The organism is Burkholderia sola (genome assembly GCF_905400185.1).
Lineage (GTDB): Bacteria > Pseudomonadota > Gammaproteobacteria > Burkholderiales > Burkholderiaceae > Burkholderia > Burkholderia sola.
In genome coordinates this window covers 2,058,454-2,287,312 of sequence record NZ_FR989675.1, presented here as the reverse complement: position 1 = coordinate 2,287,312, position 228,859 = coordinate 2,058,454, and the positions used below count along the sequence as shown (strand labels likewise).

The following is a 228,859-nucleotide window of genomic DNA, read 5'->3' as shown; positions in this document are numbered from 1 at the left end:
ATCTTGCGCTCGACCGGGCCCGTGATTTCGACGCGGCGGCATTGCAGGTCGGCCGGCAGCGGCGCGACCTTCCAGTCGCCTTCGCGGATCGCCTGCGTCTCGGCGAGGAAATCGGGGCGCTCGCCCGCGTCGAGGCGTTTCGTGCGCTCGACGCGCGCCTGCAGCAGCGTCTGGCGGCGCGATTCGAACGTGCGATGCAGCGACGCGACGAGTGCCAGCGCGTCGGGCGTCAGGATCGCTTCGTAACCCGGCTTGATTTCGCCGGTGATCGTCATGCCTTGCGGCAGCGTGATCGGGGTGCTCATGAGTTTCATCTCCTTGGTCGGTCAGTTGCGGTTTCGGTGAAAGGGGAAGGCGGCAGCGCTGCGAAACGTCATGCACCCGGGCCGGGGCGCGTGCGGTTTGCGGGTCTGCCGGACGGAGCCGGGGCGGGGGTGGAGAGGAACGCGAGCAGGTCGGCCATGCCGGCGCCCGTGCCGTCGGGCGGCGCGCCGAGTTCCTCGGCGGGCGCGCCCGTGCGGTTGAGCCAGAACGTCGTGTAGCCGAACCAGGTGGCGCCCGCGACGTCCCACGCGTTCGACGACACGAACACGATGCCGCGCGGGTTCGCGCCGAACGCGGCGGTGCCGAGCGCATACGCGGCCGGGCTCGGCTTGTACGCGCGCACGGTGTCGGCCGACAGCACGCGATCGAACAGGCCGGTCATGCCCGCGCTCTTGATCGCGATGTCGAGCATCTGCGGGGTGCCGTTCGACAGGATCGCGAGCGGCGGGCGCGGGTCGAGCGCGTGCAGCTGGCGCAGCGCGGGCACCGTGTCGGGATAGGTGGACAGGCACGCGTATTCGTCCATCAGGCGTTTCTCGGCCGCACTGTTCAGCGCGAGCCCGAGCCTGCGCGCGGCGAACCGCAGCGCGTCGAGCGTGATGTCCCGAAACGGGCGATAGTGCGCGCCGGCCGGATCGGCAAGCGTGCGCAGCTGCGAGTATTCGATCTGCTTGCGCCGCCACAGCTGCGACAACCGTTCCCCGTGTCCGGGAAACATCTGCTCAGCCGCGGCCAGCACGGCACGCACGTCGAACAACGTGCCGAATGCGTCGAAGAGGATGGCGTCGGGGGAGGAGAGTGTCGTTGTGGCCGACATAGCCTTGCGCTCCAGTTTCAGAGGTCGGGTCGATTCTATTCGTGATATAAGCTGCTAAAAAAGACGCTAAACATCACTTGATCTTTTACTTTCATATACCTAATCTTGTGCGGCTCAAGCTATTTGAAGGACGGCGAGGCCGTCCTCTCGACGGAGTCATGGACCGGTTCAAACAGATCGAAACGTTCGCCGCGGTCGCGGCCAAAGGCAGCCTGTCGGCGGCCGCGCACGCGGAAGGCGTCGCGCCGGCGATCATCGGCCGCCGCCTCGACGCACTCGAGGAGCGGCTCGGCGTGAAGCTGCTGGTGCGCACGACGCGCAAGCTCACGCTGACGTTCGAGGGGTCGGCGTTCCTCGAGGATTGCCAGCGCATCATCAACGAGATGCAGAACGCGGAAGCGAGCGTGTCCGCCGGCGGTGTCAAGGCGAGCGGCCATCTGCGGCTCTCCGCGCCGGCCGGCTTCGGCCGGCGGCACGTCGCGCCGCTCGTGCCCGAATTCAGCGGCGCGCATCCGGACGTGTCGGTCACGCTCGACCTGTCCGACCGGATGGTGGACCTCGTCAACGAGGGGTTCGATTGCGCGGTGCGGCTCGGCGAGCTGCCCGATTCGTCGCTCGTGTCGCTGAAGCTCGGCGAGAACCGCCGCGTGTGCGTCGCGTCGCCCGCGTATCTCGCACGGCGCGGCACGCCGGCCACGCTCGCGGAACTGGCGCGGCACAACTGCCTCGCGCTCGCGGCGAATGCGAACCAGCAGCGCGGCTGGGCGTTCCAGGAAGGCGACAAGGTCGTGTCGATCCGCGTGAACGGCACGATGGAATGCTCGGACGGCGCGGTGCTGCACGAATGGTGCCTCGCCGGCCACGGCCTCGCGTGGCGCTCGTGGTGGGAAGTCGGCGAGGACGTCGCGGCCGGCCGGCTCGTCAGCGTGCTCGATGCGTTCGCCGCGCCGCCGATCGGCATTCACGCGGTGTTTCCGCAGCGCCGACATCTGCCGCTGCGCGTGCGCCTGTTTCTCGATTACCTGAAGCACACGTACGAGCGGCCCGGCTATTGGGGCGAGTAGGCGCCGCGCGCCCGCGTGTTTCCGATATGAGGGCGAACCCGCTGGCGGTGCGGCTTGCGCGGTTTCACCCACTACAATCGTAAGAGGCATGCACGCGGTGTCGCGGCCGGCTCGGCCGGAGCCGGGGCGCGCGGCGTGCGATTGACGAAGGAGGGCGCGATGTTCCGGCACATCCTCGTTCCAACCGACGGTTCCGAACTGTCGCAAAAGGCGATCGACGGCGCGATCGACCTGGCGCGCGCGGTCGGCGCGCAGGTCACGGCCTATGCGTGCCTGCCGCAATACCCGTACTCGCCGTTTTCCGAAGTGATCATCGAGCCGCCCGCCGATTTCCGCGCGCGCAGCGAGCGCGAGGCGCGCGCGCATCTCGACGAGGTGGAAGCGGCCGCGAAGGCGGCCGGGGTCGCGTGCGACACGTGGACGAGCGTGCATCCGTCGCCGTATCTCGGCATCATCGAGGCGGCCGAACGCGGCGGGTGTGACGTGATCTTCATGGCGTCCCACGGACGCCGCGGGCTCGGCAGCCTGCTGATCGGCAGCGAGACGCAGCGCGTGCTGACCCATACGAAAATTCCGGTGATCGTCTATCGGTAGGGCAGCGCCGGCCGTGGCGGGGCGGGCTGCGCATCGGAAAAAGGGCGCGCCGGACGAAGCCGGCGCGCAGCGTTGCTGGCGGCCCGCAGGCCGCGCGGCCGGTTGCGCGATGGGACTCGCGCGCCTGCCGTCTCCTCCCTGATTGTTGTTCCGGTGGCCGATGCCGCGACGTCGCGAGACGCGGCGGGCATCGGCGTAACGCCTGGCGTGTTACGCGACCTTCTTGCCGTCGAAGAACTGTTCGTCCTCGGTCGAGCCGTGCAGCGCGGTCGTCGACGCTTCGCGTTCGACCGTCTGCGTCACCGCGTCGAAGTAGCCGGTGCCGACCTCGCGCTGGTGCTTGACGGCCGTGAAGCCCTTGTCGGCCGCCGCGAACTCGGCCTGCTGCAGTTCGACGAACGCGCTCATCTGCGTGCGGGCATAGCCGTGCGCGAGGTTGAACATCGAGTAGTTCAGCGCATGGAAGCCGGCCAGCGTGATGAACTGGAACTTGTAGCCCATCGCGCCGAGTTCCTTCTGGAACTTGGCGATCGTCGCGTCGTCGAGGTTCTTCTTCCAGTTGAACGACGGCGAGCAGTTGTACGACAGCAGCTTGCCCGGAAACTGCTTGTGGATCGCTTCCGCGAACTTCTTCGCGTACTCGAGATCCGGCTTGCCCGTTTCGCACCAGATCAGGTCCGCGTACGGTGCGTACGCGAGGCCGCGCGAGATCGCCTGCTCGAGGCCCGGCTTCGTGCGGAAGAAGCCTTCCACCGTGCGCTCGCCGGTCAGGAACGGCTTGTCGTTGTCGTCGACGTCGGACGTGATCAGGTCGGCCGCTTCCGCGTCGGTGCGGGCCACCAGCACGGTCGGCGTGCCCATCACGTCGGCCGCGAGACGCGCGGCCGACAGCTTCGCGACGGCTTCGCGCGTCGGCACGAGCACCTTGCCGCCCATGTGGCCACACTTCTTCACCGACGCGAGCTGGTCCTCGAAGTGGACGCCCGCCGCGCCGGCCTCGATCATCGCCTTCATCAGCTCGAACGCGTTGAGCACGCCGCCGAAGCCGGCTTCCGCATCGGCGACGATCGGCGCGAAGAAATCGACGTAGCCTTCGTCGCCCGGGTTCTTGCCTTCCGACCACTGGATCTGGTCGGCGCGCGTGAGCGTGTTGTTGATGCGCTTGACGACGAGCGGCACCGAGTTCGCCGGATACAGCGACTGGTCCGGGTACATTTCGCCCGCGACGTTCGCGTCGCCGGCCACTTGCCAGCCGGACAGGTAGATGGCCTTCAGGCCGGCCTTCACCTGCTGCATCGCCTGGTTGCCGGTCAGCGCGCCGAGGGCGTTGACGAACGGCTCGTTGTTGATGAGGCTCCACAGCTTTTCCGCGCCGCGCTTGGCCAGCGTGTGCTCGATCGGGATCGAGCCGCGCAGGCGGACCACGTCCTCGGCCAAGTAGCTGCGCTTGATGCCCTTCCAGCGCGGATCGGTTTCCCATTGCTGCTGCAGTTCCTGTGCCTGTTGCTGACGCGACATGATGAGCTCCTTGATGCGATGTATGCGTGACGGGCCGAATCTGGCGGTGACGATGCGGTTCGCGAGGCGGGGAAGCGATGCGTTCCCGTTCGCGAAGTCTTGTATAAGAGTCTAGGCAAATCGGCGGGGGCGAAACAGGGGCTGGCTCGGGAAGTGCGGAATTTTTTAATTGTTTTTAATCAACGATTTGCATTCGTCATTTCGAGATAAGAAATGCGTTTTCCTATCCCGCAATCGCACGGGTTGTGCCGTGCAGCATGATTTTTTACGACGCAAAAAAATTTCCTGCATCGTGAAATTGGCGGGGGGCGAAAAAAAACCGGCGCGGATGCGCCGGTTGGTTGAATGGGCGAGGTGCCCATCCGCGGGGGCGGCTGCAGGGCCGCCCAGATGCTTACGATGCCGAATTGCTACGGCGCGGGGCGCCGCTGCGCTGGCCGTCGCGACGCGGGCCGCCGTCACGGCTGCCGCCCGGCTTGCCGCTCCAGCCACCGCCATTGCCGCCGCCGTAGCTGCGACCGTTGCCGCTGCTATTGCCGTTGCCGCCATAACCGCCGCCCGGCTTGCCGCCGAAACGACGACCGCCGTTACCACCGCCCGGACGGCCGCGGCCGCCGGTGCCGCCGTTACGCGGGGGCGACTTGCGCGGCTCGAAACCTTCGACCACGTTGACCGGCAGCGGCGAGCGCACGAAGCGTTCGATGCGCTTGAGCGCGCCTTGCTCGGCGTGGTGCACGAGGCTGACCGCCGTGCCCGAACGGCCCGCGCGGCCGGTACGGCCGATACGGTGCACGTAGTCTTCCGCGAACTTCGGCAGGTCGTAGTTGAACACGTGCGTGATGCCCGGGATGTCGATGCCGCGTGCCGCGACGTCGGTCGCCACCAGCACGCGCACGCGGCGCTCGCGCAGCGCACGGATCGTGCGGTTGCGCGCGCCCTGCGGCAGGTCGCCGTGCAGCGCGGCCGATTCGAAGCCTGCGTCGGCGAGACGGCCGGCGAGCTGGTCGGCGTCGATCTTGGTCGCCGTGAAGATGATCGCCTGGTCGAGCGCGTCGTCGCGCAACAGGTGATCGAGCAGGCGATCCTTGTGATCGCGGTCGTCGACGTAGTGGACCGTCTGCGCGATGTTCGTGCGCGACTCGAGGCGCTGCTGGATCTCGATGCGCTCCGGGTCCTTCAGCAGGCGGCCCGTCAGCGAACCGATCTTGCCGTCGAGCGTGGCCGAGAACAGCATCGTCTGGCGCGATTCCGGCGTGGCGGCGACGATCGTTTCGATGTCTTCGATGAAGCCCATGTCGAGCATGCGGTCGGCTTCGTCGAGCACCAGCATCTTCAGTTCGGACAGGTCGATACGGCCGCGCTCGAGGTGATCGAGCAGGCGGCCCGGCGTCGCAACCAGGATTTCCGGGTTCTTCGCGAGCAGCATCAGCTGCTGGCCGTAGGCGACGCCGCCGAGGATGCTGACCGTGCGCAGGCGCTTCAGGTGCTTGCCGTACGTCGAGGCGGCCGTCGTGACCTGCATCGCCAGTTCGCGGGTCGGCGTCAGCACGAGCAGGCCCGGGCGCGCGACGGGTTGCGGGCGGCGCGCGCGGCGATCGCCCTGGTTCGGGTCGCGCGGCGCGCGCGGCTGCTGCGCCTGCGTCTTCTGGAGCTGTGCGAAACGTTCGATCGCGGGCAGCATGAATGCGGCGGTCTTGCCCGAACCGGTCGGGCTCGACACCAGCAGGTCGCGGCCGGCGATGCCGGCCGGAATCGCGCGCTGCTGGACCGGCGTCGGCTTCACGTAGCCGGCGGCCTGCAGCGCGGAGACGATCTCCGGCGACAACCCGAGCGACGCGAAGCTCGGCTCGTCCGACGCCGGTTCGACCGCGGCCGGTGCGGCGGCGGCGTCGAGACCGAGCGCCTGGTCGGCGATCGCGTTGAGCGGGCTGGAGTTGATGCTCGAAGTCATAACAATCCTTGAAACACAGTGGGTGAAACGTCGGCGCCAATCGCGCATACCCAAGTCGTCGGATTCAGCGAGCAAATCGGGAAACGGGTGCAATCCGCCGAACCGTCGGCGGATGAGGCATTAGAAGCTGTTTTGGGTGCGGCGCGCTTCTGGAGCGGGGCCGCCAGCCTAGTTGACGACCGCAAGGGTCGAAGCAGGAGGGGACAGGTTCTAAACCGGATTGGAGCTTAACGCTACGAGGCGTCGGGCCGGAACGGCTTCGAGCCGAGCGCGGGAGGTGACGCAGGCCGCATTATAAAGAAATTTGCTGCGCTGCGCCACTGATTTGATTGCCTATTGCGGCGGGGGCGGTTTGGTCAGGACGCCGTGCCGTTTTTCAGCGATTCGACGAGTTCGACGTACTGCTGCTTCGCCGCGTCCGGCGACGTGCCCTTCAGCGCTTCCCAGGCATCGTACTTGTACTTGCCGACGATATCGGTGAAGCCGGGCTTGTCGCCGTGCGCGTCGCCGTCGGTCGCCTGCTTGAAGAGCGCGTACAGGCGCAGCAGGGTCAGATTGCCCGGCCGTTCCGTCAGTTGCTTGACGTCGATCTGGGCCTGGTCGAATTGGGCGGTGAGTTCGCTCATCGGGTGTCTCCGTAAGGGTTTCAGATCGGCCGATCTTAACAAGCGGACCGTCGCGCCGGGTCGAGCGATCCTTCCAAACCGCCGCCGGCGCCGCACGTGCGCACAGATCGGGCCCGATGGCCCGTGGGAGCGGGGCGGCGCATTACAATGTCGGCCATGACGCAAACAGTGCTCCTCGCCATCGATACGTCGACCGAATACTGCTCGGTCGCGCTGCTGCGCTCGGCCCCGGCCGATGACGCCGTTTCCACTCCGCAAACCTGGGTCCGTCACGAACCGACGGGCGCCGTGTCGAGCACGCGCGTGCTGCCGGCGATCCAGGAACTCTTCGCCGAATCCGGGCTGACGCTCGCCGACTGCGACGCGATCGCGTTCGGCGCGGGCCCCGGCTCGTTCACGGGCCTGCGTACCGCGACGGGCATTACCCAGGGCCTCGCGTTCGGCGCCGGGCTGCCGGTCGTGCCGATCGGCACGCTGCTCGCATGCGCCGAGCACGCGCGGCTGCGCGCGCCCGGCACGACCCGCGTGCTCGCCGCGCTCGACGCGCGGATGGACGAAGCCTACTGGGCGGATTTCGAATGGGACGACGGCGCGGGCGACTGGCGCACGCTGCATCCGGCGTCGCTCGACGCACCGGGGACCGTCGGCGTGCCCGACGCGCCGTTTACGCTCGCCGGCAATGCGGCCGCGGCGTTCGGCGCGCAATTGCCGGCCGCCGCGCGGGCGGCCGTGATCGACGGCGATGCGCTGCCGCATGCGCTGGCGGTCGCGCATGCCGCGCTGCGCGCGTTCCGCGCCGGGCGAGCGGTGCCGGCCGAACAGGCCGCGCCCGAATACGTGCGCGACAAGGTCGCGCAGACGACGGCCGAGCGCCTCGCTGTACGGGCCGCGCAGACGGGCGGAGCGAAGGGATGACGGGTGTCCTGCTGAGCGACCGCTATCTGGCGCCGATGACGGACGCCGATCTCGACGAGGTCGTCGCAATCGAGCACGTCGCGTACGAATTCCCGTGGAGCCGCGGCAACTTCGAGGATTCGCTGCGCAACGGCTATCTGGGCGTGTGCCTGAGGCACGTGACGGGCTCGCTCGTCGGCTATTGCGTGCTGATGCCCGTGGTCGACGAGATGCATCTGCTGAACCTGTGCGTCGCGCCGGTCGCGCAGCACGCGGGCGCGGGCCTCGCGCTGCTGCGCGAGGCGGTGCGCATTTCGCGCGCGGAAGGGCTCGACGGCATGCTGCTCGAAGTGCGGCCGTCGAATCCGCGCGCGATCCATCTGTACGAGCGCTTCGGCTTCGTGACGATCGGCCGGCGCAAGAATTACTATCCGGCGAAGCATCGGAGCCGGGAGGACGCGATCGTGATGCGTCTGACGCTGAACAAGGACGAGGGGGACGCACATGGCGTGGGGTGAAGCGGCGCTCGAGGAACTGGGCCTCGCGCAGATCTGGGTGCGGCGCGGGCAGCGCGCGGACGAAGGCGCGGCAGCCGACGCGCCTGCCGTCGCGCAGACCGCGGCGACCGACGACGGTTCCGCCGTCGCGGCCGATCGGCCGGTGCGGGCAGCGCGTGCACCGGTGCAGGACGATGCGCCGACGGCCGTCGCGCGTGGCGCGGCCGGCGCCTCTGCGGCTCGCGAATCGCGGGTGTCGGCGCACGGTGTCGACGACGGCGATCGCCCGCCTGCGCAAGCTGCATCGGCGGCATCGCCCGATACGATGGCGCCGAAGGATGATGCGCCGCCGGCAGCGGACGACGATTTCGCCTGGTTCGACGCGGCGCCGCCGGGCGAATCCACGCCCGCGCCGCTCGCCGAATCGCGTCCTGCCGGCACGCCGGTCGCCACGCTCGACTGGGATGCGCTGGCCGCGCGCGTGGCCGACTGCACGCTGTGCCGCTTGTGTGAGAAGCGGACCAACACCGTGTTCGGCGTCGGCGACCGCGAAGCGGACTGGATGCTGATCGGCGAAGCGCCGGGCGAGAACGAGGACAAGCAGGGCGAGCCGTTCGTCGGCCAGGCCGGCAAGCTGCTCGACAACATGCTGCAGTCGCTGTCGCTCAAGCGCGGCGACAACGTGTACATCGCGAACGTGATCAAGTGCCGGCCGCCCGGCAACCGCAACCCGGAGCCGGACGAGGTCGCGAGTTGCGAGCCGTATCTGCAGCGCCAGGTCGCGCTCGTGAAGCCGAAGCTGATCGTCGCGCTCGGCCGGTTTGCCGCGCAGACGCTGCTGAAGACGGACGCCAGCATCGCATCGCTGCGCGGCCGCGTGCATGCGTACGAGGGCGTGCCGGTGATCGTTACCTACCACCCGGCCTACCTGTTGCGCAGCCTGCAGGACAAGTCGAAGGCGTGGGCCGACCTGTGCCTCGCACGCGATACATTCCAGCGTGCGCAAGGCGGCGGCGCGAACGGCCCGGCCGGGTCATGACGACCGGCGCGGCGTGCGCGTTCGTCGATACGCTGCTCGACGCCGCGGTACGCGATCTGGGTTGGCTGCTGGCCAGCCCGAGCCTGCTCACCGCGGTGCCGGGCGCGCCGCTCGCGCGCCCCTGGCCGGATGCGGCGGGCCAAGCGGCCGTCGAAGCGTGGCTCGCCGCGCTCGATGCGCAGCCCGGGCCGCTGCATCGCGCGCTCGACGGGTTTCGGCCCACCCGGCTCGGCCGCTATGCCGAATGCCTGCTCGAATACTTCCTGACGCACGGGCCGTCGCTGCGGCTCGTCGCGGCTAATCTGCCGCTGCGCAGCAACGGCCGCACGCTCGGCGAAGTCGACTTTCTCGTCGATGCGCCGGACGGTCGACGCCTGCACTGGGAACTCGCGGTGAAGTGCTATCTGTGCGCGCCGGTCCGCGACGGCGCGTCGCTCGCCGACTTCGTCGGCCCCAATCTCGTCGACCGGTTCGACCGCAAGCGCAGCCGGCTGCTCGACCACCAGTTGCGGCTCGGCGAACACGACGGCTTCGCCCGGCTCGGCTACGGTGCACCGTCCGACGCGCAGATGTTCATCAAGGGCTGGCTGTTCCATCCGCACGGCGCGCCGGTGCCGCCGGTATCCGCCGAAATCGCGCCGGATCACCCGCGCGGTTTCTGGCTGACGCATGCGCAGTGGCCGGCGTGGGCGGCTGCGCAGCGTGACGGCGCCGCATGGAGCGTATTGCCGCGGCTGGCGTGGTTGGCGCCGCGACGTGTCGCCGCCGGCGCGGGTGTCGAGCCCGAGCCGCTGGCGAGCGCACCGGAACTGCCGCCCGTGCTGGCGACGCGCGAGGCGCCCGACCTGATCGGCATCCACGAAAAGGGGAGTGACGGCACGTGGCGCGAGACGGCGCGCGGGTTCGTCGTGCCCGACGACTGGCCGGCGCGCGCGCAGGCGTTCGCCGCACAGGATCGCTGACGCCGCGTCAGCGGCCGCTCACCACCAGCGGTGAAAGTGATGGACCGGGCCGACGCCGTGACCGACGTCGAGGTGGCCGCTCGCGGCGATCGCGCCGGTCAGGTAGGTCTTGGCTTCCCGCACCGCGCTTTCCAGATCGGGCTGCTGCGGCAGCAGCGCGGCGATCGCCGACGCCAGCGTGCAGCCGGTGCCGTGCGTGTTGCTGACCGGCACGCGCGCGCCGTCGAGCCGCACCGTGCGGGTCGCTTCGACGAGCCAGTCGGGGCTCGCGGATGCGTCGGGCAGGTGGCCGCCCTTCATCAGCACGGCGCGCGCGCCCCTCTGCAGCAGCGCCTGACCTTGCCGGACCATGTCGTCTTCGGTGGTGGCGGGCGCAACGTTCAGCAGCGCGGCCGCTTCGGGGAGATTCGGCGTGACGACCGTCGCGAGTGGCAGCAGCGTGTCGCGCAGCGCGGCGACGGCATCGGGCGCGAGCAGCGCGTGCGAACTCTTCGAGATCATCACCGTGTCGAGCACGACGAAGCGCGGCGCGTAACGGCGCAGCGCGTCGGCCACCGCCTGCACGATCGCCGCGTTCGCGAGCATCCCGATCTTGACCGCATCGATGCGGACGTCGTCGAACACCGCGTCGAGCTGCGCGGTCACGAACGCGGCGTCCGGCGCATGCACGCCCGTCACGCCGCGCGTGTTCTGCGCGGTCAGCGCGGTGATCACGCTCGCGCCGTACGCGCCGAGCGCGGAAAACGTCTTCAGGTCGGCCTGGATACCTGCGCCGCCGCCCGAATCGGAGCCGGCGATCGTCAGGAGGTTGGGTATCGGGTGCGTCATGAGGGCAACGCGCCGGTTCGAGGACCGGCGCCGGCGGACGAAAACCGGAAGTGTAGCGTCAGTGCCGCGATTCGCCGATCAGCGCGACCGAGTCGAACTGACGCTGGTTCGCCTGATGGCGGCGCATCACGAGCCACATCGTCAGGCAGACGAACGTACCGAACAGCACGATCACGACGCCGACCGGCACGTCGAGCCACACGAGCACCGCATACAGGCACAGCATCACGAGCACCGACAGGTTCTCGTTGAAGTTCTGCACCGCGATCGAATGACCGGCCGACAGCAGCACGTGGCCGCGATGCTGCAGCAGCGCGTTCATCGGCACGACGAAGTAGCCGGACAGCGCGCCGACGCCGATCAGGAAGATGTACGCGACGATCAGGTAGAACGGCAGGCGCAGATGGCCGAAATGCACGGCCCAGTGCGACGGGAACAGGTCGCGCGTGTAGAACGCCATCAGCATCACCGCGATGCCCATGATGATGCCGACGGGCAGCACGGTCAGCGACTTCTTCAGCGGAATCCGCGCGGCGGCGGCAATCGCGCCGGCCGCGACGCCGACCGCGACGACGGCCTGCAGGATCGCGCCTTCGGACAGCGACATGTTGAGCGACACCTCGGCCCACTTCAGCACGATGAACTGCAGCGTCGCGCCCGCTCCCCAGAACAGCGTCGTGACCGCGAGCGAGATCTGGCCGAGCTTGTCGCGCCAGAGCACCATGAAGCAGTCGGCGAAATCGGTGAGCAGCTTGACCGGGCCGCGTTCCTGCTTCGGATAGCGGGCGCCCGTGTCGGGAATGCGCAGGTTGAACAGCGCGGCGACCACGTAGATCGCCATGATGATCGCCATCGCGGCTTCGGCGGGCGTGCCGATCCAGGCCGGCGTGTGCGCGATCACGTGCGCCGCGATGTGCGGGCTGATCAGCGCGCCGCCGAGCACGGTGCCGAGAATGATCGAGCTGACGGTCGTGCCTTCGATCCAGCCGTTCGCGGCGACCAGCCGGTCGGCCGGCAGCAGCTCGGTGAGAATCCCGTATTTGGCGGGCGAGTAGGCCGCCGCGCCGAACCCGACGATCCCGTACGCGATCAGCGGGTGCGCGCCGAACAGCATGATCAGGCAGCCGACCACCTTGATCGAGTTGGTGATGAACATCACGCGGCCCTTCGGACGCGAATCCGCGAACGCACCGACATACGCCGCCAACACCACATACGACAACACGAAGAACAGCTTCAGCAGCGGTGTCATCCAGTTGGGGGCGTGGAGGTCTTTCAGCAGGGCGATGGCGGCGATGAGAAGCGCATTGTCGGCCAGCGACGAGAAAAACTGCGCGGCCATGATGGTGTAAAAACCTTTTTTCATCTGATGCGATGCTTTCGTCGCTGCGGCAGGGCCGCGTAGGCCGCCTGGTATGCGATCGGCTTATTCCGTTCGAAATGGGTTGTGCGCACGGCTTTATAACATGAAAATACGCGAATTCGGACTAGCAAGATTCCCCGATCGTTCCGCAAATTGTCGGCTTCGGTGCTCAAAAGGCGCGGTAAGCTGATGATTCGCAAGCGTCTTTACGTAAATTTCCCATGCCGCGCCCGATCTCCGCCACCATCCACACCGCCGCTCTCGCGAACAATCTCTCCGTCGTCCGCCGCTTTGCCGGCCCGTCCAAGGTCTGGGCGGTCGTCAAGGCCAACGCGTACGGCCACGGTCTCGCCCGTGCGTTTCCGGGCCTGCGCGGCACCGACGGCTTCGGCCTGCTCGACCTCGACGAGGCCGTGAAGCTGCGCGAGCTCGGCTGGGCCGGCCCGATCCTGCTGCTCGAAGGCTTCTTCCGCTCGACCGACATCGACGTGATCGACCGCTACAGCCTGACCACGACCGTCCACAACGACGAGCAGATGCGGATGCTGGAAACGGCGCGGCTGTCGAAGCCCGTCAACGTGCAGCTCAAGATGAACAGCGGGATGAACCGGCTCGGTTACACGCCGGAAAAATACCGTGCCGCGTGGGAGCGCGCCCGCGCGTGCCCCGGCATCGGCCAGATCACGTTGATGACCCATTTTTCGGACGCGGACAACGCGCGCGGCGTCGCCGAGCAGCTCGCGACGTTCGAGCGCGGCGCGGAAAACATCGCCGGCGCGCGCAGTCTCGCGAATTCGGCGGCCGTGCTGTGGCATCCGGACACGCACTTCGACTGGGTGCGGCCGGGGATCGTGCTGTATGGGGCGTCGCCGTCCGGGCTGTCGTCCGATATCGCCGACACGGGGTTGAAGCCCGCGATGACGCTCTCGTCCGAGCTGATCGCGGTGCAGACGATCGCGAAGGGCCAGGCGATCGGCTATGGCTCGACGTTCTCCGCGCAGGCGCAGATGCGGATCGGCGTCGTCGCGTGCGGCTACGCGGACGGCTATCCGCGCGTGGCGCCGGAAGGCACGCCGGTGATCGTCGACGGCATCCGCACGCGGATCGTCGGTCGCGTGTCGATGGACATGATCACCGTCGACCTGACGCCGTGCCCGCAGGCCGGCGTCGGCGCGCGCGTGGAGCTGTGGGGCAACGCGCTGCCGATCGACGACGTCGCGCGCCATTGCGGGACGATCGGCTACGAGCTGATGTGCGCGGTCGCGGCCCGCGTGCCGGTGCGAGCGGAATAAGGGCGTCGCGCGTGGCCAAACAGAAAACCGTATACGTCTGCAGCGAGTGCGGCGGACAGACCCCGAAGTGGCAGGGCCAGTGCCCGTCGTGCCAGGCGTGGAACACGCTCGTCGAATCGGTCGCCGAGTCGCCGGCCGCCCATCGGTTCCAGTCGCTCGCGAAGCGGGCGCCGGTCCAGCGTCTCGCCGACATCGAGGCTGCCGACGTCCCGCGCTTCTCGACCGGCATCGGCGAATTCGACCGCGTGCTGGGCGGCGGGCTGGTGCCCGGCGGCGTCGTGCTGATCGGTGGCGATCCGGGCATCGGCAAGTCGACGCTGCTGCTGCAGTCGCTCGCGGATATCGCGAACGAGCGGCGCGCGCTCTATATCAGTGGCGAGGAATCGGCCGCGCAGATCGCGTTGCGCGCGCAACGGCTCGCGCTGCTCGACGGCGGCGCGCCGGCGGCCGAACTGAAGCTGCTCGCCGAGATCCAGCTCGAGAAGATCCAGGCCGCGATCGACGCGGAGCGGCCGGACGTGGCCGTCATCGACTCGATCCAGACCGTCTATTCCGAGGCGCTGACGTCGGCGCCGGGCTCGGTCGCGCAGGTGCGCGAGTGCGCGGCGCAGCTCACGCGCATCGCGAAACAGTCGGGCACCGCGATCATCATGGTCGGGCACGTGACGAAGGAGGGTAACCTCGCCGGCCCGCGCGTGCTCGAGCACATCGTCGACACGGTGCTGTACTTCGAGGGCGACACGCATTCGTCGTTCCGGCTCGTGCGCGCGTTCAAGAACCGCTTCGGCGCGGTCAACGAACTCGGCGTGTTCGCGATGACCGAGCGCGGGCTGCGCGGCGTGGCCAACCCGTCCGCGCTGTTCCTGTCGCAGCACGAGCAGGTCGTGCCCGGTTCGTGCGTGCTCGTCACGCAGGAGGGCACGCGCCCGCTGCTCGTCGAAATCCAGGCGCTCGTCGATACGGCGCACGTGCCGAACCCGCGCCGGCTCGCGGTCGGCCTCGAGCAGAACCGGCTCGCGATGCTGCTTGCGGTGCTGCACCGCCACGCGGGCATCGCGGCCTTCGATCAGGACGTGTTCCTGAACGCGGTGGGCGGCGTGAAGATCACCGAGCCGGCTGCCGACCTCGCGGTGCTGCTCGCCATTCACTCGTCGATGCGCAACAAGGCGCTGCCGAAAGGGCTGATCGTGTTCGGCGAGGTGGGGCTGGCCGGCGAGATCCGGCCGTCCCCGCGCGGGCAGGAACGGCTGCGCGAGGCGGCGAAGCTCGGCTTCACGTCCGCGCTGATCCCGAAGGCGAATGCGCCGAAACAGCCGATCGAAGGGCTCAACGTGATGGCCGTCGAGCGGCTCGAGCAGGCGATCGACCGCGTGCGCGATCTTGAATGAGCGGCCCGGCGCGCGCACGGCTCGTGCGTCGCCGGGCGATCTGTCGCGTAATTCGCTGTAAAGAATATGTAGGCTGCTGTAACCCGCCGGACATCGCTTTTCCCTATCCTTTGCCGGATTGTCGAACCGCGCAATGCGAAGGGAACCTATGTTGAAATCCTATGGGGAAGCGCCTGGCGGACGCCTTTACAACCTGCGCGGCTGCCGCGTGTCGGAGCCGATTCGCCAGCCGTGGGGCGGCGGATGCCGGATCGTCGAGTGGATCGACGAAGAAGGGCGTCTGGCGCGCAAGGTCGTGTCCGAGGATGTGACGGAAGCGGAAGTCGCCGCGGCGATCCGCCGGCCAACCGAAGGGCGCCGGTACCTGATGGACGACGACGAGCAGATGCCGCGCGATACGCTGCCGCGCCGCTGAGCGGATGGTGCGGCGGGCATACGGGCGCCAGCCGACGCAACCGCGTCGAACGCAGCAATGACAACGAGGCCGGGCCAGGGCGCCCGGCCTTGTCGTTTCCGGGCCGGCCCGGGGCGCGGCCCGGCGGATTCATGGGGTGTCGACGCCCCGGCGCCCCGCCGCGCTATGCCGCCGCCGACACGCTCGTCGCCTGCCGGCGCCGATGGCCGCGTTCAGCCGATCTGCTCGAGTTCTTCCTGCACGGCGAGCCAGTCGGCCTCGACCGTCTCGAGCCGGGTCGTGACTTCACCGAGCGTGCGGATCGCGTCGGTCAGTTCCGTCTTGCGCGCGGCTTCGTAGCTCGCCGGATCGGCGACGAACGCGTCGAGGCGCGCCTTCTCCGCGTGCAGTGCTTCCATTTCCTTTTCGAGCTTCGTGATGCGGTTCTGCAGCGGTTTCTTCAGCTGCGACAGCCGCTGGCGTTCCTCGGCCGCCTGGCGCTTCTGGTCCTTGCGGTTGACGCCCGGATCGGCGCCTGCGGCGGCCGCGCTGTCGGCCTTCGCGACCGCGCGTTGCTCGGCCGCATGCTGCAGCAGCCAGTCGCGGTAGTCGTCGAGGTCGCCGTCGAACGGCTGCAGCCGGTGCTTCGCGACCAGCATGAACTGGTCAGTCGTCGCGCGCAGCAGGTGACGATCGTGCGACACGAGGATCAGCGTGCCTTCGAACTGCGCGAGCGCCATCGTCAGCGCGTGGCGCGTTTCGAGGTCGAGGTGGTTCGTCGGTTCGTCGAGCAGCAGCAGGTTCGGCTTCTGCCAGATGATCAGCGCCAGCGCGAGGCGCGCTTTTTCGCCGCCCGAGAACGGCCCGACCGGGCTGGTCGCCATGTCGCCCGAGAAATTGAAGCCGCCGAGGAAGTCGCGCAATTCCTGCTCGCGCGTGTCGGGCGCGAGCCGCGCCAGATGCGCGAGCGGCGAATCGTCTTCGCGCAGCGTTTCGAGCTGGTGCTGCGCGAAATAACCGATCGTCAGCCCCTTGCCGTCGCGGACATGCCCGGACAGCGGCGCGAGCGTGCCGGCCAGCGTCTTGATCAGCGTCGACTTGCCCTGGCCGTTCGCGCCGAGCAGGCCGATGCGCTGGCCGTTCTGGATCGACAGCGCGACGCGCTCGACGATCGGGATATCCGTTCCGTCGTCGGCATGGTAGCCGCAGCGGACGTCTTCCATCACCATCATCGGGTTCGGCGCGGCATCGGGCGTGCGGAATTCGAACGTGAACGGCGACGCGATGTGCGCGGGCGCGATCAGCTCCATCTTCTCGAGCGCCTTCATCCGGCTTTGCGCCTGCTTGGCCTTGGTCGCCTTGGCCTTGAAGCGGTCGACGAAGCTCTGCAGGTGCTCGATCGTCTTCTGCTGCTTTTCGTACGCGCTTTGCTGCAGCGCCAGTTGCTGTGCGCGCAGCACTTCGAACTGCGAGTAGTTGCCGCCGTAGCGCTTCACCTGGCGGTTTTCCAGATGCAGCGTGACGTTGCAGATCGAATCGAGGAATTCGCGGTCGTGCGAAATCACGACGAGCGTGCCGGGGTAGCGGTGCAGCCAGTCTTCGAGCCACACGATCGCGTCGAGGTCGAGGTGGTTCGTCGGTTCGTCGAGCAGCAGCAGGTCGGAGCGGCACATCAGCGCCTGCGCGAGGTTCAGGCGCATGCGCCAGCCGCCGGAGAAGCTCGCGACGGATTCGCGCGTTTGCGCGAGCGTGAAGCCGAGGCCGAGCAGCAGCGCTTCGGCGCGGGCCGGCGCGGTGTAGCCGTCGGCGTCGGCGAACGCCGCGTGCGCGTCGCCTTCGGCGGCGCCGTCATGCGCGGCCGACGCGGCGGCGATGCGGGCCTCGATCTCGCGCAGCGCGGTATCGCCGTCGAGCGTGTAGTCGAGCGCGGAACGATCGACCGCGGGCGTTTCCTGCGACACGTGGGCGATCCGCCACGACGGCGGCATCGAGAAATCGCCTCCGTCGGAATGCAGCTCGCCGCGCAGGACGGAAAACAGCGTCGACTTGCCGGCGCCGTTCGCGCCGATCAGGCCGGCTTTCTCGCCGGGATTGAGCACGAACGAGGTCGACTCGAACAGCGGCTTGGTGCCGCGCGCAAGGCTGAACTGATTGAAACGGATCACGGCGGAAATGACTGGCCAAAACCGCTATTCTAGACCGCGCGCCGGTCGCGCCGGGCATCGGCCGTTCGGCGGATGCCGCAACGGCGCGATTTCGCCTAGACTCCACGTCGATCCGGTTTCGTAAAAGGAGTGCCCGATGTCCACCCTGTATTCGTTCAACGCGGAGACGCTGGCCGGTGCGCCGGTGTCGCTCGACGCGTATCGCGGCAAGGTGCTGCTGATCGTCAATACCGCGAGCGAGTGCGGCTTCACGCCGCAATACGCGGGGCTGCAGAAGCTGTACGACCAGTACGCGGCGCGCGGCTTCTTCGTACTCGGCTTCCCGTGCAACCAGTTCGGCAAGCAGGAGCCGGGCGACGCCGAGCAGATCGGTGCGTTCTGCGAACGCAACTACGGCGTCACGTTCCCGATGTTCGCGAAGATCGACGTGAAGGGCGACCACGCGCATCCGCTGTATCGCTACCTGACCGACGAGGCGCCCGGCATTCTCGGCCTCAAGGCGATCAAGTGGAATTTCACGAAATTCCTGATCGATCGCGAAGGGCGCATCGTCAAGCGCTACGCGCCGTCCACCAAGCCCGACGAAATCGCCGCGGACATCGACAAGCTGCTGTGACGGCGCAGCGCCGCGTGCGCGGCGCCGGTGCGGATCGTGCGGGGGCGGCGGTCGTCGCGGCGCCGTTACAGGATCGGTGCGAACAGCCGCGCGACGTGCATCGCGATGCGCCGCCAGGCGGGCGACTGCCGGTATTCGTCCGCGTCCACCTCGTACGCCTGAGCGAAGTCGGCGTCGAGCATCGTTTCGACCTCCTCGGCGAAGGCCGGGTCGACGGTCAGCACCATGACCTCGAAATTGAGGCGGAACGAACGGTTGTCGAGATTCGCGCTGCCGATTGCTGCCGCGATGCGGTCGATCAGCACGACCTTCTGGTGCAGGAAACCGGGCCGGTAGCGGAACACTTTCACGCCCGCATCGACGAGGTCGCGCGCGTAAAGCTTCGACGCCTCGAACACGACGTAGTGATCGCGCCGGCTCGGGATCAGGATGCGCACGTCGACGCCGCGCATCACGGCGAGCTTCAGCGCGGACACCACGGCTTCGTCGGGAACGAGGTACGGCGTGGTGATCCACACCCGCTCGCGGGCGGCATTGATCGATTCGGCGAAGAACAGCGAGCCGGTTTCCTGCTTGTCGGCGGGCCCCATCGGCACCGCGAGGCAATGCATGCCGTCGCCGGGCTGCGCGGGCGGCGGCAGCGCGATCGGCGGCAGCTTCTGCGTCGCCCAGTGCCAGTCTTCGGCGAACACGTACTGGATGCTCGCCACCACGGGGCCGCGTATCTCGATGTGGGTGTCGCGCCACGGCGACAGGCGCGGATTCGCGCCGAGATATTCGACGCCGACGTTGTGGCCGCCGACGAACGCGCAATTGCCGTCGACGACGACGATCTTGCGATGGTTGCGGAAGTTCAGCTGGAAGCGGTTGACGAATTTCCGGTTGGTCGCGAACGGATGGACCTCGACGCCGCCGCGGCGCAATGCGTCGACGTAGCTGTGCGGCAGGTCGAAGCAGCCGATGCTGTCGTACAGCACGCAGCAGCGTACGCCGGCGGCCACGCGCGCGAGCAGCGAGTCGCGCAGCATCCGGCCGAGCGCATCGTCGCGCACGATGAAGAACTGGACGAGCACGTAGTCGCGCGCGGCGTCGATCGCCGACAGGATGGCCGAGAACGTCGCGTCGCCGTTGACGAGCGTGCGCACCGAATTGCCGCCGAGGAACGGCATGCCGCCGAGCCGCGTGAGCGCGAGCACGGCAGCCTGCCCCAGCGCGTCGGCGGCCGGCCCGTCGGTTGCGTCGGTCGCGCGCCACGGCGAACGCGGTGTGTGCGTGCGCAACATTTCGAGTTCGTGGCGCCGGGCGTCGACGTAGCCGGAGAATTTGCTGCGGCCGAGGAACAGGTAGGGAACGAGCGTCAGGTACGGCATGGCCGTGAGCGAGACGGCCCACGCGATCGCGCCTTGCGACGTGCGCGTGTTCATGATTGCATGGCATGCCGCGACGATCCCGAGCACGTGGATGGTCAGGATCAGGGTGCCGAGATGTAGCCAGTCGAGGGTCATGGGCGCTTGAAGGACTCCCGCGGGACGCCCGAGGGGACTCCCGAAGTCGTGCGGCCGGGCGGCCGCCTACGCGCATCTTACCCAACCGTGCGGCGCAATGGTGCGCCGCACGGCGGTCCCGGCGGAACGCTCAGCCCTTGCGGGGCAGGTCCGACGCCTGGATCAGGAACACGGCGTCGTCGCCCGCGCTGGTGGGCAGCCACGTGAGCTCGAGGCCGCCGAACGCCGCTTCGACGTGCTCGCGCTCGTTGCCGATCTCGACGACGAGCACGCCGTCGTCATGCAGCCAGCGGTGCGCGTCGGCGACGATGCGTCGCACGATGTCCATCCCGTCGTCGCCGCCGGCGAGCGCCATCTCCGGCTCGTGCCGGTATTCGGGCGGCAGCGCGGCCATCGACGCGGCGTTCACGTACGGCGGGTTCGTCAGGATCACGTCGTAGCGCGAGTCGGGATCGGTGCGGAACGCGGGCAGCGGGGCGTAAAGGTCGCCGCGGTGCAGCCCGATGCGGTCTTCGAGGCCGTAGTCGCGCACGTTGATTTCCGCGACTTCGAGCGCCTTGTCCGACAGGTCGACCGCGTCGATCTCGGCGTTCGGGAACGCGCTCGCCGCGAGGATCGCGAGGCAGCCGGAGCCGGTGCACAGTTCGAGCACCGCGCCGACCTGCTCGGGATCGGCGACATACGGCTGCAGCCCGTCGTCGAGCAATTCGCCGATGAATGAGCGCGGCACGATCACGCGTTCGTCGACGTAGAAACGGTGGCCATGCATCCACGCTTCATGCGTGAGGTACGCGGCCGGCACGCGGTCGGCCGCACGTCGTTCGATCACCGCGAGCACGGCCGCGATTTCGTCGGGCAAGAGGCGCGCGTCGAGGAACGGCTCGAGCGTGTCGAGCGGCAGGTCGAGCGTATGCAGCACGAGGTAGGCCGCTTCGTCGTACGCGTTGTCGGAACCGTGGCCGAACGCGAGCTTTGCTTTCGAGAAGCGCGTGACCGCGTAGCGCAGCAGGTCGCGAACTGTGGCAAAAGGTGTCGTCATGCGAGGCTCCGTCAGGCGATCAGTTGTTCGAGCACGCGTCGGTACACGTTCTTCAGCGGGTCGACGAAGCGCACTTCGATGTGCTCGTCGATCTTGTGGATGCTGCCGTTCGGCGGGCCGAATTCGATCACCTGCGGGCAGATGCGCGCGATGAAGCGGCCGTCCGACGTGCCGCCCGTCGTCGATAGCTCGGTCGTGATGCCGGTCTCGGTGCGAATTGCGTTTTCCAGCGCGCCCGACAGTTCGCCGCGCGGCGTGAGGAACGGCAGGCCGCTCACCGACCACTTCAGCGTGTATTCGAGGCCATGCTTGTCGAGGATCGCATGCACGCGGGCCTGCAGGCCTTCGACGGTGCTCGCGGTCGAGAAGCGGAAGTTGAACATCAGGTCGGCGTGGCCGGGGATCACGTTGGTCGCACCGGTGCCGGCGTGCAGGTTCGACACCTGCCAGGTGGTCGGCGGGAAGTATTCGTTGCCTTCGTCCCATTGCTCGGCGGCGAGCTCGGCGAGCGCCGGCGCGAGCAGGTGGATCGGGTTCTTCGCGAGGTGCGGATACGCGATGTGGCCCTGCACGCCCTTGACGACCAGTTCGCCGGACATCGACCCGCGGCGGCCGTTCTTGACGACGTCGCCGAGCTCGGCGCTCGACGTCGGCTCGCCGACGATGCAGTAGTCGAGCCGCTCGCCGCGTGCCTGCAGCAGTTCGACGACCTTCACGGTGCCGTCGGTGGCCGGGCCTTCCTCGTCGCTCGTGATCAGGAACGCGATCGCGCCGCGGTGGTCGGGATGGGCCGCGACGAATTCCTCGGACGCGACGACGAACGCCGCGAGCGACGTCTTCATGTCGGCCGCGCCGCGGCCGTACAGCTTGCCGTCGCGATGGGCGGGAATGAACGGCGGCGACGTCCACTGTTCGAGCGGGCCGGTCGGCACGACGTCGGTGTGGCCCGCGAACGCGAGCAGCTTGCCGTCGCGGCCGCCGGTGCCGCGCTTGACGGCCCACAGGTTGGTCACGCCGTGCGACGCGATGGTCTCGCATTCGAAGCCGAGCGCGGCGAGGCGCTCGGTCATGATCTGCTGGCAGTGCTGGTCGTCGGGCGTCACGGACGCGCGGGCGATCAGCTGTTCGGTAAGGGCTAGGGTGGCGGACATGGTTCGGACCACTTTCGATAAAAAATGCCGGCGCGGTGGCCGGCAGCGACAGGGCGTCGGGCCAGCGCAAGCCCGTTATTAGCGTGAACAGGCCCTACGCCCGCAGGCGCGGCGCGGGCGGCCTTATGCGGCAAACAGCGCCGCGTATTGATCGGCCACGAACCCGAGCGATTTCACGCGGCCGTTGACGACGAGCACGGGACGCTTGATGACCGATGGCTTGTGGATCATCAGCGCGACCGCGCCGGTCTTCGTTTCGGCGGCCGCCTTCATCCCGTCGTCCAGGCCGCGCCACGTGGTGCCGCGCTTGTTCACGAGCGCGTCGAGCGACACGTCCTTCAGCCAGTCTTCGATCAGCGGCGCGCTGACGCCGAGCTTCTTGAAATCGTGGAACTCGAACTCGACGCCGTGATCGTCGAGCCACACGCGGGCCTTCTTCACGGTGTCGCAGTTCGGAATGCCGTAGACGACCACGGTGTGCGGCTTCGCCATCAGTCGCCTCGCAGCAGCTCGTTCAGGCCGACCTTCGCACGCGTCTTCGCGTCGACCTTCTTGACGATCACCGCGCAGTACAGGCTGTGCGAGCCGTCCTTCGACGGCAGGTTGCCGGCGACGACGACCGAGCCGGCCGGGATGCGGCCGTAGCTGACTTCGCCCGTCTCGCGGTCGTAGATCTTGGTGCTCTGGCCGAGGTACACGCCCATCGAGATCACCGAGTTCTCCTCGACGATCACGCCTTCGACGACTTCCGAGCGCGCGCCAATGAAGCAGTTGTCTTCGATGATGACCGGGTTCGCCTGCAGCGGCTCGAGCACGCCGCCGATGCCGACGCCGCCCGACAGGTGCACGTTCTTGCCGATCTGCGCGCACGAACCGACCGTCGCCCACGTGTCGACCATCGTGCCTTCGTCGACGTACGCGCCGATGTTGGTGTACGACGGCATCAGCACGACGTTCTTCGCGATGAACGAGCCGCGGCGCGCGATGGCCGGCGGCACGACGCGGAAGCCGCCCGCGGCGAAGTCTTCGGCCGTGTAGTTCGCGAACTTCGACGGCACCTTGTCGTAGAACTGCGAGTAGCCGCCGGCCGGCATCGGCGCGTTGTCCTCCAGGCGGAACGACAGCAGCACGGCCTTCTTCAGCCACTGGTGGACCGTCCAGTGGCCGTCGATTTTCTCGGCGACGCGCAGCGCACCCTTGTCGAGTTGCTCGATCGCGTGAGCGACGGCCTCGCGGACGTCGGCGGGCGCGGCCTTCGGCGACAGCTCGGCGCGGTTTTCCCAGGCGGTGTCGATGATTTGCTGAAGTTGTTGCGACATGTTCGTTTTCGCAGGAGATGGATGGAATTGATCGGGATGGACGTCTTACCGCGCGAGAGCGCGGCAGAAATCGACGATGCGTTGCGCGCCCTCGACGCATTCGGGGGTGCCCGCGACGAGCGCGATCCGGATGAAATCGCGGCCCGGGTTCGTGCCGTGCGCATCGCGCGCCAGGTACGAGCCGGGCAGAACCGTCACATTATAGTCGGCGTACAGGCGACGGGCGAACTCGGTGTCCGACAGGCCGGTGCGCGCGACGTTGGCCCACAGGTAGAACGCGGCGTCGGGCAGCTTCACGTCGATCACATCGGCGAGCATCGGCGTGACCGTATTGAACTTCTGCACGTACAGCGCGCGGTTCTCGCGCACGTGCGTCTCGTCGTTCCACGCGGCGATGCTCGCGTGCTGCCAGACCGGCGACAGCGCGGCGCCGTGGTACGTGCGGTACAGCAGGAATTTCTTGAGCAGCGCGGCGTCGCCGGCGACGAAGCCCGAGCGCATGCCCGGCACGTTCGAGCGCTTCGACAGGCTCGACAGCATCACGAGTCGTTCGAAGCCACGGCCGAGGCGGTGCGCGGCTTCAAGACCGCCGAGCGGCGGCGCCGCTTCGTCGAAATAGATTTCCGAATAGCACTCGTCGGACGCGATCACGAAGCCGTGGCGGTCGGACAGCACGAACAGCTCGCGCCAGTCGTCGAGCGTCAGCACGGCGCCGGTCGGGTTGCCCGGCGAGCACACGTACAGCAGCTGCGTGCGCGCCCACACTTCCTCGGGCACGGCCGCGTAGTCGCACGCGAAGTTGCGGGCCGGGTCGCTGTTCGCGAAATAGGGTTCGGCACCGGCCAGCAGCGCCGCGCCTTCGTAAATTTGATAGAAGGGATTCGGACAGAGTACGATCGCCTTCTTGCCGTCCGCGCGCGGCCGCGCGTCGATCACGGTCTGCGCGAGCGAGAACAGCGCCTCGCGCGAACCCGACACCGGCAGCACCTGCGTGGCCGCATCGATCGCCGGCAGTCCGTAGCGGCGTTCGAGCCAGCGCGCGATCGACGTGCGCAGCGCATCCGAGCCGGCGGTGGCCGGGTACGACGCGAGGCCGTCGAGCGCGGCCACCACGGCGTCGCGGATCAGCGCCGGCGTCGCGTGCTTGGGCTCGCCGATGCCGAAGCTGATCGGTTTCAGGTTGCCGGAAGGCGTACCGGCACCGGGCGTCACGTCCTTGAACAGGGCGCGCAGCTTTTCGAAGGGATAGGGCTGGAGCGAGTCGAGTCGAGGGTTCACGGGCGAAGCGGCCATCGCGGCCGGTTGGAGCGAAAGAAGCGGCGGGCGCGCCGCGCGGCTGCGAACGGGCGCCGGGGCGCGCGGTTCGCAATGGACGATTATAGCGTGACGGAATGCGGTCACGGCCTGCCGGAACGGCGGCCGGGGCGGTCGAATAAAGGGTATCGAACCAAATGAACAACGCGGTACGCGGCAGCCTGCCGACGCTGGCCATCCTGATTGGCGCGTCGGTATGGGGCCTGATCTGGTATCCGCTGCGGATCCTCGCGTCGCTCGGCGTGACGGGCACGCTGGCCAGCGCGCTGACGAGCCTCGTTGCGTTCCTGTTCGTGATCGTCGCGCGGCACCGCACGATCGCGACGCTGCGCTGGCACTGGGTGCTGCCGGGCATCGCGGTGACGGCCGGCGTGACGAATCTCGGGTTCGTCTGGGGCACGATCCACGGCGAGGTGCTGCGCGTGATGCTGCTGTTCTACCTGACGCCGGCCTGGACCGCGATCTACGCGCATTTCCTGCTGCGCGAACGGCTGACCTGGGCCGGCGCCGGGCTCGCGGCGCTGTCGATCGGCGGCGCGATGCTGATGCTGTGGTCGCCGGCGCTCGGCTTGCCGCTGCCGGCCAACCCGGCCGAATGGGCCGGCCTCGCGGCCGGGCTCAGCTTCGCGATGAGCAACGTGCTGGTGATCAAGGCGAGCCGCGAGCTGCCCGACATGCGCGCGGAGATGCGCACCGCGACGCTGTTCGGCGGCGCGGCCGTGTTCGGCGCGATCGCGTCGCTGTTCGAAGGGCTGCCGGCCGCGCCGGCGAGCGACCAGTTGGGCGTGGCCGCGCTGATCATCGCCGCGATCGGCGTGACGATGGCGTCGAACAACCTGCTCGTCCAGTACGGCCTCGCGCGCGTGCCGGCGAACCGCGCGTCGATCATCATGCTGTTCGAGATCGTGATCACCGCGCTGTCCGCGTGGGTGTTCGCGAACGAGCTGCCGAGCGCGCGCGAGTGGGCGGGCGGCGCGTGCATCGTGCTGGCGACGCTGCTGTCGAGCCGGGTCCATCGCGCCGCGCCGGCACCGGACAAACCCGGCGACGGGCGGGACGGCTCACGCGCGATGGTATGATGGAAGCCGTTTGCGGGGCCCAACGCTGGATGCGCGCGGCCCCGTTTTTGAATTCCGGGGCGTGTGGCGCGCAGGGGCTCTCCGGCCCCGCGCCGTGCGGCCCCGTCCGTTTCACACCTTCTTCACATCCGATACCGCCGTGCGTCTGAGCTCGATCAAACTCGCTGGCTTCAAATCCTTCGTCGATCCCACGCATTTCCAGGTTCCGGGCCAGCTTGTCGGCGTGGTCGGCCCGAACGGATGCGGCAAGTCCAACATCATCGATGCCGTGCGCTGGGTGCTCGGCGAGTCGCGCGCGTCCGAGCTGCGCGGCGAATCGATGCAGGACGTGATCTTCAACGGTTCGACCGCCCGCAAGCCCGGCAGCCGGGCCAGCGTCGAACTGATCTTCGACAACTCCGACGGCCGCGCGGCCGGGCAGTGGGGCCAGTACGGCGAAATCGCCGTGAAGCGCGTGCTGACGCGCGACGGCACGTCGAGCTACTACATCAACAACCTGCCGGCGCGCCGCCGCGACATCCAGGACATCTTCCTCGGCACCGGCCTCGGGCCGCGTGCGTACGCGATCATCGGGCAGGGCATGATCGCGCGGATCATCGAGGCGAAGCCGGAAGAGCTGCGCGTGTTCCTCGAGGAAGCCGCCGGCGTGTCGAAGTACAAGGAACGCCGTCGCGAAACCGAGAACCGCCTGCACGACACGCGCGAGAACCTGACGCGCGTCGAGGACATCGTCCGCGAACTCGGCGCGAACCTCGAAAAGCTCGAGGCGCAGGCGGTGGTCGCGACCAAGTACAAGGAACTCGTCGCCGACGGCGAGGAGAAGCAGCGCCTGCTGTGGCTGCTGCGCAAGAACGAGGCCGCGGGCGAGCAGCAGAAGCAGCAGCGTGCGATCGAACAGGCGCAGATCGACCTCGAGGCGCAGACGGCGAAGCTGCGCGAAGTCGAGGCGCAGCTCGAGACGCTGCGCGTCGCGCACTACTCGGCGAGCGACGCGATGCAGGGCGCGCAGGGCGCGCTCTACGAGGCGAACGCCGAGGTGAGCCGCCTCGAAGCCGAGATCAAGTTCATCGTCGAATCGCGCAATCGCGTGCAGGCGCAGATCGCCGCGCTGAACGCGCAGCGCGAGCAGTGGCGCGCGCAGGCCGAGAAGTCGCAGGACGAGCTCGAGGAAGCCGAAGAGGCGCGCGCGATGGCCGACGAGAAGGCCGCGCTCGCCGAAGACAACGCGGCCGCGAAGCACGATGCGCTGCCGGCGCTCGAAGCGAAGTGGCGCGACGCGCAGGCGCAGCTCAACGATGAGCGCGCGCGGATCGCGCAGACCGAGCAGTCGCTGAAGCTCGAAGCCGCGCACCAGCGCAACGCCGACCAGCAGCTCCAGCAGCTTCAGCAGCGCAACGAGCGCCTGAAGAGCGAAGCGGGCGGGCTCGACGCGCCGGACGAGACGCAGCTCGAAGAACTGCGCATGCAGTTGGCCGAGCAGGAAGAGATTCTCGCGGAAGCGCAGGCGCGTCTTGCCGACGCGCAGGAAACGGTGCCGCGTCTCGACGGCGAACGCCGCGCCGCGCAGGAGCGCGTGCAGGCCGAAGCCGCGCAGATCCACCAGCTCGAAGCGCGCCTCGCCGCGCTGAAACAGCTGCAGGACAACGTGCAGACCGAAGGCAAGATCCAGCCGTGGCTCGACAAGCACGAGCTCGGCGCGTTGCCGCGTCTGTGGAAGAAGCTGCACGTCGAGGCCGGCTGGGAAGCGGCGCTCGAGGCCGTGCTGCGTGAGCGCCTTGCCGCGCTCGAAGTGTCGAATCTCGACTGGGTGAAGGCATTCGCGACGGATGCGCCGCCCGCGAAGCTCGCGTTCTACGCGCCGCCCGCGGCCGGCGAACCGCCCGCTGCCGTGGCCGGGCTGAGTCCGGTGCTGTCGCTGGTGCGCATCGACGACGCGGGCATCCGCGCGGTGCTGAACGACTGGCTCGGCAACGTGTACGTCGCCGACGACGTCGCGCAGGCGCTCGCGACGCGCGCGCAACTGCCGGCGGGTGGCGCGTTCGTCGTCAAGGCCGGCCATATCGTCACGCGGGTCGGCGTGCAGCTGTACGCGGCCGATTCGGAGCAGGCCGGGATGCTGGCCCGTCAGCAGGAAATCGAAAACCTGACGCGTCAGGTGCGCGCGCAGGCGCTGCTCGCCGACGAGGCGCGCACGGCCGCCGTGCGGGCGGAAGCCGCGCACACGCAGGCCACGCAGGCGCTCGGCGACGTGCGCGCGCAGGCCGAACGCGCGACGCAGCGCGTGCATGCGCTGCAGATGGATGTGCTGAAGCTCGCGCAGGCGCACGAACGCTATACGCAGCGCAGCACGCAGATCCGCGAGGAGCTCGAGGAAATCGGCGCGCAGATCGAGGAGCAGCGTGCCTTGCGCGCGGAGTCGGAAGCGAATTTCGAGCGCTTCGACGGCGAGCTCGCGGAACTGCAGGCGCGCTTCGAGGACAACCAGCTCGCGTTCGAGTCGCTCGACGAATCGCTGACGCAGGCGCGTCAGGAAGCGCGCGACCTGGAGCGCGGCGCGAACGATGCGCGCTTCGCCGCACGCAACGCGGTGACGCGGATCGACGAGCTCAAGCGCACGATCCAGGTCGCGCACGAGCAGAGCGAGCGCGTCGCCGCGTCGCTCGAAGACGCGCGCGCCGAACTCGAGACGATCAACGAGCAGACCGCGCACACGGGCCTGCAGGACGCGCTCGAGATTCGCGCGGTGAAGGAAGAAGCGCTGCAGGCCGCGCGGATCGAGCTCGACGATCTCACCGCAAAGCTGCGTGCGTCGGACGAGCAGCGGCTCGTCGCCGAACGTTCGCTGCAGCCGCTGCGCGACCGCATCACCGAGCTGCAGCTGAAGGAGCAGGCCGCGCGCCTGTCCGTCGAGCAGTTCGCCGAGCAGCTCGCGACCGCCGAGGTCGACGAGGTCGCGCTGGCCGCGAAGCTGACGCCGGATCTCAAGCCGTCGTACCTGCAGGGCGAAGTCACGCGCCTGAACAACGCAATCAACGCGCTCGGCCCCGTGAACATGGCCGCGCTCGACGAGCTGAAGGCCGCGAGCGAGCGCAAGGTGTTCCTCGACGCGCAATCGGCCGACCTGATCGACGCGATCACGACGCTCGAGGACGCGATCCACAAGATCGACCAGGAAACCCGCACGCTGCTGCAGGGCACCTTCGACGAGGTCAATCGTCATTTCAGCGATCTGTTCCCGCGCCTGTTCGGCGGCGGCCAGGCGAAGCTGATCATGACGGGCGACGAGATTCTCGACGCCGGCGTGCAGGTGATGGCGCAGCCGCCCGGCAAGAAGAACGCGACGATTCACCTGCTGTCGGGCGGCGAGAAAGCGCTGACCGCGACCGCGCTGGTGTTCGCGATGTTCCAGCTGAACCCGGCGCCGTTCTGTCTGCTCGACGAGGTCGACGCGCCGCTGGACGACGCGAACACCGAGCGTTTCGCGAATCTGGTCCGCGCGATGTCCGACAAGACGCAGTTCCTGTTCATCTCGCACAACAAGATCGCGATGGAAATGGCGCAGCAGCTGATCGGCGTGACGATGCAGGAGCAGGGCGTGTCGCGGATCGTCGCGGTGGACATGGAAACCGCCGCGGGTTTTGCCCAGAATTGACGTTTGACGAAACCGGACCGCGTTCGCGCGGCGCATGGGCGCCCGTTCGCGGTCCCGACGAAAAAGAATTGCTGATGGAGCGTGCATGGACGAGTTGACACTCGGTTTGATCGGCGCGGGCGCCGTCGTGGTAGGCGGCGTCGTGGTCTACAACGCATGGCAGGGCGCGAAAGTGCGGCGCAGGATGCCGCGCCCGATGCCGGAGGAAGCAGCCGAGGCGATGAACCGCCCCGAGCGTGACGAAGAGTTGCCGTTCATCGAACCGGTGCGTCAGCCGGTGCGCCGCGAGCCTGCGGCACCTGTCGCGGCCGCTGCTGCTGCGACCGAAGCGGCGCGTGTCGAGCCGACGTTCGGCGGGGCCGCCGGCGGCGCGGCGCCGGCCGATACGCCGGCCGACCTGCAGGCCGAGGCGACGGGGGCCGATACGTCGTCCGAATCGAGCGAACCGGCTGTCGGCGAAGCAGCCGTGCCCGCCGCCGCGCACGAAGCGGCGGCCGAACCGGCCGGCCCAACCGAACCGGTGATGCCGGCCGCGACGACGGTCTCGTCGGCGCCGCCGGCGATCGTCGATCGCCGGATCGACTGCATCGTGCCGATCCGCCTCACCGGGCCGCTGCCGGGCGACAAGATCCTGCCGGTCGCGCAGCGGCTGCGCCGCGCGGGCAGCAAGCCAGTGCACATCGAAGGCAAGCCGGAAGGCGGCCAGTGGGAGCTGTTGCAGAACGGCGTGCGCTACGATGAGCTGCGCGCGGCCGCGCAGCTCGCGAACCGCAGCGGCGCGCTGAACGAGCTCGAATTCTCCGAGTTCGTGACGGGCGTCCAGCAGTTCGCCGACGCGATCGACGGCGCGCCGGAATTCCCCGACATGATGGAAACGGTCGCGATGGCGCGCGAGCTCGACGCGTTTGCCGCGCAGTGCGACGCGCAACTGTCGATCAACGTGATGTCGGACGGCGCGCCGTGGTCCGCGAACTACGTGCAGGCGGTCGCGTCGCAGGACGGGCTGCTGCTGTCGCGCGACGGCACGCGCTTCGTGAAGCTCGACGCGAAGCAGAATCCGGTGTTCATGCTGCAGTTCGGCGATACGAACTTCCTGCGCGACGACCTGACGTACAAGGGCGGCAACATGATCACGCTGGTGCTCGACGTGCCGGTGGCCGAAGAGGACATCCTGCCGTTCCGGCTGATGTGCGATTACGCGAAGTCGCTGTCCGAGCGGATCGGCGCACGCGTCGTCGACGATTCGCGCCGGCCGCTGCCGGAGTCGACGCTGCTCGCGATCGAGCAGCAGCTGATGAAGCTGTACGCGAAGCTCGAGGAAGCCGGCATCCCGGCCGGTTCGCCAGTCACGCGCCGCCTGTTCAGCCAGTAACGCGATCGCGCGGACGGCGCGCGTGGGTGCCGTCGTCCGTCGCCGCGGCGCACACCGCCCGGTGTGCGCTGCAGCACGTCATCGGGCCCGCATTGCGTGCCCCGCCGCGGCGTCAAACTGAGATAATCGGGCATCCGATTTTTTTCAGAACGACTCTGCCGCCAGCATGGCCCGAACCCAAGCCGAACCGCCAGCCAGCCAGCCCGACGCGCGCGCCGCATGGCTGCGCGACCAACTCGAGCGGGCGAACCACGCCTATTACGTGCTCGACCAGCCGGATCTGCCCGACGCCGAATACGACCGGCTGTTCCGTGAGCTGCAGCAGCTCGAAACCGACCATCCCGAACTCGTGACGCCCGATTCGCCGACGCAGCGCGTCGGCGGCGAAGCGGCCGACGGCTTCACGCCCGTCGTCCACGATGCGCCGATGCTGTCGCTGAACAACGGCTTCGCCGACGAGGACATCGTCGCGTTCGACAAGCGCGTCGCCGACGCGCTCGCGAAGACGACCGATCTCGCCGGCTCGGTGACGGACCCCGTCGAATACGCGTGCGAACTGAAGTTCGACGGCCTCGCGATTTCGCTGCGCTACGAGCAAGGCGTGTTCGTGCAGGCCGCGACGCGCGGCGACGGGACGACGGGCGAGGACGTGACCGAGAACGTGCGCACGATCCGCTCGATTCCGCTGAAGCTGAAGGGCAAGCACGTGCCGGCCGTGCTCGACGTGCGCGGCGAGGTGCTGATGTTCAAGCGCGATTTCGCACGCCTGAACGAACGCCAGCGCGCGGCCGAGCAGCGCGAATTCGCGAACCCGCGCAACGCGGCGGCCGGCAGCCTGCGCCAGCTCGACTCGAAGATCACCGCGCAGCGGCCGCTGTCGTTCTTCGCGTACGGGATCGGCGTGCTCGACGGGATGCCGATGCCCGACACGCACAGCGCGCTGCTCGACTGGTACGAGGCGTTCGGCCTGCCGGTGAACCGCGAGCGTGCGGTCGTGCACGGCGCCGAAGGCTTGCTCGACTTCTTCCGCAAGGTCGGCGAGAAGCGCGAGTCGCTGCCGTACGACATCGATGGCGTCGTCTACAAGGTCAACCGGCGCGACGAGCAGGAGCGGCTCGGCTTCGTGTCGCGTGCGCCGCGCTTCGCGCTCGCGCACAAGTTCCCCGCGCAGGAAGCGCTGACGAAGCTCGTCGCGATCGACGTGCAGGTCGGCCGCACCGGCGCGATCACGCCGGTCGCGCGTCTCGAGCCGGTGTTCGTCGGCGGCGCGACCGTGACCAATGCGACGCTGCACAACGAGGACGAAGTGCGCCGCAAGGACATCCGGATCGGCGACACCGTGATCGTGCGCCGCGCGGGCGACGTGATTCCGGAAGTCGTCGGCGCGCTGCTCGACCGGCGCCCGGCGGACGCGGCCGAATTCGTGATGCCGACCGAATGCCCGGTGTGCGGCTCGAAGATCGAGCGCCTGCCGGACGAGGCGATCGCGCGCTGCACGGGCGGGCTGTTCTGCCCGGCGCAGCGCAAGCAGGCGCTGTGGCATTTCGCGCAGCGCCGCGCGCTCGACATCGACGGCCTCGGCGAGAAGATCATCGACCAGCTCGTCGAGCTGAATCTCGTGCGTACGCCGGCCGACCTGTTCAATCTCGGTTTCGCGACGCTGGCCGAGCTCGACCGGTTCGCGGAGAAGTCCGCGCAGAATCTGCTCGATTCGCTCGAGAAGGCGAAGCATACGACGCTCGCGCGCTTCATCTACGGGCTCGGCATCCGTCATGTCGGCGAATCGACCGCGAAGGATCTCGCGAAGCATTTCGGCTCGCTGACGCCGATCATGGACGCGTCGATCGAGGAACTGCTCGAAGTGAACGACGTCGGGCCGATCGTCGCCGAGTCGATTCACCAGTTCTTCGCGGAAGAGCACAACCGCACGGTGATCGAGCAGTTGCGCGCGCCCGGCAAGGTCACGTGGCCGGAAGGGCCGCCCGCGCCGAAGGCGCCGCAGGGCGTGCTGGCCGGCAAGACGGTCGTGCTGACGGGCACGCTGCCGAATCTCACGCGCGATGCGGCGAAGGAGATGCTCGAAGCGGCGGGCGCCAAGGTGGCCGGTTCGGTATCGAAGAAGACGGATTACGTGGTCGCGGGCGCCGAAGCCGGCAGCAAGCTCGCGAAGGCCGAGGAACTCGGCATCCCCGTGCTGGACGAAGATGGTCTGCACCAACTCCTGGAGGGCAATACGCCATGATTCGCGAGATCCTGAAGATGGGCGATCCGCGCCTGCTCGAAATCGCCCAGCCGGTCGAGCGGTTCGATACACCCGAGCTGCACGAGATCGTCGCGGACATGTTCGAGACGATGCATCACGCGAACGGCGCGGGGCTCGCCGCGCCGCAGATCGGCATCGGGCTGCAGATCATCATCTTCGGCTTCGGCAACAACAACCGCTACCCGGATGCGCCGCCGGTGCCGGAGACCGTGCTGATCAACCCGAAGGTCGAGTACTTGCCGCCGGACATGGAAGAGGGCTGGGAAGGCTGCCTGTCGGTGCCGGGCATGCGCGGCGTCGTCAGCCGCTACGCGAAGGTGCGCTACAGCGGCTTCGACCAGTTCGGCCAGAAGATCGATCGTATCGCCGAAGGGTTCCATGCGCGCGTGGTCCAGCATGAGTACGATCACCTGATCGGCAAGCTGTATCCGATGCGGATCACCGACTTCACGCGCTTCGGTTTCACCGAGGTGCTGTTCCCGGGGCTCGACCCGGCCGACGACGATTGATCGGTCGCGCTCGCACAGAAAAGAAAAAGCCCGCTTGAAGCGGGCTTTTCCATTGCATCGCGCACTGGATGCGCTTGCGGTCAGAACGTCTCGTCGGCGGACAGGTAGCGCCATTGGCCCTGCGGCAGCGCGCCGAGCATCACGCGGCCCATCCGCACGCGCTTCAGGCCGATCACGTCGAGGCCGACCAGTTCGCACATGCGGCGGATCTGCCGCTTCTTGCCTTCGCGCAGCACGAAGCGCAACTGTTCGCCGTTCTGCCAGCTCACCAGCGCGGGCTTGAGCGGCACGCCGTCGAGCTCGAGGCCGTGGCGCAGCTTCGCGAGCGATTCCGCCGGGAAGTGCTGGTCGATGTCGATCAGTCGTTCGCCGAAGCGCACGCGCACCAGGTATTCCTTGTCGATGTCCGATTGTTCGCCGATCAGCTGCTTCGCGATCACGCCGTTCTGCGTGAGCACAAGCAGGCCGGTGGAGTCGATGTCGAGACGGCCGGCCGGTGCGAGCGCATGCAGGTGCTGCGGCGAGAACCGTACCGGCGAATGATCGCCGCTCCAGCGGTTCGCGCGCGTGATCAGCACGGCCGCCGGCTCGTAGCCGTCTTCCGCCTGACCCGACACATAGCCGACCGGCTTGTGCAGCAGGATCGTCACTTGCGCGGCCTGCGCGGCGCTCGCGCGCTCGTCGATCTCGATCTTCTGGTCGGCGCGCACCTTGGTGCCGAGCGTGTCGATGCGTTCGCCGTCGACGAGCACCCAGCCCTTTTCGATCCATTCGTCGGCTTCGCGGCGCGAGCACATCCCGAGCTCGGACATCCGCTTCGACAGGCGCATCAGGCCGGTTTCGTCGCCGTAGTCGACGTCGGCTGCCGCGCGCTTGACGGGTTGCGCGGTCTTCACCGCGCCGAACGAACGGCGCTCGCCGTCGCGCGCGGGGCGGGCCGGGCGGTCGCCGAAGCTGCGCTTCGCGCCTTCGCCGGCGGGCTTGTCGCGGTAGGACGGGCGTTTGCCTTCGTCGCCACCTGCTGCGCGACGCGGACGTGCATCGTCGTCGTTGCGGCGGGCAGGGCGATCGGATGACGTGCGGCGGTCGCTGAAGCTGCGTTTTGTGCCTTCGCCGGATGCGTTGTCACGATAGGACGGGCGCTTGTCGTCGGCGCCTGTGCGGCGCGGACGTGCATCGTCATCACGGCGCGGCGGACGATCGGACGACGGACGGCGGTCGCCGAAGCTGCGTTTTGCGCCTTCGCCGGATGCGTTGTCACGATAGGACGGGCGCTTGTCGTCGGTGCCTGCGCGACGCGGCCGCGCATCGTCATCGCTACGGCGCGGCGGCCGATCCGACGACGTGCGTCGATCGCCGAAACTGCGCTTCGCACCCTCGCCAGCTGCGTTGTCGCGATAGGACGGACGCTTGTCGTCGGCGCCTGCGCGACGCGGCCGCGCATCGTCATCGCTACGGCGCGGCGGCCGATCCGACGACGGACGGCGGTCGCCGAAACTGCGTTTCGCACCTTCGCCGGCTGCATTGTCGCGATACGGCGCGCGCGTGCCGCGTTCGGCGCCGCCGTCACGCGGCGCACGCTTGGCCGGCGCGCGATCCGCGCCCGCGCGTTCTGCGCCGGCGGCGCCGCGCGGCTTGAACGAGCGCTCGCCGCTAGCGGCGGCCGCAGGCGCCTTTTTCGGGCGGGCCGGTTTATCCCCCGCGGGCGGCGCGGCGGGGCGCACCGCCTTGCGGGCGACGAGGCTGCCGGAGCGGACAGGGGCGCGGGTCGGCGACGCCGGCTTCGGATTCTTGACGGTTAATTTGGTGCGCATAAACGCTGGGATTCATTCAGACTGCGATCGCACGCAGCAATTCGGTTTCGAGCTGGATCTGCAGGCGGTTGTCGGACAGGCCGGCACCCGCGAGCAGGAAGATGTCTTCGACGCGCTCGCCGAGCGTATTGATCCGCGCCGCGTGGACGCCGATCCGATGCTCGGCGAGTACGCGCGCGATCGAATAGAGAAGGCCCGGCCGGTCGTTGGCCGACACGGACAGGATGTAGTACTGACCGCGCTCGTCGGCCCGCAGGTCGACGCGCGGCGTGATCGGAAACGTCCGGGACAGCCTGGACAGGCGGCCCTTCGACGGCTCCGGCAGCGTGGCGGTTTCGGCGAGCCGCGTCGCGAGCTGCTGCTCGACGAGATTCGCGATGTCGCGGTAGCGCACGTCGCGTTCGGTCTGCGTGACGATGAAGTTGTCGAGCGCATAGCCGTGCCGCGTCGTGCTGACGCGCGCATCGAGCACCGACAGCCCGTTGCGGTCGAAATACGCGCAGATGCCCGCGAACAGGTCGGGGCGGTCCTTCACGTACACGAGCACCTGCAGCGCGTCGCCGATCGGCGACGGCCGCGCGCGGACGATCGCGGTTTCGGCGTTCACGTGCCGGTACAGCACGCGCGTCTGCCACGCGATGTCGGCCGCGTCGTGACGCAGGAAGAAGCCGACGTCGAGCTGATCCCACAACGCGCGGTGCGCATCCTCGGGCACGGTTTCGAGGCGCAGCAGCGCGAGCGCCTGCTCCTGCCGCGATTTCAGTTCCGAATGCGCGTCGGGGTTCGCGCCGCCGAGCACCGCGAGCGTGATGCGGTACAGATCCTCGAGCAGCTTGCCCTTCCACGTGTTCCACACCTTCGGGCTCGTGCCGCGGATATCGGCGACGGTCAGCAGGTAGAGCGCGGTCAGGTACCGTTCGTTGCCGACGACTTCGGCGAAGCGCTTGATGACTTCGGGGTCGCTCGTGTCCTGCTTCTGCGCGACCTGGCTCATCGTCAGGTGATGCTGGACGAGCCACACGATCAGCGCGGCGTCTTCGGCGTCGATCCCGTGCTCGCGGCAGAAGCGCCGCGCGTCGGCCATCCCGAGCGTCGAGTGATCGCCGCCGCGGCCCTTCGCGATGTCGTGGAACAACGCCGCGACATACAGCACCCACGGGCGCTCGAAGTTGCCGATCAGCTGGCTGCAGAACGGATACTCGTGCGCATGCTCGGCCACCGCGAAGCGGCGGAGGTTGCGCAGCACCATCAGGATGTGCTGGTCGACCGTGTACACGTGGTACAGGTCGTGCTGCATCTGGCCGACGATGCGACGGAAGTTCAGCAGGTAGCGGCCGAGCACGCTCGTCTGGTTCATCAGCCGGAACGCGTGCGTGATGCCTTCGGGCTGCTGCAGGATCCGCATGAACGTGGCGCGGTTCTGCGGATCGCGGCGCCACGCGTTGTTCATGATTTCGCGCGAGTTGTACAGCGCACGCAGCGTGCGGGCGGACAGGCCCTTCACGCCGCGCGTCGTTTCGTACAGCAGGAACGCTTCGAGGATCGCGTCGGGATGGCGTTCGAACACGCCGTCGTCGACGATCTCGAGCATCCCCTGTTTCTCGACGAAGCGATCGGCCGACAGCACCCGCGTAATGCCGCTCGTCGCGGGGAACAGCTGCGCCTCGATGTTCTGGATCAGGATCGTCGCGAGCTGCGTGACGGCCTTCGCGGCCCAGTAGTAGCGGCGCATCAGTTGCTCGCTCGCGCGCTTGGCCTGCGTCGGCTGGTAGCCGAAGCTCTCGGCGGCCTGCGTCTGCAGGTCGAACACGAGCATGTCCTGGCGGCGCCCGGCGATCACGTGCAGCCGCGCGCGCAGCGTCTTCAGGAAGCCTTCGTTGCGGCGCAGCTCGCGCGCTTCGCGGTCGGTGATGAGGCCGCGCGTGTCGAGTTCGCGCCAGCTGCTGCCGAAGCCGGCCGCGCGCGCGATCCACAGGATCGTCTGCAGGTCGCGCAGCCCGCCCGGGCTTTCCTTCACGTTCGGTTCGAGGCTGTACGGCGTGTCCTGGCACTTCGCGTGGCGCTGGCGCATCTCGAGCACCTTCGCGGTGAAGAATGCGCGGGCGTCGAGCGCTTCGTGATAGCGCACGGTGAAGCGCTCGAACAGCGCGGTGCTGCCGACGATGCGGCGCGCTTCCAGCAGCGAGGTCTGCACCGTCACGTCCTGCGACGCCTCCTCGATGCACTGCGCGACCGTGCGCACGCTGCTGCCGATCTCGAGGCCGAGATCCCAGGCCATGCCGATGAAGCGCTCGATGCGCGCATCGAGCGCCGCGTCGTGCGCATCGGGCAGCAGCACGAGGATGTCGACGTCGGAATAGGGCGCGAGCTCGCCGCGCCCGTAGCCGCCGACGGCGACGAGCGCGAGCGTCGCGGGCAGCCCGCAATCGTCCCACACGCGCTTCAACGCGTCGTCGGTGAGTTTCGACAGCGCGTGCATCAGCGACGCGACGTTCGCCGCGCGGCGAAAGCGCTCGAGCATCGCCGTCTTGGCGGCCTTGAATTCGGCGCGCCGCGACAGCGCTTCGGGCGAGGGGGCAGCGTGAGCGCTCATGGGCGACCGATCAGGTGCGGGGTGGGGCGGGCTGGCGCGACGGCGCTCAGACGGCGGCGGCCGGTTGCGCGAACACCGGGCGCGCGGGCGTGCCGGCCGATACGGTCAGCACTTCGTAGCCGGTTTCGGTGACGAGCACCGTGTGCTCCCACTGCGCGGACAGGCTGCGGTCGCGCGTCTTGACCGTCCACTGGTCGGGCATCGTGCGGATGTCGCGCTTGCCGGCGTTGATCATCGGCTCGATCGTGAAGATCATCCCGGCCTTTAGCTCGATGCCGGTGCCCGGGCGGCCGTAGTGGACGACCTGCGGATCCTCGTGGAACACCGTGCCGATGCCGTGGCCGCAGTATTCGCGCACGACGCTGTAGCCCTGCGCTTCCGCGTGCTTCTGGATCGCGTAGCCGATGTCGCCGAGGTGCGCGCCGGGCTTGACCTGGTCGATGCCGAGCCACATGCATTCGTAGGTGGTCTGCACGAGGCGCTTCGCGAGGATCGAGCCCTCGCCGACGATGAACATTCGGCTGGTGTCGCCGAAATAGCCGTTCTTGATCACGGTGATGTCGATGTTCAGCGCGTCGCCGTTCTTGATCACCTTCTCGCCGGGAATGCCGTGACAGATCACGTCGTTGACCGAAATGCAGGTGGCCTTCGGGTACGGCGGATAGCCGGGCGGCTGATAGTTCAGCGGCGCGGGGATCGTGCCTTGCTCGTTGAGCATGAACTCGTGGCAGAGGCGGTCGAGTTCGGCGGTCGTGACGCCCGCGACGACGTGCGGCGTGATGAAGTCGAGCACTTCGCTGGCGAGACGGCAGGCGACGCGCATCTGAGCGATATCGTGTTCGTTTTTGAGCGTAATAGCCATCGAGGTATGCCTGGAATGCGGTGAATTGACGGATTATCGCACCTTATGGCGGGCCTCGCAGCCCCTGCGGGCCGCGCGGATGCGGGTTTTCGAGGATTGTCCGGCCCGCTGCCGCGCGGCAAGCGAAAGTGCCGCGCGACTTGAGAGCCGACAAATCCGCGTGCTATACTCTTTGGCTAAGTCGACATCCAAATTTGCCGTCGTGCCCCGTTTTGGGGTGGCGTCGCGGAGAAAGGCTTACGGCACGGGCGTTTTGCACGTGCCGAATCGCAAGCCGGCGCAACCAGGGTGCCGTCCGTGCGGAATCCCCGTCCTTCGAGGCGGGTTCGCGCGGCGGTACGGCAGCCGGCTTAAGACCCAACCCTCGTGGAGAATTTACATGGCAGTTACGATGCGCCAAATGCTGGAAGCGGGTGTCCACTTCGGTCACCAGACGCGCTTCTGGAACCCGAAGATGGCTCCGTTCATTTTCGGTCACCGCAACAAGATTCACATCATCAACCTCGAAAAGACGCTGCCGATGTTCACGGACGCACAGAAGTACGTGCGCCAGCTGGCAGCGAACCGCGGCACGATCCTGTTCGTCGGCACGAAGCGCCAGTCGCGTGACACGATCGCCCAGGAAGCGCAACGTGCGGGCATGCCGTACGTCAACGCGCGCTGGCTCGGCGGCATGATGACCAACTTCAAGACGCTGAAGGTATCGATCAAGCGCCTGAAGGACATGGAAGCGGCTGTCGAATCGGGCGAAACCGAGAAGATGAGCAAGAAGGAAGCGCTGCTGTTCGAACGCGAAATCGCCAAGCTGCAGAAGTCGATCGGCGGCGTGAAGGACATGGGCGGCATTCCGGACGCGATCTTCGTCATCGACGTCGGCTACCACAAGATTGCCGTCACGGAAGCGAACAAGCTGGGCGTGCCGGTCATCGCCGTGGTCGATACGAACCACTCGCCGGAAGGTGTGGATTACGTGATCCCGGGTAACGACGACTCGAGCAAGGCAGTCGCGCTGTACGCCGAAGGCGTGGCCGACGCGATCCTCGAAGGCCGTGCGAACGCGGTCAACGAAGTGGTCCAGGCCGCACGCGGCGACGACGAATACGTCGAGGAAAACGCGTAACTGGCCCCGAGCCGGCGCAAAAAGGGGGCTCTCAACAGGCCCCCTTTTTTTAAGCTTGTGCGCCGGACCTGATCGCGCCGAATCGGCGCGGGTCCGGAAACGAATCTCGGCCGTTCGCGTCCAAGCGGGCGGCGTTGTGAATACAGACTCAAGGAGCGAATGATGGCGGCAATTACCGCAAGCATGGTGGCAGAACTGCGCGCGAAGACCGACGCACCGATGATGGAATGCAAGAAGGCGCTGACGGAAGCCGACGGCGATCTGGCCAAGGCTGAAGAACTGCTGCGCGTCAAACTCGGCAACAAGGCGAGCAAGGCCGCATCGCGCGTGACGGCGGAAGGCGTCGTCGCATCGTTCGTCGGCGGCAACGCAGGCGCGCTGGTCGAACTGAACTGCGAAACCGACTTCGTCGCGAAGAACGACGACTTCCTCGCGTTCTCGAAGACGGTCGCGGAACTCGTCGCGACGCAGAACCCGGCCGACGTGGCCGCGCTGTCGGCGCTGCCGCTCGAAGGCTCGACGGTCGACGCAGTGCGTCTCGCGCTGATCGGCAAGATCGGCGAGAACGTGTCGATCCGCCGTTTCGTCCGTTTCGAAACCGCGAACAAGATTGCAACCTACCTGCACGGCGCGCGTATCGGCGTGATCGTCGAGTACACGGGCGCGGAAGAGCAGGTCGGCAAGGACGTCGCGATGCACATCGCCGCGATGAAGCCGGTCGCGCTGTCGTCGGCCGACGTGCCGGCGGAACTGATCGACACGGAACGCCGCGTCGCCGAGCAGAAGGCTGCCGAATCGGGCAAGCCGGCTGAAATCGTCGCGAAGATGGTCGACGGCAGCGTCCAGAAGTACCTGAAGGAAGTGTCGCTGCTGAACCAGACGTTCGTGAAGAACGACAAGCAGACGATCGAGCAGATGCTGAAGGCGGCGAATGCGGCAGTGCAGAAGTTCGCGCTGTTCGTCGTCGGTGAAGGCATCGAGAAGCGCCAGGACGACTTCGCCGCCGAAGTGGCCGCGCAAGTCGCAGCAGCCAAGCAGCAGTAAGCAGTCAGCAGTACCCGCGGCGGGCGTCCGCTCCGCCGCGGCCGGCGGCGCCGCCGGCCGGCCGGGAACCCCGGTCCGGTCGTCGGCGCTTGCCCGAATCAGTATTTCGCCCCTACAGTTCGTGGTTGTCATCCTCTCGTCGCTCGGAAGCCCCTATGTCCAATGCCTATAAACGCGTCCTCCTCAAACTCTCCGGCGAAGCGCTGATGGGCGACGATGCCTTCGGCATCAATCGCGCGACGATCGAACGGATGGTGGCCGATATCGCCGAAGTCGTGCGTCTCGGGACGCAGCTCGCGGTCGTGATCGGTGGCGGTAACATTTTCCGCGGCGTCGCGGGCGGCGCGGCCGGCATGGACCGCGCGACGGCCGACTACATGGGGATGCTGGCGACGATGATGAACGCGCTGGCGCTGCAGGACGCGATGCGCCACGCCGGCATCGAGGCGCGCGTGCAGTCCGCGCTGCGCATGGACCAGGTCGTCGAGCCGTACATCCGGCCCCGCGCGATCCGCCAGCTCGAGGAAGGCCGCGTCGTGATCTTCGCGGCCGGCACCGGCAACCCGTTCTTCACGACGGATACGGCCGCCGCGCTGCGCGGCTCGGAAGTGGGCGCGGAAGTCGTGCTGAAGGCGACCAAGGTCGATGGCGTATATTCTGCCGATCCGAAGAAGGATCCGTCGGCCACGCGCTACACGACGATCAGCTTCGACGAGGCGATCAGCCGCAACCTGCAGGTGATGGACGCGACGGCGTTTGCGCTGTGCCGCGACCAGAAGCTGCCGATTCGCGTGTTTTCGATCAACAAGCCGGGCGCGCTCAAGCGCATCGTGCTGGGCGAGGACGAAGGTACGCTCGTCCACGTGTAAACTCCCGCGGATGCGGGCGAACGGCGCGGGTTGCCGGCCGCGGCGCGCGACATGCGCCGGGTGGGGCTCGCGTTCTTTGAAGGTTTGAAGGTTCGGAGGTTGAAATGAGTGTCGCTGATGTGAAGAAGGGCGTCGAGCAAAAGATGCAGCGCTCGATCGAAGCGTTCAAGAACGATCTGGCCAAGATCCGTACGGGCCGTGCACACACCGGTCTGCTCGATCACGTGCAGGTCGACTACTACGGCTCGATGGTGCCGATCTCGCAGGTCGCGAACCTGACGCTCGTCGACGCGCGCACGATCGGCGTGCAGCCGTGGGAAAAGAACATGGTCGCGAAGGTCGAGAAGGCCATCCGCGAAGCCGATCTGGGCCTGAACCCGGCGACGGCCGGCGACCTGATCCGCGTGCCGATGCCCGCGCTGACGGAAGAGCGCCGCCGCGAGCTGACCAAGGTCGTGAAGAGCGAAGGCGAAACGGCCAAGGTCGCGATCCGCAACCTGCGCCGCGACGCGAACGAAGCGCTGAAGAAGCTCGTGAAGGACAAGGAAATCTCGGAAGACGACGAGCGCCGTGCGAGCGACGACGTGCAGAAGCTGACCGACAAGCACGTCGCCGAAGTCGACAAGCTCGTGCAGAGCAAGGAAGCCGAGATCATGACGGTCTGACGACCGTCCTCGCGCGCCGCCTTCTTCCCGCATTACTGTCTCAACGGCCATGACCTATACCAGCTCTACCGTTCGCGTGCCTGACGTCGGCGTCGTGCCGCGTCACATCGCGATCATCATGGACGGCAACGGCCGTTGGGCGACCGAACGCCGCTTGCCGCGCGTCGCGGGGCATACCCGCGGCGTCGATGCCGTGCGGGCGGTGGTCGAAGGCTGCGCGCGCGCCGGCGTCGAATACCTGACGCTGTTTGCGTTCAGTTCGGAAAACTGGCGCCGGCCGAACGACGAAGTGTCGTTCCTGATGCGGCTGTTCATCACCGCGCTCGAGCGCGAAGTGGGCAAGCTGCATGCGAACGGGATCCGCCTGCGCGTCGTCGGCGATCTCGACCGTTTCGAGCCGCGCATCCGCGAGCTGATTCGCCGCGCCGAAACCAAGACTGCGCGCAATACCCGTCTGACGCTCACCATCGCGGCCAACTACGGCGGCCGGTGGGACATCCTGCAGGCGACGAAGAAACTCGTCGAGCAGGCCGTGCGCGAAGGTCGCGAGGTCGAAGTGACCGAGGACGCATTCGCGCCGCACCTGGCAATGGCGTACGCGCCGGAGCCCGATCTCTTCATCCGCACCGGCGGCGAGCAGCGCGTCAGCAACTTCCTGCTGTGGCAGCTCGCGTACGCCGAATTCTATTTCACCGACAAGTACTGGCCGGATTTCGACGGCGCGGCACTGGCCGACGCGCTGGCGTCGTATACCGAGCGCGAGCGCCGTTTCGGGCGCACGAGTGCGCAGCTCGAACCGCAATCGCAGAACGCCGACTCCCTTTCATGCTGAAAACCCGTGTGATCACGGCGATCGTGATGCTGGCGGTGCTGCTGCCGGTGACGCTGTTCGCGCCGCTCGCCGGGTTCGGTGCACTGATCGGCGTCGTGCTCGTGTTCGCCGCGTGGGAGTGGGCGCGCCTGCTGAAGCTCGGGGGCGCCGCGCCGATCGTCTATGCGGGCGTCGCGGCGCTCGCGCTCGCGGCCACCGCGCCGCTCGGCGTCGATGCGGCTTCGTCCCGTCCCCTTTTCATGGCGGCTGGCGTGTTCTGGCTGCTGGTCGGCCCGTTCGCGCTGCGGCGCAAGCCCACGCTCGCGGGCGGCATCTGGCGGCCGTTCCTGCTGGCCGCCGGCCTCGTCGTGTTCGCCGCCTGCTGGCACGCGCTCGTCGCCGCCCGCGCGCAGGGTGTGCCGTTCGTGCTGTCGCTGCTTCTGGTCGTCTGGCTGGCCGATATCGGCGCATACTTCGCGGGCAAGGCCTTCGGAAAGCGTAAACTGGCCATCACGATCAGCCCCGGCAAGAGCTGGGAAGGCGCGATCGGCGGCTGGTTCGCGGTGATGGTCGTCGGCGGCGTCGCGATGGCCGTGCACGCATTCGAACCGACCCTGTTTTCTGCATTCGCCGCGCGCTACGGGATGCCCGGCGCGTGGGCCGCGCTGACGCTGCTCGTCGCGTACAGCGTGATCGGCGACCTGTTCGAGTCGCTGCTGAAGCGGCAGGCGGGCGTGAAGGATTCGAGCGGACTGCTGCCGGGCCACGGCGGCGTGCTCGATCGTGTCGACGCGCTGCTGCCGGTGCTGCCGCTCGCGATGCTGCTGCTTGGTTAAACCATTATTTCTGTTATGCAAAAACGTCTGACATTGCTCGGTTCCACGGGCTCGATCGGAGACAGCACGCTCGACGTGGTCGCGCGCCATCCCGAGCGCTTCTCGGTCTACGCGCTGACCGCGCACCGCAACGGCGACAAGCTCGTCGAGCAGTGTCTGCGCTTCGCGCCCGAAGTGGCGGTGGTCGGCGATGCCGCGACGGCCGCTCACGTCGACGCGAAACTGCGCGCGGCGGGCAGCAAGACGGTCGTGCTGCACGGGCCGCAGGCGCTCGTCGACGTGTCGAAGAGCGACGGCTGCGACACGGTGGTCGCGGCGATCGTCGGCGCGGCCGGCCTTGCGCCGAGCCTGGCGGCTGCACGCGCCGGCAAGCGGATCCTGCTCGCGAACAAGGAAGCGCTCGTGATGTCGGGCGCGATCTTCATGGACGCCGTGCGCGACCATGGCGCGATCCTGCTGCCGGTCGACAGCGAACACAACGCGATCTTCCAGTGCATGCCGCGCGACGCGGCCGAGCACGGCGGGATCTCGAAGATCATCCTGACCGCATCAGGCGGCCCGTTCCGCACGCGCGAGCCGGCGACGCTCGTCGACGTGACGCCGGACGAGGCGTGCAAGCACCCGAACTGGGTGATGGGCCGCAAGATCTCGGTCGATTCCGCGACGATGATGAACAAGGGCCTCGAGGTGATCGAGGCGCACTGGATCTTCGGGCTGCCGGGCGACCGGATCGACGTGCTGATCCATCCGCAGAGCGTGATCCATTCGCTCGTGTCGTACCGTGACGGCTCGGTGCTCGCGCAGCTCGGCAACCCCGACATGCGCACGCCGATCGCCCACGCGCTCGCGTTCCCCGAGCGCGTCGACGCGGGTGTCGACCAGCTCGACCTCGCGCAGATCGCCCAGCTATCGTTCGAGAAGCCCGATTACGCGCGCTTCCCGTGCCTCGCGCTCGCGCTGAAGGCGCTCGAGGAAGGCGGTATCGCGAGCGCCGCATTGAACGCGGCGAACGAAGTGGCGGTCGAAGCCTTTCTCGAGCGCCGGATCGGCTTCATGGCGATCGCGGCGACGGTCGACGCGGTGCTCAACGCGCTGCCGAACCGCGCGCCCGACGGGCTCGACGACGTCCTCGCGGCGGATGCCGAGGCGCGCCGCCTCGCCGCCGCGATCATTGCAAAAGCGCCTGCGCCACGCGTGGAGCGTACGGTCTGAATGAGGTGCTCATGAACGTGCTGGTCGAACTGGTCGCGTTTGCGGTGGCGATCGGCGTACTGGTCGTCGTGCATGAGTACGGACACTATCGCGTCGCGCGCTGGTGCGGCGTGAAGGTGCTGCGTTTCTCGATCGGCTTCGGCCAGCCCGTCGCGCGCTGGGTCAGCCGCAGGACGGGCACCGAGTGGACGCTGTCCGCGCTGCCGCTCGGCGGCTACGTGAAGATGCTCGACGAGCGCGATCCGGGCCCGGGCGGCATTCCGACCGACGAGCTCGGCCAGGCATTCAACCGCCAGTCGGTCTACAAGCGCATCGCGATCGTCGCGGCCGGGCCGATTGCGAACTTTCTGCTGGCAATCGCACTGTTTTCCGTCGTATTCGCGACCGGCGTGACCGAGCCGGCCGCGATCGTCGCGTCGCCGGCCGCCGGCACGGCGGCCGCCCGTGCAGGCTTCGACGGCAGCGAGACGGTCGTGTCGATCCGCAACGTGCGCGTAGGCGATGCGCAGGGCGGCGAGTCCGAGCCGGTGCGATCGTGGTCGGACCTGCGCTGGAAGCTGCTGTCGGCCGCGTTCGACCATCGCGAGGTCGTGCTCGGCGCGCGCGACGGCAATGCGACGTTCGATTTCCGCGTCGATCTCCGCAACGTCCCCGACAGCCAGCTCGACGACGACTTCATGGCCCATCTGGGCTTCGAGGCCGGCGGCGGCACGTTGTCGGTCGCGTCGGTGCAGCCGGGCAGCGCGGCGGAGCAGGCCGGCCTGAAGGTCGGCGACAAGCTGGTCGCGCTCGACGGCAAGCCGATCGGCGGCGCGTCGCGCTTCATCGACGCGGTGAAGCACCATGCGGGCCAGCCGCTCGCGCTGCGGATCGAGCGCAGCGGCGCCGCGCAGACGGTGTCGATCGTGCCGCAGATGCAGCGCGACGACGAATCGGGGCAGCAGGTCGGCCGGATCGGCGCGGCGCTGTCGATGCACGCGCCGTCGGTGGACGTGCGTTACGGGCCGATCGAGAGCCTGCGGCTCGGCGCGCACCGCACGTGGGATATTTCCGTGTATTCGCTGAAGATGTTCGGGCGGATGATCACGGGCAACGCGTCGCTGAAGAACCTGTCCGGCCCGGTGACGATCGCCGACTACGCAGGCAAGAGCGCGCGGCTCGGTCCGTCGGCGTTCCTGTCGTTCCTCGCCCTTGTCAGCATTAGCCTTGGCGTCCTGAACTTGTTGCCGATTCCCGTTTTGGACGGGGGGCATCTGTTATATTATGCGGTTGAAGCCGCGACCGGGAAAGCCGTCTCGGAGCGCTGGCAGCTGATTCTGCAAAGAGCCGGGTTGATCTGCATCGTCGCGTTGTCGGCGATCGCGCTGTTCAACGATCTGGCTCGGTTAATCCATTTCTGAAGCGTCAGGCGGCGGCCGCGGGTCAGCCGCCTGATTTGATGCAGCTAAATATTGGGGATGCATGTTGTTCAAACCTCATCGCTTTGTACCTAAGACAGTTGCAGCGGCCGCGCTCGCCGCGCACGGCCTCGCGGCGCATGCAGCGGCACCGTTCGTGGTGCAAGACATCAAGATCGAGGGGCTGCAGCGCGTCGAAGCGGGTTCGGTGTTCGCCTATCTGCCGATCAAGCAGGGCGATACCTTCACGGACGACAAGGCATCCGAAGCAATCCGCGCGTTGTACGCGACGGGCTTTTTCAACGACGTGCGCATCGCCACGCAGGGCAACGTCGTGATCGTGCAGGTGCAGGAGCGTCCGGCCATCGCGTCGATCGACTTCACCGGCACGAAGGAATTCGACAAGGACAACCTGACGAAGGCGCTGCGCGCGGTCGGCCTGGCCGACGGCCGCTACTACGACAAGGCGCTCGTCGACAAGGCGGAGCAGGAGCTCAAGCGCCAGTACCTGACGCGCGGCTTCTATGCGGCCGAGGTCAAGACGACGGTCACGCCGGTCGACGCGAACCGCGTGTCGATCCTGTTCGCGGTGGCCGAAGGCCCGAGCGCGAAGATCCGCCAGATCAACTTCATCGGCAACAAGGCGTTCAGCACCAGCACGCTGCGCGACGAGATGCAGCTGTCGACGCCGAACTGGTTCTCCTGGTACACGAAGAACGACCTGTACTCGAAGGAAAAGCTCACCGGCGACCTCGAGGCCGTGCGCTCGTACTACCTGAACCGCGGCTACCTCGAGTTCAACATCGAGTCGACCCAGGTGTCGATCTCGCCGGACAAGAAGGACATGTACCTGACGGTCACGCTGCACGAAGGCGAGCCGTACACGGTGTCGGGCATCAAGCTGTCGGGCAACCTGCTCGATCGCGAGGCCGAACTCAACAAGCTGATCAAGATCAAGCCGGGCGACCGCTTCTCGGCCGAAAAGCTGCAGCAGACCACCAAGTCGATCGTCGACAAGCTCGGCGAATACGGCTACGCATTCGCGACCGTCAACGCGCAGCCGGACATCGACCAGGCGAACCACAAGGTGAACCTGAACCTCGTCGTCGATCCGAGCCGCCGCGTGTACGTGCGCCGCATCAACGTGGTCGGCAACACGCGCACGCGCGACGAAGTGGTGCGCCGCGAAATGCGCCAGCTCGAAAGCTCGTGGTTCGACTCGAACCGCCTCGCGCTGTCGAAGGACCGCGTGAACCGCCTCGGCTACTTCACCAACGTCGACGTGACGACGGTGCCGGTCGAAGGCACGAACGACCAGGTCGACGTGAACGTGAAGGTCGACGAAAAGCCGACCGGCGCGATCACGCTGGGTGCCGGCTTCTCGTCGACGGACAAGGTCGTGCTGTCGGCCGGCGTGTCGCAGGACAACGTGTTCGGCTCCGGCACGAGCCTGTCGGTGAACGTCAACACCGCGAAGAGCTACCGCACGCTGACCGTCACGCAGGTCGACCCGTACTTCACGGTCGACGGCATCAAGCGGATCACGGACGTCTTCTACCGCACGTACCAGCCGCTCTACTATTCGACGAGTTCGAGCTTCCGGATCATCAGCGCGGGCGGCAACCTGAAGTTCGGCATTCCGTTCTCGGAAGTCGACACCGTCTACTTCGGCGCGGGCTTCGAGCAGAACCGCCTCGACGTCGATTCGAACACGCCGCAGAGCTACCAGGATTACGTGAACGAGTTCGGCCGCGTATCGAACACGGTGCCGCTGACGGTCGCATGGTCGCGCGACGCGCGTGACAGCGCGCTGATTCCGAGCCGCGGCTACTTCACGCAGGCGAACATGGAGTACGGCGTGCCGGTAGGCAAGATCCAGTACTACAAGGCCGACCTGCAGGCGCAGTACTACTATTCGTTCTCGCGCGGCTTCATCCTGGGCCTGAACCTGCAAGGCGGTTACGGTAACGGTATCGGCAACCCGTACCCGATCTTCAAGAACTACTACGCGGGCGGTATCGGCTCCGTGCGGGGCTACGAGCCGAGCTCGCTGGGCCCGCGCGACACGAAGACGAACGACCCGATCGGCGGCTCGAAGATGCTGGTCGGCAACATCGAGCTGACGTTCCCGCTGCCGGGCACCGGCTACGACCGCACGCTGCGCGTGTTCACGTTCCTCGACGGCGGTAACGTATGGGGCAACGCGCCGGGCGGCACGAGTACGGGCGCCAACGGCCTGCGCTACGGCTACGGCGTGGGTCTCGCGTGGATCTCGCCGATCGGCCCGCTGAAGCTGAGCCTCGGCTTCCCGCTGCAGAAGCATGAAGGCGACCAGTACCAGAAATTCCAGTTCCAGATCGGGACGGCGTTCTGACCGAACGCATGACAACAGCAACGAGAGGGTAATTTTGCTAACCGGTAAGTTTTCGAAACGAGTGATGTGCGCGCTGACCGTTGCGCTGGCCTTGGGCGCGGCAACGGTGCACGCACAGGACGTCGCCCGCATCGCGGCGGTCAATTCGGATCGGATCCTGCGCGAGTCGGCGCCCGCGAAGGCGGCGCAGACGAAGCTCGAAGCCGAGTTCGCGAAGCGTGACAAGGATCTGCAGGACCTCGCGGCGCGCCTGAAGTCGATGTCCGATTCGCTCGACAAGAACGGCACGTCGCTGTCGGCGGCCGATCGTGCGCAGAAGCAGCGCGATCTCGCGCAGCTCGACACCGACTTCCAGCGCAAGCAGCGCGAGTTCCGCGAAGACCTGAACCAGCGTCGCAACGAAGAGCTGGCGGCTGTGCTGGAACGGGCGAACAAGGTCATCAAGCAGATCGCCGAGCAGCAGAATTACGACCTGATCGTGCAGGAAGCCGTGTACGTCAGCCCGCGCATCGACATCACCGACAAGGTGCTCAAGGCGCTCGCGTCCGGCTCGACGAACTGAACGGAGCAGACGACGAATGGCATTGACGCTTGAGGCACTCGTAAAGCGGTTCGGCGGCGAGATCGCCGGCGACGCCCAGTGCACGGTCAGCGGCCTCGCGCCGCTCGACCAGGCCGGCCCTCAGCAGCTCGCGTTCCTCGCGAACCCGAAGTACCTGTCGCAGGTCGAGACGACCGGCGCCGGCGCGGTGCTGATCGCGCCGAAGGATCTGGAAAAGCTGGGCGCGGCCGCCGGTGGTCGCAACTTCATCGTGACGCCGAATCCGTACGCGTACTTCGCGCGCGTTGCGCAGATGTTCATCGATCTCGCCACGCCGCCGCGCGCGGCCGGCGTGCATCCGAGCGCGACGATCGATCCGGCCGCGCAGGTCGCCGCGACCGCGGTGATCGGCCCGCACGTGACGGTCGAGGCCGGCGCGGTGATCGAGGACGGCGTGCAGCTCGACGCGAACGTCTTCGTCGGCCGCGGCACGACGATCGGCGCCGGCTCGCATTTCTATCCGAACGCATCGGTGTACCACGGCTGCAAGATCGGCCCGCGCGCGATCGTCCATGCGGGCGCCGTGATCGGCTCCGACGGCTTCGGCTTCGCACCGGATTTCGTCGGCGACGGCGACGCACGCACCGGCAGCTGGGTCAAGATCCCGCAGGTTGGCGGCGTGACGATCGGCCCGGACGTCGAAATCGGCGCGAACACGACGATCGATCGCGGCGCGATGGCGGATACCGTCATCGAGGAATGCGTGAAGATCGACAACCAGGTGCAGATCGGCCACAACTGCCGGATCGGCGCGTACACGGTGATCGCCGGCAGCGCCGGCATCGCCGGCAGCACGACGATCGGCCGCCACTGCATGATCGGCGGCGCGGCCGGGATCGCCGGCCACGTGACGCTCGGCGACTATGTGATCATCACCGCGAAGTCGGGCGTATCGAAGTCGCTGCCGAAGGCCGGCATCTATACCAGCGCGTTCCCGGCCGTCGACCACGGCGAATGGAACAAGAGCGCCGCGCTCGTGCGCAACCTCGACAAGCTGCGCGAGCGCATCAAGGCGCTCGAAGCCGCGCTCGCCGCCCAGGGCGGCGCGGGCGCCTGAGCGCGTCATGCGAGACCACGAACCGGGCACGGCCAGCGCAACCGGCCCGGTTTGCCAGACTGGGCCGCGCGGCGGCCCGCTTCAGCCTTTGCATCACCACCGCGCAGCCTCTGCGTGAGACGAACCATCATGAGCACTGAAAAAATCAATCTCGACATCCACAAGATCCTCACGCTGCTGCCGCATCGCTACCCGATTCTGCTCGTCGACCGCGTGCTCGAACTCGAGCCGCACAAAGGGATCAAAGCGCTGAAGAACGTGTCGATCAACGAGCCGTTCTTCCAGGGGCATTTCCCGAAGCGGCCGGTGATGCCGGGCGTGCTGATTCTCGAGGCGCTCGCCCAGGCCGCGGCGCTGCTGACGTTCGCGGAAGAGCAGCCGAAGGATCCGGAGAACACGCTGTATTACTTCGTCGGGATCGACGGCGCGCGCTTCAAGCGGGTGGTCGAGCCGGGCGACCAGCTGATCCTGAACGTGACGTTCGAGCGCTACATCCGCGGCATCTGGAAGTTCAAGGCGGTGGCGGAAGTGGACGGCAAGGTGGCGGCGGAAGCCGAACTGATGTGCACGGTCAAGACGGCCGACGCGGCGCCCTGAGCGACGCGGCACGCATGGATAACATAACGCGAGCAACGCGACACATCATATCGAGAGGCAACGGCGCATGACCAGGATTCATCCTACCGCGATCGTCGAGCCGGGCGCGCAGATCGACGAATCGGTCGAGATCGGCCCGTACGCGATCGTCGGCCCGCACGTCACGATTGGCGCGCGCACGACGATCGGCTCGCACAGCGTGATCGAGGGCCATACGACGCTCGGCGAGGACAACCGCATCGGCCATTACGCGTCGGTCGGCGGCCGTCCGCAGGACATGAAGTACAAGGACGAGCCGACGAAGCTCGTGATCGGTAACCGCAACACGATCCGCGAATTCACGACGATCCACACGGGCACCGTGCAGGACGTCGGCGTGACGACGCTCGGCGACGACAACTGGATCATGGCCTACGTGCACATCGGTCATGACTGCCGCGTCGGCAACAACGTGATCCTGTCGAGCAACGCGCAGATGGCCGGCCACGTCGAGATCGGCGATTTCGCGATCGTCGGCGGCATGTCGGGCGTGCACCAGTTCGTGCGCATCGGCGCGCATTCGATGCTGGGCGGCGCGTCGGCGCTCGTGCAGGACATCCCGCCGTTCGTGATCGCGGCGGGCAACAAGGCCGAGCCGCACGGGATCAACGTCGAAGGGCTGCGCCGGCGCGGCTTCTCGGCCGACGCGATCTCGGCGCTGCGCAGCGCGTACCGCTTGCTGTACAAGAACGGCCTGTCGCTCGAGGAAGCGAAGGTGCAACTGCGCGAGCTCGCGGAAGCGGGCGGTGACGGCGATGCACCGGTGAAGGCGCTCGTCGAGTTCATCGACGCGTCGCAACGCGGCATCATCCGCTAAGCGATGCCGCTCACCACCCATCAGCTCCGGCTCGCGATGGTGGCCGGCGAGCCGTCGGGCGACCTGCTCGCGGCGTCGCTGCTCGGCGGGCTGCGCGAGCGGCTGCCCGACGCGGCCCAGTATTACGGGATCGGCGGCCCGCGCATGATCGCGCAGGGCTTCGACTCGCACTGGCAGATGGACAAGCTGACCGTGCGCGGCTATGTCGAGGCGCTGGGCCAGATTCCCGAGATCCTGCGGATTCGCGGCGAACTGAAGCGCCAGCTGCTCGTCGAGCGGCCGGACGCGTTCATCGGCGTCGATGCACCCGATTTCAACTTCAGCGTCGAACAGGCGGCGCGCGACGCGGGCATTCCGTCGATCCACTTCGTATGCCCGTCGATCTGGGCGTGGCGCGGCGGCCGGATCAAGAAGATCGCGAAGTCCGTCGATCACATGCTGTGCCTGTTCCCGTTCGAACCGGCGATCCTCGACAAGGCCGGCGTCGCATCGACCTACGTCGGTCATCCGCTGGCCGACGACATTCCGCTCGAACCCGACACGCACGGCGCGCGCATCGCGCTGGGTCTGCCGGCCGACGGCCCCGTGATCGCGGTGCTGCCGGGCAGCCGGCGCTCGGAGATCGCGCTGATCGGCCCGACGTTCTTCGCGGCGATGGCGCTGATGCAGCAGCGCGAGCCCGGCGTGCGATTCGTGATGCCGGCCGCGACGCCCGCGCTGCGCGAACTGCTGCAGCCGCTCGTCGACGCCCATCCGCAGCTCGCGCTGACGATCACCGACGGCCGTTCGCAGGTCGCGATGACGGCCGCCGACGCGATCCTCGTGAAGAGCGGCACCGTCACGCTGGAAGCCGCGCTGCTGAAGAAGCCGATGGTGATCTCGTACAAGGTGCCCTGGCTGACCGGGCAGATCATGCGCCGGCAGGGCTACCTCCCGTATGTCGGCCTGCCGAACATCCTGGCGGGGCGCTTCGTCGTGCCGGAGCTGCTGCAGCATTTCGCGACGCCCGAGGCGCTCGCCGATGCGACGCTCACGCAACTGCGCGACGACGCGAACCGCCGTACGCTGACCGAAGTGTTTACCGAAATGCATCTGTCGCTGCGGCAGAACACGGCCGCGAAGGCGGCCGAGGCCGTCGTGCGCGTGCTCGAACAACGCAAGGGGCGCGCATGACGGCAGTCCGTGCACCGCGTCGCCGCGCGACCAGCGACGTGCAGGGCGGTTTCGATTTCAGCCGCCCGGACGAGATCGTCTGCGGCGTCGACGAAGCCGGCCGCGGCCCGCTCGCGGGGCCGGTGGTGGCCGCCGCGGTGATTCTCGATCCGGCGCAGCCGATCGACGGGCTCGACGATTCGAAAGCGCTGTCCGCGAAAAAGCGCGACATGCTGTACGACCTGATCGTCGCGCGTTCGCGCGCGTACTGCGTCGCGTCGGCGAGCGTCGACGAGATCGATACGCTGAACATCCTGCATGCGACGATGCTCGCGATGAAACGGGCGGTCGAAGGGCTGTCGGTGCTGCCGACGCTTGCGCAGATCGACGGCAACCGTTGCCCGACGTTGATGGTGCGTGCCGAGGCGATCGTCAGCGGCGACGCGCTCGTGCCGAGCATCTCGGCCGCGTCGATCCTCGCGAAGGTCACGCGCGACCGGATGCTGGTCGACCTGCATGAGCGCTTTCCCGTGTATGGCTTCAACGTGCATGCCGGGTACGGCACGCCGAAACATCTTGCCGCGCTGCGCGAGCACGGCCCGTGCGAAGTGCATCGGCGTTCGTTTGCCCCCGTGCGCGAGGCGCTCGACCTGAGGGCCTGTTCCCGCTAATAACGGGCTTGCGCTGGCCGCCAGAAGGGCCGAGCGCAAGGAATGGGCCGCGGCGAATACCTGGCGTATTCGCAAGGAGCATGACGCCGCGATCGGCCCTTCTGGCGACCAGCCCCTGGAAAGGGATTTTTTAGTTTCGGGAACGTGTCTTGCCGGCCGCATTGCGGCGTCGCGCGTCACTTGTTTGGCTCGGCCAAACGGCGCTCCTTGCTTCTTGCACTGCGACCGGCAAGACACGTTCGCAAGCCCGTTATTAGCGGGAACAGGCCCTTTGATGAAAAGCATTACTTCCCGCGACAACCCGCTGTACAAGCGCCTGAAGGCGCTCGCGGGTTCGACGCCCCAGCAGCGCCGCAGCGGCCAGGCGCTGCTCGAAGGTTTCCACCTCGCGAGCGCGTACCTCGATACGGGCGCGACGCCCGAACTGTGCGTGACGACCGAAGGCGCGCTCGGCCATGCCGAGGCGCAGGCGATCGTCGCGCGCATCGACGCGCAGCGGATCGTCACGCTGCCGGACGCGTTGTTCGGGCAGTTGTCGAATGTCGTCAACGGCGTCGGCTTCCTGCTGCTGGTCGATCGGCCGGCGCAACCGCTGCCCGAACGCGTGACGCACACGTCGGTCGTGCTCGACGGCGTGCAGGATGCCGGCAACGTCGGCTCGATCCTGCGCAGCGCGGCGGCGGCCGGCGTGCGTCACGTGTTCTGCGCGCCGGGGACGGCCTACGCGTGGTCGTCGAAGGTGCTGCGCTCGGGCATGGGCGCGCATTTCTTGTTGTCGATCCATGAGGACGTCGAAGCGGCGGCGCTGGCCGAACGCCTCGGCGTACCGGTCGCGCTGACCGACTCGCACGGCGCGCAGGCGGTCTACGACTGCGACCTGTCAGGGCCCGTCGCCTGGGTGTTCGGTAACGAAGGCGCCGGCGTGTCGGCGTTCTGGCGCGACGCGGCCACGCATCGGGTGACGATTCCGCAGCCGGGCGGGATGGAGTCGCTGAACGTTGCTGCTGCGACAGCGGTGTGCCTGTTCGAGCAGGTACGGCAGCAGCGGCGGCCTGCGTGACGCCGCACGTGTTGCATGTGCGGTAAAACGAAACAAGGCCGCGTTCGACGCGGCCTTGTTGTTTTCGGCGACGGCCCGACGGCGGCCTGCGCTCTCGCGCTCAGTACGATTGCCGGTCGAGGCGGATTTCCTGCAGGATCGTCGTCGCGATTTCCTCGATCGACTTGTGCGTCGACGACAGCCACTTGATCCCTTCGCGGCGCATCATCGCCTCGGCCTCGTTGATCTCGTAGCGGCAGTTCTCGGGCGCCGCGTACTTGCTGCCCGGCCGGCGCTCGTTGCGGATCTCCGACAGGCGCTGCGGGTCGATCGACAGCCCGAACAGCTTCTCACTGTACGGCGACAGCGCCGACGGCAGCTTGCCGCGTTCGAAATCCTCCGGAATCAGCGGATAGTTGGCCGCCTTCACGCCGTACTGCATCGCGAGGTACAGGCTCGTCGGCGTCTTGCCGCTGCGCGACACGCCGACGAGGATCACGTCGGCTTCCGACAGGTTGCGATTCGACTGGCCGTCGTCGTGCGCGAGCGAGAAGTTGATCGCCTCGATCCGCGTCTTGTATTCCTCGGTGTCAGCGTTCTGGTGGCCGCGGCCCATCGCGTGGCTCGACTTGAGCTCCAGTTCCTGCTCGAGCGGTTCGACGAAGCGCTGGAACATGTCGAGCACGAGCGCGTTCGAGCGCTTGACGATGTCGTTCGACTCGCTGTCGACGAGCGTCGTGAACACGATCGCGCGGCGGCCGTCGTGCACGGCGGCTTCGTTGATCTTCTCGACGGTCGCATAGGCCTTGTCGAGCGAGTCGACGAACGGCACGCGCACGAGGCGGAATTTCTGGTCGAACTGGGAGAGGATCGAGTGCGCGAAGGTTTCGGCAGTGATCCCGGTGCCGTCGGAGACGATGAATACGGTAGGCAGCATGAATCTGGACGTCGAGCGTGAAGGGCAGTTGCGCGGGCGGCTGGAGGCGTGCCTCCAGACCCAGTGACAAGGTCGCGCCACATCCGGCAGCCGGCACGGTAGAATAGCGGCAACCTGTTGGATAAGCAATTGCGGGGGCGGGGCGCGAACGGCGTCCGCGACTTGGCCGCGAGATTCAAGAATTCCCGGCAAGTCTGGCGATTTGTCTGCAAATATCGCCCTTCTGCCGGGATTTTTGCAAATCGGGTCGGAAGATTTTCGCCGCTGCGAGTGTTTATCTAACAGGTTGCGCAAGACGCGCCGCGCCTTTTTGCAAGCGCCCGCGTCCGAGCCCACTTGCGCGATCGAGCATTTTTTTCACACTTAGGGGCTTGTATGACTAACGCAGCAAACGTCGCAAAGGACCAGGCGTATGTAATTCCGTTCGAGCAGTTGCGGATGACCGATGTGGAGATCGTGGGCGGCAAGAATGCGTCGCTCGGCGAGATGATCAGCCAGCTTTCCGAAGCAGGCGTTCGCGTACCCACCGGTTTCGCCACGACCGCGCTCGCATTCCGCGATTTCCTCAAGCACAACGACCTCACCGATCGCATCGCCAAGCGTCTCGAGTCGCTCGACATCGACGACGTGAAGGCGCTCGCCGAAGCCGGTGCCGAAATCCGCAAGTGGATCGTCGACGCGCCGCTGCAGGAACGCCTCGAGCAGGAAATCCGCGCGCAGTTCGAAGTGCTGAAGAACGGCTCGCCGGCCGAACTGTCGTTCGCCGTGCGCTCGTCCGCGACCGCGGAAGACCTGCCCGACGCATCGTTCGCCGGCCAGCAGGAGTCGTATCTGAACGTCGTCGGCATCGACGACGTGCTCGACCGCATGAAGCACGTGTTCGCGTCGCTGTACAACGACCGCGCGATCTCGTACCGCGTGCACAAGGGCTTCACGCACGCCGAAGTCGCGCTGTCGGCCGGTGTGCAGCGCATGGTCCGCTCGGACGTCGGCGCGGCCGGCGTGATGTTCACGATCGATACCGAATCGGGCTTCAAGGACGCCGTGTTCATCACGTCGAGCTACGGCCTGGGCGAAACCGTCGTGCAGGGCGCGGTGAACCCGGACGAGTTCTACGTGTTCAAGACGACGCTCGCGCAGGACAAGTACCCGATCATCCGCCGCTCGATCGGCTCGAAGCTGATCAAGATGGAATTCACGCAGCCGGGCGAGCCGGGCCGCGTGAAGACGGTCGACGTGCCGCACGAGCAGCGCAACCGCTACTCGATCACCGATGAAGACGTGATCGAGCTGGCGAAGTACGCGGTCATCATCGAGAAGCACTACCAGCGTCCGATGGACATCGAGTGGGGCAAGGACGGCCGCGACGGCAAGATCTTCATCCTGCAGGCGCGTCCGGAAACGGTGAAGAGCCAGGCGAGCGGCAAGGCCGAGCAGCGCTTCAAGCTGAAGGGCCAGTCGCAGGTGCTCGCGACGGGTCGTGCGATCGGCCAGAAGATCGGCGCGGGCCCCGTGCGCGTGATCCAGGATCCGTCGGAAATGGAACGCGTGCAGCCGGGCGACGTGCTGGTGGCCGACATGACCGACCCGAACTGGGAGCCGGTGATGAAGCGGGCGGCGGCGATCGTCACGAACCGTGGCGGCCGTACCTGCCATGCGGCGATCATCGCGCGTGAGCTCGGCGTGCCGGCAGTCGTCGGCTGCGGCGATGCAACGGACGTGCTGAAGGACGGCGCGCTCGTCACCGTGTCGTGCGCGGAAGGCGACGAAGGCAAGATCTACGACGGGCTGCTCGAGACGGAAGTCACGGAAGTGCAGCGCGGCGAACTGCCGGAAATCCCGGTCAAGATCATGATGAACGTCGGCAACCCGCAGCTCGCGTTCGACTTCTCGCAACTGCCGAACGGCGGTGTGGGTCTCGCGCGTCTCGAGTTCATCATCAACAACAACATCGGCGTTCACCCGAAGGCGATTCTCGAGTACCCGAACATCGACCAGGACCTGAAGAAGGCGGTCGAGAGCGTCGCGCGCGGTCACGCGTCGCCGCGTCAGTTCTACGTCGACAAGCTGACGGAAGGCGTCGCGACGATCGCGGCGGCGTTCTATCCGAAGCCCGTGATCGTGCGTCTGTCCGACTTCAAGTCGAACGAGTACAAGAAGTTGATCGGCGGTTCGCGTTACGAGCCGGACGAGGAAAACCCGATGCTGGGCTTCCGCGGCGCATCGCGCTACATCGCCGAGGACTTCGCGCAGGCGTTCGAGATGGAATGCCGTGCACTGAAGCGCGTGCGTGACGAGATGGGCCTGACCAACGTCGAGATCATGGTGCCGTTCGTGCGAACCGTGAAGCAGGCGGAGCGCGTCGTCGGCCTGCTCGAGAAGTTTGGCCTGAAGCGCGGCGAAAACGGCCTGCGCCTCGTGATGATGTGCGAAGTCCCGACCAACGCGATCCTCGCCGAAGAGTTCCTGGAGCACTTCGACGGTTTCTCGATCGGCTCGAACGACCTCACGCAGCTCACGCTCGGCCTCGACCGCGATTCGGGCATGGAACTGCTGGCCGTCGACTTCGACGAACGCGACCCGGCCGTCAAGTTCCTGTTGAAGCGTGCGATCGATACCTGCCGCAAGATGGGCAAGTACGTCGGGATCTGCGGCCAGGGCCCGTCCGATCACCCGGACTTCGCGCAATGGCTGACCGACGAAGGCATCGTGTCGATCTCGCTGAACCCCGACACGATCATCGATACGTGGCAGGCGCTCGCCAACCGCAAGTAACGATCGGGCATGCAACTTCGGCGAAAGGGCGGTCCGCCGCGCTTTCGTTGAAGGCAAAATGCAAGGTTCGTGCTATAAACACCCCGGTAAGCACCGGGGTGTTTTTTTTCGTCGGTACGCGCGGCGATCTCGCGTGTGCCGAGCGCTGCGTGCAGTTGCGCACGCAGCGAATAGAGTGAGCATCGGGGCGTTTTTCTGGAGACCACAATGATGTCGGGGCATCTGTTCTGGTGGGTCGGGGTCGGCGTGCTGGTCGTCGCGGAGTTGCTGACGGGCACGTTCTATCTGCTGATGATCGCGCTCGGCTTTCTCGCGGGCGGTGTGTTGCAACTGGCCGGTTTCGCGCCGCACGTGCAGTTCGGCGCGGCGGCCGCGGTCGCGATCGTCGCGATGATCGCGCTGCGCCGCTCGGGGCTCGGCCGCAAGCAGAAGCGCGATACGTCGACGAATCCCGACGTCAATCTCGATATCGGCTCGACCGTCACGGTCGACGCGTGGCGTGACGGTCGCGCGCGCGTGCAGTATCGCGGCGCCGACTGGGACGTCGAGCTCGCGCACGGCGAGCGCGACGATGCGCACGTGTACCAGGTCAGCGCCGTGCGCGGCAATTGCCTCGTGGTCGTGGCGAAACCCGCGGGCTGATCGTCCGCTGATACAACAAGGAGAGAATATTTCATGGATTCGCTGATCATCTGGGTTGTCCTGCTCGTCATCGCGATCGTGATCGTGTCGAAGACGGTGAAGATCGTGCCGCAGCAGCATGCATGGGTGCTCGAGCGCTTCGGGCGCTACCACGCGACGCTGTCGCCCGGTCTCAATATCGTGCTGCCGTTCGTCGATCGCATCGCATACCGGCACGTGCTGAAGGAAATTCCGCTCGACGTGCCGAGCCAGGTCTGTATCACGCGCGACAACACGCAGTTGCAGGTCGACGGCGTGTTGTACTTCCAGGTAACCGATCCGATGAAGGCGTCCTACGGATCGAGCAACTTCGTGCTGGCGATCACGCAGCTCGCGCAAACGACGCTGCGCTCGGTGGTCGGCAAGCTCGAACTCGACAAGACGTTCGAGGAACGCGATTTCATCAACCACAACATCGTGTCGGCGCTCGATCAGGCAGCGGCGAACTGGGGCGTGAAAGTGCTGCGCTACGAGATCAAGGACCTGACGCCGCCGAAGGAAATCCTGCACGCGATGCAGGCGCAGATCACCGCGGAGCGTGAAAAACGCGCGCTGATCGCCGCATCCGAAGGCCGCAAGCAGGAACAGATCAACCTCGCGTCGGGTGCGCGTGAAGCCGCGATCCAGAAGTCCGAAGGCGAACGGCAGGCCGCGATCAACCAGGCGCAGGGCGAAGCCGCCGCGATTCTGGCGGTGGCCGAGGCGAACGCGCAGGCGATCCAGAAGATCGCGAGCGCGATCCAGTCGCAAGGCGGGATGGACGCGGTGAACCTGAAGGTCGCCGAGCAGTATGTCGGCGCGTTCGCGAATCTCGCGAAGCAGGGCAACACGCTGATCGTGCCGTCGAACCTGTCGGATCTCGGCACCGCGATCTCGTCGGCGCTGACGATCGTCAAGAACGCGGGGGCGGCGTCCGGCGCGAAGGGCTGAGCCCGATGCGATGCGCGCGCGGCTGCCGCGTGCGCATCGTCATGCGGCGAATCGTCGCGCAGTCGGGCAAACCGGACGCGCGATTCAGGTAGTCAAAAGCGACACGGCCCGCTTCGAGCGGGCCGTGTCGTTTGCGATGAACGCCGTGTGCGTCAGGTGCCGGCGCGCATGATGCGCGCCTTCTCGCGTTCCCAGTCGCGTTTCTTCTCGGTTTCGCGCTTGTCGTGCAGCTTCTTGCCCTTCGCGAGCGCGATGTCGCATTTCACGCGGCCGCCCTTGTAGTGGAAGTTCAGCGGCACGAGCGTATAGCCGCGCTGCTCGACCTTGCCGATCAGCTTCTTGATTTCGTCGCGGTGCAGCAGCAGCTTGCGCGTGCGGACCGGGTCGGGCTTGATGTGCGTCGAGGCCTCGGGCAGCGGGCTGATATGGGTCCCGATCAGGAAGATCTCGGCGTTCTTCACCACGACGTAGCCTTCCTTGATCTGGCCGCGTCCGGCGCGCAGCGCCTTGACTTCCCAGCCCTCCAGCACGAGCCCCGCCTCGTAGCGTTCCTCGATGTGATAATCGAAGTGCGCTTTCCTGTTGTCGATGATGCTCATGAAAGGATCGGGCCAACTCGTTTAAAATCACGATTTTAGCAAAGCGGGGCGGGAATCGCCCGGCTTGGCGTTCCCACTTTAAGCGATGCCGCGCGATTTATGGCAGATGTCCAGAAAACCGTATTGATCCGTCACTCGGCGGAACAGATGTTCGACCTCGTCACCGACGTGGCCGACTACCCCAATTTCCTGCCCTGGTGCGGCGGTGTCGAGGTTCGCCGTCAGGACGAGAGCGGAATGGAAGCGCGCATCGACATCAACTTCAAGGGTATCAAGCAGCATTTCGCGACGCGCAACACGCAGCAGCGTCCGACACGGATCGACATGGAGTTCGCGGACGGGCCGTTCAAGAAGTTCACGGGTTCGTGGCGCTTCATCCCGCTGCGCGCCGACGCGTGCAAGATCGAATTCGCGCTGCACTACGAGTTTTCGAGCATCCTGCTCGAGAAGATCATCGGGCCGGTGTTCAGCCACATCGCGAACACGTTCGTCGATTCGTTCGTGAAGCGCGCGGACCAGCGCTACGGAAAGGGGTGACGCGATGCTGTCGATCGAAGTCTGCTATGCACTGCCGGACCGCCAGACGCTGATTCCGCTGTCGCTGCCCGAAGGCGCGACCGTGCGCTCGGCGATCGACGCGAGCGGCGTGCTCGCGCTGCACCCGGAGATCGATCTCGCGCACGCGAAGACGGGCGTCTACGGCAAGCTCGCGCCGCTCGATGCGCCGCTCGTCGACCACGATCGCGTCGAGATCTACCGTCCGCTGATCGTCGATCCGAAGCTCGCGCGCCAGCGGCGCGTCGACAAGTCCCGCCGCGACGGCTCGATCGAGGGCCGCAAGTGGATGCACAAGGACGCGCGCTGACGCGTCGTTCGCGCTGATGGGTCCGATCAAACGCCGCGGCGCTCAGTGGGCCGCGGCGTTTGCGTTTGTCGGCGCGCCGCCCGGCGTGTCGCCATGCTTTCGTACCGAGCCGTATACACCGGCGAGCAGCAGCACGAGCGCGGCGATCTCCAGCACATGCGGCATTCGCCGGTCGTACACGAACGCGTACAGCATCGCGAACACGGTTTCGAACACGATCAGCTGACCCGACAGCGTCAGCGGCAGCCGCTTCGACGCGGCGTTCCACAGCCCGTTGCCGAGCCACGACGCGCCGATCGCGAGCACGAGGTTCAGCAGCCAGAACAACTGCCAGCGCGATGCGGGCACGGCCGCCTGCACGGCGCCGGCCGGCAGCGCGAGGATCGCCACCCAGCAGAGCGCGCCGATCAGACCCGTCACGACACCCCACAGCACCGACCATTCGTTGCCGCCGAAATGGTGATGGCGCTGCAGGTATCGCGTATTTGCCACCGCATACCAGGTCCAGCTCGCGAGCGCGCCCGCCGCGCAGGCGATGCCCGCGAGCTTCTGGGCGAGCGTCGTCGCGTGCGCGGCTTCGGACGTAAACAGATCGACGTTGATGCAGACGATGCCCGCGATCACCAGCGCGAGCGGGGCGGCAAGCCGCCGCAGCGGCATCGCGCCTTGGTCGCCGAGGCCCGCGAGCGTGACGGTCACGGGCAGCACGCCGACGATCAGCGAACTCGGCGCGATGCCGATCAGGTGCACGGCGCCGGACAGCAGCATGTAGTACGCGACGTTGCCGATGACGGCGAGCCTCACGAGGGCGACGAGATCCTCGCGGGTCAGCCGGGCCAGCAGCGCGCGCGCGGCCGACAGCGCGGCCACGAGCGACACGAGGCCGTACATCGTGTAGCGGCCGGCGCTCAGCAGCAGCGGCGAGAAATCGGTCAGCAGCCGCGGAACCAGAAACACCATGCCCCACATGGCGCCCGCCAGGACACCGTACACCACGCCGCGCTGCATCGACCGCTCCGAACAAAATGACCGAGGTGCGCGCATCTTAGCGATGCCGTCGCGGCGGCGTCTTGTTCATTCCTGCACTCGGGGCATGGAGTGGTTTCGACAGGGCGGCGAATCAATCCTCTGTCGAATCGGGCGTCGCCGCCGCGCCGTCGCCGGCGACACGCGCGCGCGCCGGGCGCCGCACGGCACGCAGCTTGCCGCTGTTGCCGCCGCCGCAGTAGAAGCGGTCGTGACCGTCGGATTCGAGCCCCGACACGCCGACGCCGGCCGGCATGTCGATCTGCTCGAGCACTTCGCCCGTGCGCGGATCGATGCGCCGCAGGTCGCTCCGGTCGGCCTCCCACGTGCCGTGCCACAGCTCGCCGTCGACCCACGTCACGCCGGTGACGAAGCGGTTCGATTCGATCGTGCGCAGCACGGCGCCCGACTGCGGATCCACCTGATGAATCTTGCGTTCGCTGTACTGGCCGACCCACAGCGTGCCTTCCGCCCACGCGAGCCCCGAATCGGCGCCGCCGCCGGGCGCCGGGATCGTCGCGAGCACGCGGCCCGATTCGGGGTCGATCTTCTCGATGCGGTCCTCGACGATCTGGAACAGGTGGCGGCCGTCGAATGCGGTGCCCGCGTGCGCGGCGACGTCGAGCGAACGGACGATCGTGCCGCGCTCGGGGTCGAGCGCATTCAGCTTGTCGCCGGACGCGTACCACACGTGCTGCCCGTCGAACGTGACGCCGTGCACGCCGTCGACGCCCGGAAACGGGCCGTATTCGTGAAGGATGTCTGCAGTGGAGCGTTTCATGTTCGTCACCTCGTGGTTCGATGAGGCCATCCTAATCGCCCGGCAGCGCAACCGGGAGTAACAAGGTCGTCGCGAATCCGGGCAGCGGTGGCGTCATCCAGCGGCGCGCGCGTGCGCGGCCGAGCGCCTGCACCTTGCCGGTTTCCGCGAGCGCATCGAGCGCGCGCTGCACGGTGCGCTGGCTGGCGCCGAGCGCGAGCGCCAGCGCGGAGCTCGACCACGCTTCGCCGTCGGCGAGGAGCGCGAGCAGGGCCGCGTGCCGATCGTCGACCGGGCGCGCGAGGACGACGGTGTCGCGCACGCCGAGCGGTTCGAGCGCGAAGCCGCGCGGTGTCGCGACGACGTTCGCGAGCGGGCGCAGCACCGCGCGCAGCCGGCCGATTTCGACACGCAGCCGCGCACGATGCGATTCGTCGGCCTGTTTCGCGCGGAACGCAGCGGCGACGAGCGCGTTTCTCGACACGTCGGCCGGCCACGCTTCGCCAAGCGTGCGGGCGAGCACGAACAGCACCGGACGCCGCGCGAGCGACACGGTCTTGCGCGCATCGCGCACCGTGTGGCGGCATGCGTCGACGACCAGCGAATTCGACTCGAACAGCGTCTCGACTTCGTCGAGCGACACGAGCCGCGACGTGCCGCGCGCGATGAGCCGCGCGGCCGGTGCGTCGAGTGCGAGCGCCGCGGTGTCGACCTCGGCCGTCAGCGCCGCGATGCCGGCGGCGCGCGCGGCTGTCCGCGCACGGTCGAGCGCCGCACGGGCCGCATGCGTGCGGATGCGGCGCATCGCGATGCCGGCTGCGATCAATTCATGGGCGGCGCGCGATGCGGGCGGCAGCGGAGCGGGATCGAGATGCGCAAGCAGCTGCTCGGCCTCGTCGAGATGGCCGATCAGCAGCAAGCGGCGCACGCCGAGATAGCGGGCATGCGCGACGTTCGCGTGGTCGCCGTGCGCGTCGAGCGTCGCGCAGGCCGCATCGAGCGCGCGCGTCGGCCAGTGCAGGTCGCGCGACGCGAGCGCGATCTCGGCTTCCGCGACGACGCAGCGCGCCCGCGCGACCGCTTCTTTCGCGCCGAATGCGCGTGCGGCGCCGCGCACGAGCGCGCGTGCACGGTCGAAATCGCCGAGCTGCGCGAGCGCGATCCCGCGCAGCGCGAGCGCCGGCGCATCGTCGCGCAGCGCGACGCGGTTCAGTGCGCCGAGCGCGTCACCGGCCGCGAGCGCGCGCGCGGCCGCCGTGATCAGCGAATCCATCCGAATCCCGACACACTTGTCACTCCCTCTGGCCCGATGCCGGCCACTAATCTAGCACCACGCACACGGCTCCGGATGCCGTGCCCGGATACCCATCGGAAGGAGGAACCTGCAATGACGACCCATCTCACCGGAACCCGCGACGAATGGCTGGCCGAACGTCGCGCGCTGCTCGACGCGGAAAAGGCGCTGACGCGGCAAAGCGACGAACTCGCGCGGCGGCGCCAGGCGCTGCCGTGGGTGCGCGTCGACAAGACTTACCGGTTCGATACCGAGGACGGGCAGGCGACGCTCGACGACCTGTTTCACGGCCGTTCGCAATTGCTCGTCTATCACTTCATGTTCGGCCCCGACTACAAGGCGGGCTGCCCGTCGTGCTCGGCGCTTGCCGACGGCTTCGACGGCTTCGCCGTGCATCTGGCGCACCACGACGTGACGCTCGCGGCCGTGTCGCGCGCGCCGCTCGCGAAACTGCTCGCATACCGGCAGCGGATGGGCTGGACGTTCCCGTGGGCGTCGTCGGTCGGCAGCGATTTCAACTTCGACTTCAACGTGTCGTTCACCGAAACGCAGCAGCGCGCGGGCGACGTCGAATACAACTATGCGCGGGCCGGCCATGCGATGGACATGGATCCGCCGCCGGCACCCGTCGTACAGTTCGCGGCCACGTGCGGCACCGACGCACGCAGGTATTCGCTCGACCGGCCGGGAATGAGCGCATTCGTGCGCGAGGACGGCGCCGTCTATCACACGTATTCGACTTACGCGCGCGGCCTCGACGGGTTGTGGGGGATGTACCAGTGGCTCGATCGCGCGCCGCTCGGTCGCAACGAGGCCGGCCCATGGTGGCGCCGTCACGACGAGTACGCGCGCGGTTGAGCGGGGTGGCCACGGGCGGGAGCGCGTGATGACACGAATGACGACCGGGCCGAAAGCCGGCGAGACGGCCCCCGATCCCCGGGCGTTCTGCGTGGCGGTCGCGGCCGTGTTCGCGGTCGTCGCGATGGCGTTGCTGGCGCAGCACGCGTCGATGGCGGCGATGGGCGGCGAACCGATGCCCGGCGGCTGGATGGCGTCGGCCGCCTGGCTGCGGCCGTGCGGGCAGGGCGCCGGGCGCGCGTTCGTGGCGTTCGTTGAAATGTGGGGCGCGATGACGGTGACGATGATGCTGCCCGTGCTCGCGCCGATGCTCTGGGGTTACCGGCAGCGCATCGGCCCGCATGCGGCGGTGCGGTCGGCCTGGCTCGTCGTCGTCGCGGGGGCCGGATATTTCTCGGTCTGGATCGCGCTCGGCGCGCTCGTGTTTCCGATTGGCGCCGCACTGACGATGGCCGCCGCCCGGCTGCCGGCGTTCGCCCGGGCGATCCCGTTCGCGGCCGGCGCCGTCGTGCTGGCCGCGGGCGCGTTGCAATTCTCCGGGTGGAAGGCGCGCCGGCTCGCGTGCTGCCGGCACGCGGCGGCGCACGATGGGCATGTGCCGCGGGCTGCGGTCGTCACGGCATGGCGGTACGGCCTGCGCGCCGCGATCCGATGCGGCGCGTGTTGCGGGAACCTGATGGCGGTCGCGTTGGCGGCCGGCATGATGGAACTGCACGTGATGGCTGCCGTCGCGGTGGCGATCGCCGCCGAACGCGTGGCGCCGGCCGGCGGGTGCGTCGCGCGGATCGTCGGGTACGCGGTGGTGGTGGCCGGCATCGCGATGGTGGCCCGCGCGGCCGGGCTGGCGTGAGGCGGGCAGGCAAGCCGCTTCGGCGGGCGTGTCGCCGGGCCGTGCGCGGACGCTGTCGTCGCGCCCGTGTAGCCCCGCCGCAACACGCGCACCTGCCGCCCGGCCTGATTGCGCGAATGGTTCGACGCGCCCGTAAAACGAAAAGCGATCGAAAACGAACCGAACGGCGATCCGAACGATTCGGCCCCCGAGCGGCCGAAACCGGCTAAGCCGTTGTTCGTGTTGTGAAAATTCGCGGCGCTTCGCGTATAATTCGCTTTTGCGCCCATAGGATTTGCCATGCGTCTGATCCAAAAAGCACTCACTTTCGATGACGTGCTCCTCGTTCCCGCCTTCTCCGACGTTCTCCCGCGCGACACCAGCCTCAAGACCAAGCTGACCCGCAACATCTCCCTGAACATGCCGCTCGTGTCCGCCGCGATGGACACGGTCACCGAAGGTCGCCTCGCGATCGCGATGGCGCAGCAGGGGGGCGTCGGTATCGTCCACAAGAACCTGACGCCGGCCGAACAGGCCCGCGAAGTCGCCAAGGTCAAGCGTTTCGAGTCGGGCGTCGTCCGCGACCCGATCACGGTGCCGCCGCAAATGAAGGTGCGCGACGTGATCGCGCTGTCGCGCCAGCATGGCATCTCGGGCTTCCCGGTCGTCGAAGGCCCGCAGCTCGTCGGCATCGTCACGAACCGCGACCTGCGTTTCGAAACGCGCCTCGACGAGCCGGTCAAGTCGATCATGACGCCGCGCGAGCGCCTCGTCACGGTCAAGGAAGGCACGCCGCTCGCCGAGGCGAAGGCGCTGATGCACAGCCACCGCCTCGAGCGCGTGCTGGTCGTCAACGACGCGTTCGAACTGCGCGGCCTGATGACCGTCAAGGACATCACGAAGCAGACCGAGCACCCGGACGCGTGCAAGGACGAACACGGCAAGCTGCGCGCAGGCGCGGCGGTCGGCGTCGGTCCGGACAACGAAGAACGCGTCGAGCTGCTGGTGCAGGCCGGCGTCGACGTGATCGTCGTCGATACCGCGCACGGTCACAGCAAGGGCGTGCTCGAGCGTGTGCGCTGGGTCAAGCAGAACTTCCCGCACGTCGAGGTGATCGGCGGCAACATCGCGACGGCCGCCGCCGCGAAGGCGCTCGTCGAATATGGCGCGGACGCGGTCAAGGTCGGCATCGGCCCGGGCTCGATCTGCACGACGCGGATCGTCGCGGGTGTCGGCGTGCCGCAGATCAGCGCGATCGCGAACGTCGCGGAAGCACTGAAGGGCACCGGCGTGCCGTGCATCGCCGACGGCGGCGTGCGCTTCTCGGGCGACGTGTCGAAGGCCCTCGCGGCCGGCGCGAACGCCGTGATGATGGGCAGCATGCTCGCGGGCACCGAAGAGGCGCCGGGCGACGTGTTCCTGTACCAGGGCCGCCAGTACAAGTCGTATCGCGGCATGGGCTCGGTCGGTGCGATGAAGGACGGCGCGGCGGACCGCTACTTCCAGGACAACTCGGCGAACATCGACAAGCTCGTGCCGGAAGGCATCGAAGGCCGCGTCGCGTACAAGGGTTCGGTCAACGCGATCCTGTTCCAGCTGGTCGGCGGCGTGCGCGCGAGCATGGGCTACTGCGGCTGCAAGACGATCGACGAGCTGCACGAGAAGGCCGAATTCGTCCAGATCACCGCGGCGGGCATGCGCGAGTCGCACGTGCACGACGTGCAGATCACGAAGGAAGCGCCGAACTACCACGTGGACTGATCGCCGATGAAACCGCTGCTGCGAGCCGTGCTGATCGTCGATGCCGTGCTGCTGCTGGCGTTCGGCGTGCTGTTCGTGCTGACGCCCTGGCAGGCGCTGTTCAACGCGCTGCAACTGGCGAACATCCAGCCGGCGATGCTCGGCCAGGCGTTCGGCATCGCGCTGCTCGGGCTCGCGTGGCTCGCGTTTCATGCGGCGTTCAACGGCGACTTCACGGCGCCCGTCGCGCGCGCGGTCGGCCATGTCAACTGGCTGACCGGCGTGCTGACGGTCGTGTGGTCGCTCGGCACCGGCAGCGGCCCCGCGCTCGCGGCCGCCGGCCGGGTGTTGTCGGCGGTGGCCGGAGTCGCGTTGATCCTGCTCGGCCTCGGCGGCGTGCGCCTCGCATCGGCCGTGCGCCGGCGCGAGAAAGCGCAGGCGCTCGAGGGCCGGGACGCGCAGCGTCCGGTCGAACCGGCGCGGGCTTCCGCCGTGCAGCCGCGGGTCGAGCCGGTCGTCAGCCGTCCGGTGGCGCCTTCGGCGCCGGCCGCGGCAGCCCCATCGGCCGCCTCCGAGCGCGCGTCAGGCAGCGTCGCGTTCGACGCGCGCCCGCCGTCGCAGGATTGACCGGCGATGCGTCGCGCGAGCCGCCTGCCGCCCGACGCCGCTATCCATGCTTTTGACGCAGCGCTTCGTGCGCTGCTTTTCTTATTCTCTTCATCCCGTCCGCAGCCATGCACGACAAAATCCTGATTCTCGACTTCGGTTCGCAAGTCACCCAACTGATCGCGCGCCGCGTGCGTGAAGCGCACGTCTACTGCGAAATCCATCCGAACGATGTGTCCGACGAATTCGTCCGCGAGTTCGCGCCGAAGGCGGTGATCCTGTCGGGCAGCCACGCGAGCACGTACGAAGACCATCAACTGCGCGCGCCGCAGGCCGTGTGGGATCTCGGCGTGCCGGTGCTCGGCATCTGCTACGGCATGCAGACGATGGCCGTGCAGCTCGGCGGCAAGGTCGAGTGGAGCGACCATCGCGAATTCGGCTACGCGGAAATGCGTGCGCACGGCCATACGCGCCTGCTCGACGGCATCGAGGATTTCACGACGGCCGAAGGCCACGGGATGCTGAAGGTCTGGATGAGCCACGGCGACAAGGTGGCCGAGCTGCCGCCGGGCTTCGCGCTGATGGCGTCGACGCCGAGCTGCCCGATCGCCGGCATGGCCGACGAGGCGCGCGGCTACTACGCGGTGCAGTTCCATCCGGAAGTCACGCACACGGTGAAGGGCCGCCAGATCATCGAACGCTTCGTGCTGCAAATCGCCGGCGCGAAGCCCGACTGGATCATGAAGAACCACATCGAGGAAGCCGTCGCGAAGATCCGCGAGCAGGTCGGTGACGAGGAAGTGATTCTCGGCCTGTCGGGCGGTGTCGATTCGAGCGTCGCGGCCGCGCTGATCCATCGCGCGATCGGCGATCAGCTGACCTGCGTGTTCGTCGATCACGGCCTGCTGCGCCTGAACGAAGGCAAGATGGTGCTCGACATGTTCGAGGGCCGGCTGCATGCGAAGGTCGTGCACGTCGACGCGTCCGACCAGTTCCTCGGCCACCTGGCCGGCGTGACCGATCCGGAAGCGAAGCGCAAGATCATCGGCCGCGAGTTCGTCGAGGTGTTCCAGGCTGAAGCGCAGAAGCTGTCGAAGGCGAAGTGGCTCGCGCAGGGCACGATCTACCCGGACGTGGTCGAATCGGGCGGCACGAAGACGAAGAAGGCGACGACGATCAAGAGCCACCACAACGTCGGCGGCCTGCCGGAAACGCTCGGCCTGAAGCTGCTCGAGCCGCTGCGCGACCTGTTCAAGGACGAAGTGCGCGAGCTGGGTGTCGCGCTCGGCCTGCCGCCGGAGATGGTGTACCGCCATCCGTTCCCGGGCCCGGGCCTCGGCGTGCGGATTCTCGGCGAAGTGAAGCGCGAGTATGCGGACCTGCTGCGCCGTGCGGACGCGATCTTCATCGAGGAGCTGCGTGGCACGACCGCGACCGCGCAGGATGCGGCTGCGGGCCTGTGCGGCGAGGGCGATGTCGGCAAGAGCTGGTACGACCTGACGAGCCAGGCGTTCGCGGTGTTCCTGCCGGTCAAGTCGGTGGGCGTGATGGGCGATGGGCGCACATACGACTATGTGACGTCGCTGCGCGCGGTGCAGACGACCGACTTCATGACCGCGCATTGGGCGCATCTGCCGTATGCGTTGCTCGGCCGTGCGTCGAACCGGATCATCAACGAGGTGCGCGGGATCAATCGGGTGGTGTACGACATCTCGGGGAAGCCGCCGGCGACGATTGAGTGGGAGTGAGCGCGTTGTGCGTTATTGATTTTTATAAAAAGATAAAATAACGATATCTCTCGCGTCATAAACTGTGTTTTCCGTGGTGTGCGAAGGGCGCACCATCGAAAAACTGCGGATACCGTGCCTGGAATTTGTAATCCCGGCATGGTATCAGGCGTTCAGCCAAAACTTGTGGCTAGGGCAATTAAGTTGGAATTGCGTATCTGGCTTGGCCACACACCTATGCGAGTTGAGGTCTACCGTATTTGAGGACCGTATAAGCCTCCTTGTCCGGATCGAACGGTAGCCGCATTATCCGTTCTTGATCGATCCACTCAGCTTTTGTGCCCACGATACTCATTGCCAAGTAAAGGGGCTGCATTTCCGACAACACTGCGTACCACTTAGAAATGCAGTCGACAATCCCTGGGTGCCAAGTGTCTTCCACGGCCTGAAGTTTCTTGATGAGCGAGGCCAGCATGTGTTGTCGATCGGCATCGTCGAGACATTCGACGATATAACCCACCAAAGCGTAGTCCAATTCGCATCGAGCGATCTTGGTAAGGCTCTCACCAGTCCCGCTCAGACCAAATTCCCACGACGTCCAACGCTGATAAGCCAAATTCCACAATGTCTGTCGCTTCTCGATTCCGGCCTTGTCGCGGAAGATTCGGAGGCAATTCGCAACTGCAAATCGGGTTTGCTGACCAGACCAGTGCACGCTGATCGTGTCAACGTAGAGTTGAAGCGCGGCGGTGTCCGCATTGGCAAGAGCGGCGCCAAGCGGCGCCTGTAACTCTGGAAACTGCAAAGAAAAGCAGTTGAACACGCGCATCCAACCAGCCCAGCGCTGCGTATCTTTCGACACTTCATTCAAGATCCGAGTCAGAAATTCTTTACAAGCGTCTCCAAGCGGCTCCCGGTTAGCCCTTGATGACACAGCTCTATAAGTTGTCGCGAATTGAACATGAGGATTGGTCGATTCAGAGCCGAGGCGTAGCGCCGCATTGGGAGGGAGCGATAGCGCGACACTCATGATCGACGCCATCTGTCGTAGACTCGAAACAGCCTGTACTAGGTGCTGGGGCGCAAACCTGTCAAGGCACTGGGCAGCCTGCGCGATGGCGATGCTCGGGAAAAAACGGTCTTCGATCAAACGCCAGCCTTGTGCGATTCCGATCCAATCACCCTCGGTGTCAGCTTTTTCAAATTTCGCTACGGCTTCCGATTCCCAGATGGGAGGGGATAGGCCACGAGTCGTAAAGCTCGTCGTCAGGCTCGCGATCCCTCTCTCGAGCGCAGCAAGCAGATCATCGTTCGGCTTGAAGTTATCTGGTGCGGCGGCCCAGAAATTCGTATCCACCATTGTGAATTGGCCGACGACGAGTAGGGCGACCAGCCGGATGCGCCGTGGATCGACATCGCTGTTCCAACTCGAACATTCTTGCAGGACCCACCGAAGCAGGCCGGTGAGTTGTTCGAAATCCTCAGCGCTCGGCGGCTTGCCGCTTGTTCGGACGAAATCGACGAATGTAAATTGAGATCTGATCGATTCAAATATCTTGTTGCGGGCGTCCCAATCAGAAAGGGCCTGCAACGGATCGGACTGTGCTTCGATCGACGCAATAAGAGCATTGGGAACTTCGATCGGTCCAGCTTGCGTAGCCTTCTCCATCGCCGAGAGGACGATATTCTCGGCTTTCATCACGGTTTCTTCCATATGAGATGGTCCGGCTCGCTGAGTAGCTCCCAGAGGTCGGTGAAGGCATCCATAACAAGCTGAGCATTGTCGACCTTCTGGAGAATGTGATGCGCAGTGCCCACGGAGTTCACCGAGGTGCCGAGCGACCAGGCCATGGCCCCGTCCGGGCCGGATGGGAAGATCAAGAACCTGTCGTGGAAGTCCCATCCCGTCGAGCCCTTCTGCACTCGAAGCTCAAGTTTCAAGCCCCGCCAATTGCTCTGACACTCGTCAAGTGTCTGGCGGATTTCGTCGCCGGAACCAGCCTTGGGCGTCGTCAGACCACGGAGGTCCACTCCTTGATACGGACAGTAAAACAGCGTTTCAAGTATGTCGTTGGCTGATAGGTAAGGATCCCAGAGCCAGGCCCCCTTTCCTCCGTAAGCGATGATCAAGGCGCGAAGGTCATCTAACGCTTTTCGACGGCAGGCATTTCCATTTCCATGGGCTGGACGGTACTGAACAAAGCGACGCTCGGCAGCCAGCCTATTGGCGTGTTCGGTGTACATTCGTTTCGCTGTCCACCCGCCATTGTCGTCTGGTTGGGGATCGCCAACGAGGCTTTGATTGGAAAACGCAGTCAGGCCGACGCGCCGAGGGTCCCAACTTCCATCCGGATTCTTGACCGAAAAGATACGCGGTTCAGGATCGGGTGAACTCATATTGAATGAGAGGGTTGAGATAAAAGAGCCTGGGCCCGAGGCGACGAGGAGTGTGCTGCTCCGCTCGTCCCAGACGAAGCCCCGATACAGCCCTCGGCCGGCACGCATCGGGAGTGGGGTGATTCTGTCCTCCAAGCTTGCCGACGCAAAGCCCGTGAGGATGTCGTCGTGTTCCAATTCGCAGACCGCAATCAAAGGACGTGGAATGGCCTTTGGGTGCCAGGCGTGTTCGACCTGGAAATTCCCATCGTGAAGCTTCTGGAATTCGGCCATCAGCACCGTGACGGGGAGTTGGACAACTAGATTGCCGAGCCGGTCTGACATCGCTGCCAATTGGAGTGGGATGTACTTCTCGACCTGCACCGATAGCTCTTGCAACCGACGAGGGTCGGCAGAGAACGGCATCAGCACTTCCTTGCCGTGATCGGTCCATTCAAGCAGGTGTGAACCGCTCCAAAAGTTGTTTTTCAGGAGCTTGTTCCATGGGACCGCTGAGCCATTGTCGGGAGGCACAAATTGCGCGGGCATTGGGAAAAGCTTGCCGATCTCGAGGTTATCGCCCGAAAGTTTCCATCCTTCCCCTGCCTCCACAGCCGTAAGTGCAGGAAGGAGCGTGTCGATCTGCAATGTGTAACGACGGAGGCCGAAACTCCAATCATTGAGGGATTTGATCCGGATAGGTTTCGGAGTCAGGAAGCGGGCGGGCAGTGCCTCAATATTAGATCGCTCCTCGGCAACTAAGAGTGTGAAGACATTGAGCGCACCATCATGTTCGCGCCGATTAGCGAACAGCTCCGTACACTCGACATGCGTATAGAACCCTAGCATGCCGGGCGTGAGAAGCTGCGTTAGCTCAGGCAACGGGGAGCGAGGTTCGGGTACTTTGTATTGGTTCATTACAGTCCCCTCTGATCCGTGTTTTGCCAGGCCGTTTTGCGTTAACGCGCGGGGTCAGTCAGCGCGCGTCGTGTTTTCCGTTCCGGGACCGGATGCGTCACGCAAGCGCCCGCCCGAGCGACCGCAAATACATCGGCACCTTCGCCTTGGTCGTCGCCTGCACCCGCGACATCAACGCGTGATCGATCCGATCCAGTCCATAAGTCCGCGAAATTTCCTGCTGCAACCGGCACCAAAGATGCCCGGCCATCTCGGCATCGACCATCGCCCGGTGCGCACGGCCCGTTTGCGGCAGCCGCAGCATCTCGGCCAGGCTCGACAGGCGGTGACTCCGGGCGTCGGGATAGATCCGCCTCGCCACCAGCATCGTGCACGCAAACGGATGGTCGGCCGACATGCCGAGCATCCCCAGTTCCGACTGCCAGAAGCGCTTGTCGAAGCCGGCGTTGTGGGCGACGACCGCATGCTTGCCGACGAACGCCGCCGCTTCCTTCATGACTTCGGACGCGGGCGGCGCCGCCGCGATCATGTCGTTCGTGATGCCGGTGAGCGCAACGACATCGGACGGGATGCGTCGGCCGGCATTCATCAAGCTCTGGAAACGGTCGACGACCTGCCCGTCGCGCAGCAGGATGACGGCAATTTCGGTTGCGCGGTCGCCCAGATTCGGCGACAGCCCGGTGGTTTCGAAATCCAGTACCGCGACGGTTTGCATGGTTGAATTCAGGTGCGTCATCAGAGGGTGTCGAGTGTGGCCAAGAGGGTAGCATCTTCGGGCGCGCGAACGGCGGATTCGTCGAGCGGGAGCGAGCAGGCTACCGATTGACGATAATCAAATCTCGCTCCAGGCCAGATGGAGATGCTGCCGTGACTCAACTGACGCTACCCGGATTCGATGCGCCGCCGCCGGTTCCCGTGCACCGCTTCTTTTTCGCCGTGATGCCGGACCTGGCCACGGCGGCGCGCATTACTGGCCTTGTCGAAAGCATGCGGCTGGAGAAGGACAGCATGGTGGGCATCGAGCGTCTGCACATTACGCTGGGTTCTCTGGGCGACTTCGCCTATGTGCCGGGCGCTACCCTTGTACGGGCACGTGCGGTGGCGGACCGCATCGACGTGCCATCTTTCTCCGTGACGTTCGACAAGATCATCAGTTTCAACCGGCGGTCCGGTCGTCAGCCGCTGGTGCTGACGGGGAAGGCCGGTCTGGAGGACTTGATCGATTTTCGACGGCAGTTGCGAGACGCGTTGAAACGGGCGGGTGTGCCTGTTTTTCCGTCGAGTTTTACCCCGCACGTGACGCTGCTGTATGGTGCACAGAGGCCCGATGAGTACCGGATCGAGCCGATTACCTGGACCGTGTTCGACTTCGCCCTGATCGATAGCTGGCTCGGCAAGTCGCACTACGACGTTTTGGGGCGCTGGCCGCTGACGACCGGTAGCCCGCCGGGATGATCTTCAGTCCCGATCGCCACCGCGATAACGAAGGTGAATCAGCGGATACGGCCGCCCCTGTCCATCCAGCTCCGATCGCCCGCAGCGCTCGAATCCGAGCCGTTCATAGAATCCCGCCGCCGCTTCGTTCTGTTCGTTGACGTCGGTCGACAGGTCGGGATGGCGTTTGAGCGCCTCTTCGACGAGCAACCGCCCGACTCCCGCGCGATGGTGCGCGGGATCGACGAACAGCGCTTCCATGTGGCTGCCGTCGAGCAGCATGAAGCCGATCGCGCGATCGCGCTCGTCGACGGCCAGATCGAGCGGTGCGCCCGGCAGAAATGCGACGACTTCGGACTCGATTGAACGACGATCGTCGTCGCTCAGGAAGTGATGCGTGGCGTCGACGGCATGGCGCCAGATATCCAGCACACGTGTGCCGTCGGCCTCGGTGGATTGTCGAATTCTGAGCATGGTTTGATGTGTGATGATTCGGCGCTCGGAGGCTAGCCGGCTCCATGACGGAGCGAACGCGTCGCGCCGATGCGCAAGCGACAGCGGAAGTGTCAGGCGAATGGCGGACGCGCGCGGCCCAGCATCGCCGCCCGCTCCATCGCCCGTCGCGCGACGTCCCGCACGCCCGCGCTCATCGGCAAATCGTCGCGGTCGAGTTCGTCGATGCCGAACCAGCGCGCGTCGAGTGCATCGTCGCCGGCGGCCGGCGTGCCGCGCAGCCATCTGCACAGCACCGCGATCATGACGAAATGCTGGCGCACGGCGCCGTGCGCATCGTAATCGAACGCATCCAGCGCGGTAAAGGCGTCGAGCGCTTCGACGTCGATCATCGTTTCTTCCGCGATCTCGCGCACGACCGCGTCCGCGAGCGGCTCGCCCGACTCGATCTTGCCGCCGGGAAAGCCCCAGCAACCTGCGTCGGGCGGATTCGCGCGGCGCACGAGCAACACATCGCGTTCGCGCAGCACGATGCCGATCACGGCGGGAACGGGGCGCAAGCAAGCAGCGTTGTCGGTTGCGGACATGGTCGCTCCTACCCGTCGATGGGAACGAACGCGTGCACGTGCACACCGCTCATCGCGCGTCCCCGGTACGCCGTTCGATCGCACGAATCACGGCGACCATGTCGGCCGCGCCATGTCCGGCCTGCTCGGTCTCGCCGTAAAGCGCGTGGCAGATGTCCAGCAGCGGCGACGCGATGCCGATGCCGCGCGCGGATTCGGCGACGAGGCGCGCATTCTTCAGCACGTCGGTGATCGCGGCCTGCACCGAGAAATCACCCGCGACGAGCTTGCCGAGCTTCACGCGCGACACGTCGCTGGCCATCGGGCCGGCATTCAGCACGTCGGCGAAGCGCGCGAGGTCGATACCGTGACGTTGCGCGAAATGCGTGGCCTCGGCGAGACCGGTGACCATCGTGATCAGGAACAGGTTGACGGCGAGCTTCATCGTCAGCGCCGACGGCACGTCGCCGCACACGAAGCTGTCGCGGCACAGCGGCTTCACGAGCGCGCGGACGGCATCGACGTCGGTCGGCGCGCCGGCCAGCATCACGACGAGCTGTCCGGCTTCGGCCGGCTTGCGCGAGCCCGACACCGGCGCCTCGACGTAGCGGCCCGACGCGGCGGCGATTTCATCGGCGAGCACGCGAGAATAGTCGGGCGCATTCGTGCCCATGTTGACGATCGTGTGTGCGCCGACCCGGGCGGCAAAAGCCGGCGTGCCGCGCGCGAGGGCGGCGTCGATCGCCGCGTCGTTCGCGAGCATCAGGATCACGGTGCGGCAGGACGCGAATACGCTGTCGATGTCCTCGGCCACGCGTGCGCCGGCGGCGCGCAGCGCATCGTCGTTGTCGTGCGAACGGCTCCACACGACGAGCGGCGTGCCGGCCCGCGCGAGATTGAGCGCCATCGGCGTACCCATCACGCCAAGGCCGATGAATCCGACTGCGGTTTGCATGGTGCGGCTCCCACGGTAGGTGGCGACGATCGTGGGCGTCAGTATCGCAGCGTTTTCGCGCGCCTGCCATCCGGCCCGCGCGACCACGGAAGCGCGTCGTCGCCCCTACGTGAGGTCCGCCAGATACGGCCACGGATAAATGCCGCGTGCATGGCCGTCGCCGAACAGGAAGCGTACGCCGTAGCCGAGCGCTTCCATGCCGTCGAGTGTCAGGCCCGGCCGCGCGTCGATGTGGCCGCCGTCGAGCCGGACCTTTCGGCATTCCGCACACGGGCAATCGCTGCGCAACCGCGCATAACCGATACGTTGCGTGGCGCCGTCGGGCCAGCGCAGCGTCAATGCGCGCGCCGGGTGATCGAGCGCGATGTCGGTCGGCGCGATCATCGCGATGCGTCGTCGATCTGTCCGATCGCGATCCGCACGGCCTTGCGGACGTCGGGGTCGCGATCGTCGAGTGCGTCGTGCAGCGCGGGCAGTGTCGCCCGGTCGCGCAATTCGCCGAGCGCGAGCGCGGCTTCCTTGCGCAGGTTGCTGATCGCATGCGGGAGCAGCGCGACGACGGCCGATGCCGCGGCCGCATCGCGCAATTGCCCGAGCGCACGCACGGCGCGCACGCGCACTTGCCAGTAATCGTCGTCGAGCGCGGCGACGAGCGGGTCGCGCGCAACGGCGGCGCGCAGCTTGCCGAGCGTGGCCGCCGCTTCCTCGCGCACCTGCCATTCAGTGTCACGCAGCGCCACGAGCAACGCGGTGACGACCGCGGTATCGTCGGCCGCCGCAAACCCGATCGCGCTGACCGCGGCGCGCCGCACGTCCGCATCCGTGTCCGTGGTCGCGATGCGCGCGAGCGGCGCCAGCGCGCGGCTGTCCTTGAGCCAGCCGAGCACGACGACCGCCTCGGCGCGTACGGCCGCGGTGCTCGCGTCGAGCGCATGCAGCGCGGGCGCGAACGCGTCGGGGTCGCGCAACTCGCGCAAACCGCGCAGCACGGCGCCGCGCACGAACGGCTCGGGCCGGTCGGCCCAGCGGCACAGCACGGCGCCCGATGCCGCGTCCTTCAGTTCGGACAGGCTTTGCGCGGCCGTCGCGCGCACGCCATCGTCGGGATCGAGCAGCGCGTGGCACAGCGCGTCGACGACATCGGGCTGCTCCCACGCGTCGAGCACGCGCGCGGCCTCGCCGCGCACGTCGGCGGACGGGTCGTCGCGCAGCGCCGCGACGAACGATGGCACGAGCTCGGGCGCCTCGAGATCGGCGAGTTCGAGCAGCGCGATGCGACGCACCGATGCATCGGCTGCGGCGAGGCGCGCGACGAGCGCGGCCTGATCGGCGTGATCGACAGTTGGCACGCCGGGCAGCGGGAAAGCGGAGGAAGAAGCGGTCATGGAGAAAAGTCGGTGCGGTGAATGGGCAATTGCGCTCAGGCCGCGTCGCGCAGCAGCGCGAGACAGCGGCGCTTGATGTCGATAAACACGGGCTCGGTCGTGCTGTCGTCGGTGCGCAGGTGGCGCGCCGTGTCAGCGCAGCAGGTAAGGGATGTCGACCTTGACCGCGCCGGTCGGGCAGTCGCGTTCGCACGGCATGCAGTACCAGCATTCGTCGAACTGCATGTACGCCTTGCCCTTGGAGACGTCGATCGCGAGCAGGTCGAGCGGGCACACGTCGACGCAGACGGTGCAGCCCTTGTCGGCGATGCACAGCGACTCGTCGATCGTCACGGGCGCGCTGCTGCGCTGGAAGGTGTCGTGCGGGGTATGGGGCATGGCAAGGTTCCTCACAGGGCGGCCGCGGGCGCGGCCGGTTCGCGGATGCGCAACTGCGCGTAGGCGCCGCGTTCGTCGTCGGCAAGCGGCACGACTTACGGTTCGACCGGCCGCTTCTCGCTGCGCATCGCGCCGGCGGCGTCCTTGCGCAGCCACGTGTGGCAGAACCATTCGGCATCGTCGCGGTGCGGAAAATCGACGCGATGGTGGTACAGCCCCCAGCGGCTCTCGGTGCGGAACAGCGATGCGCGCGCGGCCATTTCCGCGCAATCGCGGATCGCGCGCACTTCGGCCGCGCGCATCAGTTCGTGCGGGTTGTTCGCCTTGATTTCTTCGATATCCTCAGTGATTTCGTCAAAACGTTGCAACCCGATTTCCATCTTGCGCGTCACCTTCGGCGGTTGCAGGTAGTCGTTCACCATGCGGCGCAGCTTGTACTCGACCTGCGCCGGCGCCAGGCCGCGCTCGCGCAGCAGCGGCGCGAGCGCGCGGGTGCGCTCGGCATCGACCTGTTCGTCGTCCACCGGCGCGTGTTCGCGGCCGGCCACGTAGTCGGCCGCGTGTTGCCCGGCGAACCAGCCGTACGTAAACGCGCCGAGCATGTAGTTGTGCGGGACGGCCGCCATGTCGCCGGCCGCGTACAGCCCCAGCACGGTCGTCTCCGCGCGCGCATTCACGTACACGCCCGATGCGCTGTGGCCGCTGCAGAAGCCGATCTCGGAGATGTGCATCTCGACCATCTGGCTGCGGTAGTCGGTGCCGCGCCCCGCATGGAAGCGGCCGCGGCTCGGCCGCTCGTTGGTATGCAGGATCTGCTCGATGGTCCGGATCGTTTCCTCCGCGAGATGGTCGAGCTTCAGGAACACGGGACCGTTGCCGCTCTGCAGTTCCTGGTAGAACTCCCACATCATCTGGCCGCTCCAGTAGTCGCATTCGATGAAGCGTTCGCCCTTGCCGTTCGCGGTGAAGCCGCCCAAGGGGCCCGTCACGTACGCGCACGCCGGGCCGTTGTAATCCTTGATCAGCGGATTGATCTGGAAGCATTCGAGGTTCGCGAGCGCGGCGCCCGCGTGATAGGCCATCGCGTAGCCGTCGCCCGCGTTGGTCGGGTTCTCGTACGTGCCCATCAGGTAGCCCGACGCCGGCAGGCCGAGGCGGCCGGCCGCGCCGCAGCAGAGAATCACGGCCTTCGCGCGGATCACGTGGAAATCGGCGGTGCGGCAGTCGAAGCCGAGCACGCCGCTCGCGCGACCCTGCGCGTCGGTCAGCACGCGCGTCGCGACGATCCGGTTCGTGATCGCGATGCGGGCGCGCTTCAGTTGCCGGTACAGCACCTTCTTGATGTCGTGGCCTTCCGGCATCGGCAGCACGTACGAGCCCATGTGGTGGACCTTCTTCACCGCGTAGTCGCCGGTGCCGTCCTTCTCGAACTTCACGCCCCAGCGGTCGAGCTGCTCGATCGTCGCGAAGCTGTGCGTCGCGTATGCGTACACGGCTTCCTGGTCGACGATCCCGTCGTTGGCGATCGTGATCTCGCGCGTGTACTGCTCGGGCGTCGCATGGCCGGGAATCACCGCGTTGTTCAGGCCGTCCATCCCCATCGAGATCGCGCCGCTGCGTTTCACGTTGGCCTTCTCGAGCAGCAGCACGCGCAGCGACGGATCGCGCTCCTTCGCCTTGATGGCCGCCATCGGGCCGGCCGTGCCGCCGCCGACCACGACGATGTCGTATTCATGCACATGGGTATTCATCGCGGGTTCCTTGCAGGTTTGCGCGCCTTCTGCCGGTCGACGCGCAACCGGTACTGGAAGGCGTCGCCGCGGAAGTAGAGGTATTCGTAGTCGAGCGGCGCGCCCGACGCGTCGTGCGTGAGGCGTTCGATACGCAGCACCGGGCTGCTTTCCTCGACGTGCAGCGCGTCGACGATTTCGTCGTCCGCGAGGATCGCGTCGATCGACACGTCGGCATGGCCGAGCGGGATGCCGCAGTCGTTCTCCAGGATCAGGAAGATGTCGCGGGTCGCGAGATCGGCGCCGGCGAGACGCTTGCCGAGCGCTTCCGGCACCCAGGTCTGTTCGAGCGACACGGGTTCGCGGTTCAGCAGCCGCACGCGATGGATCTCGACGAGCGGCGCGCCTTCGGGCACGTTCAGCTTCGTCGCGAGATGGCGATCGGCCTTCACCGTGCGCAGGCTGCGCAACTGGTTGACGATCTCGTAGCCCATCGACGACATCGCCTCCGCGAAGCCCTGCAGCGACGTCACGTTCTGGAACGCCTTCGGCTTCGACACGAACGTGCCCTTGCCGTGCAGCTTGAACAGCAGGCCTTCCTTCTGCAGGTCGCCGAGCGCCTGGCGCACCGTGATGCGGCTGACGTCGAACATCGCGCAGAGCGCGTGCTCGGACGGCATCCGGCTGTGCGGCGCGTAGGTGCCGTCGAGAATGCGCGTGCGCAGCGTGTCCTTGATCTGCACGTAGAGCGGGGCCGCGGACAACGGCACGACGTTGGGTGGGGGCATCGGTCAACTTGTTATGACAAGATGGGGCGAGTGTAGCCAGCGCGAGTGCGTGCCCCAACCAACGATTTCTGATTTCGAATTTCCCGTTGAGGAAAAGTGGGGCGCGCGATCCGACCCTTGCGAGCCGAGCGGATTCGCCCAAAATAAAAAATTCGCGACCCATGCGGCGCGCATGTCGATTTCCCGATGTGCCGCCCGTCGTATCGATATCGACCGGGCAGTGCGCCGCGCCATGCGGCCGGCAGCCGGTTGCCGCGAATGGCGCAACGAACGAGGAGAAGCCACATGACACGCCACATGCCGGATTCCCGATACCGCTGGGTGATCGTCGCCGCGGGCGGCCTGATGGGCTGCGTCGCGATCGGCGCGATGTTTTCGTTGCCGGTGTTCCTGCGGGCTATCGCGCGCGATACGGGCTGGTCGATGACCGGCATCTCCGCCGCGATGACGCTCGGCTTCATCGCGATGGCCTTCGCGAGCCTGGCGTGGGGCAGCCTGTCGGACCGCGTCGGCACGCGGCCGGTCGTCATCGCGGGCGCCGTGCTGCTGTCGGCGAGCCTCGCGCTGGCGAGCCGCGCGCCGTCGCTGCTCGCGTTCCAGCTGACCTTCGGCCTGGCCGTCGGCGGTGCGACGGCCGCGATATTCGCGCCGATGATGGCGTGCGTGACCGGCTGGTTCGACACGCACCGCAGCCTCGCGGTCTCGCTCGTGTCGGCCGGCATGGGGATGGCGCCGATGACGATGGCGCCGCTCGCTGCGTGGCTCGTGTCGGTGCGCGACTGGCGCACGTCGATGCTGCTGATCGCCGCGCTGGCGGCCGTCGTGATGATTCCGGTGTCGCTGCTGGTGCGCCGGGCGCCCGCGCTCGATCCCGAATCCGCGCACGCGGCGGCTGCGCCGGCGTCCGCCGGCGCGCCCGCCGCGATGTCGGTCGCGGATGCGCTGCGCTCGCCGCAGTTCATGGTGCTCGTGCTGACCAACTTCTTCTGCTGCGCGACGCATTCGGGCCCGATCTTCCATACGGTCAGCTACGCGGTGACCTGCGGGATTCCGCTGATCGTCGCGGTGTCGATCTACAGCGTCGAAGGACTCGCGGGCATGGGCGGCCGGATCGCGTTCGGGATCCTCGGCGACCGGCTCGGCGCGAAGCGCATGCTGGTGGCGGGGCTGCTCGCGCAGGCGCTCGGCGCGCTCGGCTACTACTTCGTGCGCACGCTCGACGGCTTCTACGCGGTCGCGACGCTGTTCGGTTTCATCTATGCGGGCGTGATGCCGCTGTATTCCGTGCTCGCGCGCGAGAATTTCCCGCTGCGGATGATGGGCACCGTGATCGGCGGCTGCGCGATGGCCGGCAGCCTCGGGATGGCCGCGGGCCCGGTCGCCGGCGGCCTGATCGTCGATGCGTTCGGCAGCTATGGCCGGCTGTACCTCGGCTCGTTCGCGATCGGGATCGGCGCGTTCCTGATCGCGACGATGTTCCGCCCGTTCGCGAAGGCGCGGCCGGAAACCGTGGCTGCGTAATCGGGCAGCGGAAGCGACGCGCGTCGCATTTTCACGCGATCGACGGCGGCCGGCCGCATCGACGTGGATAAAAAATGGGCCCGGATACGCGTTCCATTTGCACGCGTCCAAACCGCGCTCAGCCTGCTGCTGCGCAGCAGAGCGGCAACTGACGGCGATCGGCGCGCATGCGCGGCGATTCGGCCCCTAAAACCACAATATCGAGCATGTATTCGAAGGGCCTGTCATACCGGCGTCACCCTGCTAGAATTCGCCCTGCCGCATTGTTCCGATTGACTGATGAGACTGCTTGACGCCCTGGTCGAACAACGTATTGCCGCCGCCGCCGCGCGGGGCGAGTTCGACGATTTGCCGGGTACCGGCGCGCCGCAGGCGCTGGATGACGACCTGCTCGTGCCCGAGGAGGTGCGGGTGGCCAACCGTATCCTGAAGAACGCGGGCTTCGTGCCGCCGGCCGTCGAGCAACTGCGCGCGCTGCGCAACCTGCACGACGAAGTGCAGGCGGTCAGCGACCGTGCCGCGCGTTGCCGGCTGCAGGCGAAGATCCTCGCGCTCGACATGGCGCTCGAATCGCTGCGCGGCGGCCCGATGGTGATGCCGCGGGACTACTGCCGGCGCATCGCGGAACGCCTGTGCGAGCGCGGGCTCGACGACGCGCCCGCCGAAGCGGGGACGATGTGACGTCCGACGCGCTGCACGACGCAGCACGCTCTGCAGCCGCCGCGGCCGCTGACCCCGCCGCCGATTCTCCCGTTCACGAAACCGCGCCCGTCGCGGCGCGCGACCTCCATTTCATGCGTCTTGCGCAGGCTGCCGCCGAAGAGGCGCGCGCGGCCGGCGAAGTGCCGGTCGGCGCGGTGCTCGTGCGCGGCGACGAAGTGATCGCCCGCGGCTTCAACCATCCGATCGGCGGGCACGACCCGTCCGCGCATGCCGAAATGGCCGCGCTGCGCATGGCCGCGCAGCAGCTGCAGAATTACCGGATGCCCGGCTGCGAGCTGTACGTGACGCTCGAGCCGTGCCTGATGTGCGCAGGCGCGATCATGCACGCGCGCATCGCGCGGGTCGTCTACGGCGCGGCCGACCCGAAGACGGGCGCGTGCGGCAGCGTGATCGATGCCTTCGCGAATCCGCAACTGAATCACCACACCGAAGTGACCGGCGGCGTGCTCGCCGACGAGTGCGGCGCCGCGCTGAAGTCGTTCTTCGCCGAGCGCCGTCGCGCGCTGCGCGAAGCGCGGCTTGCCCGCGACGCCGAATCCGGCGCGTCATAGGCCGCCGCTCGCCGCGCCCGGCGTCCCGGGCGCGCACGGTTTTCGTGAACCGGACACGGTTCGGTCCCTCTAAGCAGGTTTGACGATCCCGACACCTTTCGCCATGTCCTTCCAGCCCGCCGCGTCCTACACCATCCGCCTGCTGGCGCCGTCCGGCTATCCGCACGACCCCGACGCGATCAACCGCGCGCTCGAGCGCCTCAGCACCGCGCAGCAGCGCATCGAGAACATCGAGGCGACGCAGCGGCGCTTCCAGCGTTTCGGCGGCACCGACGGCGAGCGGGCAGGCGACCTGAACCGCCTCGCCGATCCGGAACGGCCGCTGCCGGACATCGCGCTCGCGGTGCGCGGCGGCTACGGCGCCGCGCGCATCCTGCACGGGCTCGACTATCGCGGGCTCGAACGCCGGTTGCGCGACCAGCCGGTCGCGCTCGTCGGTCACAGCGACTTCACGGCGATTCAACTGGCGCTGTACGCGAAGGCGCGCATCAAGACGTTCGGCGGCCCGATGCTGTCGGCCGACTTCGGCGCGGAAACGCCCAGCGACTTCACGATGCAGCATTTCTGGCAGACGCTGACGCAGTCGAGCACGACGATCGTCGCCGACGCACCGCAGGTGCAGACGGTGAACGTGACGGGCACGCTGTGGGGCGGCAACCTCGCGATCCTCACGTCGCTGGTCGGCACGCCGTACATGCCCGACATCGAAGGCGGCATCCTGTTCATCGAAGACGTCAACGAGCAGCCGTTCCGGATCGAGCGGATGATCTATCAACTGCACCTGTCGGGGCTGCTCGCGCGGCAGCAGGCGCTCGTGCTCGGCCAGTTCACCGGCGCGCGGCCGTTCGAGTACGACAACGGCTACGACATGCAGGCGATGATCGATCAGGTGCGCGCGGTGATGGGCATCCCGGTCATCACGGGGCTCCAGTTCGGTCACGTGCCCGACCTGTTGACGCTGCCGTTCGGGGCACAGGCGCAACTGGTCGCGAATGCGCACGGGTTCCGGCTCACGTTGTCCGACTATCCGCATCTCGGCTGATGCCGGCGCGATCGATCGAAAGGCGGGCTTCCCGCCTTTTTTTTATGTAGATGTGCAACTAACGGTCCGCGTTTTTCGTCGACACCAACACGATCGTCACGCGTTTTTGCACCATTTTTGTCAACAAAATGACCGGGCGGGTATACGACGAGAACGGCCCCCGTCTTGCCTGTCAGGACTGTCATGCATGGATTTCGTGCGCGCCGCACCGAATGGAGACACCCCGGCGCACGCCGATTGTGCGAAATCCTGAAAAAGAATTGTTGACAATCTTTATGTCCACCCTAGGATGAGGACCATCACACGATGCAGATCATGAACGAGCCCGATTCCTCTCCGTCCGGTGCGGCCAGCCCCGAAGCGATCGCCGAGCGGATCCGCACCGCGATCCTCGAGCATCGGCTCGCGCCCGGCGCGAAGCTGACGGAGGCGCAGCTCTGCGACGTGTTCGGCGTGAAGCGCGGGACGATCCGCCAGGCGCTCGCGCAGCTCGCGACCGACAAGCTGGTCGATCTGGAGCCGAACCGCGGCGCATTCGTCGCGAGCCCGACGCTGCAGGACGTGCACGAAGTGTTCGAGATGCGCCGGATCATCGAGCTGGCCGTGGTCGAGCGGCTCGCGACCGGCCCCGGCGCCAGGCGGCTGAAGGGCGTCGCGGCGCTGATCGACAAGGAACGCAAGGCGTTCGAGCGGCACGACTTCGCGGCATGGATCCGGTTGTCGGGCGAATTCCATACGGCGCTCGCGACGCTGATGGGCAATGCGACGCTCAGCGAGTGCCTCGAAGGGCTCGTCGCACGCTCGACGCTGATGTCGGCGCTGTACGAATCGCACGGGCGCAGCCCGTGCTCGTGCGACGACCACGACGAGATCCTCGCCGCGCTGGAGGCGGGCGATCCGAAGCAGGCGGTGACGCTGATGGCGCGCCACCTGCAGCATGTCGAACTGAAGATGCTGGACCGGCCCGCGCAAGGGCAGGTCGATTTGCGCGAAGTGTTCGGCGGCGCCTGAGCGGCGACGCGAACCCGGCCGCGCGCCACACGACGAGAGCAATGCAGGCCTGCGGCGTTTGCCGCGGGCCGCGGGTCCGACTCCGGGCGATGATCCGGGGCGATATCGATGACGGTGGAGCGGCCTTGCGGCCGCGTCAAGGAGAAGTCATGGCTCAGTTCAGTGTGGCGCACGACAGCGCCTATCCGGCGGAAGAAGGCGGCGAGGGCGGCGGTCCGGCACTGCCGGACGGTTACAGCGAACGTTTGTACAACGAAGATTTGGCACCCCTGAAGAATCAGACATGGGGCTCTTACAACATCTTCGCGTTCTGGATGTCGGACGTGCACAGCGTCGGCGGCTACGTGTTCGCGGGCAGCCTGTTCGCGCTCGGGCTGACAAGCTGGCAGGTGCTGATCGCGCTGATCGTCGGCATCGGCCTCGTGAACGCGCTGTGCAACCTGATCGCGCGGCCGAGCCAGCAGATCGGCGTGCCGTATCCGGTCGCGTGCCGCGCGACCTTCGGCGTGCTCGGCGCGAACGTGCCGGCCGTGATCCGCGGGCTGATCGCGATCGCGTGGTACGGCATCCAGACCTATCTCGCGTCGAGCGCGCTCGTGATCGTCGTGCTGAAATTCTTCCCGCAATGGCTGCCGTATGCGGACGTTCATCGCTACGGCTTCCTCGGGCTGTCGGCGGTCGGCTGGGCCGGCTTCATGCTGCTGTGGGTGCTGCAGGCGTTCGTGTTCTGGAACGGGATGGAGACGATCAAGAAGTTCATCGACTTCGCGGGCCCGGCCGTCTATGTCGTGATGTTCATCCTCGCCGGATACATGGTATGGCGCGCGGGCTGGCGCAACATCGGCATCAATCTCGGCGGCGTCAAGTATCACGGCGCGGAAGTGATTCCGGTGATGATCACCGCCGTGTCGCTCGTCGTGTCGTACTTCTCCGGGCCGATGCTGAACTTCGGCGATTTCTCGCGCTACTGCCGCTCGTTCGGCGACGTGAAGCGCGGCAATTTCTGGGGGCTGCCCGTCAACTTTCTCGCGTTCTCGCTCGTCACGGTGATCACTACCGCCGCGACGCTGCCGGTGTTCGGCGAACTGATCACCGACCCGGTCGCGACGGTCGGCCGCATCGACCATCCGACCGCGGTGATCCTCGGTGCGCTGACCTTCACGATCGCGACGATCGGCATCAACATCGTCGCGAACTTCGTGTCGCCGGCGTTCGACTTCTCGAACGTCGCGCCGCGCCTGATCAGCTGGCGCGCGGGCGGGATGCTCGCGGCGGTCGCATCGATCTTCATCACGCCGTGGAATCTGTTCAACAACCCGGCCGTGATCCACTACACGCTCGACGTGCTCGGCGCGTTCATCGGCCCGCTGTACGGCGTGCTGATCGCCGATTTCTACCTCGTCAAGCGCGGCCGCCTCGTGCGCGACGACCTGTACACGATGTCGGAAAGCGGCGCCTACTGGTACACCGGCGGCGTGAACCGCCGTGCGCTGGCCGCGCTGCTGCCGGCCGCGGTGATCGCGGTTGTCTGCGTGATGGTGCCGGGCTGGCAGGCCCTCGCGAATTTCTCGTGGTTCATCGGCGCGGGGCTCGGCTTCGTGTTCTATCGGCTGCTCGCGAGCGCGAAGGCGTGAGGAGCATGCGATGAAGATCCGACTGATCAATCCGAATACGACGCAGCGGATGACCGATGCGATGGGCCGCTGCGCACGCGAGGTCGCGGCTGCCGGCACGGAGATCGTGGCCGTGAGTCCGCCGATGGGGCCGCCGTCGATCGAAGGCTATTACGACGAGGCGCTCGCGACGCCTGGCCTGCTTGCCGAGGTCGCGCGTGGCGAGCGCGACGGCTGCGACGCGTACGTGATCGCGTGTTTCGGCGATCCGGGCCTCTACGCGGCGCGCGAGCTTGCGCGCGGGCCGGTGATCGGCATCGCCGAGGCCGCGATGCATGCGGCGAGCGTGCTCGCGCCGGGCTTCTCGGTCGTCACGACGCTCGCGCGCACCTGCGGGATGGCATGGCACCTCGCGGAGCGCTACGGGATGAAGCGGTTCTGCCGCAACGTGCGCGCGACCGACGTCGCGGTGCTCGAACTCGACCGGCCCGGCTCGGCCGCGCGCCGGATCATCGTCGACGAATGCCGGCGCGCGCTCGACGAGGACGGCGCCGACGCGATCGTGCTCGGCTGCGCGGGGATGGCCGAATTCGCGCACGAGATCGAGCAGCAGATCGGCGCGCCGGTGGTCGAGGGCGTCACGGCGGCCGTGAAGTGGGCCGAGGCGCTCGTTGCGCTGCGACTCGCAACCGCGAAGCGCGGCGATTATGCGCGGCCGCTGCCGAAGCGCTACGACGGCGAATTCGCACGCTTCAGCCCGCCGGGCGGGGATGCGGCGGAGCCTCCGCCGAATTTGCCGCAATCGCACATACACACCGTCTGACATGCACTATCTGCGCCGCTGTATGGGCGCGTATCAACGTTTTCGCTACACTGGGCCGTCATCGCATCGGCTCGCGGGGCCGGCCCACGGCACCGCGCGGTCGATGCGAACCCATTATTCCAGCCCGCTCTCGTTGCATTCCGAACCATGTCACTCGATCCCAACTATCCTCGCGACCTGATCGGCTACGGCCGCCATCCCGTGCAGGCGAACTGGCCCGGGCGCGCCCGCGTCGCCGTGCAATTCGTGCTGAACTACGAGGAGGGCGGCGAGAACTGCGTGCTGCACGGCGATCCGGGCTCCGAGCAGTTCCTGTCCGAAATCGTCGGCGCGGCCGCGTATCCGGACCGCCACATGAGCATGGAGTCGATCTACGAATACGGGTCGCGGGCCGGCGTGTGGCGCATCCTGCGCGAATTCGAGAAGCGCGGGCTGCCGCTGACGGTATTCGGCGTCGGCATGGCGATCGAGCGTCATCCGGAGCTCGCGCGGGCATTCGTCGAGCTCGGCCATGAAATCGCGTGCCACGGCTGGCGCTGGATTCACTACCAGAGCATGACGCCGGAACTCGAAGCCGAGCACATGCGCCTCGGGATGGAAGCGATCGAGCGCGTGACGGGCGAGCGTCCGCTCGGCTGGTACACGGGCCGCGACAGCCCCAACACGCATCGCCTCGTCGCCGAATACGGCGGCTTCCTGTACGACTCGGACAACTACGGCGACGACCTGCCGTTCTGGATGGACGTCGAGGTGTCGGGCGGCCGCACGTCGCCGCAACTGATCGTGCCGTACACGCTCGACACGAACGACATGCGCTTCGCGACGCCGCAGGGCTTCAACACCGGCGACCACTTCTTCCAGTACCTGCGCGACGCGTTCGACGTGCTGTACGCGGAGGGCGACGAAGCGCCGAAGATGCTGTCGATCGGCATGCATTGCCGGCTGCTCGGCCGGCCGGGCCGGTTCCGCGGGCTGCAGCGGTTCCTCGATCACATCGAGCAGCACGATCGCGTATGGGTGACGCGCCGTGTCGATATCGCGCGTCACTGGCGTGAACATCATCCGTATCAGCCCAATCATCGAAACGAAGGGAAAGCATGAAGGCGATGCGCTACACGTTGGAACAACTGAATACGATGGCGCCGAGCGCATTCGTCGCGGCGCTGTCGGGGATCTTCGAACATTCGCCGTGGGTGGCCGAGGTCGCCGCGGGCAAGCGGCCGTTCGCGAGCATCGACGCGCTGCACGAGACGATGTCGGACGCGGTGGAAACCGGCGGCGAAGCGCGCCAGCTCGCGCTGATCAACGCCCACCCGGAGCTGGCCGGCAAGGCCGCCGTGCGCGGCGAGCTGACGGCCGAATCGACCCGCGAGCAGAGCGGCGCGGGCCTCGACCAGTGCACGCAGGAAGAATTCGACAAGCTGCTGACGCTGAACCGCACGTATCGCGAGAAATTCGGCTTCCCGTTCATCCTCGCGGTGCGCGGCTATGACCGCCACGGCATCATCGCGAACTTCGAGTCGCGCGTGAATCATTCGCGCGACGACGAGCTGCGTGCGAGCCTTGACCAGATCTACCGGATCGCGCGCTTTCGCCTCGACGACCTGATCGACGCCTGACACCGCCGCCTGACACCGCAATACGGCCCGCTGCGTCGCGGCGGTCCGATCGTCTCACTGAAACAAGGAAACATCATGGCTGTTCCGCTTCTCGATCCGAACGCACCCGATTTCACGCGGCGCTACGTGAATCTTGCCGACCCGCGTCTCGGTGCGCAGGCGCTCGAGGCCAGCGACGATTTCTTCGCGCCGAAGGACCGGATGCTGAACCCCGAGCCGGCCGTCTTCATCCCCGGCAAGTATGACGACCACGGCAAGTGGATGGACGGCTGGGAAACGCGCCGCAAGCGCACGACCGGCTATGACTGGTGCATCGTCAAGCTTGCGCGCCCGGGCGTGATCAAGGGCTTCGACATCGACACGAGCCACTTCACCGGCAACTTCCCGCCGGCCGCATCGATCGAGGCCGCGTTCGTGGCCGACGGCGCGCCGACGCACGCGACCGAGTGGGTCGAAATCGTCCCGTCGACGACGCTGCAAGGCAACAGCCATCACTACGTCGAAGCGAGCGACGCGCGCGCGTTCACGCATCTGCGCGTGAACATCTATCCGGACGGCGGCATCGCGCGCCTGCGCGTGTACGGCCAGCCGCAGCTCGACTGGGCCGGCGCGAGCGCGACCGAGCAGTTCGACCTCGCGGCGACGGAAAACGGCGGTTACGTGGTGGCGGCGAACAACCAGCACTTCGGCGTCGCGTCGAACCTGTTGCTGCCGGGCCGCGGCGTGAACATGGGCGACGGCTGGGAAACCCGCCGCCGCCGCGAGCCGGGCAACGACTGGGCGATCATCGCGCTCGCGCAGCCGGGCGTGATCCGCAAGATCGAAGTCGATACCGCGTTCTTCAAGGGCAACTACCCGGATCGCTGCTCGATCCAGGCCGCGTATGTATCGGGCGGCACCGACAGCTCGCTGATCACGCAGTCGATGTTCTGGCCGGTGCTGCTCGGCGAACAGAAGCTGCAGATGGACAAGCAGCACTACTTCGAACGGGAGATCGCGTCGCTCGGTCCCGTCACGCACGTGCGACTGAACATCATTCCGGACGGCGGCGTGTCGCGCCTGCGTCTGTGGGGGACGCTCGACAAATGAAGACGCTTGTCATCGAACCGCTGACCAGGGAAGCGTTTGCGCCGTTCGGCGACGTGATCGAAACGGCAGGGGCGAAGCAGATCCCGATCAACCTCGGCACGACGATCCGCTTTCACGATCTCGCGAAAGTCGACGTGACCGATGAGGGCGGCCGCCCGCTCGTCAACCTGTTCCGCGGCCAGCCGCGCACGCTGCCGTTCGAAGTGAAGATGCTGGAGCGACATCCGCTCGGCAGCCAGGCGTTCGTGCCGCTGAACGACCAGCCGTATCTCGTCGTCGTCGCGCCCGCGGGCGAGCTCGATCCGGCGAAGATCCGCGCGTTCGTGACGCGCGGCTGGCAGGGCGTGAACTATGCGAAGGGCGTGTGGCATCACCCGCTGATCGCGTTGGGTGGCGTCAGCGATTTCATCGTCGTCGATCGCGGCGGGGACGGGCTGAACCTGAACGAGCAGGATCTGCAGGAGTCGCTGTGGCTCACCGAGGATGCGCTCGATGCGGTGACGGCCTGAGTCAGGCTGATCGTCCGTCTGTCGAAACCCGCGCGGCCTGCGCGGGTTTTTTATATGCACTCGTTGGCTCGCTCGCGAATCAGGTTGCCGCGGCCTTGCGCATATTGCGCGAACCGTTGCCGCCGCGCTGCCGATTCGCGACCGGCGCATGTTGCGCCATCAGCTCGGCGACCCAGTCGACGAACACGCGCAGCTTCGCGCTGACGTGCCGGTTCGGCGGGAACGCGACATACATCGGCATCGGTTCGAGTTGCCATGGTTCGAACAGCGGCACCAGTTCGCCGCTCGCGCGATACGCGGCGGCCATGTAGTCGGGCAGCCACAGGATGCCGAGCCCCGCGAGGCCGGCTTCGAGGTACGCATTGCCGTCGTCGACCGCGAGCACGTAGCGCCCGCGCACATTGACCTGCTCGCCGTCGCGCTCCATCGCGAACGGCAGCGTCTTGCCGGTGCGCGCCCACAGAAAGCCGACGACCCGATGATGCGTATCTTCGAGTTCGGCCGGATGCGACGGCGTGCCGGCGCGCGCGAGATAGGCGGGCGACGCGTACACGCCGAGCCGCAGGTCGCCGATGCGGCGCGCGACCAGTGCGCGGTCGGTCGGTTCGCCGCCGCGCACGACGCAATCGACGTTCTCGCCGATCACGTCGACCACGCGGTCGCTCACGCCCATGTCGAGCTGGATGTCCGGATAGCGCGCATGGAACGCGGGCAGCGCGGGGATCAGGATCAGGCGCGCGAACGGAGTCGGCACGTCCACGCGCAGCCGCCCGCGCGGCGACGCCGACGCCGCGGACAGGCTCGTTTCGGCATCGTCCATGTCGGCCAGCAGCCGCACGACGCGCTCGTAGTACGCGGCGCCGTCGGCGGTGACGACGACCTTGCGCGTCGTGCGGTTGAACAGCTTCACGCGCAGCCGCGCTTCGAGCTGCTGCACCAGTTGCGTGACGGTGGTGCGGCTCATGTGCAGCGTGTCGGCTGCCTTCGTGAAGCTGCCGGCTTCCACCACGCGGGCGAACGCCTGCATTGCGTCGAATCGATCCATCGGTCGGAGCTCCGCGTCGGTCGCAGATTGTTTGGAATGCGCAAACAGTGTTGGACAGGGTTGCCGGTTTATCCGCCGCGCAACGGTCCTTAAAGTGCCTCCATCGTTGATGCAAGGGCATGTCGCCCGACAAGACCGATGGAGGTGTCGAATGGCAAAGCGTAGCGTAGTTTTTCCGCCGGGTCGCCAGGCGCTGTATGACCGCAACCGTTATTCGCCGGGGCTGCGCTCGAACGGCTTCCTGTTCGTATCCGGGCAGGTCGGCAGCCGCGAGGACGGCTCGCCCGAGCCGGAACTGGGCGCGCAGGTTCGTCGCGCGTTCGACAACCTGAATGCGGTGCTGCGCGCGGCCGGCTGCACGTTCGACGATGTCGTCGACGTGACGGTGTTCCTCGTCGACCCCGAAGCGACGTTCGAGCGGGTCTGGGAGATCGTCCCCGAATACTGGGGCGACGCACCGCATCCGACGCTGACCGCCGTCGGCGTGACCTGGCTGTACGGGTTTCAGTTCGAGATCAAGGCGATCGCGCGGTTGCCGGAGACGGTCGACGGGTGAGCGGGGCGCCTCGTGCGACCGTTCGACGTGAGCGTCGACGTGGCGCCCGCGCCCGCGGACGAAGTCGCGATGGTGCACGTGTAGCGCGTGCTATCGTGCCCGCATCGCCACCACATGACGTCCGGTTCCCGGCGCGATCTTCCGATGAGCCAGCCTGAAAACGACCTCGCGGTCCTGCTGCGCACGATGCAGCCCGAACTGCATCCGGGTGCATTCGCATTCATCGCGCTACCGCACGCCGCAGACGTATCGTTATCCGAAGTGATTGCGACGTTCCGCGAAGCGGAGGGGGTGACGGTCGTGGTCGACGAGGAGACGGCCGCGCGCCGCGGCTGGCCGGTGCTGTTCCGCGCCGCGTGGATCACGCTGACCGTGCATTCCGACCTCGCGGCCGTCGGCCTCACGGCCGCGTTCGCGCGGGCGCTCGGCGCGGCCGGCATCAGCTGCAACGTGATGGCCGCCGCTTACCACGATCACATCTTCGTGCCGTTCGTCGACGGCCCGCGTGCACGCGATGTACTCGTCGCACTGCAGCGCGACGCGATGCGCGGCTGACACGCGAAAGGCATTCCTCCGCGTGGGCAAAAAAACGGGCCCGTGTGACCGGGCCCGCGAACGGAGAGAATGGCGCCGGCGAATGACTTCCGGCGCCCGGCGGGCGGCTTACTTGACCGCGCCGCCCTCGAACCAGGCGGCGAGCTTCGTCCGCTCGTCGTCGGTCATGTGCGTGACGTTGCCGATCGGCATCGCCTTCAGGCGCACGGCCTGGTCGTAGATGCGCTGCGCGTTCTTCGACACTTCGTCCGGCGTATCGAACATCACGCCCGCCGGTGCGCTGCCCATCAGCGTCGGCTTGGCCGAGTGACACTCGACGCAGCGCTGCTGCAGGATCGGCATGATGTCGTTGATCGCGATCTTCGGTGCGTTGGCCGCTTGCGCTTCCGGCGCGACCGGTTTTGGCATCGTCCACACCAGCGCGCCCGACAGCAGCGCGACGCCGCCGATCGGCAGGTACCACAGCTGCTTGCCGCGGTGACGCATCACGAAGAACTGGCGAATCAGCGCGCCGGCCAGCATGATCAGCACGAGCACGACCCAGTTGAACTTGTTCGTGTACGTCATCGCATAGTGGTTCGACAGCATCGCGAACACGACCGGCAGCGTGAAGTACGTGTTGTGCACCGAACGCTGCTTGCCGCGCTTGCCGTAGATCGGGTTCGGTTCTTCGCCCTTGAGCATCTTGTCGACCATCTTGCGCTGGCCCGGGATGATCACGAAGAACACGTTCGCCGACATGATCGTCGCGAGCATCGCGCCGACGATCAGGTAGGCGGCTCGGCCCGAGAAGATGTGGCACGCGAGGTACGCGGCGGCGACGACGTACAGGCCGACGCAGATGCCGAGCACGCGGTCGTTGGTGCCGAGCAGGCGACACAACGAGTCGTACACGATCCAGCCGGCCGCGAGGAAGCCGAGTGCGGACGCGACGGCGACGACCGGGCCCATGTCGAGCACGTTCTTGTCGATCAGGTACGTGTTCGGCGCAAGCAGGTACAGCACGAAGAACAGCGTGAAGCCCGACAGCCACGTCGTGTACGACGGCCACTTCGACCAGTGCAGGTCATCGGGCATTTCCGGTGGCGCGACCGTGTATTTCTGCATGTTGTAGAAACCGCCGCCGTGGACGTGCCACAGCTCGCCGAACACCCCGCGCTTGCGCTGGTTCGGGTCGGTCGGCGGTTTCAGGCTGTTGTCGAGCGCGACGAAATAGAACGACTCGCCGATCCACGCAATGGCGACGATGACGTGCAGCCATCGCAGTGCGAGGTTCAGCCAGTCGGTGATGAAGCCTTCCATGAAACTCCTCCAGACTCAGATCGTTTGTCTTGATGCAGGTGCTGATTCGAATGTCAGCTGCCGCGATAAGTGCTGTACGACCACGGCGACACGAGCAGCGGCACGTGGTAGTGCGAGCCGACGTCGGCGATGCCGAAGCGCAGCACGACGCGGTCGACGAAGCGGGGTTCGGGCACCTTCACGCCGAGCGCCGCGAAGTAGTCGCCGGCATGGAACACGAGTTCGTATTCGCCGGCGGCGAGTGCCGCGCCTTCGAGCAGCGGTTCGTCGCAGCGGCCGTCGCTATTGGTCAGCACGGTCTTGATCGCGCGGCGCGATTCGCCGTCCAGCGCGTAGAGGTCCACCTTGATGGCGGCGCCGGGGCGACCGTGCGCCGTATCGAGTACGTGGGTAGTGAGCTTTCCCATTCGTTGTTCCTTGTGTGAATGCGAGGTTCGGCGGCGACTCGATCCATGACTGTGCGGCGGATCGAGGCTCCACGTCACGTGGCTACATACCCGTCGGCGAGCGTGAAGCGAGCGCCGTGCAGGCATTGTAAAAAGGTTCCCCGTGCAAATACGTGCGCGATATCGAAGATAATGCGCCGCGCATGAGCGGCTGTCGACGGCCCGCCGGACAGGGCCGAGCGCACCGATGCCGGGCACGCGCGGGGCGTCGGGCGGCGTACCATACCGAATCCCTGAAGCACGGTATTCGCGATCGTGTATTGTGCGCGGCGCGCGCTTGGGCGATCCTCCCGCCGTGCGCGTCGGCCGGTGGCCGCGCGTACCCCGAAGACGGCGAGCACGCCGGGTAACCGGGCCAGGGCGTTCGAACGGACGCAGGCACCGGGACGTGCCGCGATTCAGCGTTCGAACGGCTGTGTGACCGCTTCCAGGACAGCCCCTGGAGGCAGACCGACGCGGAGAACGCATGAATCTCGAGCAGCACGCCGGCGCACGCGCGCCGACCCCTTCCTCATCCCGCCCGACGACCCTGCTGGTCAAGCACGCCGACGTGCTCGTGACCATGGACGACACGCGCCGCGAACTGCGCGACGCGGGGCTCTACATCGAAGACAACCGGATCGTCGCGGTCGGCCCGAGCGCCGAGCTGCCCGACACGGCCGACGAAGTGCTCGACCTGCGCGGCCACCTCGTGATCCCGGGGCTCGTGAACACGCACCATCACATGTACCAGAGCCTCACGCGCGCGGTGCCGGCCGCGCAGAACGCCGAACTGTTCGGCTGGCTGACGAACCTGTACCGGATCTGGGCGCACCTGACGCCCGAGATGATCGAGGTGTCGACGCTCACCGCGATGGCCGAGCTGCTGCAGTCGGGCTGCACGACGTCGAGCGACCATCTGTACATCTACCCGAACGGCAGCCGGCTCGACGACAGCATCGGCGCCGCGCAGCGGATCGGCATGCGCTTTCATGCGAGCCGCGGCGCGATGAGCGTCGGCCAGCGCGACGGCGGGCTGCCGCCCGATTCGGTCGTCGAGCGCGAGCCCGACATCCTGCGCGACGCGCAGCGCCTGATCGAGACCTATCACGACGACGGCCGCTACGCGATGCTGCGTGTGGTGGTCGCGCCGTGCTCGCCGTTCTCGGTGAGCCGCGAGCTGATGCGCGACGCGGCCGTGCTCGCGCGCGAATACGGCGTGTCGCTGCACACGCACCTCGCGGAGAACGTCAACGACATCGCGTACAGCCGCGAGAAGTTCGGGATGACGCCCGCCGAATATGCGGAAGATCTCGGCTGGGTCGGCCACGACGTGTGGCATGCGCACTGCGTGCAGCTCGACGATGCGGGCATCGGCCTGTTCGCGCGCACCGGCACGGGGGTCGCGCATTGCCCGTGCTCGAACATGCGATTGGCGTCCGGCATCGCGCCGGTGAAGAAGATGCGGCTCGCGGGCGTGCCGGTCGGGCTTGGCGTGGACGGTTCCGCGTCGAACGACGGCGCGCAGATGGTGGCCGAGGTACGTCAGGCGCTGCTGCTGCAACGGGTCGGTTTCGGGCCCGACGCGATGACCGCGCGCGAAGCGCTCGAGATCGCGACGCTCGGCGGTGCGAAGGTGCTGAACCGCGACGACATCGGCGCGTTGAAGCCGGGCATGGCCGCGGATTTCGCCGCGTTCGACCTGCGTCAGCCGCTGTTCGCGGGCGCGCTGCACGATCCGGTCGCGGCGCTCGTGTTCTGCGCGCCGTCGCAGACGGCGTACACGGTGGTGAACGGGAAGCTGGTGGTGCGGGAAGGGCGCCTTGCGACGCTCGATCTGCCGCCGGTGATCGAGCGTCACAACGCGCTGGCGCAAGCACTCGTGGAAGCGTCGCGCTGACGCGTCGGCGGGGAGGTCGCGCCGCACGTCGCGCGGCCGTTGCCGTCACACCCGCCGCGCAACGGCGTGCCCGGCGGGCGCGTGGCGCGCGCCGTATGCGATTACGCCTCGATCAGCGTGCGGGTGGCCTCGGCGACGAGGCTGCGCAGCCAGCGCACTTCGTCGGAGTAATGGCAGCGCTCGTGCCACAGCTGGTAGTACTGCATCGGCGGGAAGTCGAGCGGCGCCGGCACGACGGACAGCGGCAGGAACTTCGCGTAGTGATCGGCGAACAGCCGCGTGGTCGTGAAGATCAGGTCCGACTTCACGAGCACGTAAGGCGCGAGGTTGAAGTACGGCAGCGTGACGACCACGTGGCGCTTGAGCCGTTCGCGCGCGAGATGCACATCGATCGCGCCGCGCTGGCCGACCGAGTACGGCGTCGGCGCGAGATGCGGCGCGTTCAGGTACTGGTCGAGCGTGAGCCCGCCGCGCTTCGCGAACGGATGCGTGTTGCTCATCAGGCAGACGATTTCGTCGACGAACAGGTTCGACAGGTGCAGCTGCTCGGGCGGTTCGGGCCAGTTGCCGACGACGATGTCGAGCTTGCCGTCTTCCAGCGCGAGCTCGTAGTCGAACGCGGGGCCGAGCGAATGGAACTCGAGCGTCGCATTCGGCGCGGCCAGGCGGAAGCGTTCGACGACGGTCGGTACGAACAGCACGTTCAGGTAATCGGGGCAGCCGATCCGGTAGCAGCGGATCGACGTGGCCGGGTCGAAGTTGTGCTGCTGAAACTTGATGCGCTCGATTTCGCGCAGCGCGTTCTGCACGGGCTCGAGCAGGCGCAGCCCGTATTCGGTCGGCACCATGCCGGATTTGCCGCGCACCAGCAGCGGATCGCCGGTGATGTCGCGCAGGCGGCGCAGCGCGGCGCTGATCGCCGGTTGCGATTGGTTCAGTTTGACGGCCGCGCGCGTGACGCTGCGCTCCATCAACAAGGTGTGCAAGACGCGCAAGAGGTACGTGTCGATCGCCTCGCGTTGCTGACTCATGTTATCTCCGGTTTATATGGCTGGGCTGATCGAGGAATGGGGTGGGTATATCGTTTTTAATATGAACGAAAATCAGCGTCAAGAGATGGATACCCGCGGCTACCCGCCGGCCGGGCCTCGACAAGGGGCCGGAACGGGGCGAAATGCAGGCGAGCGCAGCGCCGCACGGATGCGCATTGCACGCATCCGGTGGTGGGGCGTCGCGTGGCGCGTGCGGCGCGTCAGTCGTCGATACGCATGCCGACCTTCAGCGTGACCTGCCAGTGCACGACCTGGTCGCCTTCGATGTGGCCGCGCGTTTCGGTCACCTGGAACCAGTGCAGGTTGTGCAGCGTCTTGCCGGCTTTCGAGATCGCGTTGCGGATCGCGTCGTCGCTCGATTGCTGCGACGAACCGGTCAGTTCGATCAGCTTGTACACGTGGTCGCTCATGATGCGCTCCCTGGGATATCGGTCTGTATTGCCGGGGCAACGCGCGGTCCCGAAGCGGTTCCGCTACGGTTCCGCTACGGTCCCGCTACGGTCCCGCTACGGTCCCGCTACGGTCCCGCTACGGTCCCGCTACGGTCCCGTGCATGCCCGGCTTCTTGAGTGATAGGTATGATGGGCGGCAACTGCAACCCATATCGGAGATGAGGCGCATCGTGGAGGTCGGATTTTGCGGACCAGGATTGATGGGCGCGCCGATGATTCGGCATTTGCTGGCGGCCGGGCATCGCGTGAGCGTATGGAATCGCTCGCGCGACAAGGCCGACGCGCTGGTGAAGGACGGCGCGCAGGTGGCGGGCATGCCGCACGAGCTGGCCGAGCGCGTCGAGACGGTGTTCGTGTGCGTGCTCGACGGCCGGGCGGTCGGCGACGTCGTGTTCGGCGAGCACGGGCTGCTTTCCGGCGACGCGAACGCGCGCCGCCTGCGACGCATCGTCGATCATTCGAGCATTCCGCCCGCCGCCACGCGCGACTACGCGGCGCGCGCGGCCGCGCTCGGGGTCGGCTGGGTCGATGCGCCGGTGTCCGGCGGCGTGCCGGGCGCGCAGGCCGGCACGCTCGCGGTGATGGCCGGCGGCCGCGCGGCCGATCTCGACGCGGTGCGCGCGCTGATCGACACGTACGCGTCGCGCATCACGCACATGGGCGATGCCGGCGCGGGCCAGACGGCGAAGCTGTGCAACCAGGCGATCGTCACCGCGACGGTCACCGCGATCGCCGAGGCGGTCGGCCTCGCGCAGGCGAGCGGCATCGACGCCGCGCGTCTGGCCGAGGCGCTGGCCGGCGGCTGGGCCGATTCGGTGCTGCTGCAGACGTTCGTGCCGCGCATGACGTCGGGCGGTCATCCGCCGATCGGCGCGCTCAGTACGTTCCAGAAGGATGTCGATGCCATCGCCGACGCCGCGCGCGACACCGGCGCGGTGATGCCCGTGTCGGCCACCGTGCAGCAGGTGCTCAGGCTCGGCGCCGCGCAGGGACTCGCCGGCGCAGATTTCGCCGCGTTCATCGACATCGTGCGGCCGGGCAACGGCCGCCAGCAGGCGTCGTGACGGGCAAGCGGGGCGTGTGAATGGCAGATGGGCCGCCCGGAGGCGGCCCATCGAATGACTGGCGGATCAGCCGAGCGAGCGGGGTGTCGTGTCGCCCGCGTTCTGACGGCCGAGGCCGCCGCGCAGGCTCGCCTTCGTGCCTGCACCAAACTCGGGCAGGATGCGCGCCCGCGCCCGGCTGGCGAACACGAGGAAGCCGAAGCCGTTCGCTTCGTACCAGTATCCGCCGTTCTCGAGGCCGTCGAGCGGCTGCTCGAGCGCATTCGCGATCGATTCGATGCAGCGCTTGCGCAGCTCGGCGATGGCCGGATAGGGCGGCTGCGCGCCGCGCACGCTGCACAGAAGCACGTCGAGGCCCGGCAGCACGTGCGCATAGAGGACGGGTTCGTCCTGCGCGCGAGCGCGGGCAATCTTGGTGTCGAGCTGGGCAAACGGCTTCGAGTGGCGCAAGACCGCGAGGAACGACTCCTGGCCATCCTGCGGCGCACGCCGACGTTTTTTCGGGAAGGACATAAACACTCGCCTCAAAAACAATTGCAAGAAATGCGGCACTTTCATGCGACCCACTCCCGGCTATGTACGCCGCATGTCGATCCTTTATAGCACACGAAAATGCTGCATTCGTGCAGTACGACGATCAATGTCTCCCGTCGACCTGCTCGCCATGATCGACACAGCCAGCGTCTTGGCGCCCGTACTGTCGTTTAGTCTCCATCATAGACCTGCTTTTCCCGCGCGTGCATTCGCTCGTCACAAAAAAGTGAGATACGCCGCATGCGGCGGTGCATCGCATGCGCAATAAAAAGGCCCGCGCGGGGCGGGCCTGGCTGGCGGAGCGTGTCGCGGTCAGCGCTGCTTGAGCGAATCGCGGATCTCGCGCAGCAGCACGATGTCTTCCGGCGTCGCGGCCGGCGCGGCTTCGTCCGGCTTGCGCAGCTTGTTGATGAATTTCACCATCAGGAAAATGATGAACGCAAGGATCACGAAATTGATCGCCACGGTGATGAACGAGCCGTAGCCGAATGCGGCGACGCCCGCGGCCTGCAGGTCCTTGAACGAATCGGGATTACCCTTGAACGACGGCGGGATGGTGCCGAGCAGAACGAACTTGTTCGAGAAATCCAGGCCGCCGGTCAGCACGCCGATGACCGGCATGATGAGGTCCTTCACGACCGAGTCGACGATCTTCGAGAACGCGCCACCGATGATCACGCCGACGGCGAGATCCATCACGTTGCCCTTGACGGCGAACTCCTTGAATTCCTTGATGATGCTCATGAGCGGCTTTCTCCTGGTTGGGGCGGGGGGAGGCGTGCCGCGACGCGCAGGATTGCTTTGCGTCGAATGAAGGTCGGTGGCACGCCGATGGCCGCATGATAGCGAACGTGCCCTATTGCCGGTAGCCCATCTTGAAATGATTGACAAATCCGCGCGTCGGCGCGGCCGGTCATGCCGCAGCGCGTGGCGTGCGTGGCCGAGCGTCGACATGCAGGTCGACACCCGGTGCACCCGTACTCACTCAAGTGTTGTCGTCGGTCCAGCCGTCGTCGTTGCTGCCGAGATCCATCCCGCTGCCGCCGCTGTTGCCGTCGCTCCAGCTCGAATCGTCGCCGCGGCCGAGGTCGAAGCCCGGATCGGTGTCCTGCCGACGGTTTTCGCCGTCGACGATCACGTCGCGTTCGACCACGCGCTCGCGGCCGCCGGACATCGCTTCGCCGAGCAGCACGCCGGTCAGGAGCCCGCCCATTCCGCCGCCGAAACCGCCACCTTGCTGGATCACGACGGGCGGCTGCTGTTGCGGATACGGTGGTTGCGGCGGGTAGGGCTGCTGCTGATACGGCTGACCCTGGGCGCCCGTCATGCGGTCGGCTTCCTGCGCGTACACCGAGCCGCTGCCGTTCGCTGGCGCCGTGGGCTGCGCGGCCGGGTCGGGGCGGCCTTCGACGCGCGCCTTCACGCTCGCGTGGCGCTGTTCGAGTTCATCGACGCGATACGGCGGCACCGGATTCTTGCCGTTCGACAGCGTCTCGACGAGCGTGCGCGCGTCGTTCTCGATCGCTTCGAGTTCGCCGGTCAGCGCCGCGGCGCCGGGCGCCGTCGACAGTTTCGCATCGAGCTTCAGCGGCCGGATGTCGTTCAGCACGTCGGTCGCGCGCTTGAGCTGCGTGCGGCGTTCGTCGTCGGCACGGCCGTTGTCGGCCGTGCGCGCGCGCCGCAGCGTCCAGCGCAGCACCAGCGCGATCACGGCGACGATCAGCCCGAGGCCGATCCACATGCCGGTCGACGGGCCGTGTTTTTCGGCCGGCGCGACGGCGGGGGCGAGCCCCGGCTGCAGCGTGCCGGCCTGCGTGGCCGACGGCGTGTTGCCGCTCACGCGCGCGGCGTCGGCGCGAATGCGCGACTCCGTCTGCGCGAAGCGCGACGCGTCGGTGAACTTCAATTGCGGATCGAGCGATTTCGCGCGCTGCAGTTGCGCGAGCGCGTCGGACGCGCGGCCTTCGCGGTCCAGCACCTGCGCGTACAGATAGCGCGCATGCGCGTTGTTCGGATGGGCGTCGATGACTTGCGACAGCTGCGTGTCGGCTTGCTGCCAGTTGCGCTGCGCGATCGACTGCTCGACCTGCTGAAGCGACGGGACCGCAAACGCGGCGGACGACAGCAACATCAGCGACAGGCCGAGTGCGGCGAGAGATTTCTTCATGGTCGAACCGGGCGCATGCGCCCGTCTCCTGACGATCGGTTCGCGCCGCGCGCCCGGGCCGGGGCGCGGCGCGGTGGCCCGCGGCGGCGGTTACTGCGCGGGCGTATCGAGCTGCTTCTTCAGCGCGGCGAGGCGATCTTCCACCGACGGGCCCTTGTTCAGCGCGGCGAGCTTGTCGTCGAGCGCCTTGCCGCTCGACGTGTCGGCCGAATTGAGACGCGCGTCCGAGCGGGCGTTCTGCAGCGCGACCTTGTCCTCGAGCTTCTGGAAATCCTCGGACAGGTTCTTGCCGCCGATGCCGCCCAGCGCGCTGGCGGCCACGTCCTTCGCCTGCGCGATTTCCTGCTTCGCCTGCAGGATGTTCGAGCGCGCATTCAGGTCGTTGCGGCGCTGACGCATGTCGGCGATCTGCCCCTTCAGCTTGTCGACCGACGGCTCGAGCGTCGCCAGCTCGGCCGCGAGCGCATCGCGCTCGGCTTCCGCGTTCGACTGGGCCGCGAGCGCCTCGCGGGCGAGCGCTTCGTCGCCGCCTTGCAGCGCGCGCTTCGCGCCGTCCTCGTACTTCTTCACCTTGTCGTCGGCCGCATCGCGCTTGCTGCGCTGGGTTGCGACCTGTGCCTCGATCTCGATCAGCGAATTCTCGGCACGGCCGATGCTGTCGTCGAGCTCCCGCACGATCTGCCGTGCGTCGCGCGACGGATCCTGTACCGAATCGGCCGCATCGTTCAGCAGGCCTTTGATCGTGCGCGAAATAGAGTCGAAAAGCGACATGAAATCCTCCGTGGTTGAAAGGCGCCGCGTGACCGCGGCAATGCCCGTCGCGAGCCGGTCCCGCTTCGGTTCCGGCCCGCGTGAGCCGGCGGATATTACACCACCGGTTCACTTAAATACGGCTTAAACGCGCGAGTTCAAGCGGCTCGCGCATCGGGACGCCAACCTTTCGCGACTGAAAGAAAATCGCCTGCGTGCGCCGTATTGCGTGTCCATCATAGGCCGAGGATGCCGACAATACGTGCCGCAAATCACGGCATTGCGGGAATTTTTACAAAAAATCGCGAAGGCACCCGGTCGATTTCATTAAAATGCGCTGTCACGTCGCGGGAACGGATCGCCGCGCGGCGGGGTCTGTCGACGTGACAGCCGCATCTCGATGCACCCACTCTGATTCATCCGCTTGCATTTCCGCATGCGTCCGAGGGCGCCACGTACGCCCGCCATTCCGACATGCCAATTATCAAACGACCGCCTTCTTCTTCCGACAGGAACGAACCCCACTACACGCTGCGCCGTTCGCCGTCCGGGGCCTATTACCCCGATGACGACGATCGCGACGACGGCCGCCGCGCGCAGCAGCGCGGTGGCGGTGGCGGAGGGCGCCGCCGCACGTTCGGCTCGCGCGTCGCGCTGTGGTTCGTCGGCTTGTTCGCGACGCTGGCCGTCGTCGGCGCGCTGATCGTCGGCTACGCGCTGGTCGTGATGGCGCCGCAACTGCCGTCGCTCGATGCGCTGACCCATTACCAGCCGAAGGTGCCGCTGCGCGTGTTCACCGCCGATCACGTGCTGATCGGCGAGTTCGGCGAGGAGCGCCGCAGCCTCGTGCGCTTCCAGGACATTCCCGACGTGATGAAGAAGGCCGTGCTCGCGATCGAGGACTACCGCTTCTACGAGCACGGCGGCGTCGATTTCCTCGGCATTCTGCGCGCGGGCGTGGCCGACCTGATGCACGGCGGCGCGCGCCAGGGTGCGAGCACGATCACGATGCAGGTCGCGCGCAACTTCTTCCTGTCGAGCGAGAAGACCTACACGCGCAAGATCTACGAGATGCTGCTCGCGTACAAGATCGAGAAGGCCCTGACGAAGGACCAGATCCTCGAGCTGTACATGAACCAGATCTATCTCGGCCAGCGCTCGTACGGCTTCGCGGCCGCGGCGCGCGTGTACTTCGGCAAGGACCTGAAGGACATCACGGTCGCCGAAGCGGCGATGCTCGCGGGGCTGCCGAAGGCGCCGTCCGCGTACAACCCGGTCGTCAATCCGAAGCGCGCGAAGGTGCGTCAGGAATACATCCTGAAGCGCATGCTCGACATCGGCTACATCACGCAGCCGCAGTACGACCAGGCGATCAAGGAAGAGATTCACGTGCGCACGCCGGGCAACCAGTACGCGGTGCACGGCGAGTACGTCGCCGAGATGGTGCGGCAGATGATGTACGAGCAATACAAGGACGAAACCTATACGCGCGGGCTGACCGTTACGACGACGATCAATTCGGCCGACCAGGAAGCCGCGTATCAGGCCGTGCGTCGCGGCATTCTCGACTACGAGCGCCGTCACGGCTATCGCGGCCCCGAAGCGTCGATCAACTTGCCCGCGGCCGGCGACGAGCGCGACGAGGCGATCGACGACGCGCTCGCCGACCACCCGGACAACGGCGACCTGCAATCGGCGGTCGTGCTGTCGGCATCGCCGAACGCGGTCGAGGTGCAGTTCGTCGGCGGCGCGACCACGACGATCGGCCCGGCCGGGCTGCGCTTCGTGTCGGCCGCGCTGAGCCCGCGCGCGAACAACGCGCTGCGGATCAAGCCGGGCTCGGTCGTGCGCGTGCTGAAGGACGGCAAGACGGGCTGGCAGGTCGTGCAACTGCCGCAGGTCGAGGGCGCGCTCGTCGCGATCGCGCCGCAGGACGGTGCGATCCGCTCGCTCGTCGGCGGCTTCGACTTCAACAAGAGCAAGTTCAACCACGTGACGCAGGCGTGGCGGCAGCCGGGCTCGTCGTTCAAGCCGTTCATCTACTCGGCGTCGCTCGACAAGGGGCTCGGACCGGCGACGATGATCAACGACGCGCCGCTGTACTTCCCGCCGAGCGTGCCGGGCGGCACCGCGTGGGAGCCGAAGGACGACGACCAGCCGGACGGCCCGATGACGATGCGCACCGGCCTGCAGCGGTCGAAGAACCTGGTGTCGATCCGGATCCTCGCGTCGATCGGCACGCAGTATGCGCAGCAGTACGTGACGCAGCGCTTCGGCTTCGATCCGGCGAAGACGCCGCCGTACCTGCCGATGGCGCTCGGCGCGGGCCTCGTGACGCCGCTGCAGCTCGCGACCGGCTACGCGGTGTTCGCGAACGGCGGTTACAAGGTCGATCCGTACCTGATCGCCGAAGTCGACGACGCGCGCGGCCAGCCGCTGCAGAAGTCGCAGCCGGTGGTCGCGGGCGGCACGGCGCCGCGCACGATCGAAGGCCGCAACGCATACGTGATGAACAGCCTGCTGCACTCGGTCGCGACGGGCGGCACGGGCGCGGGCACCAACGCGCTGGGCCGCAACGACCTGCAGGGCAAGACGGGTACCACGAACGACGCGAAGGACGGCTGGTTCGCCGGCTATCAGCAATCGCTCGTCGCGGTCGCGTGGATGGGCTTCGACCAGCCGAAGAGCCTCGGCAGCCGCGAATTCGGCGCACAGCTCGCGTTGCCGATCTGGGTGAACTACATGCGCACCGCGCTGAACGGCGTGCCCGAGCAGCAGATGCCGATGCCGGACGGCCTGACGACGATCGACGGCGAGCTGTACTACGCCGATCGCACGCCGGGCAACGGCTTCGTCGCGAACGTCGACATCAACCCGGCCGAGAACGCGATCAGCGCGAACGACGCACTCGGTTCGGCCGGCGCGGCCGGGCTGGCGCCGCCGCCCGTCACGCCGCAGGAGAAGCAGCAGATCATGGACATGTTCGAGAGCAAATAAGCGGGACGCTGGGCTTCAGCCATGCGACGGGCGCCTTCGGGTGCCCGTTTTTTTGCGCGCGGCCGCCAGCGGAAGACGGTGAATCAGAACGACGCGCAGGCCGGCACGACGGTCATGCCGACCGATTGCTGGTGAAATCGCTCGACGTACGCTTGCCGGATCGCGGCGAGCCGCGTGCGCGTGTCGCGCGTATCGTCGGCGATGATACGGAGCACGAAGCTGTCTTCGCGCGTGATCGCGCCGCTCGAGCGGTCGCGCCACTGGCCGTGCGTGTCCCAGTAGGTGAGGCCGTCGGGGAAGCGCGGCGTGACCGTGTCGGCGAGGAAGGCCGCGCGTTCGGCATCGGTGACGGGGCCGCGGCCGGCGACGTCGCGCCCGAACAGCAGGTCGGCCTGCAGCATGCGGCTTTCGCCCGGTTGCGTGCAGGCCGCAGGTTGCGCGTGGGAGGTGGGCGAGGGCGGTGCCGCGCAACCGGCGAGCAGCGCGAATGCAATCGAGCATGCGGCCAGCCGCCGCATCTGCCCATTTCGTGACGATCGACCTTCGCGCGCGCAAAACGCTGCGCGCTCAATCACTTGCGAGCGGGTCCGGCGGGTTATCAACAGGGCTGTCAACATAATCTGGGGATAACCCTAGGATGGCCGGCGCACGCGGGATGCGGCGTCAGTGCCGCAGTTGCGCGTGCGCGAGATGCATGCCGAGTGTGGCGGGGTCGGTATTCGTGCCCGACAGCAGCACGCCGACGCGCTTGCCCTGCAGCGTTTCGCGCAGCGGGCCGAGCAGCGCGGCGAGCGCGGCCGCGCAGGCCGGCTCGACCGACAGTTTCAGGTGCGAGAACAGGAACAGCATCGCGGCGCGCAGCGCGTCGTCGGAGACGGTGACGATGCGGTCGAGGTGGCGCCGGCACAGCTGGTAGCTGTATTCCTCGGTGTGCGGCGCCATCAGCGAATCGGCGATGGTCTGCATCGCGCTCATCTTGATCGTGTGATTGGCCGCGAAGCTGCGGCTCATCGCGTCGGCGCCTTCCGGCTCGACGCCGTACACGTGCACGCGCGGGTTCGCGAGCCGCAGCGCGGTCGCCATGCCGGCCGCGAGCCCGCCGCCGCCGATCGGCACGATCACCGCGTCGAGGTCCGGCGTCTGCGTCGCCCATTCGTAGCCGAGCGTCGCGGTGCCGAGGATCGTGTGATAGCCGTTGAACGGATGAATGAAGAAGCGGCCTTCCTCGGCCTCGATGCGCCGCACGAGATCGAACGCCTGCGACGCGCTGCCGGCCAGCACGACTTCCGCGCGGTACTGCTTGCACTGCGCGATGCGCGTCGGACTCGCGGTATGGAACATCACGACCTTCGCGCTGCTGCCGAGCCGCATCGCCGCATACGCGACGGCCGCCGCATGATTGCCGGCCGACACGCAGGTGACGCCGGCGTTCTTGCGGGCTTCGTCGAGCGCGAGCAGATGCGTGAACGCGCCGCGCGCCTTGAAGCTGCCGCTTGCCTGCAGCAGCTCGAACTTGAAGTTGACGTGCGTGCCTTCGAGGGAGGGCAGGTCGGCGCGTTCGAACACGGGCGTGCGCGCGACCCACGGCGACAACGCGAAATGCTGTGCGGCGATTTCGTCGAGCGTCGGAATCGGCTCGCCGTCGATCGTCGTATGGGCAGTGCCCTGTTGTTCAGTCGACATGACGTGGCGGGTAGCGGAGTGGGCCGGCCCGCACACGCGGGCCGGCGTGGCGGGAGGCAGTCAGTGCGCGTCGACCGACATGCTGCGGATGAACTTGCGCAGGAACTGCTCGCAGCCGGCGAGCTGCGCGAGCTCGACATATTCGTTCGGCTTGTGCGCCTGCTCGATGTTGCCGGGCCCGCACACGACGCTCGGGATGCCCGCGCGTTCGAACAGCCCGGCCTCGGTGCCGTATGCGACCTTGCGCTTGTCCTGGTCGGCCGTCAGCGCGCGCACGAGCTGCGTGATCGCCGCCTGTTCGGTTGCGTCGAGGCCGGGCGCCGCGGCGATCTTCGAGAACTCGATCGCGGCGTTCGGATGCTCGCGCCGCATCTGCGGCAGCAGCGTTTGCTGCGCATACGCTTCGATGCGCGTAAAGATCTGCTCGGGATCGAGCGTCGGCAGGTTGCGGAATTCGAAGTCGAAGCGGCACTCGGCCGGCACCGTGTTGATCGCGTTGCCGCCCTGGATCGTACTCGTCTGCGCGGTCGTGAACGGCACGTCGTACAGCTCGTCGAACGGGCCTTCGGCGCGGAAACGGTCGGCGATGTCGCGGATGTGGCAGATGAGGCGCGCCGCATACTCGATCGCGTTGAGCCCCTTCGGTGTCAGCGACGAATGCGCGGCGTGGCCGCGCACGCAGCAGCGGTACGCGTTGATGCCCTTGTGCGCGATGATCGGCCGCATGCTGGTCGGCTCGCCGACGATGCAGCCCGACGGCTGCACGCCGCGCTTCACGAGATCGGCGATCATCAGCGGCGCGCCGGCGCAGCCGATTTCCTCGTCGTAGGACAGCGCGAAATGGATCGGCTTCGCGAGCTTGGTTGCCTGCATCTCGGGCAGCAGCGCGAGCGCCGCGCCGATGAAGCCCTTCATGTCGCAGGTGCCGCGGCCGTACAGGCGGCCGTCGCGGATTTCCGGCGCGAACGGGTTGCTGTCCCATTGCTGGCCGTCGACCGGCACGACGTCGGTGTGGCCCGACAGCACGATGCCGCCGTTCGTCGAACCGTCGTGCGCGGGCACGGTGGCAAACAGGTTCGCCCAGCCCTCGCGCGGATCGTGCGTGATCGTCGACGCGATGCCTTTTGCGGCGAGCGCGTCGCGCACCGTTTCGATCAGGCCGAGGTTCGGCACGCGGCTCGTCGTGTCCATCGACACGAGTTGCTTGACCCAGGGCAGGCTGACGAGCGATGCGTCGCCTTCGGTGGCGGCGGACGGCGCCGTCGCGTCGAGAGTGGACATGGCAAAACTCCGTCTGATGAATGGGAAATCATACTCAAAAACGCGCCGGCCCGCCTTCGTCGGGCGCGATGCGGTGCAGCAACGTCGCGCCCGTCAGGATGGCATCAGCGGGCCGCGACGGCCGCCCCCTGTTTCGGGCCGAGCGCGCGCAGCGTTTCCTTGATCGTCGATACGCGGATCGCGAGATCGGGCGAGCGCGTCTCGATGCGCAGCTTGTCCTGGCCCGCGAGCTTGATGTGGCGATGCTTCTGCACCATCTCGATGATCCGCATCGGGTCGATCGGCGGATTCGGCTCGAACTGCAGGCCGATCGCGACTTCGCTCGCATCGATCTTCACGATGCCGAGCGGCTTCGCGGCGATCCGCAGCCGGTGCGTCTCGACGAGCGCGTGCGCCTGCGGCGGCAGCTTGCCGAAGCGGTCGATCAATTCCTCCTGGATGCCGTCGATCGCGTCGCCGTGCTCGCAGTTCGCGAGCCGCTTGTACAGCGACAGCCGCTCCTGCACGTCCGCGCAGTAGTCGGCCGGCAGGATCGCGGGCGCATGCAGGTTGATTTCGGTCGTCGCGGCGAGCGGGGCGGTGAGGTCGGGCTCCTTGCCGTTCTTCAGCGCCTTCACCGCGTCGTTCAGCATGTCCGTATAGAGCTGGAAGCCGATCTCGTGGATTTCGCCCGACTGCTTGTCGCCGAGCACCTCGCCGGTGCCGCGGATCTCGAGGTCGTGCATCGCGAGATAGAAGCCCGAGCCCAGTTCCTCCATTTGCTGGATCGCTTCCAGCCGGCGCTGCGCCTGCTTGGTCAGCGACTGCGGATCGTGCACCAGCAGGTACGCGTACGCCTGGTGGTGCGAGCGGCCAACGCGGCCGCGCAACTGGTGAAGCTGCGCGAGGCCGAACTTGTCCGCGCGGTGCATGATGATCGTGTTCGCGCTCGGCACGTCGATGCCGGTCTCGATGATGGTCGTGCACAGCAGCACGTTCGCGCGCTGCGCGACGAAATCGCGCATCACGCGTTCGAGTTCGCGCTCGTGCATCTGGCCGTGCGCGATCACGATGCGCGCTTCGGGCACGAGCGCCTCGAGCATCGCCTTGCGGTTCTCGATCGTCTCGACCTCGTTGTGCAGGAAGTACACCTGGCCGCCGCGCTTCAGCTCGCGCAGCATCGCCTCGCGGATCACGCTTTCCTCCTCGCGGCGCACGAAGGTCTTGATCGCGAGCCGCTTCTGCGGCGCGGTCGCGATCACCGAGAAATCGCGCAGCCCTTCGAGCGCCATCCCGAGCGTCCGCGGGATCGGCGTCGCGGTGAGCGTCAGCACGTCGACTTCCGCGCGCAGCGCCTTCAGCGCTTCCTTCTGGCGCACGCCGAAGCGGTGTTCCTCGTCGATGATCACGAGGCCGAGGCGCTTGAACTGCACGTCCGACGACAGCAGCTTGTGCGTGCCGATCACGATGTCGACGCTGCCTTCGTTGATCTGCGCGATCGCCGCGTTCACTTCCTTCGCGGTCTTGAAGCGCGACAGCTCGACGATCCGCACCGGCCAGTCCGCGAAGCGGTCGGCGAAGGTCTGCGTGTGCTGCTCGGCGAGCAGCGTGGTCGGCGACAGCAGCGCGACTTGCTTGCCGCCGAGCACCGCGATGAATGCCGCGCGCAGCGCGACCTCGGTCTTGCCGAAGCCGACGTCGCCGCACACGAGGCGGTCCATCGGCTTGCCGCTCGTCATGTCGCCGATCACGGCCGCGATCGCCGCGGCCTGGTCGGGCGTTTCCTCGAAGCCGAAGCTTTCCGCGAATTTCACGTAGTCGCGCGGGTCGAGCGAGAACGCATGGCCTTCGCGGGCCGCGCGGCGTGCGTACAGGTTCAGCAACTCGGCGGCCGTATCGCGGATCTGCTGCGCGGCCTTGCGCTTCGCGCGCTCCCACTGGCCGGAGCCGAGCGCGTGCAGCGGCGCGCTGTCGGGGTCGGCGCCGCTGTAGCGCGAGATCACGTGCAGTTGCGCGACGGGCACGTAGAGCTTGCTGTCGCCCGAGTATTCGAGATGCAGGAATTCGGTTTCGCCCTCGCCGAGATCCATCGACACGAGGCCCATGTAGCGGCCGATGCCGTGCTGCGCGTGGACGACCGGATCGCCGACCTTCAGCTCCGACAGGTCGCGCACCATCGCGTCGACGTTGCTCGCCTGTTCCTGCCGGCGGCGGCCCGCGCGGCGGCCGAGCGCGCCGTACAGCTCGGTTTCGGTGACGATCGCATAGCCTTCGCCCGGCACCGCGAAGCCGTTCGCGAGCGGCGCGACGCCGAGCGCGAAGCGTTCGTCGCTCGCGAGCCAGCCCGCGAAGTCGTCGTTCGACGCGGGGCGCAGGTGGTGTTCGGCCAGCAGTTGCAGGATCGTCTCGCGGCGGCCGGCCGATTCGACCGTCAGCAGCACGCGCTTGCCCGACGATTCGACGAACGTGCGCAGCGACGCGAGCGGATCGTCCGCATGGCGGTCGACGGTCAGTTCGGGCAGCGCGGTCGCCCAGCCGCCGGCCGGCTGCGCGGGCAGCACGACGCGCGCGAACGGCTTCGCGAACGCGAAGAAATCCTCGTCGGACAGGAACAGCCGCTGCGGCTCGAGGATCGGCCGCTCGCGATCGTGTGCGAGGAACGCGTGACGCTGCTTCGTATCGGCCGTGAAGCGGCGGATCGACGCGTCGAGATCGCCGGTGAACACGAGGTGCGCGTCCTGCGGCAGGTAGTGGAACAGCGTGGCCGTCTCGTCGAAGAACAGCGGCAGGTAGTACTCGATGCCGGCCGACGGCACGCCGTTGCCGATGTCCTTGTAGATCGGCGCGCGACTCGGATCGCCTTCGAAGGTTTCGCGCCAGCGGCTGCGGAAGGCCGTGCGCGCCGCTTCGTCGAACGGGAACTCGCGGCCGGGCAGCAGGCGCACGTCGCGCACCGGATAGAGGCTGCGCTGCGTGTCGGGATCGAACGCGCGAATCGAATCGACCTGGTCGTCGAACAGGTCGATCCGGTACGGCAGCGGCGAACCCATCGGGTACAGGTCGATCAGCGAGCCGCGCACGCAGTATTCGCCGGGCCGCACGACCTGGCTCACGTGCTCGTAGCCGGCCAGCGTGAGCTGCGCCTTCAGCTTCGCCTCGTCGAGCCGCTCGCCCTGCGCGAACGCGAACGTGTACGCGGCCATGAACGACGCGGGCGGCATCCGGTACAGTGCGGTGGTCGCGGGCACGAGCAGGATGTCGCAGCGGCCCTCGCCGAGGTCGTGCAGCGTGGCGAGGCGCTCGGACACGAGGTCCTGGTGCGGCGAGAAGGTGTCGTACGGCAGCGTTTCCCAGTCGGGCAGCAGGCGCACGCGCGCATCGGGCGAAAAGTAGCGGATTTCCTGCGACAGCCGCTGCGCGTCGACCGCGTTCGCGCAGATCACCGCGAGGAGCGGCACGTCCTGGCGGTTGTCGGCGAGATAACGGGCGATGGCGAGCGCGTCGGCGGAGCCGTGCGCGCCGTCGAAGGCAAAACGCTGGCCGGGCTTGACGCGGGCAACGGGTGAAGCGGACGGGGTGGAAGCGTTATCTGGCATAGGGACGACAGGGGTGGCGTGCACGGGCGCATCGCGTGCGCCGGTCGAGACGAAAGACCTATTATAAAATCCGCTTCTCGATTTCACCTTTCCGGCGTTTCCCTTCGTGACTCCCCGACTTTTCGCCCTGATTCCTTGCGCCGGCACGGGCAGCCGTTCCGGTTCGGCCGTGCCGAAGCAATACCGCACGCTGGCCGGCCGCGCGCTGCTGCACTACACGCTCGCTGCGTTCGACGCATGCAGCGAGTTCGCGCAGACGCTCGTCGTGCTCGCGCCCGACGATTCCCATTTCGACGCGCGCCGCTTCGCGGGCCTGCGCTTCGCGGTGCGCCGCTGCGGCGGCGGCTCGCGGCAGGCGTCGGTGCTGAACGGGCTGCTGGAGCTGGCCGAATTCGGCGCGACCGACCACGACTGGGTGCTCGTGCACGACGCCGCGCGCCCGGGCATCACGCCGGCGCTGATCCGCACGCTGGTCGCGACGCTGAAGGACGACCCGGTCGGCGGGATCGTCGCGCTGCCGGTGGCCGATACGCTCAAGCGCGTGCCGGCCGGCGGCGACGCGATCGCGCGCACCGAGTCGCGCGACGCGCTGTGGCAGGCGCAGACGCCGCAGATGTTCCGCATCGGCATGCTGCGCGACGCGATCCTGCAGGCGCAGCGCGAAGGGCACGACCTGACCGACGAGGCCAGCGCGATCGAATGGGCTGGTCATACGCCGCGCGTCGTGCAGGGCAGCCTGCGCAATTTCAAGGTCACGTATCCGGAAGACTTCGCGCTCGCGGAAGCGATCCTCGCGCGCCCCGCGAACGCTTCCTGACATTCACCCCCTCTCAATCGGAACACGCATGGATTTCAGAATCGGACAAGGCTACGACGTGCACCAGCTCGTCGAGGGGCGCCCCCTCATCATCGGCGGCGTGACGATTCCGTACGAACGCGGCCTGCTCGGCCACTCGGACGCGGACGTGCTGCTGCACGCGATCACCGACGCGCTGTTCGGCGCGGCGGCGCTCGGCGACATCGGCCGCCATTTTTCCGACACGGACGCGGCATTCAAGGGCGCCGACAGCCGCGTGCTGCTGCGCGAGTGCGCCGCACGCATCAAGGCGGCCGGCTTCACGATCCAGAACGTGGACACCACCGTGATCGCCCAGGCGCCGAAGCTGGCACCGCATATCGAAGGGATGCGCGCGAACATCGCGGCCGATCTCGGGCTGCCGCTCGATCGCGTGAACGTGAAGGCGAAGACCAACGAGAAGCTCGGCTATCTCGGCCGCGGCGAGGGGATCGAGGCGCAGGCTGCCGCGTTGCTGGTGAAGCAGGGCGGCTGACGACCTTGACGGCGGCGCGTGCGGTTCGCGCCGCACGCCGCGCCGCCGAAATGAAAAATGCCACGCGAATGCGTGGCATTTTCGTTTGCAGCAGGCGCGGCTCACGGCCGCGCGCCGTGCAACCGCTTATTCGCCTTCGGCGGCGATCACCTGCGCGGCGGCGTTGATCACCGACGCGATGCGGCCGACGTCGCGCAGTTGCGTCGTCGTCATCCCTTGCTCGTTCTTCAGCAGCGCATAGTGCGACTTCACGCAGAAGTGGCACTTGCCGACGATCGACGCGGCGAGCGCGTACATCTCGAATTTGCGCTTGTCGACGCCGCCGTGCGTCGCGTACGCACCCATCCGCAATTCGGCGCGCTGCGTCTTCAGGTCGGCGTCGTCGGCCATCTCGACATACGGATACCAGGTGTTGTTCATCCCCATCAGCGCGGCCGCCGTCAGCACGGCGTTGGTCTCTTCGGGCGACAGCACGCCGGCTTCGCGGATCGTCTTCACGAGCACCGTGCTCTTCGCCGCGATGGCCGCCGCCAGCGCCACGCCGACCGCATCGGTGCCTTCGAGCGACGAGCGCGAGATCGTGCCATCGAGGTTCAGGCGAATGTCCTTCGCGTAGTCGGGGATACGTGCCTTAATCGAGTCGATGAATTCCATTGATATCTCCTATGGGTTGGCCGTTAAAAAAGCCCGCAGGCAGGACGTGCGCCGCGGGCTTCGTGCATTGCTACGCTTACAGCGTTGCGCCGCCGACTGCGCGGTTGCACGGGCACAGTTCGTCCGTTTGCAGGCCGTCCAGAATGCGCAGGACTTCTTCCGGGCTGCGGCCGACGTTCAGGTTGTTCACCGACACGTGCTGGATCGTGTTGTCCGGATCGACGATGAACGTTGCACGCAGGGCCACGCCGGCTTCCTTGTCGCGCACGCCGAGCTGGTCGATCAGTTCGCCCTTGACGTCGCCGAACGAGTAGTGGTTCAGCTTGTCGAGGTCCTTGTGCTCACGACGCCATGCGAGCTTGACGAATTCGTTGTCCGAGCTGCCGCCGAGCAGGACGGCGTCGCGCTCTTCGAACTGCTTCGTGAGCTTCGCGAATTCGACGATTTCCGTCGGGCACACGAACGTGAAATCCTTCGGATAGAAGTAGATGATCTTCCACTTGCCCGGGAACGACGCTTCGGTGACGGTCTCGAACGCCGACTGGCCGTTTTCCTCGTGATTATTGAAGCCCGGCTTCGCGGCTACGACGGTGAAAGCTTCGAGTTTATCGCCCACGGTTTTCATGCGGATACTCCTGTGTGAGTTGGGAAGAAGACTGAGTCAAGCTACCTCGGTGCTGCAACGATGATGTGACAGCATGGGGAAAACTATAACACTATTAGCAAGGCGCTTCAATAGATTTTGACTAACGACTCTCATAGCTTTTGTCAACCGGGTCGATAGTGTGACGCGCAAGATGCGTGCGCGAGCGTGTCACGCGGTCGCACGCGCCTTGCCGGCGCCGGGGAATTCCAGCGTGACCTCGAGGCCGGCTTCCGGGTGGCGGTTGCGCAGGCGCAGCGCGCCGCGATAGCGGCCGACGAGCCGCAGCACGATCGCCATTCCGAGGCCCGTGCCGTCCGCCTTGGTGCGGGCGGTGTCGACGCGGTAGAACGGCCGCATCACGAGCGGCAGTTGATCCTCGGGAATGCCGGGGCCTTCGTCGCTCACCGACAGCTCGACGCGCGCATGCGACACGCGCGTCTCGAGCGTGATGCGCGAAATGCCGTCCTGTTTGCTCTGACCGTACTTGCGCGCGTTCTCGACGAGGTTGCCGATCACGCGCCGCATGTCGGTCTCGTCGGCTTCGATGATCGCGCTCGGCGCGAGCCGCGTGCGGATCTCGACGCCGTCCTCGCCCGACACGCGCGCGGCGACTTCGTGCGCGACCGACGACAGGTCGACGGGCTCGGGCTTGCGCTGCGACGGGCGCGCATAGTCGATGAAGGCCGCGATGATGCGGTCCATCTGTTCGATGTCGTCGACCATCGCGTCCTTGGTCGCCTGGTCGGACGGGCTCATCTCGGTTTCGAGCCGCAGCCGCGCGAGCGGCGTGCGCAGGTCGTGCGAGATGCCCGCGAGCATCAGCGCGCGATCGGCCTCGAGCTGTTCGAGGTCGCGCACCATCTGGTTGAAGCTGCGGTTGGTGTCGGCCGCGACGCCCATCCCGCGCTCGGGCAGCGGCTCGGGCGCCTGGCCCGAACCGACCTGGCGCGCGGCGAGCGCGAGCCGCGAGAACGGCCGGTTCACGAGGCTCGTGATGAATGCGGAGCCGAACAGCGACAGCGCGAGCGCGAACAACCCCCAGCCGGCCCACTGCAGGCCCGTGACGTTGTCGAGCTGGTCGCGGTCGAGCGCGACCCAGTAATCGTCGTCGTCGATCTTGAAGCTGATCCACACGCCGGGAATGTCGTTGACCGACTGCGCGATCACGGTATCGTCGCCGAGGCGGCTGCGGATGTCGTGTTCGATCAGGCGGTTCAGCGATTCGTCGGGCTGCAGCTTGAACTTGTCGGTTTTCTCGCGCGGGTACACGCGCACGCCCTCGTTGCTCTCGAGATCCTGCAGCAGCGCGCGCCGCAAGTCGGGATCGGAATAGAGCAGGGCGGTGCGCGTGAGCTTCACGACCGCGACGAGCTGGAGCGCGACGCGCTGCGCACGCGGCTCCCGCTCGATCACGCGAAAGCTCTGGAACCACGCGGCGAGACTGACCGAGATCAGCAGCGCGATCAGCAGGAAGGTGCGCCAGAACAGCCCGCCGAACGCGAGCTGCAAAAGGCGCCGGTCGATACGCATGGGACGGGCCGTGGGCGGGGCGAAACCGGGAAGGAAGAAGCTCAGGCGGCGCCGTCCGGGATGAACACGTAACCGAGGCCCCAGACGGTCTGGATGAAGCGCGGGCTGCCCGGATCCGGCTCGATCAGCTTGCGCAGGCGCGAGATCTGCACGTCGAGGCTGCGGTCGAACACTTCGTATTCGCGGCCGCGCGCGAGTTCCATCAGCTTTTCACGCGACAGCGGCTGGCGCGGATGGCGCGCGAACACCTTCAGCACGGAGAATTCGCCGGTGGTCAGCGGAATTTCCTGGCCGGACTTCGTCAGCGTGCGCGTGGCGAGGTTCAGCGAGAATTCGCCGAACTCGAACACCTCGGTGGTTTCCGACGGCGCGCCCGGCAGTTCGGCCGGCGCCTGGCGGCGCAGCACCGCGTGAATGCGCGCGACCAGTTCGCGCGGGTTGAACGGCTTCGGCAGGTAATCGTCGGCGCCCATCTCGAGGCCGACGATGCGATCGACGTCTTCGCCCTTCGCGGTGAGCATGATGATCGGCGTGCGGTCGTTGCTGCCGCGCAGCCGGCGGCAGATCGACAGGCCGTCTTCGCCCGGCAGCATCAGGTCGAGCACGAGCAGGTCGAAGCGCTCGCGTACCCAGAGCTTGTTCATCGCGGTCGCGTTTTCCGCGACGTAGACGTTGAAACCCTGTTCGCCGAGGTAGCGGCGCAGCAGATCGCGCAGGCGAGGGTCGTCGTCGACGACGAGAATCTTGGAGGGGTTTTTCGTTTCCATGATCGGCATCTTATCGCGAATGGGAATTGACGCACGGCCGGGGATTTTCGTGCGTTACAGTCGGTTACAAAATTTACCCGTAGTGTCGCGCCGAGTAAAGGCAGGCTATAGAGATTCCTTTACTCGAAGCCGAAATTCGGTAGATACTCCCCTGCACTCCATCTTTCATCTTTGCACACCCGAATTCCGCAGGGTTTTTCAAGTACCAGAGGTAACCGGTTGCCGCGTGACGAAGGGAACAAATCGACCAAAGAAGCGAGGACGGTCATGCGATCTGCCCGGATTGCACTGATGCTGACGATCGCGCTTGCCGGTCCGTATGCGTCGAACTTCGCGTATGCGCAGCGCCCCGAGCAGGGCGCATCGTCGCGCAAGCTGCCGCGCGGCAAAGCGCCGCAACCCGATCGCGCCGCCGATATGACGGTCCGTTCCGCCGTGCCTCCCGATCTCGAACAGCGCCGCCGCGACGGGCACATGACGCCCGAAGAGCGGCACCTGTTGCGCCAGCACATCGAAGACGCCGTTCGCGAGCTGTACAAGCGCTGACGCGTGCCGTCATTCTTCTTGCGCGGAAGTGTCCGCGCGGAAAGAATTCGTAGCACTTTTTCCGTCAACTTTCTGCTGCCGAATGCCGTTGTACGGGCATCCGCACCGCCGGTGCGTTCCCGGAGTCCATGACGATGAAAGCGAACGCTGCCGCACCGGCGCCGTCGCCTGCCATGCAGTCGCCGCTCGATGCCGACGACGCACTGTTTTTCCTCAGCCGCACCGGTTTCTCTCCCGCGCCCGCCGAGGTCGCGCGCATCGTCGGCATGACGCGCGCGCAGGTCGTCGCCGACACCCTCGGCAGCGCGCGACGCGAACCCGTCACGACGTGGCCCGACTGGCTCGCCGAGCCGCCGCCGACGCGCGCGCAGCGCCAGGCGCTGACGCCCGACATGCGGCGCGACGAGCAGCGCGAGCGCAATCGCCGCTATGATGCGTTGCGCGCGGCCTGGGTCAACGAGATGGTCGCGACGCCGTCGCCGCTGACCGAGCGCATGACGCTGTTCTGGCATGGGCATTTCACGTCCGGACAGGACAAGGTCCCTTATCCGCAAACGATGGCCGCGCAGAACGCGCTGTTTCGCCGCGAGGCGCTCGGCAACTTCGGCACGCTGCTGCACGCGGTCGCGAAGGACCCGGCGATGCTGCAGTATCTCGACGGCGCGAGCAATCGCAAGGGGCGGCCGAACGAGAATTTCGCGCGCGAGGTGATGGAGCTGTTCACGCTCGGCGAAGGGCACTACACACAATACGACGTGACCGAAGCCGCGCGCGCGATGACGGGCTGGACCGTCGATCCCGATACGCTGCGCTTCGCGGTGCGGCCCGACTGGCACGATGCCGGCGACAAGACGATCCTCGGCGAAACCGGGCCGTTCGACGGCGATGGCTTTCTCGACGTCCTGCTGAAGCGGCCGGGCACCGCGCGTTTCATCGCCGGCAAGCTGTGGCGCGAGTTCGTGTCCGATGCGCCGGAGCCGGGTGCGCTCGATGCGGTGGTCGACCGGTTTCGCGCGAGCGGCTACGACATTCGCGCGGCGCTCGCCGCGCTGTGGTCGACCGACGCGTTCTGGGATCCGCGCAACCGCGGCGTGCTGGTCAAGTCGCCGGCGGAATTCGTGGTCGGGTCGGTGCGGCTGTTCGACGTGGCATACGGCGATCCGCAGATGCTCGCGGACACCGTGCGCACGCTCGGGCAGAACCTGTTCTATCCGCCGAACGTGAAGGGTTGGCCGGGCGGCGCGCTGTGGATCAACAGCACCACGCTGCTGTCGCGCAAGCAGTTCGTCGAGCAGCTGTTCCGCGCGACCGAGACGGCCGGCATGCGGCCGCCGGCCCGTGGCGCGATGACGCCGCCGCCGAACGCGCGTGCGCACGCGATGCCGGTGATCGACACGGCGTCCGCTGTCGGCCTGCGCGGCCTGCCGGCGAAGCCGGCGCGCGGCGGCCTGCGTTTCGACCTCGAACGCTGGCTCGCCCAGTATCGCGCGCGGCCGCAGGCGGTCGCGGGATTGTCGACCGAACTGCAGTTGCAGCACGCGGTGTTGCAGCTTTCGCCGGTCGCGGCGATCGACACGGATTCGACCGGCAGCGCGTATCTCGAGGCGCTGCTGATGGATCCGGCCTATCAACTGAAATGATGCAAACGACGACGAAGCGGGCAGCCGCCGCGGCGGCGAACCAAAGGATGTGCGATGAACCGACGTGATTTTCTGACGCTCGCAGGCGCCGCGGCCGCTGCCGGCGTGTCGATGTGGCAAGCGCCCGCGATGGCGGCTGCCGCGACGCCGGCCGGGCGCAAGTCCGCGACCGGGTATGCGAACGTGCTGATCCTCGTCGAGTTGAAGGGCGGCAACGACGGCCTCAACACGGTGGTGCCGTATGCCGATCCGTTGTATTACCCGCTCCGGCGCAGCATCGGCATCAAGCGCGACCAGGTGCTGCAGCTCGACGCGCAGACGGGGCTGCACCCGTCGCTCGCGCCGCTGATGCCGCTGTGGCGCGACGGGCAGGTCGCGGTCGTGCAGGGGGTCGGCTATCCGCAGCCGAACCTGTCGCATTTCCGTTCGATCGAGATCTGGGACACCGCGTCGCGCTCGGATCAGTACCTGCACGAAGGCTGGCTCACGCGCACGTTCGCGCAGGCGCCCGTGCCGCCCGGTTTCGCGGCGGACGGCGTCGTGCTCGGCAGCGCCGAGATGGGGCCGCTGTCGAACGGCGCGCGCGCGATCGCGCTCGTCAATCCCGCGCAGTTCATCCGTGCGGCCCGGCTCGCCGAACCGTCGTCGCTGCGCGAGCAGAACCCGGCGCTCGCGCACATCATCGACGTCGAGAACGACATCGTGAAGGCGGCCGACCGGCTGCGCCCGCGCGGCGGGATGCGCGAATTCAGGACGGCCTTTCCGGCCGGCGCGTTCGGCACGTCGGTCAAGACCGCGATGCAGGTGCTGGCCGCGTGCGAAGCGTCCGGCCCCGGCGCGCAGGACGGTGTCGCGGTGCTGCGCCTGACGCTCAACGGCTTCGACACGCACCAGAACCAGCCGGGGCAGCACGCCGCGCTGCTCAAGCAGTTCGCGGACGGGATGAGCGCGATGCGCGCGGCGTTGATCGAACTCGGGCGCTGGAACGAGACGCTCGTGATGACGTATGCGGAATTCGGGCGGCGCGTGCGCGAGAACCAGAGCAACGGCACCGATCACGGCACGGCCGCGCCGCATTTCGTGATGGGCGGCCGCGTGGCGGGCGGGTTGTACGGTGCGCCGCCGGCGCTCGGGCGGCTCGACGGCAACGGCAACCTGCCGGTCGCGGTCGATTTCCGCCAGCTTTACGCGACCGTGCTTGGGCCGTGGTGGGGGCTCGATGCGACGCGCGTGCTGCAGCAGCGTTTCGATACGCTGCCGCTGCTGAAGGTGTGAGGCGCGCCGCTCAGCGGCGGCGTGCGGCGCGCCACGCGATCCACAGCTTGCGGATCGGCGTGAGCGCAATGCGCTGGTGCAGCACCTGGTAGCCGTCGCGCGCGATTTCGTCGAGCAGCGCCCCGGCCAGCGCGAGCTGCGCGCGCAGTGTGCGCTGCGCGCGACGTTCGGCGGCGGGAATCGCCGCATCGGCGGCCGCGAGCGCTTCGCGCGCGCGGGTCGTCTGGAATTGCAGCAATTCGGTGAAGGCCGGGCTGTAGCGGCGATTCAGCAGATCGGCCGCGGTCACGTTGTAGCGCTGGAGTTCGTCGATCGGCAAATAAATGCGGCCGTGGCGCGCGTCGTTGCCGAGCTCCTGCACGAATTGCGCGAGCATCAGCGCGCGGCCGACGTCCGCGGCCCACGGCTGCGGATCGGCCGGGTTCGGCGAACTGGCGCGCGCAACCAGCGACGCGAACGTGCCGCCGACCTGCGCGATATAGCGCTGCAGGTTCGCGAAATCGAGGTAGCGCGCCTGTTCGAGGTCCATCCCGTAACCGTTGACGAGCGTGCGCAATGCATCGGCTTCCGCGGCGATTGCCGGGTGATGCTGCGCGAGCGCCTTCGTGACCGGGTGCGACGGCTGCCCGTCGGCGAGTGCCGCGAGTTCCTTGTGCCACCACGCGAGCTTCGTGTGTCCGACGGTCGGATCGCTGGTTTCCTTGACGGTTTCCTCGAGTTCGCGGCGCAGCGCGAACAGCGCGGTCAGGCGCGGCTGCGTGGCGAGCGGCGCCTGGCGCAGCGCGTAGTAGACGCTGGAGCCGGCGGGGGCGGCCTTTTGCTGACAGTAGTCGTCGAAGTTCACGGGCGAAATCGGGTGGGGGCGGGTTCGGGGGACGCGCGGCGGCGCGCTGCCGAAACGTCGAGCGCGGCATTCTAGCACCGCGGCACGACGGGCGCCGACGGGGCGAGACAACGCCGAACGGATCGGGTAGAATCTCGCGCTCGCCTGATCGGGCGTGCCGGTTTTCGGGCCGGCGTGAGAAGTCCCGGGCAAGCCCCGGGCGCGTGGAGCACGCATCTTGCGTCCCGCGCGATCAGGCGACGGAAATACGCGTGAGTGGCGAAATTGGTAGACGCACCAGGTTTAGGTCCTGACGCCCGCAAGGGTGTGCCGGTTCGAGTCCGGCCTCACGCACCAGAAGTCGAACGTGCCCCGTCAGGGCACGTTCGCGAAAAAGCGCTGCCGGTCGGCTGACCGCAGCGCTTTTTTGTTGATGGCCGTCAGCCGGGAGGATGCCGTTTGCGCAGGCACGTTAAATCGGCGGCATGTAACATGGCAAAGCCTTTTATACACGCGGGCTGTTCAACCGGGGACCGTCGATGACCCACACCATACGCACGTCGATCGGCGTTCTGGCGCTGATGCTGGCCATGCCGGCTGTCGCGGCCACGCCTGCCGACAACGTGGCGTGGAGCGCCAGACCCGACGCGACCGTCAGGAAGCCGCTGGACTGCTCCGCTTCCACGTCGACTTCCTCGGGGTGGCGGATCGCGGGCGGTGCGCCTCCTTCCGCGGAATCCGTGCTGAAATCGGTTGGTACGGTGCTGGCTGTGTCCGCACTCAGTGTTGTATCGAAGGGCAGCATGCAACAGTCCGGGAACGCATGCCGGCCTGCAAATGGCTCGTAGATGAGCGCTTCGTCGTTTCCGCCGCACTTATTCCCAAAAGCTGCGGATCGCGACGGCCACGATCACCGGCACCGAGAACACCAGCGGAATCGCGAAATACTGCGCTTCGCGATCGACGATCCAGCTATAGATTACCCACGCCGCGCCGATCGCGAACGTGATGAGGCCGACCGTCACGGCGGCGATGTTCAGGGCCAGCTTCGACGGCTGGCGGCGCGTTTTGGCGTTGTCGTTGTTGTCGCGCGGGGACGATTTCATCGGAAGAGTGCGGCCTCGTGCCGGAACAGGGGTAAAGACACAGGAAACCCCATCCGCACCGATCGCGCAAGGGCCGGCACGGGCCGGCCCCGTCACGTTCGTTCCCGCGCGTTACAACCCGAACGACACGGCCAGTTCGTCGAGCAGTGCGCGCTGGAACGCGACGAACCGCTCGTCCGGCTGCTGCGCGATCGCGAGGTCGAGCATCGGATCGGCGACCTCGGTGCGAATGCCGGCCAGTTCCTCGACGATCGCGAGCCCGCAGAACGGCACGTACGCCTCCGAATAGCCGCCTTCGTGAACGATCACCAGTCGCCCGCCGCAATGGCGCTGCGCGGCTTCCTTCACCGCGAGGGTCATGAACCGGTAGCTGTCGGTATGCAGCTGCATGCGCGCGAGTGGATCGACCGCGCTCGCATCGAGGCCGCTCGCGACGACGATCAGCTCGGGGCGGAAGCGCACGAGCGCCGGCAGCACGATCCGCTCGAACGCATGGCGATACGCATCGTCGCCGCTGCCCGCGAGCAGCGGCACGTTCAGGTTCGCGCCGACGCCCGCGCCTTCGCCGCGATCGTCCGCACCGCTGTAGCCGGGCGGGAAGCAGCGGTCCTGGTGCAGCGAGATCGTCAGCGTATCGGGATCGTCGTAGTAGATCGACTGCGTGCCGTTGCCGTGATGCACGTCCCAGTCGATCACCGCGACGCGCTCGATGCCGTGCTTCGCGCGCGCGGCTTCGATCGCGATCGGGATGTTCGCGAGCAGGCAGAAGCCCATCGGGCGGTCGCGCAGGCAGTGATGGCCGGGCGGCCGCGACAGCGAGAACGCGTTCGCCGCGCGCTTGCCGACGACGGCGTCGACCGCCGCGATCGCGAGGCCGGCCGACAGCGCGGCGATCTCGTAGCTGCCCTTGCCGAACGGCGCGAGCTCGCCGAGGTCGCCGCCGTTCGCGTCGCTCAGCGCGCGGAACGCGTCGAGATAGTGCGCGGGATGAATGCGCAGCAGGTCGGCGGCCGTCGCGGGCTCGGCGCCGCGCAGGTCCAACTGCGCGGCGAGGCCCGATGCCTGCACGAGCGACAGGAAGCGGCGCTTCGAATCGGGCGATTCCGCGTAGCCCGCGCTCGATGGCGGCTGGACCCAGCCGCCGACCGGAAAGAACAGCGCGTGCGTGCCGCCGGTATGCCAGAAAGTGCGTTCGTCGGTGAAGAAGGCAGTGCGATTCATGGATGCGTGACCTGTCACGGTTGGGAGGAAACGGAAGAACGGCGATCGATGTGGCGCAGCGCGGCGAACGACACGATCGCGACGGCCGTCGCGGCCGCGAACAGCGCGCGCATCGTGCCGCCGGCGTCGAGCATCAGGCCCGCCAGCAGCGGGCCGGCGGCGAGCCCCGCGCCGATCACGAAATTGAGCGTCGCGACGAGGCGGCCCGACGTGTCGATCTGCGCGACGGTCGCGAGGATGAACGGCAGTACGAAGGTCCACGCGAACTTGAACACGAAGATCGCCGCGCTGTAGCCGCCGGTGTCACGTAGCGCGGCGAGCGCGACGAGCGACGCCGCGAGCAGCCCGTAACCGGCCGCCAGCATTGCGCGCCGCGCGAGCCGGCCGCCCGCGCACGACGCGAGCGCCGCGCCGGCGATCCCCATCACGCTCGCGATCGCGAGCACGTTGCCGGTCGACTGCGGATCGAGCCCGGCCTCGGCCGCCGCGCGGCTCGCGAACGTCCACACGCTGCCGATCGCGAGATAGAACGTCAGCACCGCGGCGATGGCGAGTACGACGAAGCGTCGCGGCGTTCGCGGTGCGTCGCTGCGCGCGGTGTGCGCGGATGCCGTCCGCATGCCGAGCGACGACGGAAAGCCGCGCGACAGCGGCGCCGCGAGCAGCGCGAGCGCGGCGAGCCCGACGTACAGCGCGCGCAGCCCGAATGCGGCGAACACGTGCGGCAGCACGAACAGGCCGATCGCGCCCGCGATCAGTTGGCCGACGACCCACAGGCCGTACACCCGGTCGCTGTTTTTGCTCGTCGCCGCGCTCGTCATGCAGAGCACCATCAGCGAGCCGCCGCCGAGCGCGGTGAAGGCGCGCAGCGCGAGCAGCGCGGCAAAGCCCGGCATCCAGAGCGCGGTCAGCAGGTTGCCCGCGCCGAACACCGCGATGGCGAACGCGGCGACGCGGCGCGCGTCGATGCGACCGAGCCACAGGTACGACGGCACGGTCGCGACGCTGAACGCGCCGAGTTCGACGAAGAAGTAGATGCCGATTTGCGACGCGGACAAACCGAGCTGCGTCGCCAGCCGACCGGCGACGGCGGGCGCCACGAGCAGCAGCAGCGGCGTGATGGCCGCGAACACGACGAGCGCGACGAGCGTCGCGCGCGCGAATGTCGATGCGCGGCCGTCGGGCGAGAGGGCGGCATCGGAGGACAAGGTTTTCATGGCGGGATCTCGTTGACGGAATCAGAACAGGTGGTACATGCCGACCATCGCGCCGAACTGCGACGCGCCGGCGAGCGGCGTCGGGTCGTATTCGTAGACGGTCTGCGAACTCTGGCCGCTGTTGCGCGCATAGCCGAGGTTCAGGTACGCGACGGTGCGTTTGGACAGCGCGTACGTGGTGCTCGCGATGAACAGCGTCGGATGGCCGATCGCCGGCGTGCGCGAATCGGTGTGGTAGACGCCCGCGTTCAGGCCGATTCCGTTCGATGTCAGGTAGCGCGCGCCACCCCAGACGATCGTGCGGGCCGCGTCGAGGTCGCCGGTCAGGCGCTCGACGCCCGCATACACGCTGAGCGGCAGCGTCGCGAATGCATAACGCGCGGCGAGCGTGCCGAGTTCGCGACGCCGCGCAGACGCGTCGGCCGCCGCCGATACGTCGCCGTGCGCCTGATGCAGCACCGCGCTGACCGACAGGCCGTTGCTCGTGTACTGGCCGCCGAGCTCGAGCACGCGTCCGGCGCGCGTATTGCCGGCGACGCCCGAGGTCGCGACGAGCGCCTCGACGTCGAAGCCGGCGAACGACGGCGACTGGTATTTGACCGAGTGGTCGATGAAGTTCGCGCTCATCGGCACGAGCACGCCCTGACCGCTGTACGACCCGTACCAGAGCGGGTCGTAGAACAGCGTCTTGTCGAACAGCACGCTGAACTGGCGGCCGAGCGTGACGGTGCCGACCGGCCCGGCGATCCCCACATATGCGCCGCGGAAGAACGCGTAGCCGGGCACGGTCGCGGTGCCGTCATTGAGGTTGAGGCCCTGTTCGAGCTTGAACAGCGCCCGCCACCCGCCGCCGAGATCCTCGTGGCCCTTGATCCCGAACTGCGAAGGCAGGATGCCGTAGTTCTGCAACCGCACGGCCGAACGATGCCCGTCGGCGTGCGTCAGATATTGCACGCCGGCGTCGAGCGCGCCGTACAGCGTGAGGGCGGACTGCGCGTGCGCGGCGGCGCCGCATGCGGCAAGCGCCGCGGCGGCCGCGGCCGTGCGGATGAAGCGGGGTGTCGTCACGTCGGGTTCTCCATACCGTCCTGCATCGGTTTGTCGTTGGTGTTGTCGCGACGCAGTGTCCGCAGCGGGAAAACGGCCGAACAGTCGTCCAGATGAACGGTGCGGAAAACCCGCGACGCACGGCGCAAAGGCCCCGCGATGCCGCCGCGCGCGTTGCTGCGCAGCAGCAACCGGCGGCGCACCGTTCAAATGGATGGGGCTGGCGAGCGTTCCGGCGCCCCGGCCCGCCAAAAAAGCCGCTCGCTATAATCGGCCGGTGTCGTTGCGCACATCAGCAGCCCGACCGGGCAGGGGAGCGGAAGGTGAGGATCACGACGGATATCGGGCAGGATCTCGACGCGCTGCGCGACGTGCCGGCCGCCATCGTGCTCGACGAATTCGCGTGGCCGCCGCGGCCGTCCCGTCGCGCCGATTTCGACGGCGTCACGCGTGGCGACGCAGCGCAGCGCGCACTCGGCCTGATGCTGCTCGACCTGTACGCGGTGGCCGCGCAGTCCGCCATCGGCGAATTCGAGTACCGGTTCTTTTCGCTGCTGCAGGCGCTCATGCCGTTCGATGCCGCGTGGACGGGCGTCGCGACCCATCTGCCGACCGGCCCGGTGATGCACAACAGCTTTTTGTACCGGTTGCCGCACGCGTTCTTCAGCGACTGGAAGCGCGTGCGCGATTGCGATCCGCTCGCGCACCGCACGTTGCACGGCGCACACGGCCGCGCGGTGCGGCTGTCGGTTGTCGAGCCGGGGCTCGATGCGCGGTTTCGCGACTGGTGCGTGAAATACGGGCTCGCGCAACTGATGTTCGTGTGTACGCTCGATCGCCGCTTCGGCCTGACGACGTTCGTGTCGATCTACCGTCAGGGCCTGAACCGGCCGTTCGGCGACGACGACGCGCGTCGTTTCGAGGAGGTCATTCCGCATCTCGCGGCCGCATTGACGATCAATCGCGCCGCGCAGCTCACGCGCGAACGCGAGCGCGCCGACACGGCCGCGCCGGCCGCGCGTGCGCTGTGCGACAACTTCGGGGTGCTGCACCACGCCGATCACGGTTTCGACGACGTGCTGCGCACGGAATGGCCGGACTGGGCCGGCGCGCGCGTGCCGGAGCCGCTCGTCGCGTACCTGCGGCGCCACTCGGGCCGGCCGTTCGTCGGCGACGCGCTGCGCATCCAGTGCGTGCCCGTCGCGGGGCTGTTCCAGATCGACGCGCGGCCGCGCTCGCTGCTCGACCGGCTGAGCCCGCGCGAACTCGCGGCGATCCGCTATTACGGCGCCGGGCGTTCGCACAAGGAAGTCGCGCAGCAGATGGCGATCTCGCCGACCACCGTGCGCCACTACCTGCGCTGCGCGTACCGCAAGCTCGGCATGCACGACAAGAGCCAGATCGCCGGCATGCTCGGCGCGACCGGCGGCGCGACCGACGATGAAGCTGTGGAAGCTGGCGGCGTGCCGCGCTGAAGCGCACGAACGTGTGCCGGGCGGCGCGCACTGCGTTGCCAGAATGGTTGTGCCCGCAACCATTGAGCGTTATGCTCGTCAGCTCCCAGGAGACGGAATGCCATCATGAAGGACACGAATTCGGGGTCGGTGCGCACGGCGGTGGTCGGCGTCGGCGCGATCGGCGGATTGCTCGCGGCCGCGTTGTCGAGAGCCGGCATGACCGTGAGCGCGTACGCACGCGGCGCGACGCTCGATGCACTGAATACGCACGGCGTGCGCGTGATCGACGAGGCGGGCGCAATCTCGTCGGTGCCGGTGCGCGCCAGCGACGATGCGGCCGCGCTCGGCGTGCAGGACTACGTGGTGATCGCGCTGAAGGCACAGGCGCTGCCGGCGCTGGCCGCGCGCATCGCGCCGCTGGTCGGGCCGGACACCGTGATCGTCGCGGCGATGAACGGGCTGCCGTGGTGGTTCACGCACGGGCTCGAAGGGGCAATCGACGGCGTGCCGCTCGATGCGGTCGACCCCGCCGGCGCGGTGTCGGCCGCGTTGCCGCCTGCACAGGCGATCGGCTGCGTCGTGCACCTGTCGTCGAGTACCGATGCGCCGGGTGTCGTGCGTCGCGGGCGCGGCAACCGGCTGATCGTCGGCACGCCCGATCCGCGGCTCGACATGCCCACCGCGCGGTTCGCCGACGCGCTCTCGGCCGGCGGTTTCGACGTCGAATCGACGCGCGCGATCCGGACCGAGATCTGGGCGAAGCTGTGGGGCAACATGAACATGAATCCGCTGAGCGCGCTGACCGGGTCGACGGCCGAGCAGTTGCTCGACGATCCGTTCACGCAGGATCTCGCGCTGCGGATGATGGAGGAGGCAGCCGCGATCGGCGCGAGGCTCGGCCTGTCCACCGGGATGAGCGGCCCCGAGCGGATCGCGGTTACGCGCAAGCTCGGCGCATTCAAGACGTCGATGCTGCAGGATTTCGAGGCGGGGCGCTCGCTGGAGATCGGGCCGATCCTCGGCGTGTTTCCGGAGCTCGGCCGCAAGCTTGGCGTGCCGACCCCGTACTGCGACGCGGTGCTCGGGTTGTTGCGCCAGCGCGCGGCGAACAGCGGGTTGTAGTGCGCACGGGGCGGCTGAATTCGCGGCCGCCGGCAACGCCGTCAACGCGACCACGCGCGCTTCGTGCGATGCCTGCCGCATGACGCAAAACGGGCCGCCCGGATCGCACGTGACGCGACCCGGGCGGCCTGTCTGATTCGTCGGATCAAACCTGCCGCCAGCGCTCGCCAATCCGGCGATGGCGGCCCGCCACGCGGCTCAGTCGTCGCGTTCGATCGCGTGCGTGACGACCTTGTCGAGCAGCCGCTCGAACGTCTGACGTTCGCTGTCGGACAGGCATGCGAGCAAGCCGTCGTTCCATTTGCGCACGATCGGCATGATCTTGCGATGCAGCGCGCGACCGTCGGTGGTCAGCGCGATCAGCACGATCCGGCCGTCTTCGTCGCTCGCGCTGCGCTCGAGCAGCCCCTGGCGCAGCAGCGCTTCCGCCGCGCGGCTCGCCTGGCTCTTGTCGAGATTGGTGTGGCGCGCGAGATCCATGATCGAGAACGGGCCGAATGCGCCGACGGCGGCGATCACGCGCGCCTCGGGCAGCGAGATGTCGAGCTTGTGCCGGTACACCTCGCCGATCCCGCGGTCGGAGCGCTTCGTGAGCGCATGGAGGCGATAGGTCAGAAACTGATCGAGCCCGGCTTGACGGCCTTTCATGTCGAATCCTGAAGAAAAAGGGCGGGCCCGATTGTTCCTGTATCGCGCGCTCGGGTCAACGGTCAGTGTGCACCGTACTTCAGGCGTGTCAACTGTTCCGCTTCGTTCGCGAGCAGATTGGCCGCGTCGCGGATCGCGACGTCGAGCGTGATCGGCCCGGGCGCCGGCGAAAAGCAGCCGGAGAAATGCTCGGACAGGCGCGGCAGCGCGGCCGGGTCGACCGCGCCCGACAGCAGCGACGCGCTTACGCCGGCAGCCCGCGCGTGCCGGCAAGCGATGAACGGCGCCTTGCCGTGCAGCGTCTGCACGTCGGAGCGGCCTTCGCCGGTGATCAGCCAGTCGGCGCCGGCCAGTGCGGCGTCGAGCCCGACCTGGCGCGCGACCACTTCGGCGCCGGGCTCGAAGCGTGCGCCGAGCATGTGCAGCGCGAAACCGAGGCCGCCCGCGGCGCCCGCACCCGGCAGATCGCGGCCGCGGCGGTCGAGCGCGGCTTCGAGCAGGTCGGCGAAGCGGGCGAGGGCCGCATCGAGGATCGCGACCTGGGCGGCCGTCACGCCCTTTTGCGGACCGAATACGGCGGTCGCGCCATGCGCGCCCGTCAGCGGGTTGTCGACGTCGGACATGCCGACGAATTCCGTTTCCTTCAGGCGCGGATCGAGCCCCGACGCGTCGATGTGCGCGATGTCGGCGAGCCGCGACGGCACCGGCTCGACCGACTGGCCGCCGGCGTCGAAGCATTGCAGGCCGAGGCCCGCGAGCAACCCGGCGCCCGCGTCGTTGGTGCTGCTGCCGCCGAGCGCGACGAAGAAGCGGCGCACGCCGTCGTCGAGCAGCGTGCGGATTGCGTCGCCCATCCCGCGCGTGCTGCGCGCGTCGACCGGCACGCTCATGCCGACCGGGTCGGTGATCCCGACGATCTCGGCCGTCTCGACGATCGCGGTGCGCGCATCGATCACGCCGACCGCCGCATCGCGCGCCGCCAGCGACGCACCGGCCACGCGCAGCGTGCGCCGCGTGCCGCCGCCTGCCAGCATCGCGTCGAGCGTGCCTTCGCCGCCATCGGCCATCGGGCAGCAGCGCACGACCGCGTCGGGCCGCGCGCGGCGGATGCCGGTGGCGATCGCGTCCGCGACCTGCTCGGCGGAAAGCGAGCCTTTGAACGAATCGGGCGCGATGACGACGACAGGCGCGGACGGGTGGTGCGGCATGGTGTCTCCGGAAGGCGTTATTGGTGTGAAGAATGAGCGGTCGGGCCACGAGAGTGGCTCACACGCTATCGGAGCTTACAGGATGGCGCGCGCGCGGTGGATACGCCGTTCGGCATAGCCGCGATCCGCGTGCATGGGCCGTGTAACGGGCCGTCGACGGCGCGGGACGCACGCGTGTCGCACCGATCTGGCCGTATGAGGAAAATTGTTTGCTAGAATACTCGATTCTTCCGGCCAAAGCCGTGCTCCGAGCCGCTTGCGCTAGCCATCCGGCGCGTGCAGGGATGGCGTGGCGCTCCGGCGCGGCGTGCGAGTGCGACGCACCGCATGCTGCAGGCAGGCACGGCAAGGAAAACCCGATTCGCTCGAATAATTTTAGGACGATTGAAGCCATGGCTAACGTTGTTGAGAACCTCGGCAAGCTTGAACGCCGTGTGACGATTTCTTTGCCGAAAGACACCGTGCAGAAGGAAATCGACGCCCGCATCCAGAAACTCGCGAAGACCGTGCGCATGCCGGGTTTCCGCCCGGGCAAGGTGCCGGTGAAGATGGTCGCCCAGCAATACGCGGGTCAGGTCGAAGCCGAAGTGCTGAGCGACAAGATCGGCCAGGAATTCTTCACGATCAGCCGCGCGGAAAACCTGCGCGTCGCCGGCCAGCCGAGCTTCGAGCCGAAGCAGGAGCAGGCTGAGAATGCCTACGCGTTCGACGCGACGTTCGAGGTCTACCCGGAAGTGAAGATCGGCGATCTGGCGACGGCTGAAGTCGAGCGCTCGACCACGTCGATCGGCGACGCCGAAATCGACCGCACGCTGGACATCCTGCGCAAGCAGCGCGTGCACTACCACGCACGCGGCGAAGCCGGCGAGCACGGCGACGGCGGCGACGACACCGCAGCGAAGAACGGCGACCGCGTGACGGTCGACTTCGTCGGCAAGATCGACGACGTCGCGTTCCCGGGCGGCACGGCCGAAGATTTCCCGTTCGTGCTCGGCGAAGGCCGCATGCTGCCGGAATTCGAAACGGCGGCGCTCGGCCTGAAGGTCGGCGAACAGCGTACGTTCGACCTCAAGTTCCCGGACGACTACCACGGCAAGGACGTCGCCGGCAAAACGGCGCAGTTCACGGTCACGATGAAGAAGATCGAATGGCCGCACCTGCCGGAAATCGACGCGGAATTCGCGAAGTCGCTCGGTATCGAAGACGGCGACCTCACGAAGATGCGCGCCGAGATCAAGGAAAACCTCGAGCGCGAAGCGAAGCGTCGCACGCAGTCGATCGTCAAGAACCAGGTGATGGACGCGCTGCTGAAGATTTCCGAACTCGACGTGCCGAAGGCGCTGATCGAGCAGGACCAGCAACGTCTCGTCGAAATGGCTCGCCAGGATCTGGCGCAGCGCGGCGTGCCGAACGCGAAGGACGCGCCGATCCCGGCCGAAATGTTCGTCGAGCAGGCCGAGCGCCGCGTGAAGCTGGGCCTCGTGCTGGCCGAGCTGGTGAAGGCGAACGGCCTCGAAGCGAAGCCGGAACAGATCCGCGCGGAAGTCGACGAGTTCGCGAAGAGCTACGAAGACCCGAAGGAAGTGGTCCGCTGGTATTATTCCAACCAGCAGCGCCTCGCCGAGATGGAAGCGTTCGTCGTTGAAAGCAACGTCGTCGATTTCGTGCTGGGCAAGGCAAAGGTGACGGACAAGGAAGTGAGCTTCGAGGCACTCGCGAGCGCATCGGCGCAAGCGTAAGTGTTGCTCTAGCGGCGTGCCGGCTGTCGGAGCGACGGCCCGCACGCCGTTTTTACGTCAAGCGCACGGTTGCCATTAATATGGCGATTGGGCGGGCGGCTTCCTTCCGTTCAATTTTCCATTCGAACAAGGTTCATTGAATGATCACTCGCGCTGAATTGCTGGACATGCTTGCTTCGAACGCGCCGCAGGGTTTCGAGGCGCAAGCGCTGGGGCTGGTGCCGATCGTCGTCGAAACGAGCGGCCGCGGCGAGCGTTCGTACGATATCTATTCGCGTCTCCTGAAGGAGCGCCTGGTGTTCATGGTCGGCGAAGTGAACGACCAGACCGCCAACCTCGTGGTCGCGCAATTGCTGTTCCTCGAGAGCGAGAATCCCGACAAGGACATCAGCCTCTACATCAACAGCCCGGGCGGCTCGGTGTCGGCCGGGATGGCGATCTACGACACGATGCAGTTCATCAAGCCGGACGTGTCGACCCTGTGCATGGGCCTCGCGGCCAGCATGGGTGCGTTCCTGCTCGCGTCGGGCGCGAAGGGCAAGCGCTTTGCTCTGCCGAACTCGCGCGTGATGATTCACCAGCCGCTCGGCGGCGCGCGCGGCCAGGCATCCGACATCGAGATCCAGGCACGCGAGATCCTGTACCTGAAGGAACGGTTGAACAACCTGCTCGCGCAGCACACGGGCCAGGACGTCGAGCGCATCGCGCGCGACACCGACCGTGATAACTTCATGTCGAGCGAGGACGCGAAGGCGTACGGGCTGATCGATCAGGTGCTGCTGAAGCGCCCGTGAGCTTAAACGGGGTGCCGCCCCGATTCGGGCCGGCGCCCTCAAACGTCCCGAGTGCCCTGAGCATCTGCGGCAAGCGCATCCAGCCGGCTCCGGTCGCGCCCTAGGCGCGGCGTCCGGAGCAATCGGCGTATCATGTCATTTACCTGTCCGGAGGCTCTACATTCATGGCGGACAAAAAAGGTTCGAACAGCGAGAAGCTGTTGTATTGCTCGTTTTGCGGGAAAAGCCAGCATGAGGTGAAAAAACTCATCGCGGGCCCGTCGGTGTTCATCTGCGATGAATGTATCGACCTCTGCAACGAAATCATTCGCGACGAGGCGGCTGCCGCCGGCGTCGAGGCCAGCCTGTCCCGGTCCGATCTGCCGAGCCCGCAGGAAATTCGCGACATCCTCGATCAGTACGTGATCGGCCAGGAGCGCGCGAAGAAGATCCTCGCGGTGGCCGTGTACAACCACTACAAGCGCCTGAAGCATCTCGACAAGAAGGACGACGTCGAGTTGTCGAAGAGCAACATCCTGCTGATCGGCCCGACGGGCTCCGGCAAGACGCTGCTCGCGCAGACGCTCGCGCGGTTGCTCAACGTGCCATTCGTGATCGCCGACGCGACGACGCTGACCGAAGCCGGCTACGTCGGCGAGGACGTCGAGAACATCATCCAGAAGCTGTTGCAGAACTGCAACTACGAGGTCGACAAGGCCCAGCGCGGGATCGTCTACATCGACGAAATCGACAAGATCAGCCGCAAATCGGACAACCCGTCGATCACGCGCGACGTGTCGGGCGAGGGCGTCCAGCAGGCGCTGCTGAAGCTCGTCGAGGGCACGATGGCGTCGGTGCCGCCGCAGGGCGGCCGCAAGCACCCGAACCAGGATTTCATCCAGGTCGACACGACCAACATCCTGTTCATTTGCGGCGGCGCGTTCGACGGTCTCGAAAAGGTGATCACCGATCGGACCGAGAAAACCGGTATCGGCTTCGGCGCGACGGTCAAGAGCAAGCAGGAACGCGACGCGGGCGAGGTGCTGCGCGAAACGGAACCGGAAGACCTGATCAAATTCGGTCTGATCCCCGAATTGATCGGCCGCCTGCCGGTGGTCGCGACGCTCGGCAAGCTCGACGAAGCCGCGCTGATGAAGATCCTGGTCGAGCCGAAGAATGCGCTCGTCAAGCAGTATCACAAGCTGTTCGCAATGGAGCGCGTCGAGCTGGAAATCCGGCCGGGCGCGTTGCAGGCGGTCGCCCGCAAGGCGATCCGCCGCAAGACCGGCGCGCGCGGTTTGCGTTCGATCATCGAACAGGCGTTGCTCGACGTGATGTACGAGCTGCCGACGATGAAAGGGGTCAGCAAGGTCATCATCGACGAGAATGTCATCGATGGGGACGGCAAGCCCTTGCTGATCTACGAGGACACGCCGAAGGTGGCGGGTTCGAACTGACCGGCTTGCCGACGATGTTCAGCGAAAAAGGCCGTTCATGAGTCCGTGGGCGGCTTTTTTTCGTTTATCTTGTGGGTAACTCTGACTCGACACGCGGTGGTTACTTTCTTACCGAATATTTCCCGCACTTGAAGGCTTGCAATTCGTTGTGGCGGCCTCAATTACCGAACAATTGATTCCACTCATGGGGAAATGAAATGTCAGGCACCCAACTTCTCCCGCCGGAACGCATCACGCTCCCGCTGCTGCCGCTGCGGGACGTCGTCGTTTTCCCGCACATGGTCATTCCGCTCTTCGTGGGCCGGCCGAAATCGATCAAGGCCCTCGAAGCAGCGATGGAAGGCGGCAAGCACATCATGCTCGTCGCCCAGAAAACCGCGGCCAAGGACGAACCGACCGAAAAGGACATGTACGAGGTCGGTTGTATCGCCAACATTCTGCAGATGCTGAAGCTGCCGGACGGCACCGTGAAGGTGCTCGTCGAGGGCCTGCAGCGCGCGAAGGCGTTGTCCATCGAAGAACAGGAGACGCAGTTCTCCTGCGAAGTGATGCCGCTCGAGCCCGATCATGCCGATAGCGCCGAGACGGAAGCGCTGCGTCGCGCGATCGTGTCGCAGTTCGACCAGTACGTGAAGCTGAACAAGAAGATCCCGCCGGAGATTCTCACGTCGCTGTCGGGCATCGACGAAGCCGGCCGTCTCGCCGACATGATCGCCGAGCGCCTGCCGCTGAAGCTCGACCAGAAGCAGCACATCCTCGAGATGTTCCCGGTCATCGAGCGCCTCGAGCATCTGCTCGCGCAGCTCGAAGCCGAGATCGACATCCTGCAGGTCGAAAAGCGCATCCGCGGGCGCGTGAAGCGCCAGATGGAAAAGAGCCAGCGCGAGTACTACCTGAACGAACAGGTCAAGGCGATCCAGAAGGAACTGGGCGAGGGCGAGGAAGGTGCGGATCTCGAGGAGCTCGAGAAGCGCATCAACGCCGCGCGCATGCCGAAGGAAGCCAAGAAGAAGGCTGACGCCGAGCTGAAGAAGCTGAAGCTGATGTCGCCGATGTCGGCGGAAGCGACCGTCGTGCGCAACTACATCGACACGCTGATCGGCCTGCCGTGGCGCAAGAAGAGCAAGGTCAACAACGACCTGTCGAACGCCGAGCAGGTGCTCGACGAGGATCACTTCGGCCTCGAGAAGGTCAAGGAACGGATCCTCGAGTATCTCGCGGTGCAACAGCGCGTGGACAAGGTCAAGGCGCCGATCCTGTGCCTCGTCGGGCCCCCGGGCGTCGGCAAGACCTCGCTCGGCCAGTCGATCGCTCGCGCGACGAACCGCAAGTTCGTCCGGATGGCGCTCGGCGGCGTGCGTGACGAAGCCGAGATCCGCGGCCACCGCCGTACGTACATCGGTTCGATGCCGGGCAAGATCCTGCAAAGCCTCGCGAAGGTCGGCGTGCGCAATCCGCTCTTCCTGCTCGACGAAGTCGACAAGATGGGCATGGATTTCCGCGGCGATCCGTCGTCGGCGCTGCTTGAAGTGCTCGATCCGGAACAGAACCACACGTTCGCCGACCACTACATCGAAGTCGACTTCGATCTTTCGGACGTGATGTTCGTCGCGACGTCGAACTCGCTGAACATCCCGCCGCCGCTGCTCGACCGGATGGAAGTGATCCGTCTGTCGGGCTACACGGAAGACGAGAAGGTCAGCATCGCGCAGCGTTACCTGCTGCCGAAGCAGAAAAAGAACAACGGGCTGAAGGAAGGCGAGATCGAGGTCACCGAGCAGGCGATTCGCGACATCATCCGCTACTACACGCGCGAAGCCGGTGTGCGTTCGCTCGAGCGGGAAGTGTCGAAGATCTGCCGCAAGGTCGTGAAGATGCTGCTGCTGAAGAAGGCGTCGGGCGCGATCAAGGTCGATGGCGAGAATCTGGATACGTTTCTCGGCGTGCGCAAGTACGACTTCGGCCTCGCGGCGAAGGAAAACCAGGTCGGTCAGGTGACGGGGCTCGCGTGGACGGAAGTCGGCGGCGATCTGCTGACGATCGAAGCCGCGGTGATGCCGGGCAAGGGCAACGTGATTCGTACGGGCTCGCTCGGCGACGTGATGAAGGAGTCGGTCGAGGCTGCGCGTTCGGTCGTGCGCTCGCGTTCGCGTCGTCTCGGTATCAAGGACGAAGCGTTCGAGAAGCAGGACATCCACATCCACGTGCCGGAAGGCGCGACGCCGAAGGACGGTCCGTCCGCTGGCGGTGCGATGACGACCGCGCTGGTGTCGGTGCTGACGGGTATTCCCGTGCGGGCCGACGTCGCGATGACGGGCGAAATCACGTTGCGTGGCGAAGTGCTGCCGATCGGCGGGCTGAAGGAAAAGTTGCTGGCGGCGCATCGCGGCGGCATCAAGCTCGTGCTGATCCCGGAAGAGAACGTGAAGGATCTCGCGGACATTCCGGACAACGTGAAGAACGCGATCGAGATTGTGCCGGTTCGCTGGATCGACAAGGTGCTGGAGCTCGCGCTCGAGCGTTCGCCGACGCCGCTGCCGCCGGAAGAAGAGGCGAAGGCTGCGGCGCCGGTCGGCGAGGCGGCGAAGGATGCCGGCTCGACGGAAGTCGTCAAGCACTGAGGCGCTGAACACCGTCGTTGCCGACGGTCGTTCCCGAAAACCCGCGGCGGTGTCCGCGGGTTTTTTTACGCGCATCGGAATCATGCGAGCGCGTTCGTAAAAAATTCGCGCGCCAGGCTTGGCAAAATGATCGGGGATGAATTAAACTTGCGGGCTCGCTGATTGTTGATGCGCAAACGCAGATCGCAGTCAGAACGAATCGGAAACGGGTGCTTAGCTCAGCTGGTAGAGCGGCGCCCTTACAAGGCGTAGGTCGGGGGTTCGAACCCCTCAGCACCCACCAGTTTCACGATTCAGCCAGACCAAGGAGCGGTAGTTCAGTCGGTTAGAATACCGGCCTGTCACGCCGGGGGTCGCGGGTTCGAGTCCCGTCCGCTCCGCCAAACAAACAACAATGCCCGCCTTGTGCGGGCATTGTTGTTTGTGCGTTCGGTTTGCGCCCGCTTGCGAGCGCGTGACTGCGGAGTGGCGAAAAGTCGCCTGTGAGGCTTCCGGATTCCGGTTCCGTTCGCGCACAGCATTTGCCTGCTTTTTTCCCGTCCCACCCCGTATGTTGTAATATCGGTCGTTTTGTCCAATTTTTCCGTCACGCATGCTCGATTTCTTCCGTAATCACCAGCGCCTGATGATGGCGCTCCTGCTCCTGATCGTGTTGCCGGGGCTGGGTTTCGTCGGGATCCAAGGCTTCCGCGGCTTCTTCGACGACAGTGCGAACGTCGCGGCGGTCAACGGGCACAAGATCACGCGGGTCGAATTCGACGGCGCGTTCCGCCAGCAGATCGACCAGGCGCGCCAGGCGCTCGGTGGGCAGTTCGACATCAAGATGTTCGACACGCCCGAGCATCGCAAGCAGGTGCTCGACGGCCTGATCCAGCAACGCGTGCTGGCCGACGAGACGCAGCGTCTGCACCTGACCGCGTCCGACAACGCGGTGCGCGACGCGCTGATGAGCGACCCGATGATCGCGTCGCTGAAGAAGCCCGACGGCACGATCGACGTCGAACGCTATGCGCAACTGCTGTCATTCCAGGGGATGACGCCCGAGCAGTATCAGGAGCGCGTGCGTTACAGCCTGTCGCTGCAACAGATTCCGGCCAGCATCGTGTCGAGCGCGTTCACGCCGAAGAGCCTCGCGCAACGCCTGTCCGAACTCGCCGCGCAGCAGCGTGAAGTGCAGGCGCTCGTGCTGAAGACGAGCGACTTCGCAGCGAAGGTCCAGCCGACCGACGCGCAGCTCACCGCGTACTACGACGCGCACAAGCAGAGCTTCGCGACGCCGGAAACCGCGACGATCCAGTACCTCGTCTATTCGCCGGCCGCGGCGGCCGCGAGCGCGCAGCCGACCGAAGCGGACATCAAGAAGTTCTACGACGACAACCCGACGCACTTCCGTACCGAAGCGCAGGTGCGCGTGAGCCACATCTTCATCGCCGCGCCGGGCAGCGCCAGCGCGGCCGACAAGGCGGCCGCGAAAGCGAAGGCCGAGCAACTGCTCGCCGACGTGAAAGCGCATCCCGATCAATTTGCGCAGATCGCGCAGAAGAACTCGCAGGACGCGCCGTCGGCGGCGAAGGGCGGCGACCTCGGCTTCATCACGCGCGGTTCGACCGCGGGCGGCAAGGCGTTCGACGATGCCGCGTTCTCGCTCAAGCAGGGCGACGTGAGCGGTCTCGTGCAGTCGGATCTCGGTTTCCACATCCTGAAGGCGACCGAAGTGAAGCCGGCCGTCGTCAAGCCGTTCGCGGAAGTGAAGGACCAGATCGCGATCGACCTGAAGCAGCAGTACGCAGCGAAGGCGTTCTCGGACAATGCGGAAGGTTTCACGTCGACCGTCTACGAAAAGGCGAAGACGCTGCAGCCGGCCGCGGACAAGTACAAGCTGACGATCCAGACGGCCACCGTCACGCCGACGCCGAATCCGCAGTTGCCGCCGACGAGCCCGCTGAACAATCCGAAGTTTCTGGCCGCCGTGTTCGCGAACGACGCGGTGAAGAACCAGAACAACACGCAGGCGATCGACGTCGGCAACAACACGCTGATCTCGGCGCGCGTGACCGAGCACAAGCCGGCTGCGGTGCCCGCGCTCGACGCGATCAAGGACGTCGTGCGCCAGAAGGTCATCGCCGAGCAGGCCGCGGAACTCGCGAAGAAGGACGGTGCGGCGAAGCTGGCCGAATTGCAGAAGTCGAAGTCGGCCGACGGCTTTACGGCCGCGCAGAAGGTGTCGCGCACGCAGTCGCAGGGCCTGACGCCGGCTGCGCTGAGCGCCGTCTACAAGGTCGATGCGAAGACGCTGCCGGCTTACGTCGGTGTCGACCTCGGTGCGGACGGCTATGCGATCTACCGCGTGAACGCGGTGATCCCCGGTTCCGCGGTCGATCCGCAGCAACTGGCCGCCGCGCAGCAGCAGATGGCGCAGGTCGACGCGCAAAGCGAAGGCGAAGCGTACCTCGCCGCGCTGCGCGATCGCTCGAAGGTGAAGCTGTACGGCAGCACGACGGCCAGCCAGCAGCAGGACGGCGACAACTGAGCATCGTTTCGCCCGCAACCATCGAAAAGCCCCGCTCGAAGCGGGGCTTTTTGTTTTCCGGTGCAGCCGCGGTCAGCCGTGCGGCTTGCCGAGCAGCGGCTTCAGCGCCGGCCATACGTTGTCGAGCAGGATGCCCTGGGCCTGCCGTGCCGGGTGCATCTGGTCGGCCTGGAACATCTCGGGCTTGTTCTCGATGCCGGCCAACAGGAACGGCACGAGCGGCACGGCGAGATCCTTCGACAGCCGCGTATAGAGCGCATGGAACTTCTGCGTGTAGTCGGGGCCGTAATTGGGCGGCACGTACATGCCGACCAGCACGACCTTTGCCTGCGCACGTCGCGCGCCGGCGATGATATCGCGCAGGTTCTGTTCGGTCGTCGCGAGCGGCACGCCGCGCAGCGCATCGTTCGAACCGAGTTCGACGACGACGATCGACGGCTTGAGCCGCTGCAGCACCGCGGGCAGCCGCGCACGGCCGCCGCTCGTGGTGTCGCCGCTGACGCTGGCGTTCGCGACGCTATAATCGATTCGCTCGGTCGCGAGCCGTTGCCGCAGCAACGCCACCCAGCCGGTGTCGCGCGGCAATCCGTATTCGGCCGACAGGCTGTCGCCGAGCACGACGATCACGGGCGGGCTCGATGCCGGCGCCGTCGCAGCGCGTACGGGCACGGTGACGGCCAGCAGGGTGCCCAGCAGCGCGGCGGTCGCCGCGCGTCTTTTCCAGCGAAATGTCGTGTCCATGTTCAAGATTACCGATCCGATCATCGAAGTCCATGACGTGTGCAAGCGGGTTGCCGATGCAACGGGCGAGCTGACGATCCTCGACGGCATCACGCTCGCCGTGCAGCCGGGCAGCAGCCTCGCGATCGTCGGCGCGTCGGGGTCGGGCAAATCGACGCTGCTCGGCTTGCTCGCAGGGTTGGACAGCGCGACGAGCGGCACGGTTCGCCTGCTCGGCCGCGTGCTCGACCAGCTCGACGAGGACGAGCGCGCGGCATTGCGTAACGGCGCGGTCGGTTTCGTGTTCCAGTCGTTCCAGCTGATGCCGCACCTGACGGCGCTCGAGAACGTGATGCTGCCGCTCGAACTGCAGGGCGGCATCAGCGCGCGCGATGCGGCCGACCGCGCCCGGGCGCTGCTCGTGCAGGTCGGCCTCGGCGAACGCACCGCGCATTATCCGAAGCTGCTGTCGGGCGGCGAACAGCAGCGCGTCGCGCTCGCACGCGCGTTCGTCACGCGGCCGGCGATCCTGTTCGCCGACGAGCCGACCGGCAGCCTCGACGCGGCCACCGGCCACGCGGTCATCGACCTGATGTTCGAACTGAACCGCATGCACGGCGCGACGCTCGTGCTCGTCACGCACGATGCCGAACTCGCGCGCCGCTGCGCGACGACGGTCACCATCGACGCGGGGCGCATCGTCGCGCCGCACGCGGCATCGCGCAACGCGTGAATGTTCGTGCCGGCCGCGCGGCGTGAAGCGCGCGGCCGGCACGGGCATGACGCCGTCGCGTCAGTGCTTCAACGCTTGAGCGCCGCGCGGGCGCGCTCGATCAGCGCGGTGGTCGACGAGTCGTGCTTCGCCGGATCGACCGAGTCGGCCGACAGATCGGCCTCGACGACCTTGCCCAGAATCTTGCCGAGCTCGACGCCCCACTGGTCGAACGGATTGATGTCCCACACCGTCGCCTGCACGAGCACCTTGTGCTCGTAAAGCGCGATCAGCGCGCCGAGCGTGCGCGGCGTCAACGCATCGACGAGCAGCGTCGTGGTCGGGCGGTTGCCGGGGAACGTCAGGTGCGGCGCGAGCGCCTCCTTGCCCGGCCCGGCGATCTTGCGCGCTTCTTCCAGCGTGCGGCCGAGCATCAGCGCCTCGCTCTGCGCGAAGCAGTTCGCGAGCAGCTTCGGATGATGGCTCGCGAGCGGATGCTCGGGCGTCAGCACCGCGATGAAGTCGATCGGCACGATCGTTGGCCCCTGGTGCAGCATCTGGAAGAACGCATGCTGGCCGTTGGTGCCCGGCTCGCCCCACGTGACGGCCGACGTCGGGTAGTCGACGAAGGCGCCGTCCAGGCGCGCGGATTTGCCGTTGCTTTCCATCTCGAGCTGCTGCAGGTACGACGGCAGGTAGTGCAGCGCTTCCGAGTACGGTGCGACGAGATAGCTCTGCGAGCCGAAGAAATTCCGGTACCAGATGCCGATCAGGCCGAGCAGCACCGGCAAATTGCGCTCGAGCGGCGCTTCGCGGAAGTGGCGGTCCATGTCGTTCGCGCCGGCCAGCAGTTCGTCGAACTGTTCGGGGCCGACCGCGATCATGATCGACAGGCCGACCGCCGACCACAGCGAATAGCGGCCGCCGACCCAGTCCCACATTTCGAACACGTTGTCCGCCGCGATGCCGAACTTCACGACTTCGGCCGGGTTCGCCGACACGCCGACGAAGTGCTTCGCGAGCGCGTCTTCGGGGCAGCCGCGCGCGACGAACCAGTCGCGCAGCGAGCGTGCGTTCGTCATCGTCTCGAGCGTCGTGAACGTCTTCGACACGATGATCGCGAGCGTTTCCTCGGGATCGACCTGTTCGAGCACGCGCGCGAGATCGGCGCCGTCGACGTTCGACACGAAGTGGGTCGAGATCTCGCGCGTCGCGACGTGGTGCAGCGCATGCACGACCATCTTCGGGCCCAGATCGGAGCCGCCGATGCCGATGTTGATCACGTGGCGGATGCGCTTGCCCGTATAGCCCGTCCACGTACCGCTGCGCACGGCGCGCGCGAACGTCGCCATCTTCGCGCGCTCGGCGCTCACCTGCGCGTGGAACGGCGCCTGCGGATCGGTCGCGCGCAGTGCGGTGTGCAGCGCCGCGCGGCCTTCGGTCGGGTTGACGACCTCGCCCGCGAACATCGCGTCGCGGCGCGCTTCGACGCCGGCGTCGCGCGCGAGCTGCACGAGCAGGCGCAGCGTTTCGTCGTCGATGCGGTTCTTCGAGAAATCGGCCGCGAGACCGCCGCCCGGAATCGTGAAGCGTTCGGCGCGGGTCGGCGCGCGATCGTTTTCCGGCGCGAACCAGTCGCGCAGCCGCGCGTGGCGGATCTGTTCGAAGTGGGATTGAAGGGCAGTCCAGGCGGGGAGCGATTTCAGCGTCATGGCGGTTCGAGTGAAGCGTGAATCGGGAGGAATGCCGCGCCGGCTCATCGTGATCGGAAAGCCGGCGGACGAGAAGGCCCGCCGTGCGGCGGGGCAGTCAGTATAGCGGCGTTACGTGTCGGCGCGCGGCGACGGATAAAAAAGGCGATTGATCAGCGTGCGCACCATCGGCGCGAGCTCGCCGGCGGTGAGCCCGGCCGGGCCGGTGCCGGTCGCGGTCAGCGTGTCGGCCGCGAGGCCGTGCAGGTAGACGCCGGCCAGCGCGGCTTCGTAAGGTGCGACCCGCTGCGCGAGCAGCGCGCCGATCAGGCCGCCGAGCACGTCGCCGGTGCCGCCGGTGGCGAGCGCCGCGTTGCCGGTCGGGTTGATCGTCACGCGGCCGTCGGGCGCCGCAATCACCGTACCCGAGCCTTTCAGCACGACGATGGCCGCGTAACGCGCGGCGAGCGCCTGCGCGGCCGCGACGCGATCGCGCTGCACGGCGGCCGTGTCGCCGCCGAGCAGGCGCGCGGCTTCGAGCGGATGCGGCGTCAGCACGCACGGATTGCCGCGTGCGCCACGCGCGGCGACGGCGGTCGCGAGGTCCGCGTGCGTCGCGACGAGGTTCAGCGCGTCGGCATCGAGCAGCGTCGCCGTGTCGTGCGCGAGCACGTCGCGCACGAGCGTCGCCGCGGCTTCGCGCGTGCCGAGCCCGCAACCGGCCGCGATCGCGGTCATCGCGCCGGGGTCGAGCGTGTCGGCCGGATGCAGCATCAGTTCGGGGAACGGCGGGTCGTACGGCGGCGCGCCCGCGCCGAGGAAGCCGACGTGCACCTTGCCGGCGCCCGCGAACAGAGCGGCGCGCGCGGCGAGGATCGGCGCGCCGCACATGCCGGTGTCGCCGCCGAGCACCGCGAGGCTGCCGTACGTGCCCTTGTGGGACGCGAACGCGCGCGCGGGCAGCGCCGCGGCGAACCGCGCGGGCGCGTTCAGCACGATGGCCGGCGCGGCGGGCGGCGCGACGTCGAGCGACGCGACGTGGATTTCGCCGGCGAGATCGCGGCCGTCGCCCGTGTAGAGGCCGGGCTTCGCGCCGATGAAGGTGAGCGTCTGCGTGGCCGCCACGGCGACGCCCGCGCCGACGATGCGGCCCGTGTCGCTGTCGAGCCCGCTGGGCACGTCGAGCGCGAGCACGCGGCCGCCGCCGCGCGCATGGGTGGCGATGCGTGCTGCCTGCTCGGCGAACGCGCCATCGAGCGCGCGGCCGAGACCGATGCCGAACAGCCCGTCGACGACCCACGCATAGCCCTCCAGCGACGCGGGCGGGGTGGCCGACAGCGGCACGCCGGCCGAGCGTGCGAGACCGAGCGCCCATTGCGCGTCGTCCGGCTTGACCGGCACCGGCATCCACGCATGCGTCGCGACGCCGAGCTGCTGGAGTTGCGCGGCGGCCACCAGCGCGTCGCCGCCGTTGTTGCCGGGGCCGACCGCGAACCAGACGGGGCGATCGTCGCCGGCGACCCGCTCGGACAGCCAGCGCGCGGCGGCCGCGCCGGCGCGGCCCATCAGCGTGTGCGGCGGCAGCGCGGCGGCGGCGTCGGCTTCGGCCGCGCGCAGGTCGGCGACGCGCAGCAGCGCGATCGGATCGGAATCGGGGAACGGGGGGCGAACGGGGGGAGCGGGGGTAACGGTCATCGCGGGATCGTGGCGGCTGGCAAGGATGCCGCCACGGGCCGGCCCGCGGCGGTCAGGTCGTGAAGCGGCCGGCGTTCAGCGCGGCGAGCGTGTCGGCGGGCCAGTGCTGGACGTTGCCGCCCAGATAGTCGGTCACCACTTTAGCAGACCCGCACGCGAGGCCCCAGCCGGCCGGGCCATGGCCGAAATTGACGAACACGCGCGGATGCGGGGTCGGACCCACGACGGGCAGGCCGTCCGGCGACAGCAGTTGCATGCCTTGCCACGACAGCGCGGCCGAGATCTTCGCGGCGCCGGGCACCCAGTCGTGGACGGCCTGGCCGAGCAGCGCGAGCGCGGCCTCCGACAGCGGCTCGGCGAGCGGCTTCGCGGTATCCGCCAGGCTCTGCAGCACGGCGGCCCCGCCGATGCGCAGCCGCTGGTGGGTGCGCGTGATCGAGATCCGCTTGATCGAATCGACGACGCTCAGGTGCGGCGCATGTTCTTCGTACGCGACCGGCGCGGTGAGCGTATGCACGCGCACCGGGTGCAGCGGCAGGCGCCAGCCGAGCCGTTCGAGCAGCGCAAGGCTGCCGGCGCCGGCGGCGACCACGATCGCGTCGGCCGACATCACGTCGACCTCGCGCGCGTGCGCCGCGCTCCGGTTGCCCGGCGGGGCGAGCTCGACCGCGACGCGGCCGTTGTCGACGCGGATCGCGGCGACGTCCGCGCCGAAGCGGAACTGCACGCCGTGCTCGTCGAGCGTCTGCTTGACCAGTTTCGCGAACAGCGGGCAGTTGCCGGTGCGCTCGGTTTCGAGCAGCACGCCGCCGGCAAAGCCGGGCTCGGCCGGTACCGACGGTTCGAGCGCCACGCATTCGTCGGCGGTGAGCGTGCGGTAAGGCTGGTCGAGTGTGCGCAGCAGGTCGAGCGCGGGCTGCAGCGCGTCCCAGTCGCGCGGATCGCGCACGACGTGCAGGATGCCGGGCTTCTGCTCGAATTCGAGCTCGAGGCGGGCTTCGATATCGGCGAGCGCGTCGCGCGACACGTCGATCAGCGGGCGCAGCCGCGCGTACTGCGCGGCGAATGCATCGGGCTCGCGCAGCGTGCCGAGCTGCTTGACGAAGCGGCGCACGCCGCCGTTGAAGCCCGGCTTGTAGACGATGCCGCTGTCGCGCGCCTGGCGCTGGTGCATGAAAGTCGGGCCGAACCAGACGTCGAGCGGGCTCGGCAGCAGCGCGCCGCCGTCGCCGTAGGTCGCGCCTTGCGCGACGGTCGCGTGGCGTTCGACCACGCATACGCGATGGCCGGCCGCGCGCAGCTGGTAGGCGGTGGCGACGCCGCTGATTCCGCCGCCGATGACGATGACATCCATTGAGATTGCTTCGATGACGGGCGGCACGCACGCCGCCCGGTGAGAATTCGCTGAGGGCCCGGGCCCGGTGAACCCGGAATGATAGCGCCAAAAGTGCGCGAGCCGGCGGCGGGCGAGCATGGCCGTGCGGCCATGCGGCGGCGGCCGGCGCCCGGGCCGATAGAGGCCGATCCGGCGGACAGCCGCGCGTGCCGCCCGCACCAGCACCGTGGCGGTGCAGCCGGACTACCGATTGGCCGGTCTTGGGCGGCCGACTTCCGGGTATAATTACGGCCTTCCTTTCGCCCCACGTCGCCACCCCGCGCGACTCATCGACGTCAGTCCAGCCCATGGCTCACTTCTCGTGTTTTCCCGGCGCTTCGGCCCTCTCCGATTTCCGTCAAACCCGTCTGCTCGACACGCTCAGGCAAATCGACGCCAACATCGTCGCGGTGCGCGGCCAGTTCCTGCACTTCGTCAATGCGGCCGAGCCGCTGTCGGCCGACGACAGCGCGCGCATCGATGCGCTGATGCACTACGGCGCGCCGTTCCAGCCGGCGGGCGAGAAGGGCGCGACCGAGACCTTCATCGTGCTGCCGCGCTTCGGCACGGTTTCGCCGTGGGCGAGCAAGGCGACCGACATCGCGCAGCACTGCGGCCTCACGCAGGTGCGCCGCATCGAGCGCGGCGTCGAATTCACGGTCACGCTGAAGTCGGGCCTGCTCGGCGGCAAGAAGGCGCTGTCAGACGACGCGCGCGCGGCCGTCGCGGCCGCGCTGCATGACCGGATGACCGAAAGCGTGGTCGCGGCGCGCGACGATGCGAAACACCTGTTCGACGAACTGCCGGCCAAGCCGCTGTCGACCGTCGACGTATTGGGCGTCGGCCGCGGCGCGCTGGAGCGCGCGAACGTCGAGCTGGGCCTCGCGCTCGCCGACGACGAGATCGACTATCTGGTCGACGCGTTCCGCAAGCTCGAACGCAACCCGACCGACGTCGAACTGATGATGTTCGCGCAGGCCAACAGCGAACACTGCCGCCACAAGATCTTCAACGCGCAGTGGACGATCGACGGCGAAGCGCAGGACATGTCGCTGTTCGCGATGATCCGCAACACCGAGAAGCTGAGCCCGCAGGGCACGATCGTCGCGTATTCGGACAACTCGTCGATCATGGTCGGCGCCGAAGCCGAGCGCTGGTTCCCGCGCAAGGCCGGTGCGGCCGGCGAGCCGGGCGAGCGCTACGGCCGCCACACCGAACTCACGCACACGCTGATGAAGGTCGAGACGCACAACCATCCGACGGCGATCTCGCCGTTCCCGGGGGCGGCGACCGGCGCGGGCGGCGAGATCCGCGACGAAGGCGCGACGGGCCGCGGCGCGCGTCCGAAGGCCGGCCTCACGGGCTTCACCGTGTCGAACCTCGACCTGCCCGATGCGCGCCAGCCGTGGGAAAACGCGCGCGACGCCGCGCAGCCGGTCGCCGAGCGCAATCCGAACGAAGTGCACGGCCCGTACGGCCGTCCGGACCGCATCGCGTCGCCGCTGCAGATCATGATCGATGGCCCGCTGGGCGGCGCCGCGTTCAACAACGAATTCGGCCGCCCGAACCTCGGCGGCTACTTCCGCGTGTACGAGCAGAACGTCGGCGGCACGGTGCACGGCTATCACAAGCCGATCATGATCGCGGGCGGCCTCGGCAACATCGCGGATCAGCACACGCACAAGCACGACGTGCCGGCCGGCTCGCTGCTGATCCAGATCGGCGGCCCCGGCATGCGGATCGGCATGGGCGGCGGCGCCGCGAGCTCGATGGCGACCGGCGCGAACACCGCCGAACTCGACTTCGACTCGGTGCAGCGCGGCAACCCGGAAATCGAGCGTCGCGCGCAGGAAGTGATCAACGGCTGCTGGCAGCTCGGCGCGGAAAACCCGATCCTGAGCATCCACGACGTCGGCGCGGGCGGTCTGTCGAACGCGTTCCCCGAAATCGTCGACGGCGCGGGCAAGGGCGCGCGCTTCGAACTGCGCAAGGTCGCGCTCGAGGAATCGGGCCTGTCGCCGCGCGAAATCTGGTCGAACGAAGCGCAGGAGCGCTACGTGCTGGCGATCGCGCCGGCCGACCTGCCGCGCTTCGAGGCGATCTGCGCGCGCGAGCGCTGCCCGTTCGCGGTAGTCGGTGTCGCGACCGACGAACGCGAGCTGAAGCTCGTCGACGACGAAGCGACGGGCGCGGACGAATACCCGGTCGACATGCCGATGGAAGTGCTGCTCGGCAAGCCGCCGCGCATGCACCGCGACGTCGCGCGTGTGACGACCGAGCGTGCGCCGGTCGACGTGACGGGCATCGCGCTGTCGGCCGTCGCGCTCGACGTGCTGAAGCACCCGACGGTCGGCAGCAAGTCGTTCCTGATCACGATCGGCGACCGTTCGGTCGGCGGTACGTCGGTGCGCGACCAGATGGTCGGCCCGTGGCAGGTGCCGGTGGCCGACTGCGCGATCACCGCGCTCGACTATGCCGGTTTCAAGGGCGAGGCGATGACGATGGCCGAGCGCACGCCGCTCGCGGTGATCGACGCGCCGGCGTCGGGTCGCATGGCCGTCGGCGAAGCGATCACGAACATCGCGAGCGCGCCGATCGCGTCGCTCGACAAGCTGAAGCTGTCGGCGAACTGGATGGCCGCGTGCGGCACGGCCGGCGAGGACGCCGCGCTGTTCGACACGGTCAAGGCGATCGGCATGGAGCTGTGCCCGGCGCTCGGGATCGGCATCCCGGTCGGCAAGGACTCGCTGTCGATGAAGACGAAGTGGGATGAGCAGGGCGTCGCGAAGGAAGTCGTGTCGCCGGTGTCATTGATCATCTCGGCGTTCGCGCCGGTCGAGGACGTGCGCCGTCATCTCACGCCGCAACTGCGCCGCGTGGCCGACGCGGGCGACACGGTGCTGATCGCGATCGATCTCGGCCGCGGCAAGAACCGCATGGGCGGCAGCATCTTCGCGCAGGTCACGCAGCAGGTCGGCGACACGACGCCGGACGTCGACGACGCGGAAGACCTGAAGCGCTTCTTCAACGCGATCCAGTCGCTCAATGCGCAAGACAAGCTGCTCGCGTACCACGACCGCTCGGACGGCGGCCTGTGGGCGACGGTATGCGAAATGGCGTTCGCGGGCCATGCGGGCGTGTCGCTGAACGTCGACATGCTGACGCTCGACCCGAACCACGAATCCGACTACGGCGACGCGAAGGACTGGGCGAAGCAGACGAGCGGCCTGCGCGACGACCGCACGCTGCGCGCGCTGTTCTCCGAAGAGCTCGGCGCCGTCGTGCAGGTGCGCGCGTCCGACCGCGACGCGGTGCTCGGCGCGCTGCGCGAGTTCGGCTTGTCGACGTGCTCGCACGTGATCGGCTCGGTCAACGATCGCGACGTGATCGAGGTGTACCGCGACGCGAAGAAGATCTTCGACGCACCGCGCACCGAACTGCATCGCGCATGGAGCGAAGTGAGCTGGCGCATCGCGCGCCTGCGCGACAACCCGGCGTGCGCGGATGCCGAATACGACGCGCTGCTCGACGCGGCCGACCCGGGCATCTCGCCGGTGCTGACGTTCGACCCGGCCGACGACATCGCCGCGCCGTTCATCGCGACGGGCGCACGGCCGCGCGTCGCGATCCTGCGCGAGCAGGGCGTGAACTCGCATCTGGAAACGGCTTACGCGTTCGACCGCGCCGGCTTCGATGCACACGACGTGCACATGAGCGACCTGCTCGCGGGCCGCGCGTCGCTGGCCGATTTCGCGGGCGCGGTCGCATGCGGCGGTTTCTCGTACGGCGACGTGCTGGGCGCGGGAGAGGGCTGGGCGAAGACGATCCGCTTCAACGCGAATCTCGCCGACATGTTCTCGGCGTTCTTCGCGCGTCCCGATACGTTCGCACTCGGTATCTGCAACGGCTGCCAGATGCTGTCGAGCATCGCGTCGATGATCCCCGGGGCGGAAGCGTGGCCGAAGTTCACGCGCAACAAGTCCGAGCAGTTCGAGGCGCGCTTCTCGTTCGTCGAAGTGGAGAAGTCGCCGTCGATCTTCTTCGCGGGGATGGAAGGCTCGCGGATTCCGGTCGCGGTCGCGCACGGCGAAGGCTATGCGGACTTCTCGCAGCAGGGCGACATCGATCGCGTCGCGGTCGCGATGCGTTACGTCGACCACCGCGGCGAAGCGACCGAGCGCTATCCGTTCAACCCGAACGGGTCGCCGGCCGGCATCACGTCGGTGACGACGGCCGACGGCCGCTTCTCGGTGCTGATGCCGCACATGGAGCGCGTGCATCGCACGGTCACGATGAGCTGGCACCCGGAAGGCTGGGGTGAAGCGAGTCCGTGGCTGCGTGTGTTCCGCAACGCGCGCCGCTGGATCGGCTGATCGGGATGATGTTCGACCCCAACGCATCGGTCGAGGTCGTCACGCTGCGTGACGCGCGGGCGAGCGAGGCCGACGCGATTGGCCGCGTGATCCGCGCGGCGTTCGCGGGCGAGCCGCAAGGCGGGGCGTTCGAGCAGCGCATCGTCGGCACGCTGCGTGCGGACGGTGCGCTGAGCGTATCGCTCGTCGCGGAGTGCGACGGACGTATCGTCGGGCACGTCGCGTTCTCGCCGGTCGCGATCGGCGGCGAGCCGGCCGGCAGCCAGCAGTGGTACGGGCTCGCGCCGCTCGCGGTGCGGCCCGATTGCCAGCGGCAGAGCATCGGCGCCGGGCTCGTGCGCACGGGGCTCGACGCGTTGCGTCGGCTCGGCGCGCGCGGCTGCGTGGTGCTCGGCGAGCCCGCGTATTACACGCGTTTCGGGTTCGAACCGCACGGCGACATCGTGTTTCCGGGCGTGCCGGCCGAGTATTTTCTCGCGCTGTCGTTCGACGAATCGGCTCCGCTGCCGGCGGGCGACGTGCGTTATCACGACGTGTTCCATCCCGCCGCGTAGCGCATGCCGCGGGCGGCACCTGGCGTGGAAAAGCCGCTCTCCGGAGCGGTTTTTTATTGCACGGCGCGCCGCGCACCATCGCGTCGCGGTATATCTGTTTCGTGCGCGCCAAAAGAAAAAGCCGCTCCGAAGAGCGGCTTGTCGATGCGCGTACGACGCGCGCCGGCGTTACTGGATCTTCGCCTGCTGGCGCAGACCTTCCTCGAACGCCTGCAGCTTCTGCTGCACGAGCTGCTGCGCGATCTGCGCCTTCACCTGGTCGAACGGCGGCGGCGCGATGTCGCGGATGTCGTCGACGCGGATGATGTGCCAGCCGAACTGCGTCTTCACCGGCGCGTCGGTCATCTGGCCTTTCTGCAGCTTCTGCGCGGCCGCCGCGAATTCCGGCACGTACGCCTTCGGGTCGGACCAGTCGAGATCGCCGCCGTTCTTGCCCGAACCCGGATCCTTCGAGTATTGCTTCGCGAGATCCTCGAACTTCGCGCCACCCTTGATCTTCGCGATCAGGTCCTTCGCCTGCTGCTCGCTCTCGACGAGGATGTGGTGCAGGTGGTACTCGCGGTTGCCGCCCACGCCCTTGACGAGTTCGTCGTAGCGCGCCTTCACTTCGGCGTCGGTCGGCTGGTTCTTCTTCAGGAAGCTCTCGATCATCGAGCGCAGCACGACGGTCTGCTGCGCGACGGCGACTTGCGCCTTCACGTCCGGACGGTTCGGGATGCCTTCGCGAATCGCTTCCTGCATCAGGATTTCGCGGTTCACGAGTTCCTGGCGCACGGCCTGCTGCAGTTGCGGACCGTCGGTCTGGCCTTGCTGGACGAGCTGCGCGACCATCGCGTCGGCGCGCGATTTCGGAATCGGCGTGCCGTTGACGACGGCGATGTTCTGGGCAAATGCCGGTGCCGCTGCAAAAGCAGCCGCCGCGACCCACAGGCGGGGGGATTTCAGGATCATCGGGAATTCCTAATGAGACTAGATTGAAGATTCGTTGAATTCTTCGGGCGTGTAAGCCACGATCGCGAGCGCGTGAATGCCGCGCTGCATCGCATCAGCGAGCGCATCATACACCAGCCGGTGCCGCGCGACGCGCGGCTTGCCCGCGAACGCGGACGAGACGATCGTGACCGTGAAATGGCCGCCGGCGGCCGCGCCCGCATGGCCCGCGTGCTGCGCGCTGTCGTCGCGCACGGTGAGCGACAGCGGCGCGAGCGACGCGGTGAGGCGCGCTTCGATCAGCGCGATGCGTTCGTCGGCGGAGGCGTGGAGAAAGGCGTCGCTCATGTCACTCGTCCTTCAGGTATTTCGTGAGCCACAGGCTCTGCAGGATGATGAACACGACCATCGCGCCCGTCGTACCGAACAGCTTGAAGTTCACCCATTGCGATTCGGTGAAGTTGTGCACCACGTACAGGTTCGCGACGCCGAGCACCGCGAAGAACAGCGCCCAGGCGGCGTTCAGCTTGTCCCACACGGGGTGCGGCAGCGTGAGCTGCTTGCCCATCATCTTCTCGATCAGGTTCTTGCTGAACGCATAACGCGCGGCGAGCAACCCGATCGCAAACAGCCAGTACAGCACAGTCGGTTTCCATTGAATGAATTTCTCGTCATGCAGGACGAGGGTGGCGCCGCCGAACACGACGATCACGCCGAGGCTGACCCACAGCATCGTGTCGACCTTCCGGTGCCGGAAGGCGACCCAGGCGACCTGGGCCAGCGTCGCGACGATCGCGACGGCGGTGGCGGTAAAGATGCCCCAGACCTTGAAGGCGACAAAAAACAGGATGATCGGAAACAGATCGAACAGGAATTTCATGGCGCTCGCAGCTGCGTGACAGGCCGCATGTGCGGCCTGTCACCGTTGTAGGGACCCGCCAGGCATCGCCGTCGCGGAGCGGGGCGGCCGGCCCGCGGCTGGCCGCCCGGCAGATCCGCCCGGCGCCGCTCATTCGTTTTCGGGTCGGGACTCGAAGTTTAACGCAGCCGAATTGATGCAGTACCGCAAACCGGTCTGGTCGCGCGGGCCGTCCTCGAACACGTGGCCCAGATGCGCGCCGCAGTGGTTGCAGCGCACCTCGACGCGCACCATCCCGTGCGAGTAGTCGACCTTCTCGTCGATCACCTCGCCGTTGAGCGGCTTGAAGTAGCTGGGCCAGCCGCAGCCCGAATGGAACTTGGCGCCGGATTCGAACAGCGGCGTGCTGCAGACGACGCACTTGTAGATGCCGGCATCCTCGGTGTCGGTGTATTCGCCGGTGAACGCGCGCTCGGTCGCCGCGTGCTGCGTGACCTCGTACTGCATCGGCGTGAGCCGGCGGCGCAGCTCGGCGTCGTCCTTCTGGTACGGGAAGGTCTTGTCGTCGGAATCGTGGGACATGGGGGTTCTCCTGATCGGTCGGTCGAGATGCGCGGGTTGCGGGCTCAGGACGAGCAGCTCACTTCGAGCGTGCCGGCCCAGTCGGGCGGCAACGCCGCGTACGCTTCATGCTCCGGTTGTTCGTCGAACGGGCGACGCAGGATCCGCGCGAGCCGCTCGACTTCCGAAAAATCCTTTTCCTTCGCGCGCCGGATCGCAACTTCGGCCAGATGGTTGCGAAGCACGTATTTGGGGTTCGCGCGGTTCATTGCAACCGCGCGAGCCGCGTCGTCGCGCGTTTCCTCGGACAGCCGCGCGCGGTAGAGGTTCGCCCATGCGTCGAATGCTTCACGGTCGATGAAGAGGTCGCGCACGGGCGCGTCGCGGCTCGCGTCGTGCTTCGAGATCTGCGCGAGCCGGCGGAACGTCAGCGTGAAATCCGCGTGGCTCGCATGCATCGTCTCGAGCAGCTTGTTCGCGAGCTCGGCGTCGCCGTCGCGTTCGAGTTCGAGGCCGAGCTTCGCGCGCATCGCGCGTTCGAGCGCGGGGCCGAAGCGCTCCGGAAACTTCGCGAGCACGGCCTGGGCGTCGTCCACCGCGCGCTCGGCGCGCGCGTCGTCGTCGGCGATGCCGTGCTGCAGCCCGATCAGCGGCAGCAGCGCCTGCGCGAGGCAATAGCAGTTCCAGTGCGCGATGCGCGGCTGCATCCGGTACGCATAGCGGCCGTTGGTGTCCGAGTGGTTGCAGATGTAGTTCGCGTCGAATGCATCGACGAAGCCGAACGGACCGTAGTCGATCGTCACGCCGAGGATCGACATGTTGTCGGTGTTCATCACGCCGTGGCAGAAGCCGACCGCCTGCCATTGCGCGACGAGGTCGGCCGTGCGCAGCGTCGCGGCCTCGAGCAGCGCGAGGTACGGATCGTCCGCGTCGCGGCAGGCCGGATAGAAGCGGTCGATCACGTGATCGGCCAGCTGGCGCAGCAGGTCGGGGCGATCGTTCGAGAAGAAGTGCTCGAAGTGGCCGAAGCGCACGAAGCTTTCCGACACGCGCGTGACGACGGCCGCCGTCTCGATCTCCTCGCGCACCACCGGCTGGTCGGAGCCGATCACCGTCAGCGCGCGCGTGGTCGGGATGCCGAGGTGATGCATCGCTTCCGAGCACAGGAATTCGCGGATCGACGAGCGCAGCACCGCGCGGCCGTCGCCCATCCGCGAATACGGCGTGCGGCCGCCGCCCTTGAGCTGCAGTTCGTAGCGCCGGCCGTCGGCGCCGGGCAACTCGCCGATCGTCAGCGCGCGGCCGTCGCCGAGCTGGCCGGCCCACACGCCGAACTGATGGCCGGAATAGACCGACGCGTACGGCATCGCGTGCGGGGGCCAGTCGCGCGTCGGGTTGCCGGCGAACAGCTCGGCGAAGCCGGGCTGCGCGGCGATCGCGGGCGGTAGGTCGAGCAGCTGCGCGACTTCGTCGGAAAAGCCGACGACGTACGGCGCGGCCAGCGGCGCGGCCGGCAGCCGCGTATGAAACGCGTCGCCGAGCGTGACGAACGCGCGTTCGGCGGGCGCGCCGAGCGTCGCGGCGAGGTCGGGGAGAGTGTCAGCCGCATCGGCTGCGCTTCGGGAAAACGACATGTTGAGCGCCTCTGGGTAAGCCGATATTGTAAGGCGGCGTCGCGCCGCCCGCATGGCGGCCCGCGCATCGTGCGCCACGCCCGTCCGGGCCGCTGACGGGCGCGCATGCGGGCTGCTTCCGGATGGAAACGGCCGCCAGGCGGGTCACCGATTCGCATCCTCACGGAGAACAAGACGATGGGTAAGCCGTTGCTGGGCCAGATGATGGATGTGCCGCTGCTGGTGTCGTCGCTGATCGCGCATGCCGCGCGGCATGCGGGCGACACGGAAATCGTGTCGAAGCGCGTCGAAGGCGACCTGCATCGCTACACGTATCGCGATTGCGAACGCCGCGCGAAGCAACTGGCGCAGGCGCTCGCGCGGCTCGGCGTCGCAACCGGCGACCGCGTGGGCACGCTGGCGTGGAACGGCTACCGGCATCTGGAAGCGTATTACGGGATCGGCGGGATGGGCGCCGTGTGCCATACGATCAACCCGCGCCTGTTTCCCGAACAGATCGCGTACATCGTCAATCACGCGGAAGACCGCTACGTCTTCTTCGACATCAATTTCGCGCCGCTCGTCGATGCGATCGCGCCGCAATGCCCGCACGTGAAGGGCTGGATCGCGATGACGGACGCCGCGCACCTGCCGTCCGGCGCGACGCCGTTCCTCTGCTACGAAACGCTCGTCGAAGCCGAGGACGGCCGCTACGACTGGCCGCGCCTCGACGAGCAGCAGGCATCGGGGCTCTGCTACACGTCGGGCACGACCGGCAACCCGAAGGGCGTGCTGTATTCGCATCGCTCGACCGTGCTGCATGCATACGGCGCCGCGCTGCCCGACGCGATGAACCTGTCCGCGATGGACGCCGTGCTGCCCGTCGTGCCGATGTTCCACGTCAACGCATGGGGGCTGCCGTACGCGGTGCCGCTCACCGGCGGCAAGCTGGTGCTGCCCGGCAAGGATCTCGACGGGAAATCGCTGTACGAGCTGATGGAGGCCGAGCGCGTGACGTTTTCCGCAGGCGTGCCGACCGTGTGGCTCGGCCTGCTGAACTACATGCGCGAGGCCGGCGTGCGTTTCTCGACGCTGAACCGCACGGTGATCGGCGGCTCCGCGTGCCCGCCCGCGATGCTGCGCACGTTCGAGGACGAATACGGCGTGCGCGTGATCCATGCATGGGGAATGACCGAACTGTCGCCGCTCGGCACGCTCGCGAAGCTCAACTGGGCGCAGTCGCAGCGGCCGCTCGACGCGCAGCGCCGGCTGCTCGAGAAGCAGGGGCGCGTGATCTGCGGCGTCGACATGCGGATCGTCGGCGACGACGGCCGCGAGCTGCCGTGGGACGGCGTCGCGTTCGGCGAACTGCAGGTGCGCGGGCCGTGGGTGATCGACCACTACTTTCGCGGCGATGCGTCGCCGCTGGCGGACGGCTGGTTCCCGACCGGCGACGTCGCGACGATCGACCCCGACGGCTTCCTGCAGATTACCGACCGCAGCAAGGACGTGATCAAGTCGGGCGGCGAGTGGATCAGCTCGATCGACATCGAGAACGTCGCGATCGCGCATCCCGGGGTGGCCGAAGCCGCGTGCATCGCGTGCGCGCACCCGAAATGGACCGAGCGGCCGCTGCTCGTCGTGGTGCCGCGCGAAGGCGCGAACCTGAGCCGCGACGCGCTGCTCGCGTTCTACGAGGGCAAGGTCGCGAAATGGTGGATTCCCGACGACGTCGTGTTCGTCGAATCGCTGCCGCACACCGCGACCGGCAAGCTGCAGAAGCTGAAGCTGCGCGAGACGTTCCGCGATTACGTGTTGCCGACGGCGGTGTGCGCGCCGTAAGCCTTCGCGTCCGGGCCGCCGCCGGCCCGCGATTCGGTCCCGATGCGATCCCCCGATCCGTCCCCGGATCGGGAGCGAAATTCAAATTGAACGACCGTGCTTTTTCGTTGTATGCTGCCTGCGTTCATTCGGACATGCGGCCGTTCGACCGCGCACAATGAAGCGCAGCCAATCCGGCGCGCGATGCATGGAGGCAGGCAGATGGCAGTGGATTACTCGACTCGCGACGGCGTGGCCGTCATCACGCTCAACAATCCGCCCGTCAACGGGCTCGGCCTGTCGACCCGCCAGGGCGTCATGGACGCGCTCGATCGCGCCGCGCAGGAGCCGTCGGTCACGGCCATCGTGCTGACCGGCGCGGGTCGCGCGTTCTCGGGTGGCGCCGACATCACCGAATTCAATACGCCGAAGGCGCTGCAGGAGCCGACGCTGCACACCGTGATCCGCGCGGTGGAGGCAAGCGCGAAGCCGGTCGTCGCGGCGCTGCACAGCGTCGTGATGGGCGGCGGGCTGGAGCTTGCGCTCGGCGCGCACTACCGCATCGCCGCGCCCGGCGCGCAGGTCGCACTGCCCGAAGTGAAGCTCGGGCTGCTGCCGGGCGCGGGCGGCACGCAACGCCTGCCGCGCGCGGTCGGCCTCGAAACCGCGCTGAACATGATCGTGTCGGGCGCGCCGGTGCCGTCGGAGCAACTCGCGACGAGCGGGCTGTTCGACGAAATGGCCGACGGCGACCTGCTCGACGCGGCCGTCGCGTTCGCGCGCAAGGTCGGCGCGCAGAACGGCCCGCATCCGCGCGTCCGCGATCGCAAGATCGTCCACGAGAACGCGGCGGGCTTCATCCAGTTCGCGCGCAATTCCGCGCGGGCCGCCGCGCCGAATTTCCCCGCGCCGCACAAGTGCATCGACGCGATCGAGGCCGGCGTGCTGAACGGCTTCGACAAAGGCAGCATCGCCGAGCGCGAGGGTTTCGTCGCGCTGATGATGACGCCGGAAAGCCGCGCGCTGCGCCATGCGTTCTTCGGCGAACGGGCGGCGAGCAAGATTCCCGACGTGCCGGCCGATACGCCGCTGCGCGAGATCCGCCGGGTCGGCGTGATCGGCGCGGGCACGATGGGCGGCGGGATCGCGATGAACTTCATCAACGCGGGGCTGCCGGTCACGCTGCTCGAGACGAAGCAGGATGCGCTCGAGCGCGGCCTCGCGACGATCCGCAAGAACTACGACGCGCAGGTGAAGAAGGGCAGGCTCACGCAGGAGAAGCTCGACGCACGCATCGCGCTGATCACGCCGACGCTGTCCTACGACGACCTGAAGGACGCCGACCTGATCGTCGAAGCGGTGTTCGAGGAACTCGGCGTGAAGGAGCAGGTGTTCAAGAAGCTCGACGAAGTCGCGAAGCCGGGCGCGATCCTCGCGTCGAACACGTCGACGCTCGACGTCGACAAGATCGCGGCGTTCACGAAGCGCCCGCAGGACGTCGTCGGCATGCACTTCTTCAGCCCGGCGAACGTGATGAAGCTGCTCGAGGTCGTGCGCGGCGCGCAGACCGCGAAGGATGTGCTCGCGACCGTGATGGCGGTGGCGAAGAAGATCCGCAAGACGGCGGTCGTGTCGGGCGTGTGCGACGGCTTCATCGGCAACCGGATGATCGAGCAGTACATCCGCCAGGCGCTGTTCATGCTCGAGGAAGGCGCGCTGCCCGCGCAGGTCGATCGCGCGATCGAGAAGTTCGGCTTCGCGATGGGGCCGTTCCGGATGAGCGACCTCGCCGGCAACGACATCGGCTGGGCGATCCGCAAGCGCCGTTACGTCGAGCAGCCCGATCTGCACTATTCGAAGATCGCCGACCGCCTGTGCGAACAGGGCCGCTTCGGCCAGAAGACGGGCGCCGGCTGGTACGACTACGTGCCGGGCGACCGCAAGGCGAAGCCGTCGTCGCTCGTCGACGAGATGGTCGTCGCGTACTCGAAGGAGCGCGGCGTCGAGCGGCGCAAGATCGGCGACGACGAGATCGTCGAGCGGCTGGTGTTCGCGCTCGTCAACGAAGGCGCGAAGATCCTCGAAGAGAAGATCGCGTCGAAGGCGTCCGATATCGACATGGTCTACCTGACCGGGTATGGCTTCCCGCTGTGGCGCGGCGGCCCGATGCTGTACGCGGACATGGTCGGCCTCTACAACGTCGAGCGCGCGATTCGCCGCTATGCGGCCGCGCCGAACGGTGACGCATGGCAGCTCGCGCCGTCGATCGCGGAACGGGCGAAGGCCGGCCGCGGGTTCAACGGCTGACGCCGCCGCATCGCTGCGCGACCGATCCTGTCTGGAGACACGCAATGAAACGCACCGACGACGTCCTGCTCGTGATCGACGTGCAATACGACTTCATGCCGGGCGGCGCGCTCGCGGTGCCCGACGGCGATGCGGTCGTGCCCGTGATCAACGCGCTCGCGCAACGCTTCGACCAGGTCGTGCTCACGCAGGACTGGCACCCGCGCGAGCACGTGTCGTTCGCGGCGAACCATCCGGGCCGCGAGCCGTTCTCGACGCTCGCGCTGCCGTACGGCGAGCAGGTGCTGTGGCCCGTGCACTGCGTGCAGGACACCGACGGCGCGGCGCTGCATCGCGACCTCGACATCCCGCATGCGCGGCTCGTGATCCGCAAGGGGGGCGACGCGCAGGTCGACAGCTATTCCGCGTTCGTCGAAGCCGACCGCACGACGCGCACGGGGCTCGCGGGCTATCTGCGCGAACTCGGCGCGAAGCGCGTGTGGTGCTGCGGGCTCGCGACCGACTATTGCGTCGCGTGGTCGGCGCTCGATGCGCGCGCGGCCGGTTTCGAAGCCGCGGTGATCAACGATGCGTGCCGCGCGATCGACCTGAACGGGTCGCTCGCGCACGCATGGCAGCAGATGCAGGCAGCGGGCGTCGTGCATGCGACGTCCGCCAGCGCGCGCCCGGCGGCGTAGCGCAGACCCCAACATGAAGCAGGACCGAAGGAGACTCGCATGACCGAAGCCGTAATCGTATCGACCGCCCGCACGCCGCTCGCGAAATCCTGGCGCGGCGCCTTCAACATGACGCACGGCGCGACGCTCGGCGGCCACGTGGTCGCGGCCGCGCTCGAGCGCGCGAAGCTCGATCCGGCGCGCGTCGAGGACGTGATCATGGGCTGCGCGAACCCCGAAGGCGCGACCGGCGCGAACATCGCGCGGCAGATCGCGCTGCGCGCCGGGTTGCCGGTGAGCGTGCCGGGGATGACGGTGAACCGTTTCTGTTCGTCCGGGCTGCAGACCATCGCGCTGGCCGCGCAGCGGATCATCGCGGGCGAAGGCGAGATCTACGTGGCCGGCGGCGTCGAGTCGATCTCGTGCGTGCAGAACGAGATGAACCGGCACATGGTCCAGGAAGGCTGGCTCGTCCAGCACAAGCCCGAGATCTACTGGAACATGCTGCAGACCGCCGAGAACGTCGCGAAGCGCTACGGGATCTCGAAGGAGCGCCAGGACGCGTACGGCGTGCAGTCGCAACTGCGGGCCGCGGCCGCGCAGGAAGCCGGGCGTTTTCGCGACGAGATCGTGCCGATCACCGTGCTCGCGGGCATCGCCGACAAGGCGACGGGCCGCCTGTTCACGCAGGAAGTGACGGTCTCGGTCGACGAAGGCATCCGCCCCGACACGACGCTCGAAGGCGTGTCGAAGATCCGTTCGGCCGTGCCGGGCGGCGTGATCACCGCGGGCAATGCGAGCCAGTTCTCGGATGGCGCGTCGGCATGCGTCGTGATGAGCGCCAAGGCCGCGCAGCGCGAAGGGCTGCAGCCGCTGGGCGCGTTCCGCGGCTTCGCGGTGGCTGGCTGCGAGCCGGACGAAATGGGCATCGGCCCGGTGTTCGCTGTGCCCAAGCTGCTGAAGCAGGCCGGGCTGACAGTCGACGACATCGGCCTGTGGGAACTGAACGAGGCGTTCGCGGTGCAGGTGCTGTACTGCCGCGACACGCTCGGGATTCCTGAGGACCGCCTGAACGTGAACGGCGGCGCGATCGCGGTCGGCCATCCGTACGGCGTGTCGGGCGCGCGCCTGACCGGCCATGCGCTGATCGAGGGCAAGCGGCGCGGCGTGAAGTACGTGGTCGTCACGATGTGCATCGGCGGCGGGCAGGGCGCGGCCGGCCTGTTCGAAATCCTCTGATCTTTGACCGGCGGCGGCCGCGGTCGCGCTTCGGCGCCACCGCACCCCGCCGCAGCGAATCGGCGCGACCGATGCGCCATTCGCAATGATGGAGAAACAAAAGGCATGCACCCGGCAATGCCGTTTCCCCTGACTTGTCAAACGAATTACCCCTCCTATACTTGCTCTGACATTTGCCTTTCGGCATGATGGGCCAGATCGCGCGTGGGGGCGCGATCCGTCCCGAGAAGATTCCAGCCAACGCAGCAGACCGACCGGGGACCGAATGAGTACGACCTATGCAGCCGGGGAACCGCCGCGCGTCGTCAGCGCGGCCGCCAGGCTCTACGCGAAATGCCTGCTGGTCGGATTCGCGTTGTTGCCGGCCTATCTGATTGCCTATCTGTGGTTCTTCAGCGACCGGAGCGTCGTGTTCGAGAACCACGCCTTCCATGAAATCGCGATCGCGGCGGCGACGATCGAAGGCGCGTTCGTCACCTACGTGACGTGGGTGTGTTACCGGTCATCCGGCGAGCCGCTGCTGCGCTGGCTGACGCTCGGCTTTCTCGGCTTCGCGATGATCTACGCGCTGCACGGCGCGTTCACCGGGATGGCGCACCACAATATCTGGCTGTTCCTGCTGTACGGGCCCGCGTCGCGGTTCGTGATGTCGGCGCTGCTGCTCACGGGGCTGCTGTCGTATTCGCGTCCGCCCGACCGGCTCGACAAGCGCACGAGCGTGCGCACGTGGCTGCCGTGGATCGTGTTCTTCCTGCTCGTCAACGTGGCGGTCGCGTACATCGCATATTCGCCGGTCGCGGGTGCGCTCGGCACGCGGCTGTCGATGGAAGGCGGCGCGCTGGTGTTCTCGCTGCTGAACGTGTGCCTGCTGCTCGCACGACGGATCCGCTCGCCGCTGATGGTGATCTACGGCGTGTCGATCATGGCGTTCGCGCTGTCGTCGCTCGCGTTCATCCTCGGCAAGCCGTGGAATCACATGTGGTGGCTCGCGCACGCGATCTTCGCGGGCGGGTTCTTCCTGCTGAGCTACGGTGTCGTGCAGGCGCTGCAGACGACGCGCTCGTTCTCGGCGATCTACAGCCAGGAAGACCTGATGAGCCGGCTGTCGGAATCGATGGCGCGCACCGAAAGCGCGCTGCAGGAGCTGCGGCGTACGAACCAGAAGCTCGAGTACATGGCCGCGACCGACCCGATGACGGGCGCGTCGAACCGCCGGCAGTTCATCGCGCAGGTCGAGCGCGAAATCGTGCGGGCCGAGCGCGACGGCACGCCGTTCTGCCTGCTCGCGCTCGATCTCGACAATTTCAAGAACATCAACGATGCCTACGGGCACCAGATCGGCGACGAGGTGCTGCGCGGCGTCGTGCGCCAGTGCCTCGAGGCGATCCGGCCGGCGGGCGCGCTCGCACGGGTCGGCGGCGAGGAATTCATGGCGCTCTTGCCCGAGATGCCGCTCGAAGGCGCGCGGATGACGGCCGAGCGCGTACGTTCGTCGATCGCGAGTGCGCCGTTCGGGCTGGACTTCAAGCGCGTGCAGGTGACGGTCAGCGTCGGCGTCGCGCAATACGGCGTCGACGGCGGCACGGTCGATGCGCTGCTGCGGGCGGTCGACGAGCGGCTTTATCAGGCGAAGCGGGAAGGGCGCAACCGCGTGGTGTCGCGATGATCCGCATGGCACCGACACCCCGGCGGCGGGCGCGCCGCCGGGGCTTTTGCAGGCCGGTGCCGGCCGCGCGCTAGCGCGACGCCACCGCCGTCGCCTGCTTCGGCTGCCCGTCCTGCATCGGCTGGGAGGCTTGCCACCAGTACTTGCCCGCGCGCTGCTGCGGATCGCGGATCGCGAGATACGTCGTACTCCAGAGCTGCGCCGCGTTGGCTTCGGTCGCATCGGCGCTGCGCGTGCCGAATGCGTCGGTCTGGTACTTGCCGTTCACGTAGGACCACGTCCACATTTCCGACGTGCGCATGTCGCGTCCGTTCGAGATTACCTGCCAGATCGTCTGCCGCGCCTGCGTGAGCAGCGTGCGGGTCGCGGCCGACAGGTCCTGGCGCGCCAGCTGGCGATCGAGCCCGGCCACCCACATCGCCTGCTGCCACGACCAGATCACCGTGCCGTGATACGCGGAACTCGTGAACTTCGGCCACAGCGACGGGTTCGCATACGCGGGGTTCGCGATCAGCATCCCGGCATCGGTCACGAGGCCGGTCGGGAACGGCCGCGTGACGTCGGTCACGATCCGCTGGAGCTGATCGTCCGGCGGCGCGCCGAACAGCAGCGCGAAGCCGCCGTCCGAATTCATCACCGGGATCGGGTTGCCCTGCTGGTCGAGCGAGAGCGCATAGAAGGCCAGCGGCGCATTGGGCGCGGCGCCGGCCGGCACCCCGGCGGACGGCGCATAGGCCGACACGTCGGTGGCCGCCTGCGCGGCCGGCACACTGACCTGGAACAGCGGCGGCGCCTGCGTTTCCCACGTGGCCGCTTCGTTCGCCGTGTTGGCGAGCGTCGCGCGTTGCCCGGCGTCGAGGTACGGATCGAGCAGGCCGCGGGCGAGGAACGCGTTCGCCGCGCGCAGCGCGGCCGGTACGAGCACTGCGTTCACGTCGTACGGGTACACGCCGCCGCCGAGGCCGTCGGTACTGTCGCGCCAGTTGCCGACGATTTCGCCGGGCCGCAGGTGAATCAGGTTCGCGACCGACGGCTGCTGCGCGAACGGCTGCGCGGTCGTCGCGACGTGCAGCAGATTGACGACGAGGCGGCTGCCGTTGGTTTGCCCGTCGCTGCCGCGCTGCGCCAGATACGCGGCCGCACGCGCCTGGCCGCGCGTATCGTCGATCAGCCACGCGGCCGCGATCGGCGCGAGCAGGTAGTCGCTGTCGATCATCTTGTAGTCGTAGGTCGGTGTCGCGTCGTTCGGCCGCCCGTTCTTCTGGTTGTCGATCAGCGCGAATTCGCCGATGCCTTCCTCGTGCGCGACCTTGCCGTCGGCCGACAGGCGGCTCAGCACCGACGACAGCCCGGCCTCGATCGCCGCGGGTTCGAGCACGGGCATCAGCATGCGGACCGAGATCAGCGTGTCGCGGCCGAAGTACGTGTCGTACTGCCACGAGCCCGCCAGCAGCTTGTCGTTGAAGCTCAGGAATTCGAGCACGTTCTGGCTGACCGGGTCGGGATTCACGGACGGAGCGAACAGGTCCGCGTGCGTGATCGGCGACAGCGGCGTCTCGCCCGACAGCGCATCGATGTGCAGCTTCAGCGTGCGCGAGCCCGCCGGCGCGTTCAGCACGAGCTTGCCGCCCGCTGCCGGCGCGATGCTGCCGCCGTCGCGCAGCGTGATGCGCAGCGCATAGCCGGGCGCGCCGTCGAGCCGGTCGCGTTGCCATTGCGCGGTGCCGCCCTGGACCGTCGGCGCGGTGAGGATCTGCTGCGGAATCGTCGCGCCGCCGTTGAAGTCGCGCAGGAAGCGCACGTTGCTGAGCACGCCCTGGCGGATCGTCAGCGTAGCGGTGTCGACCGACACGTCGGCGCCGATGCCGTACAGCGGGCGGCCGTGTGCGTCCGGGGCCGACAGCGCGGACGGCGGCGTGTCGAGGGTCCAGTTCACCGGCTGCGCGGTGTCGTCGAACCACAGCCCGGTGCCGCTGTTGCCGGCGGGGAAGACCACGAGCAGGCGCGGCTTCGTCGACGAGCGTACCAGCAGGTGCGCGGCGACCTTGTCCTGCCGGTAGAACGCGTTGATCTGGCCGCCGGTATCCATGCGGAACGACAACGCGGCGGTATTCGACGGCGGGGTGGTCGACTGGACGTCGTCGTCATTGCAGGCCGACAGCAGGCCGGCGCAGACGAGCCCGAGACACAGCGACTTCGCAAGGCGATGCATGTTGATGTCCCTCCTGATGACTGGCGATTTTTTATCTGGATATCTAATTGGTGGATCTTGGGTCCGTTTGGTGCTGCTTTGCATTCATTCTTGGCGAATGACTGGAATGAATGGAGGTATTGCGTTTCTTCGAAAGGAAAATGGGTTGAAAAACAACCGGGTGGTCGATAAATGCCGACAGCTGAAAACGACAGGGGCGCACGTCGATGCCCGGCGGGAAGGCCGATGCGAAGGACCTTCGCGCAGGTGAGTGGCGAATCCGGAGCGGCGAGGAAAACGATACGTAGGCCGTCGTAGGCGATTCTAAATTTGCGGGAAAGTCGAAGTCAATAATGTTTTTGTTTTCCAATATTGAATTGAAAACCGGTCGCAATTATTACCCGTCGCGCCGGTAAAATGTGCGATTCAATGGGATCGGATTAATGCATTCCGGATATCGGTTGAAAACCGGTCGGCAATACGCTGTCGCGCCGGCGATTGATGCCGAACAGGAAACGAATCGCCGGATTGTGTCGGTCGGTGTCGTGACAGGCCGACATGCGCGGCAAACGCGCGCGAAGGCCGCCTGGCAATCCGCGTTCCTGCGTATGCCCGCACGACGACGCGACGTCGCCATCGGCGCTTCGCCGGCTGAAGCAGTTCGACGAAGACGGCGCGAAGCTCGAGCGGCTCGTTCGCGGCCGATGACGCGCGCCGAACGTGTGTATCGGAGGCAGAAGCCCGCTACGAGCGGGCAATTTTTCGCGCTGGATATTTATAATCGCCCGCGGCTGAGCCTTTCCGTTCGCGCCGGGCGCGAATATCGGCCCAACTGATTTAGTATGAGCAATCTGCGCTCGACGCGAGGGGCGCGCATTCGCGGTGAGGAGACCCATGCATCCCCGTAAGACTGCCCCTTACATCATCGTGGCGATTGCTTCCGTGATCGCATGCGCGCTCATGGCGCTATGCGTGCTGCAACTCTTGCAGAGCCGTGACGATGCGATGGAGCGGGCAAGGGAAACGTCCCGCAACCTCGGACTGATCGCCGAACGCGACATCGAACGCAATATCGAGTTGTACGACCTGTCTTTGCAGGCGGTCATCCATGGGTTGCAGCGCCGCGATGTGATGGATGCTTCGCCGGGCCTGCGCCGGTCGGTGCTGTTCGATCACGCGATGACCGCGGAATTTCTCGGTTCGATGCTCGTGATGGATGCAGGCGGCAATATCGTTCTGGATTCGGGCTATGACGAGCCGCGCAAGGGTAATTTCTCCGATCGCCGATACTTCACGGTCCACCGCGACAATCCGAACGTCGGACTCTATATCAGTGACCCGTTCGTCTCCCGTTTGCGTGGGGGAAAGCTCAGTATCGCGCTCACGCGGCGGATTTCGAACCCCGATGGATCGTTTGGCGGCATCGTCGTTATCGCGGTCAATCTCGATTATTTCCATCAGCTCTTCGCCGGGCTTTCGCTTGGCAAGCATGGCTCGATTTCGCTCATCGGCGAAGACGGCAAGATGGTGATGCGTCAGCCGTACGATGTGCATACCATCGGCCGCGACATCAGCAAAGCCGCGACGTTCCGGCGGTTTCAGACCGCGCGAGAGGGCGCCTTCTCCGAAACGTCATCGATCGACGGCGTGCGCCGCCTGTACTACTTCAAGCATTTGCCGAAACTGCCGCTGATCATCATGGTGGCGGAGGCCGAGGAGGACATTTACGCCGCATGGCGGCAACGTGCGATCAAGATCGGCGGATTGGTCGCGACGTTCGGGGTGGCGTTCATCGCACTGTCCCTTCTGCTCGGTTCGCAGCTACGGCGCCGTATGCGGGCGGAATCGGAACTCGTGCTGCTCGCCCGGACGGACGGTCTCACCGGCCTGAGCAATCGCCGCAGCTTTGGCGAGGTACTGGACCAGGAGTGGCGTCGCGCGCGACGTGCGCATTCCGTTTTCTCGCTGCTGTTCGTGGATGTGGATCGGTTCAAGGCTTACAACGACACGTACGGTCATCAGGCCGGGGACGATGCGTTGGCGGCGGTCGCGCGGTGCATCGGCGACAATATTCGTCGGCCGGCCGATACGGCGGCGCGTTATGGCGGAGAGGAGTTCGTCGTGCTGCTTCCCGACACGCCACAAACCGGCGCGGCGCAGATTGCCGAGCGGATCCGCGCGGCAATCGATGCGTTGGCCCTCGAGCACGCCGGCAGCGAATACGGGCGTGTGACGGCGAGCATCGGCCTGGCGTGCTGGATGCCGGATCAGGAAGGGCAGCCGGATGCCGTGATCAAGGCGGCGGATGAGGCACTGTATTACGCGAAGGCGACCGGGCGGAACAAGGTTGCCGCGCTGCAGCCGGCGGAGTGATGGAGATGGTTGCATTGCGCCGTTCGTCAGACTCATGTCGGCAGTGACCAAAGCTGACGGACCCACGTCAAGACACAGTCCATTGCCGTCAGTAAGTTTGGTAGGCTTGTCGCCTGCCTTCGCTTGTCGGCGTCTTGACGCCGGTAAATGATACGGCGAGAAAGCGGGTATCTTCCGTGAAGATTTCAAAGATGCCCGCTTTTTCCAACCGGACGAGATCCCGAGCGAACGAAAGCGACCGGCGAACGGGCGTAATGTGCACGACTGCCAAGGGTCCCCGGCCAAGCGCCGAACCAACACGAACAGGAGCGAACGAAGTGATCAGACATATCGTCATGTGGAAGTTGAAAGAATCCGCCGAAGGCGCGACGCGTGCACAGAACGCGCTGAAGCTGAAGGAAAAGCTCGAAGGCTGCCGCGACCTCGTGCCCGGCACCCTGCAGATCGACGTCGGCCTGGCGACACCTGGCCTCGACGCGACCGCCGACATCGTGCTCGTCTCCGATTTCACCGACAAGGCGGCGCTCGACGCGTACCAGGTGCATCCGGTTCACCAGGAAGTGAAGAAATTCGTCGTCGCGGTGGCCGAATCGCGCGAGTGCGTCGACTACATCGTCGACGTCGCACGATGAGCGACGCGGCAACCCCGACGGAAGGCCCGTCGATCGAAAGCCCGTTCGTCGATCTGCTCGGCGTGCAGCTCGTGTTCGCGAAGGACGGTGCGAGCGAGATCGTGCTGCCGCTCGAGGAGCGCCACATGAACACGTGGAGCATCGCGCACGGCGGCGTGACGATGACGCTCGCCGATATCGCGCTCGCGATGGCGGCGCGCAGCCTGACCGACGACGGCGTCGGCGTCGTCACGGTCGAGATGAAGGTGAACTTCATGCAGCCGGGCCGCGGCGAGCTGCGCGCTTACGGGCGCGTGATGCACCGCTCGACGACGATGGCCTACTGCGAAGGCGAAGTGCGCGACAGCGACGGCAATTTCGTCGCGAAGGCGCTCGGTACGTTCAAGTACATGCGGCGGCTCGCGGTCGGCCGCGACATCAAGCGGCAACGCTCGCGCACGGCGCCGGACGCCCATCCCGGGCCGAGCGACGCGTAAGCATTCGCCACGCGCGGCCCTGTCTCTTCGATGCGGCAGGGCCGTTTCGTTTGGCAGGACGGAACGGCACACGGCGCGGCGCGCCGCTGCTGTCCGGCCCCCCACGTGGCATCATGTCACGCTTGTCCGTTCACGGCGCCACGCCCGCGCCGTCCACTCCGATGCCGCTGAATCCGAAGATCGCCCAGGTGCTCGACATGATCGAGCGCGCGAAACGTCCGTCGTATCACCATCAGACGCCGCAGCAGGCGCGCGCCGCGTACGAGAAGAGCGCGCCGATCCTCGACGTCGTGCCGGCGCCGATGCATTCGGTGGAGGAATGCGTGGTGCCGACGCGCGACGGCCGCACGATCGGTGCGCGGCTGTATCTGCCGGTCGCGCCGAGCCTGGCGGAGCCGCTGCCCGCGCTCGTGTACTACCACGGCGGCGGCTTCACGGTCGGCAGCGTCGACACGCACGATGCGCTGTGCCGGATGTTCGCGCGCGATGCGCAATGCGCGGTGCTGTCGGTCGGCTACCGGCTCGCGCCCGAACACAGATTTCCGACCGCGGTGAACGATGCCGACGATGCATTGCAATGGCTGCATCGCGAGGCCGCCGCATTCGGCGTCGACGCCGCGCGGCTGGCGGTCGGCGGCGACAGCGCGGGCGGGACGCTCGCGACGGTCTGCGCGGTGCTCGCGCGCGACGCGGGCATTCGTCTTGCGCTGCAGCTGCTGATCTATCCGGGTGTGACGCGTGACCAGGACACCGAATCGCACGCGCGGCTCGCCAGCGGCCACCTGCTGACGCAGGACACGATCCAGTGGTTCTTCACGCAATACGTGCGCGATCGGGCGGATCGCGACGACTGGCGTTTCGCGCCGCTCGACGGCACGCGCGATGCGCCGTCGTTCGCGGGCGTCGCGCCGGCGTGGATCGCGACGGCCGAATACGATCCGCTGAGCGACGAGGGCGCCGCGTACGCGGACAAGTTGCGCGCGGCCGGCAACGCGGTCACGCTGGTCTGCTATCCGGGGATGATCCACGAATTCTTCAAGATGGGCGGCTACGTGCCGGAGGTGCGCGTCGCGCATGCCGATGCGGTCGCGGCGCTGAAGGCTGCATTCGACGAGGTTTGACGGCGAGCGCGGAAGGCGCGCGCGCCGCGGGAGGATGGCGATGACGAACGGCGTGGGCGGGGTGGAAACGGGCGACTGGACGGTGCTGGGCGGCGACGCCGCGCGGATCCGCGACGCGGTGTTCGTGCGCGAGCAGCAGATTCCGCCGGAATGGGAACTCGACGACGACGATCCGCTGTCGCTGCATGCGGTCGCGTACCGGACCGACGCGGCGACCGGGCTGCGCCGTGCGGTCGCGACGGGGCGGCTGCTGCCGTCCGGCACGATCGGCCGTGTCGCGGTACTGGCCGACATGCGCGGGCAGGGTGTCGGGTCGGCCGTCCTGAATGCGCTGCTGGACGCCGCGCGCCGCCGCGGCGAAGCCGTCGTGCGGCTGTACGCGCTGGATTCGGCGGTGTCGTTCTATCTGCGGCACGGCTTCGCGGCGGTCGGCGAGCCGTTCGTCGAAGCCGGCGTGCCGCACGTCGAGATGGCGCGCGCGCCGTAGCGCGCCACGTGTGCGCTCAGCGCGGCCGCGCCGCGTCGATATCGAACGTAACCGCGCGTTCGAACGCGCCGGGGCGGACGGTGCGGTGCGAGCCGTCGTCGTCGCTGCGTTCCTTGATCTCGACCGTCAGCCGTACGCCTTCCTTCATCGTGACGCGCAGCGCGGTCGTGCCGCGCGTGCCGTATTCGGGCGTCTCGATGAACGCGGCCGACAGCGCGCGCTCGCGCTCGATCGGAATGCCGGTGTGCGGCAGCGCGTCGTCGTCCGCGACGTGCGGGTCGCGCATCAGCGCGATCAGTTCGTCGAGCGACGGCGTCGGGTTGTCGGTGAGCAGCGTGCCGAGCTCCGCGCGCTTGCGCACCACTTTCGGCCAGGGCGTATCGAGCCGCGCATTCGACAGCGCATGCACGCCCGGCGCGATCGCGACGGGCGCGGCGACACGGCTTTCGCCTTCGGGCGCGCGGTTGCAGAACCACGCGAGCTCGCGTCGGCGCCAGTCGCCGACGAGCAGGTTGAAGCCGTTGTACACGGCCGCATGCTCGGCAAGCTGCGCGAGATAGTCGAGCGGCGCGACGGACGCGCCGCCGAGAAAGTCGGAGACCAGCTTGCCGCGGGTCGGCGCGCCCGCGCGGATGTCGAACGGCGCGCGGTAGTTGGTCAGCGCGGCGAAGCGGCCGTCGCGCGAGACGCCGAGCCACGTGCCGCCCGCTTCGAGATCGCGGCCGGCCAGCACGCCCGGCACGTCCTCCCACCACGAGAGCGGCGCGCTGGTCCGGCGAAAGAACTCGTCGCGATTGGCGACGAGGGTAAAGACGGGACCGGCGGCGGCATCGGGCTGCCAGTCGAAGGCAATCAGACACATCGGGCGAATCTCTCGCAGGAAACGTCGCGCGCCGGCTGCGACTCGCGAGCCGGCGCGCGAACGGGTTGTCAGTGCATCACGCTTCGGTCGGCCACGCGTACGGCAGCGCGTCGAACGCGAGCGGCGGGCCGTCGGCCGAACCGAGGTGCACCGTGCCGCTGTCGAGCGCGGCGAGCTTGATCTCGACGAGCGCGTCGACGCCGCCCGCCGGCGCGGCCGCCGCGTTGACGATCATCCCGCACGGCTGGCCCGGGTCGTCGCTGTGGAACAGCTCGACGCCGGCATGCACGGTATCGGTCTCGCCGGCGACGTGCGCGAGCGCGGTGCGGCGCTTGATCGTGCCGCGGTACTGGCTGCGCGCCACCACTTCCTGGCCCGGGTAGCACCCTTTCCTGAAGTTAACGGCACCGATCACGTCGAAGTTGACCATTTGCGGCACGAACTGTTCGACGGCCGGCTGCGTGATGCGCGGCTCGCCCGCGCGAACGTCGAGCCAGTCCCACACGGCGGGCGACACGACGGGCAGCGTGCCGGCGAGCGCCGCGAGGCGCGCGTCGACCTCGGCGCGCGGGCCGATCCACAGATAGCGCTTGCGGCCGGCCGCATCGGGCACGCGGATCAGCGCGCCGGCCGGGCCGTCGACCTTCACGTGCACGCCGTCGGGCAGCGCATCGAAGATGCCCGACAGCGCGTCGCGCACGTCGCCCGCGAAGCCGGCCACCGCGAGCGTGTCGCTCGCGTCGGTCAGCTTCGCCTTCGCGCGCAGCACGAACATCGACAGCCGTTTCTGCACGGCCGGCTGCACGTCCTTCGACACGAGCAGGCGCACGTCGTGGCCGGCGCGCCACGTGAGGAACGACGCGAGCAGGCGGCCCTTCGGCGAGCAGTACCCGGACAGCCGCGCGCTGCCGGCATCGAGATGCTCGATGTCGTTGGTGAGCTGGCTGTGCAGGAACGTCGCGGCGTCGTCGCCGGCCACGTCGATCACGCCGAACTGCGGCAGCGGCATGCAGGCGCCCGGCGCATCGAAATCGGCGGCAGGCGGGCGGGGGAAAACGGGGAGCGAGGCAGATGCGGCCTGGGCAGCCGGTGAAGCGAACGGTGTGCTCATGGAATGAGGGAACAGTCAACCCTGACTTTGACGGAGGCGAGCAAGTATTATATGGGTCTTACCTGAGTCACGTTTCCATGTCCCTACTGAAGAAATGCGCCGCGACGATCGTGGCGCTGGCCGTCGTTGTGGCCGCTGCCGGCGCGGGCGGCGGGTATTACTGGGCGACCCGGCCGCTGTTGCTGGGCTCGGCATCGCTCGACGTCACGATCAAGCCGCGCAGCAGCGTGAAAAGCGTCGCGCTGCAGCTCAAGCACGGCGGCGTGCCGGTCGAGCCGTTCGCGTTCGTCGCGATGACGCGCGTGCTCGGGCTGTCGAGCCGGCTCAAATCGGGCAACTACGAATTCAAGACCGGCATCACGCCTTACGACGTGCTGCAGAAGATCGCGCGCGGCGACGTGAACGAGTACGTCGCGACGGTCATCGAGGGCTGGACCTTCAAGCGGATGCGCGCGGAACTCGACGCGAACCCGGATCTGTCGCACGCGACGGCCGGCATGAGCGACGCCGAGCTGCTGCGCGCGATCGGCGCATCGGACGGCGCGGTGCAGCGCGGCAGCGGCGAGGGGCTGTTCTTCCCCGATACCTACCTGTTCGACAAGGGCACGAGCGACCTGAACATCTACCGGCGCGCGTACCACCTGATGCAGACGCGCATCGACGAGGCCTGGGCCGCGCGCACGCCGGGGCTGCCGTACAAGACGCCTTACGAAATGCTGACGATCGCGTCGATCGTCGAGAAGGAGACCGGCCACGCGGCCGATCGCGCGTTCGTCGCGGCCGTGTTCGCGAACCGGCTGCGCATCGGCATGCCGCTGCAGACCGATCCGTCGGTGATCTACGGGCTCGGCGACGCGTACGACGGCCGTCTGCGCAAGCGCGACCTGCAGGCCGACACTCCCTACAATACCTACACCCGACGCGGGCTGCCGCCCACGCCGATCGCGTTGCCGGGTGTCGCCGCGCTGCAGGCGGCGATCAATCCGGCCCCGACGAGCGCGCTCTATTTCGTCGCGAAGGGCGACGGCACGAGCGTGTTCTCGGACACGCTCGGCGACCACAACAAGGCCGTGGATAAATACATACGAGGTCAATAATGGCGAGCGGTAAATTCATCACGTTCGAAGGCATCGACGGCGCGGGGAAGACCACCCACCTGCAATGGTTCTGCGAACGCCTCCAGGGCCGGCTGGCCGCGGCCGGCCGGCAGGTCGTCGTGACCCGCGAGCCGGGCGGCACGCAGCTCGGCGAGAAACTGCGCGAGATCCTGCTGAACCAGCCGATGGATCTCGAGACGGAAGCGCTGCTGATGTTCGCCGCGCGTCGCGAGCACCTCGCGCTCGTGATCGAGCCGGCGCTCGCGCGCGGCGACTGGGTCGTGTCGGATCGCTTCACCGACGCGACGTTCGCGTACCAGGGCGGCGGCCGCGGGCTGCCGCGCGACAAGCTCGAGACGCTCGAGCGCTGGGTGCAGGGCGGCTTCCAGCCCGACCTTACGGTGCTGTTCGACGTCGCGCCGCAGGTCGCGAGCGAGCGTCGCGGCGCCGCGCGCATGCCCGACAAGTTCGAAAGCGAGTCCGACGCGTTCTTTGCCCGCACGCGCGCCGAATACCTGCGGCGCGCGGAAGAGGCGCCGCACCGCTTCGCGATCGTCGACGCGACGCGATCGATTCCCGAGATTCGCCAGCAGCTCGAACGCGTGCTCGCCGCGCTGTAACCCGCAAGGAACGCACCCATGATCTATCCGTGGCAAACCGACGACTGGGACCGCCTGCAGCAACTGCGCGCGCAATGGCCGCATGCGCTGCTGCTGCACGGTCAGGCCGGGATCGGCAAGCTGCAGTTCGCGCAGCATCTCGCGCAGGGCTTCCTGTGCGAATCGCCGCAGCCGAACGGCGAGCCGTGCGGCGCCTGCGCGGCCTGCAACTGGTTCTCGCAGGGCAACCATCCGGACTACCGGATCGTGCTGCCCGAGGCGCTGGCGGGCGAGGCGCCGGGCGCGGCCGACGACGCGAAGCCGGCCGACGCGGACGAAGGCGGCAAGAAGACGCGGGCGCCGAGCAAGGAAATCAAGATCGAGCAGGTGCGCGCGCTGCTCGACTTCTGCGGGGTCGGTTCGCACCGCGGCGGCGCGCGTGTCGTCGTGCTGTATCCGGCCGAGGCGCTCAATGTCGCCGCGTCGAACGCGCTGCTGAAAACGCTGGAGGAGCCGCCGCCGGGCGTCGTGTTCCTGCTCGTGTCGGCGCGCATCGACCGCCTGCTGCCGACCATCATCAGCCGCTGCCGGCAGTGGCCGATGACCGTGCCGGCGCCGGAGGCCGCCGCCGCGTGGCTCGCGGCGCAGGGCGTCGACCACGCCAGCGCGCTGCTCGCCGAGGCCGGCGGCGCGCCGCTCGCCGCGCTGGCGCTCGCGAGCGACGAGAATCGCCCGCTGCGCGATTACACGCTCGGGCAATTGGCCGCCGGTGCGGGCTGCGATCCGTTCGCGTGCGGCGAGGCGCTGCAGAAGCTGCCGGTGCCGCTGGTGCTCGGCTGGCTGCAGCGCTGGCTGTACGATCTGCTCGCGCAGCGGATGGCCGGCGCGCCGCGCTACTTCCCGACGCACGCGGCCGCCCTGGCGCGCTGCGCGGAAGCGGTCGATGCGAACGCATTCGCACGCTTCATGAAGGCCGTGACGCGGCAGCGCACGGCCGAGAACCATCCGCTCAACGCGCGGCTCGTATTCGAGGAATTGTTTCTCGGATATCGGGAAATGTTTGGTTGATCCGGCATTGTTTCCGATGCGTTGCGAAACGATGAACGGATCACGCGGCGGCGCGAGCGCGGCCGGCCGGCCCGGCTACGTCGCCCGGTGCCGCATGCCGGCGGGCGCATGAGCGTCCGTCTCACGTATTCAGGAAACACGATGTTCGTCGACTCTCACTGCCACATCAATTTCAAGGGCCTGGCCGACCGCCTGCCGGCCGTTCTCGAGAACATGCGCGAGCACGACGTCACGCACGCGCTGTGCGTGTCGGTCGATCTCGAGACGCTGCCCGACGTGCTCGCGATCGCCGAAGCGCACGACAACGTGTACGCGTCGGTCGGCGTGCATCCCGATCACGAGGACATGCGCGAGCCGACGCTCGCGGAGCTCATCGAGCTGGCCGCGCATCCGAAGGTCGTCGCGATCGGCGAAACCGGCCTCGATTACTATCGTCTCGAAGGCCGCTCGATCGCCGACATGGAATGGCAGCGCGAGCGCTTTCGCACGCACATCCGCGCGGCGACCGCGACGATGAAGCCGCTGATCATCCACACGCGTTCGTCGTCGGAAGACACGCTGCGGATCATGGCCGAGGAGCGCGCGGACGTGCCGGGCGGCGTGATGCACTGCTTCACCGAGCCGTGGCCGGTCGCCGAGCAGGCGCTCGCGCAGAACTTCCACATCTCGCTGTCGGGCATCGTCACATTCAAGAACGCGACCGACGTGCAGGACGTCGCGCGGCGCGTGCCGCTCGACCGGCTGCTGATCGAGACCGACTCGCCGTACCTCGCGCCGGTGCCGTACCGCGGCAAGCCGAATGAACCTGCGTACGTCAGCCATGTCGGACGCTTTATCGCATCCGAGCGCGGGATCGCCGTCGAGGCGCTCGCCGATGCGACGACGCAGAACTTTTTCCGGCTGTTCAAGATCGCCCGCTAACGACGGGCGCGCAGCCGACAACCCAGGGAAGGAGCCCACAACAATGACGAAGCCGACCAACCATCTGCCCAAACGCGCACTCGTTGCCGCCGCATTCGTCGCGAGCGGCCTGTTCGCCGCCGCCGGCGCGCATGCCGAGTCGCTCGACGCGATCGTCAAGGCCGTCAAGTTCGACGACATCGCCGATATCGGCAAGCAGCTCAAGAGCGGCAAGCTCGACCCGAACACGGTCGCGCCGAACGGCGACCCGCTCCTCGTGATCGCCGCACGCGAGAAGTCCGACAAGGTCGCGGCGGCGATCGCCACGACGCCGAACGTCGATCTCGAGAAGGAAGACAAGGCCGGCGAAAACGCGCTGATGCTCGCGTCGCTGAACGGCGACCTCAACCTCGTCAAGCTGCTGATCGACAAGGGCGCGGAAGTGAGCAAGAAGGGCTGGGCGCCGCTGCACTACGCGGCGACCAACGGCCAGGACGCGGTCGTCAAGGTGCTGCTCGACCACGACGCGTACATCGACACCGCATCGCCGAACGGCACGACGCCGCTGATGATGGCCGCGCGCGGCAACCATGCGTCGACGGTCACGCTGCTGCTCGACCAGGGCGCCGATCCGCAGGTGAAGAACCAGCTCGGCATCACCGCGCTCGAGTTCGCGAAGCACTACAACGCGCCGGACGCGATCGAGATCCTGAGCAAGCGAACGACGCGTATCGGTGCGGCGACGCCGGCAGATGCTCAAAAGAGTGCAAAATAACGTTTTTTGGTGCGGCGGCGCGTGTCCGCCCGGCCGGCTTTCCGGCCGGAGCAGGGCGTCCGGCGCCGCACCGGCCAAGGCAGCAGGCGGTCTCCGGCCGCATTGACATAAGAAGGAACACCATGTTGCGCGCAATGTTTTGTGCCGCGGCGTTTGCCGTGCCGTTGTCGGCGGCGGCTTTCACGGGCGCGGATCTCGACCGGCTGTGCGCGAAGACGGACGTCAAGTCGCGGGCGTCGTGCGCGGCCTATATCGAAGGCGCCGCCGACGGCGTCTACAACACGATCGATGCGATCGGCGGCACCACGGGGCCGCGCGTCGGCCAGTACTTCTGCCTGCCGCCCGACATCCGGGCGCAACAGATGACGGACGCGGTACGCAAGTACATCGCGGAAAATCCGAAGCTGGCCGACTACAACGCGAGCACCGCGGTGTCGCTCGGTCTCGGCAAGGCGTTTCCCTGCAGGAGCGGCAACTGATCTGACGCCGTGTCCGGGCGCGCACGTGGCCCGGACGTCGCCGACGCATCCAGGACGAAGCCTGCGCGCTTCATCACTCGAGGGCGCCGATGATTTCAATCGAGGAACTGCAGCGCATCGCCGATGCGCCGTTGCATTCGTGGCTCGGCACGTTGTTCGTGTCGGCCATCGTCATACTGGTCGTCACGGTCGTGCACCGCCTCGGCGCACGCATCGTCAAGCGCATCGCGCAGCCGTATCCGCTGATGAGCGCGATTCTGCGCTACATCGACAAGCCGTCGCTCGTCGTGCTGGCGCTGCTGGCGCTCGAATTCCTGTGGGTCCAGGCGGACGACGGCATATCGTTCGTGCGCGGCATGCGCACCGCGGCCGCGGTCGGCTCGATCGTGTCGCTCACGTGGCTGCTCGTGCGGCTCGCGGCCGGCGTCGGCGACGCGATCATCCAGGCCCATCCGATCGATACGGCCGACAACCTCCAGGCGCGGCGCGTCCATACGCAGGCCAAGGTGCTTGTGCGGACCGTGATGGTGCTGATCGTGATCATCGGCACCGGCGCCGCGCTGATGACGTTCCCCAACGTACGGCAGGTCGGCGCGAGCCTGCTGGCATCGGCCGGTGTGGCCGGGCTGGTCGCCGGTATCGCCGCGCGGCCGGTGCTCGGCAACCTGATCGCCGGGTTGCAGATCGCGCTCACGCAGCCGATCCGGCTCGACGACGTGGTCGTGATCCAGGGCGAGTGGGGGCGCATCGAGGAAATCACCGGCTCGTTCGTGTCGGTGCGGCTGTGGGACCAGCGGCGCCTCGTCGTGCCGCTGCAGTGGATCATCGAGAACCCGTTCACGAACTGGACGCGCAGCAGCGCGGAAATCATCGGCACCGTGTATCTGTCGGTCGACTACCGCACGCCGCTCGCGCCGCTGCGCGAGGAACTCGCGCGGCTCGTCCATGCCGCGCCCGAGTGGGACGGCCGCGTGCAGGTGCTGCAGGTGACCGACGCGACGGAGCGCACGATGCAGTTGCGCGCGCTCGTCAGCGCGGCCGATTCGTCGTCGTGCTGGGATCTGCGCTGCCGCGTGCGCGAAGGGCTGATCGCCTATCTGCAGAACCGCTATCCGCAATGCCTGCCGCGCAGCCGGATGGAGCTGTATCCGCACGAATCGGCGCCGGCCGCGCCGAATCCCGAACGGCCGCATGCGCGCTCGCCTGCCGCCAGTACCGCGGCCAACACCGCAGCCGATCCGCAGGCTGTCGACGGCCGCTGAACGCGGCCCGGCCTGCCATTTCCGCCCCCATTCCCATGACCGCGCTGAAGACGTTCGCCATCGCCAATTACCGCTCGCTGCGCGAGCTGATCGTGCCGCTCGCGGCGCTCAACGTCGTCACGGGACCGAACGGCAGCGGCAAGTCGAGCGTGTACCGCGCGCTGCGGCTGCTCGCCGATACCGCACAGGGTCGCGTGATCCCGTCGCTCGCGCGCGAAGGCGGCTTGCCGTCGACGCTGTGGGCCGGCCCCGAGCGCTTTTCGCGCGCGATGCTGGCGGGCGACGTGCCGGTGACGGGCACCGTGCTCAATGGCCCGGTGAGCCTGAAGCTCGGCTTCGCGTGCGACGATTTCGGCTATTCGATCGATCTCGGCCTGCCGCTGCCGAGCCGCTCGCAGTTCGCGCTCGATCCGGTGGTCAAGCGCGAATGCATCTGGGGCGGCGCGGTGCCGCGCCCGTCCACGCTGCTGGTCGACCGGCAGGGCGCGCAGATCCGTGCGCGCACCGCATCGGGCGACTGGCGGACGATTCCGCAGCCGGTCGCGAGCTTCGACAGCATGATGACCGAGTTCGCCGATCCGACCGGCGCGCCCGAGATGATCGCGATGCGCGAACGGATCCGCTCGTGGCGCTTCTACGACCATTTCCGGACCGATGCGCAGGCGCCAGCGCGCCAGTCGCACGTCGGCACCCATACGCCGGTGCTCGCGGACGACGGGGCCGACCTGGCCGCCGCGCTGCAGACGATTCGCGAAATCGGCGACGCGGCGGCGCTCGACGCGGCGATCGACGACGCGTTTCCCGGCGCGTCGGTCGAGATCGACAATCCGGGCGGCCGCGGCCGCTTCGACGTGCTGATGCGCCAGCCGGGGCTGCTGCGGCCGCTGGCGGCGGCCGAGCTGTCCGACGGCACGCTGCGCTACCTGCTGCTCGCGGCCGCGCTGCTGACGCCGCGGCCGCCTGCGTTGATGGTGCTGAACGAGCCGGAGACGAGCCTGCATCCCGATCTGCTGCCCGCGCTCGGCCGCCTGATCGCGCAGGCGGCCCGGCACTCGCAGGTGCTGGTCGTGTCGCACGCGGCGCGGCTCATCGCGACACTCGAGCGCGAGGCCGGCTGCGAATCGCTGGTGCTCGACAAGCAGCTCGGCGCGACCGCGCTCGTCGATGCCGATTCGCGCGACCTGCCGGCGTGGAAGTGGCCGTCGCGTTGAGAGCCCGATCGCGTGCTCGGGGTGGCGATCGGCGCCCGGTGGCGCGGGATCGGCCCGACCGGGGCCCGACGCGAGGCGGCCGGGCCCGCTCGGTCGAATGTATCCGGTCTGTAACAACCCCCAAAAAATGCAAGACCTGCGGTTCCGCTCGTCGGGATCGCGAATAATAATGAGATATCCGGCTGGCCCCACGCCGGCCGGCGCGGCAGGGAGACGGACGGCGCGCGCGAGCGCGGCCCGGCCGGCCGTGCCGCAACGGACACGACACAGGAGACGTGGACCATGAGAATTGCCCAGATCGCCCCGCTGACCGAATCCGTGCCGCCAAAGCTGTACGGCGGCACGGAGCGCGTCGTGTCCTACATCACCGAGGCGCTCGTCGAGCTCGGCCATGACGTGACGCTGTTCGCGAGCGGCGATTCGACGACGCGGGCGAAACTCGAGCCCGTGTGGCCGCGCGCGCTGCGGCTCGATTCGTCGATCCGCGACCGCGTCGCGCCGCACATGCTGCTGATGGAGACGGTCGCGCGCCGCGCGAAGGATTTCGACGTGCTCCATTTCCACATGGACTACTACTCGTTCTCGGTCTTCAACCGGCAGGAAACGCCTTACGTGACGACGCTGCACGGCCGGCTCGACCTGCCCGAGCAGCAACCGGTGTTCGACACGTTCAACACGGCGCCGGTGATCTCGATTTCCAATTCGCAGCGCCAGCCGTTGCCGCAGGCGAAATGGCTGACGACCGTCTATCACGGGCTGCCCGATACGCTGTACATGCCGCAGCCGGTCGAGCCGCGCTATCTCGCGTTCCTCGGCCGCATCTCGCCGGAAAAACGCGTCGACACTGCGATCCGCATTGCCCGCCAGTGCGGGCTGCCGATCCGGATCGCCGCGAAGATCGACGCGGCCGACCAGGAATACTTCGACCGCGAGATCAAGCCGCTCTTCGCGTTGCCGCATGTCGAATACATCGGCGAGATCGCCGATCACGAGAAGGCCGAATTCCTGTCGGGCGCGCATGCGCTGCTGTTTCCGATCGACTGGCCTGAGCCGTTCGGCCTGGTGATGATCGAGGCGATGTCGTGCGGCACGCCGGTGATCGCGTTCAACCGCGGCGCGGTGCCCGAAGTGGTGGACGAGGGCGTATCGGGTTTCATCGTCGAGGATGAAATCAGCGCGGTGGCCGCCGTGAACCGGCTGCATCTGCTGCCGCGTGCGCGCGTGCGGCAGCGCTTCGAGGAGCGCTTCACGTCGCGCCGGATGGCGCAGCAGTACGTCGACGTGTACCAGTCGGTGATCCGCGCGCAGAAGCGCTCGCGCTTCAAGGTGATCGATTCGACGACCTGATCGGCCTGAGCAACCTGTCCGACCTGGCGCGCGTCGCGGGCGGATAAAAAAACGGCGATGCCCGCAAGGACATCGCCGTTTGCGCATGTCCCGCGCGCCATGCGCGCGGGCAGTGCGTCGACGTCAGATCTTGAGCTTCGTGACCTTCGTGCCGTTGATCGACACGTCGCCCATCAGGCCCGCGTTGGTCAGCACGACGACCTGGATCGGCGCCGTGGCCGTGTTGGAGTCGACCGCACCGTTCGCGCCCATCTTCACGAGTGCGACCGATGCGCCGGCGCCGGCTGCCCAGCCGTCCGAGTTGCGGAATTCGTCGAGCGCCTGCTGCGTCATGAACAGGAACACGACCGCCTTCGACTGCGCGCCCGCCTGCAGGCCGACCGACAGCGACGACGTGTTGTAGTAGCCGACGGTGCTGCCGCCCACGCGCAGCGCGCCGTTGCCGGACTGGGCGCCGACGATGAAGCCGGCCTGGAGCACTTCGGGGAAGACCAGCACGCCGCGCGATTTCGCGACGAGCTCGCGCGAACCCTTGACGGTGGAGTACATGCGCGACAGCGTGGCGTCGACGCTCGCGTCGATCGACTGACGCTTCGACGCGTTGGTCGCGGCGTTGTCCGGCTTGTCCGGGGTGGTGGTGCAACCGGTGAGCGCGAGGCTACCGACGATGAGCGCGGCGGCGGCTTTGAGCACAAGAGTCCGTTTTTGCATCGTTGTTCTCCATCGGATGACGTTCGGAGTGAGTCTCGCTCAAGGAGCGGATCACGTCGGCAGTTATATCACAGCGGATTACGGCCTCTTTTCGTTGCCGTGTGAAAAAGCGTCAAATCGCGCGGCGGTGTCGCGGCGCGCCAACGGACGAAATGGCGCCGACGCGCAAGGACGCGCCCGGCGCGTGGCCGGCGTGCGGCGAACGCGAGAAGCGAGCGGAGAGCGGCGGCGCTTGCGGCGTGCGTCGGTGTCAGTGCGTGACGGGCGGAACGGGCGGCTTGATCGGCGGGCGGCGCAGCGCGCGGCGGATCAGCGCGATCACGACGCCGCATGCGAACAGGAACGCGGCCGGGACGACCCAGTAGCCGACGAACGCATGCCACAGGTAACCGGCGAGCGTATTGCGGCGCACCACGTATTCGTCGCGGGCCGCCTGCTGGCGCGGCGCGTTGGCGGCGAGCACGTCGGCCGGGCAGCCGGCCGCGCGCGCTTCGTCCGGATCCCCGTGGCACTTCGCGGCGGCGCCGGCGGCCTGCTGCGCGTCGGTGAGCTGCCAGGTGGTCAGCGCAAGCTGCAGGTCCGCCTTGTTGTACGCCATTTCCTCGCGGATCTCGCGCACGGCGACGATCGCGACGGGCACCGCCCAGAACACGATCACGATCAGCCAGCGGCGGAACCAGCGGTGTTGTCTCCATGCCATCCAAGCCTCCGTTTGACGCGCGTGCGCGTCCGTCTCGAGGGCGGCCCGATGGCGCTTCTTGGTCTTGGGTGGGCCGCGTTGCAGCCATCATAGAAGAAAACGCGGCGAATTGCCGCACCATGTGGCGGCACCGCGGCGGCGGACCGGAAAAACGGGGTGGGAAGGGCAGGAATGCGTGGGTCGATGCGCGTGCAACGAAAACGAAAATGCCGCGCCCGCCGAAGCGGGGCGCGGCATTCGAGACGGGAGCGCCGGAACTCAGGCGGCCGGCTGGTTGCTCAGGCAGCTCTTCATGAACGCCTTGCGATCGTCGCCCTTCTTGCCGGTGGCCTGCGTGTTGCACGCCTTCATCTTTTCCTGCTGCGTCATCGCCTTCGCGGGCTTCGCCGACAGGCAGTCCTTCATGAACGCTTTGCGTTCATCGCCCGTCTTGCCGGCTGCCTGCGTGTTACAGGCCTTCATCTTGTCCTGCTGGCTGTTCGCCGCGAATGCGGGGGAAGCCAGCATGCCGCCGAGAAGCACTGCGGCTACGAGCGATTGGATTTTCATTTCGACACTCCCATGGGGTGAATTGCGTTTTATATCGACGCCGTCACGAAGCCCGGCGCGACGTGAACAGGGTCGCATCGCGCCGCGCGCTCCGATTATGGCAAATCAATGTGAAAACACCAAAACGGCCTTTCTATAACGCGGGGGGCGGCATGGCCGTTGACGGCGCGCACGCGCCGGCGATCGGGACAAACCATGACACGGGGCGCGCGCAGCGCGCGTTCGCGCCGGACCTACCGGATGCCGGGCGCGAGCCATTACAATCGCGGCCATGAATACACCGAACACCGCATCCTCTTCGTCCGCGGCGGCGCTGCCGCGCATCGCCGTACTCGCCACCGGCGGCACCATCGCCGGCGCCGCGCCCGACGCGGCCAGCACGGCTGGCTATCAGGCCGGCGCGCTCGGCGTCAATTTCCTCGTCGACGCCGTGCCGGCGCTCGCGTCGGTCGCACGCATCGACGCCGAGCAGGTCGCCAGTATCGACAGCAAGGATCTCGCGCTGCCGCTGTGGAACACGCTTGCCGCGCGGATCGATGCGCTGATGGCCGATCCGGCCATCGACGGCATCGTGATCACCCACGGCACCGATACGCTCGAGGAAACCGCGTATGCGCTGCATCTAGTCGTCCGCGGCGACAAGCCCGTCGTGCTGACGGCTGCGATGCGGCCGGCCACCGCGCTGTCGTCCGACGGCCCGCTGAACCTGTTGAACGCGGTGACGGTGGCCGCCCATCCGGCCGCGCGCGGGCAGGGCGTGCTGGTCGCGTTCAACAACCGGATCCATGGCGCTCGCGATGTCGTGAAGACGAGCACCTATGCCGTCGACGCGTTCCAGTCGCCGGAGCTCGGCGCGCTCGGCTGGGTGCAGGACGGCCGCGTCGAATTCGCGCGCCGCGTCACGCGCACGCGCGACGCGCAACTGGCGATTGCCGCGACCTGGCCGACGGTCGAAGTCGTCGCGAGCTATGCGGGCGTGACGCGCACGGCCGTCGACGCGCTCGTCGCGGCCGGCGTGCGCGGCCTCGTCGTCGCGGGCACCGGCAACGGGTCGATCCATGCGACGCTGCAGACGGCGCTCGCCGATGCGGTGAACGCGGGCGTGGCGGTGGTCCGTGCATCGCGCGTCGGTTCGGGGCACGTGATGCGCAACGGCGCCGCGAGCGACGATGCGCTCGGTTTCGTGAGCGCGGGCTCGCTGCATCCGTTCAAGGCGCGCGTGCTGCTGATGCTCGCGCTCGCGAACGGCATTCACGATCGCGACGCACTGCAACGCGCATTCGACACGCTGTGACCGATGGCCGCTCGGGCGGCGCGTAGAAAGCATAAAAAATGGCAGGCCAATGGCCTGCCATTTTTGTGTCAGTGCTGCGCGAATGCTCAGGACTGCGGCGGAATCACGAGCTTCTGGCCCGGGTAGATCCGGTCCGGGCTCGACAGCATCGGCTTGTTCGCCTCGAAGATCGCCGGATATTTGTTCGCGTCGCCGTACACTTCCTTGGCGATCGCCGACAGCGTGTCGCCCGGCTTCACGTCGTGGTACCGCACTTCCGGATCGTCCGGCTGCAGATCGTCGTCGTTGACGCCCGCGACACCCTGCACGTTGCCGGCCGCGACCTTGACCTTCGCCTTCGTGTCGAGATCGGCGACGCTGCCCGACAGCGTGACGGTGCGCGAGGCGCCGTCGAACGCGACGGTCAGGTTCGACGTGTCGAGACCTTGCGAGTTGATGTAATTCTTGATCGCATCGGCCGCGGTCTGGTTCGCGGCATTCGGATCTTCCGCTGCCTGTGCATCGGCGTGACCCAGCAGTTTTTCACCCGCCTCCTTGATAAACGAAAGAAGACCCATCGTTGCACTCCTTAGGTGGTTGAAAAGAAAACGCGCCGTGAAGTGGCGAAAAAAACACCGCGCTGGGTGCGGGCCCGGAAGGGGCGCGCAGGCGCGGCGGTTTTCTCGAAAGGCGTGGCGAAAGTGTAGGCGTTCATCGCGACGAATGCATGAAAAATCGCACGCTCGAACGTAAAGAAATGTAATACGCGAAATCCGACAGGCGGACACCCGACGACGACGTCTGACCGACCAAGGCTTCCCCGGCGCCGCCGGGTGCCGCTGCGGACCCCACCACGCCGCTCTCAGCCCAGAGCGGCGTTTTTCGCCCCGTCCCGCATGCCGTTGGCGATGCAGGGCGGGGCGCCCCACCGTGATGCGCGCGTGCGTCGCGCATCGATGCGACCGGCCGTAACCGGATCGCGTCTGTTCGTGACACGCGTTTCACCATTGCAGCGAAACGCGCGTTGCTGCATCCGCGTTACGCGGCCGGCGTCTGGCCGATCTCGAAGTTCGACATGATCTCCAGCGCGCGCACGAGCGCCGAGTGATCCCACGCCTTGCCGCCGTGCGACGCGCATACGCTGAACAGCTGCTGCGCGCTCGCGGTGTGCGGCAGCGCGAGGCCGAGCTTGCGTGCGCCGTCGAGCGCGAGGTTCAGGTCCTTCTGGTGCAGCTCGATGCGGAAGCCCGGATCGAACGTGCGCTTGGTCATCCGCGCGCCGTGCACTTCGAGGATGCGCGACGCGGCGAAGCCGCCCATCAACGCCTGGCGCACGCGCTCCGGATCGGCGCCCGAGCGGGCGGCGAACAGCAGCGCTTCGCCGACCGCTTCGATGTTCAGCGCGACGATGATCTGGTTCGCGACCTTGCAGGTCTGCCCCGCGCCGTTGTCGCCGACGAGCGTGATGTTCTTGCCCATCTTCTCGAACAGCGGCTTCGCGCGCTCGAACGCCTTTTCCGGCCCGCCGACCATGATCGTCAGCGTCGCTTCGCGTGCGCCGACTTCGCCGCCGGACACCGGCGCGTCGAGGTAGTCGCAGCCGAGCGCATTGATCTGCTTCGCGAATGCCTGCGTGTCGAGCGGCGAGATCGAGCTCATGTCGATCACGAGCTTGCCGGCCGTCAGGCCCTTCGCGACGCCGTCGTCAGCGAACAGCACGTTACGCACGTCGGGCGTGTCCGGTACCATCGCGATGATGATGTCCGCGTGCTGCGCGACTTCGGTCGAGTTCGCGACGACCTTCGCGCTGCCGCGCAGATCGTCCGGAATCGGGAACGCGCCGTTCACGACGAGCTGGTGATCGCCCTTGAGCAGGTTGCGCGCCATGTGCGCGCCCATGATGCCGAGGCCGATGAAACCGATGATTGCCATGTGAAAGTCTCCTCTGGGGCTGAAAACGGGAAGGGGGCGACTCAGGCGGCGCGACGCGCCGAGGCCGGTGCGCAGCCGGCCACGCTTTGCAGCCAGCCGAGGCCTTCCGTCGTGGTGGTGCGGGGCTTGTATTCGCAGCCGACGTAGCCGGCATAGCCGAGCCGGTCGAGCAGCGCGAACAGGAACGCATAGTTGATCTCGCCCGTGCCCGGCTCGTTGCGGCCCGGGTTGTCCGCGAGCTGGACGTGGCCGATCGATGCGAGGTTGCGTTCGATCGTCGCGGCCAGTTCGCCTTCCATGCGCTGCATGTGATAGATGTCGTACTGCAGGAACAGGTTGTCCGAGCCGACCGCGCGGATCACGTCGAGCCCTTCCGACGAGCGGTTCAGCGCGAAGCCCGGGATGTCGAAGCGGTTGCACGGCTCGACGAGCAGGCGGATGCCTTCGCGCTTGAGCGCATCGGCCGCGAAGCGCAGGTTGTCGACGATCGTCACGAAAGTCTTGTCGCGCGCGGTGCTCGCCGACGGAATGCCGACCAGGCAGTTCAGCTGCGGCACCTTCAGCGCCTTCGCGTAGCCGATCGCACGGCCGACCCCTTCCTGGAACTCGCCGACGCGATCGGGCAGGCACGCGATGCCGCGCTCGCCCTGATCCCAGTTGCCGGCGGGCAGGTTGTGCAGCACGAGGCGCAGGCGGTGCGACTCGAGCTGCTCGGCGAGTTCTTCTTTCGCGTACGGGTACGGGAACAGGAACTCGACGGCGTCGAAACCCGCGTCCGCGGCCGCCTTGAAACGGTCGAGGAACGGCACTTCGTTGAACAGCATGGTCAGGTTTGCAGCAAACTTCGGCATGAGCTAAGCCTCTTCGGTCGGTCAAAAATGTCGTGCGGTTCAGTCGAGCATCGAGATCGCGGTCGGCGCGTGCTCGGCCTTATCGGCGAGATCCTCGAATTCGTTGATCGCGTCGATTTCGGTGCCCATCGAGATGTTCGTCACGCGTTCGAGGATCACCTCGACGACCACCGGCACGCTGAACTCTTCCGCGAGCGTTTGCGCCTGGCGCAGCGCCGGCTCGATCTCTTCCGGCTTGAACACGCGCAGCGCCTTGCAGCCGAGGCCTTCCGCGACGGCCACGTGGTCGACGCCATACCCGTTCAGTTCCGGCGCGTTCACGTTGTCGAACGCGAGCTGCACGCAGTAGTCCATGTCGAACGCGCGCTGCGCCTGGCGGATCAGCCCGAGGTACGAGTTGTTCACGACGACGTGCACGTACGGCAGCTTGAATTGCGCACCGGCGGCGAGCTCCTCGATCATGAACTGGAAGTCGTAGTCGCCGGAGAGCGCGACGATCGGGCGGCTCGGGTCGGCCGCACGCACGCCGAGCGCGGCGGGGATCGTCCAGCCGAGCGGGCCGGCCTGGCCGCAGTTGATCCAGTTGCGCGCCTTGAACACGTGCAGGAACTGCGCGGCGGCGATCTGCGACAGGCCGATCGTGCTGACGTAGCAGGTATCGCGACCGAACACCTTGTTCATCTCTTCGTACACGCGCTGCGGCTTGACCGGCACGTTGTCGAAGTGCGTCTTGCGCTGCAGCGTGCGCTTGCGTGCCTGGCAGTCGGCGACCCACGCGCTGCGATCCTTCAGCTTGCCGGCGGCCTTCCATTCCTGCGCGACCGCGACGAACAGCTCGAGGGCGGCCTTCGCGTCGGACACGATGCCGAGATCCGGGCCGAACACGCGGCCGATCTGCGTCGGCTCGATGTCGACGTGCACGAACTTGCGGCCCTTCGTGTAGACCTCGACGCTGCCCGTGTGGCGGTTCGCCCAGCGGTTGCCGATGCCGAGCACGAAGTCGGACGCGAGCAGCGTCGCGTTGCCGTAGCGGTGCGACGTCTGCAGGCCGACCATGCCGGCCATCAGCGGGTGGTCGTCGGCAATCGCGCCCCACGACATCAGCGTCGGGATCACCGGCACGCCGATTGTTTCCGCGAACTGCACGAGCAGGTCTTCGGCCGCCGCGTTCAGCACGCCGCCACCCGACACGATCAGCGGCTTGTCCGCGTCGTTGAGCATCGCGAGCGCCTTCTCGATCTGCGCGCGGGTGGCCGCGGGCTTGTAGACCGGCAGCGGTTCGTACGTGTCGATGTCGAATTCGATTTCGGCGAGCTGCACGTCGATCGGCAGGTCGACCAGCACCGGGCCCGGACGGCCCGAGCGCATCAGGTGGAATGCCTGCTGGAACACGCGCGGCACGAGCGCCGGTTCGCGCACGGTGACCGCCCACTTCGTGACCGGCTTCGCGATCGATTCGATGTCAACGGCCTGGAAATCTTCCTTGTAGAGACGCGCGCGCGGCGCCTGGCCGGTGATCGCGAGGATCGGAATCGAGTCGGCCGATGCGGAGTAGAGGCCGGTGATCATGTCGGTGCCGGCGGGGCCCGACGTGCCGATGCACACGCCGATGTTGCCCGGCGCCGCCCGCGTGAAGCCTTCGGCCATGTGCGATGCGCCTTCGACGTGGCGCGCCAGCACGTGGCTGATGCCGCCCGACTTGCGCATGGCCGAGTAGAACGGGTTGATCGCGGCGCCCGGCACGCCGAACGCGGTCTGGATGCCTTCCTTCTCGAGCACGAGTACGGCTGCGTCGACGGCTCTCATCTTGGCCATGAATGTCTCCTTGGATAGTGGGATCTTGCGAATCGGTCTGTTGAGGACACTTTAGGGATGCAGGAAAGGTTTGATAAGATCAGCCGAAGTCGCTTATTTCGAAACTAAAAGTATGGAATGACGGCCGGACGGGGCTTCCCGCCGGTGTCGGAGCCGGGACGGAGACAGCAGATGGATCGTTTCAAGCAGATCGAGACGTTCGTGCGGGTGGCCGATGCCGGCAGCCTCGCGGCGGCCGCGCTCGAGGAGGGCGTGTCGCCGGTGGTGCTCGGGCGGCGGATCGACGCGCTGGAGAAGCGCCTCGGCGTGAAGCTGATGTACCGCTCGACGCGGCGGCTGGTGGTCAGCGAGGAGGGCGCCGCGTTCCTCGAGCGCTGCCGCGGGCTGCTGTCCGAATGGGATCAGGCCGAGAACGAGCTGGCCGCCGGGCGGCGCGCGGTCAGCGGGCACCTGATCGTGTCGGCGCCGGCCGCGTTCGGCCGCAAGCACGTCGCGCCGCACGCGCCCGGTTTTCTCGCCGACAAGCCGGAAATGCAGCTGTCGTTCAACCTGACCGACCGCGTCGTCGATCTCGTGCGCGAGGGCTATGACCTGTCGATCCGGATCGGCGGCGCGGTCGATCCGAACTTCGTCGCGGTGAAGCTCGCGTCGAACCGGCGCGTGGTGTGCGGCACGCCCGGGTATTTCCGCCAGCACGGCCGGCCGAAATCGCTCGATGACCTGCTGAAGCACAACTGCCTGGCCTTCAACCTGCAGGGCGGACAGAACCGCGGCTGGTATTTCCAGCGCCACGGCAAGATCGCGACGATGCGCGTGACCGGCAATCTCGACTGCAACGACGGCGAGCTGCTGCATCGCTGGGTGGCCGAAGGGCTCGGGCTCGGCTGGCGCTCGACGTGGGAAATCGCCGCGCAACTCGAAACGGGCGAACTCGAGACCGTGCTCGACGAGTACGCGCTGCCCGACTACGACATCCTCGCGGTCTACCCGCAGCAGCGCTACGTGCCGGCGCGCGTGCGCTATTTCATCGACTACCTGCGCGAAGCGTATGCGCGCCCCGGTTACTGGAGCACCACGCCGTAACGGGGCGGGCTGCCCGGCCGTCCGGCGATTTTTTACGCTTCATGCGCGCGGCGCGGGAATAAACTCGACGCAGCAGCGGTAAGGTCATCGAGCGCGCACGTTGCCGGTCTGTCCGGGCGCCGTGCGCGGAACGGGCGCGGCGTCGGCCGCCGGGACCAGGGAGGCCATGTGGGGCAAGCCGGACAGGCGGTCGATGAGCGGGCGGTGGACGATGCGCTCGCGCGCGGCGAGCGGTTTCGCGCGCTCGTGCTGCCGCATCTCGACGCCGCGTACAACCTCGCGCGCTGGCTGAGCGGCAGCGCCGGCGATGCGGACGACGTCGTGCAGGACGCGTGCATGCGCGCGCTGCGCTTCGTCGACTCGTGTCGCGGCGACAACGCGCGGCCGTGGCTGCTGACGATCGTGCGCCACACCTGGTACACCGAGTGGCGGCGGCGCACGCAGGCGCACGAGGTCGCGCTGCCCGACACGCTGGACGATGCCGACGTGCCCGACGACTGGCAGCCGGCGACGGAGGACCCGCTCGCGCAGCTGCTGCGCGGCGAGAACGTGCGGCTCGTGAACGCGGCGCTCGCGAAGCTGCCGCCGGAATACCGCGAGGTGCTCGTGCTGCGCGAGATGGAGGACCTGAGCTATCGCGAGATCGCGGCGATCGCGGACGTGCCGGTCGGCACGGTGATGTCGCGGCTCGCGCGCGGCCGGCGCAAGCTTGCCGCGCTGCTGGGCGAGGCACAGGCGCCGGCGACCGAAGGCCGGCCGGGCCGTGCGCCGGCTGGCGGAACCGCATCGGAGGCGATCGATGGACTGTAACGAAGCGCGAGCGTTGCTGGACGCGGACGTCGACCGCGAGCTGTCGGCGCCCGATGCGTTGCGGGTCCAGCAGCATGTCGAAGGGTGCGACGCATGCCGCCGCGAACGCGCACGGATCGTCACGCTGGTGCAGGCGGTGCGGCAGGCCGATTATCACCGTGCGCCGGACGCGCTGCGGGCGAGTATCCTCGCGAGCCTGCCGGCCGCGGCCGACGCGCCGGCCCATGAGCCGTCGCGGGCCGCGCCCCGGCCTGAACGGCAGTCAGCGCCGCCCCGGCGGCCGCGCGGACGCGACTGGTTCGCCTGGCTGACCGGGCGGGCCGGGTCGGCCGGCACGGGCGCCGGGTCGCGCGTGGCCGCGTGGCCGGGCCTCGGCTGGGGCGTCGCGCTGCTGATGGCGGTCGCGGCGGCGGGCGGCGTGGCGTGGTCCGCCCGCCACGCGGACACCGACCGCACGGTCGACGAACTGGTCGCGAGCCACGTGCGGGCCGACCTGTCGGCGCGCGACATCGACGTGATCTCGACCGACCAGCACACGGTCAAGCCGTGGTTCAACGGCCGGCTCGACTATGCGCCGCCGGTCGAGAATCTCGCCACGGACGGTTTCGCGCTGGTCGGCGGCCGGCTCGACTACGTCGGGCGGCGTCGCGTCGCAGTGCTCGTCTACCGCCACCGGCAGCACGTGGTCGACGTCTACGTGCAGCCGGCCGGCGAACGGCCGGCGGCCCCGTACGCGACCGTGTCGCAGGGCTATGCGCTGGACCGCTGGAACGCGGCCGGCATGACGTGGTGGGCGGTGACCGACGCCGAGCCGTCGGCGCTCGCGGCGTTCCGGACGGCGCTCGACGCGCGGCTGGCCGGCGCGCCCGGCGAATGACCATGCCGTTATGGGGAGGTGCACTCTTGTTCCGACCCCGGCCGCGAAAGGGCGAAGGGCGCTCGCGGGCCCGCATACCCGTTCAAGTCTTTGAAAACACGGCCGAATCAGTCGGCGAATCGTCGATTGGCCTTGCATGCGCCCCGTAACCGGGTTAGAATCTTCGGCTTCTCACTTGCCACACCGGTTCAGACGCCCGGGTGGCTTTAATCCACAAGGAGTGTGTATGCGTCATTACGAAATCGTATTCATCGTGCACCCGGATCAAAGCGAGCAAGTGCCCGCGATGATCGAGCGCTACAAGTCCACGATCACGTCGCACGGCGGCCAGATCCACCGTGTCGAAGACTGGGGCCGTCGCCAGCTGGCCTACATGATCGAGAAACTCGCGAAGGCTCACTACGTCTGCATGAACATCGAGTGCGACCAGACGACGCTCGACGAACTCGAACACGCGTTCAAGTTCAACGACGCCGTGCTGCGTCACCTCATCGTCAAGATGAAGAAGGCCGAAACCGGCCCGTCGCCGATGATGAAGGAAGTTCAGCGCGAAGAAGCCAAGAAGGCGGCTGCCGCTCAGCCGGCCGAAGCGCAGGCTTAAGTTCGTCACTTATTAAGCCATCAAGGAGCGCGCCACTCACGTGAACAGGTTGCAATTGACGGCGAGCGTCGTCGAACGCGCACCGGTGCGATATACGCCGGCCGGTGTTCCGATCGCAAGCGCCACGTTGCATCACCGCACGGAAGTCGTCGAAGCAGGCATTCCCCGTCAGGTCGAAATGACGATCGAGGCGGTGGCGGCCGGTGAGGCGAGCGGCAAGCTGGAAAGTCGTGAAATGGGCGTCGAAACGCTGTTCACGGGCTTCCTGGCCAAGAAAAGCCGCAACGCGAGAACCTTGGTGTTTCACATCACTGCATTGCAGGACACAGGAAAGGACTGAAATCATGGCCCGCCCGACTGGTAAGAAATTCGACAAGCGTCGTCAGCAACAAAACCCGCTCTTCAAGCGCAAGAAGTTCTGCCGTTTCACGGCTGCCGGCGTCGAGCAGATCGACTACAAGGACACGGAAACGCTGAAGGACTTCATCGGCGAAAACGGCAAGATCACGCCGGCTCGCCTGACGGGTACGAAGGCCCACTATCAGCGTCAGCTGGATACGGCAATCAAGCGTGCGCGTTTCCTCGCGCTGCTGCCGTACACCGATCAGCACAAGGCGTAATCAGGCGACGCAATAAGGAGAATTCGAATGCAAATCATTCTGTTGGAAAAAGTCGCCAATCTGGGCAACCTCGGCGACATCGTCAAGGTCAAGGACGGTTACGCTCGCAACTTCCTGATCCCGAACCGCAAGGCTCGCCGTGCAACGAAGGAAGCGATCGCCGAATTCGAAGTGCGCCGCGCTGAACTCGAAAAGATCGCCGCTGAAAAGCTGGCGGCATCGCAGGCAGTCGGCGAGAAGCTGAACGGCCAGTCGTTCGAAATCACGCAGAAGTCGGGCGTCGACGGCCGTCTGTTCGGCTCGGTCACGAACGGCGACGTCGCGGAACTGCTGAAGAAGGCCGGCTACGAAGTCGAGAAGCTGCAAGTTCGCATGCCGGAAGGCCCGCTGAAGATGATCGGCGAGCACAACGTGCAAGTCGCGCTGCATACGGACGTCGTCGTCGACGTCACGATCAACGTGATCGGCGACCACGCGTAAGCGTAGACGCAAGCTTGCCGGGCGGCTTCCGCCGTCCGGACAAGGGCAGGCGCCCGGGTAACCGGGGCCTGCCTTTTTTATTGCCTGCTCGCCGGCAAGCGGTGGTAGCGCTGCCGCCATCTATTCGCGATAATCCCAACCCATGAACGCGCCGCAAGATCCCCAAATCGAATCGCTGAAAGTCCCGCCGCATTCGGTGGAAGCCGAGCAGTCGGTGCTCGGCGGCCTGTTGCTCGACAACGCGGCATGGGACCGGATTGCCGACTTCCTGTCGCAGGGCGACTTCTACCGCTACGACCACCGGATCATCTACGAGCACATCGGCCGCCTGATCGCGTCGACGCGCCCGGCCGACGTCGTGACCGTGTACGAAGCGCTGACCACGTCCGGCAAGGCCGACGACGTCGGCGGGCTCGCATACCTGAACGCCCTCGCGCAGAACACGCCGAGCGCGGCGAACATCCGCCGCTATGCGGAAATCGTGCGCGACCGCGCGGTGCTGCGCCGGCTCGTGTCGGTCGCCGACGAGATCTCGGCCGACGCATTCAATCCGCAGGGCAAGGAAGTCCGCCAGCTGCTCGACGAGGCCGAATCGAAGGTGTTCTCGATCGCCGAAGAGGGCGCGCGCGGCAACCAGGGCTTCCTCGAGATCGGCCCGCTGCTCACGCAGGTGGTCGAGCGCATCGACACGCTGTACCACACCGCGAACCCGAGCGACGTCACCGGCACGCCGACCGGCTTCGTCGACCTCGACCGGATGACGTCGGGGATGCATGGCGGCGAGCTGATCATCGTGGCGGGGCGCCCGTCGATGGGTAAGGCGCAGCCGCTCGATGCGCGCGTCAGGACGTTGACGGGCTGGAAGCCGATGGGCGAGCTGGCGGTCGGTGATGCACTTGCTTCGGTCGACGGGGCTCCATCGATCGTGACCGGCATCTACCCGCAGGGCGAACGCCAGGTGTATCGGGTCCGCTTTTCGGATGGGCGTTCGGCGGAATGCTGCGACGAGCACCTGTGGTGCGTCCATTTCCGCGAGTGGGAAAAGCCCCGTGTGCTGTCGACCGCGGAGATTCGCACGTTGCTGACGCGCGAACGCTACCGGAACCGGTTGTGGATCGACATGCCGAGCGGCGAGTTTGGTCATCGCGAGGCGCTGCCGGTTGACCCATGGGTACTCGGCGCGCTGCTGGGCGACGGTGCGCTCGGCGGGACCGCCGTGCGTTTCAGCGTGAAGGCCGAGGAAACGTTGAACCGGATGCGCGAGCGTGTCGATGCGTCGCTCGAACTTGAATACGCGGGCCAGTACGACTGGCGCATCAAACGCCGGCCGTCGACGGCCACCGTGGCCCGGCCGTCCGCCAACCCGCTCAAGGCTGCGCTCGAGCAACTCGGTGTGTGGGGGAGGACGAGTTACGACAAGTTCATCCCGCGTCTCTACCTCGATGCGGACAAGGACGCGCGGCTGGATGTGTTGCGCGGGTTGCTCGACACGGACGGCTGGGTCGAATCGTGGGGTACGGTGCGTTATTCGACCGCCAGTGCGCAGTTGGCGAGCGACGTGCGCGAACTGGCGCGTTCGCTCGGCGCGTGGTGCCAGGTTGCCGAAAAGGCGACGAGCTTCACGGTCGACGGTGAACGCAAGGCCGGTGCGACGGCTTATATTTGCACGATCAGTCACCCGGATCCGCAGAGCCTGTTCCTGTTCGAGGGCAAGCGCGAGCGGCTAATGGCCGGGCGGACGCGCCGCAAGCTGCCGGTAATTATGGGTATCGAGCCGTCGCGCCGGACCGCCACGCAGTGCATCTCGGTTTCGCATCCGTCTCGGCTGTACGTGACCGACGATTACGTCGTCACGCACAACACGGCCTTCTCGATGAACATCGGCGAATACGTCGCGGTCGAGTACGGGTTGCCGGTCGCGGTGTTCTCGATGGAAATGCCGGGCACCCAGCTCGTGATGCGTATGCTCGGCTCGATCGGCCGGCTCGACCAGCACCGGATGCGTACCGGCCGCCTGACGGACGAGGACTGGCCGAAGCTGACGCACGCGGTGCAGAAGATGAGCGAGGCGCAGCTCTTCATCGACGAGACGGGCGGCTTGAACCCGATGGAGCTGCGCTCGCGCGCGCGGCGCCTCGCACGTCAGTGCGGCAAGCTCGGCCTGATCATCGTCGACTACCTGCAGCTGATGTCGGGTTCGTCGCAGGGCGAGAACCGCGCGACCGAAATTTCGGAAATCTCGCGTTCGCTGAAGAGTCTCGCGAAGGAGCTCGACGTGCCGGTGATCGCGCTGTCGCAGCTGAACCGCGGCCTCGAACAGCGCCCGAACAAGCGTCCGGTGATGTCGGATTTGCGCGAATCGGGCGCAATCGAACAGGACGCGGACGTGATCCTGTTCATTTATCGCGATGAGGTCTACAATCCGGACAGCCCCGACAAGGGGACGGCCGAAATCATCATTGGCAAGCAGCGTAACGGCCCGATCGGGCCTGTTCGGCTCACGTTCCTGGGGCAATACACGAAGTTCGACAATTTTGCCGGGGCGCAGACCTTCTACGGCGAGTAAAGCCGGTTGTAAACACCTATTTCGCCAATTGTTGTATCCAATCCCGGCGTGCGCATATGCGCACGTCGCGTCGGGACCGAAACCGGTACAATGTCGCCCGTTTTCGTGACAGTAGTTTGACAATCTCTCAGGAATCCCATGTTCGGTCGATTCATGCCCACCGAGGGCAAGTTCTTTGAACTCTTCAACGCGCACGCGAAGCACATCGTTTCCGGTGGCCGCGAACTCGAACTGCTGATCGACAATCTCGCCGACGCCGAGATTCACAAGCAAAACGTGCAAATCGCCGAGAAGGCCGCCGACAAGCTCACGCACGAGGCGATCGATCTGCTGCACAAGACCTTCATCACGCCGCTCGATCGCGACGAGATCCACAAGCTGATCACGACGATGGACGACATCCTCGACCTGATGGAGGACGTCGCGACGGCCGTGTCGCTGTACGACGTGCAGTCCGTCACGTCCGAGGCGAGCCAGCTCGCGCACATCGTCACGCAGTCGGCGCAACACGTGCAGCAGGCCGTCGGCTTGCTGTCCGACATGAAGCAGTCTGCACAGATCCTCAAGCAATGCGAGGAAATCGACCGCTGGGAGTCGGAGGCCGACCGCGTGCTGCGCGCGGCGATGTCGAAGCTGTTCCGCGAGGAAGACGACGTGAAGACGCTCATCAAGCTGAAGGCGATCTACGAGCTGCTCGAAGAGATCACCGACAAGTGCGAGGACGTCGCGAACATCATCGAAGGCATCGTGCTGGAAAACGCCTGAGCGGACCACGATGCATTCGATACAACTCGCCCTATGGATGGTCGCGACGCTGGTGCTCGTCGCGCTCGTATTCGACTTCATGAACGGCTTTCACGACGCGGCGAACTCGATCGCCACCGTCGTGTCGACCGGCGTGCTGAAGCCCCAGCAGGCCGTGGTGTTCGCGGCCGCGTTCAACGTGATCGCGTATTTCATCTTCCACCTGAAAGTCGCGCAGACCGTCGGTAAAGGCACGATCGATCCCGAGATCGTCGACCATTACGTCGTGTTCGGCGCGCTGGTCGGTGCGATCGGCTGGAACGTGATTACCTGGTATTACGGGATTCCGTCGAGTTCGTCGCACGCGCTGATCGGCGGCCTCGTCGGCGCGGCGCTCGCGAAGTCCGGCTGGGGTGCGCTGAACGTCGACGGTCTGCTGAAGACGATCGCGTTCATCTTCATTTCGCCGCTGCTCGGGTTCATCCTCGGTTCGCTGTTCATGCTCGGCGTGTCGTGGCTGTATTTCCGTACCGCGCCCAGCAAGGTCGACCGGCGCTTCCGCCGGCTGCAGCTGCTGTCGGCCGGCCTGTACAGCCTGGGCCACGGCGGCAACGACGCGCAGAAGACGATCGGTATCATCTGGATGCTGCTGATCGCGAGCGGCTACGCGTCGGCGACCGCCGATGCGCCGCCGGCGTGGGTGATCGGCGCGTGCTACCTGTCGATGGGTCTCGGCACGCTGTTCGGCGGCTGGCGCATCGTGCGCACGATGGGCCAGAAGATCACGAAACTCAAGCCGGTCGGCGGCTTCTGCGCGGAAAGCGGTGGCGCGATCACGCTGTTCGTCGCGTCGTTCCTCGGCATTCCGGTGTCGACCACGCACACGATTACCGGCGCGATCGTCGGTGTCGGCGCCACGCAGAAGTTGTCGGCCGTGCGCTGGGGCGTCGCCGGCAATATCGTGTGGGCGTGGGTGCTGACGCTGCCGGCAGCCGCGCTGTTTGCGGCCGGCGGGTGGTGGCTCGGGCATCAGATCTTCTGATCGCCGACACGCCCGGATCGACATGAAAAATGCGCCGCAAGCCGAAAGGCTGCGGCGCATTTCTTTTGGGGTGGCCAAAGCGTGCTGCGGCGCGGGTGGGGCGGCCGACAATACCTTCGACGTCACCGCCGCTCGGCAAGAACGAGCGGTCAGTAACTGCCGTTCGCGAATCGCGCGATCGGATCGTCAGCCGTACTCGTGCGCGGACTGACGGGCGCGGATTGCGTCGACGCACGCCATACCTGCACGGGCGCGGGCTCGATATTGCGTGGGGGCGCCGACGCGGCGGCGGGCGGCGGTTCGGCATCGAACGCGGCGGCCTGGGCGGCCGTCAGCGCGGTCGTCGGAATCTGCGTGCCGACTTCCGCCGGCGCGGCCGGTGCGGCGTTGGCCGTCGTCGCGGCCGCATCGTCATTTACCGACGTGGCCTGCTGCCGGGCCACCTGCATCCGCGGTGGCGGCGGCTCGTACGGGTCGGCGGCCTGGGCTGCCGGTGCAACTGCGGCAGCCGTCACGACCGGCGTGCTCGGAACGGTCGGAGCGGGAGCCGGCACCTGCGTCGCTCTCGCTTGCGACGACGCAGTCGCGGGCTGCCGCGACGCGGCGGCAGCCGTCACGACCACCGGCGCGACCGCGACAGCCGGCGGATTGCGCGGCTCGTCGCGCTTGGCCTCGTAGGTCGGCGCATCGAACGGCGTCGGGGCCGAGCGCGGCGGCGCGACGCGGCGAATGCCGTCGAATCGCTTGGCCCAGTACGGGTTCGTCAGATAGTCGAGCCGCACGGTGCCGCCCGTCGACGGCGCATTGACGAAGCGCAGCTTGCCGACATAGATGCCGACGTGCGAATGCGGCCGTCCGGTCGTGTTGAAGAAAATCAGGTCGCCCGGCGCGATCTCGTCGGGCTCGATCGACACGCCGCGACCGCTCATGTCGGCGGTCGTGCGCGGCAGGTTCACGTCGGCCGCGCGGCCGATCACGTAGCGCACGAGCCCGCTGCAGTCGAAGCCGCTCGTCGGCGTGTTGCCGCCCCAGCGATACGGGACGCCGACGAGGCTCATCGCCTGGATCGAGATTTCTTCCTGACCGACGCTGTGGTCGACGAATTTCGGGAAATTGGCGGGCGCCGGGAACGCACGCGGCGTCGTGATCTTCATGCCCGACGCGGAACGCGATGCCGACTGCGGCGGCACGCTGGAGCAGGCCGCAAGCAGGGAGACGACGGCGACGGGAACCCAGATTCGAAGCATGGCAAGGCGGGCGAGCGCGACGCGCTCGCGAATCGTATGACAACAGACAGACCCGATGGTAGACGCTCCGACGGGGCTTAAGCAACCATTCTTGAGAATTTACTTGAAGTTTCGCGCGTAAACTGCATTGTTGCGTGACAAAGCGTTACTTTTCTCTTCGACCCCAAATGAAAACGGCGCCCCAAAAAACGGAGCGCCGCGTGGGCGTCGAAAGCCCGGCCGAGAGGCCGGCCTGCGCGTTACAGAATGTCCGACGCGTAGTCGGCGAGCCGTGAGCGCTCGCCGCGCGCGAGGGTCACGTGGCCGCTGTGGCCCCAGCCCTTGAAGCGGTCGACGACGTAGGTCAGGCCCGAGCTGCCTTCGGTCAGGTAGGGCGTGTCGATCTGCGCGATGTTGCCGAGGCACACGATCTTCGTGCCGGGGCCCGCGCGCGTGACGAGCGTCTTCATCTGCTTCGGCGTCAGGTTCTGCGCCTCGTCGATGATCAGGTACTTGTCGACGAACGTGCGGCCGCGCATGAAGTTCATGCTCTTCACCTTCAGGCGCGAGCGGATCAGCTCCTGCGTCGCCGCACGGCCCCATTCGCCGGCCGCGTCGTCGGTCTTCTGCAGCACCTCGAGGTTGTCGTCGAATGCGCCCATCCACGGCTGCATCTTCTCTTCCTCGGTGCCGGGCAGGAAACCGATGTCCTCGCCGACGGGCACGGTCGCGCGCGTCACGATGATTTCGTTGTAGCGCTTGTCGTCGAGCACCTGCGCGAGGCCGGCCGCGAGCGCGACGAGCGTCTTGCCGGTGCCGGCCTGGCCGAGCAGCGTGACGAAATCGATCTCGGGGTTCATCAGCAGGTTCAGCGCGAAATTCTGCTCGCGATTGCGCGCGGTGATGCCCCACACGTTGTTCTTGTGGTGGCTGTAGTCGCGCAGCGTCTGCAGCAGCGCCGTCTTGCCGTTCAGCTCGCGGACGATCGCATGAAACGTCGGCTCGCCGTTCTGCGGCTCGAGATAGACGAACTCGTTGACGAGCATCGACGCGACGAGCGGGCCCGTCACGCGGTAGTACGTGGTGCCCGTCTTCGTGTCCTGCCAGCTCTCCATGCCCTTCGCATGCTTGGTCCAGAAATCCTGCGGCAGCTCGCGCACGCCGTTGTACAGGAGATCCGAATCCTCGAGCACCTGGTCGTTGAAGTAGTCTTCCGCGGGCAGGCCGAGTGCGTGCGCCTTGATCCGCATGTTGATGTCTTTCGACACCAGCACGACCTGGCGATCGGGCCGGTCGCGCTGCAGCGCGCGCACGACGCCGAGGATCTGGTTGTCGGCCTTGCCTTCGGGCAGGCCTTCGATGGGCGCGATGTCGGCGAGCTTCGTCTGGAAGTACAGGCGGCCGAGCGCGTCGCGGCTGCCGAGGCGCGACAGCGGAATGCCGGCCGAGATCGGGCCGCCGTCGGCGACGAGCGCGTCGAGCGTACGGCTGACCTGGCGGGCGTTACGCGCGACTTCGGACATCCCCTTCTTGTGGTTGTCGAGTTCCTCGAGCGTCATCATCGGCAGATAGACGTCGTGTTCCTCGAAGCGGAAGAGGCTGCTCGGGTCGTGCATCAGCACGTTGGTGTCGAGCACGAACAGCTTCTGCAGTTCGGCTTCGGCGGGCTTGCGGCTGCGCGACTTCGTCGCGGCGCCGGCATCGCGCGCGGGCGCGGCGGCCGGTTTGTCGGCGGCCGGCTTGTCGTTGCGTGCGACGACCGGTGCCGCCGGTTCGGCGGGCGTCTGCAGCGGCTGCAGCAGCGCGGCCGTCTGCCTCGTCTTGCGGCCGCGCGCGGGGGCGCTTGCGGCCTCGGGCGCCGAAGACGCGACGGCGCGCAGCGGCGCGGCCGTGTTCGCGGCTTCGATCATCGGTTGGGCCACGCTGGCCGGACCATAGTCACCGGCTGTGGATGCGTCCCCTTCGGCGGATTTCTTCGCGGCTTTCGCGGGCCGCGCTTTCGCCTTGTATTCGTCGGGCGGCAGCAGGCTGCCGAGCTTGCTGGGGGGAGTAGGCAAAGGCATGGTGTCCCTCGGGAGGAATCGTGTCGCATGGCGTGCGCCGCTGATCGCATCCTGCGTGACGTAGACGCATGCAGTTTGCGCGCGGTGGCGCACAGGAATTTCGTCTAGCCGGTTCGCCTAAGTGTCGATCAGCTCCTCGATGCGGTAAAGGCCGGACCGGGGCGGGCCGGCGCGCGTTCCATAAAAAAAGCCGCTGCCCCGTCGACAGGGACATGCGGCTCGGCTGATGCCGTCGTGATGCGCGTCAGGTGCCGTGAAGCATTGCAACAGGCACCGGCGCAGCTACGAGAAATATGGGGCGAACTGGCATTCATTGCGGCCCAATATAACGCGCCTCAAAGCGCTTGTACAGCCTTTAGCACGTCGTCCACGTGACCCGGTACCTTGATGCCGCGCCATGCCTGTCGGAGCACGCCGTCGGCGTCGATCAGGAACGTCGAGCGCTCGATTCCGCGCACTTCCTTGCCATACATTTTCTTCATCTTGATGACATCGAACAACGCGCACAGCGCTTCGTCGGCATCGGAGATCAGCGGGAACGGCAGTTCGAGCTTGGCCTTGAAATTGTCGTGCGAGCGGAGGCTGTCGCGCGACACGCCGATGACTTCCGCACCGGCTTTCTTGAACTTCGGATAGAGATCGCGGAATTGCAGCCCTTCGGTCGTGCAGCCCGGCGTGTTGTCCTTCGGATAGAAGTACAGCACGAGCTTCTTGCCCTTCAGGCCGGACAGCGAAATGTCGCCGCCCGTGGCCGGTGCGGTGAAATCGGGAACTTGACGGTCAACTTCGACGGACACGTGCTTCTCCTGTTGTTATGGAATGGCGCCGCTGCGGCGGCGCGGTTCGGCGGGGCGTCGCGGCAGCGCGCCGCAAGGGCGGGGCGGCGACGCCGGCTCGCGCGAATTCAGTCGGGCTGGACGACCAGTTCGCCGGAGCGGCCGGGGATTTCGCCCCACGCGACAGGGTACGATGGTAGCGAGTCGCGGTCCAGCGTCGCGTGGTAGTCGCCCATCGTCGCGAACGTATGGCCTTGCGCGCGCCAGCCGGCGAGCAGTTGCTCGAACACCGGCGCGAGCTTCTGGCCTTCCAGCTCCGCATGCAGCGTGAATACCTGGTCGTGCGGATTGGTTTCGGTGAACTTGAGGATGTGCGCGGCGACGTTGTGCGTGTCGATGCCGTCGACGCCGAGCACTTCGTCGAGCGTCGGCAGCGTGGTCGGCATCTGCACGTGCGACAGCGTGCGGCCGCCGACGACGGGCAGGTACGGCGAATGGCCGCGACCGTCGGATGCGTAGCGCATTCCCCATGCGTCGATCTGCTCGAACGCGGCGTCGTTCATCTGCCAGCCGGCCGCGCCGTGCGTGACGGGCGGCGCGCCGAAGATCTCGACGAAGCGCGCGTGACTCTTCTGCATTTCACGGGCGGTCCAGTCGCGATCGCGTGCACGCACGTTGTCCTGCCAGACCACGTGATCCCACGTGTGGATCCCGCATTCGAAGCCGGCCTCGTGAATCGCGCGCATGTCGGCGATCGCGCGACGGCCGATGTCGGGGCCGGGCAGCAGCACGCCGTACATCAGCTGCTTCACGCCGTAGTGTTCGACCACCGACGTGCGCGACACCTTCTTCAGGAAGCCCGGGCGAAACACGCGCCGCAGCGCCCAGCCGGTGTGATCCGGCCCGAGGCTGAAGAGGAAGGTCGCGCGCGCGTTGAAGCGGTCGAAGATGCGCGCAAGGTTCGGCACGCCTTCGCGCGTGCCGCGCAGCGTGTCGACGTCGATCTTGAGGACAATGCGAGCCAAGCGAACGTCCCGGTCAGCCTTGCTGTTCGACGAGCGCGCGCGCGTCGGCGACGTGGCCGCGATACGCTTCGAAGATGTTGCGCAGCGCGTCGTCGAACGTCGCCTGCGGCGCCCAGCCGAGTTCCTGCATCGTGTTGTCGATCTTCGGTACGCGGTTCTGCACGTCCTGGTAGCCGTTGCCGTAGTAGGCGCCGGACGTCGTTTCGACGAGCTTCACCTGCTTGGCCGAATCCGCGTACTCGGGGAATTCCGCGGCCAGTTCGAGCATCTTGTGCGCGAGTTCGCGAACCGAGAAGTTGTTCTTCGGATTCCCGATGTTGTAGATCTTGCCCGACGCGACGCCGCCCTTGTTGTCGATGATCTTCATCAGCGCGCTGATGCCGTCGCCGATGTCGGTGAACGCGCGCTTCTGCGAGCCGCCGTCGACGAGGCTGATGTTCTCGCCGCGCACGATGTGGCCGAGGAACTGCGTGACCACGCGCGAGCTGCCTTCCTTCGGCGTGTAGATCGAGTCGAGGCCCGGGCCGATCCAGTTGAACGGACGGAACAGCGTGAAGTTCAGGCCCTCCATCCCGTAGCCCCAGATCACGCGGTCCATCAGCTGCTTCGAACACGCGTAGATCCAGCGCGGCTTGTTGATCGGGCCGTAGGTGAGCGCCGACGCGTCCGGGTCGAACTGCTCGTCCGAGCACATGCCGTAGACCTCGGAGGTCGACGGGAACACGAGGTGCTTGCCGTACTTGACGGCCGAGCGCACGATCGGCAGGTTCGCCTCGAAGTCGAGCTCGAACACGCGCAGTGGCTGCTGGACGTAGGTCGCCGGCGTCGCGATCGCGACGAGCGGCAGGATCACGTCGCACTTCTTCACGTGATACTCGACCCACTCCTTGTTGATCGTGATGTCGCCTTCGAAGAAATGCATCCGCTCGTGGTTGACGAGGTCGCCCAGCCGGTCGGTCTGCATGTCCATGCCGAACACTTCCCAATCGGTGGTTTCAAGAATGCGCTTCGACAGGTGATGGCCGATGAAGCCGTTCACACCCAGGATCAGGACTTTTTTTGCTTTCATGAATGACGGGAAGAATGAATGAACTGCGCGAATTCCGCGGGCGTCACGACGGTTTCGCTGCCGTCGCGCTGCTGCCAGAGCTCGAGAATGGATAGGGCGCGGCTGTCGCCGCAGACGCCGAATAGCGCATTATCGCTTACGTGCAGGCCGGGCGGCAAATCCGCCGCGGCGGCCGCTGCCGCGCTGCCGGGCGCTGCAAGGCGCGCACGCGCGATCACGAAGCGCGCGCCGTCGACGTCCGTGAACGCGCCCGGATACGGGGGCGCGACCGCGCGCACCAGGTTGTAGACCTGCGCGGCCGGCTTCGACCAGTCGACGCGGCCGTCCTCGGGCTTGCGCCCGCCGTAGTAGCTGCCGGTCGCGAGATCGTTCGGCAGGTGCGGCGCCTCGCCCGCGAGCAGCGCGGGCAGCACGCGCCACAGCGTCTGCTCGGCGGCCACCGTGACCTTGTCGAACACCTGCGCGGCCGTGTCGTCCGGCAGGATCGGTACCGCCGTCTGGCCGATGATCGCGCCCGCGTCGGGCTTCGCGGCCATCTCGTGCAGCGTCGCGCCGGTCTCGGTCTCGCCGTTCAGCACGGCCCAGTTGGTCGGTACCCGACCCCGGTATTTCGGCAGCAGCGAACCATGCATGTTGTACGCGCCGCGCGGTGCGATCGCAAGCAGGTCCACCGGCAGCATGTGCCGGTAGTAGAACGAGAAGATGAAATCGGGCCGCGCGTCGGACACCGCGCGGCGCAGCGCCGGATCGGCGGGGTCGGCCGGCGTGAGCACCGGAATGCCGTGCTCGGCCGCGACGGACGCGACGCTGCCGAACCAGATGTTCTCGTTCGGATTGTCCTCGTGCGTGACGACCAGCGCGACGTCGACGCCGCGCGCGAGCAGCACCTGCAGGCACCGCACGCCGACGTTGTGATACGCGAAGACGACCGCGCGCGGCTTCATTGCGCGGCTCCCGGGCGGTTCGCGGCGGCCGGCACCGGCGGCATGCCGTCGTGCTGCTCGAGCACGGCCTGGATCAGGTAGCGGGGACGCGCGCGCACCTGCTGGTAGATGCGGCCGACGTATTCGCCGAGCAGGCCGAGCGCGAAGATGATCACGCCGAGCAGGAAGAACGTGATCGCGAACAGCGTGAACACGCCTTGCACTTCCGCGCCGACGATGAAGCGGCGCACGAGCAGCAGCACGAACAGCGCGGCGGAGCCGAGCGACAGGATCACGCCGATGAACGACAGCCACTGCAGCGGCACGACCGAGAAGCCCGTCACGAGGTCGAAGTTCAGCCGGATCAGGCTGTACAGCGAATACTTCGATTCGCCCGCGAAGCGTTCCTCGTGCGCGACTTCGATCTCGGTCGGGTTCTGCGCGAACGTGTACGCGAGCGCGGGGATGAACGTGTTGACTTCGCCGCACACGTTGATCGTGTCGATGATGCGGCGGCTGTACGCGCGCAGCATGCAGCCCTGGTCGGTCATCTTGATGCGCGTGATGCGCTCGCGCAGCCGGTTCATCATCTGCGACGCCTTGCGCCGCCACAGGCTGTCCTGGCGCTGCTTGCGGATCGAGCCGACGTAGTCGTAGCCCTCGCGCATCTTCGCGATCAGCTTGCCGATTTCCTCGGGCGGGTTCTGCAGGTCGGCGTCGAGCGTGATGACGATCTCGCCGCGCGACTGCGCGAAGCCCGCGAGGATCGCCATGTGCTGGCCGTAGTTGCCGTTGAGCAGCACGACGCGCGTCGTGTCGGGCCGGACGTGGAACTGATCGGCGAGCATCGCGGCCGAGCGGTCGCGGCTGCCGTCGTTGATCAGGATCACTTCGTACGACGCGTCGAGTGCGTCGAGCGCCGGATACAGGCGCGCGAACAGCGCGGCGAGGCCGTCTTCCTCGTTGTATACGGGGATGATGACCGATACTTCGGGCCGGTCGGTGTCCAGATGCGCGGCGCCCGGGTGCCCGGCGCCCGAATGCCCGGCGCGTGCTTCAAGGTGACTCATGTACGCTTATTTTCCGTATTGTTCGCAAATCTGATTGACGGCGTCGGCCACGCGACGCACGTCGCCTTCCGTCATCTGCGTAAACAGCGGCAGCGTGACGGTCGACGCGCCGTACCGTTCGGCGTGGGGGAACATGCCCTCCTTGAAACCGCGCGCACGGTACAGCGTGAAAAGATGGATCGCCGGGTAGTGGATGCCGGTGCCGATCCCGCGTTCCTTCATCTGCGCCATGAATTCGGCGCGCGTGATCGTCAGCCGCTCGAGCGGCAGCGTGACCAGGAACATGTGCCAGTTGCCGTTCTCGAATTCGGCGACCGGCAGGCCGAGGCCCAGCTTCACGGCCGCGCCGCCGTCGAACGCGGCGAAATACGCGCGGGCGAGCGCGCGGCGCTGCGCGGTGAAGCGCTCGATGTGCGGCAGCTGGCCGAGGCCGACGCGCGCGGCGACGTCGGTCAGGTTGTACTTGCCGCCGAGCACGTCGCAGTCCATCCCGTCGAAGCCGGTGCGCGTGATGCCCTGCAGCCGGTACTTCTGCGCGAGCACGGCTTCGTCCTCGTCGTTCAGCACGAGCGCGCCGCCTTCGATCGTCGTCAGGTTCTTGTTCGCGTGGAAGCTGAACGACACGATGTCGCCGATCGCGCCGATGCGCTTGCCGTGCCACGTCGAGCCGAACGCCTGCGCGGCATCCTCGATCACGCGCAGTTTGTGCGCGCGGGCGATCGCGTACAGGCGGTCCAGGTCGACCGGCAGGCCGGACAGGAACACGGGGATGATCGCCTTCGTGCGCGGCGTGATCGCCTGCTCGAGCTTGTCGAGGTCGATGTTGCGCGTGACGGGATCGATGTCCGCGAACACGGGCGTCGCGCCGGTTTCGATGATCACGTTGCTGGTCGAGACCCACGACGCCGGCGTCGTGATCACCTCGTCACCGGGGCCGACGCCCGCGATGCGCAGGCCGATCTCGAGCGTGCAGGTGCCCGAATTGAATGCGCGGACCGGACGGCCGCCGCAGTACTCGGACAGCGCGGCTTCGAATTTCTGGCACTGCGGGCCGGTCGTGATCCAGCCCGAGCGGAGCACGTCGACGACGCCCTGGATGGTTTCCTCATCGATCTCGGGGCGGGTGAACGGCAGAAACGGAGCGGTAGTCTGGCTCATGAACGCGTTGGGCCTGTAATGGCGTGTAATAAAAGGGTCGGGCGATCCGTCCGAAACCGGCATTAAACACCGGTTGGCCGATTCGCACCGTGATTTTTTGTAGGCGGACGCTTAACGAACGCCGGGGCCGCGGGCCGCGCTCAACTGCGCGCGAGCACGAGCACGCCGATCAGGATGATGCCGATGCCGACGAACTTCTGGATCGACAGCACCTCGCCGAACAGGTACCACGCCGCGAACGCGTTGACGACGTAGCCGAGCGACAGCATCGGGTACGCGATCGACACGTCGACCCGCGACAGCCCGACGATCCACACGACGACGCTCAGCACGTAGCAGCCGAGCCCGCCAATGATCGGCAACTGGGTAGCGATCTTGAACCCGACCGGGATGATGTTCGCACGGCTGAATTCGAAGTGTCCAACGGCGTTGACGCCGGCTTTCAGCAGAAGTTGCGCACAGGCGTTGAGCATCACGCCGGTGATGATGCAGACGAACGAAACGGGATTCATGCGAAGGACGTCCTTACGATTTCGGTTTCTCGACGATCACGCGGCGGTTGTCGCGCGCGACCACGCGCATCGGCACGCCTTCCTTGGCCAGCGCGTCGTACTGGCCGGGCGGCATGATCGCGAGCGCATGGGTGTCCTGCTTCCAGCGCGTGACCCATTCGCCGACGGTCGGGATCCACTTGTTCGGCTCGACCGAGATCCCGAACGCGAGCTCGTCCTGGCGCTGGACCATGATCGTCGTGTGGCCCATGTAGAACGGGAACGTGTGATCGAGCATTTCGATCGAGTAGAACGGCGTGTCGGGCGGCAGCTTCGCCAGTTCGGCGCGCACGGCCGGCGCGAGCAGCGCGCCCGAGCTGTAGCGGCCGAACTCGTCGTGCCCGGTGCCGCCGATCGTGCCGAACGCGAGCCATGCGGCGCCGAACGCGGCGAGCGCGGCGGCTACGCCCGCGCGGCGGTTCAGCCACGCGGCCGCGAGCGTCAGCGCGGCCGAGACCGCGAGACCGGCGTACAGCCACATCTGGAACGCGCGGTACAGCGCGTTCGGCGTGCGGGCGTCGCCCTGGTACGCGAGGAAGATGATCCCGAACGCCGCGGCGACGAAGAACACGAGATAGCCGAGCAGGTGGCGGCGGAAGCGCTCGGCCGTCATTAGCGGCAGGTACGCGCCGATGATCAGCGCGAGCGCCGGCGCGACCGGCAGCACGTACGAGATCAGCTTCGAATGCGACGCGCTGAAGAACAGGAAGATGAACGCGCTCCAGATCAGCAGCACGAGCATCGGCGAGAAGCCGTTCGGCTGGCGCGGCATGCGCAGCGCATGGCGGATGCTCTGCCACGCGACCGACAGCCACGGCAGGAAGCCGACCAGCAGCACCGGCACGAAGTAGTACAGCGGGCCCGGGCGGTTCTGTTCCGGGGTCAGGTACCGGCGGAACTGCTGGACGACGAAGAAGAAGTTGAAGAATTCGGGGTTGCGCTGCTGGACGAGCACGAACCACGGCGTGACGATCGCGAAGAAGATCACGAGGCCGCTGACCAGATACAGGCGCTTCCACAGCGCCCAGTCGCGCGCGATCGCCGTATACAGCACGAGCACGGCGCCCGGCAGGATCAGCCCGACGAGGCCCTTGGACAGCACCGCGAACGCCATCGCGGCCCAGCACGCCCACATCCAGCCGCGCACCGCGGCCGGGCGCAGCCCGGGCCGCTGCGCGAGCAGCAGCGAGCACAGCGACAGCGCCATCCAGAACGCGAGCCCCATGTCGAGCGCGTTGAAGTGACCCATCAGGTTCCAGTAAGGCGCGCTGGCCAGCACGACGGCCGCGAGGAAGCCCGACAGCGGGTTGAACAGGCGCGCGCCGGTGTAGCCGACGAGCAGTACGCCGGCGAAGCTCGCGACGGCGGTATACAGGCGCGCCTGCCATTCGCCGATGCCGAACCATGCGAACGTCAGCGCGTTCAGCCAGGTTTGCAGCGGCGGCTTCTCGAAGTACTTGTAGCCGTTGTAGCGCGGCGTGATCCAGTCGCCGGTGACGAACATCTCGCGCGCCATTTCCGCATAGCGGCCTTCGTCGCTCGGGATCAGGTGGCGCAGCCCGAGCGGCGCGAACCAGACGATCGCGAACGCGACGAGCAGGAGGACGAGCGTGATGCGATTGAGCGGTAGCCTCGACGGCGTATCGTTCATGGGTTTTCAGCCTGTTGGTTATTGTGACGGGCCGCCGGCGGGTTGCGCCGGGGGCGGGCGGCCTGGCCGGGCCGATCCGGGGGATCGACCCGCTGCGCCGGCCCGAGTTTTACCGCAACCGGGATTAACGTTCAATTAAGAGCGCGGCGGCGACTTTGCGGCCTTCGGCCATCAGGATGTTGTAGGTGCGGCAGGCGGCCTGGAAATCCATCGTCTCGACGCCGATCCGCTTCGCGGTGAGCGCCGCGACGAGCCGCGGGTGCGGGAAGCGCAGCCGCGCGCCGCTGCCGAAGATCACGAGTTCGGGCGTCGGATCGAGCAGCATCGCGAAATGCTCGGGCGCGAGCGCGTCGAACGACGACACGGGCCAGGCCTGGACCGGCGCGCCGGGCAGCACGATGACGCTCGTTTCATGGCGTTCGAGATTGACGTCGACATAATCGGGGCCGTAGCCGGTGACGGTGTTGAGCGCGCCGCTCGTGTCCTGGTGCAGTTTCAAATCGGTATTCCGCGGTTCCGTAGGGGAATGGGTTGGCCGGGCCGCAAGGGCCCGGCAGGCCGGTTTCGCGCGCCCGGCCACGCGCGGACGCCCGACGGCGCGGGCCCGGCGCGGCTATGGTGCATTGCGAAAGTCGGCCAAAATCCGCTAAATTATAACTTTTTGGTCGCCCGCGGGCGCCACTTGCGTCGTGCGTCGCCACAAGCCGCGTCCGGCCGCCGCTTTTTCCCAGTCTAGACAGCGCGCACAGACCGGCCGCTTTCCAGTTTTGATCCCGTCCCCCGGCCGCAAGGCCAACCCAGGAACCGTGTCGTCGTGAAACCGATTCAGAAGTCGAACAAGCTGCTCAACGTCTGCTACGACATCCGTGGCCCGGTGCTCGAGCACGCGAAGCGCCTCGAGGAAGAAGGCCACCGCATCATCAAGCTGAACATCGGCAACCTCGCGCCGTTCGGTTTCGACGCGCCGGACGAAATCATCCAGGACATGATCCGCAACCTGCCGGCGTCGTCCGGCTATTCGGATTCGAAGGGCGTGTTCTCGGCGCGCAAGGCCGTGATGCACTACACGCAGGAAAAGGGCGTCGTCGGCGTCGGTCTCGACGACATCTACATCGGCAACGGCGCGTCCGAGCTGATCGTGATGGCGACCCAGGCGCTCCTGAACGACGGCGACGAAGTGCTGCTGCCCGCGCCCGACTACCCGCTGTGGACGGCGGCCGTGAGCCTGTCGGGCGGCACGCCCGTGCACTACGTGTGCGACGAGCAGAACGCGTGGATGCCCGATCTCGACGACATCCGCAGCAAGATCACGCCGAACACGAAGGCGATCGTCGTGATCAACCCGAACAACCCGACCGGCGCGCTTTATTCCGACGAATTGCTGCTCGAGCTGCTCGCGATCGCGCGCCAGCACGGGCTGATCGTGTTCGCGGACGAGGTCTACGACAAGATCGTCTACGACGGCCTCGAGCACACGGCGCTCGGCGCGCTGTCGGAGGACGTGATCACCGTCACGTTCAACAGTTTGTCGAAGAGCTATCGGTCGTGCGGCTATCGCGCGGGCTGGATGGCCGTGTCGGGCCTCGGCGGCGACAACCGCCGGCGCGCGAAGGATTACCTCGAAGGGCTCGGCATCCTGTCGTCGATGCGCCTGTGCGCGAACGTGCCCGGCCAGTTCGCGATCCAGACGGCGCTCGGCGGCTACCAGAGCATCAACGAGCTGATCGTGCCGAGCGGGCGCCTGTACAAGCAGCGCGAACTCGCGTATGACATGCTGACGTCGATCCCGGGCGTGACCTGCGTGAAGCCGCAGGCCGCGCTGTACATGTTTCCGCGCCTCGACCCGAAGCTCTACCCGATCCAGAACGACCAGCAGTTCATCCTCGACCTGTTGCTCGAGGAGCGCGTGCTGCTGGTGCAGGGCACGGGTTTCAACTGGGCGACGCCGGACCATTTCCGCGTGGTCTTCCTGCCGAACCTCGACGACCTGACCGATTCGATCAACCGGATCGCACGCTTCCTCGACGGCTACCGCAAGCGCCATTCGGTCTGAGCGGGCAGCGTCTCACGGAACTCACTACTTCTTACTCATCGATCACACGCAGCATGGAACCGATCAAAGTTGGCCTGTTGGGCTTCGGCACCGTCGGCAGCGGCACCTTCACGGTGTTGCACCGCAACCAGGAAGAAATCAAACGACGCGCGGGGCGCGGCATCGAGGTCGCGCGCATTGCCGTGCGCAACCCGGCCAAGGCTCAGGCGGCGCTCGGCGCCCACGCCGGCACCGCGCAGATCACCGACGACTTCAACGCGGTCGTCGACGATCCGTCGATTTCGATCATCGCCGAGATGATCGGCGGCACGGGCATCGCGCGCGAGCTCGTGCTGCGCGCGATCGCGAACGGCAAGCACGTCGTGACGGCAAACAAGGCGCTGCTCGCGGTGCACGGCACCGAGATCTTCGAAGCCGCGCGCGAGAAGGGCGTGATGGTCGCGTTCGAGGCGGCCGTCGCCGGCGGCATCCCGATCATCAAGGCGCTGCGCGAAGGCCTGACCGCGAACCGCATCCAGTACATCGCCGGCATCATCAACGGCACGACGAACTACATCCTGTCCGAAATGCGCGACCGCGGGCTCGACTTCGCGACCGCGCTGAAGGCCGCGCAGGCGCTCGGCTACGCGGAAGCCGATCCGACCTTCGACATCGAGGGCGTCGACGCCGCGCACAAGGCGACGATCATGAGCGCGATCGCGTTCGGCGTGCCGGTGCAGTTCGACCGCGCGTATGTCGAAGGCATCAGCAAGCTCGACGCGACCGACATCCGCTACGCGGAAGAGCTCGGTTACCGGATCAAGCTGCTCGGCATCGCGCGCCGCGCCGCAAACGGCATCGAGCTGCGTGTGCACCCGACGCTGATCCCGGAAAAGCGCTTGCTCGCGAACGTCGAGGGTGCGATGAACGCGGTCGTCGTGCACGGCGACGCAGTCGGCACGACGCTGTACTACGGCAAGGGCGCGGGCGCGGAGCCGACCGCTTCGGCCGTCGTCGCGGATCTCGTCGACGTCACGCGCCTGCATACGGCCGATCCCGAGCATCGTGTGCCGCACCTCGCGTTCCAGCCGGACAGCCTGTCGAACACGCCGATTCTGCCGATCGAGGAAGTGACGAGCGGCTACTACCTGCGCCTGCGCGTCGCCGATCAGACCGGCGTGCTCGCCGCGATCACGCGCATCCTCGCCGAATCGGGCATCTCGATCGACGCGCTGCTGCAGAAGGAATCGGAGCAGATCGACGGCGCGAACGGCGAAACCGACATCATCCTGATCACGCACGAGACGGTCGAGAAGAACGTCAACGCGGCGATCGCGCAAATCGAGAGCCTCGCGACCGTCGTGTCGAAGGTGACGAAGCTGCGCATGGAAGCGCTGAACTGAGGCTGACGACATGAACTACATCTCCACGCGCGGCGCCGGCATCGGCGAGCGCCATACGTTCTCCGACATCCTGCTCGGCGGTCTCGCGAAGGACGGCGGGCTCTACCTGCCGGCCGAGTATCCGAAGGTGTCCGCCGACGAGCTCGCGCGCTGGCGCACGCTGCCGTACGCGGATCTCGCGTTCGAGATCCTGTCGAAGTTCTGCGACGACGTGCCGGCCGACGACGTGCGCGCGATCACGCGCCGCACGTACACGGCTGCCGTGTACAGCAACACGCGCCACGGCGAGAACGCATCCGACATCACGCCGCTGAAGACGCTCGGCACCGAGCACGGCACGGCGCTGTCGCTGCTCGAACTGTCGAACGGCCCGACGCTCGCGTTCAAGGACATGGCGATGCAGCTGCTCGGCAACCTGTTCGAGTACACGCTCGCGAAGCACGGCGAAGCGCTGAACATCCTCGGCGCGACGTCGGGCGATACCGGCAGCGCGGCCGAATACGCGATGCGCGGCAAGGCCGGCGTGCGCGTGTTCATGCTGTCGCCGCACAAGAAGATGAGCGCGTTCCAGACCGCGCAGATGTTCAGCCTGCAGGATCCGAACATCTTCAACCTCGCGGTCGAAGGCGTGTTCGACGACTGCCAGGACATCGTGAAGGCCGTATCGAACGATCACGCATTCAAGGCGCAGCAGAAGATCGGCACCGTCAACTCGATCAACTGGGCGCGCGTCGTCGCGCAGGTCGTGTACTACTTCAAGGGCTATTTCGCGGCGACGCAGTCGAACGACGAGCGCGTGTCGTTCACGGTGCCGTCGGGCAACTTCGGCAACGTCTGCGCGGGCCACATCGCGCGGATGATGGGGCTGCCGATCGCGAAGCTGGTGGTCGCGACCAACGAGAACGACGTGCTCGACGAGTTCTTCCGCACCGGCGCATACCGCGTGCGCAGCGCCGAGCACACCTATCACACGAGCAGCCCGAGCATGGACATCTCGAAGGCCTCGAACTTCGAGCGCTTCGTGTTCGACCTGCTCGGCCGCGATCCGGCCCGCGTGATGCAATTGTTCCGCGACGTCGAGGAGAAGGGCGGCTTCGATCTCGCGGCCAGCGGCGATTTCGCGCGCGTCGCCGAATTCGGTTTCGTGTCGGGCCGCAGCAGCCACGCCGACCGCATCGCGACGATCCGCGACGTGTTCTCGCGCTACGACACGATGATCGATACGCATACGGCCGACGGCGTGAAGGTCGCGCGCGAGCATCTGGAGGCCGGCGTGCCGATGGTCGTGCTCGAGACGGCGCAGCCGATCAAGTTCGGCGAGACGATCCGCGAAGCGCTCGATCGCGAAGCCGAGCGGCCGGCCGCATTCGACGGGCTCGAGGCGCTGCCGCAGCGCTTCGAGGTCGTGAAGGCCGACGCGCAGCAGGTGAAGGACTTCATCGCCGCCCATACGGGCGCATGATGTGCCGCCGGGCGCGAGCCCGGCGTGCAGGCAGGACGGCCGGAATGCCGATTCGTCGAATGGATCGGGGTTCCGGCCGTTTCGTTTGGCCCGCGGGTTGGGTACGCGGACATCGCATGTGGCGCGAAATGCGCGAAACAAGTGTCAGACCTGCGGGTTCGCGCCGATCACAGTCTTCGCATGTTCGCCATATCGCGCGTGCGTACGGCGGCGTCGCTACAATGACGTATTGATTCCAACGATCCCCGATTCCATCGATGTCGAACCCGAATCCCGCGGCGCCGCGCGCGCCGATGCTGTCGACCGCCGAGGCGCTCGCCGCGCTGCTCGATGCCGCGAAGCCGCTGCCCGGCGCCGAAACCGTCGCCACGCTCGACGCGCTCGGCCGCGTGCTGGCGGCCGACGTCAGCTCGCCGCTCGACGTGCCGCCGATGCATACGAGCGCGATGGACGGCTATGCGGTGCGCGTCGCCGACCTGCTGCACGGCGATCGGCGCTTGCCGGTGTCGCAGCGCATTCCGGCCGGGTATCCGGCCGCGCCGCTCGCGGCCGGCACGGCCGCGCGGATCTTCACCGGTGCGACGGTGCCGCCCGGCGCCGACGCCGTCGTGATGCAGGAGCAGACGTCGGCCGACGGCGACGCGGTCGAGATCCTCCACACGCCGAAGGCCGGCGAATGGATCACCGCGCAGGGCGCGGACATTCGTCAGGGTTCGGTGATCCTGTCGGCCGGCACGCGGCTCACGCCGCAGGCGCTCGGCCTCGCCGCATCGGTCGGCTGCGCGCAACTGTCGGTCGCGCGGCGGATTCGCGTGGCGGTGTTCTTCACCGGCGACGAACTGACGATGCCCGGCGAGCCGCTGAAGCCCGGCGCGATCTACAACTCGAATCGCTTCACGCTGCGCGGGCTGCTCGAGCGGCTCGGCTGCCACGTGACCGACTACGGAATCGTGCCCGACTCGCTGGCCGCGACGCGCGACACGCTGCGCGAGGCCGCCCGCGATCACGACGTGATCCTGACGAGCGGCGGCGTGTCGGTCGGCGACGAGGACCACGTGAAGCCGGCCGTCGAGGCCGAAGGGCGGCTCGCGCTGTGGCAGATCGCGATGAAGCCCGGCAAGCCGCTCGCGTACGGCGCGGTGCGCCGTGGCGACGCGCGCGCCGACGCGCACTTCATCGGACTGCCCGGCAACCCCGTCTCGAGCTTCGTCACGTTCCTGCTGTTCGTGCGGCCGTTCCTGCTGCGCCTGTCCGGCGTGCGCGACGTCGCGCCGCGCGCGTTGTCGCTGCGTGCCGATTTTTCGCAGAGCAAGGGCGACCGGCGCAACGAATTCCTGCGTGCGCGCGTCAATGCGGCCGGCGGCCTCGACCTGTTCCCGAACCAGAGCTCGGCCGTGCTCACGTCGACGGTCTGGGGCGACGGCCTGATCGACAATCCGCCGCAGCACGCGATCAGCGCGGGCGAGACCGTGCGTTTCATTCCGTTTTCCGAATTGCTGTCGTAACGCGGCGGCTTCCGAACCATGAAGATTCAGCTTAAATTTTTTGCAAGCGTGCGTGAAGCATTGGGCGTGGCCGACGAAGAAGCCGACGTGCCGGACAGCGTGACGACCGTCGGCGACGTGCGTGCGTGGCTGCGCGTGCGCGGCGGCGCGTGGGCCGACACGCTCGCCGAAGGGCGCGCGTTGCGCATGGCCTGCAACCACGAGATGACCGATCCCGACACGCGGCTCACCGAAGGCTGCGAGGTCGCGTTCTTCCCGCCGGTGACGGGCGGCTGAGCTTTGCATGGGACCGGTGATGGCAACGATACGAATCCAGACCGACGATTTCGACCTGAACGCCGAAGTGGCGGCATTGCGCGCGCGCAACCCGAAGATCGGCGCGCTCGCGTGCTTCGTCGGCACGGTGCGCGACCTGAACGAAGGCGATGCGGTCGCCGCGCTGGAGCTCGAGCACTATCCGGGCATGACCGAGAAGGCGCTCGAGAAGATCGCGGCGGAGGCCGGCCGGCGCTGGCCGGGCATCGACGTCGCGATTGTGCATCGCGTCGGCAGGCTGCTGCCGCTCGACCAGATCGTGATGGTCGCGACGGTCGCGTCGCACCGCGGCGATGCGTTCGCGTCATGCGAGTTCGTGATGGACTATCTGAAGACCGAAGCGCCGTTCTGGAAGAAGGAAACGACGCCGGACGGCGAGCGTTGGGTCGATGCGCGCAGTACCGACGACGCGGCGCTCGCGCGCTGGGGCGTCGAGTCGGGCAATACGCGGCGCTGAGTGCGGCGCGCGGACGATGCGGCGACGTACCGCAGGTGCGGCGTCGTCGCGCGTGACGGGTATTACGCGTCCGGGTCGACGCCGCGCCCGATGATCTTCGTCGGAAACGGCTCGCCGCGAGCGCGCGACGGCAACGCGTGCGGATCGTCGCCCGTGTCGCGACGGCGCGGCGCGACCGCGTCGAGCAGCGCCTGCTGTTCGGGCGGAATCCGGTAGTCCCAGCCGAACCGGCTCAACTGCAGGCTCTGCGCGATCCGCAGCGCGGGCTCCATGAAACGGATCGCCGCGGCCGGCGCGTAACGCGCTTCGACGGTGTTCAGGAACAGCGACAGCCAGCGGCTGAAATGGGCCGGCTCGATGCCGTCGAGCGGCTGGTGCGCCTGCTGCACGTTGCCGCGATAGCCCTTGGTGCCGAGCACGAGGCTCGACCAGAACATCACCATCTTCGGCAGATGATCGTCCCAGCGGCCGGCGAGCTTCGCGTCGAACACGGGCCCGAGCAGCGGATCGGCGCGCACGCGGTCGTAAAACGCGTAGACGAGAGCGCGGATGTTGTCTTCGGTCGGCTCGGCGTCGCGGGGGCGGGCCGGTACGGGTTCGGGCGAGGCAGGCAGGGCAGTCATGACAAAAAGGGCCGGTGGAGCAGGGCAGCGACAGGGCGCCGGCGCAGGCAACGAGCAGGACGCCGGCCGGATTTTGACGCAAAATAGCGTCCTGTAACCCCTGGAAAACGTGCAGATATCACGCATCTTATTGCGCGCACGCGATCCCGGCAACCCGGGGCCGCGCCGCGGGATCCTCGATCGGCCTTGCACGCGTCGCGATCGGCCCGGCTCACGTCGTTGGGGCACGATCGATCTTTTCCGTATTCGCTCATGAGACTCACCGACTACACCGACTATTCGCTGCGCGTGATGCTGTACCTCGCCGTGCGCGGCGAGGGACTCGCGACGATCCAGGAGATCTCGGACGCATACGGCATCTCGAAGAACCATCTGATGAAAGTCGTCCAGCAGCTCGGCGAGCTGGGCTGGGTCGACACCGTTCGCGGCCGCAACGGCGGGCTGCGGCTGTTCGCCGATTCGCTGCAACTGACGGTCGGCCAGGTCGTGCGGGCGACCGAAAACGACTTCGCGCTGGTCGGCTGCTTTTCGTCGGATGGCGGCGAGTCGCGCGGCTGCGCGATCGAGCCGCAGTGCCGGCTGAAGGGCGTGCTGGCGGCCGCACGCGATGCGTTCTTCGCGGAACTCGATCGTCACACGCTCGGCGAACTGGCCGAGCCCGCGTCGCCGCTCGCGGCGCTGCTCGGCATCCGTCCGGTCGCGCTCGTGCGCGCCGCGCCGACGCCGGACGAAGCGCCGACGGCCGCCGAGCCGTCGTCCAACGCCCACTGACACGCGGGCGCCGCGGGCCCCTGCGTCCATCCGATCACACCGCCGGGCCGTTTTAAGGGTGTCCGGCATTTTTTGCGCTGAATCAACCCGAATTTCGCTTGAAAGCCGCATAACCATCCTCATCTTGGTGTTAATCGAAAATTGGAGGTCTCAACCAAATGAGAATCGACAAGCTCACCACCAAGTTCCAGGAAGCACTCGCGGACGCGCAAAGCCTCGCGGCCGGCCGCGACAATCAATACATCGAACCCGTTCACGTGCTCGCGGCACTGGTCGCGCAGCAGGACGGATCGGCCCGCTCGCTGATGTCGCGTGCGGGCGTGCACGTGCAGGCGCTGCAAGGCGCGCTGAACGAAGCCATTTCGCGCCTGCCGCAAGTGACGGGCACGGGCGGCGACATCCAGATCGGCCGTGAGTTGGCCGGGCTGCTGAACCAGGCCGACAAGGAAGCGCAGAAGCTCAACGACACGTTCATCGCGAGCGAGATGTTCCTGCTCGCCGTGTCCGACGACAAGGGCGACGCCGGCAAGCTCGCGCGTCAGCACGGCCTCACGCGCAAGGCGCTCGAAGCCGCGATCGCCGCGGTGCGCGGCGGCTCGCAGGTGCACAGCCAGGACGCGGAAAGCCAGCGCGAGGCACTGAAGAAATACACGGTCGACCTGACCGAGCGCGCCCGTGCGGGCAAGCTCGATCCGGTGATCGGCCGCGACGACGAAATCCGCCGTTCGATCCAGATCCTGCAGCGCCGCACCAAGAACAACCCGGTGCTGATCGGCGAGCCGGGCGTCGGCAAGACCGCGATCGTCGAAGGGCTCGCGCAGCGGATCGTCAACGGCGAGGTGCCCGAGACGCTGAAGGGCAAGCGCGTGCTGTCGCTCGACATGGCCGCGCTGCTCGCCGGCGCGAAGTATCGCGGCGAGTTCGAGGAACGCCTGAAGGCGGTGCTTAACGACATCGCGAAGGACGAAGGCCGGACGATCGTCTTCATCGACGAGATCCACACGATGGTCGGCGCGGGCAAGGCCGAAGGCGCGATGGATGCGGGCAACATGCTGAAGCCGGCGCTGTCGCGCGGCGAGCTGCACTGCATCGGCGCGACCACGCTCGACGAATACCGCAAGTACATCGAGAAGGATGCCGCGCTCGAACGCCGCTTCCAGAAGGTGCTCGTCGACGAGCCGAGCGTCGAGGCGACGATCGCGATCCTGCGCGGGCTGCAGGAGAAGTACGAACTGCACCACGGTGTCGACATCACCGACCCGGCGATCGTCGCCGCGGCCGAGCTGTCGCATCGCTACATCACCGACCGCTTCCTGCCCGACAAGGCGATCGACCTGATCGACGAAGCCGCTTCGAAGATCAAGATGGAAATCGATTCGAAGCCCGAAGAGATGGACAAGCTCGACCGTCGTCTGATCCAGCTGAAGATCGAGCGCGAAGCCGTGAAGAAGGAGCAGGACGAAGCGTCGCAGAAGCGCCTGCAGCTGATCGAGGAAGAGATCGACCGCCTCGGCCGCGAATATGCGGACCTGGAAGAGATCTGGACCGCCGAGAAGGCCGCGGTGCAGGGCAGCGCGCAACTGAAGGAAGAGATCGAGAAGGTGCGGGCGGACATCGCGCGCCTGCAGCGTGAAGGCAAGCTCGAGAAGGTCGCCGAGCTGCAGTACGGCAAGCTGCCGCAGCTCGAGTCACAGCTCAAGCAGGTCACGCAGGCCGAAGAGCAGGAGCAGCACAACCCGACGCGCCCGCGCCTGCTGCGCACGCAGGTCGGCGCCGAGGAAATCGCGGAAGTCGTGTCGCGTTCGACCGGGATTCCGGTGTCGCGGATGATGCAGGGCGAACGCGAGAAGCTGCTGCACATCGAGGAAAAGCTGCACGAGCGCGTGGTCGGCCAGGATGAGGCGATCAGCGCGGTGGCCGACGCGATCCGTCGTTCGCGCGCGGGTCTCGCCGATCCGAACCGTCCGTACGGCTCGTTCCTGTTCCTCGGCCCGACGGGGGTCGGCAAGACCGAGCTGTGCAAGGCGCTGGCGTCGTTCCTGTTCGATTCGGAAGAGCATCTGATCCGCATCGACATGAGCGAGTTCATGGAGAAGCACAGCGTCGCGCGGCTGATCGGCGCGCCGCCGGGCTATGTCGGCTACGAGGAAGGCGGCTATCTGACGGAAGCCGTGCGCCGCAAGCCGTACAGCGTGATCCTGCTCGACGAGATCGAGAAGGCGCATCCGGACGTATTCAACGTGCTGCTGCAGGTGCTCGACGACGGCCGCATGACCGACGGGCAGGGGCGCACGGTCGACTTCAAGAACACGGTGATCGTGATGACGTCGAACCTCGGCTCGCAGGTGATCCAGGCGATGACGGGCGCGCCGCAGGACGAGATCAAGGACGCGGTGTGGCTCGAGGTGAAGCAGCATTTCCGCCCCGAGTTCCTGAACCGGATCGACGACGTCGTCGTGTTCCATGCGCTCGACCGCAGCAACATCGAGTCGATCGCGAAGATCCAGCTCGCCCGCCTGCACGACCGGCTCGCGAAACTCGACATGGCGCTCGACGTGTCGCCGTCGGCGCTCGAGCAGATCGCGAAGGTCGGCTACGATCCGGTGTTCGGCGCGCGGCCGCTGAAGCGCGCGATCCAGCAGGAGATCGAGAACCCGGTCGCGAAGCTGATCCTCGCCGGCCGCTTCGGTCCAAAGGACGTGATCCCGGTCGACGTCAACGACGGCCAGTTCGTGTTCGACCGCGTCGTGCACTGATCGCCGGTAATCGGCGGTGCGCCCGGTTCGCACCGCCGGGCGCGCAAAAACAAACACCCCGCTCAGGCGGGGTGTTTGCTTATGGAGCGGCCGAAACGTTCGAAGCGGCCGCCCGGGCTGTCAGGCGTGCGGGCTCAGGCCTTGTTGCCGCCGAACATGCCGGCGAGCTGCGTGAGCGTGCCGAGCACGTTCGACGTGTCGAGCTGGCCGCTGGCCGGCACTTCGCCGTTCGGCGTCGCGCCGTTGACGACGTGCGGCAGCACCTGCGCGAGGATCGACGACGCTTGCGACGGATCGATGCCGACCTTGCTCGCGAGCGAGCCGACGACGTCCGAGCCGAGCACGTTTTGCAGCGTATCCGGCGAGATCGGCTGGTTTTCGCCGGTGCCGACCCACGAACCGATGATCTCGCCGGCGCCGCCGGCCTTGAACTTCTCGATCAGCCCGTTCAGGCCGCCCGGCTGGTTGTTGATGAATTCGAGCGCGGTCGCGATGAGCGCGCTTTGCGAGTTGCCGCCGGCCTGGCCGCCGATCAGACCGCCAACGATGTCGAGGAGACCCATGGTTCTTCACCTTCACTGAAAAGGGCGCCGTGACGACGGCGCCCGTTGAACGAATGCCGCGCGCACGCCGTCGCGCGCGCGCGGCGCACATCAGGCGCCCGACGCCGCGGCGGCGGAGGCGGCCTTGTCCTTCTTGCTCTTCTTCTTCGAACCCTTCGTCGCCTTCGCGGACGACGCGGCGGTCGGTGCGCTCGCGCCGGCGTCGGCGGATGCCGCGGCAGCGGCTGCCGCTTTTTCCTTCTTCGACGCGCGCTTGGTCTTGGCCGGCTTGCTCGCCGCTTCCGGTGCGCTCGCCGACGGCGCGGGCACCGCGGTCGTCGTGCCGGCCGTCGCGGTCGTGGACGTCGAGGCGGTGCCCGCCGACGTCGTGGTCGACGTGCCCGCCGACGTCGTCGCGGCCGGCTTCGACAGCTTCACGCCCTTCGGCGGCGTCGACGCGCCGCCGATCGTCAGGCCGTTTTCCTCGAGATGCCCGACCGACTTCGTGCCGAGGCCCTTCACGCGGTTCGCGAGATCGTCGGCGTCCTTGAACGGGCCGTTCTTGGTGCGTTCGTCGATGATCGCCTTCGACTTCACGGGCCCGAGCCCCTTCACGGATTCGAGCGCGGCCTGGTCGGCCGTGTTGACTTCGACGGCCGCGGCAAGGCCGGCGGCGAGCGACAGCGACAGCGCGACAAACAGCATCAGCAGCTTTTTCAGCATGGCAAGGGCTCCCTGGTTCTGACGGATGAATGGCTGTTGCAACGGACGACGACGCGCGAGCTCGCCGGGCGTCGCCGTTAAGCATAGGACAAATGCGTGCCCTTTTTGAGACAGGCTGACCGAATCTTGCTGAAGGCTTGCGGCGCTGTAAAGGCCGAAACCGCTGCGGGGCGCCGATTTTGACCATTCTTTACGGTGTCGCCGGGTATCGCGAGCGTATCGCGGGTGAACGCGCCACTGGCCGTCAGACAATGCTTGACTTAGAGTGAACTCTAACTCCTAACCTTGTTCCTGCCATGTCGAAAACCGTATCCCAACCCTCCGCCGCCGGTCCGCTGACGATCGGGCAAGTCGCCGAACTGACGGGCGTGTCGACGCACACGCTGCGGTATTACGAGCAGGCTGGGCTGCTGCGCGCGATTTCGCGCACGGCGGCCGGGCACCGGCTCTATGCGCCGGCCGACCTTGACTGGCTGGCCTTTGTGATGCGCCTGAAGGCGACCGGCATGCCGATCGCGCAGATGCAGGCGTTCGCGGTGCTGCGCGAGCAGGGCGCGTCGACGTTCGGCACGCGGCGCGACTTGCTGGTCGCGCATCGCGACGCGGTGCGCGCGCATATCGCGGAGTTGCAGGCGAGCCTCGACGCGATTGGCGACAAGATCGCGTACTACGAGGCGCAGGAACGGGAAACGGAACGACGGGCGAAACCTTCTCACTCTTTATCGGAACAGGACGGACACGATGGAACGACTCGTTGAGGATCGCTACACGCGCGGCTGGAACAAACTGAAGGAAATCGACGGCGAAGCGGGCGAACGCGTGATCGCGGCGCTTGCGCCGATCGCGCCGGACTTCGCGCGGCTCCTGGTCGAATTCAGCTTCGGCGACATCTACAGCCGGCCGCAGCTCGACCTGAAGGCGCGCGAAATCGCGACGATCGCGGCGCTGGCCGCGCTCGGCAACGCGCAGCCGCAACTGAAGGTGCATATCGAGGCCGCGCTGAACGTCGGCTGCACGCGCGACGAGATCGTCGAGGTGTTCATGCAGATGGCCGTGTATGCGGGGATGCCGGCCGCGCTGAACGCGCTGTTCGCCGCGCGCGAGGTGTTCGCGCGGCGCGACGAGGCGGCCGGCGTGACGGACGACGCGAACGAAGCGGCCGGACAGCCCGCATGACGGGGCGTGCGCCCGTGCGTCACGCGCGGTGCGGCGCGACGATCCGGTACTTCGCGATGCGCCGGTACAGCGTCGCGCGCGACATGCCGAGCGCCCGGGCGGTCGCGTCGGGCCGCCAGCGATGCGCGGTGAGCGCGGCGACGATGCGGCCGCGTTCGTCGTCGGGCAGCGCGCCCGGCGGCGCGCCGCCGAGTTGCGCGGCGAGGTCGGCCGGAAGGTCGCGGCGCGTCACGCGCGCGGCGTCGCACACCGCGCACGCATAGCGCAGCACGTTGCGCAGTTGCCGCACGTTGCCCGGCCATGCATACGCGGCGAGCTGTTCGGCGAGCGTCGCGTCGAGCGTGAGCACGTGGCCGGTCGCCTGCGCTTCCTCGGCGAACAGGGCGGCGATCACGTCGCGCACGTCCGCGCGTTCGCGCAGCGGCGGCAGGTCGAACGTCGCGCCGCTCAACCGGTAGTACAGATCCTCGCGGAACGTGCCGTCGGCGACCATCCGCGCGAGATCGCGGTGCGTCGCGCAGATCACGTCGAGATCGACGCGCACGGGCGTATCGCTGCCGAGCGGCACGACCTCGCCGTCGGCGAGCACGCGCAACAGGCGCGTCTGTAGCGCGAGCGGCATGTCACCGATTTCATCGAGAAACAGCGTGCCGCCGTCGGCGAGCGCGATCTTGCCGCGCGCGCCGTGCTTGCGTGCGCCGGTGAACGCGCCGGCCGCATAACCGAACAGTTCGCTCTCGATCAGCGCTTCCGGCAGCGCACCGCAGTTGACGGCGACGAACGGCCGCGCGCGCCGCGCGCCGGCGTCGTGGATCGCGCGGGCGAACACTTCCTTGCCTGCGCCGGTTTCGCCGAGCACGAGGATCGGCAGCCGCTTGCTCGCGACGCGCAGCGCGAGTTCCGCTTGTTGCGCGATGCGCGCATCGCTGCTGTGCAGGAACGGCGTCAGCGCGCCGACGTGACGCGGCGCAGCGGTGCCCGGGCGGCGCGACGCCGCGCCGGGGTCGCGGCCGGCGCGTCGTAGCGGCGCACGCAGCCGCGCGTAGAGCGGGGCGCCGGTCGCGCGCACGCGCAGCGCGACGATCGTGTCGAGCCGCGCGGCGTCGCGCAGCGGCATCTCGGTCGCATCGAAGATCTCGTCGATATGGCGCGGCTCGCGCAGCGCCGGCAGCGCGTCGCGCGCCTGCCGGTTCGCGGCGACGATGTTGCCGCATTCGTCGAATGCGATCAGCCACTCGGGCTGCGCCTCGACGTAGTGACGGTTCGGATGCCCGAACAATATCCAGTGCTGCCCGGTGCTGTGCACGAAGTAGCCGTCCTCGATCAGCGCCGCGCTCTGCCGCACGAGCTGGTAGACGAGACGCTGGCTGTCGCGGCCGTCGGGCGAATGCACGGCCGACGCGTCGAGCACGCCGATCAGTTCGCCGCCCGGCGAGAAGATCGGCGCCGCGCTGCACGTGAGCGTCGTGAACGCCGCGCGAAAGTGATCGGTCTTGTGCACGGTGATCGGCGCGAGATCGGTCAGCACGCTCGCGACGCCGCACGTTCCTTCCTCGCTTTCCGACCAGCACGAGCCGATGTGCAGCCCCGCATGGCGGAAGTCGTTGCGGCGTTCGCGGTCGATCCGGTAGTCGATCGTCACGCCGTGCGCGTCGGTCAGCATCACGCAGTAGTCGGCGACGCGAATCATGTCGTGCAGCCGCGTCAGGCACTGGCCCGACGCGCGCAGGAAGGCTTCCTCCTTGTCGCGCACCTCGCGCAGCTCCGCCGCGGTCAGCACGCGCGGGCCGATCGACGAAGCGGGGTCGAGACGGTAGCGCTCCAGCGACCGTTGCCACGACGACACGAGGCGCGCGGAATCCGCCGGCGCGGGCAGGCGTCCGGCGAGCGCGCCGAGTACACGGTCGGCGTGCTGGGCCTGGGGGACGGCGTAGGGCATGGTCGGCTCCGGTTCCGTACGGCGGGGATGTCGCTGTTCTTGTAGCACATCCGGTTCGGCGAATCACATTGCATCGCAGCACGCGGCGCGCATGAGACGGTCGTCTCACCGGTATCGCGCCGTGTCTCGCGCAGTTGAGACGGCCGCATGCGCGGCGCGCGGCGGCCGTGCGGCGGGGCGTCGCGTGCGCGGCGCGGCGCGAACGCAGGGTTTGCGGGCGGTACGCCGCGCATGCACGGGCGCCGCGGCAATCGCGTCGCCGTATCGGCGACGTGAGACGTCTGCGCGAATTCGACGCGCGCTGCGTCGTCACGGCCGCGCATCCGGAACCCGCGCATGCCCGCCGCGCCAGCGTCCACGCGGGTTTCGCGGCGATCGCACGCACGATGGCATGCCGCTTGCAGTAATGACGGGCAAGCCGCCGCGATCGCGTCGGCGACGACGATCCGCCGCCCGTCGATGGCTGCGGACGAAACAGGCGGAGCCGGCGCGCGTCAATGCGCCGGCTCCGTCGACTGGATGGAGACAAACCCGTGACGACGCCCGTTACCGTCGGCGTGATCGCGAACCCCGCATCGGGGCGCGACATCCGCCGCCTCACGACGCATGCATCCGTGTTTCCGACCGTGGAGAAGGCGAACATGATCGTGCGCCTGCTGGCCGGCCTCGGCGCGATGGGCGTCGAGCGCGTGCTGACGCTGCGCGACCGCACGGGCATCGCGACGCTGCTGCTGCGCGCGATCGACACGCATCGCGCGGTCGCGCCGCACGAGCGCTGGCCCCACGTCGAATTCGTCGACCTGCCGATCACCGACAGCGTCGCCGACACGCAGGCGGGCGCTGCCTATCTGCATCGGATGGAAGTGTCGCTGATCGTCGTGCTCGGCGGCGATGGCACCCATCGCGCGGTGGCCGCGCATTGCGGCGCGACGCCGCTCGTCGCGCTGTCCACCGGCACCAACAACGCGTTTCCCGAACATCGCGAGGCAACCGTCGCGGGCGTCGCCGCGGGGCTCGCCGCGACCGGCGCCGTGCCGGCCGAGGTCGCGTTCGTGCGCAACAAGCGGCTCGTCGTGCGCTGCGTCGCGGGCGCGCAGCCGGGGCGCGAGGAGATTGCGCTCGTCGACGTGTGCGCCGCGCGGCAGCGCTTCATCGGCGCGCGCGCGATTTCCGGCTCCGACGACATCGACTCGCTCTACCTGACGTTCGCGGAACCGGACGGCATCGGCCTGTCCGCGCTCGGCGGCGCGTGGGCGCCGCTCGAGCGCAGCGCGCCGCACGGGCTCTCGATGCGCTTCGCGCAAGCCGGCAACGCGGCCGGCACGCCGCTCGTCGCGCCGATCGCGCCGGGGCGCGTCGATCGTGTCGTGATGCGCAGTTGCGAGCGGCTCGAACCCGGCACGTGGCACGCGATTCCGTTCGAGCGCGGCACGCTCGCGTTCGACGGCGAGCGCGAGATCGAGGTCGCGCGCGGCGATCGCTACGAGATCGCGCTCGACTGGCGCGGGCCGTTGACGGTCGACGTCGGTCGCACGCTGCGCTACGCATCGTCGCGGCAGCTGCTGCGCGCCGCCGGCGCGTGGCACGACTGATACACCGGTTTGACGAAGACGCTTCGCCATCCATAACGATCATCAAGGAGACATCGCATGACAGCCCCTCTCGAAGGACAGGTCGCCATCGTCACGGGCGGCGCGCGCGGCATCGGCCGCGGCATCGCGCTGACGCTTGCCGGCGCCGGCGCGGACATCCTGCTGGCCGACCTGCTCGACGACGCGCTCGACGCCACCGCGCGCGAGGTCCGCGCGCTCGGCCGCCGGGCCGCGATCGCGAAGGTCGACGTCACGCAGGCCGCGCAGGTCGACGCGATGGTCGCGCAGGCGCTCGCCGAACTCGGCCGGCTCGACATCCTCGTGAATTGCGCGGGCGTGATCAGCATTCATCCGGTCGCCGAACTGACCGAGCGCGACTGGGATTTCGTGATGGACGTGAACGCGAAGGGCACGTTCCTCGGCTGCCGGGCGGCACTGGCCCACCTGAAGGCGCAGGGCCGCGGCCGGATCATCAACGTCGCGTCGATCGCGGGCAAGGAAGGCTTTCCGAATCTCGCGCATTACAGCGCATCGAAATTCGCGGTCGTCGGCTTCACCAATGCGCTGGCGAAGGAACTCGCGCGCGACGGCGTAACCGTCAACGCGATCTGTCCCGGCATCGTCCGCACTTACATGTGGGACCGGCTGTCCGACGAATGGAAGACCGACGGCGAATCGGTCGAGCAATCGTGGCAGCGGCACCAGTTGACGCTGATTCCGCAGGGCCGCGCGCAGACGCCGGAAGACATGGGCCGGCTCGCGCTGTTCTTCGCGACGATGGACAACGTGACGGGCCAGGCCGTGAACGTCGACGGCGGCTTCACGTTCCACTGACGGCCGCGAGGCCGTGCAATCCGCCGCCACGGCACGGCCGGGGCGGCATTCGCAGTCAGACCTAACCAGGAGACACACATGACCGCTTCGACACAGCTCGGCAGGGACAAGCTGCTGGACGCCTATCGGCTGATGCGCACGATCCGCGAATTCGAGGAACGCCTGCACGTCGAATTCGCGACCGGCGAGATTCCCGGCTTCGTTCACCTGTACGCGGGCGAGGAGGCGTCCGCCGTCGGCACGATCCTGCACCTCGGCCTCGACGACTACGTGGCCACCACGCACCGCGGCCACGGCCACTGCATTGCGAAGGGCGTCGACGTGCACGGGATGATGGCCGAGATCTACGGCAAGAAGACGGGCGTCTGCCGCGGCAAGGGCGGCTCGATGCACATCGCCGACCTGTCGATGGGGATGCTCGGCGCGAACGGGATCGTCGGCGCGGGCGGCCCGCTCGTGTGCGGCGCGGCGCTCGCGGCCAAGCACAAGAAGACGGGCGGCGTCGGCGTGTGCTTCTTCGGCGACGGCGCGTCGAACCAGGGCGTGATCTTCGAATCGATGAACCTCGCGTCGGTGTGGCGGCTGCCCGCGATCTTCGTCGCCGAAAACAACGGCTATGCGGAAGCGACGTCGTCGAGCTGGTCGGTCGCGACCGACAACATCGCCGATCGCGCGAACGGGTTCGGGATGCCGGGCGTGATCGTCGACGGCTTCGACTTCTTCGCGGTGCACGAGGCGCTCGGCGAGGCCGTCGAACGCGCGCGCAACGGCGGCGGCCCGACGCTCGTCGAGGTGAAGTTCACGCGCTATTTCGGCCACTTCGAGGGCGATGCGCAAACCTACCGCGCGCCGGGCGAGGTGCAGAAGCTGCGCGACGAGAAGGACTGC

Annotated in this window: 209 protein-coding genes, 3 tRNA genes and 2 pseudogenes (2 of these 214 running past the window's edge); 121 read left to right on the top strand and 93 right to left on the bottom strand. The window is 67.3% G+C overall.

Annotation, left to right across the window (positions count from 1 at the left end; genetic code table 11):
• Nucleotides 1-305 carry the 5' portion of a malate synthase A gene (gene aceB, locus KR541_RS10465; protein ID WP_050012932.1) on the bottom strand. 1,288 nt of this gene lie to the left of the window's left edge, so the window shows 305 of its 1,593 coding nt (coding positions 1-305); it begins with the start codon at nt 303-305; the stop codon falls past the left edge of the window.
• Nucleotides 306-373: 68 nt separating this feature from the next.
• Nucleotides 374-1,141, bottom strand: a complete 768-nt coding sequence (locus KR541_RS10460; RefSeq protein ID WP_089488575.1) for a haloacid dehalogenase type II — start codon at nt 1,139-1,141, stop codon at nt 374-376.
• Between the two features lie 158 nt (nt 1,142-1,299).
• On the opposite strand from KR541_RS10460, the gene KR541_RS10455 reads away from it, so the two are divergent.
• Nucleotides 1,300-2,205 carry a LysR family transcriptional regulator gene (locus KR541_RS10455; protein ID WP_050012930.1) on the top strand — a complete coding sequence of 302 codons (906 nt, stop codon included), beginning with the start codon at nt 1,300-1,302 and terminating at the stop codon, nt 2,203-2,205.
• A gap of 159 nt (nt 2,206-2,364) precedes the next feature.
• Entirely contained in the window at nt 2,365-2,799 is a 435-nt protein-coding gene (locus tag KR541_RS10450) for a universal stress protein (RefSeq protein ID WP_050012929.1), read from the top strand.
• Nucleotides 2,800-3,009: 210 nt separating this feature from the next.
• Here the strand turns inward: KR541_RS10450 and aceA are convergent, their stop codons facing one another.
• From aceA to KR541_RS10435, 3 genes are all read right to left on the bottom strand, one after another.
• Complete coding sequence (gene aceA, locus KR541_RS10445) at nt 3,010-4,317, bottom strand: isocitrate lyase (protein WP_050012928.1); 1,308 nt, start codon at nt 4,315-4,317, stop codon at nt 3,010-3,012.
• Between the two features lie 394 nt (nt 4,318-4,711).
• Entirely contained in the window at nt 4,712-6,268 is a 1,557-nt protein-coding gene (locus tag KR541_RS10440) for a DEAD/DEAH box helicase (RefSeq protein WP_050012927.1), read from the bottom strand.
• A 356-nt stretch (nt 6,269-6,624) separates the two neighbouring features.
• Nucleotides 6,625-6,894 carry an acyl-CoA-binding protein gene (locus KR541_RS10435; RefSeq protein WP_050012926.1) on the bottom strand — a complete coding sequence of 90 codons (270 nt, stop codon included), beginning with the start codon at nt 6,892-6,894 and terminating at the stop codon, nt 6,625-6,627.
• Nucleotides 6,895-7,041: 147 nt separating this feature from the next.
• Here KR541_RS10435 and tsaB point away from each other — a divergent pair, with 147 nt between their 5' ends.
• The 4 genes from tsaB to KR541_RS10415 are packed head-to-tail and all read left to right on the top strand — an operon-like array spanning nt 7,042 to nt 10,286.
• The gene (gene tsaB, locus KR541_RS10430) at nt 7,042-7,809 is read left to right on the top strand and encodes a tRNA (adenosine(37)-N6)-threonylcarbamoyltransferase complex dimerization subunit type 1 TsaB (protein ID WP_050012925.1); all 768 of its coding nucleotides are present in this window, start codon (nt 7,042-7,044) and stop codon (nt 7,807-7,809) included.
• On the top strand, nt 7,806-8,306 hold the full coding sequence (gene rimI / locus KR541_RS10425; protein WP_050012924.1) for a ribosomal protein S18-alanine N-acetyltransferase: 501 nt from the start codon (nt 7,806-7,808) through the stop codon (nt 8,304-8,306). Before tsaB ends, rimI begins: the two co-directional genes overlap by 4 nt.
• The gene (locus tag KR541_RS10420; RefSeq protein WP_050012923.1) at nt 8,293-9,324 is read left to right on the top strand and encodes a uracil-DNA glycosylase; all 1,032 of its coding nucleotides are present in this window, start codon (nt 8,293-8,295) and stop codon (nt 9,322-9,324) included. The genes rimI and KR541_RS10420 overlap by 14 nt, the downstream gene beginning before the upstream one ends.
• Nucleotides 9,321-10,286, top strand: a complete 966-nt coding sequence (locus KR541_RS10415; RefSeq protein WP_050012922.1) for a DUF1853 family protein — start codon at nt 9,321-9,323, stop codon at nt 10,284-10,286. Before KR541_RS10420 ends, KR541_RS10415 begins: the two co-directional genes overlap by 4 nt.
• Before the next feature lie 18 nt (nt 10,287-10,304).
• On the opposite strand, the gene thiD is transcribed toward KR541_RS10415, so the two are convergent.
• Together thiD and lplT are read right to left on the bottom strand one after the other, a co-directional pair.
• Nucleotides 10,305-11,114 (bottom strand): bifunctional hydroxymethylpyrimidine kinase/phosphomethylpyrimidine kinase, encoded by an 810-nt coding sequence (thiD, locus tag KR541_RS10410; protein ID WP_050012921.1) that lies wholly within the window; start codon nt 11,112-11,114, stop codon nt 10,305-10,307.
• A 58-nt stretch (nt 11,115-11,172) separates the two neighbouring features.
• Entirely contained in the window at nt 11,173-12,480 is a 1,308-nt protein-coding gene (gene lplT, locus KR541_RS10405) for a lysophospholipid transporter LplT (protein WP_050012920.1), read from the bottom strand.
• Nucleotides 12,481-12,698: 218 nt separating this feature from the next.
• On the opposite strand from lplT, the gene alr reads away from it, so the two are divergent.
• The 3 genes from alr (at nt 12,699) to KR541_RS10390 (ending at nt 15,572) form a co-directional block, all read left to right on the top strand.
• Nucleotides 12,699-13,769: an alanine racemase gene (alr, locus tag KR541_RS10400; protein ID WP_050012919.1), complete on the top strand. Its 1,071-nt coding sequence runs from the start codon at nt 12,699-12,701 to the stop codon at nt 13,767-13,769.
• An 11-nt stretch (nt 13,770-13,780) separates the two neighbouring features.
• Nucleotides 13,781-15,157 carry a DNA repair protein RadA gene (gene radA / locus KR541_RS10395; protein WP_050012918.1) on the top strand — a complete coding sequence of 459 codons (1,377 nt, stop codon included), beginning with the start codon at nt 13,781-13,783 and terminating at the stop codon, nt 15,155-15,157.
• Nucleotides 15,158-15,305: 148 nt separating this feature from the next.
• Nucleotides 15,306-15,572: a DUF2866 domain-containing protein gene (locus KR541_RS10390; RefSeq protein ID WP_050012917.1), complete on the top strand. Its 267-nt coding sequence runs from the start codon at nt 15,306-15,308 to the stop codon at nt 15,570-15,572.
• A gap of 212 nt (nt 15,573-15,784) precedes the next feature.
• Here the strand turns inward: KR541_RS10390 and KR541_RS10385 are convergent, their stop codons facing one another.
• Nucleotides 15,785-17,716, bottom strand: coding sequence for an ATP-binding cassette domain-containing protein (locus KR541_RS10385; protein WP_050012916.1), 1,932 nt, complete (start codon nt 17,714-17,716; stop codon nt 15,785-15,787).
• Nucleotides 17,717-17,852: 136 nt separating this feature from the next.
• On the opposite strand from KR541_RS10385, the gene KR541_RS10380 reads away from it, so the two are divergent.
• Nucleotides 17,853-18,332 (top strand): glutathione peroxidase, encoded by a 480-nt coding sequence (locus KR541_RS10380; RefSeq protein ID WP_050012915.1) that lies wholly within the window; start codon nt 17,853-17,855, stop codon nt 18,330-18,332.
• A gap of 65 nt (nt 18,333-18,397) precedes the next feature.
• Here KR541_RS10380 and cls read toward each other — a convergent pair whose 3' ends face one another.
• The 6 genes from cls to dapC form a co-directional block, all read right to left on the bottom strand.
• A complete protein-coding gene (cls, locus tag KR541_RS10375) occupies nt 18,398-19,837 on the bottom strand; it encodes a cardiolipin synthase (RefSeq protein ID WP_050012914.1) in 1,440 nt (479 codons plus the stop codon).
• A 130-nt stretch (nt 19,838-19,967) separates the two neighbouring features.
• Nucleotides 19,968-20,876: a 50S ribosomal protein L3 N(5)-glutamine methyltransferase gene (gene prmB, locus KR541_RS10370; RefSeq protein ID WP_050012913.1), complete on the bottom strand. Its 909-nt coding sequence runs from the start codon at nt 20,874-20,876 to the stop codon at nt 19,968-19,970.
• Between the two features lie 11 nt (nt 20,877-20,887).
• Nucleotides 20,888-22,027 carry a succinyl-diaminopimelate desuccinylase gene (dapE, locus tag KR541_RS10365; protein WP_050012912.1) on the bottom strand — a complete coding sequence of 380 codons (1,140 nt, stop codon included), beginning with the start codon at nt 22,025-22,027 and terminating at the stop codon, nt 20,888-20,890.
• A 123-nt stretch (nt 22,028-22,150) separates the two neighbouring features.
• Complete coding sequence (locus KR541_RS10360; RefSeq protein ID WP_050012911.1) at nt 22,151-22,519, bottom strand: ArsC family reductase; 369 nt, start codon at nt 22,517-22,519, stop codon at nt 22,151-22,153.
• Nucleotides 22,519-23,346, bottom strand: a complete 828-nt coding sequence (gene dapD, locus KR541_RS10355) for a 2,3,4,5-tetrahydropyridine-2,6-dicarboxylate N-succinyltransferase (protein WP_050012910.1) — start codon at nt 23,344-23,346, stop codon at nt 22,519-22,521. Before dapD ends, KR541_RS10360 begins: the two co-directional genes overlap by 1 nt.
• Nucleotides 23,347-23,391: 45 nt before the next feature.
• Nucleotides 23,392-24,639, bottom strand: a complete 1,248-nt coding sequence (gene dapC / locus KR541_RS10350) for a succinyldiaminopimelate transaminase (protein ID WP_050012909.1) — start codon at nt 24,637-24,639, stop codon at nt 23,392-23,394.
• Nucleotides 24,640-24,797: 158 nt separating this feature from the next.
• On the opposite strand from dapC, the gene KR541_RS10345 reads away from it, so the two are divergent.
• The 5 genes from KR541_RS10345 to def all read left to right on the top strand — a co-directional run bounded on the left by KR541_RS10345 (nt 24,798) and on the right by def (nt 33,535).
• Entirely contained in the window at nt 24,798-25,739 is a 942-nt protein-coding gene (locus tag KR541_RS10345) for a DMT family transporter (RefSeq protein ID WP_050012908.1), read from the top strand.
• A gap of 25 nt (nt 25,740-25,764) precedes the next feature.
• Nucleotides 25,765-29,391 (top strand): chromosome segregation protein SMC, encoded by a 3,627-nt coding sequence (smc, locus tag KR541_RS10340; RefSeq protein ID WP_373452492.1) that lies wholly within the window; start codon nt 25,765-25,767, stop codon nt 29,389-29,391.
• 85 nt (nt 29,392-29,476) lie between these two features.
• Entirely contained in the window at nt 29,477-30,763 is a 1,287-nt protein-coding gene (locus KR541_RS10335; RefSeq protein WP_050012906.1) for a cell division protein ZipA C-terminal FtsZ-binding domain-containing protein, read from the top strand.
• A gap of 166 nt (nt 30,764-30,929) precedes the next feature.
• Nucleotides 30,930-33,005: an NAD-dependent DNA ligase LigA gene (ligA, locus tag KR541_RS10330; protein WP_050012905.1), complete on the top strand. Its 2,076-nt coding sequence runs from the start codon at nt 30,930-30,932 to the stop codon at nt 33,003-33,005.
• Nucleotides 33,002-33,535, top strand: coding sequence for a peptide deformylase (gene def / locus KR541_RS10325; RefSeq protein ID WP_050012904.1), 534 nt, complete (start codon nt 33,002-33,004; stop codon nt 33,533-33,535). The genes ligA and def overlap by 4 nt, the downstream gene beginning before the upstream one ends.
• A gap of 80 nt (nt 33,536-33,615) precedes the next feature.
• Here the strand turns inward: def and KR541_RS10320 are convergent, their stop codons facing one another.
• Genes KR541_RS10320 through map form a run of 3 tightly spaced genes read right to left on the bottom strand, consistent with a single transcriptional unit; the run spans nt 33,616 to nt 38,804 of the window.
• Nucleotides 33,616-35,349, bottom strand: coding sequence for a pseudouridine synthase (locus tag KR541_RS10320; RefSeq protein WP_080334208.1), 1,734 nt, complete (start codon nt 35,347-35,349; stop codon nt 33,616-33,618).
• A 16-nt stretch (nt 35,350-35,365) separates the two neighbouring features.
• Entirely contained in the window at nt 35,366-37,942 is a 2,577-nt protein-coding gene (locus tag KR541_RS10315; RefSeq protein WP_050012903.1) for a [protein-PII] uridylyltransferase, read from the bottom strand.
• Nucleotides 37,943-37,988: 46 nt separating this feature from the next.
• Nucleotides 37,989-38,804, bottom strand: a complete 816-nt coding sequence (map, locus tag KR541_RS10310) for a type I methionyl aminopeptidase (protein WP_050012902.1) — start codon at nt 38,802-38,804, stop codon at nt 37,989-37,991.
• A gap of 379 nt (nt 38,805-39,183) precedes the next feature.
• On the opposite strand from map, the gene rpsB reads away from it, so the two are divergent.
• From rpsB to KR541_RS10230, 16 genes are all read left to right on the top strand, one after another.
• The gene (rpsB, locus tag KR541_RS10305; protein ID WP_006758564.1) at nt 39,184-39,924 is read left to right on the top strand and encodes a 30S ribosomal protein S2; all 741 of its coding nucleotides are present in this window, start codon (nt 39,184-39,186) and stop codon (nt 39,922-39,924) included.
• Nucleotides 39,925-40,086: 162 nt separating this feature from the next.
• On the top strand, nt 40,087-40,968 hold the full coding sequence (gene tsf / locus KR541_RS10300) for a translation elongation factor Ts (protein ID WP_050012901.1): 882 nt from the start codon (nt 40,087-40,089) through the stop codon (nt 40,966-40,968).
• A 155-nt stretch (nt 40,969-41,123) separates the two neighbouring features.
• Complete coding sequence (gene pyrH / locus KR541_RS10295) at nt 41,124-41,837, top strand: UMP kinase (RefSeq protein ID WP_006402648.1); 714 nt, start codon at nt 41,124-41,126, stop codon at nt 41,835-41,837.
• 104 nt (nt 41,838-41,941) lie between these two features.
• Entirely contained in the window at nt 41,942-42,502 is a 561-nt protein-coding gene (gene frr, locus KR541_RS10290) for a ribosome recycling factor (protein ID WP_006752152.1), read from the top strand.
• Nucleotides 42,503-42,551: 49 nt separating this feature from the next.
• Nucleotides 42,552-43,334 carry a polyprenyl diphosphate synthase gene (gene uppS / locus KR541_RS10285; protein ID WP_034188847.1) on the top strand — a complete coding sequence of 261 codons (783 nt, stop codon included), beginning with the start codon at nt 42,552-42,554 and terminating at the stop codon, nt 43,332-43,334.
• Nucleotides 43,328-44,149 (top strand): phosphatidate cytidylyltransferase, encoded by an 822-nt coding sequence (locus KR541_RS10280; RefSeq protein WP_050012900.1) that lies wholly within the window; start codon nt 43,328-43,330, stop codon nt 44,147-44,149. Before uppS ends, KR541_RS10280 begins: the two co-directional genes overlap by 7 nt.
• A 15-nt stretch (nt 44,150-44,164) precedes the next feature.
• Entirely contained in the window at nt 44,165-45,361 is a 1,197-nt protein-coding gene (locus tag KR541_RS10275) for a 1-deoxy-D-xylulose-5-phosphate reductoisomerase (RefSeq protein WP_050012899.1), read from the top strand.
• An 11-nt stretch (nt 45,362-45,372) separates the two neighbouring features.
• Nucleotides 45,373-46,761, top strand: a complete 1,389-nt coding sequence (gene rseP / locus KR541_RS10270) for an RIP metalloprotease RseP (protein ID WP_050012898.1) — start codon at nt 45,373-45,375, stop codon at nt 46,759-46,761.
• Between the two features lie 61 nt (nt 46,762-46,822).
• A complete protein-coding gene (bamA, locus tag KR541_RS10265) occupies nt 46,823-49,132 on the top strand; it encodes an outer membrane protein assembly factor BamA (protein WP_050012897.1) in 2,310 nt (769 codons plus the stop codon).
• 64 nt (nt 49,133-49,196) lie between these two features.
• Entirely contained in the window at nt 49,197-49,694 is a 498-nt protein-coding gene (locus KR541_RS10260; protein WP_048248617.1) for an OmpH/Skp family outer membrane protein, read from the top strand.
• 16 nt (nt 49,695-49,710) lie between these two features.
• Complete coding sequence (lpxD, locus tag KR541_RS10255) at nt 49,711-50,790, top strand: UDP-3-O-(3-hydroxymyristoyl)glucosamine N-acyltransferase (RefSeq protein WP_050012896.1); 1,080 nt, start codon at nt 49,711-49,713, stop codon at nt 50,788-50,790.
• Between the two features lie 129 nt (nt 50,791-50,919).
• Complete coding sequence (gene fabZ, locus KR541_RS10250; protein ID WP_006495559.1) at nt 50,920-51,387, top strand: 3-hydroxyacyl-ACP dehydratase FabZ; 468 nt, start codon at nt 50,920-50,922, stop codon at nt 51,385-51,387.
• A 67-nt stretch (nt 51,388-51,454) separates the two neighbouring features.
• Complete coding sequence (gene lpxA, locus KR541_RS10245) at nt 51,455-52,243, top strand: acyl-ACP--UDP-N-acetylglucosamine O-acyltransferase (protein ID WP_050012895.1); 789 nt, start codon at nt 51,455-51,457, stop codon at nt 52,241-52,243.
• Nucleotides 52,244-52,246: 3 nt separating this feature from the next.
• Entirely contained in the window at nt 52,247-53,416 is a 1,170-nt protein-coding gene (gene lpxB, locus KR541_RS10240; protein WP_050012894.1) for a lipid-A-disaccharide synthase, read from the top strand.
• The gene (rnhB, locus tag KR541_RS10235; RefSeq protein ID WP_050012893.1) at nt 53,413-54,066 is read left to right on the top strand and encodes a ribonuclease HII; all 654 of its coding nucleotides are present in this window, start codon (nt 53,413-53,415) and stop codon (nt 54,064-54,066) included. Before lpxB ends, rnhB begins: the two co-directional genes overlap by 4 nt.
• 274 nt (nt 54,067-54,340) lie before the next feature.
• Nucleotides 54,341-55,126 carry a TrmH family RNA methyltransferase gene (locus tag KR541_RS10230; RefSeq protein WP_050012892.1) on the top strand — a complete coding sequence of 262 codons (786 nt, stop codon included), beginning with the start codon at nt 54,341-54,343 and terminating at the stop codon, nt 55,124-55,126.
• A 100-nt stretch (nt 55,127-55,226) separates the two neighbouring features.
• On the opposite strand, the gene ppsR is transcribed toward KR541_RS10230, so the two are convergent.
• On the bottom strand, nt 55,227-56,042 hold the full coding sequence (ppsR, locus tag KR541_RS10225) for a posphoenolpyruvate synthetase regulatory kinase/phosphorylase PpsR (protein ID WP_006483812.1): 816 nt from the start codon (nt 56,040-56,042) through the stop codon (nt 55,227-55,229).
• A gap of 375 nt (nt 56,043-56,417) precedes the next feature.
• On the opposite strand from ppsR, the gene ppsA reads away from it, so the two are divergent.
• The 3 genes from ppsA (at nt 56,418) to KR541_RS10210 (ending at nt 60,428) form a co-directional block, all read left to right on the top strand.
• Nucleotides 56,418-58,817, top strand: coding sequence for a phosphoenolpyruvate synthase (ppsA, locus tag KR541_RS10220; RefSeq protein WP_050012891.1), 2,400 nt, complete (start codon nt 56,418-56,420; stop codon nt 58,815-58,817).
• A gap of 207 nt (nt 58,818-59,024) precedes the next feature.
• Nucleotides 59,025-59,459: an NfeD family protein gene (locus tag KR541_RS10215; RefSeq protein ID WP_089488565.1), complete on the top strand. Its 435-nt coding sequence runs from the start codon at nt 59,025-59,027 to the stop codon at nt 59,457-59,459.
• Nucleotides 59,460-59,492: 33 nt separating this feature from the next.
• A complete protein-coding gene (locus KR541_RS10210) occupies nt 59,493-60,428 on the top strand; it encodes an SPFH domain-containing protein (RefSeq protein ID WP_050012889.1) in 936 nt (311 codons plus the stop codon).
• A gap of 152 nt (nt 60,429-60,580) precedes the next feature.
• Here the strand turns inward: KR541_RS10210 and smpB are convergent, their stop codons facing one another.
• On the bottom strand, nt 60,581-61,027 hold the full coding sequence (smpB, locus tag KR541_RS10205; RefSeq protein WP_050012888.1) for an SsrA-binding protein SmpB: 447 nt from the start codon (nt 61,025-61,027) through the stop codon (nt 60,581-60,583).
• Nucleotides 61,028-61,126: 99 nt separating this feature from the next.
• On the opposite strand from smpB, the gene KR541_RS10200 reads away from it, so the two are divergent.
• Nucleotides 61,127-61,564, top strand: a complete 438-nt coding sequence (locus KR541_RS10200) for a type II toxin-antitoxin system RatA family toxin (RefSeq protein WP_006478512.1) — start codon at nt 61,127-61,129, stop codon at nt 61,562-61,564.
• 4 nt (nt 61,565-61,568) lie between these two features.
• Complete coding sequence (locus KR541_RS10195) at nt 61,569-61,892, top strand: RnfH family protein (protein WP_050012887.1); 324 nt, start codon at nt 61,569-61,571, stop codon at nt 61,890-61,892.
• A 42-nt stretch (nt 61,893-61,934) separates the two neighbouring features.
• Here KR541_RS10195 and KR541_RS10190 read toward each other — a convergent pair whose 3' ends face one another.
• The 3 genes from KR541_RS10190 to KR541_RS10180 all read right to left on the bottom strand — a co-directional run bounded on the left by KR541_RS10190 (nt 61,935) and on the right by KR541_RS10180 (nt 64,951).
• Nucleotides 61,935-62,900 carry a DMT family transporter gene (locus KR541_RS10190; RefSeq protein WP_050012886.1) on the bottom strand — a complete coding sequence of 322 codons (966 nt, stop codon included), beginning with the start codon at nt 62,898-62,900 and terminating at the stop codon, nt 61,935-61,937.
• 112 nt (nt 62,901-63,012) lie between these two features.
• Nucleotides 63,013-63,699: a Vgb family protein gene (locus tag KR541_RS10185; protein WP_050013032.1), complete on the bottom strand. Its 687-nt coding sequence runs from the start codon at nt 63,697-63,699 to the stop codon at nt 63,013-63,015.
• A gap of 31 nt (nt 63,700-63,730) precedes the next feature.
• The gene (locus KR541_RS10180) at nt 63,731-64,951 is read right to left on the bottom strand and encodes a hypothetical protein (protein WP_050012885.1); all 1,221 of its coding nucleotides are present in this window, start codon (nt 64,949-64,951) and stop codon (nt 63,731-63,733) included.
• Nucleotides 64,952-65,065: 114 nt separating this feature from the next.
• Here KR541_RS10180 and KR541_RS10175 point away from each other — a divergent pair, with 114 nt between their 5' ends.
• The 5 genes from KR541_RS10175 to guaA all read left to right on the top strand — a co-directional run bounded on the left by KR541_RS10175 (nt 65,066) and on the right by guaA (nt 70,753).
• A complete protein-coding gene (locus tag KR541_RS10175) occupies nt 65,066-65,830 on the top strand; it encodes a DUF899 domain-containing protein (protein WP_050012884.1) in 765 nt (254 codons plus the stop codon).
• A gap of 28 nt (nt 65,831-65,858) precedes the next feature.
• Nucleotides 65,859-66,680 (top strand): DUF2182 domain-containing protein, encoded by an 822-nt coding sequence (locus KR541_RS10170; RefSeq protein WP_050012883.1) that lies wholly within the window; start codon nt 65,859-65,861, stop codon nt 66,678-66,680.
• Between the two features lie 279 nt (nt 66,681-66,959).
• Nucleotides 66,960-68,420: an IMP dehydrogenase gene (gene guaB, locus KR541_RS10165; RefSeq protein ID WP_050012882.1), complete on the top strand. Its 1,461-nt coding sequence runs from the start codon at nt 66,960-66,962 to the stop codon at nt 68,418-68,420.
• Nucleotides 68,421-68,426: 6 nt separating this feature from the next.
• A complete protein-coding gene (locus KR541_RS10160; protein ID WP_050012881.1) occupies nt 68,427-69,026 on the top strand; it encodes a hypothetical protein in 600 nt (199 codons plus the stop codon).
• 107 nt (nt 69,027-69,133) lie between these two features.
• A complete protein-coding gene (guaA, locus tag KR541_RS10155; protein ID WP_050012880.1) occupies nt 69,134-70,753 on the top strand; it encodes a glutamine-hydrolyzing GMP synthase in 1,620 nt (539 codons plus the stop codon).
• 214 nt (nt 70,754-70,967) lie between these two features.
• Here guaA and KR541_RS10150 read toward each other — a convergent pair whose 3' ends face one another.
• From KR541_RS10150 to KR541_RS10140, 3 genes are all read right to left on the bottom strand, one after another.
• A complete protein-coding gene (locus KR541_RS10150) occupies nt 70,968-72,446 on the bottom strand; it encodes a hypothetical protein (protein ID WP_204383297.1) in 1,479 nt (492 codons plus the stop codon).
• A complete protein-coding gene (locus KR541_RS10145) occupies nt 72,431-74,026 on the bottom strand; it encodes a VPA1262 family N-terminal domain-containing protein (RefSeq protein ID WP_216089525.1) in 1,596 nt (531 codons plus the stop codon). The genes KR541_RS10150 and KR541_RS10145 overlap by 16 nt, the downstream gene beginning before the upstream one ends.
• Before the next feature lie 97 nt (nt 74,027-74,123).
• Nucleotides 74,124-74,741, bottom strand: a complete 618-nt coding sequence (locus tag KR541_RS10140; protein WP_050013331.1) for a 3'-5' exonuclease — start codon at nt 74,739-74,741, stop codon at nt 74,124-74,126.
• A gap of 152 nt (nt 74,742-74,893) precedes the next feature.
• Between KR541_RS10140 and KR541_RS10135 the strand changes: the two genes are divergently transcribed.
• Complete coding sequence (locus KR541_RS10135; RefSeq protein ID WP_063772887.1) at nt 74,894-75,481, top strand: 2'-5' RNA ligase family protein; 588 nt, start codon at nt 74,894-74,896, stop codon at nt 75,479-75,481.
• A gap of 3 nt (nt 75,482-75,484) precedes the next feature.
• On the opposite strand, the gene KR541_RS10130 is transcribed toward KR541_RS10135, so the two are convergent.
• The 8 genes and pseudogenes from KR541_RS10130 to KR541_RS10095 form a co-directional block, all read right to left on the bottom strand.
• Nucleotides 75,485-75,934 carry an acetyltransferase gene (locus KR541_RS10130; RefSeq protein WP_050013330.1) on the bottom strand — a complete coding sequence of 150 codons (450 nt, stop codon included), beginning with the start codon at nt 75,932-75,934 and terminating at the stop codon, nt 75,485-75,487.
• 92 nt (nt 75,935-76,026) lie between these two features.
• Nucleotides 76,027-76,500: an NUDIX hydrolase gene (locus KR541_RS10125; RefSeq protein ID WP_080334221.1), complete on the bottom strand. Its 474-nt coding sequence runs from the start codon at nt 76,498-76,500 to the stop codon at nt 76,027-76,029.
• Between the two features lie 49 nt (nt 76,501-76,549).
• Nucleotides 76,550-77,464, bottom strand: coding sequence for an NAD(P)-dependent oxidoreductase (locus tag KR541_RS10120; protein WP_349631909.1), 915 nt, complete (start codon nt 77,462-77,464; stop codon nt 76,550-76,552).
• A gap of 75 nt (nt 77,465-77,539) precedes the next feature.
• The gene (locus KR541_RS10115; RefSeq protein WP_050013327.1) at nt 77,540-77,818 is read right to left on the bottom strand and encodes a gamma-butyrobetaine hydroxylase-like domain-containing protein; all 279 of its coding nucleotides are present in this window, start codon (nt 77,816-77,818) and stop codon (nt 77,540-77,542) included.
• Nucleotides 77,815-78,819 (bottom strand): HEAT repeat domain-containing protein, encoded by a 1,005-nt coding sequence (locus KR541_RS10110; RefSeq protein ID WP_050013326.1) that lies wholly within the window; start codon nt 78,817-78,819, stop codon nt 77,815-77,817. Before KR541_RS10110 ends, KR541_RS10115 begins: the two co-directional genes overlap by 4 nt.
• 132 nt (nt 78,820-78,951) lie before the next feature.
• On the bottom strand, nt 78,952-79,197 hold the full coding sequence (locus KR541_RS10105) for a 4Fe-4S dicluster domain-containing protein (RefSeq protein ID WP_050013325.1): 246 nt from the start codon (nt 79,195-79,197) through the stop codon (nt 78,952-78,954).
• Between the two features lie 11 nt (nt 79,198-79,208).
• A pseudogene (locus tag KR541_RS10100) lies at nt 79,209-80,948 on the bottom strand (fumarate reductase/succinate dehydrogenase flavoprotein subunit).
• A complete protein-coding gene (locus tag KR541_RS10095; protein ID WP_050013323.1) occupies nt 80,945-81,715 on the bottom strand; it encodes a GntR family transcriptional regulator in 771 nt (256 codons plus the stop codon). Before KR541_RS10095 ends, KR541_RS10100 begins: the two are co-directional and overlap by 4 nt.
• 297 nt (nt 81,716-82,012) lie before the next feature.
• Between KR541_RS10095 and KR541_RS10090 the strand changes: the two genes are divergently transcribed.
• The 11 genes from KR541_RS10090 to KR541_RS10040 all read left to right on the top strand — a co-directional run bounded on the left by KR541_RS10090 (nt 82,013) and on the right by KR541_RS10040 (nt 92,216).
• The gene (locus tag KR541_RS10090; RefSeq protein ID WP_050013322.1) at nt 82,013-83,236 is read left to right on the top strand and encodes an MFS transporter; all 1,224 of its coding nucleotides are present in this window, start codon (nt 82,013-82,015) and stop codon (nt 83,234-83,236) included.
• Nucleotides 83,237-83,515: 279 nt separating this feature from the next.
• On the top strand, nt 83,516-83,917 hold the full coding sequence (locus KR541_RS10085; RefSeq protein ID WP_027784729.1) for a DnaJ family domain-containing protein: 402 nt from the start codon (nt 83,516-83,518) through the stop codon (nt 83,915-83,917).
• Entirely contained in the window at nt 83,914-84,510 is a 597-nt protein-coding gene (gene tadA / locus KR541_RS10080; protein ID WP_050013321.1) for a tRNA adenosine(34) deaminase TadA, read from the top strand. Before KR541_RS10085 ends, tadA begins: the two co-directional genes overlap by 4 nt.
• Nucleotides 84,511-84,613: 103 nt before the next feature.
• Complete coding sequence (gene ldcA, locus KR541_RS10075; RefSeq protein ID WP_050013320.1) at nt 84,614-85,552, top strand: muramoyltetrapeptide carboxypeptidase; 939 nt, start codon at nt 84,614-84,616, stop codon at nt 85,550-85,552.
• Between the two features lie 306 nt (nt 85,553-85,858).
• On the top strand, nt 85,859-86,563 hold the full coding sequence (locus KR541_RS10070) for a GntR family transcriptional regulator (protein WP_050013319.1): 705 nt from the start codon (nt 85,859-85,861) through the stop codon (nt 86,561-86,563).
• 149 nt (nt 86,564-86,712) lie between these two features.
• The gene (locus KR541_RS10065) at nt 86,713-88,197 is read left to right on the top strand and encodes an NCS1 family nucleobase:cation symporter-1 (RefSeq protein WP_027809652.1); all 1,485 of its coding nucleotides are present in this window, start codon (nt 86,713-86,715) and stop codon (nt 88,195-88,197) included.
• A gap of 10 nt (nt 88,198-88,207) precedes the next feature.
• Nucleotides 88,208-88,999: an aspartate/glutamate racemase family protein gene (locus tag KR541_RS10060; protein ID WP_050013318.1), complete on the top strand. Its 792-nt coding sequence runs from the start codon at nt 88,208-88,210 to the stop codon at nt 88,997-88,999.
• A 147-nt stretch (nt 89,000-89,146) separates the two neighbouring features.
• On the top strand, nt 89,147-90,100 hold the full coding sequence (puuE, locus tag KR541_RS10055) for an allantoinase PuuE (RefSeq protein WP_050013317.1): 954 nt from the start codon (nt 89,147-89,149) through the stop codon (nt 90,098-90,100).
• Complete coding sequence (uraD, locus tag KR541_RS10050; protein ID WP_050013316.1) at nt 90,097-90,618, top strand: 2-oxo-4-hydroxy-4-carboxy-5-ureidoimidazoline decarboxylase; 522 nt, start codon at nt 90,097-90,099, stop codon at nt 90,616-90,618. The genes puuE and uraD overlap by 4 nt, the downstream gene beginning before the upstream one ends.
• 75 nt (nt 90,619-90,693) lie before the next feature.
• Complete coding sequence (alc, locus tag KR541_RS10045; protein ID WP_050013315.1) at nt 90,694-91,707, top strand: allantoicase; 1,014 nt, start codon at nt 90,694-90,696, stop codon at nt 91,705-91,707.
• A complete protein-coding gene (locus KR541_RS10040) occupies nt 91,704-92,216 on the top strand; it encodes an ureidoglycolate lyase (RefSeq protein ID WP_050013314.1) in 513 nt (170 codons plus the stop codon). Before alc ends, KR541_RS10040 begins: the two co-directional genes overlap by 4 nt.
• A gap of 79 nt (nt 92,217-92,295) precedes the next feature.
• Here KR541_RS10040 and KR541_RS10035 read toward each other — a convergent pair whose 3' ends face one another.
• A complete protein-coding gene (locus KR541_RS10035) occupies nt 92,296-93,261 on the bottom strand; it encodes a LysR family transcriptional regulator (protein WP_050013313.1) in 966 nt (321 codons plus the stop codon).
• 151 nt (nt 93,262-93,412) lie between these two features.
• On the opposite strand from KR541_RS10035, the gene KR541_RS10030 reads away from it, so the two are divergent.
• Nucleotides 93,413-93,817 (top strand): RidA family protein, encoded by a 405-nt coding sequence (locus tag KR541_RS10030; RefSeq protein ID WP_124630794.1) that lies wholly within the window; start codon nt 93,413-93,415, stop codon nt 93,815-93,817.
• A 144-nt stretch (nt 93,818-93,961) separates the two neighbouring features.
• A complete protein-coding gene (locus tag KR541_RS10025; protein ID WP_050013311.1) occupies nt 93,962-94,372 on the top strand; it encodes an ACT domain-containing protein in 411 nt (136 codons plus the stop codon).
• A gap of 108 nt (nt 94,373-94,480) precedes the next feature.
• Here the strand turns inward: KR541_RS10025 and KR541_RS10020 are convergent, their stop codons facing one another.
• Nucleotides 94,481-95,674 carry a urate hydroxylase PuuD gene (locus tag KR541_RS10020; RefSeq protein WP_050013310.1) on the bottom strand — a complete coding sequence of 398 codons (1,194 nt, stop codon included), beginning with the start codon at nt 95,672-95,674 and terminating at the stop codon, nt 94,481-94,483.
• A 53-nt stretch (nt 95,675-95,727) separates the two neighbouring features.
• Nucleotides 95,728-96,081, bottom strand: coding sequence for a hydroxyisourate hydrolase (gene uraH / locus KR541_RS10015; RefSeq protein ID WP_089435183.1), 354 nt, complete (start codon nt 96,079-96,081; stop codon nt 95,728-95,730).
• A 505-nt stretch (nt 96,082-96,586) separates the two neighbouring features.
• Between uraH and KR541_RS10010 the strand changes: the two genes are divergently transcribed.
• Nucleotides 96,587-97,999, top strand: coding sequence for an 8-oxoguanine deaminase (locus KR541_RS10010; RefSeq protein ID WP_050013308.1), 1,413 nt, complete (start codon nt 96,587-96,589; stop codon nt 97,997-97,999).
• Nucleotides 98,000-98,100: 101 nt separating this feature from the next.
• On the opposite strand, the gene KR541_RS10005 is transcribed toward KR541_RS10010, so the two are convergent.
• Both KR541_RS10005 and KR541_RS10000 read right to left on the bottom strand, forming a co-directional pair.
• Nucleotides 98,101-99,030, bottom strand: a complete 930-nt coding sequence (locus tag KR541_RS10005) for a LysR substrate-binding domain-containing protein (RefSeq protein ID WP_006478550.1) — start codon at nt 99,028-99,030, stop codon at nt 98,101-98,103.
• Nucleotides 99,031-99,251: 221 nt separating this feature from the next.
• Nucleotides 99,252-99,461, bottom strand: a complete 210-nt coding sequence (locus KR541_RS10000) for a dodecin (protein WP_011549586.1) — start codon at nt 99,459-99,461, stop codon at nt 99,252-99,254.
• Nucleotides 99,462-99,673: 212 nt separating this feature from the next.
• Between KR541_RS10000 and KR541_RS09995 the strand changes: the two genes are divergently transcribed.
• Entirely contained in the window at nt 99,674-100,567 is an 894-nt protein-coding gene (locus KR541_RS09995; protein WP_176016011.1) for an NAD(P)-dependent oxidoreductase, read from the top strand.
• 66 nt (nt 100,568-100,633) lie between these two features.
• Here the strand turns inward: KR541_RS09995 and KR541_RS09990 are convergent, their stop codons facing one another.
• From KR541_RS09990 to KR541_RS09975, 4 genes are all read right to left on the bottom strand, one after another.
• Nucleotides 100,634-101,080, bottom strand: a complete 447-nt coding sequence (locus KR541_RS09990; protein WP_006488003.1) for a hypothetical protein — start codon at nt 101,078-101,080, stop codon at nt 100,634-100,636.
• 333 nt (nt 101,081-101,413) lie between these two features.
• Nucleotides 101,414-101,845: a large conductance mechanosensitive channel protein MscL gene (gene mscL / locus KR541_RS09985; protein WP_050013307.1), complete on the bottom strand. Its 432-nt coding sequence runs from the start codon at nt 101,843-101,845 to the stop codon at nt 101,414-101,416.
• A 241-nt stretch (nt 101,846-102,086) separates the two neighbouring features.
• Complete coding sequence (locus tag KR541_RS09980; RefSeq protein ID WP_050013306.1) at nt 102,087-103,268, bottom strand: tetratricopeptide repeat protein; 1,182 nt, start codon at nt 103,266-103,268, stop codon at nt 102,087-102,089.
• A 90-nt stretch (nt 103,269-103,358) separates the two neighbouring features.
• Entirely contained in the window at nt 103,359-104,039 is a 681-nt protein-coding gene (locus tag KR541_RS09975) for a PspA/IM30 family protein (protein WP_050013305.1), read from the bottom strand.
• 453 nt (nt 104,040-104,492) lie between these two features.
• Here KR541_RS09975 and KR541_RS09970 point away from each other — a divergent pair, with 453 nt between their 5' ends.
• Entirely contained in the window at nt 104,493-107,015 is a 2,523-nt protein-coding gene (locus KR541_RS09970) for a penicillin-binding protein 1A (protein WP_050013304.1), read from the top strand.
• Nucleotides 107,016-107,098: 83 nt separating this feature from the next.
• On the opposite strand, the gene KR541_RS09965 is transcribed toward KR541_RS09970, so the two are convergent.
• The 4 genes from KR541_RS09965 to mfd form a co-directional block, all read right to left on the bottom strand.
• Nucleotides 107,099-107,533 (bottom strand): DUF3574 domain-containing protein, encoded by a 435-nt coding sequence (locus tag KR541_RS09965; protein WP_050013303.1) that lies wholly within the window; start codon nt 107,531-107,533, stop codon nt 107,099-107,101.
• A gap of 145 nt (nt 107,534-107,678) precedes the next feature.
• Complete coding sequence (locus tag KR541_RS09960; protein WP_050013302.1) at nt 107,679-108,698, bottom strand: threonine/serine dehydratase family protein; 1,020 nt, start codon at nt 108,696-108,698, stop codon at nt 107,679-107,681.
• A gap of 60 nt (nt 108,699-108,758) precedes the next feature.
• On the bottom strand, nt 108,759-109,979 hold the full coding sequence (gene argE, locus KR541_RS09955) for an acetylornithine deacetylase (protein ID WP_089488555.1): 1,221 nt from the start codon (nt 109,977-109,979) through the stop codon (nt 108,759-108,761).
• A 104-nt stretch (nt 109,980-110,083) separates the two neighbouring features.
• Nucleotides 110,084-113,641 carry a transcription-repair coupling factor gene (mfd, locus tag KR541_RS09950; RefSeq protein ID WP_089488554.1) on the bottom strand — a complete coding sequence of 1,186 codons (3,558 nt, stop codon included), beginning with the start codon at nt 113,639-113,641 and terminating at the stop codon, nt 110,084-110,086.
• Nucleotides 113,642-113,660: 19 nt separating this feature from the next.
• Between mfd and ispD the strand changes: the two genes are divergently transcribed.
• On the top strand, nt 113,661-114,371 hold the full coding sequence (gene ispD, locus KR541_RS09945; protein ID WP_050013299.1) for a 2-C-methyl-D-erythritol 4-phosphate cytidylyltransferase: 711 nt from the start codon (nt 113,661-113,663) through the stop codon (nt 114,369-114,371).
• A gap of 28 nt (nt 114,372-114,399) precedes the next feature.
• A complete protein-coding gene (ispF, locus tag KR541_RS09940) occupies nt 114,400-114,885 on the top strand; it encodes a 2-C-methyl-D-erythritol 2,4-cyclodiphosphate synthase (protein WP_050013298.1) in 486 nt (161 codons plus the stop codon).
• Nucleotides 114,886-115,011: 126 nt separating this feature from the next.
• On the opposite strand, the gene KR541_RS09935 is transcribed toward ispF, so the two are convergent.
• The 4 genes from KR541_RS09935 to ompR all read right to left on the bottom strand — a co-directional run bounded on the left by KR541_RS09935 (nt 115,012) and on the right by ompR (nt 118,491).
• Nucleotides 115,012-115,539 carry a carboxymuconolactone decarboxylase family protein gene (locus KR541_RS09935; RefSeq protein ID WP_050013297.1) on the bottom strand — a complete coding sequence of 176 codons (528 nt, stop codon included), beginning with the start codon at nt 115,537-115,539 and terminating at the stop codon, nt 115,012-115,014.
• A 76-nt stretch (nt 115,540-115,615) separates the two neighbouring features.
• Nucleotides 115,616-116,164, bottom strand: a complete 549-nt coding sequence (locus KR541_RS09930) for a peroxiredoxin (RefSeq protein WP_006478563.1) — start codon at nt 116,162-116,164, stop codon at nt 115,616-115,618.
• Nucleotides 116,165-116,353: 189 nt separating this feature from the next.
• Entirely contained in the window at nt 116,354-117,715 is a 1,362-nt protein-coding gene (locus KR541_RS09925; protein ID WP_050013296.1) for an ATP-binding protein, read from the bottom strand.
• A 41-nt stretch (nt 117,716-117,756) separates the two neighbouring features.
• Nucleotides 117,757-118,491: an osmolarity response regulator transcription factor OmpR gene (ompR, locus tag KR541_RS09920; protein ID WP_006478565.1), complete on the bottom strand. Its 735-nt coding sequence runs from the start codon at nt 118,489-118,491 to the stop codon at nt 117,757-117,759.
• A gap of 258 nt (nt 118,492-118,749) precedes the next feature.
• On the opposite strand from ompR, the gene KR541_RS09915 reads away from it, so the two are divergent.
• The 3 genes from KR541_RS09915 to KR541_RS09905 all read left to right on the top strand — a co-directional run bounded on the left by KR541_RS09915 (nt 118,750) and on the right by KR541_RS09905 (nt 121,943).
• Entirely contained in the window at nt 118,750-119,028 is a 279-nt protein-coding gene (locus KR541_RS09915; RefSeq protein WP_006478566.1) for a hypothetical protein, read from the top strand.
• A 134-nt stretch (nt 119,029-119,162) separates the two neighbouring features.
• Entirely contained in the window at nt 119,163-120,668 is a 1,506-nt protein-coding gene (locus KR541_RS09910; protein WP_050013336.1) for a DUF1800 domain-containing protein, read from the top strand.
• 54 nt (nt 120,669-120,722) lie between these two features.
• Complete coding sequence (locus KR541_RS09905; protein ID WP_050013295.1) at nt 120,723-121,943, top strand: DUF1501 domain-containing protein; 1,221 nt, start codon at nt 120,723-120,725, stop codon at nt 121,941-121,943.
• Between the two features lie 10 nt (nt 121,944-121,953).
• Here the strand turns inward: KR541_RS09905 and hpnD are convergent, their stop codons facing one another.
• Nucleotides 121,954-122,787: a presqualene diphosphate synthase HpnD gene (gene hpnD / locus KR541_RS09900; RefSeq protein WP_050013294.1), complete on the bottom strand. Its 834-nt coding sequence runs from the start codon at nt 122,785-122,787 to the stop codon at nt 121,954-121,956.
• A 249-nt stretch (nt 122,788-123,036) separates the two neighbouring features.
• Here hpnD and KR541_RS09895 point away from each other — a divergent pair.
• Nucleotides 123,037-123,123 (top strand) — tRNA-Leu (locus tag KR541_RS09895).
• Nucleotides 123,124-123,271: 148 nt separating this feature from the next.
• Here KR541_RS09895 and KR541_RS09890 read toward each other — a convergent pair.
• The 6 genes from KR541_RS09890 to KR541_RS09865 all read right to left on the bottom strand — a co-directional run bounded on the left by KR541_RS09890 (nt 123,272) and on the right by KR541_RS09865 (nt 127,548).
• Nucleotides 123,272-123,571: a hypothetical protein gene (locus KR541_RS09890; protein WP_050013293.1), complete on the bottom strand. Its 300-nt coding sequence runs from the start codon at nt 123,569-123,571 to the stop codon at nt 123,272-123,274.
• A 70-nt stretch (nt 123,572-123,641) separates the two neighbouring features.
• Nucleotides 123,642-123,872 carry a hypothetical protein gene (locus KR541_RS09885; RefSeq protein WP_050013292.1) on the bottom strand — a complete coding sequence of 77 codons (231 nt, stop codon included), beginning with the start codon at nt 123,870-123,872 and terminating at the stop codon, nt 123,642-123,644.
• A gap of 111 nt (nt 123,873-123,983) precedes the next feature.
• Nucleotides 123,984-125,093 carry a class II histone deacetylase gene (locus KR541_RS09880; protein ID WP_089488551.1) on the bottom strand — a complete coding sequence of 370 codons (1,110 nt, stop codon included), beginning with the start codon at nt 125,091-125,093 and terminating at the stop codon, nt 123,984-123,986.
• A 14-nt stretch (nt 125,094-125,107) separates the two neighbouring features.
• A complete protein-coding gene (locus KR541_RS09875) occupies nt 125,108-126,310 on the bottom strand; it encodes an MFS transporter (protein WP_050013290.1) in 1,203 nt (400 codons plus the stop codon).
• A gap of 21 nt (nt 126,311-126,331) precedes the next feature.
• Entirely contained in the window at nt 126,332-127,378 is a 1,047-nt protein-coding gene (locus KR541_RS09870) for a porin (protein WP_216089524.1), read from the bottom strand.
• Nucleotides 127,375-127,548 (bottom strand): hypothetical protein, encoded by a 174-nt coding sequence (locus KR541_RS09865; RefSeq protein ID WP_235356189.1) that lies wholly within the window; start codon nt 127,546-127,548, stop codon nt 127,375-127,377. Before KR541_RS09865 ends, KR541_RS09870 begins: the two co-directional genes overlap by 4 nt.
• A 132-nt stretch (nt 127,549-127,680) precedes the next feature.
• Here KR541_RS09865 and KR541_RS09860 point away from each other — a divergent pair, with 132 nt between their 5' ends.
• Both KR541_RS09860 and KR541_RS09855 read left to right on the top strand, forming a co-directional pair.
• Nucleotides 127,681-128,832, top strand: a complete 1,152-nt coding sequence (locus KR541_RS09860; RefSeq protein ID WP_124630788.1) for a helix-turn-helix transcriptional regulator — start codon at nt 127,681-127,683, stop codon at nt 128,830-128,832.
• Between the two features lie 105 nt (nt 128,833-128,937).
• On the top strand, nt 128,938-129,936 hold the full coding sequence (locus KR541_RS09855; RefSeq protein WP_050013286.1) for a 2-dehydropantoate 2-reductase: 999 nt from the start codon (nt 128,938-128,940) through the stop codon (nt 129,934-129,936).
• Between the two features lie 198 nt (nt 129,937-130,134).
• On the opposite strand, the gene KR541_RS09850 is transcribed toward KR541_RS09855, so the two are convergent.
• Both KR541_RS09850 and KR541_RS09845 read right to left on the bottom strand, forming a co-directional pair.
• Complete coding sequence (locus tag KR541_RS09850; protein WP_050013285.1) at nt 130,135-130,584, bottom strand: MarR family winged helix-turn-helix transcriptional regulator; 450 nt, start codon at nt 130,582-130,584, stop codon at nt 130,135-130,137.
• 62 nt (nt 130,585-130,646) lie between these two features.
• Nucleotides 130,647-131,792, bottom strand: coding sequence for a glycerate kinase (locus tag KR541_RS09845; protein WP_124630786.1), 1,146 nt, complete (start codon nt 131,790-131,792; stop codon nt 130,647-130,649).
• A gap of 392 nt (nt 131,793-132,184) precedes the next feature.
• Between KR541_RS09845 and tig the strand changes: the two genes are divergently transcribed.
• The 7 genes from tig (at nt 132,185) to KR541_RS09810 (ending at nt 140,912) form a co-directional block, all read left to right on the top strand.
• The gene (gene tig, locus KR541_RS09840) at nt 132,185-133,531 is read left to right on the top strand and encodes a trigger factor (RefSeq protein WP_050013283.1); all 1,347 of its coding nucleotides are present in this window, start codon (nt 132,185-132,187) and stop codon (nt 133,529-133,531) included.
• Nucleotides 133,532-133,671: 140 nt separating this feature from the next.
• Entirely contained in the window at nt 133,672-134,325 is a 654-nt protein-coding gene (clpP, locus tag KR541_RS09835) for an ATP-dependent Clp endopeptidase proteolytic subunit ClpP (RefSeq protein ID WP_006496351.1), read from the top strand.
• Nucleotides 134,326-134,489: 164 nt separating this feature from the next.
• On the top strand, nt 134,490-135,761 hold the full coding sequence (gene clpX / locus KR541_RS09830; protein WP_006489345.1) for an ATP-dependent Clp protease ATP-binding subunit ClpX: 1,272 nt from the start codon (nt 134,490-134,492) through the stop codon (nt 135,759-135,761).
• Between the two features lie 197 nt (nt 135,762-135,958).
• On the top strand, nt 135,959-138,382 hold the full coding sequence (lon, locus tag KR541_RS09825) for an endopeptidase La (RefSeq protein ID WP_050013282.1): 2,424 nt from the start codon (nt 135,959-135,961) through the stop codon (nt 138,380-138,382).
• A 207-nt stretch (nt 138,383-138,589) separates the two neighbouring features.
• Nucleotides 138,590-138,665 (top strand) — tRNA-Val (locus KR541_RS09820).
• Nucleotides 138,666-138,688: 23 nt separating this feature from the next.
• Nucleotides 138,689-138,765, top strand: a tRNA-Asp gene (locus tag KR541_RS09815).
• Between the two features lie 209 nt (nt 138,766-138,974).
• Nucleotides 138,975-140,912 (top strand): SurA N-terminal domain-containing protein, encoded by a 1,938-nt coding sequence (locus tag KR541_RS09810; protein WP_050013281.1) that lies wholly within the window; start codon nt 138,975-138,977, stop codon nt 140,910-140,912.
• Between the two features lie 72 nt (nt 140,913-140,984).
• Here KR541_RS09810 and KR541_RS09805 read toward each other — a convergent pair whose 3' ends face one another.
• On the bottom strand, nt 140,985-141,653 hold the full coding sequence (locus tag KR541_RS09805) for an arylesterase (protein WP_050013280.1): 669 nt from the start codon (nt 141,651-141,653) through the stop codon (nt 140,985-140,987).
• Here KR541_RS09805 and KR541_RS09800 point away from each other — a divergent pair.
• On the top strand, nt 141,652-142,365 hold the full coding sequence (locus KR541_RS09800) for an ABC transporter ATP-binding protein (RefSeq protein WP_050013279.1): 714 nt from the start codon (nt 141,652-141,654) through the stop codon (nt 142,363-142,365). The two genes, KR541_RS09805 and KR541_RS09800, sit on opposite strands and share 2 nt — an antisense overlap.
• A gap of 68 nt (nt 142,366-142,433) precedes the next feature.
• Here KR541_RS09800 and pgi read toward each other — a convergent pair whose 3' ends face one another.
• The 3 genes from pgi to KR541_RS09785 all read right to left on the bottom strand — a co-directional run bounded on the left by pgi (nt 142,434) and on the right by KR541_RS09785 (nt 147,084).
• Complete coding sequence (gene pgi, locus KR541_RS09795) at nt 142,434-144,056, bottom strand: glucose-6-phosphate isomerase (RefSeq protein ID WP_050013278.1); 1,623 nt, start codon at nt 144,054-144,056, stop codon at nt 142,434-142,436.
• A gap of 111 nt (nt 144,057-144,167) precedes the next feature.
• On the bottom strand, nt 144,168-145,730 hold the full coding sequence (locus KR541_RS09790; protein ID WP_050013277.1) for an NAD(P)H-hydrate dehydratase: 1,563 nt from the start codon (nt 145,728-145,730) through the stop codon (nt 144,168-144,170).
• Between the two features lie 52 nt (nt 145,731-145,782).
• Nucleotides 145,783-147,084, bottom strand: coding sequence for an FAD-dependent oxidoreductase (locus KR541_RS09785; RefSeq protein WP_213345428.1), 1,302 nt, complete (start codon nt 147,082-147,084; stop codon nt 145,783-145,785).
• A gap of 329 nt (nt 147,085-147,413) precedes the next feature.
• Between KR541_RS09785 and purL the strand changes: the two genes are divergently transcribed.
• Both purL and KR541_RS09775 read left to right on the top strand, forming a co-directional pair.
• Nucleotides 147,414-151,478 (top strand): phosphoribosylformylglycinamidine synthase, encoded by a 4,065-nt coding sequence (purL, locus tag KR541_RS09780; protein WP_050013275.1) that lies wholly within the window; start codon nt 147,414-147,416, stop codon nt 151,476-151,478.
• 5 nt (nt 151,479-151,483) lie between these two features.
• On the top strand, nt 151,484-152,032 hold the full coding sequence (locus tag KR541_RS09775; RefSeq protein ID WP_216089523.1) for a GNAT family N-acetyltransferase: 549 nt from the start codon (nt 151,484-151,486) through the stop codon (nt 152,030-152,032).
• A gap of 168 nt (nt 152,033-152,200) precedes the next feature.
• Here the strand turns inward: KR541_RS09775 and KR541_RS09770 are convergent, their stop codons facing one another.
• The 5 genes from KR541_RS09770 to KR541_RS09750 all read right to left on the bottom strand — a co-directional run bounded on the left by KR541_RS09770 (nt 152,201) and on the right by KR541_RS09750 (nt 156,016).
• Complete coding sequence (locus KR541_RS09770) at nt 152,201-152,983, bottom strand: peptidylprolyl isomerase (RefSeq protein WP_050013274.1); 783 nt, start codon at nt 152,981-152,983, stop codon at nt 152,201-152,203.
• Nucleotides 152,984-153,001: 18 nt separating this feature from the next.
• Nucleotides 153,002-153,310 carry a BolA family protein gene (locus tag KR541_RS09765; protein WP_050013273.1) on the bottom strand — a complete coding sequence of 103 codons (309 nt, stop codon included), beginning with the start codon at nt 153,308-153,310 and terminating at the stop codon, nt 153,002-153,004.
• Between the two features lies 1 nt (nt 153,311).
• A complete protein-coding gene (locus KR541_RS09760; protein ID WP_050013272.1) occupies nt 153,312-153,842 on the bottom strand; it encodes a septation protein A in 531 nt (176 codons plus the stop codon).
• A 129-nt stretch (nt 153,843-153,971) separates the two neighbouring features.
• Complete coding sequence (msrB, locus tag KR541_RS09755; RefSeq protein ID WP_050013271.1) at nt 153,972-154,403, bottom strand: peptide-methionine (R)-S-oxide reductase MsrB; 432 nt, start codon at nt 154,401-154,403, stop codon at nt 153,972-153,974.
• A 44-nt stretch (nt 154,404-154,447) separates the two neighbouring features.
• Nucleotides 154,448-156,016 (bottom strand): protein adenylyltransferase SelO, encoded by a 1,569-nt coding sequence (locus KR541_RS09750; protein WP_050013270.1) that lies wholly within the window; start codon nt 156,014-156,016, stop codon nt 154,448-154,450.
• A gap of 177 nt (nt 156,017-156,193) precedes the next feature.
• Between KR541_RS09750 and KR541_RS09745 the strand changes: the two genes are divergently transcribed.
• From KR541_RS09745 to KR541_RS09725, 5 genes are all read left to right on the top strand, one after another.
• Nucleotides 156,194-157,837: a 3-(methylthio)propionyl-CoA ligase gene (locus KR541_RS09745; protein ID WP_050013269.1), complete on the top strand. Its 1,644-nt coding sequence runs from the start codon at nt 156,194-156,196 to the stop codon at nt 157,835-157,837.
• Nucleotides 157,838-158,038: 201 nt separating this feature from the next.
• A complete protein-coding gene (locus tag KR541_RS09740; protein WP_089488660.1) occupies nt 158,039-160,123 on the top strand; it encodes a 3-hydroxyacyl-CoA dehydrogenase NAD-binding domain-containing protein in 2,085 nt (694 codons plus the stop codon).
• A gap of 44 nt (nt 160,124-160,167) precedes the next feature.
• Nucleotides 160,168-160,800: a bifunctional nicotinamidase/pyrazinamidase gene (gene pncA, locus KR541_RS09735; protein ID WP_050013267.1), complete on the top strand. Its 633-nt coding sequence runs from the start codon at nt 160,168-160,170 to the stop codon at nt 160,798-160,800.
• A 39-nt stretch (nt 160,801-160,839) separates the two neighbouring features.
• Entirely contained in the window at nt 160,840-162,018 is a 1,179-nt protein-coding gene (locus KR541_RS09730) for an acetyl-CoA C-acyltransferase (RefSeq protein WP_050013266.1), read from the top strand.
• A gap of 265 nt (nt 162,019-162,283) precedes the next feature.
• On the top strand, nt 162,284-163,684 hold the full coding sequence (locus KR541_RS09725) for a sensor domain-containing diguanylate cyclase (RefSeq protein ID WP_050013265.1): 1,401 nt from the start codon (nt 162,284-162,286) through the stop codon (nt 163,682-163,684).
• A gap of 70 nt (nt 163,685-163,754) precedes the next feature.
• Here the strand turns inward: KR541_RS09725 and KR541_RS09720 are convergent, their stop codons facing one another.
• A complete protein-coding gene (locus KR541_RS09720; protein ID WP_050013264.1) occupies nt 163,755-165,896 on the bottom strand; it encodes a glucosidase family protein in 2,142 nt (713 codons plus the stop codon).
• Between the two features lie 422 nt (nt 165,897-166,318).
• Between KR541_RS09720 and KR541_RS09715 the strand changes: the two genes are divergently transcribed.
• The 6 genes from KR541_RS09715 to KR541_RS09690 all read left to right on the top strand — a co-directional run bounded on the left by KR541_RS09715 (nt 166,319) and on the right by KR541_RS09690 (nt 170,964).
• Nucleotides 166,319-166,711 carry a hypothetical protein gene (locus tag KR541_RS09715; RefSeq protein WP_143328881.1) on the top strand — a complete coding sequence of 131 codons (393 nt, stop codon included), beginning with the start codon at nt 166,319-166,321 and terminating at the stop codon, nt 166,709-166,711.
• Between the two features lie 58 nt (nt 166,712-166,769).
• The gene (locus tag KR541_RS09710) at nt 166,770-168,248 is read left to right on the top strand and encodes a sensor domain-containing diguanylate cyclase (RefSeq protein WP_050013263.1); all 1,479 of its coding nucleotides are present in this window, start codon (nt 166,770-166,772) and stop codon (nt 168,246-168,248) included.
• A gap of 317 nt (nt 168,249-168,565) precedes the next feature.
• Complete coding sequence (locus KR541_RS09705) at nt 168,566-168,880, top strand: Dabb family protein (protein ID WP_012328683.1); 315 nt, start codon at nt 168,566-168,568, stop codon at nt 168,878-168,880.
• Entirely contained in the window at nt 168,877-169,356 is a 480-nt protein-coding gene (locus KR541_RS09700; protein ID WP_050013262.1) for a PaaI family thioesterase, read from the top strand. Before KR541_RS09705 ends, KR541_RS09700 begins: the two co-directional genes overlap by 4 nt.
• 161 nt (nt 169,357-169,517) lie before the next feature.
• The gene (locus KR541_RS09695) at nt 169,518-170,477 is read left to right on the top strand and encodes an alpha/beta hydrolase (protein ID WP_050013261.1); all 960 of its coding nucleotides are present in this window, start codon (nt 169,518-169,520) and stop codon (nt 170,475-170,477) included.
• 40 nt (nt 170,478-170,517) lie between these two features.
• Nucleotides 170,518-170,964: a GNAT family N-acetyltransferase gene (locus tag KR541_RS09690; RefSeq protein WP_050013334.1), complete on the top strand. Its 447-nt coding sequence runs from the start codon at nt 170,518-170,520 to the stop codon at nt 170,962-170,964.
• A 16-nt stretch (nt 170,965-170,980) separates the two neighbouring features.
• On the opposite strand, the gene KR541_RS09685 is transcribed toward KR541_RS09690, so the two are convergent.
• Both KR541_RS09685 and ygfZ read right to left on the bottom strand, forming a co-directional pair.
• Nucleotides 170,981-171,826 carry an NRDE family protein gene (locus KR541_RS09685; protein ID WP_050013260.1) on the bottom strand — a complete coding sequence of 282 codons (846 nt, stop codon included), beginning with the start codon at nt 171,824-171,826 and terminating at the stop codon, nt 170,981-170,983.
• 76 nt (nt 171,827-171,902) lie between these two features.
• Nucleotides 171,903-172,937: a CAF17-like 4Fe-4S cluster assembly/insertion protein YgfZ gene (gene ygfZ / locus KR541_RS09680; protein ID WP_050013259.1), complete on the bottom strand. Its 1,035-nt coding sequence runs from the start codon at nt 172,935-172,937 to the stop codon at nt 171,903-171,905.
• 77 nt (nt 172,938-173,014) lie between these two features.
• Here ygfZ and mltG point away from each other — a divergent pair, with 77 nt between their 5' ends.
• From mltG to KR541_RS09635, 9 genes are all read left to right on the top strand, one after another.
• Nucleotides 173,015-174,034 carry an endolytic transglycosylase MltG gene (gene mltG / locus KR541_RS09675; RefSeq protein WP_050013258.1) on the top strand — a complete coding sequence of 340 codons (1,020 nt, stop codon included), beginning with the start codon at nt 173,015-173,017 and terminating at the stop codon, nt 174,032-174,034.
• A complete protein-coding gene (tmk, locus tag KR541_RS09670) occupies nt 174,034-174,654 on the top strand; it encodes a dTMP kinase (RefSeq protein WP_050013257.1) in 621 nt (206 codons plus the stop codon). Before mltG ends, tmk begins: the two co-directional genes overlap by 1 nt.
• A gap of 18 nt (nt 174,655-174,672) precedes the next feature.
• Nucleotides 174,673-175,701: a DNA polymerase III subunit delta' gene (locus KR541_RS09665; protein WP_050013256.1), complete on the top strand. Its 1,029-nt coding sequence runs from the start codon at nt 174,673-174,675 to the stop codon at nt 175,699-175,701.
• A 141-nt stretch (nt 175,702-175,842) separates the two neighbouring features.
• Complete coding sequence (locus tag KR541_RS09660) at nt 175,843-176,622, top strand: TatD family hydrolase (RefSeq protein ID WP_050013255.1); 780 nt, start codon at nt 175,843-175,845, stop codon at nt 176,620-176,622.
• Nucleotides 176,623-176,665: 43 nt separating this feature from the next.
• A complete protein-coding gene (locus KR541_RS09655; protein ID WP_050013254.1) occupies nt 176,666-177,376 on the top strand; it encodes an ankyrin repeat domain-containing protein in 711 nt (236 codons plus the stop codon).
• Between the two features lie 122 nt (nt 177,377-177,498).
• A complete protein-coding gene (locus KR541_RS09650; protein WP_006485939.1) occupies nt 177,499-177,855 on the top strand; it encodes a Rap1a/Tai family immunity protein in 357 nt (118 codons plus the stop codon).
• 89 nt (nt 177,856-177,944) lie between these two features.
• Nucleotides 177,945-179,117 carry a mechanosensitive ion channel family protein gene (locus KR541_RS09645; RefSeq protein ID WP_050013253.1) on the top strand — a complete coding sequence of 391 codons (1,173 nt, stop codon included), beginning with the start codon at nt 177,945-177,947 and terminating at the stop codon, nt 179,115-179,117.
• A 35-nt stretch (nt 179,118-179,152) separates the two neighbouring features.
• Nucleotides 179,153-180,328 (top strand): AAA family ATPase, encoded by a 1,176-nt coding sequence (locus KR541_RS09640; RefSeq protein WP_216089522.1) that lies wholly within the window; start codon nt 179,153-179,155, stop codon nt 180,326-180,328.
• Nucleotides 180,329-180,610: 282 nt separating this feature from the next.
• Complete coding sequence (locus KR541_RS09635; RefSeq protein ID WP_050013251.1) at nt 180,611-181,675, top strand: glycosyltransferase family 4 protein; 1,065 nt, start codon at nt 180,611-180,613, stop codon at nt 181,673-181,675.
• 123 nt (nt 181,676-181,798) lie between these two features.
• On the opposite strand, the gene KR541_RS09630 is transcribed toward KR541_RS09635, so the two are convergent.
• The 3 genes from KR541_RS09630 to KR541_RS09620 all read right to left on the bottom strand — a co-directional run bounded on the left by KR541_RS09630 (nt 181,799) and on the right by KR541_RS09620 (nt 183,635).
• Nucleotides 181,799-182,386, bottom strand: coding sequence for a BPSL1445 family SYLF domain-containing lipoprotein (locus tag KR541_RS09630; RefSeq protein ID WP_050013250.1), 588 nt, complete (start codon nt 182,384-182,386; stop codon nt 181,799-181,801).
• Between the two features lie 250 nt (nt 182,387-182,636).
• Nucleotides 182,637-183,086: a hypothetical protein gene (locus KR541_RS09625; RefSeq protein WP_050013249.1), complete on the bottom strand. Its 450-nt coding sequence runs from the start codon at nt 183,084-183,086 to the stop codon at nt 182,637-182,639.
• 258 nt (nt 183,087-183,344) lie between these two features.
• Entirely contained in the window at nt 183,345-183,635 is a 291-nt protein-coding gene (locus KR541_RS09620; RefSeq protein ID WP_011549641.1) for a PsiF family protein, read from the bottom strand.
• Between the two features lie 271 nt (nt 183,636-183,906).
• Between KR541_RS09620 and KR541_RS09615 the strand changes: the two genes are divergently transcribed.
• Entirely contained in the window at nt 183,907-184,929 is a 1,023-nt protein-coding gene (locus KR541_RS09615) for an asparaginase (RefSeq protein WP_089488507.1), read from the top strand.
• Nucleotides 184,930-185,015: 86 nt separating this feature from the next.
• On the opposite strand, the gene lysM is transcribed toward KR541_RS09615, so the two are convergent.
• The 4 genes from lysM to gcl all read right to left on the bottom strand — a co-directional run bounded on the left by lysM (nt 185,016) and on the right by gcl (nt 189,506).
• The gene (gene lysM / locus KR541_RS09610) at nt 185,016-185,486 is read right to left on the bottom strand and encodes a peptidoglycan-binding protein LysM (protein WP_050013247.1); all 471 of its coding nucleotides are present in this window, start codon (nt 185,484-185,486) and stop codon (nt 185,016-185,018) included.
• Between the two features lie 460 nt (nt 185,487-185,946).
• On the bottom strand, nt 185,947-186,840 hold the full coding sequence (locus tag KR541_RS09605; protein ID WP_050013246.1) for a 2-hydroxy-3-oxopropionate reductase: 894 nt from the start codon (nt 186,838-186,840) through the stop codon (nt 185,947-185,949).
• Between the two features lie 41 nt (nt 186,841-186,881).
• Nucleotides 186,882-187,691: a hydroxypyruvate isomerase gene (gene hyi, locus KR541_RS09600; RefSeq protein ID WP_050013245.1), complete on the bottom strand. Its 810-nt coding sequence runs from the start codon at nt 187,689-187,691 to the stop codon at nt 186,882-186,884.
• A 39-nt stretch (nt 187,692-187,730) separates the two neighbouring features.
• Complete coding sequence (gcl, locus tag KR541_RS09595; protein ID WP_050013244.1) at nt 187,731-189,506, bottom strand: glyoxylate carboligase; 1,776 nt, start codon at nt 189,504-189,506, stop codon at nt 187,731-187,733.
• Nucleotides 189,507-189,677: 171 nt separating this feature from the next.
• On the opposite strand from gcl, the gene KR541_RS09590 reads away from it, so the two are divergent.
• From KR541_RS09590 to KR541_RS09545, 10 genes are all read left to right on the top strand, one after another.
• The gene (locus tag KR541_RS09590) at nt 189,678-190,589 is read left to right on the top strand and encodes a LysR family transcriptional regulator (RefSeq protein WP_050013243.1); all 912 of its coding nucleotides are present in this window, start codon (nt 189,678-189,680) and stop codon (nt 190,587-190,589) included.
• Between the two features lie 168 nt (nt 190,590-190,757).
• On the top strand, nt 190,758-191,399 hold the full coding sequence (locus KR541_RS09585) for an RNA polymerase sigma factor (protein WP_050013242.1): 642 nt from the start codon (nt 190,758-190,760) through the stop codon (nt 191,397-191,399).
• Nucleotides 191,389-192,276 (top strand): anti-sigma factor family protein, encoded by an 888-nt coding sequence (locus KR541_RS09580; protein WP_216089521.1) that lies wholly within the window; start codon nt 191,389-191,391, stop codon nt 192,274-192,276. Before KR541_RS09585 ends, KR541_RS09580 begins: the two co-directional genes overlap by 11 nt.
• 226 nt (nt 192,277-192,502) lie before the next feature.
• A complete protein-coding gene (rpsF, locus tag KR541_RS09575; protein WP_006486255.1) occupies nt 192,503-192,877 on the top strand; it encodes a 30S ribosomal protein S6 in 375 nt (124 codons plus the stop codon).
• Nucleotides 192,878-192,917: 40 nt separating this feature from the next.
• Nucleotides 192,918-193,217 carry a primosomal replication protein N gene (gene priB, locus KR541_RS09570; RefSeq protein ID WP_011549649.1) on the top strand — a complete coding sequence of 100 codons (300 nt, stop codon included), beginning with the start codon at nt 192,918-192,920 and terminating at the stop codon, nt 193,215-193,217.
• A 4-nt stretch (nt 193,218-193,221) separates the two neighbouring features.
• A complete protein-coding gene (gene rpsR / locus KR541_RS09565; protein ID WP_004193360.1) occupies nt 193,222-193,497 on the top strand; it encodes a 30S ribosomal protein S18 in 276 nt (91 codons plus the stop codon).
• Between the two features lie 27 nt (nt 193,498-193,524).
• Nucleotides 193,525-193,977, top strand: a complete 453-nt coding sequence (gene rplI / locus KR541_RS09560) for a 50S ribosomal protein L9 (RefSeq protein WP_006486256.1) — start codon at nt 193,525-193,527, stop codon at nt 193,975-193,977.
• A 142-nt stretch (nt 193,978-194,119) separates the two neighbouring features.
• Complete coding sequence (gene dnaB, locus KR541_RS09555) at nt 194,120-196,543, top strand: replicative DNA helicase (RefSeq protein ID WP_124630768.1); 2,424 nt, start codon at nt 194,120-194,122, stop codon at nt 196,541-196,543.
• Nucleotides 196,544-196,681: 138 nt separating this feature from the next.
• Complete coding sequence (locus KR541_RS09550; RefSeq protein ID WP_006478627.1) at nt 196,682-197,308, top strand: DUF47 domain-containing protein; 627 nt, start codon at nt 196,682-196,684, stop codon at nt 197,306-197,308.
• A 10-nt stretch (nt 197,309-197,318) separates the two neighbouring features.
• Nucleotides 197,319-198,329: an inorganic phosphate transporter gene (locus KR541_RS09545; protein ID WP_050013240.1), complete on the top strand. Its 1,011-nt coding sequence runs from the start codon at nt 197,319-197,321 to the stop codon at nt 198,327-198,329.
• A 149-nt stretch (nt 198,330-198,478) separates the two neighbouring features.
• Here the strand turns inward: KR541_RS09545 and KR541_RS09540 are convergent, their stop codons facing one another.
• Nucleotides 198,479-199,576 carry a C40 family peptidase gene (locus tag KR541_RS09540; protein ID WP_050013239.1) on the bottom strand — a complete coding sequence of 366 codons (1,098 nt, stop codon included), beginning with the start codon at nt 199,574-199,576 and terminating at the stop codon, nt 198,479-198,481.
• Nucleotides 199,577-199,815: 239 nt separating this feature from the next.
• A complete protein-coding gene (locus tag KR541_RS09535; RefSeq protein ID WP_050013238.1) occupies nt 199,816-201,618 on the bottom strand; it encodes a PhoH family protein in 1,803 nt (600 codons plus the stop codon).
• Here KR541_RS09535 and KR541_RS36675 point away from each other — a divergent pair.
• Nucleotides 201,514-201,755: pseudogene (locus KR541_RS36675) on the top strand (hypothetical protein); the annotation flags it as partial. The gene KR541_RS09535 and the pseudogene KR541_RS36675 overlap by 105 nt on opposite strands.
• Before the next feature lie 198 nt (nt 201,756-201,953).
• Here the strand turns inward: KR541_RS36675 and KR541_RS09530 are convergent.
• The 9 genes from KR541_RS09530 to KR541_RS09490 all read right to left on the bottom strand — a co-directional run bounded on the left by KR541_RS09530 (nt 201,954) and on the right by KR541_RS09490 (nt 210,340).
• Nucleotides 201,954-202,415 (bottom strand): peroxiredoxin, encoded by a 462-nt coding sequence (locus tag KR541_RS09530; RefSeq protein ID WP_050013237.1) that lies wholly within the window; start codon nt 202,413-202,415, stop codon nt 201,954-201,956.
• A 107-nt stretch (nt 202,416-202,522) separates the two neighbouring features.
• On the bottom strand, nt 202,523-203,419 hold the full coding sequence (locus KR541_RS09525) for a polysaccharide deacetylase family protein (RefSeq protein WP_050013236.1): 897 nt from the start codon (nt 203,417-203,419) through the stop codon (nt 202,523-202,525).
• A gap of 13 nt (nt 203,420-203,432) precedes the next feature.
• A complete protein-coding gene (locus KR541_RS09520) occupies nt 203,433-204,488 on the bottom strand; it encodes a bifunctional UDP-4-keto-pentose/UDP-xylose synthase (RefSeq protein WP_060733329.1) in 1,056 nt (351 codons plus the stop codon).
• Nucleotides 204,485-205,432: a formyltransferase gene (locus KR541_RS09515; RefSeq protein ID WP_124554579.1), complete on the bottom strand. Its 948-nt coding sequence runs from the start codon at nt 205,430-205,432 to the stop codon at nt 204,485-204,487. The genes KR541_RS09520 and KR541_RS09515 overlap by 4 nt, the downstream gene beginning before the upstream one ends.
• Complete coding sequence (locus KR541_RS09510; protein ID WP_050013233.1) at nt 205,429-206,481, bottom strand: glycosyltransferase; 1,053 nt, start codon at nt 206,479-206,481, stop codon at nt 205,429-205,431. Before KR541_RS09510 ends, KR541_RS09515 begins: the two co-directional genes overlap by 4 nt.
• A 6-nt stretch (nt 206,482-206,487) precedes the next feature.
• Entirely contained in the window at nt 206,488-207,639 is a 1,152-nt protein-coding gene (locus tag KR541_RS09505) for a DegT/DnrJ/EryC1/StrS family aminotransferase (RefSeq protein WP_050013232.1), read from the bottom strand.
• Nucleotides 207,640-207,779: 140 nt separating this feature from the next.
• Nucleotides 207,780-208,151 (bottom strand): EamA family transporter, encoded by a 372-nt coding sequence (locus KR541_RS09500; protein ID WP_050013231.1) that lies wholly within the window; start codon nt 208,149-208,151, stop codon nt 207,780-207,782.
• A 13-nt stretch (nt 208,152-208,164) separates the two neighbouring features.
• Nucleotides 208,165-209,841, bottom strand: coding sequence for a glycosyltransferase family 39 protein (locus KR541_RS09495; protein ID WP_050013230.1), 1,677 nt, complete (start codon nt 209,839-209,841; stop codon nt 208,165-208,167).
• A 124-nt stretch (nt 209,842-209,965) separates the two neighbouring features.
• Entirely contained in the window at nt 209,966-210,340 is a 375-nt protein-coding gene (locus KR541_RS09490) for an Mth938-like domain-containing protein (protein ID WP_012328660.1), read from the bottom strand.
• Between the two features lie 315 nt (nt 210,341-210,655).
• Here KR541_RS09490 and KR541_RS09485 point away from each other — a divergent pair, with 315 nt between their 5' ends.
• From KR541_RS09485 to KR541_RS09460, 6 genes are all read left to right on the top strand, one after another.
• Complete coding sequence (locus tag KR541_RS09485) at nt 210,656-211,894, top strand: pyridoxal phosphate-dependent aminotransferase (protein ID WP_050013229.1); 1,239 nt, start codon at nt 210,656-210,658, stop codon at nt 211,892-211,894.
• 53 nt (nt 211,895-211,947) lie between these two features.
• The gene (locus KR541_RS09480) at nt 211,948-213,276 is read left to right on the top strand and encodes a homoserine dehydrogenase (protein ID WP_089488504.1); all 1,329 of its coding nucleotides are present in this window, start codon (nt 211,948-211,950) and stop codon (nt 213,274-213,276) included.
• A gap of 10 nt (nt 213,277-213,286) precedes the next feature.
• A complete protein-coding gene (gene thrC, locus KR541_RS09475) occupies nt 213,287-214,738 on the top strand; it encodes a threonine synthase (RefSeq protein ID WP_050013227.1) in 1,452 nt (483 codons plus the stop codon).
• 257 nt (nt 214,739-214,995) lie between these two features.
• Nucleotides 214,996-216,243: a molybdopterin molybdotransferase MoeA gene (locus KR541_RS09470; RefSeq protein WP_050013226.1), complete on the top strand. Its 1,248-nt coding sequence runs from the start codon at nt 214,996-214,998 to the stop codon at nt 216,241-216,243.
• Between the two features lie 18 nt (nt 216,244-216,261).
• Complete coding sequence (moaD, locus tag KR541_RS09465) at nt 216,262-216,519, top strand: molybdopterin converting factor subunit 1 (protein WP_050013225.1); 258 nt, start codon at nt 216,262-216,264, stop codon at nt 216,517-216,519.
• A gap of 19 nt (nt 216,520-216,538) precedes the next feature.
• A complete protein-coding gene (locus tag KR541_RS09460) occupies nt 216,539-217,015 on the top strand; it encodes a molybdenum cofactor biosynthesis protein MoaE (RefSeq protein WP_050013333.1) in 477 nt (158 codons plus the stop codon).
• Nucleotides 217,016-217,077: 62 nt separating this feature from the next.
• Here the strand turns inward: KR541_RS09460 and KR541_RS09455 are convergent, their stop codons facing one another.
• The gene (locus KR541_RS09455) at nt 217,078-217,638 is read right to left on the bottom strand and encodes a group III truncated hemoglobin (RefSeq protein WP_089488503.1); all 561 of its coding nucleotides are present in this window, start codon (nt 217,636-217,638) and stop codon (nt 217,078-217,080) included.
• Nucleotides 217,639-217,890: 252 nt separating this feature from the next.
• Here KR541_RS09455 and KR541_RS09450 point away from each other — a divergent pair, with 252 nt between their 5' ends.
• Both KR541_RS09450 and clpB read left to right on the top strand, forming a co-directional pair.
• Entirely contained in the window at nt 217,891-218,409 is a 519-nt protein-coding gene (locus KR541_RS09450) for an Rrf2 family transcriptional regulator (RefSeq protein WP_050013223.1), read from the top strand.
• Nucleotides 218,410-218,567: 158 nt separating this feature from the next.
• Nucleotides 218,568-221,165 carry an ATP-dependent chaperone ClpB gene (gene clpB, locus KR541_RS09445; RefSeq protein ID WP_050013222.1) on the top strand — a complete coding sequence of 866 codons (2,598 nt, stop codon included), beginning with the start codon at nt 218,568-218,570 and terminating at the stop codon, nt 221,163-221,165.
• Between the two features lie 134 nt (nt 221,166-221,299).
• Here the strand turns inward: clpB and KR541_RS09440 are convergent, their stop codons facing one another.
• Together KR541_RS09440 and KR541_RS09435 are read right to left on the bottom strand one after the other, a co-directional pair.
• Complete coding sequence (locus KR541_RS09440; RefSeq protein WP_050013221.1) at nt 221,300-221,728, bottom strand: YidB family protein; 429 nt, start codon at nt 221,726-221,728, stop codon at nt 221,300-221,302.
• A 90-nt stretch (nt 221,729-221,818) separates the two neighbouring features.
• Nucleotides 221,819-222,430: a ComEA family DNA-binding protein gene (locus tag KR541_RS09435; protein WP_050013220.1), complete on the bottom strand. Its 612-nt coding sequence runs from the start codon at nt 222,428-222,430 to the stop codon at nt 221,819-221,821.
• 296 nt (nt 222,431-222,726) lie between these two features.
• On the opposite strand from KR541_RS09435, the gene KR541_RS09430 reads away from it, so the two are divergent.
• Entirely contained in the window at nt 222,727-223,188 is a 462-nt protein-coding gene (locus tag KR541_RS09430) for a MerR family transcriptional regulator (RefSeq protein WP_089488502.1), read from the top strand.
• Nucleotides 223,172-223,606, top strand: coding sequence for a carboxymuconolactone decarboxylase family protein (locus KR541_RS09425; protein ID WP_050013218.1), 435 nt, complete (start codon nt 223,172-223,174; stop codon nt 223,604-223,606). The genes KR541_RS09430 and KR541_RS09425 overlap by 17 nt, the downstream gene beginning before the upstream one ends.
• A 19-nt stretch (nt 223,607-223,625) precedes the next feature.
• Here the strand turns inward: KR541_RS09425 and KR541_RS09420 are convergent, their stop codons facing one another.
• Nucleotides 223,626-225,545 (bottom strand): sigma-54-dependent Fis family transcriptional regulator, encoded by a 1,920-nt coding sequence (locus KR541_RS09420; protein ID WP_216089520.1) that lies wholly within the window; start codon nt 225,543-225,545, stop codon nt 223,626-223,628.
• 533 nt (nt 225,546-226,078) lie between these two features.
• Between KR541_RS09420 and KR541_RS09415 the strand changes: the two genes are divergently transcribed.
• From KR541_RS09415 to KR541_RS09405, 3 genes are all read left to right on the top strand, one after another.
• Entirely contained in the window at nt 226,079-227,137 is a 1,059-nt protein-coding gene (locus tag KR541_RS09415) for an ATP-NAD kinase family protein (RefSeq protein ID WP_216089519.1), read from the top strand.
• A 57-nt stretch (nt 227,138-227,194) separates the two neighbouring features.
• The gene (locus tag KR541_RS09410) at nt 227,195-227,971 is read left to right on the top strand and encodes an SDR family NAD(P)-dependent oxidoreductase (protein ID WP_050013215.1); all 777 of its coding nucleotides are present in this window, start codon (nt 227,195-227,197) and stop codon (nt 227,969-227,971) included.
• 78 nt (nt 227,972-228,049) lie between these two features.
• On the top strand, nt 228,050-228,859 hold the 5' portion of the coding sequence (locus KR541_RS09405; RefSeq protein ID WP_050013214.1) for a thiamine pyrophosphate-dependent dehydrogenase E1 component subunit alpha. It continues 174 nt past the right edge of the window; only the first 810 of its 984 coding nucleotides appear in the window; it begins with the start codon at nt 228,050-228,052; its stop codon lies beyond the right edge, outside the window.

Coding starts and splice junctions, on each gene's coding strand:
- KR541_RS10215 (WP_089488565.1), top strand. CDS start 59,025: ATGATGTCGGGGCATCTGTTCTGGTGGGTCGGGGTCGGCGTGCTGGTC.
- KR541_RS10160 (WP_050012881.1), top strand. CDS start 68,427: ATGAAACCGCTGCTGCGAGCCGTGCTGATCGTCGATGCCGTGCTGCTG.
- KR541_RS09765 (WP_050013273.1), bottom strand. CDS start 153,310: ATGAGCGACGCCTTTCTCCACGCCTCCGCCGACGAACGCATCGCGCTG.
- KR541_RS09480 (WP_089488504.1), top strand. CDS start 211,948: ATGGAACCGATCAAAGTTGGCCTGTTGGGCTTCGGCACCGTCGGCAGC.
- lpxB (WP_050012894.1), top strand. CDS start 52,247: ATGCCGCTCACCACCCATCAGCTCCGGCTCGCGATGGTGGCCGGCGAG.
- KR541_RS10090 (WP_050013322.1), top strand. CDS start 82,013: ATGCCGGATTCCCGATACCGCTGGGTGATCGTCGCCGCGGGCGGCCTG.
- KR541_RS09435 (WP_050013220.1), bottom strand. CDS start 222,430: ATGCTGAAAAAGCTGCTGATGCTGTTTGTCGCGCTGTCGCTGTCGCTC.
- KR541_RS09805 (WP_050013280.1), bottom strand. CDS start 141,653: ATGGACACGACATTTCGCTGGAAAAGACGCGCGGCGACCGCCGCGCTG.
- KR541_RS10110 (WP_050013326.1), bottom strand. CDS start 78,819: ATGACCGCTTCTTCCTCCGCTTTCCCGCTGCCCGGCGTGCCAACTGTC.
- KR541_RS09965 (WP_050013303.1), bottom strand. CDS start 107,533: ATGCGGCGGCTGGCCGCATGCTCGATTGCATTCGCGCTGCTCGCCGGT.
- KR541_RS09645 (WP_050013253.1), top strand. CDS start 177,945: ATGATTTCAATCGAGGAACTGCAGCGCATCGCCGATGCGCCGTTGCAT.
- KR541_RS10175 (WP_050012884.1), top strand. CDS start 65,066: ATGACGACCCATCTCACCGGAACCCGCGACGAATGGCTGGCCGAACGT.
- KR541_RS10125 (WP_080334221.1), bottom strand. CDS start 76,500: ATGTCCGCAACCGACAACGCTGCTTGCTTGCGCCCCGTTCCCGCCGTG.
- KR541_RS10170 (WP_050012883.1), top strand. CDS start 65,859: ATGACACGAATGACGACCGGGCCGAAAGCCGGCGAGACGGCCCCCGAT.
- KR541_RS09725 (WP_050013265.1), top strand. CDS start 162,284: ATGAGTACGACCTATGCAGCCGGGGAACCGCCGCGCGTCGTCAGCGCG.
- KR541_RS09710 (WP_050013263.1), top strand. CDS start 166,770: ATGCATCCCCGTAAGACTGCCCCTTACATCATCGTGGCGATTGCTTCC.
- map (WP_050012902.1), bottom strand. CDS start 38,804: ATGGCTATTACGCTCAAAAACGAACACGATATCGCTCAGATGCGCGTC.
- lysM (WP_050013247.1), bottom strand. CDS start 185,486: ATGGGTCTTCTTTCGTTTATCAAGGAGGCGGGTGAAAAACTGCTGGGT.
- KR541_RS09640 (WP_216089522.1), top strand. CDS start 179,153: ATGACCGCGCTGAAGACGTTCGCCATCGCCAATTACCGCTCGCTGCGC.
- prmB (WP_050012913.1), bottom strand. CDS start 20,876: ATGACGACACCTTTTGCCACAGTTCGCGACCTGCTGCGCTACGCGGTC.
- KR541_RS10095 (WP_050013323.1), bottom strand. CDS start 81,715: ATGCCCCCACCCAACGTCGTGCCGTTGTCCGCGGCCCCGCTCTACGTG.
- KR541_RS10185 (WP_050013032.1), bottom strand. CDS start 63,699: ATGAAACGCTCCACTGCAGACATCCTTCACGAATACGGCCCGTTTCCG.
- KR541_RS09495 (WP_050013230.1), bottom strand. CDS start 209,841: ATGAACGATACGCCGTCGAGGCTACCGCTCAATCGCATCACGCTCGTC.
- KR541_RS09420 (WP_216089520.1), bottom strand. CDS start 225,545: ATGCCCTACGCCGTCCCCCAGGCCCAGCACGCCGACCGTGTACTCGGC.
- tsf (WP_050012901.1), top strand. CDS start 40,087: ATGGCGGCAATTACCGCAAGCATGGTGGCAGAACTGCGCGCGAAGACC.
- KR541_RS10180 (WP_050012885.1), bottom strand. CDS start 64,951: ATGGATTCGCTGATCACGGCGGCCGCGCGCGCGCTCGCGGCCGGTGAC.
- KR541_RS09800 (WP_050013279.1), top strand. CDS start 141,652: ATGTTCAAGATTACCGATCCGATCATCGAAGTCCATGACGTGTGCAAG.
- KR541_RS10320 (WP_080334208.1), bottom strand. CDS start 35,349: ATGCGCACCAAATTAACCGTCAAGAATCCGAAGCCGGCGTCGCCGACC.
- KR541_RS09980 (WP_050013306.1), bottom strand. CDS start 103,268: ATGAAGAAATCTCTCGCCGCACTCGGCCTGTCGCTGATGTTGCTGTCG.
- KR541_RS09590 (WP_050013243.1), top strand. CDS start 189,678: ATGGATCGTTTCAAGCAGATCGAGACGTTCGTGCGGGTGGCCGATGCC.
- aceA (WP_050012928.1), bottom strand. CDS start 4,317: ATGTCGCGTCAGCAACAGGCACAGGAACTGCAGCAGCAATGGGAAACC.
- alr (WP_050012919.1), top strand. CDS start 12,699: ATGCCGCGCCCGATCTCCGCCACCATCCACACCGCCGCTCTCGCGAAC.
- KR541_RS09515 (WP_124554579.1), bottom strand. CDS start 205,432: ATGAAGCCGCGCGCGGTCGTCTTCGCGTATCACAACGTCGGCGTGCGG.
- ygfZ (WP_050013259.1), bottom strand. CDS start 172,937: ATGAGCACACCGTTCGCTTCACCGGCTGCCCAGGCCGCATCTGCCTCG.
- KR541_RS09880 (WP_089488551.1), bottom strand. CDS start 125,093: ATGAATCGCACTGCCTTCTTCACCGACGAACGCACTTTCTGGCATACC.
- KR541_RS10065 (WP_027809652.1), top strand. CDS start 86,713: ATGGCTCAGTTCAGTGTGGCGCACGACAGCGCCTATCCGGCGGAAGAA.
- KR541_RS09890 (WP_050013293.1), bottom strand. CDS start 123,571: ATGCTGCCCTTCGATACAACACTGAGTGCGGACACAGCCAGCACCGTA.
- KR541_RS09845 (WP_124630786.1), bottom strand. CDS start 131,792: ATGCCGCACCACCCGTCCGCGCCTGTCGTCGTCATCGCGCCCGATTCG.
- KR541_RS09910 (WP_050013336.1), top strand. CDS start 119,163: ATGAAAGCGAACGCTGCCGCACCGGCGCCGTCGCCTGCCATGCAGTCG.
- pgi (WP_050013278.1), bottom strand. CDS start 144,056: ATGACGCTGAAATCGCTCCCCGCCTGGACTGCCCTTCAATCCCACTTC.
- frr (WP_006752152.1), top strand. CDS start 41,942: ATGAGTGTCGCTGATGTGAAGAAGGGCGTCGAGCAAAAGATGCAGCGC.
- bamA (WP_050012897.1), top strand. CDS start 46,823: ATGTTGTTCAAACCTCATCGCTTTGTACCTAAGACAGTTGCAGCGGCC.
- KR541_RS09720 (WP_050013264.1), bottom strand. CDS start 165,896: ATGCATCGCCTTGCGAAGTCGCTGTGTCTCGGGCTCGTCTGCGCCGGC.
- KR541_RS09930 (WP_006478563.1), bottom strand. CDS start 116,164: ATGAAAACCGTGGGCGATAAACTCGAAGCTTTCACCGTCGTAGCCGCG.
- KR541_RS10275 (WP_050012899.1), top strand. CDS start 44,165: ATGCAAAAACGTCTGACATTGCTCGGTTCCACGGGCTCGATCGGAGAC.
- KR541_RS10000 (WP_011549586.1), bottom strand. CDS start 99,461: ATGAGCGACCACGTGTACAAGCTGATCGAACTGACCGGTTCGTCGCAG.
- purL (WP_050013275.1), top strand. CDS start 147,414: ATGGCTCACTTCTCGTGTTTTCCCGGCGCTTCGGCCCTCTCCGATTTC.
- mscL (WP_050013307.1), bottom strand. CDS start 101,845: ATGAGCATCATCAAGGAATTCAAGGAGTTCGCCGTCAAGGGCAACGTG.
- KR541_RS09770 (WP_050013274.1), bottom strand. CDS start 152,983: ATGATCCTGAAATCCCCCCGCCTGTGGGTCGCGGCGGCTGCTTTTGCA.
- KR541_RS09925 (WP_050013296.1), bottom strand. CDS start 117,715: ATGCGTATCGACCGGCGCCTTTTGCAGCTCGCGTTCGGCGGGCTGTTC.
- rpsF (WP_006486255.1), top strand. CDS start 192,503: ATGCGTCATTACGAAATCGTATTCATCGTGCACCCGGATCAAAGCGAG.
- KR541_RS10230 (WP_050012892.1), top strand. CDS start 54,341: ATGAAAAGCATTACTTCCCGCGACAACCCGCTGTACAAGCGCCTGAAG.
- KR541_RS10040 (WP_050013314.1), top strand. CDS start 91,704: ATGAAGACGCTTGTCATCGAACCGCTGACCAGGGAAGCGTTTGCGCCG.
- KR541_RS09535 (WP_050013238.1), bottom strand. CDS start 201,618: ATGCCTTTGCCTACTCCCCCCAGCAAGCTCGGCAGCCTGCTGCCGCCC.
- KR541_RS09505 (WP_050013232.1), bottom strand. CDS start 207,639: ATGAGCCAGACTACCGCTCCGTTTCTGCCGTTCACCCGCCCCGAGATC.
- KR541_RS10360 (WP_050012911.1), bottom strand. CDS start 22,519: ATGGCGAAGCCGCACACCGTGGTCGTCTACGGCATTCCGAACTGCGAC.
- KR541_RS09470 (WP_050013226.1), top strand. CDS start 214,996: ATGTCGAACCCGAATCCCGCGGCGCCGCGCGCGCCGATGCTGTCGACC.
- rpsB (WP_006758564.1), top strand. CDS start 39,184: ATGGCAGTTACGATGCGCCAAATGCTGGAAGCGGGTGTCCACTTCGGT.
- uraD (WP_050013316.1), top strand. CDS start 90,097: ATGAAGGCGATGCGCTACACGTTGGAACAACTGAATACGATGGCGCCG.
- argE (WP_089488555.1), bottom strand. CDS start 109,979: ATGTCCACTCTCGACGCGACGGCGCCGTCCGCCGCCACCGAAGGCGAC.
- KR541_RS10060 (WP_050013318.1), top strand. CDS start 88,208: ATGAAGATCCGACTGATCAATCCGAATACGACGCAGCGGATGACCGAT.
- KR541_RS09665 (WP_050013256.1), top strand. CDS start 174,673: ATGATCTATCCGTGGCAAACCGACGACTGGGACCGCCTGCAGCAACTG.
- KR541_RS10345 (WP_050012908.1), top strand. CDS start 24,798: ATGAACAACGCGGTACGCGGCAGCCTGCCGACGCTGGCCATCCTGATT.
- KR541_RS10105 (WP_050013325.1), bottom strand. CDS start 79,197: ATGCCCCATACCCCGCACGACACCTTCCAGCGCAGCAGCGCGCCCGTG.
- ppsR (WP_006483812.1), bottom strand. CDS start 56,042: ATGCTGCCTACCGTATTCATCGTCTCCGACGGCACCGGGATCACTGCC.
- KR541_RS09615 (WP_089488507.1), top strand. CDS start 183,907: ATGAATACACCGAACACCGCATCCTCTTCGTCCGCGGCGGCGCTGCCG.
- KR541_RS10200 (WP_006478512.1), top strand. CDS start 61,127: ATGGCAGATGTCCAGAAAACCGTATTGATCCGTCACTCGGCGGAACAG.
- KR541_RS10335 (WP_050012906.1), top strand. CDS start 29,477: ATGGACGAGTTGACACTCGGTTTGATCGGCGCGGGCGCCGTCGTGGTA.
- KR541_RS09510 (WP_050013233.1), bottom strand. CDS start 206,481: ATGAGTCACCTTGAAGCACGCGCCGGGCATTCGGGCGCCGGGCACCCG.
- KR541_RS09855 (WP_050013286.1), top strand. CDS start 128,938: ATGAAGGACACGAATTCGGGGTCGGTGCGCACGGCGGTGGTCGGCGTC.
- def (WP_050012904.1), top strand. CDS start 33,002: ATGATTCGCGAGATCCTGAAGATGGGCGATCCGCGCCTGCTCGAAATC.
- KR541_RS09695 (WP_050013261.1), top strand. CDS start 169,518: ATGCCGCTGAATCCGAAGATCGCCCAGGTGCTCGACATGATCGAGCGC.
- KR541_RS09605 (WP_050013246.1), bottom strand. CDS start 186,840: ATGGCAATCATCGGTTTCATCGGCCTCGGCATCATGGGCGCGCACATG.
- KR541_RS10025 (WP_050013311.1), top strand. CDS start 93,962: ATGAGCCAGCCTGAAAACGACCTCGCGGTCCTGCTGCGCACGATGCAG.
- KR541_RS10130 (WP_050013330.1), bottom strand. CDS start 75,934: ATGCTCAGAATTCGACAATCCACCGAGGCCGACGGCACACGTGTGCTG.
- ppsA (WP_050012891.1), top strand. CDS start 56,418: ATGACTAACGCAGCAAACGTCGCAAAGGACCAGGCGTATGTAATTCCG.
- KR541_RS09850 (WP_050013285.1), bottom strand. CDS start 130,584: ATGAAAGGCCGTCAAGCCGGGCTCGATCAGTTTCTGACCTATCGCCTC.
- KR541_RS10460 (WP_089488575.1), bottom strand. CDS start 1,141: ATGTCGGCCACAACGACACTCTCCTCCCCCGACGCCATCCTCTTCGAC.
- KR541_RS09425 (WP_050013218.1), top strand. CDS start 223,172: ATGGAACGACTCGTTGAGGATCGCTACACGCGCGGCTGGAACAAACTG.
- KR541_RS09990 (WP_006488003.1), bottom strand. CDS start 101,080: ATGTCCTTCCCGAAAAAACGTCGGCGTGCGCCGCAGGATGGCCAGGAG.
- ldcA (WP_050013320.1), top strand. CDS start 84,614: ATGTCCTTCCAGCCCGCCGCGTCCTACACCATCCGCCTGCTGGCGCCG.
- KR541_RS09785 (WP_213345428.1), bottom strand. CDS start 147,084: ATGGATGTCATCGTCATCGGCGGCGGAATCAGCGGCGTCGCCACCGCC.
- lplT (WP_050012920.1), bottom strand. CDS start 12,480: ATGAAAAAAGGTTTTTACACCATCATGGCCGCGCAGTTTTTCTCGTCG.
- ligA (WP_050012905.1), top strand. CDS start 30,930: ATGGCCCGAACCCAAGCCGAACCGCCAGCCAGCCAGCCCGACGCGCGC.
- KR541_RS09905 (WP_050013295.1), top strand. CDS start 120,723: ATGAACCGACGTGATTTTCTGACGCTCGCAGGCGCCGCGGCCGCTGCC.
- KR541_RS09885 (WP_050013292.1), bottom strand. CDS start 123,872: ATGAAATCGTCCCCGCGCGACAACAACGACAACGCCAAAACGCGCCGC.
- ispF (WP_050013298.1), top strand. CDS start 114,400: ATGGATTTCAGAATCGGACAAGGCTACGACGTGCACCAGCTCGTCGAG.
- ompR (WP_006478565.1), bottom strand. CDS start 118,491: ATGCCGATCATGGAAACGAAAAACCCCTCCAAGATTCTCGTCGTCGAC.
- KR541_RS09700 (WP_050013262.1), top strand. CDS start 168,877: ATGAGCGACGCGGCAACCCCGACGGAAGGCCCGTCGATCGAAAGCCCG.
- KR541_RS10455 (WP_050012930.1), top strand. CDS start 1,300: ATGGACCGGTTCAAACAGATCGAAACGTTCGCCGCGGTCGCGGCCAAA.
- KR541_RS10195 (WP_050012887.1), top strand. CDS start 61,569: ATGCTGTCGATCGAAGTCTGCTATGCACTGCCGGACCGCCAGACGCTG.
- KR541_RS10210 (WP_050012889.1), top strand. CDS start 59,493: ATGGATTCGCTGATCATCTGGGTTGTCCTGCTCGTCATCGCGATCGTG.
- KR541_RS09540 (WP_050013239.1), bottom strand. CDS start 199,576: ATGCTTCGAATCTGGGTTCCCGTCGCCGTCGTCTCCCTGCTTGCGGCC.
- cls (WP_050012914.1), bottom strand. CDS start 19,837: ATGACCCTCGACTGGCTACATCTCGGCACCCTGATCCTGACCATCCAC.
- KR541_RS10435 (WP_050012926.1), bottom strand. CDS start 6,894: ATGAGCGAACTCACCGCCCAATTCGACCAGGCCCAGATCGACGTCAAG.
- KR541_RS09810 (WP_050013281.1), top strand. CDS start 138,975: ATGCTCGATTTCTTCCGTAATCACCAGCGCCTGATGATGGCGCTCCTG.
- KR541_RS09520 (WP_060733329.1), bottom strand. CDS start 204,488: ATGAAAGCAAAAAAAGTCCTGATCCTGGGTGTGAACGGCTTCATCGGC.
- KR541_RS09960 (WP_050013302.1), bottom strand. CDS start 108,698: ATGTCGACTGAACAACAGGGCACTGCCCATACGACGATCGACGGCGAG.
- KR541_RS10420 (WP_050012923.1), top strand. CDS start 8,293: ATGGCGTGGGGTGAAGCGGCGCTCGAGGAACTGGGCCTCGCGCAGATC.
- KR541_RS09740 (WP_089488660.1), top strand. CDS start 158,039: ATGGCAGTGGATTACTCGACTCGCGACGGCGTGGCCGTCATCACGCTC.
- KR541_RS09650 (WP_006485939.1), top strand. CDS start 177,499: ATGTTGCGCGCAATGTTTTGTGCCGCGGCGTTTGCCGTGCCGTTGTCG.
- KR541_RS10150 (WP_204383297.1), bottom strand. CDS start 72,446: ATGGAAGAAACCGTGATGAAAGCCGAGAATATCGTCCTCTCGGCGATG.
- msrB (WP_050013271.1), bottom strand. CDS start 154,403: ATGTCCCACGATTCCGACGACAAGACCTTCCCGTACCAGAAGGACGAC.
- KR541_RS10005 (WP_006478550.1), bottom strand. CDS start 99,030: ATGAGTCAGCAACGCGAGGCGATCGACACGTACCTCTTGCGCGTCTTG.
- KR541_RS09410 (WP_050013215.1), top strand. CDS start 227,195: ATGACAGCCCCTCTCGAAGGACAGGTCGCCATCGTCACGGGCGGCGCG.
- KR541_RS09790 (WP_050013277.1), bottom strand. CDS start 145,730: ATGACCGTTACCCCCGCTCCCCCCGTTCGCCCCCCGTTCCCCGATTCC.
- clpB (WP_050013222.1), top strand. CDS start 218,568: ATGAGAATCGACAAGCTCACCACCAAGTTCCAGGAAGCACTCGCGGAC.
- guaB (WP_050012882.1), top strand. CDS start 66,960: ATGCGTCTGATCCAAAAAGCACTCACTTTCGATGACGTGCTCCTCGTT.
- KR541_RS10140 (WP_050013331.1), bottom strand. CDS start 74,741: ATGCAAACCGTCGCGGTACTGGATTTCGAAACCACCGGGCTGTCGCCG.
- gcl (WP_050013244.1), bottom strand. CDS start 189,506: ATGGCCAAGATGAGAGCCGTCGACGCAGCCGTACTCGTGCTCGAGAAG.
- dnaB (WP_124630768.1), top strand. CDS start 194,120: ATGAACGCGCCGCAAGATCCCCAAATCGAATCGCTGAAAGTCCCGCCG.
- KR541_RS10020 (WP_050013310.1), bottom strand. CDS start 95,674: ATGGAAGGCTTCATCACCGACTGGCTGAACCTCGCACTGCGATGGCTG.
- rpsR (WP_004193360.1), top strand. CDS start 193,222: ATGGCCCGCCCGACTGGTAAGAAATTCGACAAGCGTCGTCAGCAACAA.
- pncA (WP_050013267.1), top strand. CDS start 160,168: ATGAAACGCACCGACGACGTCCTGCTCGTGATCGACGTGCAATACGAC.
- KR541_RS09620 (WP_011549641.1), bottom strand. CDS start 183,635: ATGAAAATCCAATCGCTCGTAGCCGCAGTGCTTCTCGGCGGCATGCTG.
- KR541_RS10190 (WP_050012886.1), bottom strand. CDS start 62,900: ATGCAGCGCGGCGTGGTGTACGGTGTCCTGGCGGGCGCCATGTGGGGC.
- KR541_RS09630 (WP_050013250.1), bottom strand. CDS start 182,386: ATGCAAAAACGGACTCTTGTGCTCAAAGCCGCCGCCGCGCTCATCGTC.
- KR541_RS09440 (WP_050013221.1), bottom strand. CDS start 221,728: ATGGGTCTCCTCGACATCGTTGGCGGTCTGATCGGCGGCCAGGCCGGC.
- tsaB (WP_050012925.1), top strand. CDS start 7,042: ATGTCGGCCATGACGCAAACAGTGCTCCTCGCCATCGATACGTCGACC.
- clpX (WP_006489345.1), top strand. CDS start 134,490: ATGGCGGACAAAAAAGGTTCGAACAGCGAGAAGCTGTTGTATTGCTCG.
- mltG (WP_050013258.1), top strand. CDS start 173,015: ATGTCCCTACTGAAGAAATGCGCCGCGACGATCGTGGCGCTGGCCGTC.
- KR541_RS10415 (WP_050012922.1), top strand. CDS start 9,321: ATGACGACCGGCGCGGCGTGCGCGTTCGTCGATACGCTGCTCGACGCC.
- KR541_RS10380 (WP_050012915.1), top strand. CDS start 17,853: ATGTCCACCCTGTATTCGTTCAACGCGGAGACGCTGGCCGGTGCGCCG.
- KR541_RS09690 (WP_050013334.1), top strand. CDS start 170,518: ATGACGAACGGCGTGGGCGGGGTGGAAACGGGCGACTGGACGGTGCTG.
- KR541_RS09970 (WP_050013304.1), top strand. CDS start 104,493: ATGCCAATTATCAAACGACCGCCTTCTTCTTCCGACAGGAACGAACCC.
- KR541_RS09875 (WP_050013290.1), bottom strand. CDS start 126,310: ATGAAAACCTTGTCCTCCGATGCCGCCCTCTCGCCCGACGGCCGCGCA.
- KR541_RS10115 (WP_050013327.1), bottom strand. CDS start 77,818: ATGATCGCGCCGACCGACATCGCGCTCGATCACCCGGCGCGCGCATTG.
- KR541_RS09550 (WP_006478627.1), top strand. CDS start 196,682: ATGTTCGGTCGATTCATGCCCACCGAGGGCAAGTTCTTTGAACTCTTC.
- uppS (WP_034188847.1), top strand. CDS start 42,552: ATGACCTATACCAGCTCTACCGTTCGCGTGCCTGACGTCGGCGTCGTG.
- KR541_RS10390 (WP_050012917.1), top strand. CDS start 15,306: ATGTTGAAATCCTATGGGGAAGCGCCTGGCGGACGCCTTTACAACCTG.
- KR541_RS09625 (WP_050013249.1), bottom strand. CDS start 183,086: ATGGCATGGAGACAACACCGCTGGTTCCGCCGCTGGCTGATCGTGATC.
- KR541_RS09915 (WP_006478566.1), top strand. CDS start 118,750: ATGCGATCTGCCCGGATTGCACTGATGCTGACGATCGCGCTTGCCGGT.
- KR541_RS10450 (WP_050012929.1), top strand. CDS start 2,365: ATGTTCCGGCACATCCTCGTTCCAACCGACGGTTCCGAACTGTCGCAA.
- KR541_RS09775 (WP_216089523.1), top strand. CDS start 151,484: ATGATGTTCGACCCCAACGCATCGGTCGAGGTCGTCACGCTGCGTGAC.
- rnhB (WP_050012893.1), top strand. CDS start 53,413: ATGACGGCAGTCCGTGCACCGCGTCGCCGCGCGACCAGCGACGTGCAG.
- puuE (WP_050013317.1), top strand. CDS start 89,147: ATGTCACTCGATCCCAACTATCCTCGCGACCTGATCGGCTACGGCCGC.
- KR541_RS09430 (WP_089488502.1), top strand. CDS start 222,727: ATGTCGAAAACCGTATCCCAACCCTCCGCCGCCGGTCCGCTGACGATC.
- KR541_RS09450 (WP_050013223.1), top strand. CDS start 217,891: ATGAGACTCACCGACTACACCGACTATTCGCTGCGCGTGATGCTGTAC.
- tmk (WP_050013257.1), top strand. CDS start 174,034: ATGGCGAGCGGTAAATTCATCACGTTCGAAGGCATCGACGGCGCGGGG.
- uraH (WP_089435183.1), bottom strand. CDS start 96,081: ATGGGAAAGCTCACTACCCACGTACTCGATACGGCGCACGGTCGCCCC.
- KR541_RS10280 (WP_050012900.1), top strand. CDS start 43,328: ATGCTGAAAACCCGTGTGATCACGGCGATCGTGATGCTGGCGGTGCTG.
- KR541_RS09750 (WP_050013270.1), bottom strand. CDS start 156,016: ATGTCGTTTTCCCGAAGCGCAGCCGATGCGGCTGACACTCTCCCCGAC.
- guaA (WP_050012880.1), top strand. CDS start 69,134: ATGCACGACAAAATCCTGATTCTCGACTTCGGTTCGCAAGTCACCCAA.
- KR541_RS09685 (WP_050013260.1), bottom strand. CDS start 171,826: ATGTGTCTGATTGCCTTCGACTGGCAGCCCGATGCCGCCGCCGGTCCC.
- KR541_RS10035 (WP_050013313.1), bottom strand. CDS start 93,261: ATGGATCGATTCGACGCAATGCAGGCGTTCGCCCGCGTGGTGGAAGCC.
- dapD (WP_050012910.1), bottom strand. CDS start 23,346: ATGTCGCAACAACTTCAGCAAATCATCGACACCGCCTGGGAAAACCGC.
- lpxD (WP_050012896.1), top strand. CDS start 49,711: ATGGCATTGACGCTTGAGGCACTCGTAAAGCGGTTCGGCGGCGAGATC.
- thiD (WP_050012921.1), bottom strand. CDS start 11,114: ATGACGCACCCGATACCCAACCTCCTGACGATCGCCGGCTCCGATTCG.
- KR541_RS10085 (WP_027784729.1), top strand. CDS start 83,516: ATGAGACTGCTTGACGCCCTGGTCGAACAACGTATTGCCGCCGCCGCC.
- fabZ (WP_006495559.1), top strand. CDS start 50,920: ATGAGCACTGAAAAAATCAATCTCGACATCCACAAGATCCTCACGCTG.
- KR541_RS09545 (WP_050013240.1), top strand. CDS start 197,319: ATGCATTCGATACAACTCGCCCTATGGATGGTCGCGACGCTGGTGCTC.
- KR541_RS10070 (WP_050013319.1), top strand. CDS start 85,859: ATGCAGATCATGAACGAGCCCGATTCCTCTCCGTCCGGTGCGGCCAGC.
- thrC (WP_050013227.1), top strand. CDS start 213,287: ATGAACTACATCTCCACGCGCGGCGCCGGCATCGGCGAGCGCCATACG.
- dapC (WP_050012909.1), bottom strand. CDS start 24,639: ATGGCCGCTTCGCCCGTGAACCCTCGACTCGACTCGCTCCAGCCCTAT.
- lon (WP_050013282.1), top strand. CDS start 135,959: ATGTCAGGCACCCAACTTCTCCCGCCGGAACGCATCACGCTCCCGCTG.
- clpP (WP_006496351.1), top strand. CDS start 133,672: ATGATCACTCGCGCTGAATTGCTGGACATGCTTGCTTCGAACGCGCCG.
- alc (WP_050013315.1), top strand. CDS start 90,694: ATGGCTGTTCCGCTTCTCGATCCGAACGCACCCGATTTCACGCGGCGC.
- KR541_RS09715 (WP_143328881.1), top strand. CDS start 166,319: ATGCATTCCGGATATCGGTTGAAAACCGGTCGGCAATACGCTGTCGCG.
- KR541_RS09935 (WP_050013297.1), bottom strand. CDS start 115,539: ATGGAATTCATCGACTCGATTAAGGCACGTATCCCCGACTACGCGAAG.
- KR541_RS09460 (WP_050013333.1), top strand. CDS start 216,539: ATGGCAACGATACGAATCCAGACCGACGATTTCGACCTGAACGCCGAA.
- KR541_RS09635 (WP_050013251.1), top strand. CDS start 180,611: ATGAGAATTGCCCAGATCGCCCCGCTGACCGAATCCGTGCCGCCAAAG.
- KR541_RS10315 (WP_050012903.1), bottom strand. CDS start 37,942: ATGAGCGCTCACGCTGCCCCCTCGCCCGAAGCGCTGTCGCGGCGCGCC.
- KR541_RS09655 (WP_050013254.1), top strand. CDS start 176,666: ATGACGAAGCCGACCAACCATCTGCCCAAACGCGCACTCGTTGCCGCC.
- lpxA (WP_050012895.1), top strand. CDS start 51,455: ATGACCAGGATTCATCCTACCGCGATCGTCGAGCCGGGCGCGCAGATC.
- rplI (WP_006486256.1), top strand. CDS start 193,525: ATGCAAATCATTCTGTTGGAAAAAGTCGCCAATCTGGGCAACCTCGGC.
- KR541_RS09500 (WP_050013231.1), bottom strand. CDS start 208,151: ATGAATCCCGTTTCGTTCGTCTGCATCATCACCGGCGTGATGCTCAAC.
- KR541_RS10030 (WP_124630794.1), top strand. CDS start 93,413: ATGGCAAAGCGTAGCGTAGTTTTTCCGCCGGGTCGCCAGGCGCTGTAT.
- KR541_RS09580 (WP_216089521.1), top strand. CDS start 191,389: ATGGACTGTAACGAAGCGCGAGCGTTGCTGGACGCGGACGTCGACCGC.
- KR541_RS10145 (WP_216089525.1), bottom strand. CDS start 74,026: ATGAACCAATACAAAGTACCCGAACCTCGCTCCCCGTTGCCTGAGCTA.
- pyrH (WP_006402648.1), top strand. CDS start 41,124: ATGTCCAATGCCTATAAACGCGTCCTCCTCAAACTCTCCGGCGAAGCG.
- KR541_RS10440 (WP_050012927.1), bottom strand. CDS start 6,268: ATGACTTCGAGCATCAACTCCAGCCCGCTCAACGCGATCGCCGACCAG.
- KR541_RS09745 (WP_050013269.1), top strand. CDS start 156,194: ATGGGTAAGCCGTTGCTGGGCCAGATGATGGATGTGCCGCTGCTGGTG.
- KR541_RS09455 (WP_089488503.1), bottom strand. CDS start 217,638: ATGACTGCCCTGCCTGCCTCGCCCGAACCCGTACCGGCCCGCCCCCGC.
- smpB (WP_050012888.1), bottom strand. CDS start 61,027: ATGAGCATCATCGACAACAGGAAAGCGCACTTCGATTATCACATCGAG.
- moaD (WP_050013225.1), top strand. CDS start 216,262: ATGAAGATTCAGCTTAAATTTTTTGCAAGCGTGCGTGAAGCATTGGGC.
- KR541_RS09660 (WP_050013255.1), top strand. CDS start 175,843: ATGTTCGTCGACTCTCACTGCCACATCAATTTCAAGGGCCTGGCCGAC.
- KR541_RS09975 (WP_050013305.1), bottom strand. CDS start 104,039: ATGTCGCTTTTCGACTCTATTTCGCGCACGATCAAAGGCCTGCTGAAC.
- dapE (WP_050012912.1), bottom strand. CDS start 22,027: ATGTCCGCCACCCTAGCCCTTACCGAACAGCTGATCGCCCGCGCGTCC.
- rseP (WP_050012898.1), top strand. CDS start 45,373: ATGAACGTGCTGGTCGAACTGGTCGCGTTTGCGGTGGCGATCGGCGTA.
- rimI (WP_050012924.1), top strand. CDS start 7,806: ATGACGGGTGTCCTGCTGAGCGACCGCTATCTGGCGCCGATGACGGAC.
- KR541_RS09730 (WP_050013266.1), top strand. CDS start 160,840: ATGACCGAAGCCGTAATCGTATCGACCGCCCGCACGCCGCTCGCGAAA.
- hyi (WP_050013245.1), bottom strand. CDS start 187,691: ATGCCGAAGTTTGCTGCAAACCTGACCATGCTGTTCAACGAAGTGCCG.
- KR541_RS10260 (WP_048248617.1), top strand. CDS start 49,197: ATGTGCGCGCTGACCGTTGCGCTGGCCTTGGGCGCGGCAACGGTGCAC.
- KR541_RS09760 (WP_050013272.1), bottom strand. CDS start 153,842: ATGAAATTCCTGTTCGATCTGTTTCCGATCATCCTGTTTTTTGTCGCC.
- tig (WP_050013283.1), top strand. CDS start 132,185: ATGGCTAACGTTGTTGAGAACCTCGGCAAGCTTGAACGCCGTGTGACG.
- KR541_RS10010 (WP_050013308.1), top strand. CDS start 96,587: ATGAATCTCGAGCAGCACGCCGGCGCACGCGCGCCGACCCCTTCCTCA.